A 229363-nucleotide genomic window follows, 5' to 3' on the forward strand; every position below is an offset into this window, starting at 1 on the left:
GTTACCTTGGCCAGAATCACATCACCCACTGCAGAGCCAGTTGTGGCATTCAGGCCGGACGGCAAATCCACCGCCAATACCGGCAAATCCGATTCATTAACCCGCCGGATCACACCTGCAAAGGGCTCCCGGGGCGTACCCGTCACCCCTGTACCCAACATTGCATCCACCACCAGGGTTGCAGACGCCAGATATTTTTCTAATCCGTCTTCGCCCAGCTCGCCGACGTCTTCAACACTGACACCTACCGCACGGGCATGGTTCAGCGCGTTAAGCGCATCCCCGGCCAACTTCCCCGTCGGTGCAACCGCAATGCACCGGGCAGTGATGCCATGCCTGTGAGCATTCGCGGCCACCAAGTAGCCATCGCCGCCGTTGTTACCGGCACCGCAGAGCACCAGAATCGCCCCTGGGGCAGGCCAGTGACGCAACAACTGGCGAAAGGCCGCCCGGGCGGCGGCCTGCATCAACTCAAAACCATCAACGCCTTGCTGATCAATCAGGTAGCGGTCAATCTCTCGCACCGAGTCGGCGGAGTAGAGCGCTTCTGGTAGACTGCTTGCATTGCGTATTGGCATTCGCCAAGGCTCCAGCTAAAGAAACCAGTTTAAGAAAACTGGCCAGATACCTGTAAAGAATAGCAAAACAGGGAAAAAGGTCATAACTTAATCAAATTAAATCTTCGCAGGTTACACAGCCGACTTCTCCCATGACGTCAAACCCAGAGCCCCGCTCCGAGCGGCCAGAAGATGAGGCACTGCATGCCCTGCCCGACCAGATCCGGGCCTGGGCCAGCGAGCTCGGCTTTGCCGACGCCGGTATCACCTGCGCAGATACCGGGCCCCACGCCGAACGCCTGAAACAGTGGCTGAAAGCCGGCTACCATGGCGACATGGCGTATATGGCAGACCACGGCGACAAACGCTACACCCCAGACTCACTGGTACCAGGAACTACCCGCGTTATCTCAGTACGGATGGATTACCTGCCCGCTCCGGACAACCCGAAACAGGTACTCACTGACCGCGAAACCGCCTACGTGACTCGTTACGCCCTGGGCCGGGATTACCACAAACTGATGCGCAAACGGCTGGCCACCCTGGCAGCAAAGATTGATTCCGCGGTCAGCGGCTACGACTACCGCGCCTTCGTAGACAGCGCACCGGTTCTGGAACGCGGTCTCGCCCAACGGGCGGGGCTGGGCTGGATTGGCAAGAACAACATGCTGATTCACCCCAAGGCCGGTTCATTCTTCTTTCTGGGTGAAATCTTTACCAGCGCTCCGCTGCCGGTAGACCAAGCCTTTGACAGCCAGCATTGTGGCTCCTGCTCCGCCTGCCTGGAGGTATGCCCTACTGACGCCTTCGTTGGCGCTCACTTACTGGATGCCCGCCGCTGCATCAGCTACCTCACTATTGAGCTCAAGGGGCCCATCCCGGAAGAGCTGCGGTCAAAGATGGGCAATCGGGTATTCGGCTGCGACGACTGCCAGCTGGTCTGCCCCTGGAACAAATTCAACAAACCGACCCGGGAAAACGATTTTCAGCCCCGGCACGGCCTCAACAATAGTAGCCTGGCCGAGCTTTTTCTGTGGACAGAGGACGAGTTCTTGAAGCGCACCGAAGGCTCGGCCATCCGCCGAACCGGCTACGAGAACTGGCTACGCAACCTGGCGGTGGGGCTGGGCAATGCCCCGAGCACCATTCCGGTGATCGAGGCCCTGAAACAGCGGGCAGACCACCCTTCTGAGCTGGTGCGGGAACATGTGGCCTGGGCTCTGCGACAGCACGGCATTACAGCTTGAAGAAGGTCTCCCGGTAATGGCGAAGTTCGTCGATGGAATCGCGAATGTCGTCCAGGGCCAGGTGACTGCCCTTCTTTTTCACGCCATCAAGTACATCCGGGCGCCAGCGACGGGCGAGTTCCTTGATGGTGGAGACATCCAGGTTACGATAATGGAAGAAGGCTTCCAGCTCGGGCATATACTTCACGAGGAAGCGGCGATCCTGGCCGATGCTGTTGCCACACAGCGGTGATTCGCCGGCGGACAGGTACTGTTTGAGGAAGGCCAGGGTTTCCTGTTCGGCTTCGGCCTCGGAGGTTTTGCTGTCTTTCACCCGCTGAGTCAGGCCGCTGGCGCCATGGGTGTTGGTGCACCATTCGTCCATGGCATCCATCAGGCTGTCTGGCTGGTGAATGGCAATCACCGGGCCTTCGGCCACCAGGTTCAATTCTGAATCGGTAATAATCGTGGCCATCTCTATGATCCGCTCTTTCTCCGGATCCAGGCCGGTCATTTCCAAGTCTATCCACACTAAACGGTTGTGGTTGGGCATTGTATATTCCTATGCGGTTTAGTTTGGGTGCTGGTGGAGGTGTGGTGTGGCTTTTCGGAAACCGCTACGAGCACATCCATGTGCGCTTCTCTCAGGCCATCCATGGCCTTCGAAATTTCCGAAAAGCCACACCACACCTCCACATCCATGCTTATTGCTGGCCGCATGTCGAATTGAAACCCGCTCTATAGATCGGGGTGCTGGCCGGGGACACCTTTCCGGGAGTGTCTGAAGCCATGGATGGCTTCAGTCAAGCGCACAGGGATGTGCTCGTAGCGTCTCCCGGAAAGGTGTCCCCGGCCGGCACCTGCACCCAAGTCGGGATCCGGACGGCCATGTGCAAAAGTTTAGAAACTCTGCCCATTGTCCATGATTCACGTATCATGTGTCACACCACTTTCCCGGAACATTTGAGAGCCGATGGCCAAGAGAAAACTGAACAAACGCCAGCAATGGCGCATCGAGAAAATCCAGAAGGAGCGCACCGAACGGCTGAACCGCAAGGAAAAAGCCGTGGAAGCGCAAGCCGAAGCCGGCGAACTGGGGCCTGAACAGGAAGGCCTGGTAATTGCCCATTATGGCCAGCAACTGGATATCGAAGCGCTGGAGGGTGACGACACCGGCCGGGTGTTCCGGTGCTTTGTTCGGGCCAACATCGACAACCTGGTGACCGGTGACCGTGTTGTGTGGCGGCCCGGGAAGAGTGAGACCGGGGTCATCGTCGCCCGCTGTGACCGCGACAACCTGCTGCAGCGGCCGGATAACTTCGGCGCCCTGAAGCCCGTGGCAGCGAACATTGATCACATTATCCTGGTGATTGCGCCGGAACCGGAGCCCCACGACAACCTCATCGACCGGTATCTGGTGGCCTCTGAGAGCTCCGATATTCCGGCGGTTATCCTGCTGAACAAGACCGATCTGATCACCGATCAGAACCGGGGCTACATTGACGCCCTGCTCGATCGCTATGAAGCGCTTGGCTACCAGGTGGCGCGCACCTCGGCCGCCGCCTGCGCCGGGGAGCCTGCGCCGGAGGTGGAGGCCCTTGTGCGGGACCAAACCAGTGTTTTTGTGGGCCAGTCGGGGGTGGGCAAGTCATCCATCATCCAGACCCTGTTACCGGATGAACTGCTTCGGGTAGGCGCGGTGTCCGAAAGTACCGGCAAAGGGGTACACACCACCACCACAGCGAAGCTGTTTCATCTGCCGGGAGGCGGCGACCTGATCGATTCTCCAGGCATTCGGGAGTTTGGCTTGTGGCATATGACACCACAGGAAGTGGAGTACGGCTTTCGGGAAATCCGGCCACTGATCGGGCTATGCAAGTTCCGCAATTGCCGGCACATGGGCGATCCTGGCTGTGCGCTTGATGCGGCAGCAGAGGCCGGGACGGTGTCGAGGGAACGACTACAGAGTTTCCACCGGATTCTGCAAGATATGGCAGAACAACAGGCCCGGGGTCTGAGAATCACCTGAGGCATCAGCCCCGCGCAAGGCGCCAGCGGAACCTTACCAGTTCAGCTCCCCGGGGGCCGGTTCCGGCCTTTCCTCGAACCAGTCTCCCCGTTCCAGCCGCTCTCTCGCTTCCTGCTGCTGTTCTTCCGTCGGCCGGGTGAGGTCAATCAACGGCTGATCGGACCTGCCCGCGCCGGTTTCGATGCTGTCAGCGGCTTTTTTGTTGAGCACGATGATCGAGATCCGGCGGTTCACCGGGGCTGTCGGGTTTTCCTTGTCGAACAATACAGAATCACTCAGCCCCACCACCCGGGCAATCTGCTGAAGGCGCACGCCGCCTGCAACCAGGGCACGCCGGGCCGTGTTGGCACGGTCTGCCGACAACTCCCAGTTGGTATAACCGGGCCGGCCAACAAATGGCGTGGCGTCGGTGTGCCCGGTAATGCTGAGTTTGTTATTGACCGAACCGAGAGTTCGGGCCAGCTCAAACAGAATGTCCTGGGAATAGTATTTGAGTTCAGCACGCCCACTGTCGAACATCGGGCGGCCAGAGCGATCGACAATCTGGATTCTCAACCCCTCATCGGTGATGTCGATCAGCAATTGATCCTTGAATTCCTGCAAGGTCTCGCTTTGCTCAATCCGCTCCTGAAGCTCCTGGAACAACTGTTCCATGCGACGCTGTTCGAGCGTGTCAGCCAGTTGGTCAACCACTTCATCCTGGATCTGGACAGGACTTGATTCGATGTCCTGGGTCGCTTCGTTGATAACCGACGCACTGCCCCCCAGGTCCACCGGGCTGCGAGCACCGCCTTCCATGAATCCGACGGGGTCTTTGAAATAGCCCTCAACCGCCAGTTTCTGTTCCGGAGACGCTGTGGCCGTCAGCCAGAGCACCAGAAAGAACGCCATCATGGCGGTGGCAAAGTCTGCAAAGGCCACCTTCCAGGAGCCACCGTGATGGCCCCCGACCACTTTTTTCTTGCGCTTGATGATGATCGGCTGTTCTTCCACAACTCAACTCCGGGCGATTAAGACGCAGCTCGTCACTTCGAACGAACGTGGTCGTTGAGTTCCTGGAAACCAGGTCGTTTATCCGTGGGTAACGACTTGCGGCCGAATTCAATGGCCATCTGGGGCGCCTGGCCAGACACCGTGGCAACGATGGCTGATTTCACACATTCATAAGCCTTCAGCTCGTACTTGGCTGAGTGTTCCATGGAAATAGACATGGGGCCGACAAAGCCATAACCCATCCAGATGCCCAAGAACGTACCTACCAGAGCCGCTGCCACACTCAGGCCGATTTTCTCGGGCCCCTCGGTGAGGAAGTTCATGGTGATGACAATACCCAGTACCGCCGCCACGATACCAAGGCCCGGCAAGGCGTCGGCGATCTTGTTGACCGCGTGAGCGGGCTCTTCCAGCTCATGCTGACGGCTGTCGATCTCGTTTTCCATCATGCCTTCCAGCTCATGGGGCGCCATGTTGCCGGAACTGATAATGCGAAGGTAGTCGGTGATGAAATCCAGAAGATCGCGGGATTTCATGATGGCCGGGTAACGGGTGAAGATCTGGCTGTTTTCCGGGTTGTCGATGTCCTCTTCAATGGCCATGACCCCCTGCTTGCGAGATTTGTCGAACACCTCATATAGCAGGCTGAGCAAATCCATATAGTAGGATTTGTTGAACGGCGAGCCGGTCAACAACCGCATGATGCCCTGTCCTACCTCTTTCACCGTGTGCATGGGGTTGGCAATGATGAACGATCCAACCGCCGCGCCGCCAATGATCAAAATTTCGGTCGGCTGCCAAAGCACCATCAAATGGCCACCGTGCAGCACGTATCCGCCCAGCACACTCGCAACAACTATCACCGCACCAATAATCAGCAGCATGGAAAGATATACGCCTTTTGTTATCTCGTTAACGACCGAGGTCAGTCACGGGTTCTCCACCCCGACCGGGGCGAGCTGTGCCCTGATAATAGCAAGGCTCTGAACGAACAGCGAAGGCGTGAAACAATTTCTATACACGGGGCCGCTTTTGTTACACTGCCGCCTCTGTTCTTACCGAGACTTATTGATGTTTGACAAACTGTTCGTACTGAGCCAATACATTACGCCCCAACGCGCTGTCTCTCGACTGGCAGGTCGCCTGGCCGACAGCACGAGCGCCCCGGCCATGAAAAACCGCGTTGTTAGCTGGTTTATCGGCCGCTATGGCGTAAACATGAGCGAAGCAGCTGAGTCAGACCCTACCGCCTATCCCTCGTTCAATGCGTTTTTTACCCGCGCCCTCAAACCCGGCGTGCGCAGTGTGGCAGAAGGCAGCGATGTATTTGTCAGTCCGGTCGACGGTACCATCAGCCAACTAGGGCAGATCAGTAACGACAGAGTTTTCCAGGCCAAGGGCCAGTCCTTCGGGCTGACGGAAATCCTCGGCGGTGACGACAGCCGGGCTGAGCCGTTCCGGCACGGGGAGTTCAGCACCATTTACCTGTCGCCCAAAGACTACCACCGCATTCATATGCCCATGGCCGGCACACTGCGGGAGATGGTCTATGTTCCGGGCAAGTTCTTCTCGGTGAACCCGGTTACCGCGGCGCATGTTCCCAACCTGTTCGCCAGAAATGAACGCGTTGTCTGCATTTTCGATACCGAGGCAGGTCCCATGGCCCTGGTTCTGGTGGGCGCGATGATCGTGGGCAGCATGGAAACCACCTGGGCCGGAGTAATTGCGCCGGAACCTACACAGATAACCCGCTGGGTTTATCAGGGCGAAGACGCGATCAGTTTTGAGAAAGGTGAGGAAATGGGCCGGTTCCGTCTGGGCTCCACGGTTGTCCTGGCAATGCCCAAGGGCGCGGTAACCTGGGACGCCAATCAGGTTCCCGGCAAAAGCGTACGCATGGGCGAAGCGTTTGGCCGGGTAGCCAGCAAGAACACCTGAGACCTGGCTCAGGCGCGCTCGACCGGAAACGCCAGCACGTCTTCTATCCGCTCAGCCCCGGTTTTCAGCATCAGCAGGCGGTCCAAGCCCAGGGCCACACCGGAACACTCGGGCAGCCCGGCGTCCAGGGCTGCCAGAAAACTCTGATCAACAGCCATTTCCCCCTTGCCCGCCGCTTTTCGGCGGCGGTTGTCCTGTTCGAACCGGGCTCGCTGCTCAACCGGATCGGTCAGCTCCCAGTAACCGTTGCACAACTCAAGCCCGTCAATGTAGAGCTCGAATCGATGCGCTACCGGGAAGCCATCGTCGTCTGCGGTCACTTTGGCCAAGGCTGCCTGACTAGCCGGATACCGGGTAATGAACACCGGCCGGCCCTGCCCCAACAGTGGCTCCACCCTGAAGCTCATCACCAGGTCCAGGCAATCATCACGCCCCATGCCGGCCAACTGCTCCGGCTCCAGCCATTGCTGACAGTACTGGTACAGGTCGTGATCCGTGATGGCCATCGGATCGATGCCGGCAAGCGCCTGCAGGGCCTCACGGTAGGTCAGCACATCCGGGCGATCACATCCCAGCCAGTCACACACCAGGTCAGCCACTTCGGCCATCATCGCCGTGTCGTCCAGGCCCACCCGGTACCATTCCAGCAACGAAAATTCGGGGTTATGGCGGCTACCACGCTCGCCATTACGGAATACCCGGGCAATCTGATAGATACATCCCGAGCCCGCCGCCAGCAGGCGTTTCATGTGATATTCAGGGGAGGTCTGCAACCAGCCGCCGGAAACTCCCGCAGCGTTGACCGCCGCCGCGATACCGTCGAGGTTGATATCGGTGACGCCATGCCGGCCGAGCACCGGCGTTTCCACCTCCAAAACACCCCGCTCTGCAAAAAAGCCGCGCACCCAGGCTAGCTGTTGTGCACGGCTTTTCAGATGCTCCCGCGAGGCAGAAGGCTGCCAGACAGGCTGATCGGTCATTGTCGGATCAGCTGCTCTTGACGCGGTTAACGTACTCGCCAGAGCGGGTGTCTACTTTCAACACCTCACCAATGGTGATGAACAAAGGCACGTTCACCACGGCGCCGGTAGACAGTGTTGCCGGCTTGGAACCACCCTGGGCGGTGTCACCTTTCATACCCGGATCGGTATCCACTACTTCCAGCTCGACAAAGTTCGGCGGTGTGACGGTGAGCGGCGCGCCGTTGTACAGGGTCACGGTGTAAACATCCTGCTCTTTCAGCCACTTGACGGTGTCGCCCACGGCCTTGGCATCGGCAGCGTACTGTTCGAACGAGCCGTCGGTCAGCATGAAATGCCAGAACTCGCCGTCGGTGTACAGGTATTCCATGTCCTGGTCCATCACATCCGCGGCTTCCAGACTCTCACCGGATTTGAACGTACGCTCCCAGACCCGGTTGGTCATAAGGTTGCGCAATTTAACGCGGTTGAACGCCTGCCCCTTACCGGGCTTGACGAACTCGTTCTCCAGCATGATACAGGGGTCGCCATCCAGCAAAACTTTGAGACCGCTGCGAAATTCGTTGGTAGAATATGAAGCCATGAAATGTCCACCTGACAGACTGTCGTTAAAATTTCAAAGGTCGCTATGATACAGCGAACCCCTGCCCGTATAGAAGCCCGTAACGAAGAGCCTTCATTGATCGCTACCGAACAGCGTCAACAGCCCCACAATTCGGCTAAAGGCTGGCAACAGATTCTGGCAGAATCCGTTACCTGCCCGGAGCAGCTGCTTGGGCGCCTGAACCTGCCGGCGGAGCCCTGGCTCAAGGGTGCCAGCGCGGGCCACCAACTGTTTCCCGTGCGGGTGCCCGAGCCGTTCATACGGCGAATGACTCCGGGTGACCCCAACGACCCCCTGTTGCGACAGGTACTGCCGCTGGCGGAAGAATCGCGACAACAAGCAGGTTATGTGCGCGATCCGCTGCAAGAGAACAACGCCATCCAGACCACAGGGCTGATCCGCAAGTACCAGAGCCGGGCACTGCTGATGGTAACGGGCCAGTGTGCAATCAACTGTCGCTACTGCTTTCGCCGCCACTTCCCCTATGAATCCCAGCGGCTCGGTCCGGATGACCGCCAGCAGGTTCTGGCGACCCTGAAAGCCGCCCCCGAAATTAACGAAGTGATCTTCAGCGGTGGTGATCCACTGGCAGTGAATGACCGGCTATTGGCGCAATGGGCCGAAGCCCTGGCAGGCATACCGCATATCAAGCGACTGCGAATACACAGCCGGCTACCGGTCGTTATTCCGCAACGGGTGTGCGACGCCCTGCTGGACTGGCTTGGCAATTCGCCACTTCAGAAAATCCTCGTGGTGCATGTTAATCACCCGGCAGAGCTAGACTCAGACACACGAAAAGCCTTTGCGCGCCTTCGCGAAGTGGGGGTGACCCTGCTCAACCAGAGCGTGATCCTGAAAGGGGTCAATGACTCAGCCAACATCCTGGCCCGGCTGAGTGAAGACCTGTTTGATTCGGGCGTTATGCCCTACTACCTGCACGCGTTTGATCCCGTTGCAGGCGCCCATCACTTTGATGTCAGCGACCAAGCGGCGGCAGCGCTGGTTCGGGCGCTTATGAAGCGGCTGCCGGGCTTTCTGGTTCCAAGGCTGGTCAGGGAACTGCCCGGGGAGACCAGTAAAACCCCTATTTTCACAGGCGATAATCAGGCCAACATCAGCGTAACGTGAGACATGTCGCAAAAGCGGTCCCACTTACACTTGTCAAAGATTGTCAACTCATGATCTTCTCGCTTTTTGTTATTGGTTTGCTATCTTAAAGTTCTATAGGTAAAGACAATAAAAGCATGTATTTTCGACACTTTCGGTCGATACATACTCAAAGCGACTCAAACACTGGCGTGAGATCATGGAAGGCAATATTCTGAAACCTGAACTGAAGGTTCCTGAACAGAAAACCGCAAGCCTGTCGTTTTGCGATACGACACCCAAGGCCTTTCGTCTGTGGATTGACCAGCTACCGATGGCCAACATCGGTGAGGCATCCCGCCAGCTTTACCATGCGATTATTGAACTGAACCACCTGTTTCTGGCTCCGCAGCAACGAATGCAGTTCCTTGAGCTGGTTCGCGAGAAAATTCATTTTGTCTGCAACGAGTTGTCACGGCACTTTCTGGGCCTGGCCATCGCCCTGCCCGAGAAACAGCGCAAGATTGCCAACCTGGCCCAGGCCCTGCAGCTTCATCTGGCCAGCGGCTATAAATTGTGTGTACTGGAATATCTGGATAACGGCGGTCTGGACAAAAATCGCCGCCACGTTGCCGCCGCCATTCACCGCGCCACGTCCGAGCTGGGCGCCACGATTGTCCGCTCCCATCAGCTCTACTGCCCAAGCCCGGCCCTGAGCTGGCTGGAATGCCACCGTCTGTACCGGTTTGCGCACCGGAACAAACTGGCCGCACTGGAAATCGATGACGACACCCTGACCCATCGCCGCGCCAGTACGGTGGCCGACAGTTACAAACGCATTCTCCTGCTGGGCTGCGCCCGCCCCAATCAACTCCGCCAGGCTGAGCTGACGCAGGTTTATGAGCTGTTCGAGTCCTGGACCGAGTTCTGCCAGTGCGGCCCGGACATTGGAACTGACAGCCTGTTCGTGATCAACATGGAACTGGACAACCCGCCAGTCTATCGGAGCTTGCTGGAAAACAAGCCGGGGGACGAGAGCTGCGGTTTTGACACCAAAGATCTTTCCACGCAGCTGGCCGAGGTGCTGCACGCCAGGCGCAGCCACGAGAAAGATACTACGCGGCTACAGGTATCGTCCAAAATCAGCGACACCCTGCTCACACATCTCAGCCAGGCGCTGGGTATTCTGGCCAAGCGGAATTTCAACCGCATTTCCAGCCAGGGCACGCTGGAGGTCTGCGTCGGCCTGACGGCCACCCACTATTTCGTCGCCGGTGAAAAGACCTTTGCCGAGTTCCTGAACGGCAACGAAACCATTGATCCCGAGCAGGAAAACCGGTTTGTCCGTAATGCCAACCGGAACACGGACGCCTGGGCCGGAGCCCACGACGCGGGCCCAAGTGAGGACAGGCTGCACGCGGCCGATGCACCGATCAACTTCAAGTCGGGTACCGGGGCCGCCATACCCACGGGACAGGAGAAGAGCCGCCCCCGCTCCCATCATGCACTGCTGATCAACACCAGCCCGGGTGGCTACTGCGTTGCCTGGGAAACCAATGTGCCGGCCTCCCTGCAGGCGGGTGAGATTCTTGGGGTACGGGAACAGAAATCCCATCCCTGGAGCATCGCCGTGGTGCGCTGGTTGCGTCAGGTCCGGAATCAGGGCACCCAGATCGGCATTGAGTTGCTGGCCCCCAGTGCCGCGCCTTGCGGGGTTCGATTGATCCAGAAAGTGGGCAACAGCAGCGAATACCTCCGGGGGCTGCTGCTGCCTGAAATCAGCGTCGTCAATCAGGCTGCGACCCTGATTACCCCAAGGCTGCCCTTCCAGAGTGGCAGCCGCATCTCATTGCTGCACGATGGCCGGGAAGATCAGGGACAACTGCTCAAGAAGGTCTCTGCCACCGGTAGCATCAGCCAGTTTGAACTGAAACTGCAGAATCCGGCGGCCCTGGCCAGTCCGAATGGCGCCCCGCCATCAACGCCCGGCGCCACGGAAGACGAATTCGACTCCCTGTGGCCATCACTGTAACGCCAAAGGTCGGAAAGACTGTGAACCACGGCTACTGCCAGGGTTGTTATTGATCGCCAACCCCTGCATCATTCAGCGGAAGTGACCGTATCCATGAGAAGTCTTACGAATGCAGAAAAAAAACGCGACCGTACACCTGCTGATTCTTGATCCATCTCAAAATGATGCTGAATCCATGGTCAGCCTGCTCCGCAACTCGGGCAAGGCCACCCGGGCACACCGTATAACCTCGGAAGAAGATCTGGAAGAAGCCCTGAAAACCAGTAACTGGGACCTACTGTTGGCCCGGGACCTGGAGCAGGAGTTCGGGCCGGATGACGCCCTGGCCATGGTCAAGCGCATGGACAAGGACATCCCCTTCGTTCTCCTGACCGAGGAAGTCAGCCGGGAAAGAACGGTGAACATTATCCGGGCCGGCGGGCAGGATGTTGTGCCGTTCGAGTACAAGGATCTGCTCGTGCTGGTGGTGAAACGCGAATTGGCCGCCCTGGAAGAGCGCCGCCGTCGTCGGGTTCTGGAGTCCCACCTGCGTGAGGCCGAACAGCGCTGCCAGCTGCTTCTGGAAAGCTCCAAGGACGCCATCGCCTACATCAACGATGGCATGCACATCTACGCCAACCAGTCCTACATGGAGTTCCTGGGCTACGACGACATTGACGACCTTATCTGCATCCCGGTTCTCGATACCCTGACCCCGGAAAGCCAGGACAAGTACAAAGACTTCATGAAGGCCTTTGCCGATGATGGCAAGGACGGCATGACCCTGAACTGTACCGCACGCCGCAGCGACGATCAGGAATTGAACGTAACCATGTCTGTCTCTGCCGCCACCTATGATGGCGAAGCCTGCACGCAGATTGTCTTGCAGCCGGAACACAGCGATGCAGAGCTGGAAGAAAAGCTCAAACAGATCAGCAGCCAGGATCTGCTTACGGGCCTGTATAACCGTCAATACCTGATGGACGCTCTGGCCCAGGCCATTGCCAATGCCGGCAAGAACAACCAGACCGGCGCCCTGGCCTACATCGCCCTGGACAACTTCATAAGCATGAAGGGCCAGGTCGGTATCGCCGGTGCCGATCTGTTGCTGGGTGATCTGGCCTCGCTGCTAAAAGAACAGGCCGGCGAGGAAGTGACGCTGGCCAGGCTGAGCGATGATGCCTTCTGCCTGATGTGCCTGCCCTGCGATGAGAAACATATGGAAAGCATTGCTGAGCGGGTCCGCAAAGCGGTTGAAGATCATCTGTTCGACATCAACGGCAAGACGGTACCGCTGACAGTGTCCATCGGTGTAGCCGCGATTACGGAGAATTCGCCCAAGGCAGAGGAACTGATGGGGCGTGCCCATACTGCCTCCGCTGAGGTTAAGAAGCTCGAAGGCCATGAACGTGGTAACGGGATCGTGGTCTATAATCCCGCCCAGTACGAAAGCCTTGATGAGAGCAACTCGGTTGAGGCTATCCTCAAGGCCCTGGACGACAACCGCTTCCGGCTGCTGTTCCAGCCTATCATCAACCTGCGTGGTGAGGGCGAAGAGCATTACGAGGCCTTCGTTCGCATGCTCGACAAAGACAACGAGGAAGTCTCTCCCTACGACTTCCTGCCCCCCATGGGGCCGAGCGACACGGCCATCAAGATTGACCGCTGGGTGATCCTGCAAACCATCAAACAGCTGGCAAGCCACCGGTCACGGGGTCATGACACCAGGCTGTTCCTGAACATCACCGCCGAGACACTGCAGGACAAAACCTTTACGCCCTGGCTCAGCGTTGCCCTCAAGGCGGCTCGCCTGCCGGGAGACTCACTGATTTTCCAGATCCGCGAAGGCGATGCCAACAACTACATGAAGCAGGCCAAGGAGTTCACCAAAGCAGTACACGAACTTCACAGTAAGGTATCCATTGCCCAGTTTGGCTGCGCCCTGAATCCGTTCAACACGCTCAAGCACATTGACGCCGACTACGTGAAGATTGACGGCTCGTTCACGGAAGAAATCCAGAAGAGCGATGAAGCCAAGGAGCAGGTCAAGGAAATGGTCAAGAGCCTGCAGAATGCCGGCAAGCTCACCATCATACCGCTGGTAGAGAACGCCAGTGTACTGGCAACGCTGTGGCAGGCCGGGGTGAACTATATCCAGGGTTATTACCTGCAGGCACCAGTCCCGGAGATGAACTACGACTTCGGGGACCACTGACCGGACGCCAATTCCGGATTGAGTAAAAAGGGCGAGGTGTTAGAACCTCGCCCTTTTTGCATTCACAGGCTGCTGTTCTGGAGAGTCTGATTGGTGTCACTTTCGCGAAAACCGATCAGGTACAGAATGGCGTCCAGGCCCAGGGTGGAAATGGAGTGTCGAGCCGATTCCTTGACCAGCGGCTTGGCACGAAAGGCCACGCCCAGGCCAGCCTGGCTCAGCATCGGCAAGTCGTTGGCACCATCACCCACGGCGATGACCTGCTCCCTTGAGATATGCTCTTTTTCGGCAATCTCGAGCAGCAGCTCGGCTTTGCGCTTGCCATCCACGATCTGCCCCTTAACCTGACCGGTCACCTTGCCGTCGACAATGTCCAGTTCGTTGGCATAAACGTAGTCAATGCCCAGTTTTTGCTGCAGGTGGCGGGCAAAGTAGGTAAAGCCACCGGAGAGAATCGCGGTGCGGTAGCCCAGCGCCTTCAGGCTTCGGATCAGATGTTCTGCCCCCTCTGTCATACGCAGCCGACCGGCAATACTCTCAAGCACCGACTCATCCAGGCCTTTGAGCAGCGCCAGCCGCTCGGCAAAACTCTGGCTGAAGTCCAGTTCACCCTGCATGGCACGCTCGGTTATTTCCGCAACCTGCTCTCCCACGCCAGCCTCATGGGCCAGCTCATCGATCACCTCCGCCTCAATCAGCGTGGAGTCCATATCAAACACCACCAACCGGCGGTTTCGCCGGAAAATGGAGTCTTCCTGGAAGGCGATGTCCACGTTCATCTCACCGGCAATATGCAGGAAGTCCGCCCGAAGTTGTTCCAGGTCTGACGGCGTTCCCCGCACCGAAAACTCGACACAGGCAATGCGGTTCTCCCCCTGATTGAGCGACGGGCGTGCGGAAAGGCGGGTAATGTTGTCGATATTCAGCCCATGCCGGGCGGTAATGGCCGATACCCGGGCGATCTGTTCCGCCTTGATGTCACGGGATAGCAGGGTAACGATGTAGCAGGCCCGGTTACGGCCTTCGGCCCATGCCTGGTATTCCTCCACCGTGATGGGGGCAAAGCGCACCTGAAGATCCAGGGCATGCAGCCGAAAAAGAAGGTCACGGATCACCGGGGACGATTTCGACTCATCCGGGATCTCGATCAGTATGCCCCAGGTCAGGTGGTCGTGAATCACCGCCTGGCCAATATCCAGAATCCGGACATCATACTGCCCCATGATCCCGGTGATCTCCGAGGTCAATCCGGGCTTGTCTCGCCCGGACACATTTACCAGAACCAGCTCACTCACTGTCGGTGCCCTCCACGTCCTGAGCTTCTTCCTGAGCACGGGCGGCAGACGGAATCACATCAATGCCGTCTACCCGCTGGAGCCCTCTGGGCAATTTGTGACCACGCCGGCCACGCTCACCCAGATAATGCTCCAGATCGGCAAAACGCAGACCCAGTTTGCGTTTGCCGGCCTTCACCTCCAGTTGGTCTTCTTCACCGAAGACGGCGGCAGCCACCACATATTCCTCACGATTCTGAACGCGGGCAGAGGGAATGCTGATGATCTTGTTGCCCTTACCCTTGGCCAGTTCCGGCAATTCGCTGAGCGGGAACACCAGCATGCGCCCCTCGTTGGATATGGCCGCCAGGTAAAGGGTTGTTGCTGTCTCTGGGATCAGCACGGGGGGCATGATTCGCGCCCCTTTGGGCACAGACACCACCGCCTTGCCAGCTCGATTCTTGCTGATCATGTCGTTCAACGAGGTCACAAAACCATAACCACCGTCAGTGACCAGCAGCGCTTTACGCTCCGGATTCCCCATCAGCAGACCAGAGAAGGTCGCCCCGGACGGTGGGTTGATCCGGCCGGTAAGAGGCTCGCCCTGCCCCCGGGCAGACGGCAGACTGTGAGCCATGAGAGCATAGGCCCGCCCAGTACTGTCGAGGAAAATGGCCTGCTGATTGTTTCTGCCCCTGGCAGCCAGCGCAAAGCGGTCGCCAGACTTGTAACTGAGCCCGGACGGATCAATGTCGTGCCCCTTGGCAGCCCGCACCCAGCCCTTCTCCGACAGCACCACAGTGACCGGGTCGTTGGACACCAGGTCAATCTCACTGAAGGCCTTGGCCTCTTCACGGGCAACAATTGGGGAACGGCGGTCATCACCGTAGGTTTCGGCATCCTGCTGCAGTTCGGTCTTTATCAGCTCGCGCAGGCGGTCTTCCGAGCCCAGAATGGCCTGCAGCTCATCCCTTTCCGCGGCCAGTTCGTCCTGCTCACCGCGGATTTTCATTTCCTCGAGTTTTGCCAGATGACGCAATTTCAGCTCAAGGATGGCTTCCGCCTGGTCTGCCGACAGGCCAAACCGGGACATCAATTCCGCCTTGGGCTTGTCTTCGGTACGAATGATCTCAATCACCTCGTCGATATTGAGATAGGCAATCAACAAGCCTTCGAGAATGTGTAACCGGGCCAGAACCTTATCCAGACGGTGTTGCAGGCGGCGGGTAACCGTGGTCTTTCGGAACGCCAGCCACTCGGTCAGGATCTGGTGAAGCCCTTTTACACCCGGGCGGCCATCGTTACCGATTACGTTAATATTGACCCGGTAGGTTTTCTCCAGATCAGTGCTGGCAAACAGGTGCGCCATCAAACCATCCAGATCCACCCGGTTGGACCGGGGCACGATCACCAGACGAGTGGGGTTCTCATGGTCGGATTCGTCACGCAGGTCCGCCACCATGGGCAGCTTCTTGCCCTGCATCTGCTGGGCAATCTGCTCCAGCACCCGGTTACCGGATACCTGATGTGGCAGATCGGTAATCACGATCTCGCCACTTTCACGAACCCAGCGAGCTCTCATACGCAGAGAGCCGCGGCCGGTTTCATAGATCTGTCTCAAATCCTTGCGAGGGGTAATAATTTCCGCATAGGTGGGAAAATCCGGGCCCTTGATGTGTTCACAGAGCTGGTCAACGGTGGCTTCCGGGTCATCCAATAGACGAATGCAGGCGGCTGTGACCTCTCGCACATTGTGCGGCGGAATGTCAGTGGCCATGCCCACGGCAATGCCGGTGGTACCGTTCAGCAGCACATGAGGCAACCGGGCTGGCAGAACGGACGGTTCTTCCATGGTGCCATCAAAGTTCGGCGTCCAGTCCACGGTTCCCTGGCCCAACTCACCCAGCAGAACATCGGCAAAGGCAGCCAGGCGGGATTCGGTGTAACGCATGGCGGCGAACGATTTCGGGTCGTCCGGGGAGCCCCAGTTACCTTGACCATCCACCAACGGGTAGCGATAGGAGAACGGCTGCGCCATCAGCACCATGGCTTCATAGCAGGCGCTGTCACCATGGGGGTGGAACTTACCCAGCACATCACCAACGGTACGGGCAGATTTCTTGTACTTGGAGGTGGATTTCAGCCCCAGCTCCGACATGGCATAAACAATCCGACGCTGCACCGGCTTGAGCCCATCCCCTACGTTGGGCAATGCACGGTCCAGGATCACGTACATGGAGTAGTCGAGGTAGGCCTTCTCGGTATAATCCCGTAGCGATACTCTTTCGAAACCTTCATCCGTTGTCTGAAACTCTGGCATAGATGCCTCTTTGCCTTAACTGCCTGTTTTGAAATGCGGCTTTGATGCAGCCCCGGTAACCCGGCACAAACACCGGGCAATGTGGCGCACATTATATGGACGCAAGCAACGATACACCAATTTCCAATAGCGGAATTCCCGCATGGAGAGTCTGTAAGGTGCACCGTATTCTCGCCACAGTGAATAGAAAGCCGTTTTATCCCCTGACAAGCGGAAACCTATGAAACCCAATCTTAAAGCCTGCGGGCACGCCCTGGTGACAGCCCTGGTGAATGCTACCCTGGCCGTCGCGCTGATGCTGCTGGTGGAATTCGCCATCAGTGGATCATTCCAGATGCCTGAACCCTATCTATGGGCCGGCCTGGTTATCGGCGTTGTCATCTTTATCGCCCAGTTCTGGCGCCAACGGCATCTGTGCCGAACCAGTGAGCAATCCGGCAACGTGCAACAACCCTGATTCGTCATCAAATCCTGAGCCAAATCAAGATTCCACCCTCATGTTCAGGGTGACAACATCCCGCCCCCTGCTACGCTTAGCCTCAAGAGCAACAATAATAATCTGGAGGCTGCATGAACGTTTTAAACAATCTGGGGTTGCGCACCAAGATCGCCTTGCCCTTTTTCATCACCGCTCTGGCATTGGTTGTCGCCGGTGGATTCGGCATGCTGACAGCCAAAAACCTGGTGGAAAGCACTGAAGATATTGCCGTCACCTTCCTGCCTTCCGTTGCCGAAATCCTCAACGGTGACCGCGACCTGTATCAGGCCCTGGTCGCGCAGATGATGGTGGTCGACCAGACCCTGAACGGAGAGAATACAACAGACGCCGTCGCAGATTTTGAGGAAAATGTTGAACAGGCCCGTCGACGTTTTACCGACAGCGTAGCGCGGCTACGGGGCACAGGGATCAGCTCGGTGACCGGGGGCTTTGACCAGGCCTTCGACCAATGGGAGCGCTCTGCGCGCCAGGTTCTGGCACTGGCAGAGCGGGGGGACGGAACACAAGCCAGAAACCTTGCCGCCACAGAAACCATCGGGCTATTCCAGCGGCTACGGGCATTCTACGACAGAGCCGAAGGCCATGCAGACGAACAGGCCCAGAGTCGCTATGCCGAGGCCCGCGCCGAAGGCACTTCCAGCACGGTGACCATTACCGTTATAACGGTCGCGGCCATCGTTATCAGCATTGTCCTTTTTCTGATTTTCCTGAGACTGATCATCCGATCCATTCAGGCCTTACGCAGCCAGCTCGACAACATTGCCCAGGGCGAAGGCGACCTGACCCAACGAATACCAATAACCGTGGACGATGATCTGGGGCAACTGGCCAGAAGCTTCAATCAGGTACTGGAGAACCTTCAGGGCATGATCGGCTCAATACAGACCCTGAGCCGGGATCTGGGACAGGGCGCTACTGAACTGGCGTCTGCTGCGAGGGACAACAACGAGGGCGTTACCCGCCAGACCGATTCGATTTCCATGGTGGCAACGGCCATCAATGAGATGCAAAGCGCGATCGAAGAAGTTGCCGGGAATGCCTCAAGGGCGGCCGAGATCACCCGGGAAGCAGACCTCAAGGGGCAGAACAGTGCCGAAATCATCCGGAATTCATCCAGGCAGGTGCACCGGCTGGCGGCCCAGATCTCCAAGGCGGTTGGTGTGATCCGCAAGCTGTCTGATGATTCTGACAACATCACCTCGGTTCTGGATGTGATTCGCGGTATCGCCGAACAAACCAACCTGCTGGCCCTCAACGCTGCCATTGAAGCGGCAAGAGCCGGTGAACAAGGCCGGGGCTTTGCAGTTGTGGCGGATGAGGTGCGAACGCTCGCCCAACGCACACAACAGTCCACCGAAGACATTCAGACCATGATCACAGCACTGCAGACTGGCGTTTCGGATGTGGTCAGTGTGATGGAAACCGGCAGTAAAGAAGCCGCTGAGACAGAAAAACTGGCCACCGAAGCCGAGCAGGAACTGCAAGCCATTCTGGAGGCCATCTCCAATATCACCGATGTAAACACCAGCGTGGCGTCGGCCACCGAGGAACAAACCCAGGTTGTTGACGAAATCAATCGCAGCATTACCGACATTAACGACCTGGCCGCGGCCAGCGCTGAACGCTCTCGTGCCATCGACGGAATCAGCAAGTCACTTAAGGACTATGCTTCAGAACTGGAGCAACAGACAGGCAGGTTCCGGGTTTAACCCCGGAACCTGAGGCAGAGGTTTCAATCAGGATTACTGACGAATGCCTTCGATGGAGATCTTGATTTCAACGGTTTCGGAGGCTTCACCCAGATCCATCGGAATACCGAAATCCTTCAGACGAAATTCAGTCTCGGCCTCAAAGCCCATACGGTAGCCGCCCCAGGGGTCTTCACCGTGGCCCAGCATTTCGGCTTCCAGAGTGATCTCACGGGTCACGCCGCGCAGGGTGAAGTCGCCGATGATATCAGCCTCGCCGTCGTCATCCACAACCACGCGCTTGCTCTTGAAGGTGGCCTGCGGGAACTGGCTCACATGCAGGAAGTCATCGCTGCGCAGGTGCTTGTCGCGCTCGGCGTGGTTGGAGTCCACACTGGCGGTGTCGATTGTGACGGTGACGGTGCTGTTCTCCGGGTTCTCGGCGTCGTAGACAAATTCGCCGTCGAAGTCGTTGAACCGGCCATACAGCCAGCTGTAGCCCAGATGGGAAATCTTGAAGGTGATGAACTGGTGTGCGCCCTCTTTATCAAAGGCATAGGTGCCGCTGTGTTCGCTGGCGTTGGCAGTGCCGATCAGCGCCACGGAAACGGCGGATGCGAGCAAGAGTTTTTTCATGGTCTTCTCCCTGAGTGGGTCATGGTTATCGTTTCGGTCTTCGGATCTGCGTCAACCGCGGCCAAGCATGCGCCTGAGCGTGGCATCCCGATCAATAAAATGGTGTTTCAAGGCCGCCAGGGCATGCAGCCCGGCCAGCCCGACCAGTGCCCAGGTGCTCCAGTAATGGACCGCACCCGCGGTGTCCTCCATCCCCCTGATCCGGCCGGTAACTGAAGGCACCTCAAACCAGCCAAATACGCTGATGGACGAGCCATCGGCCGTGGTAATCAGGTATCCACTGATCATGGCTACGAACAGAAGCAGATAAAGCAACCCATGGGCCCCATGGGCGGCAATCACTTCCCACCGCTGGTGCTCAGGCAGTGGCCTGGGAGGCGGAGTCACAACTCGCCACAACAGCCGGGCCACCACCAATATGAACAGCAGGATGCCAATGCTCCGGTGAATGTGTGGCCCCTGTCGGTACCAGGGGTCATAGTAGGACAGTTCCACCATCCACCAGCCGAGCCCGAACAGGCCAATGACCGCCAGCGCCACCAGCCAGTGCAAACTGACGGCGATCAGACCGTAGGCGGTGTTGGTATTTCGTAATTTCATGATTTGGGAAATCCTCCATCCCTGGACTGCGCCAACCTGTGCGACTGATACGTTAAGATCAGTCTAGGCCCCGAACCGCCGGGTGAAAATCAAAATATTCTGCCGGGATACATCAAATTATCTGATCAAGTCTCTGGCAGACGCCGGCTCTGGCATTGGCCACTTTGGTCGAATACGGGTTCTACGGATTGTGCAAATTCACAGCACCGCTAAACTCCTCACATACTTTAATTCGCCCCGTCGGGGGCCTCAGTGACCGAGAGGAAACGACATGGAACTGGAATTCGACGAATCCGTAGTAGTACCCAGCAACAATTAATACGCCCCATTCTGATCCCCCGGCCTGCCGGGGGTTCTGCTCTCCAAAGCCCCGCCCCGAATTCCCCATACCAACACAAAGTCACAAACTGTTTCGAGTTTTACCGGTTAAACAGTGGTAATGATTCCTGTTTTTTGGCAATCTGCGCTTTAGCTAAACAGTTAACGCCTTGAAATACAGGCAAACGTGCCAGGGATGTGGGCACTCTGGCTAACAGTTCAGTGGTCAGCACCACAACTGCTGCTCCTGATGCGTTCGTTAAACGGTTCAGACTCGCCTATGTCCCACAGCCTTACCGATATCCTGCCAGCGCCAGAACTGGACCTGCTCTCGCCCATGCTCACTCAGCAAGGAGAGACCTGGACAGCCGATTTCAGAGGGCTAAAGCTCAGAACCGCCCTGCAACCGATTTACAGCATCTCCCACAAACGGACCGTTGGTTATGAGGCCCTGATCCGGGCGTTCGACAATGACAACGCGGCTGTACTTCCCAATCACCTGTTTGAACTTCCGGACACCGACGCTGAAAACCTCCTGCTGGACCGGCTGTGTCGATACCTGCATATCCGTAACTACAGCGGCATAAAAGACCAGCTGAACTGGCTATTCCTGAACGTATCCCCCCGGGTGGTGACCAGTGGCAGCCAGTCTGATTCGTTCTTTGGGGCGCTTTTGAAGAAAACCGGGCTACCACCCCATCGAATTGTGATGGAGATTGTTGAGCAGCCCACAGACGATGCGGAGAGACTGAAAGACACCGTCGCCTACTACCGGAAACTTGGCTGCCTCACCGCGATCGATGATTTTGGCGCCGGCCACTCAAATTTCGAGCGAATCTGGAACCTGTCGCCGGATATCGTCAAACTGGATCGTACGTTGCTGACCCGCGCCACTGACGATCAGCGGGCACGGCAGATTCTGAATGGCATGGTGTCACTGCTTCACCAGTCGGGATGCCTGGTACTACTGGAAGGCGTGGAAACCCGTGATCAGGCCATGATAGCCATCGATGCTGGCGTGGACTTTGTACAGGGATTCTATTTCCGGCGCCCTTGCCTTGAGCTCGGGGAACTGCCCCACACGCCGGCAGACCTCGAAGAATTACTTCAGGAATACAAGAAGCGCAAACAGATCACCCAGGACCCCACGCAGCAACTGGTCAACTATTTCAACGGGCCGTTCCGGCGGGCCATTGAACGACTGCAGGACGGCAGCCTGATGTCACAGGCCTGCTTTGAACTTCTGAACCACCCCGCCGTATCCCGCTGCTATCTGGCGGATGACAAGGGCATCCAGATTGAAGACACCCTGGTCTCCGATTCCGCCATTGAGAAGCGGGACCCTCGTTTCCGGCCGCTGGAGAACACCACCAGCGCCGACTGGTTCCGTCAGCAATACCTGCGCCAGGCCCTGGCCCAGCCTGAGAACCTGCACGTTACAACACCCTACCTGTGCGTAACCGGCGCCTATATGTGCGTCACCCTGTCACTGGCCTACGAGCACAAGGGACGTTTGCAGGTGCTGTGCTGCGATATCCTCGCCAACCCCCATCAAACGCCGTAAACCACCGAAATAACTCCAACCGTCACCAGGCCGATAAAGACATTCATCGGCAAACCCACCCGGATAAAATCGCTGAAACGGTAGCCTCCCGGCCCGAACACCATCATGTTGGTCTGATAACCCAGCGGTGTGGCAAAGCTTGCCGAAGCGGCCATCATCACCGCAATGATAAACGGCTCGGAGTCCACGCCCATCGCAGACGTGAGCGACAGCACTACCGGCACAATCAGGACGGCGGCTGCGTTATTGGTAATGACTTCCGTCAGCACTGACACCACCAGGTAAACCAGCAATAACGCCAGCAGGGTGTGGCCATCGCTCAGGCTGAACACCGCACCGGCCAGATAACTCGCCGCTCCGGTCTGTTCCAGCGCTCCGCCCATGGCAAAGGAAGCAGCGATCGTGAGAATCACCGGAACGTCTACCGCTTTCTGAGCCTGGCCAACCGTACAGCAGCCGGAAAGGATCATCACGAATGCCCCTACCAGGGCAGCGTTGAGCATCGTCATGATACCGCAGGCGGCAAGCCCGACCAGCACCAGCAAAATGCCCCAGGACAACCAGGCCCGGTCGTGGCGCGGCGCTTCTGTCTCAAGGTCGTTGATCAGCAGGAAATCCTTGTTGTATCGCTGCCGGCTGACGAACGCAGGGCGCGCTTCCAGCAACAACACATCACCGGGCTTCAGGCGAATGTTGCCAAGGTTACCCGGCACCCGCTCACCTCCGCGTGCAACCGCCAGCACCACGGCACCGTACCGGTCCCGAAACCGGGCATCCCTGATGGTTTGGCCAAGCACATCTGACTGGGGTGACAACACGGCCTCCACCAAACGTCGTTCGGCGCGGTCCTTGCTGAGCGACGGCTCATCATCATGCACCGAAGGCACGATGCCATTGATCCGCAACAGATCGGAAATGGCCTGGGTATCGCCGGCAAACACCAGGCGGTCACCGCCCCGAAGACGCTCTTCCGATGGCACCGCCGTTACCACGCTGCCATCCCGCTCAATTTCCACCAGATAAAGTCGATCCAGCTCCCGCAGCCCGGCCTCGCCTACGCTTTTGCCGACCAGCGGCCCCTCGAACGCGACCGCCACTTCCAGCGTAAACTCTTTAACCGAGCCGAACTTCTGCTGGTCTTTACGATCTGGCAGCATCCGCGGCAGTACCAGCAACATCACAGCAACCCCGATGATCGCTACCGGCAGCCCAACCTGGGTAATGGCGAAGATTGAAAAGCCTTCTTCACCGGTCAGCTGCTGGTACTGACCATTGACCACCAGGTTGGTACTGGTACCGATCAGGGTGAGCGTTCCGCCAAAAATGGCAGCATAGCTGAGGGGAATCATCAGCTTGGAAGGGGCAATACCAATCTTGCGCGACCAGGCATGAACCGCCGGAATCATGGTGGCAACCACCGGCGTATTATTCAGGAAGCCACTGAGCAACGTGACTGGTAAGGCGATGCGGGCCTGGGCGCCGCGAACGGTTTTCGGGCTGCCCAGAATGTAGTGCACCAGGAGGTCAACACCCCCGGAATGGTGAACACCGGAGGCCACCACAAACAGAGCAACCACGGTGATCAGCCCCGGATTACTGAAGCCGGCAAGGGCCTGTTCCGGGCCGATGATACCGCTGGCACTCAGCACTACCAAGGCCGCCATCATCACCAGATGCGGCGCGAAGCGGCCAGAGCTCATCAGTAACAGGGCGGCACCCGCCAACCCAAGGGAAAACCATCCGTGCCAGTCCATAACTCGGTTATTCCGGTTAGAAAACTGGCAGGATAGCGGCCCTCATCAATTCTGAGAAAGAATAAGTAATGATTTTTATAGTACTGCAGAGAATATCAAACCGCGATATCCGCCATATTGCCGTAGGCTTCCAGCCAAACCCGACGGTCTGAAGCCCGCTTTTTGCCCAGCAACATGTCCATTCGCTCATCGGTGTCGTCACCCTCTTCCAGGGTGAGCATCACCAGGCGGCGAGTGTCAGGCGCCATGGTGGTTTCACGCAATTGCAGGGGGTTCATCTCACCCAGGCCCTTGAAGCGGGTTACCTGAACCTTGCCCTTGCGCTTCTCAGCCGCCAGACGGTCGATAATGCCCTGCTTCTCGTGCTCATCCAGGGCATAGAAGGTTTCCTTGCCCAGATCCACCCGGTACAGCGGCGGCATGGCGACAAATACGTGGCCAGCAGAAACCAGTGGACGGAAGTGCTTTACGAACAGCGCGCACAGCAAAGTGGCGATATGCAGGCCGTCAGAGTCGGCATCCGCCAGGATACAGATCTTGTTGTAGCGCAAACCGGTAAAATCCTCTGAGCCAGGATCAACACCGATGGCCACGGCAATGTCGTGGACTTCCTGAGAGGCGAGGATTTCACCGGAATCCACTTCCCAGGTATTCAGAATCTTGCCCCGCAGCGGCATCACTGCCTGGAATTCCCGATCCCGGGCCTGCTTGGCGGAACCACCAGCCGAATCACCTTCCACCAGGAACAGCTCTGAACGGGTGGTATCGGCACCGGAGCAGTCCGCCAGTTTGCCAGGCAACGCCGGGCCGGAGGTCACCTTTTTACGGGCCACCTTCTTGCTGGCCCGCAGCCGGCGCTGGGCATTGCTGATAAACAGCTCTGCCAGGGCTTCAGCAATATCGGTGTGCTGGTTCAGCCACAGGCTGAAGGCGTCTTTCACCACGCCAGAGACAAACGCCGCCGCCTCACGGGACGACAGACGCTCTTTGGTCTGGCCGGAGAACTGCGGCTCCTGCATCTTGAAGGACAGGACATAGGCCACCCGTTCCCAAATATCCTCGGGCGACAACTTGACGCCACGGGGCAGCAGGCTGCGGAATTCACAGAATTCCCGCATGGCTTCCAGCAGTCCGGTACGTAAACCATTGACATGGGTACCGCCCTGGGCGGTGGGAATCAGGTTGACGTAGCTTTCCATGACGGCATCGCCACCCTCCGGCAGCCACTGGATCGCCCAATCCACCGCTTCTTTGTTACCGGAAAAACTACCGGTAAAGGGCTCAAGCGGCACGGCTTCAATATCGGCCAGGGCGGTGCGCAAATAATCCCGCAGCCCGTCTTCATAGAACCACTCGTCTTTCTCCCCTGTTTTCTCCTGTACAAAGGTCACGTGCAGACCGGGACAAAGCACGGCCTTGGCCCGCAGGTTATGGCGCAGGCGACTGACGGAGAAATTCGGACTGTCGAAGTATTTCGGGTCGGGCGTGAACTTCAGGCGGGTACCGGTGTTGCGCTTGCCAACGGTATCGATCACTTCCAGCTCGGAGGCCTTGTCGCCGTTGGCGAAGGTCATCCGGTGAATCTGCCCGTCCCGCCGGATGGTGACTTCCAGGTGGGTAGACAGGGCGTTCACCACAGACACACCCACCCCATGCAAACCACCAGAGAAGTTGTAGTTGCCTTCGGAGAACTTACCACCGGCGTGCAGGCGGGAGAGGATCAGCTCCACCCCCGGAACGCCCTCTTCCTTGTGGATATCGACGGGCATGCCGCGGCCATCGTCTTCCACACTCAGGGAGTTGTCACTGTGCAGGATCACATCAATCCGGCGGGCATGGCCGGCCAGCGCCTCATCCACACTGTTATCGATGACTTCCTGAGCCAGGTGGTTCGGCCTTGAGGTGTCCGTGTACATGCCCGGGCGTTTGCGCACCGGGTCAAGACCGCTCAGAACTTCAATGGCATCGGCGTTGTATTGTTGCTGGCTCATAGTAACGGCATGGCTCCGCAAGTGGTCGTTAAAGCTGAGCCATAGCTTAGGGATTCGGGCTGAAAGATCAATGTTTGTTTTGTGGCTACGCCAAGTGGTTTCAGTTTCCGAGCTCTTTCAACAACGGCGTTTCAGACAACCCGGATACTTCCAGGCGCTGCCACTGGCTGTCCGCTACCGCAAGCACCGCGCAGGGCGAGGTAATCACCTGCGCCACCATCATGTCCGGTGCGGGCGAATTTACCTTCATGGCGAGTTTCAGGGTTTTCCTGTCCGCCGTAGCAGACTCAAGCCCAACGCTATAACCGGCAGTAGGCTTCTGGCCCAGGGTGACAATCACCAGTGACTCTTTCTCAAGATTAACCTGGCGAATGATACCGGTTGCCATATTCTGCCCGCCAATATCCAGCAATGCCTCCAGTTCCGAACCGGTCCGCACGTGCGCGACGCCTGGTCCGGTCAGGCCACAATGGGCGGACTGGGTTACCTGGCGCACCTGGGGCTGCACGCCGGCGTTTTCACCGCCGGTGGCACTGCAAGCCGTTATCAGGGCCGCTGCCAGCGGCAAGGCAAACAGCCGGGGAATGCGATCTGTCATTGTGTCATCCTGGGTCGGTTATCACTGTTAGTACGGGCGCTGTCGCGCTCTGGCGTGATCAAACGGTAACCCTGAAACCCCGGCCTGGGCAAGATGTCCGGGGTTTCCGCAGAAATTGTGGGGCGGGTAAAGCTGGTGGTCATTCGAAGATCAGAAAGGCTTTGGCCCTCCTCAATAGTGATCACCTCACGCAAACCGGAAATCGGGTATTCCGCGCAGGCCTCACCGGGCTGACAGATAATGCCGTCGCCATCGATATCCGTGCCCGCTACCAAAAAGTAGTCGCCGGGACTGACTTCATTGAGCCGGCGCGGCTCCTCGCCATCGTCGGCTTCGAAGCGGAAGCGATAGCTGCCCTCGGAGGCTTCGACGGCCACCTGGGCTTCGGCCCAGTAGAATCCATCGTCATCCGGAGTGGTATCTACCAGCAGGACGAAGTGGGTGCCGGCGTCACGGGCCTGTTCGTCGCTGATCAATTGGGCGACGACGGGCAGGCGCAATTCTCGACTCGTTGAACCATCTTTGTAGGAGACAAAGATGTCTCCCCGGTATGCCGTATCCGGCTCAATCTCCGACTCTACCAGCGAGACATTGAACACATAGCGCCCGTCATCGCGCTCTTTTGGTTGAGTGACGTTTATCCAAGTGAGGTTATTAGTCAGACTTACGTCACTGACCGACCCGCTGCCGATCTGGCTGAGCACCACGGTTGCGCTGGTCACCCCTTCATTGCTGAGCGAAACCTGAGAGGGTGATGGAGACAAAATCGTCACGTTGCCTTCCAGATTCGCCTGAAGCGCCTTGGCGGCATCAAGAATGCCATACCCCAGCTGGTCGTTTCGGCTTCCCGGATAATCGGTGAGTTCACCACTTTCCAGCAGAGCTCGAACCTCGCTGTAAGTGAGTGTGTCCTTCTGAGCTTTCAGCAGTGCCATAACGCCTGACACATGAGGAGTGGCCATAGACGTACCCTGCAAGCCCGTATAACTGGCAACGAATTGACCGGCCTGCCCCACCGCACTGGTACTCCAGATCAGATCGGCGCGGCCATCGTTATTACCATCCCGGCTGGCATCTCCGCCGGGTGCCGCCAGATCAATCCAGCTGCCAAAGTTTGAATAAGACGCCAGTCGACCACCGGCATCTACAGCACTGACCGCCAACACGTTGGGCGACGCCGCCGGGAACGATTGCGTTGAGGTTGCTGAGTTTCCGGCTGCACCAACGAAAATCATGCCTCGCCCTACGCCGAAAGCAATGGCGTCTTCCAGCGCCTGAATCCTGGGCAAACCACCCAGACTCAGATTGACGATTTCGGCCCGGGGCAAGTTCTGCCTGGGAGAATCCCCGGTCACCCAGCGAATGGCATCAATGAGATCTGTGGAGGAGCCGGTGCCACCCTCTCCCAAAACCCTGACAGGAACGATCCTGGATCCGAACGCAACCCCTCCGATGCCTTCACCGTTAACCACCGCAGCTACCGTTCCGGCAACGTGAGTACCGTGAAACACACTGGCGCCAACGCTGCTACCAGGATCCTCAGGATAGAAATCGTTATCCACAAAATCCCTGCCACCATCCACATTGGCGTCAAGATCGGGATGCCAGGCAGTCGTTCCGTTGGGGCTAAACAAACCGCTGTCCAGAACAGCGACGCTGGCGCCCTCGCCACCGTCAGGAGCCAACTGCCAGGCTCCGGGCCCGTTGATCAGATCGTAATGCCACTGCAAACCGTACAGAGGCTCATCCACCGGCGAGCTCTGCATGCTCGACATCTGATAGTTCGGCACCGCGTCTTTGACACCCGGCATCTGCCGAAGCTGGGTAACCCAGGACAGGGTTTCCGCCTGCATTTGAGTCGCACTGACAGCACGGGAAGACGCCTGAGCCGGCATCCGCATCAACCAGTCCGAACCACCCAGATGCCGCTCAGCGCTGGCCGTGCCAGTCGCCAGTGACGACATGGTTCCAGAGTCGGTTGCATCCAACGTAACAATGGCCTGGCCGGGGAGGAACGGATGGTCCGGCCAATCAAGACTGACGCTATCGAGCTGGCCATCAGCGGCTTTGACCAGAACATAGCGAGCGGGGCCACCTCCGCTGGCCACACTGACCTCAACAGAGTAATTCCTTTCCGGGGCGCCGCTATCCAGGGTCACGCTGACGGAAGGCTTGTCCGCCGCGGTCTCATCTGCCCCGTAGAGAATCCCTCCGGCGGTAACACGCAACTCAAGTTCCGCATCTCCGTCACGGCCGCCAAAATTTCTCAGAATTACCGTTTCACCGGGCCCCATGGGCACGGTGAAGTTATCCACCGGGTCAGCGGCGTAACTGAACAATTGGCCGTTCAGCAACGGATAGGAACCATTTCGCGAACTGACAAACCCGGCAAGAACAAAACTGGCCGGCAGGGTTTGGGCACCCGAAGCAGGGCTGGCACCGGCAAACCGCAACTGATCCATGGTGTCCTGATCAATCCGGCTACCGGATTCGATACTGATCACACCAGATAAAGGGCCAAGATCAATGGCCGGGGGCTGGGATTCAGAACTTCCGGAACCACCACCGCATCCTGCGAACAACACCACTCCCGAAAGCACAAGATACTGCGGCAATGTTTTTTTCACGATTACCCTCTTTGCCTATCTTTTTTATGAACTTCCTTATCCATACGCAAACTATAAGACAAAAGTTCCACAATTTGCTCGCCTAAGGTCCGACAAATGCGAGAGAGTCTGGCTCGGGAGAAGGTTGGAGGGACTTTCTGAAACACGCTGTGAATACATCCCTGTACGCTCCGCTCCGCCATCCATGGCTCCGCAGGGTTTCAGAAAGTCCCTCCAACCTTCTCCCTCCCCCCCAACATTTGCGGTCAACCAAAACAAGAAAACCCGTGAAGCAGAACTCCACGGGTTTTCACACTTCACGCCAACTACAAGGCGTAGAACAGCATCGGCACAAAGGCCACCAGCAGCAAGCTGGGTATCATCACCGCCAGCGGCAACAGCAGGCGCTGATAACGGTGCCAGAAGGTACCGGTGCGCTCTGCCGCCAGCACTTCGGTCTCGCCAACCACCTGCCGCGTCAACAGATGGTTCAGGGCCACAGGCGGGCTCAGGTAGCCCAGCTCGAACGCCACCAGACACACAATCCAGAAGTGCAGCGGGTCTACCCCAATCTGTATTGCCGGCTGGGCAATGGTGGCCGATACCAGAATCACCGCACCGAACGGGTCCATCACCATGCCGATCAGCGTCAGCATCACCACAATCACCATCATGGCAATCCAGGGGCTGGTCAGGGTCTCCGGGAAAATCGCATGGACGATATCGGAGCGCTCCAGAATACCGCCCAGGCAGATGGAGAAGCCGATCAGGGCCAGCAGCGCGCCGATGTGAACGGCTGAATCACTGGCAGCATTGCTGCTGCGCTCAAAGAATGTCTGCATTCTGGAAACAGAAAGTTCCTTACTCTCCTTTCCGGAGTCCAGCACCACCAGTGCGAGCATCACCAACGGCAAAATCATCGGCGCACTGTACTCGTTGAATTTCAGGCCCAGGACCACCCAGATTGCAAAGATCACAGCAGCGGCAGTCAGCGCATAAGGTACCAGTGGCAACAGTTGCTTGAGCGCTAGCCGGAAGGCACCGGGTGCCGGCTTGGGCTTCCAATTACCTTCGGTTTTGCACACGATGAACGAGAACAGACTGGCAGACAGAATGAACACCCAGAAGCCCCAACCATACATTTCAGAGGTGGTCACTTCTTTGTTCAGGGCTGCGATGACTACAATCAGCAAGCACGGGTTGAGCACCACCCCGAGACTGCCCGACATCGCGGTGGTCGCCAGGGACAACTGCCGCCCGGCGCCGGCTTTTCTCAGTTCGTCATACACCACACCACCCACGGCAAGAATAAAAATACCGGAGGCACCCGTGAATGCCGTCGGGAAAGCCGTGGCAAAGATGATCACCGAGGCCAGCATAGGCGCCGGCAGGTTGAACGGCTTGACGATGTTCAGCAGCAATTCCGGTACCCGGGTCTGCTTGAGCATCATGCCCACCAACACATAAAGGCCAATGTTGATGAACATGGAAGACAGGTTCGCCATCATGCCGAAGTAGATTGCCAGGCCCGAAGTGTAGCCATCCACGAAGAAGAAGTACGACATGGCGATCAAGCCCATCATGCAATACAACGGGATGACCAGGCTCGATGACAGGCTCAGGCTGCCGGGCCTCATGCGCTCGGGTATGTGGAAGAAGCGAATGGCGTTGATCACCATGAACATTCCGAATACACCGGCCCAGGCGTATTGCAAAATCATGGTGCTTTCCGTGCCCGGCGATGTCGATAATCGCCCGAGATAGGCGTTCAGGGACAGCACCATCAAACCGTTGACGATAAACTGAACGCCCTGGCTCAAGCGCCACTCCGACCGGTTGCGGGACAGCCGCAGGGCAATGTGGTCCGCGTCCAGCGCCGAGATCGCAGCAGCCATGGCAAACATGGCGATGAACAGGTACTTGGTCAGTTCAATGTTATCCAGCAGAAAACCAGCCAGACCCTGCTCAAAGCTCTTGTAGACACCCAGTGCCCAAGTGGCATGTTTCTGGTTCTCGGCGAACATCAGGTGGCGCTGTTCACACAGGGCCACGTTGCTCTGCAGAGACTGCCTCAGCGCATCAGCGTCTGGTGGGGAGCTGAACAAATCGTCAGGATCAGGCTTGTACGCCTGAATCCTGCGCTCAACCTCGGCATCCACATCCACGAACATATTACAGGTGGGTTCGGTTGCATCCGGGTTCAGCAGATAATAATTCGGCCATACCTGCTCACCAATCCATAACATTCTGGAGTGCAGGGAATTCCCCATGCCCAGCAGCAGAGTTGACAGGAGCAAAAGCAGTAGAATAACCCCATGTATCCTGTGTACGGGGTAGAGCGTCCTTGCACCAGAGGCAGTCATCGCGCGCCAGTTCATGTGTTTTCTCTCCGATTATTCCCGGTTGTCAGCCGTGCACTCAGACGCGCCCGGGTTGCTGGCGCAGCGAATTTTGCTCAATAGGCTCATCATGCGAGGGTCGTACACACTCGGTGCACCGTTCACGCCATCACGCATTTCCAGACGGTTTTCACGGAACATCTCCTGATAGCCAGTGATGTCCTGGTCTGGAATCCGAATCCATTGCTTTTCAGGGATCGCTTTTTCCTGGCTCTCAATCAGGTTCATCGCCTGCGGGAACATGTCCCAGGCCACTTCACGGGATTTCTGCGCAGTGTCATCATCCAGAATGCCTTCGCGGGCAATGATCTGGATAGTCAACTGGGCCAATGGGTAGTCAACAATACCGCCTTTATCACCGATACCCTTGTATAACTCGAGGGCTTCATAGGCGAACGCTGGCGCATACGCGGTATCAACGGAGCCATTATTGAACTTGCCTGCGAAGTTGGTGATATCCGATGGCACCACCGTTGCCTTCACATGATTGACCATATGAATGGCGTCACGCTGGTAATCAAGGGTGGCCATTCGCTTCCCGGCCAGTTTGCTTGCGGTGTTGATGCTTCGGTCGTTGACGAACAAATACCCCGCACCCGCCGGCACAATCGCCAGCACCTCATAGCCGCCTGACTTCATCAGAGATGCCGCCCGGGGCTGGGCCAGTGTCGCCAACAAGGTTTCCAGATCATCGTAGGTAGGAATAGCGCCAACCGCACTGACACTGCCCGTAAACTTGTTGAACGGCCGAGTCCGGATGTCGGTTGCGGCAACGGCATCACACTGTCCGGCGTTAAAGTCGCCAACGGCAACACCTTCATCAGTGTACGGGCGAAGGTTAAAGTCCACTCCATGGGCTTTCATTTCCAGGGCGTAGTCTTTGACCAGGTTGTATACGTCGCCGTTAGCGCCGATAACGTCAAACACACACATGGAAACTGTCTGGGCTGATGCCAACGGAGCGGCAACGGCCAACGACAGGGCGGCAAGGGATTTACGGATCATGACGACCTCCGGGTCATTCTTGTGTTTATCGATCAAACAGGGCGTGGATGGGAGAGTTGCCTCAGAGCAACCCGTCCAGATCCATGGTTTCAATATTCTCTCTCGCGCGCTCAGGACTCATCTTGCCGAAGAAATTGCGCGGCGTGCGGTGGCCATATTCCGATGTCCAGTGCTTGTCGGATGAGAACTGAACGATGGTCCGCGCCACTTCATCCACCAATCGGTAGTCGTCCCAAACATCGATTCGGTCATCGGCGTCGGCGAAATGCGCAATCGCATCGGCGAGCACATCAGGGCGCCCAAAGGTTTCAGCAGCTACGATCTGAACCGCGTGGGATGCCCGAATACCCGCATTCACGCCCATTTCGGAGCTGTTCTCAAGCACCTGCCAGGGGTCAGGCGACAGCTCGGGACGGGTATCAGGCAACAGCAACCAGACCAGCGCCCGAACAGCATTGGGCAAACCGCCCCATTTTTCGTTATCTACACATTGCGCGGCACGCTCTGCCCTCGGCGCAATATTACGAGGCACGCCTGCAAGCGCACCAGAGTTGGAATCGTTCACGATGGCCTGCATACCGGTCAGAAGCCCCAACAGAAACGTCAGTTCGTCCTGATCGGTAAACAGGAAAGGGCACTCGATGGGCTCGGCAGCGGGATCGAAGTCGTAGGCTGCCATTGCCCGAAGATAGGCATTGTAACGGCGCGAGGCTGTCGTGGCATAAAGTCGCTTGGCGCGCTCGCGGGCATCTTTTGCGGCGGGCACATCGCCATTGTACTGGGCACGGAGATAGTCCAGTTCTGCGTTCCAGGCACGGTATTCCATGCAATTGCCGGCCAGCAGCATAAGCAATGACCCGGTGCTGTCAGGCGCGGAGGTTACGCGAGAAAAGGAGTAGACGAGAGGATCAGTACCCTCACCCAGCGCGCACGCCATTTCAGTGTCCGACATCTGCAGCACATAAGGTGTTGCCTCAGACTCTGCGTAGCTGGAGAGCACCATACCCGTTGTCGTATATATGGGGTTGGCGGAGCAGCCGGCCAGGACCATCGCCAGTCCTGCAAGTGCGAACTGTTTGAGCAGGGCCGAACTACGGCCCACTAGGGAAACCTCTGGGTAGAACATAATTTGCCCTGTCTTGCTTTGTTTTTGTCAGTAAGGGATGACGAGTTTTTTATCACATTTTCGCTTCGTCAAACCGTGAACCAGAACCTTCACAGCCAACATTCGGGCTGCTCCCCGAGGAACTGGTCTCTACGACGCGAAGAATGCTTTGATTTTTGTCAGACAAGAATGGCTGGAATGCCGAAAATTATATGCCGATCGGGCCAATGGCCTCTAAGGAAAGCACAAAAATTTAAACTAATTGATATAAAACAATAAGTTCCAGATGTAACCTGTTGTTACAGTCCGAGCATCGCCATGACTTGATCGGTCAACCCGTCCAGCGTCAGTCCACCACGCTCGGGCTTGTACCAGGTCACCGTCCAGCTCAGCGCTCCGGTCAACATCCGCCTTACAATAAAGGGGTCTGCCTTGAGCTGGCCAAGCTCGTTAAGCTTCTCCAAAACAGATAGCCACAGCCCTTCGTAGATCTCCCGCAATTCCAGCACCTGCACCTGAGAGCTCTCGGAGAGACTGCGCCACTCATAAACCAGCACCGCCATGGCTTCACCGGTCTGGCCGTTAATAGATTCCAGCTCACTTCGCACCAAAGCCCGAAGCTTGCCCCGGGGGGACTCCTCGCTGTCGGCCGCCGCCTGCATCAAAGCGGTATTGAGGCGGATGGTCTCAACCATCACCGCTTTCAGGATTTCCTCTTTGGTTCGGAAGTGATGGAACAGACTACCGGACTGGATGCCGACGGCTGCCGCCAGATCACGCACCGTGGTGCGCTCATAGCCCTTGTCCCGAAATAACCTCGCCGCTTCCTTTAACAAGCGCCCGCGAGCACTGGCGGGGTCGGAAACGAGCTGTTCGGCAATCAGGGACTGAAGAATCTGGTTCTGGTTCACAAAGGCCATCCGGTTGTCTTGGTGGGACTTTTTATTCTACCCGAGATTTGCCTGTTTACAAACCAAGCGCTTGCTTGGTATTGTCGTTCTTAACGTTGGATAACTTCCCGCCGACGCGGGCTTCACAACAAGGCCAAGAACATGTCACACGCCAACAAAACCATCCGCATCGGTTGCTCCGCCGCGTTCTGGGGTGATACCGAAACCGCAGCCGCCCAGCTGGTGCACCAGGGCAACATCGATTATCTGGTGGCCGATTATCTGGCCGAGATCACCATGTCGATCATGGCTGGCCAGAAGATGAAAGACCCCACCCAGGGCTATGCCCGGGATTTTGTGGAAACCGTTATGGCGCCCTTGCTGGGCGACATTAAAGAAAAAGGCATCCGGGTGCTGGCCAACGCCGGCGGCGTGAACCCGGTGGCTTGCCGGGATGCGTTGCAAGCGCTGTGCGAAAAAGCGGGAGTCGATCTGAAAATCGCCCTGGTGCTGGGCGACGACCTGCTGATGAAGAAAAAGAAACTGGCCGATGCCGGTGTCACCGAGATGACCACCGGCCAGCCCTTCCCCGCCATGATGGTGAGTTTGAATACCTATCTGGGCGCGCCTGGCCTGGTGGCCGCCCTGGAACAGGGTGCCGACATCATTATTACCGGCCGGGTAGCAGACAGTGCGCTTGTGCTGGCGCCGCTTGTGCATGAATTCGGCTGGCGCTGGAACGATTATGACAAGCTGGCCCAGGGCAGCCTGGCCGGGCACTTGCTGGAATGTGGCGCCCAGTCTACCGGCGGCAACTTTACCGACTGGGAACAAGTAGCTGACGGCTACGCCAATATGGGCTTCCCGATTGCTGAAGTGAGCGCCTCCGGCGACTTTGTGATGACCAAGCCTGAGGGCACGGGCGGCCTGGTCAGCCGGGGGACGGTAAGCGAGCAGTTGGTGTATGAGATTGGTGATCCAAGGGCCTATCTGCTGCCCGACGTTACCTGTGATTTCACCCAGGTGGCGCTTGAGGAAATCGGTAAGGATCAGGTTCGCGTTTCCGGCGCCAAAGGGCTGCCACCTACCGACAGTTACAAGGTGTCTGGCACCTGGCCGGATGGCTTTAAGTGCACGGTCACCTTTTTGCTGGCTGGAATAAACGCGCCCGCCAAGGCTCAGAAAGTCGCAGAGGCGATTCTTGGCAAAACCTCGGCCATGTTTGCCGAGCGCGGCCTGCCGGACTATTCCGAAACCAGTATCGAATTATTGGGCACCGAGACCACCTATGGCGACCATGGCAAGGGCGACCAATGCCGGGAAGTGGTGGTGAAGATTGCTACGGCCCATCCGAAAAAAGAGGCGCTGGTGCTGTTTTCACGGGAGATTGCCCAGGCGGCCACCGGGATGGCTCCCGGCATTACCGGCATTGTCGGTGGTCGGCCGACGGTGTGGCCGAAGATTCGGTTGTTCTCTTGCCTGGTACCAAAATCGGAAGTGGCGGTTTCGGTGGATTTGGCTGGCGAGAAGTCTGAGGTGGTGGTCGCAACCGAGGGTGGTTTCGATCCAGGTGCTCTGGCGGCTGAGCCGGACTCTCGGATGGAGGTGGCGGCGGATACTACGGTGCCGTTGATTCAGCTGGCTTGGGCGCGGTCCGGGGATAAGGGCGATCACAGCAACATCGGGGTGATTGCGCGGGATCCGGAGTATGTTCCTTATATTGAGGCGGCGTTGACGGAGCAGGCGGTGGCGCAGTGGATGTCGCATACGCTGAATCCGGAGTCTGGCAGGGTGACGCGTTGGTCTATGCCGGGGTTGCATGCGTTCAACTTTTTGCTGGAGCACAGTCTTGGTGGTGGTGGTGTGGCTTCGCTTCGGATTGATCCGCAGGGTAAGGCGTTTGCGCAGCAGCTGTTGGAGTTTCCTGTGCCGGTGCCTTCTAACTTGGTGCAGCAATGAACATTGTTATCTGGTTGCGGAGCAAGCACCCCGCTGGGGGAGAGCCTTACAAAAAACGCTCCTTCGGCACTTCCCTGTGGCGCTTGGGCTCCGCCATCCTTGGCTCCGCACATTTTTGTAAGGCTCTCCCCCAGCGAGGTGCCCCAACCTTTTACGTGGATTCAGTTTATTCGGATAAGGATTTTTTATGAGTTATCAGTCTGTTCTTCGGCCGGGGTTGTTTGAAGGCCAGGTATTCATTGTGACCGGCGGCGGCTCTGGCATTGGCCGCTGTACGGCTCACGAACTGGCGGCGCTCGGTGCTCGGGTTGCGCTGGTGGGTCGTAAGCAGGAGAAGGTGGACGCGGTTAAGGCCGAGATTGAGGAAGACGGCGGCATTGCCAGTGCTCATGCCTGCGATATCCGTGAGGAGGAGTCGGTCAAGGCCACGGTGAAGGCCGTTATCGAGACCCACGGTGGGCTGAACGGGGTGGTGAACAACGCCGGCGGGCAGTTTGCTTCGCCGTTGACGGGGATTAACCAGAAGGGTTGGGAAACCGTGGTTCGGACGAATCTGACCGGTGGCTTTCTGATTTCCCGGGAGGCTTATACCCAGGCCTTGAGTAAGACCGGCGGTTCGATTGTGAACATTGTGGCGGATATGTGGGGCGGCATGCCCGGCATGGGCCACTCTGGCGCGGCTCGGGCCGGGATGGTGAATTTTACTCAGACGGCGGCGGTTGAGTGGGCGCCGTCCGGGGTTCGGGTGAATGCGGTGGCGCCGGGGTGGATTGCGTCCAGTGGGATGGATAACTACCCGGCCCATATGAAGTCGTGGATTCGCAGTCTGGCGGATGCGGTGCCGATCAAGCGGATGGGTACGGAATCGGAGGTGAGTTCGGCGATCTGTTTCCTGCTTAGCCCGGGGGCGGCGTTTATCAGTGGCGATTGCTTGCGGATTGACGGTGCGGCATCCCAGGGCGGGCGTGTTTGGCCGATGCCGAAGGCGAAGAACAATGAGCCCTATAACGGTTTCCATCGGGCGGTAACGCCGAAAGTATTGAGTGACGACTGAGGATTTCCCATGCAGGTACTGGAAACAACAATAAGCCCCCAGTCCGACGAGTTCCGGGCCAATGTGGAGGCCATGGAAGCGCACATCACCACCTTCCGGGACGTGGAGCAGAAGGTGCTGGACCTGGCGGAATCGGCCCGGGAGAAGTTCACCAAGCGGTGCAAGCTGCTGCCACGGGATCGCATCAACCGGCTGCTGGATCGTGGAAGTGAGTTTCTGGAGCTGTGCTCCCTCGCCGGTTACAAGATGCACGATGACAAAGACGGCTCCATGGCCGGTGGCGGGATTATTGCCGGTATCGGCCAGGTAGCGGGTGTTCGTTGCCTGGTGGTTGCCAGCAACAGCGCCATCAAGGGTGGCACCATTACCCCCGCAGGTCTGGATAAGACCCTGCGCCTTCAGCAAATTGCCATGGAGAATAAGCTACCGGTGGTGTCGCTGTCGGAATCCGGCGGTGCCAACCTGAACTACGCCACCGATATCTTCGTGCTTGGCGCCCGAGGCTTTGCCAATCAGGCTCGTATGTCCGCTGCGGGCATTCCACAAGTGACGGTGGTGCATGGCAACGCCACCGCCGGTGGGGCCTATCAGCCGGGCCTGTCGGATTATGTGATTACTGTGCGTGAGCAGGCCAAGATGTTCCTGGCCGGCCCACCGTTGCTGAAGGCCGCCACCGGCGAAGTCGCCACCGATGAAGAACTCGGCGGCGCAGAAATGCATGCCACCGTGGCCGGCACTGCTGAATATCTGGCCGAAGACGACGCCGATGGCATCCGCCAGGCACGGGAAATCCTCGGTGCCCTGCCCTGGAACGAAAACCTGCCGCTGCGTCAGGAGCCCCAATGGGATGAACCTCTCTATCCGGCAGAGGAACTGCTGGGCGTGATTCCTTCCGATGCGAAGAAGCCTTACGACGTGCGGGAAATCCTTGCCCGGATCGCTGATGGCTCCCGCTTCCTGGATTTCAAGAACGACTACGACAACCAGACCGTGTGCGGCACCATCCGCATTCAGGGCCACAGCGTGGGCATCATTGGCAACAACGGCCCGATCACACCGGCCGGCTCTACCAAGGCTGCGCAGTTTATCCAGCTATGCGACCAGGCCGGCACGCCGATCCTGTTTCTGCATAACACCACCGGTTTTATGGTGGGCACGCATTCCGAGCAGAACGGCATCATCAAACACGGGTCCAAGATGATTCAGGCCGTGGCCAACTGCCGGGTTCCAAAGCTCGCCGTGGTTGTCGGCGGTTCCTACGGCGCCGGCAACTACGCCATGTGCGGCCGGGGCCTGGACCCGAGATTCATCTTCGCCTGGCCCAACAGCCGTACCGCCGTCATGGGCCCGGCCCAGGCCGGCAAGGTGATGCGCATCGTGGCGGAAGACAAGCAACGCAAAAGCGGCATAGAACCAGACGAGAAAACCCTGGCGTTCCTTGAACAGGCCACCGCCAAGAAACTCGAAGACGGCTCCACCGCCCTGTTCGGTACCGCACGGCTGTGGGACGACGGTTTGATCGATCCACGGGATACCCGGCGCGTGCTGGCCATGGCTCTGTCTGTTTGCCGCGAAGCCGAACAAAGACAACTACGACCCAACGTATACGGCGTCGCCCGTTTCTGATTTCCACACTGATTTACTGGGAGAACAACAATGAAATTCACAGCCGAACACGAAGCCCTTAGAAAAACCGTCCGCGATTTCGTGGAAAAGGAAATCAACCCACACTGCGACGAATGGGAAGAAGCCGGCGAGTTTCCGATTCACGACCTGTTCAAGAAGCTCGGCAACCTGGGCCTGCTGGGCATCCAGAAGCCGGAAGAATACGGCGGCATGGGCCTGGACTACAGCTACAACCTGGTGGCGGCTGAGGAACTGGGCATGGCCAAATGTGGCGGAGTGCCCCTGGCCGTGGGCGTGCAGACCGACATGTGCACACCTGCCATCGCCCGCTTCGGTTCAGACGAACTGAAACGGGATTTCCTGGCCCCGGCCATCGCCGGCGACATGGTGGGCTGTATTGGCGTGAGTGAAGTAGGCGCAGGTTCCGACGTGGCGGGCCTGAAGACCACGGCCAAGAAAGACGGCGATGACTACGTCATCAACGGCTCCAAGATGTGGATTACCAACTCCCCGAAAGCGGATTTTATGTGCCTGCTGGCCAACACCAGCGACGACAAGCCCCACAAGAATAAAACCCTGATGATCGTGCCCATGAACACGCCGGGCATCAGTTTCAGCCCGCACCTGAACAAGCTGGGTATGCGGTCGTCTGAAACGGCCCAGGTGTTCTTCGACGACGTGCGGGTTCCCCAGCGCAATCGCATCGGTGCCGAGGGCACGGGTTTTATGATGCAGATGTTGCAGTTCCAGGAGGAGCGTTTGTGGGGCGCGGCCAATGTCATCAAGGCTCTTGAGAATTGCGTTACCCAAACCATTGAGTACTGCCGGGAGCGCAAGACGTTTGGTCAGCCGCTGATCGATAACCAGTACATCCACTTCCGCCTGGCGGAGTTGCAGACCGAAATCGAAGCCCTGCGAGCGCTGACGTACCAGGCCTGTGAGCTGAACGTTGAAGGCAAGGATGTCACCAAGCTGGCGTCCATGGCCAAGCTGAAAGCGGGTCGTTTAGGCCGCGAAGTGACGGACGCTTGTCTGCAGTTCTGGGGCGGCAACGGCTACATGTGGGACAACCCCCTGTCACGGGCTTACCGCGATGTGCGGTTGGTCTCCATAGGCGGCGGTGCCGACGAAATCATGCTGGGCATTATCTGCAAGCTGATGGGCACCTTGCCTGGCAAGAAACGCGACTAACGTTTGGAGTTTGGAGTCAGGCCTCGCGGTCAGGTAGGGCTTTCCGGGACACGCTGTGAATACATCCATGTACGCTTGACTGCAGCATCCCTGCTGCAGACAGTCCCGGAAAGCCCTACCTGCCCCCAAGGCCCCGAACATTGCCATTAGTACCCGATGCCGGCCTGAAACGGAGCCTGATATGGAACAGCAATTACCACAGTGTGAAACCCTGATTCTCGAAAAACAGGGCCCGACACTATTCGTCACCATCAACCGCCCGGACGTCCGCAACGCCATGAGCCTCCACATGGTCGCGGAGCTTTCAACCGTGTTCAGCGAAGTCGAACACGACCAAACCATCCGGGCCGTCGTCATCCGAGGCGCCGGTGGACACTTCTGCGCCGGCGGCGACATCAAAGACATGGCCGGCGCCCGGGGCCAGAAAGCCGGCGAAGGCCGCGACGACCCGTTCTACAAACTCAACCGCGCCTTCGGCCAGATGATCCAGCAGGTCAACGAATCCGCCAAAGTCGTCATCGCCATCACCGAAGGCGCCGTGATGGGCGGCGGCTTCGGCCTGGCCTGCGTCTCTGACCTCGCCATCGCCGGCATGACGGCCAAGTTCGGCATGCCGGAAACCACCCTCGGCGTCATCCCGGCCCAGATCGCCCCGTTCGTAGTAGAACGCATCGGCCTGACCCAGGCCCGACGACTGGCCTTGCTGGGTTTGAGAATCGACGCAACGGAAGCCTGCGCGCTCGGCATCGTTCACCAGGTTGCGGAATCCGAAGAACAGCTGAGCGACATGCTGAACCAGGCATTGGAACGCATTCGCCTGTGCGCCCCGAATGCCACGGCAGAAACCAAAGCTTTACTGCACCGGGTCGGTCACGAACCCATGGCAGGCTTGCTGGATGACGCCGCTGAGAAATTTGCCGCCGCCATTCGAGGCGCCGAAGGCACAGAAGGCACCATGGCGTTCATGCAAAAGCGTGAGCCCAAGTGGGCAGATAGCTAAGAAGCACAACAACAAACATTGAGACTGTTCAATCGTAGTTGAGCAGGCAACACCCAAGGTCGCGGGAGCGCCATTGGCGGGGTGGGCCTCCGGAAAATCTCGGAGGCCATGGATGGCCGGAGCGAAGCGCACAAGGATGTGCTCGTAGCGTTTTTCCGGAGGCCCACCCCGCCAATGGTGCGGACAGGCTCCATCAGTAAGCGGTCTCCGCAGATAAGGTAGGAAACGGACATGTTAAAAAAACTGTTAATCGCTAACCGTGGCGAAATCGCCGTCAGGGTCATCCGCACAGCCAAGGCGTTGGGCTACCGAACCGTTGCCGTCTACTCCGAAGCCGACGCCAACGCCCTGCACGTTGAACAAGCCGACGAAGCCGTCTGTATAGGCCCGGCACAAGTGTCCGCCTCCTACCTGAACGCCGACGCCATCCTCGATGCCGCAAAGAAAACCGGCGCCGACTGCATCCACCCCGGCTACGGCTTTCTCTCCGAAAACGCCAGCTTCGCCAAAGCCATCAAACAGGCCGACCTCACCTTCGTAGGCCCGCCCGAAAACGCCATCGAACTCATGGGCAGCAAACGCCGCTCAAAAATCGCCATTCAGGAAGCCGGCGTACCGGTGGTTCCTGGATATGAAGGCCCTGGCAAAGGTAACGGGGCCAGCGACGACGAACTCATCACCGCCGCCAAAGACATCGGCTACCCCCTCATGCTCAAAGCCTCCGCCGGCGGTGGCGGCCGGGGCATGCGCCTGGTCGAGAGCGAGAGCGAGTTGGCCGACAACATCAAACGGGCCCGCTCAGAAGCCAAGCAAGCCTTCGGCGACGACGAGCTGATCATCGAAAAAGCCGTTATCGAACCCCGCCACGTGGAAATCCAGGTCTTTGCCGATCGCCACGGCAACGCCGTGTACCTGGGCGAACGGGACTGCTCCGTACAGCGCCGGCACCAGAAAGTCGTCGAAGAAGCACCCTCGCCCTTCGTCACCCCTGAGCTGCGCAAAGCCATGGGCGAAGCGGCCGTCAAAGCCGCCCTGGCCTGCGGTTACGAAGGCGCCGGCACCGTGGAATTCCTGGTCGACAAAGACCGCAACTTTTACTTCCTGGAAATGAACACCCGCCTGCAGGTGGAACACCCGGTCACCGAACTGATCACTGGTCAGGACCTGGTCGCCTGGCAGCTGATGGTCGCCGAAGGCCGCCCGCTGCCGCTGGCGCAGGATGAGATTGAACTCAACGGCCACGCCATCGAAGTGCGCCTGTACGCCGAAGACCCGGCCAGCGGCTTTACCCCGCAAACCGGCACCTTGCATCAATTTACCCCGGCCGAAGGTGACGGCTTGCGCTACGACACCGGCGTGCGCTCCGGCGATGTGGTCAGCCCCCACTACGACCCCATGCTGGCGAAAGTCATTGCCTGGGGCCAGAACCGGGACGAAGCTCGCCGCCGGCTGATCCGAGCCCTGGAAGATACCGCCGTATTTGGTGTGACCACCAACCGGCACTTCCTCAGTCGCATTATTGCCGACGACACCTTCGGTGCCGGTGAAGCCACTACCGCCTTCCTGCAACAGGCGTTCAAGAATGATCCATCCCTGGCGCCCCAGCGGCTCACCATCCGTGAACTGGCCCTGAGCGCCTGCGTTCTCAGCCTGAGCGGCAAAGGTCAGGAAGGCTGGAGCAATGCCCCGGCCACGGTCATGCCCATGAAGCTGGAAACTCAGGATGACAGCCTGGAACTGCTGGTCCGCCACAGCGGCCACAAACTGCTGGTGGCCCACGGAGAAGAACACTATGAACTGCAACTGCAAAGCCAGAAACCCGGCCTGCTATGCATTATCGACAATGGGGTTCGTCAGCGGTGCCAATACTACCGGAGCGGAGATTCCCTATATTTGCAGGCATTCGGGCGCTCCTGGTCAGTTCGGGACATCACCCACCAGCCGGCACAGGGTGCCCAAGGCGCTGGCAGTGGCAAGGTACAGGCCAGCATGGATGGCGGCATCATTGATGTTTTGGTGGCCGAAGGGGATCAGGTTGAACAGGGCCAGACTCTGGTGATTCTGGAGGCCATGAAAATGGAGCACCCGGTGAAGGCCGATCGCAGCGGCACCGTCGGCCAATTGCTCGCCCGGCAGGGTGATCAGGTTAAACGGGGCCAACTGCTGGTTCAGGTAGAAGCAAACGAGGAGGCCGACGCATGAGCCGACTCCATCAACGCACCGTGTTCATCACCGGCGGAAGCCGGGGCATCGGCCGCGCCATCGCCCTGGCCTGCGCCCGGGAAGGGGCCAATGTGGTGATTGGCGCCAAGACCGATACACCGCATGCCAAGTTACCGGGCACCATCCACACCGTGGCGGAGGAAATCCGCAACGCTGGCGGCCAGGCGCTGCCGCTGGTGTTGGACGTGCGGGATGAACGGCAGGTAAGGCAACGGATGGAAGAAGCCGCCGATCATTTCGGCGGCATCGACGCACTGGTGAACAACGCCGGCGCCATCCGCCTGACCGGTGTGGAAAACCTGAAGGTAAGCCGCTACGACCTGATGCACCAGGTCAATGCCCGGGCGGTGTTCACTTGCAGCCAGGCTGCCCTGCCTTGGCTGAAGGAATCCGGTGGCCACATTCTGAGCCTGTCGCCACCACTGAACCTGAACACCCGGTGGTTTGCCCAGTACGGGCCTTACACCACCACAAAATATGGGATGACCATGCTCAGCATGGGTATGGCTGAGGAGTTCCGCCGCTACGGCATTGCCGTGAACTGCCTGTGGCCAAAAACGCTGATCGCCACGGCGGCCATCGAGTACGAAGTGGGCGGGCCGCAACTCATGGCCCAGGGCCGCAAACCGGAGATCATGGCGGATGCGGCGGTCAGCATTCTCTCCCGCACCGCAGATGAACTGACGGGGCAGGCGCTGATTGATGAAGAGGTGCTTCGTCAGGATGGCATAGAGGATTTTGAACACTACCGGTACGCCCAGGGCGACAAACCGCTACTGCCGGATCTGTTCCTGGATTAGCCGCGGGGCTCTGAGTGTTGCTCCGTGGTTCAAAACTCATAAAGACAATGACGACTGAAACGGAAGCAACATGAGCCAAGACATCGTAACCGCGCGCGACATCCTACGCAGCCTGCCAACGGTACTGAAAAAATTCCCCTATGTGGCCAAGGGGCTCTATTACTACCGGTTGAAGGACGACAACAAAGACCTGACGCTGGGCCGACTGGTTGAACGCAACGCCGACAAATACCCGAATCGCCCGGCCATTCTGTTCGATGATCGCACCATCACCTGGTCAGAGCTCGACGCCTGGAGCAACCGGGTTGCCCATTACCTGAAGGACCAGGGGCTGGTGAAGGGCGACGCCATTGCTGTTCTGCTGGATAACCGCCCGGAACTGCTGGCCACCGTGGTTGGCGCCGCCAAGGTCGGCGTGGCTTGCGCCATGCTGAATACCTCACAGAAGGGCAAGGTCCTGGCCCACAGCATCAACCTGATCCAGCCTCGTATGCTAGTGGTGGGCGCTGAGCTGGTTGACCACGCCGAGGGTGTGCGCGACGACATCCCGCTACGCCATACCAAGCCCCTGCAGTACCTGGCCGATGCCAATACCCTCAATACATTTGGCGAAGCACCGCAGGGCTACACCAATATGGCACTCGAAGTCAGCCAGCGATCATCCACCCGCCCCATGCTCACGAACAACGTCACCATGGGCGATACCGCCGTTTATCTGTACACCTCCGGCACCACTGGCTTGCCGAAGGCCGCCCCTGGATCACACCGCAAGTTTATCCGGGCCTATGGCGGCTTTGGCATGCTGTCCCTCGCCATGGAACCGGAAGACGTTCTCTACTGCACCCTGCCCCTGTATCACGGCACCGCGCTGCTGGTGTGCTGGGGCTCGGTACTGGCCGGCGGCTCCGCCATCGCCCTGCGCCGAAAGTTCTCCGCCAGCGCGTTCTGGGACGACGTCCGGAAATACAACGCCACCACCTTCGGCTACGTCGGCGAACTCTGCCGCTACCTGCTGAATCAGCCCCCCAGCGCACAGGACCGCAACCACGGCCTGGCCAAGATGATCGGCAACGGCCTGCGCCCGTCGATCTGGACCGAGTTCAAGGAGCGTTTCGGCATCGACAAAGTGGCGGAGCTTTACGCCTCGTCTGAGGGCAACATCGGCTTCAGCAACTTCTTCAACATGGACAACACCGTGGGCTTCTCCACAGCCCCTTACAAGCTGGTGAAGTACCACGAGGGCACCCGCGACCCGATCCGAAATAGCAAAGGTCGCCTGGAAGAAGTAAAAAAAGGCCAGCCGGGTTTGTTGATCGGCGAGATCAACAAGAAGTGGGCGTTCGAGGGCTATACACAGAAAGACGCCACGGAAAAATCGATCCTTCGCGATGCCTTCAAAAAAGGCGATGCCTGGTTCAACACCGGCGATGTGCTGAAGGAAATCGGCTGCCGACACCTGCAGTTTGTCGACCGCATGGGCGATACCTTCCGCTGGAAAGGGGAGAACGTTTCCACCACCGAAGTGGAAAACATCATCGACGGCTCCGGCATGGTTCAGGAGGCGATTGTCTACGGCGTGGAGATTCCGAACACCAATGGCAAAGCCGGCATGGTGACGCTGGTGCCGCAGAATCCGGAGGCGTCTTTTGATGCGGACAGGCTGTTCGCCTATCTTCAGGACAATTTGCCACCGTATGCGATACCGGTTTTCGTGCGGGTAACCCACGCCATCGAGAAGACGGGCACGTTCAAGTACCGGAAGGTGGATATTCAGAAGCTTGGCTACTCTCTGTCCAGCCCCCATGAGGAGGTTTACGCGTGGCTTCCGGGCTTATCCTCGTACACGCAGCTTACGCCGGAGTTGGTGGCCGATATCGATGCTGGTGGTGTTCGGTTCTGACTTTTGGTGGTGGGGGCTAGTTCGGCCCTAGCCTGCCGGGTTTCGGGGGTGGTGAGAGTGGGGACTCCCTCCCAAAAAACGCTACGAGCACATCCATGTGCGCTTCGCTCCGGCCATCCATGGCCTCCGAGATTTTTGGGAGGGAGTCCCCACTCTCACCCTCGAATTTCGGGACAATAGTCAGCAAAAACAGGACTCACCAGCGTCATTATTCAGATGACTATTCCTCGATGCTCGAACGCCGGGTTGGGGACGTCTTCCAAAAAATCTTGAGGGCCAGGGATGGCCCGAACGAAGCGCACATGGATGTGCTCGTAGCGTTTTTTTGGAAGACGTCCCCAACCCGGCGCACACCTGAACCAGAAGGCTAGGAAACCAGCTCAGACCAAGGTTCAGGAACCAACCCGAAGAACAATCTTACCCGTGGCACGGCGACCGGTCAGGGCACCCAGAGCCTCGGCGTACTGGTCGAATTTGAATACCTCGCTGACCTTCGGGTCGATTTTGCCCTCGCTGTACAACTGCAACAGCTCCATCATGTTCTTCGCACTGGCCTCCGGCTCTCGCTGGGTGAAGCTGCCCCAGAACACCCCGACCACCGAACAGCCCTTCAGCAACGTCAGGTTCGCCGGTACCTTCGGAATGTCGCCTGCGGCGAAACCGATGATCAGATGGCGACCGTTCCAGGCCATGGAGCGCAGGGCCTGTTCGGTGAAGTCGCCGCCGACCGGGTCGTAGATCACGTCCACACCCTTGCCTTTGGTGAGCTTCTTAACCGCTTCTTTCAGGGATTCTTCAGAATAGTTAATCAGCTCATCAGCGCCGGCGGCCTTGGCCACCTCCAGCTTTTCGGCTGTGCTGGCCGCCGCGATTACCTTCGCGCCCATGGCCTTGCCTAGCTCAACGGTTGCCAGACCAACGCCACCGCTGGCGCCGAGCACCAGCAAGGTCTCGCCAGGCTGAATGTTAGCCCGCTGTTTCAGCGCGTAATAGGAGGTGCCATACACCATCATGAAACCGGCCGCCTGCTCGTAAGGCATGCCATCTGGAAGGGGCAACAGGTTGGATTCGGGGGCAACGACCTCCTCAGCAAACGCACCCCAACCTGTGAGGGCGGCCACCCGGTCGCCTGGCTTGAAACGGGTGACTTTCTCGCCCACTTCGATCACTTCACCCGCCAGCTCGCCGCCCGGTGAGAATGGCATGGGTGGCTGCAACTGGTACTTGCCCTCAATGATCAGGGTATCCGGGAAATTGAGGCCCGCGGCCTTCACCCGGATTTTCACGCCCCGGCCCTTGGCTTCCGGGCTTGGGATGTCTTCAATAACCAGGTTTTTGGCAGGTCCGTATTCTTTACACAGAATGGCTTTCATGATCTCTCCTGATGCTGTCGGGCCGATCAGCGTGACTGCAGTGTTCGGGCTCAAGCGGCGTTTTGTTCAGCTTTTTTATTGAATCGCATCAAGCTAAACGCAGTTGCATCATGAAGCAAATCAAGATCGCTTATCATTTCGCATAAACCACGCTGATTCAGCCTTACAACAGGGTCGCGCTGACCGCCAGCGCCACGACCAGGCCCACCGCAGCAACAACCAACCCGGCTTTAAGGCCTGGAGACAGGGTTTGTGGGGCGGGTGACGTACTGCGGACCGGCTCGTCGTAGTTGACCAGCTTCTGGTCCTGACTGGAGCGGCGGATCAGGTCAATCATTTCTTCACACTGGGTGCTGTCAAAAGCCGATGGGTTGAACTCTGGCAAGTGGTGCTTCTGAAGAAATGCCTGAACATCTGCAGACGCCGGCACGTACTTCATCGACCAGTTTGTGAACGACCGCTCGGCCACGGGCTCCTCGATCAACGTCCGGACATTACGATGCCTTGGGTCCTGAAGAATTCTCTGGTATGTATCACGAACGGCTTCCTCTTCGCCCTCCAGATATTGGAAAAAACGGTTGTCACCGTAATACAGCCCGCCTACAAGCCCTACTTTTCCGTTGTTGCGACGAGACACAAGCAGAATACGGGCAACGTGGGGTTCCACCCCTTTCTCCAGAGGTTTGGCTTCAAAGGTCGCTTCACTGGCGTAGGCAAGACGAATCAGCGGCATTTATGGTGTACTCCGGATCAATGAAAACAGGGATCGCTGAACATACGCCCTGCCAGGGGCTGGCAGATCACTCCCCGGGTAATTCTGCATCCTGTCTCTGTTCTTCATCCTGGCCCGGCACAATGGCGTGCCGTCAGGTGAATTCGAGCCCGTTTTCAGCTATCCTTCGCGCTCCCGTTTGATCGCCTTTGCTTACGTACACTTTCTGCCCCAGAGCCGGCCATGTTCGACATCATCTATACACTTGAAATGATTGGGGTTGTGGCATTTGCCATTTCCGGCATGATTGTCGCGCGTTCGAAGAACATGGACCCGGTGGGCATTTTTGCCATCGGTTTTATTACTGCGCTGGGTGGTGGCACGTTGCGAGATCTGATCATGGATAACCACCCGCTGTACTGGATCAAGCACCAGGAACAGCCCATCCTGATTCTCGCCATGGCGATTGTGTTCAGTTACTGGAGCCGGGCGCACAGCCTCAAGGAATCCCGTATCGTTTTCCCGGATGCCATTGGCCTCGGCATTTTCTCGATTCTCGGCGCCCAGTTGGCGCTGGACCTGGGCCATTCCTGGTTTATCGCGTCCATGCTCGGGGTAATGACGGGCTGCTTCGGCGGCGCACTGCGCGACACTCTGTGCAACGAAGTCCCCTTCATCTTTCGTAAGGATCAGATCTACGCCTCCATCGCGTTCGCCGGCTGCTGGCTGTACTTTGTGTGCCAGTGGTATCTGGAAAGCGAGTCCATCGCCCTGACCATCGGCCTGTTGTTCATAGTAACCGTACGCATGCTGGCCGTTCGTTTCGATATCCGGCTGCAGCGAGATCACAGCACGGGCTGAACGGTCAATCATTCCTTGGCCTTGGCCTGAGCCCCGTGAGCCGGTAAGATTGCCGTTTTTTCACCCAGTTCACGATTTCCGCACGTAAACAGAGTTTCAAACCCCAACCCAGGCATCCCGAGAGGCAGACCCCCGTCATGCTTGAACGACTGTTTCAACTCCAGGCCCACGGCACCAATGTTCGTAAAGAAGTGGTAGCGGGCATTACCACCTTCCTGACCATGGCTTACATCATCGTGGTCAACCCCAGCCTACTGTCCTCCACCGGCATGGACTTCGGTGCGGTATTTGTTGCGACCTGCCTGGCAGCAGTGATCGGCACCCTGATTATGGGCCTGTGGGCCAACTACCCCATCGCTCTGGCCCCGGGCATGGGCCTGAACGCGTTCTTTTCGTTCACCGTGGTAGGCAGCATGGGGTACACCTGGCAGGTGGCCCTGGGCGCGGTATTTCTCTCCGGTTTTCTGTTCTTCCTGCTGAGCATCTTCAAGGTGCGGGAGTGGATCATCAATTCCATTCCCATGTCTTTGCGGTTTGGCATTTCTGCCGGCATTGGCTTCTTCCTGGCCCTGATTGCCCTGAAAAACGCAGGCATTGTGGTTGATCACCCCGCTACGCTGGTCAGTCTGGGTGACGTCATGGTGCCAGAGGCCCTGCTTTTCTTCGGTGGTTTTGTGCTGATCTGTGCGCTGTCTTTCCGTCAGATCACCGGTTCTGTGATGATCGGCATTATCGCCATTACCGTGATCGCGATGATGCTGGGTATGGTGGAATACCAGGGGCTTGTGTCCGCCCCACCAAGCATTGCCCCCACCTTCATGCAACTGGACCTGGCCGGCGCCCTGAACGTAGGCATGATCAGCGTGGTGTTTGCCTTCCTGTTTGTGGACCTGTTCGATACTTCCGGCACCCTGGTGGGCGCTGCCCAAAAAGGCGGCCTGCTGGATAAAGACGGCAAACTGCCGCGCCTGGGCCGGGCCCTGATGTCGGATTCGGTAGCAACCATGGCGGGCTCTGCCCTGGGCACCTCCACCACCACCAGTTATGTGGAATCCACCGCCGGTATCGCGGCAGGTGGCCGCACCGGCCTGACCGCCGTCGTGGTCGCCCTGCTGTTCCTGGCCTGCCTGCTGTTCTCACCCATTGCCAGCGTTATCCCGCCTTACGCAACGGCCCCGGCGTTGCTTTACGTTGCCTGTCTGATGGCCAGCGGTCTGAAACTGGTGGACTGGGACGACATCACCGACATCGCACCGGCCATCGTCACCGCCTTGATGATGCCGCTGACGTTTTCTATCGCCCATGGTATTGCCCTCGGCTTTATCACCTACGTGGCAGTCAAGGCCCTGGCCGGCAAATGGTCTGACCTGAACTGGAGTGTCACCACCATCGCCGTTGTCTTCGTTCTGAAATTCATGTTCCTGGATCTGGCGTAAGCCGGGTCCACACAGGTGAGTTATGGATTATTTTTCCGAGAGTATAAAGAAAGCCATCCGCACCGTGCCGGACTGGCCAAAGCCCGGGGTTTCCTTCCGGGATATCACCACGGTTCTGCAAGACAAGACCGCGTTCCGCAAGCTGATTGACGCCTTTGTGCACCGCTACCATGGCCAGCAAATCGACGCCGTGGCCGCGGTGGATGCCCGCGGTTTTATCATCGGCTCGGCCCTGGCCTATGAGCTCAACGCCTCACTGGTACTGGTGCGCAAGAAGGGTAAACTGCCTTTTGATACCTTGGTGGAAGACTACGAGCTGGAATACGGCACGGCGTCGGTGGAGCTGCACAAGGACGCCTTCAAGCCGGGCGATAAAGTGGTGCTGGTAGACGACCTGATTGCCACCGGCGGCACCATGCTGGCCGCAACCCGACTGATTCGGCGCATTGGCGCGGAAATCGTGGAAGTAGCCGCCATGATCGACCTGCCGGACCTGGGCGGTTCGCGCAAGCTGCAGGAAGACGGCCTGCAGGTTTATACTGTGTGTTCGTTCGAGGGAGAATAACCACCGTTAAAGGAGGCGACCATGCCCGATTATCAACATCACTGGAAAGATGGCACACCGGTTCATCTACCCCTGGGCAAAATCGTGTGCATTGGTCGCAACTACGCTGAGCACGCGCGGGAACTGAATAACCCGGTGCCCGACGAGCCGTTGCTGTTCATCAAACCGTCAACGGCAGCGGTACATATTACCCGCCCTCTGGACTTCCCCCGCAACCAGGGCGAAGTCCACTTTGAAACCGAACTGGCCGTGCTCATCGGCCGGCCGCTCACCAACGCTTCTGCCAGCGAAGCCGAGGGTGCCATTCTGGGCTACGGCCTGGCGCTGGACCTGACGCTGCGGGATGTACAAAGCAAGCTCAAGGAGAAAGGCCAGCCCTGGGAGCGGGCAAAGGCCTTTGACGGCGCCTGCCCGCTCTCCCCGTTTGTGGCTGCCGACAAGCTTCCCAAAGGCAACATCCGTTTCACTCTGGACATCAACGGACAACGCCAACAGACCGGCGACACCCGTGATATGCTGAACCCCATTGTGCCGCTGATCGCCCACATGAGCAGCCAGTTCACCCTGCAGCCCGGGGACGTGGTGCTGACCGGAACTCCGAAAGGCGTCGGGCCACTGGTCTCCGGCCAGACCCTGTCGCTGGAACTGGAAGATGTGCTGTTTGTGGAGACAACAGTGGTCTGATTTGCCCGCCTGAACGCATATTCAGGCGAACCACGCGTTTCAGGGGAAACAGACAGGACCATGGCGAAGAAACCAGTTACGTCCCGTACAGGACGCTTCTTCAAACTCGCAGGCATGACCGCCTCCGTGGCGGGCCAGTACGCCGGCCAAAGGGCCCGGCGCATGTTCCGCACCGTCGACGACGAAGGCGCTCGCAGCGAAAGCTACACCCGCATGGCCGGCGAGATTGCCGACACCTTGGGTGAACTCAAGGGTGCGGTGATGAAGGTGGGGCAAATTGCGTCCCAGACCCAGGACTTCCTGCCCAAAGAGTTTTCCCAGGCTCTGGAAAAGCTCCAGAAAGAAGCCCCACCCATGCCTTTCGATGTGATTCTCGCGCAGGTCGAGAGCGAGCTGGGCAAACCGGTGGGTGAACTGTTCGAGTACCTGCAGGAAGCCCCCTACGCATCCGCCTCCATAGGCCAGGTACATCGTGCTCGGCTGCACGACGGCACCGATGTGATTGTCAAGGTGCAGTACCCCGGCGTTGACGAATCCTGCGACTCCGACCTGAAACAGCTACGCCTGGCCCTGAAGCTGGGCGGCCTGCTGAAAATGCCCAAGGAGACCGTAGACCAGCTGTTCGGCGAAATCCGCCTGCGCCTGAAAGAAGAACTGGACTACGAAAACGAAGCCCGCAATCTCAAACTCTTTCACGAATTCCACAAAGACCAGTCCTGGGTGGTTATTCCGGAGGTGGTCGACAGCCACTCCACCCGGCGGGTACTGACCCTGGAACTGGTGGAAGGCGACCATGTCAGCCAGGTGACCCCGGAACGCTACAGCCAGGAAACCCTCAACGACATCGGCCACCGCATCTTCACCATCATGGCCGACCAACTGTTCCGCTTCCAGTGCATCCACGGCGATCCCCACGCTGGGAACTTCGCCTACCGGCCGGATGGCACCATCATCATGTATGACTTTGGCTGCGTGAAGAAACTGAAGCCGGAGATTGTAGAGGCGTACCGTAAGGCTCTGATCGCGGCTCTGGACGAGGACTACCAGGCACTCGACGAGTACCTGATTGATTTGGGCGCCCGCGTGGACAACCAGCCGGCGGTCGATGAGGCTTATTACGCCATGTGGCGGGACATTCTGATCATCCCGTTCCTGAATGATGAACCCTATGACTTTGCCGAGGCAGACATCCACAAGCATGTGGCGGCAAAAACCAGCACGGTGTTTAAGTACCTGGATTACTTCAAACCGCCGGTGGAAAGTATCTTTATTGACCGGATGATTGCCGGACACTACTGGATGCTGAAGCGGCTGGGCGTCCAGGCAGCCTTCAGAAGTGAATTAGAGAAATACCTGCGAAGTTGAGGCAAGAGTCCTGTCGGGGAGGGCCTTCCAAAACTGTGCGGAGCCATGGATGGCGGAGCCCAAGCGCCACAGGGATGTGCCGAAGGAGCGTGTTTTGGAAGGCCCTCCCCGACAGGACTCCATTCTCCAAAATCAGAGAAAGCTCGAAACCCACTCCCTCAGGCCATCGCTGGCACCTTTCCGGATCACTCTGGCACGTGAAACCGAGGCTGGTTCTCCCGGATCAATCACGGTGATGGGCACATCGATGTCCACTTCGTAGACCAGCCCAGCGGCCGGGTATACCTGTAGTGACGTTCCCACAATCAGTAACTGGTCTGCAGTGCGAACCACTTCTGCGGCTGCATCCAGCATCGGCACTTCCTCACCGAACCAGACAATGTGCGGCCGGAGCTGGGTACCCAGATCACAGGTGTCGCCGGGCTTGATGTCGTTGTACCCGATATCGTAGATCAGCTCAGGGTTAACCGAGCTGCGGGCCTTGGTGAGTTCACCGTGAAGGTGGATCACGTTGGAGGAGCCGCCCCGCTCATGCAGGTCATCCACGTTCTGGGTGACTACGGTAACCCGGTAGCGGTTTTCCAGCTCGGCCAACAGGCGGTGAGCAGGATTGGGCTGTACCGATTCCAGCTGGTGCCGGCGTTAATTGTAGAACCGCAGCACCAGCTCCTGATTGCGGGCAAAGGCCTCCGGCGTGGCCACATCGTACACGCTGTGTTGCTCCCACAGGCCGCCGCTGTCGCGGAAGGTGGAGAGACCGCTTTCGGCGCTGATACCAGCGCCGGTGAGCACGACAATGTGTTCCTGCACTCGCCGAAAACCTCGCCTTCAACGAACCCGGATCAATCGAAGATCTTGCCCGGGTTCATGATGCCATTGGGATCGAACACCTGCTTGATGCCGCGCAGATAGGCAATTTCTGCTTCACTGCGGGTGTACTGCAGGTAGGGCTTCTTGGTCATGCCCACGCCATGTTCGGCGGACACACTGCCCTGATAGCGCTCAACAATCTCGAACACCCACTTGTTCACCTGCTGGCATTTCTCGAAGAAATCCTCGTTAGCCATACCTTCAGGCTTGAGAATGTTCAGATGCAGATTGCCGTCACCAATATGACCAAACCAGATAATCTCGAAATCCGGGTAGTGATCGGTTACCACACTCTCGATTTCCTGCAGGAAACCCGGCACCTTGGACACCACCACGGAAATGTCGTTCTTGTAAGGCGTGCGCGGGGCGATGGATTCGGAAATCCGCTCCCGCAGCTGCCACAGGTTCTGGGCCTGGGTTTCACTCTGGCTGATCACGCCATCCAGTACCCAGCCTTCCTCTACGCAGTGCTCGAACAGTTCCATGGCGTCGTCCATTACCTGGTCAGAGACTGCCTCGAACTCCAGCAGGGCATAATAAGGCGCTTCAGTTTCAAACGGCGCCTGCACCTTGCCGTGAGCCAGAACGTGGCCCATCGCCTGATGGGAGAAGAACTCGTAGGCGGTCAGGTCCAGCTTGCTCTGGAACTTCTGCAGCACATCCATGGTGTTGGTAAGGTCACCCAGCCCCAGCACCAGCACCGTCAGGTTGTCTGGCTGGCGGGTGAGCTTCATGGTGGCTTCGGTAATGAAGCCCAGGGTACCCTCGGCACCGATAAACAGATGGCGCAGGTCGTAGCCGGTGTTGTTCTTTTCCAGGTCCTTGTTCAGGTCCAGGATATCGCCCTTGCCGGTGACCACTTTCAAGCCGGCCACCCAGTCGCGGCTCATGCCGTAGCGGATCACCTTGATGCCGCCAGCATTGGTGGACAGGTTACCGCCGAGCTGGCTGGAGCCCGCGGAGGCAAAATCCACCGGGTAGTACAGGCCGTTTTCTTCGGCAAAATTCTGCAACTGTTCAGTTACCACCCCAGCCTGGCAACGCACAATGCGGTCGCTGGCGTTGAAATCCAGAATCTGGTTCATGTTGTCGAACGCGACGACCACCTCACCGTTCGCCGCCACCGCACCGGCACTCAAACCCGTGCGCCCGCCTGAGGGCACCAACGCTATCTGGTTCTCATTGGCAAACTTCACCAGCGCCTGCACCTGCTCGGTGGTCTTGGGCAGAACGATTGCCAGTGGTTTGGGGGGATAGATCTTGGTCCAGTCCTTGCCGTAGGTGTCCAGGTCGGCCGGGTCCGTCAGCACTTTTCCCGGTGCGTCACCGGCGGCTACCAGCTCTTTCAGGGAAGCAATGATCTGTTCGGAATTCATGGATGCGTCAGTCTCGTCAGGTTTGGGCCGGGCCTGTGGTTCGGCGATTCGCAAGGAATTGATTCAGGCAAACCGGCGCGCTGTGAAAAGTTCCTTTTATGGTATCATACCGCCCCTGTTCTGTGAGCCGGGTTGACGATCCCCGGCCGCGGTCATTTCACGTGACGAAAGGTTCGGAAGCAAGCCCATGTCAAATACGTCTCTCGAAAAGAGCAAAATCCGGATCCTGCTGCTGGAAGGCGTGCATCAATCCGCCATTGATACCCTGAACGCTGCGGGTTACACCAACATTGAGTACCTGTCCCATTCCCTGGGCGAGGAAGAGCTGATCGAGAAGATTGCCGATGCGCACTTCGTCGGTATTCGCTCCCGCACCCAGTTGACCGAGAAGGTATTTGACGCCGCCAAGAAGCTGGTGGCCGTGGGCTGTTTCTGTATTGGCACCAACCAGGTCGACCTGCAAGCCGCCACCCGCCGTGGTGTTGCGGTATTCAACGCACCGTTTTCCAACACTCGCTCCGTCGCCGAGCTGGTATTGGCCCAGGCCATCCTGCTGCTGCGCGGCGTGCCTGAGAAGAGCGCCAAGGCGCACCGGGGCGAATGGCTGAAATCCGCCAAGAACAGCTACGAAATCCGTGGCAAGAAGCTGGGCATTATCGGTTACGGCAACATCGGCACCCAGTTCAGCGTGCTGGCCGAGAGCCTGGGCATGGACGTGTACTTCTACGACGTGGTGTCCAAGCTGCCGATCGGCAACGCCACCCAGGTGGGCACCCTGCAGGAGCTGCTGAACATCGCAGACGTGGTTTCCCTGCACGTGCCGGAAACCCCGGCCACCAAGTACATGTTCAAGGCCGAGCAATTCGCCCAGATGAAGCCTGGCTCCATCCTGATGAACGCCTCCCGCGGTACCGTGGTCGACATCGACGCCCTTGCTGATGCCCTGCGTTCCGGCAAGCTGCTGGGTGCTGCCATCGACGTATTCCCGGTTGAACCGAAGTCCAACGATGAAGAGTTTATCTCTCCGCTGCGCGAGTTCGACAACTGCATCCTGACCCCACACGTGGGCGGCTCTACCATTGAGGCCCAGGAAAACATCGGCCGTGAAGTGGCCGAAAAGCTGGCCATGTACAGCGACAACGGCACGTCTGTGTCTTCTGTGAACTTCCCGGAAGTCGCCCTGCCGTCGCACCCGAACCAGCACCGCCTGCTGCACATCCACGAGAACGTGCCAGGGGTGATGTCCGAGATCAACCAGGTATTCTCCGAGAACGGCATCAACGTGTGTGGCCAGTACCTTCAAACCAAGGAAGACATCGGTTATGTGGTTATTGATGTCGACAAGGCCTACGGCGAACTGGCGCTGGAAAAACTGCGCCAGGTGAAAGGCACTATCCGTTGTCGGGTACTGTTCTGAGCGCAGTGCTTACGCTAAAAACCGGGGCCTGGCTCCGGTTTTTTTTATGCCATGTCGGGCCACAATACCCCGAATCAAGGTGACTTCAACAAAACTTAATCCTGACGCCCTTGAGTTTCCGGCGCCCGAGGCCATGCTGATAGGTACCACTCATTGAAATGGCCGGGGCAACTGCCCGGCCTGACAGGAGAGTTAGCTATGTCACTGAAGGATTCTTTGCAGCGGAAACTGGAAACCCAGACTGAACACTGGAGCAAACAGATCGAAAGCCTGAGAGCCGAGGCCAATGAGAAAATTGCCAAAGCAAAGGACGAAGAAGCTGAGGCCCAGATTCAGAGAGATTTCTCAGAGCGCATCCAGGCAATGGAAGACCAGATTGAAACGGCCCGGACCAAGCTGGGCGAGCTGAAAGAGTCTGGCGAGAACCAGCTGGATGACCTCAAAAAACGCATTGATGAGTGGCTGCCCAGCAACACCAACTGACGCCACACCTGCCAACACCGCAAAAAATGCCCCGGTCTTTGCAGCCGGGGCTTTTTCGTTGGGCGATGGCAAAACCCGGCCGGGCTTTACTGCATCGGTACCAGGGTCAACTCAACACGGCGGTTCTGCTCACGACCAGAAGCGGTGTCGTTGGAGGCAATCGGATAACGCTGGCCATAGCCCACCGCGCGGGTCCGGCCTGGTTCAATGCCTTGATTCAGCAGGAAGTCACGAACGGATGACGCGCGGCGCTCTGACAACAGCTGGTTGTAGTTTTCAGATCCTGTGCTGTCGGTGTGGCCTTCGATCTGGATAATCGTCTTGTCGAATTCCTTGAGCACCAGAGCCACGGATTCCAGGGTGTCGTTGAAGCCAGGGCGGATGGTGGACTGGTTAGTATCGAACGTGATGTTGCCAGGCATGATCAATTCAATCTGGTCACCGTTACGAACCACCCGAACGCCAGTGCCTTCCAGCTTATGACGCAGCTCGGCTTCCTGACGATCCATGTAGTAGCCGATACCGCCACCAATAGCAGCACCACCGGCGGCGCCGATCAGGGCGCCCTTGCCGCGGTCGCTTTTGCTGGAGGTTGCCGCACCCACAGCAGCACCGCCTATGGCGCCAATAATACTGCCCTTGGTGGCACTGGAGGTTTTCTCTTCGCCGGTGTACGGGTCGTAAGTCATACAACCGCTAAGGCCAACGGTTGCCACTGCAAAGGCAAGAATGGTCTTTTTCACTGTGTTCTCCTGCTTCAGTTCCTGGCTGGCGGCCACGCGTGGCACAAACCAATGTATTACTCGATGAAAGTATCAATAATGGTGTTAAACACCGTCGACTGCAAATCCTGCGCTTCGTTTACCAGATGATGACGCCCATCCGGGATTCTTTGTTCCCTTACTGAGGCAAATTTATTCCGGATAATCCGCAAATTGTGCTGCCAGTCCACGGTCAGATCCTTTTCCCCCTGAACCACCGTCACCGGAAAATCCACCGGCCGTGCCGATTCTATATGTGGCACCCATTTACGCAGGGCAGTCACCCAATCCACATGCACGGCCCTGGCCTGCAGGGGATCATGCTCCCGCAGAAAGTCCAGAAAGCGGGCATTGCCACTGTTGGTGCCGAACACCCTGCGCCAGCGGGTCAGAAAGGGTTTGACCAGACTGTGCAGAATCTTGGCTCCCAGCCACCCCATGGGGCGCACCAGCGGCGCCAGCAACACCACTCTGCGGAAATCCGAGGTTTCCCGGCTATGGTGATTCGACAACAGGTAGTCGATCAGAATCGCCCCGCCCGTACTCTGCCCTACTGCAAACCAGGGGCCGCGAATTTTTTCCCGCACCCGCGCCATCACCTCCGACAACACCGCCTGGTATTCCAGGAAGCTGCCGATGGCGGCCGGTGTGCCGCTCGAAAGCCCGTGCCCCGGCTGGTCGTAGGCCAAGACATCAAAACCGGCACCAAGACAGCGGTCAATCAGCTGCGTGTAGAGCCCCACATGATCAAAATAACCGTGCAGGATGAACACCGTGCCCTTGGGGGCCGACGACTCCGGCAGCCGGAAGTAATGAACCATCACCTCATGCCGTTCAGCCTTGATGTAACCCTGATGGTAAGTAACCTCCGGGTGCTCTACCCATAAGTCCAGGCCATAAAAACGGCAGTAGGCCTCCATCTCGACACTGAGTTCACGGTTGATGGCCGGATCAAAGGGTTCCAGACGATCCAGCAAAGAATGTCTGTCCCAGTTCGGAATTTCTATGGTATCTGTTTTCCAGTACACGTAGAGTTAAACGCCTGTCATGAATCGAGAATTGTTCGACATCCTAACGCATTCACGAGGGAGAACACAGATGTTCCAGCCGCTTCTTGAAGCCGGGCTGCGCCAGACAATGCAGCGCTTGGTCCGCCCGATGCTCTCGAATGCTGTACCCCTGAAACTGCAACGCCAGCTGATTCGCCAGGCCTACCGGTCGTCCGTACCGCCGCGCAGCGCCCGGTTTGTCCGGGACGATCTGGGCGATGTTCCCGTGGTGCGAACCACGGCAACAGCAACGCCATCCGGAACGATCCTCTACCTCCACGGCGGCGGCTACATCATTGGCTCCGCCAGCACCCATCGGGGTATCACCGGGCACCTGGCCAAGCTGTCCGGGTGCGAAGTGATTACCCCCGATTACCGACTGGCTCCGGAACATCCGTTCCCGGCGGCGCTGGATGATGCCGAATCCGTTTACCTGGCGCTGATCAGCCAGGGGCTGTCGGCCAATAGCCTTGCCTTGGCCGGTGATTCGGCCGGCGGCGGGTTATCCATCGCTCTGGCGATGAAATTGCGTGACCACAAACACCCGCTGCCCTCCTCAATCACCTGTTTCTCGCCTTGGGTTGATCTCAGCCAGGGCGCGCTCTATCAGCCGGAACGCGAGCCGGTGTTACAGGAAAGCTGGACCGCCAACGCCGCCCGAATGTACGCCGGCGACACACCGCTGACCACGCCACTGGTATCGCCGGTGTATGGCCAGTTGGATAACTTGCCGCCGTTACTGATCCAGGTTGGCAGCGAGGAAATCCTGCTGAACGATGCTACCCGGCTGGCAGATATCGCCAAGCGAGATGGCGTAGCAACCCGGCTGGAGATCTACAATAACCTGTGGCACGTGTTTCAGGTCCATTGCGGCCAACTGGACCGCGCCACTGAGGCCGTGCAGGTTGCCGCCGACCATGTCAGGACCCATATGGCAAGCTGAGAGCACCTCTGATAAGCGCTTCCTTACGGGCTTTGGACCAGCGTTTGACCTGCCATTCCAGTTGCGAGGCCCGGCTACGGTTGCCGACCGATGCCTGGAATGCCAGGGTCAAAGGCCCTTTGCCCCGCAGGCTGCGGGCCCCCTTGGGCGCCCCCGCCTGATGCTCTGAGAAGCGGCGTTCCACGTCTGTGGTAATGCCGGTATACAGGCTGCCGGTTCTGGTGCGAACCAGATAGAGGTACCAGCCCTCATCCATGGTCGAGCCCCCGCTGCCTAACCCGAACCTTCTGCTGCTGCAACCACAACCCGGCCATGATCAGCGTCAGCCCGACGTAGGTAGACGGCATGATGGTTTCGCCGAGAATGAAGTAGATAAACACCAATGACAGAAACGGTGAGATGAAGATCAGGTTGCTGACCTTCGCCGTGTTCTCAGCCTTTTTCATAGCCTGGGACCAGAGCACAAAGGCGATTCCCATCTCGAACACACCCACATAGACCGCCGCGGTCAGGGATCGGCCCAGCGGCAGTTCGAGCCCCACCGTGTACCAGCACGCCAGGGTTATGAACGGCAAGCCAAACAGGAAATTCAGGAACAGGCCAACCACAGGGTCACGGGTGTCGCGGGTGGCAATAATCCAGTAGCTGGCCCACACCAGGGTGCTACCCAACGCGAAGGCGACGCCCAGCGGATCTGAAAAGCTGAGGCTGGTGACCGCGCCCCGGGTAGCAATGACCACCACGCCGGCATAGCAAACCAGACCAGCCAGGATGTCGATGCGGCGCAGTTTCTGGCCCAGAAAAGGCACCGAAAGATAAGCAAGCACCAACGCCCAGGTATAGTTGAGAGGCTGCGCTTCCTGCGCCGGCAGGCGGTCAAAGGCGCCGAACAGGAAGAAATAGTACAGGCACGGGTTGATCAGACCCATCCCGACAGACTGCAGGTACTGCCGCCGGGAAAGTTCAAATACCAGATGCCAACGGCCCTGGGCCATCAGGATTCCACCCATGACCAATACTGAAGCGGCGCAAGCCACCAGCAACATCTGCACCGGAGCCAGCTCGGCCAGGGCCAGTTTGAAGGCGGTTGCCACAGTGGACCACAGCAACACGGTTGCCAGGCCATAGAGCATGGCCTGCTTCTGATTAGTCATTTGCCGGTCCTGTTTCGGTTTCCAGCCAGCGGTAAAGCGTCCGCCGGTTGATACCCAGAATCTGGGCTGCCCGACGCTTGTTACCATCCACCGCCGCCATGACCCGGCGCACATAGTCCTGTTGTAAGGCTTCCAGCGTCGGCCACTCTGACAGATTCACCGAACCCGGCGCTGCCAGCGGCTGGGCCGAGGCCCCCTGACGCTTTCGGATACGCTGCGGCAAGTGCTCCGGTTGAATGGTATCGCCCTCACAGAAGGTAACCGCCCGCTCAATGGCACTGGACAGCTCCCGAACGTTACCGGGGAACGGATAGTCCCGAAGCACTCGAAGGGTCACATCACTGAGTTTGATAAACCCCCGGTTATGGCGGCGGCAGGCTTCCTTGAGGAAATGCATCGCCAGCAATTCAACATCCTCACCCCGTTCCCGGAGTGGCGGAATACCGAGAGACAGGGTTTCCAGCCGATAGTACAGATCCTCCCGGAACTCCCCCTGCTCCACCGCCTTCATAAGATCAACGTGGGTGGCGGCGAGAATCCGCACATCCACGGTTTCCTCATGATCAGAGCCAACCGGCTTGATGGAGCCTTCCTGAAGCACCCGGAGCAGCTTGGCCTGCAGAGCCAGGGGCATCTCACCAATCTCGTCCAGCAACAAGGTGCCACCACTGGCTTCCGCAAACAGCCCCTTGCGCCCCTGTCTGGCGCCGGTAAAGGCGCCGGCTTCATGGCCAAAGAATTCACTTTCCATCAGGTCCGGCGGAATGCCCGCACAGTTAACGGCCAGAAAGGCCTGCCCGGCCCGATCACTCTGCTGGTGCACTGCCCGGGCCACCAGCTCCTTGCCGGTCCCGCTTTCACCGTTGATCAGAACCGCCGCCTGGCTACGGGCCACCTGCCGGATTTCGGTGCGCAAGCGCGCCATGGCCGGACTGTCGCCCACCAGGCCCAGGTTATTTCCACCATTCTGACTGGCCTGAATCTCCGCCAACTGCCGGTTGATGTCCGCCTGGGCCAACAGCCGCTTTATCTTGAGCCTCAGGTGGTCCGTCGAAAGTGGCTTGGTCAGAAAATCATCGGCACCGGCTTTCAGTGCATCCACCGCCTGATCGACCGTGCCAAAGGCGGTAATCACGATAAACGGAATGCCCGGATGCTCTGCCTGCTGAAACGACAGCACCTGCAGGCCGTCGCCATCCGGCAGTCGCAGGTCCGAGACGATCAGGCTTGGCCGTTGTTCCCCCAGCTGCTGCCGGGCCTCATCAACGGTCCCGGCCCGGAGCATGGTGTAACCGTCCATCTCCAGCTCTTCGGCCAGCAACTGGCCCAGGCTCTGGTCATCCTCAACCAGTAATATGGTTGCTACCGAATCACTCATATGCCGGTCTCCCTGGGAAAATACAGACTCATTCGACACCCGCCCAGGCTACTCTCCTCCACACCCACACGACCTCCATGTTCCTTTATGACGCTGTTCACAACGGCCAGCCCCAGGCCGGTGCCCTCGCCAGCAGGGCGGGTACTGTAGAAGGGCTCGAAGATCTTGTCCCTATCCTCAGGCGCGATGCCCGGGCCGTCATCCTCTACCCGGATTTCCCAGTAATCATCGGACTGATGGGCCGTTACCCTTAGCCAGCTGCGGGCAGACTGGCAGGCGTTACGGATCACATTCAGGCACGCCAGACCAATCCGAAGGGGCTCCGCTCGGGTAGGCATGGATCGATCGATACCCTCGGTTTCAACCTGGCAATGGCTGCACCGCTCGTCCTCCGAGACGCGGGACATCACGTCCTGCAGCACATCGGACAGGTCCAGTGGCCGCCGGGAGTCCGGCACATGGCGGAAACAGTCCAACAACTGCTGAATGATGGTGGTCATCCGCTGCACCTGGTGCTCGATATCTTTCAGGTGCCGCTGTTGATCGTCCGGCAGCCCGGCCCTGGCGAGTATCCGGGCCCGCCCCTGAATCACATTCAGCGGCGCTCCCAACTCGTGTGCCACCCCGCCGGCAACCCGGCCGATCATGGCCACTTTCTCCTGATACTCCAGCTGTTCCGCCAGAGCCCTCTCCCGGGCAATACGGTCTTCAATCTCTGCCTCGGCGTCAGCCATACGCCGGCCCATATCCCGAATACCCCGGTGAATCTGTCGGAGCTCCCGCGGGCCTGCCGCAGGGGTCGCCAGAAGCCAATGGCCCGGCGCCAGGTTTTCCATGTTCTCCATCAGTCCATTCACGTGGCGCCCCACGGTACGGTAGTGTCCGAGTACGACCACCAGGATGATGGTCACAGCGAGTACAGACCATATCCCCACCGCCCACCAACGGCTGGACGCCACCAGGTCATGAAAGTCGCTGCGCTGGCGGGTTACCTGGAGCAGCCCCTGAATACGGCCGTCTTCGCCCACCAGCGGCGTAAACTGTGAGAACACCGATTCGCCATCAACTCGCCGGAAAGCACCGCCCAGCTCGCCACTGGCGATCACCCGCTCGGCACTAACGCTGTTGGTAACGTCTGAATCCGCGACACCCAGGCTGGCCACCCGGTTACCTTCCTCATCAAAGACAGACGCTCCGGAAATGCGGCCGATCTGGAAGATGGACTTGAGGGATTCCCCAAGCACCAGCTCATCTTGCTCGACCAGGGCATTGGACAGGGGGCCGCTGACCGCCCTGGCAACCAGCTCAAGGTCTTCACGAAGGCGTTCATTCAATGCTTTTTCAACCGCGCCCAGGCCGATGTATATCGCAATACCGCTGAACAGCAGCAGCGGAACCACGATGCTCAGAACCAGCGTCAGCTGCAACGAACGAAACAGGTCACCAATTCGGCGGCCAAGGGAAGCCATGAGCGATTCCTATGTAGAAGTGTCACAGCATTTGTGCCACATGTGGCATTTCGCCACAACCAGAATTACCCGAACGTAATGCCAAAATAAATATAACCAACTGTTTTTATTGATCTTAATGCCATTTGAAAAAGTTGGCACAGCACTTGTTATGTCTTTGGCGTGTTTCACAAATCGGCGGAACGTCTTAATGACCCGCCAAACCTCAAGGAGCTTTTTTATGAATAAACTGCTGATTTCCATTACCGCTTCCCTGGCCATGCTCGCGGCTGCACCTGCCATTGCCCAGCAAGATGCTCAGCAAGGCGCTGAATACGCAGACCCAGCGGCTCAGAATGCTCAGGATGCCAACTACAGCGATTCCGAGCTGCAGCAGTTCGTGGAAGCACAATCCGGCGTCATGGAAGTTCGTGAGGACTACATTGCGAAGATTGAAGCGGCTGATTCCCAGCAAGAGGCCCAGGAACTGCAAATGGAAGCCAACGACAAAATGGTGGGCGTGATCGAGGAAGTCGGTATGGATATTCCGACCTATAACGCCATCGCGACGGCTTACAGCAGCAATCCGGAAGTACGCAACCGCGTTGACTCCATGATGTAAGCGAACCCTGCAAACCGGCTCGTCCCTCAGCCCCGCACCAGGCGGGGCTTTTTATTTCCTGCCCTGTAATATTGCCCCCTCCGGATCTGCCTACCGGTCTATCTTGTGGTACCTTTTCCGTCAGGAGAAACCAACAGCTTTCCATCTTTCCGGACCGGAGTCCGCCCGCTATGATCAAAAACCACGTCCGCCACTGGCTGGCACTGGCAGCCTGCACCGCGATGCTTTCCGGATGTTCCGACGACCCTTCACCCGGCGACCAAGGCGGCCAGCAAACCATCTCGGAGAAATACCCGATCACCTGGCGCTTTGCCCTGGAAGAGATTGAAGGCAGCGTGCAGCATCAGTACGCAGAAGCATTCCGCGCCCATATTGAGGATATTTCGGACGGCCTTATTGAAGTGGACGTCTTTCCTTACGGGTCTCTGGGTACCTCCACGCAGCTCACCGAACTGGCCCGCAATGGCTCGGTGAACCTGGCCTTTGCCTCGCCCGGGCACCTGGCCGACACGGTTCCGGAAGCCGGCATTTTCAACCTGCACTTTCTTATGCCCGAGCAACCGGAAGACGCTCGCCAGTTACTGGAAGCCCCGGAACTGATTGCACAATTCCAGCAGCCCTACCAGCAAACCGGCTTGCAACTGTTGGGTTTTATTCCGGAAGGCTGGATGACCTGGACCGCCAATAAGCCCCTGCGCTCGCCAGACGACTTTCAGGGCTTGCGCATCCGTACGATGACGTCAAATATGGCTGCCGAGGCTTACCGTGCGTACGGTGCGGAACCGGTCCAGACGCCCTATTCCCAGGTCTACAGTGACCTTCAGCTACGCAAGATCGACGGCCAGGCCAACCCGGTGTTTGCCATTGAGGAAATGGACTTCCACGAAGTGCAGACCACCCTCACCATGGCCAGGGCTTCTTATTTTGTCGCTTCTATCGTGTCGAACCAGCAATGGTACAACGACCTGCCCGACCGGGAACGAAATTGGCTGAACGACGCGGTACGGGACCTGGCGGGTTTCGCCTGGGAAAGTCAGGAAGCACTCAATCAGCAGCGCCTCGAAAGTATGGTGGAAGCCGGCGATATACAGGTAGTACTTCTGGATGACGATGAGCGTGAACGATTCCGGCAGGCCAGCCTGCCAGTGCGCGACAAGTATCTCAAACAGACCGGTGAAACCGGCCGGGCCCTTCTGGAATTTGTGGATGAATGGACGCAGCCCTAGTGCTCCATGGAGCTCTAGTCTGCGTCAGTCACCCTTTTTGATACCATGCGAACGCCTTCCCGGGCACAGACATCGGCCGCTCTTGCGGTCAGGTCCGAGATAAACGGGCTCTGCTCCCTGGGCTCCAATGGGTAGGCCTTGAGGCGGTAGCGCATGGCGTCGTCGGTTGCGGAAACGGTCACAATCACCGGCTGATAGGTTTTGGTCAACGGGCAGGTAAACACCACGTCCCGAAACAGCTGCTGCATCCGCGCCACGTTGTGGTTCGGGTCCAGGTGCAGCTCGGCCACACACATCAGGTTGTTGGTGCCGTCATTGCCGTTCGCCAGCAGGGTATTCCATAGCAGGCTGTGGGGAATCACGATCACGGTGTCATCCAGGGTGACAATTTCCGCTGCCCGGGTACCGATAGACCTCACCTCACCGTACCGACCGTCCACCTCAATCCAGTCCCCCGGACGGTAAGGCATCTCATACAGGGTCACAATACCCGCGATCAGGCTGTTGGCGTAATCCTTGAAGGCAAAACCTAGCGCCAGGCCCAGGGCCCCGAAAATCGCCACCATGTTTTCAAAAGATGGCTCCACCAGAATGGGCACTACCGTCACGATGGCCAGCACAATAATCAGTAACCGCAGCAGCGGTACTGACGCCAGCAGGTAAAGCCTGAGCTTGCCCCCGAGCTTGCCGGCGAGGGCCGGAAGCAGCTTCTGCACCAGCATGATCACTAACGATGCCAGTATCACCACCATCAATGCGTTCAGCAACGCGTCGGTAGTGATCGAAGCAAATGTCTCCTTGAAGCCTATATCGCCCATCCCGATCTCCTAAAAGCCATCCACGGGATAGCCCCGGGCCTGGAGGTTCTTGCGAACGGCGGGATACCCCAGCGGGGTGACCCGATACACATCCGATTCAGGTGCGCGGCCCACCAGCTCTGCCCGGATCAACCTGTCCAGCGTCAGGGCGATATCCTGTTTCTGCATTCCGGTCACCAACGCCAACTGCTCGGCATTCAAGCCGTCGTGCAGCAGCAAGGCATGCAAAATGTGGCTAGGCTGCCGTCCGGCACTCGCCGGCACCGAGGGCAGGCTGATCTGATCCAGCGGAGCAACCCAGCACCGGCGCCCGGCCAGCCGGACAACTTCCTTGCCTGTGTCTTCATCATCTTTCTCGGGCCGTGCCCGCAAGGTGCGTTGCCAGATGGCGAGGGCCACGCCCCGGTTGCCCCGGGCAAGCGTTGCCAGATCCTGGGTGAAGCTGCTGTATTTCAGGTCAGAGTCCTGCTGGGGCGCCGGCAGTACATACAGCCCGTCGCGAGTCATTCTGGCGGTAACCTGCTGCTCTCCGTCGCCGGACGCCAGGTAATCCAGCCATCGGGTCAATTGCTCACCGGTAAGCGGCGCCAGGGTATAGGGCGCCAGGCTGAGCTCCGGCGAATACTGGCGCCAGAACTGCCAGCACCAGCTGGAACAGCCAACCATGCCATTACCGGCATGGTCCAGCGCGATGCGAGCGAAGAGTTCCCGAAGCAGATTCAACCCGGCCGGATGCCTGAGCCAGAAATCCGCCAGTTCCGGAATGACCCAGTCGCCGCCAGACAGTTGTTCATCCCACCAGGCACCAGCGTCCTGCTCTGTCATCAACAGGTTATCCGGAGGTGTCAGCACCCTCCAGGACAGGCAGCGCAGGGCCTCCGGCACCCCCGAAAACGGAGGCGCCACCACAAAGTTCACCTCGCGATGGCTGGCTCCGTCACGGTGTAGCTGATCGAACTGGTCCACCAATACCTGCGCCAGCAATGCGGCATCCGGTTCCGGTGCAAACTCCTTCAGCCGGTCCCCAGACAGCATCGGCAGATCATCCAGGCTCTGGAATGCCTGTTCCTCCGGGCTGATACCGGCTCTCAACTGGTCGAGAATGTCCCGAAAGGCGCCGCGGATGGTTTTCTGAACCGAGGTCTCAGGGGTTTTCCATTGCTCCAGCGGAATCAGTCCGCCAGGCAGATACGGGTGGTCTTCTACAACGTCATTCACCAATGCGTTACTCCCGCCAGGTCATTCCGGAACCAGCCAGTCCAAGGATTGGGACAAGCCGAGCCCGGGCTCTCCCTGCACATCATCCATCATAGCGGCCAGGCGTTGTTCAAAGCCCCATGGCGGGTTCACCACCAACATACCTGACCCGACCATGCCGCGCTCCGGCGGCTGATCCAGCCGCACCTCATGGCACAGGATCTTGCGCACCTCGCCTTTTTCCAGCTCACTGATCAGGCGCTGCTCCAATCCGCTGGTCAGCATGGGATACCAGATAAGATAGACCCCGTGACGGCATTTTTTCCATGCCTTGTGCAAAGTATCCGAAACCTGCTGGTAATCGTCTTTGATCTCATAGGAGGGATCTATCAGGGTCAGCAGTCTTGGCTGGGGCGGCGGCAACTGCCGCACCAGTCCTGTCAAACCATCCTGTTGAAGCACCCGGACACCGGCATCACGGGCCCAGGCTTCCAGAGCTCGCCGCTCGGAAGGGTGCAGTTCAAACGCCGTCACGGAATCACCAGGGCGGGCAAATTCCGCAAACCAGGCGGGAGAACCGGGATAATGGGCAAGGGTTTTACCAGCACCATTATGACGTGCCAGCACCTCCAGTATCGGACGCCAGTCCGGTGACGCCAGCCTCTGGCGCATGGCCCACAATCGCTGGATACCGCTGTCGGCCTCCGACGTTTTCCTGGCCCGGTCGCTGGCCAGATCGTACATGGCACTGCCGGCGTGGGTATCAAAACAGGCAATCGGGGTCTTTTTCGCCTGCATCATGGCCAGCGCCAGCGTGAGGGCAGCGTGTTTTTGCACATCGGCAAAGTTGCCAGCGTGAAAAGCGTGAAGGTAACTCAGCATATCGGGCTCCTGATCTCAGGCGCCCATTAAGCATCACCTGCCGGGCCCAGGCAACCCTGCTGGAAGCCCGCAGCGTGGCACTTGCACCCTCCAAGCCGGTGATCAGGCACCCGGCAACCTGCTATGCTTGCGTTCTTGTAAAATAAGGAGAATCACCTTGCCTGGCCAGAGTAACGCCCCCGTTGACCAGCTGTATGCCCTCATCGCCAACGAAGAAGACGCCAGGGTCTGCAAAGACATCCCCGAGGAGGCCTGTCGGGAGGTGCCCAGGAATTTCTTTCTGATTCTTGCGGCCAATGTTTTGACCAAGCTCGGCGACCTTCTGATCAGCCCGAAAACCGTTCTGGCGTGGATGATGAGCGCCGTCGGCGCCCCTGCCCTGGTGGCCTGGCTGGTGCCGATACGCGAATCCGGTTCCATGGTGCCTCAAATGGTGATTGCCGCCTGGGTTCGGCGCAAGGCGGTGCGCAAGTGGTTCTGGACACTGGGTAGCTTCGGGCAGTCAGTCAGCGTGGTTGGTATGGCCGCCAGCGTCTGGTTTCTGGAAGGTTATGCCGCCGGCCTGAGCATCGTTGCAGGGTTGGTGGTGTTTTCCCTGGCCCGGGGCTTTTGCTCAGTGGCCATGAAAGACGTTCAGGGCAAGTGCATCCCGAAAACCCGTCGGGGCCGGTTGTCTGGCCTTGCCACCACCATTGGCGGCTCCCTGACGGTCGCCATGGCCGCTCTGCTGTTCTGGGATCGTGGCGATCCAACCCTAGGGTTCTACAGCCTGCTTCTGCTGCTCGCAGCCGCGCTGTGGATCATCGCCGGTGTTCTGTTCGCCAGTGTGGAAGAATTCCCCGGTGAAACCGGTGGTGGCAGTAACGCCATGACTGAGGCTGTCCAAAGCCTGTCGCTGCTGAGAGACGATGCGCCCTTTCGCCATTTCGTGGTTACACGGGCGCTGCTGCTCTGCTCTGCCCTGGCGTCGCCCTATTTCGTGGTGCTGGCGCAGAAGCAATCGGATGTCGGCTGGATGCTCGGGGTGTTTCTGTTGGCCAGTAGCCTGGCCAGCTCGGTCAGTGCCAGTTTCTGGGGCTGGGCGGCGGATACCTCAAGCCGGCGGGTCATCATACGGGGCGCAGCCATGGCCAGCGCCGTCTGCCTGCTGGTAGGCTTCAGTGCCTTGATCTTCGGGCCGGATGTAGGCGGTGCCTGGTTCTACCCCGCCGCATTCTTTGTTCTGAGCATCGCCCATGCCGGCGTGCGCCTGGGGCGTAAAACCTACCTGGTGGATATGGCCGGTGGCAACAAACGCACAGACTATACCGCCGTCAGCAATACGGTGATCGGGGTTCTGCTGCTGGTAACCGGGGGGATTACCGCCGCGCTGTCGCTGATTTCAGACATCGCGGTGATTATCGTACTGGGGCTGATGGGCTTTACCGGAATGGTCAGCGCCCTGCGCCTGAAAGAGGTCACTGAAGACTGAGCATCCCGTTACTCGGGTGCCTTGCCGTCGTTCAGCGCCAGGGCGCCTTTAACAATGCGATAAATCACCCAGATAGCCATCCCCAGAAGGATAAACCAGCCAATAATAACCATCAGGGTAAGGGTGCCGATGACCAGCCACAGCAGACCAATCCAGAAGGTGCGGATCTGCCAGCGAAAATGGGGCTCAATCCAGGTGCCACGCACCTCATCCATCTTGACGTAGTTGATGATCACTCCGGCCAGAGCAGTGACGAAGCCGAGGAGAACTCCCCCAAGCAACAACGACAACGCCTGCAGAATGTAGACAGTAATCGCCAGATTACGGGCCGCATCCGTACCCTGCGGTTTGTTATGATTCGATTCAGCGGGAATAAACTCAGGCTCAGCCACGGGCAACTCCTTCAACCAAACCCGCAGCATAGCAGCGAAGCTCAGTGCCCGGAAGGCCGATAGCCGATCCGGAAACCACCCCAGTGCTTGCCGTTGACATAGATGGGCACCGACAGGTCATGCATGATCTCACCGGTATCGCGCCGGTAGGTTTGCAACAGCATGTCCTGAGTGTGGCTACCACAACGAATACCGGTGCGATCATTGAACAGTCGCTTGCTCCGGCTTTTCACCAGATCCACTTCGGGGTTACCGGTGGGCGGGTGGGCAAAATCCCGATTGTGGGTGGGCACGTAACCGTCCGGGGCGCAGGCAATGGAGAAGACGATGGCATCGTGGGAATTCTTGATGTTCTCCTGCACCGCTGGCAACACCTGGTCAGTGAAACGGTCGAAGGCGCTGCTGTATTGCTGGGGGTTGGTGTTCGGGATCGGCTCTCGCTTCTTCTCGAATAGGGCCGATTCGCTCAGTTTGCCCTGCTGAATGGCCTGCTCAAAAAGCTCACCGATCTGGGCGGCTCCCGCACGCGCCTGATCAAAGAACGATCGGTGGTAACTTTGACTACTGTTCAACGCGAACGCGGCATTGGCGTTTTCCGCCAGTTCCATCAGGGTGGCCGCCTGGCCCGCCAGAGAAGCCACACTGCTGTCACTTTCAGCAATATGATCTCGCACCGATTCAATGACAGAGAACACCTGTTCCAGACTCTGCTCATTGGCCTGGTCAATCTCTGCAATACGGGCAACCTGCTGCTGCACCCGGTCGGATTGGTCGCGAATCAGATCCAGCTGCGCGCCAACGCTTTCAACGGATGTCAGCCCCTGCTCCACGGAGCGGGCCAGGTCCTCAATTCGGGCAACGATCAGGGAAGTATCGCCCTGGATTTCTTCCAGGGTTTCCGCCACTTCGCTGGTCGCTTGTGCAGTGCGCCCCGCCAGCTGTCGAACCTCATCCGCCACCACGGCAAAGCCCCGGCCCTGATCACCGGCCCGCGCTGCTTCGATAGCGGCGTTCAGGGCCAGCAGGTTGGTCTGCTCAGCAATGCCCTGGATGGTAGAGGTAACACCCTGGATCTTGGTGGACTTTTCGTTCAGAGCCTGAATCAGGCTGAGATTCTCGCCCGACTGCTGATGCACGATCCGGACACTTTCAATAGCGGAAACCAGCGCCTGGCGCCCCTCAACGCTGACTTCCCGGTTCTGCAACGCCATGGTGGCGGCGTTGGTGGCCTGCTCGGACGACTCACGAACAGACTCGGTTATCTTGCCGGCGTAATCGGCCATCTGGGCGGTTTCTTCCACCTGCCGGTCGAGGCGTTTTTTCACCTGATCCGCCGCGTAGGACACTTCGGCGGCGGAAATGGCGTTCTTGTCGGCACTGTCAGACAGGGTTTCCACCAGCGCCTTGCCGGCACGGGCGTCCTCCAGCAACTGCTGGCATTGGGCTCTCAGGGGGTGGCCTTCCGCAAGCGAGCCATCGTTCAGGCCTGCAATGCCTTTCTCGATCGGCTCCAGTACCCGAACAATCAGATAACCGGCGGCCACCACCAGACCAAGCACCAGACCAATCAACATCGAGGCCGCATCCAGCCCTAACAACGGTGCCACCCACAGACAGGCAATGCCGAGCGCAACAGCAATGCCCACCCCCCAAATAATTGCAGCGCGATCGAGTAAGCCCATGGTGCCCTCTTCTTTATCATTGCGTACGCAAACATTTTGTTATTTAAGGCCAGCGTTGAGAGTAAAGAAATGATTCAGGTTAATAACTGCTACTTTAGTGGATTCTGGATGCCACTATTGGCTCCCTGATCAATTTATCGGCACTTTCATAGAAATCTGTAACAAAAAAAACCGCGCCACAAGGGCGCGGGTTTCAGGGCGGAACGTGACGGAGCGTTAGCTGCCGATCTTGCCACCGTCATCCTTTGTGATCACCACCGTGGCAGAACGCGGAATACTGTTTCCGCCGTCTGGCCAGTGGCTGATCAGGTTGCCGTTCTCAAAATCATCACGGCTTGTTGTTGCGCCAGGGTGCTGCACGTTGATAAACATTGTGCGCTGGTCCGGGGTGGTGACAACGCCGGTGATTTCCTGGCCAATAGGGCCTGTCAGGAATCGGCGCAAAACGCCATTGACCGGGTCTGCAGCCAGCATCTGGTTATTACCGAACTGGGCAAAATCGCCACTGTTCTGGACGCTCTCACTGATGTCGGTCTGGATCCACAGACGGGAATCTGCGTCAAACCAAAGGCCATCGGGGTTAACAAATTTCTGATCATCATCCAGACCAGCATTCTGAAATTCCGAATCGTCCTCAGGACCAGCCAGCAGGAAGATATCCCAGTTGAATACCATGGCAGTTCCAGAGTCATTTCCTTCCTGCCAGCGAATGATATGTCCCCAGGGATTGGCAGCACGCGGGTTAGCTTCATCACTTTCTTCCCGGCGGGAGTTGTTGGTCAGTGTGAAGTACACCTCGCGGGTGTTTGGATCTACTGCCCCCCACTCAGGACGGTCCATTTTGGTAGCACCGACCGCATCGGCAGCAGAGCGTGTACGTACCAACACATCCGCCTGGCTGCTGAAGCCATTCTCAGCAGTCAACTCACCCAAACCAAAGACCAGGGGAATCCACTCGCCGCTGCCGTCTTCGTTAAACTTGGCGACGTATAAGGTACCAGAATCCAAAAGGTGTCCACCGGCCGTAGCGGCATGGTAGGGCTGGGCACTAACGAACTTGTAGATGTACTCAAAGCGCGCGTCATCACCGGAGTAACAGACAACCGGCTGACCCTCGATTGCAGGAGCAAAGACGACCCCTTCGTGGGCAAAGCGACCCAACGCCGTTCGTTTGACCGGTTTGGAGCTTGAATCGAACGGATCGAACTCCACTATCCAGCCAAAGCAATGGGGCTCATTACGGAAGTCATCCGTTGCAGACGCACCGGACGGAGTGGCGTTAAATCGGGTGTACTGCTCTTCGCCGCTCTGCGCCAGTTCCCACGCATAGCGGGACGAACCCGAGGAGTTAACACCGTAGCGGCTTTGGGAATCCGGCTGCTCATCGGTGTTGAGGAAGTAACCCGCCCAATTCTCCTCAGACATCATGTAAGTGTTCCAGGGTGTTACGCCATGAGCACAGTTGTTCAGGGTTCCACGGGTTTCGGTGCCGGCCGGGCTGAACTGGGTTTTGACAAAATCAGAGCCCCGGACAGGACCGGAAATTTCCATCGCAGTCAGCGCGGTGATGCGACGGTTGAACGAATCTCCTGGCACAGGCGCCCACACACCGCTGGCATCACGCTGCACCCGGTACACGGATACACCGTGCGCATTCATTTCACGAAGCACCTGATCGGTATCCCGGGTTGACTCATCAATCATCGGGAAAGAACCGCTGCCGAAGTTCTGACCTTGAGCAGCTTGATGCATGAAGCGGGGTTCGATGTATTCATGGTTCAGGACAAGCAAACCATCTTCCGAGCTACCCTCAATCGGGAAGTAATGCATGCCATCGTGGTGTGAACCGATCTGGGCCGCCTGATCAGCACCGGAGTTATCCAGTGAGAACTCAGGAAAAACGCCCTCGTTAGACAAGATCGGGTCGCCCCAGGCGCCAATCACACGAGCAGAATATCCTTCAGGCACGACAATGGAGTCCGCCTCACTCACGGGAACAGCCTTAAAGCCTACAAGGTCAGGCGCCGTTGTCGAACCGCCCGTACCGCCAGAGGAGCTTGAACCTCCGCATCCAGTCAGAGCTGCCCCGCCAAAAACGCCTGCAACGGCAGCTGCAAGACCGCCTTTCAAAACGCCACGACGGGCGAGACGGGCCTCAAGAATAGAGCCGAAGGTGCGATTGCCGGAGTTGTTACACTCAGGCTCATAACCTGGGTCTTGATGAACGGGATTGAGATGACGCTTATCCATGGTTTCTCTCTCTTATCGAGTTATGTTTCGGAAACCTGATGGTCGCGACTAATCATTGCGTTTGGTTGACGATGAGATTGCAAATGCTGGTCATATTTATGACAGCGGTAGGTATGTGCCTATCTAGCCCTTTCGGCCATTCGCTCACTGGATCCGACATTGAGTCAAATCGAAGAAAAAGGCAGGGCACCTATGTGCCCTGCCCAGCCAATATATCTAAGATTACTGGACCATCTCGTCGTAGCCCTCTTCCATGGCATCACCGGCCTCGTCAGCCGCTTCGCCCATTTCCTCACCGGCTTCTTCGGCGCCTTCCTTCATCTCGCCCCAAGCACTTTCATCCTGACCCGTGGCGTTTTCCCAGGATTCCTCGGCAGCGTCGGTGGCATCATCCATCATCTCGCCGGCGTTCTCGCCCGCTCGCTCAAAATCCGCACCTTCGTCGCTTTCAGAACTGCAGGCTGCCAGACCAAAAGTTGCAACCAAAGCCAGTGCGCTCAGTGTGAGCTTGTTCATAACATATCCCTCTGTTGATACATGTTTACGACACCAACAGAGTAGGGCCGATGCCCTTTAGATAGCAATTACCTGCCGATTACTCTTTGGTTAACCGCTGGCCGTCCACCATGATGACATGCTCCACGCCGACCACTTTACCTTTCCCCAATACCAGAAAGTCATGACCGGCGCGGCTCAGGAGGTCGCGGATAACTTCATGCACCACGCATATCTGCCCTGCCGGGTCCCGATACACGATCTCGGCCAGTTGCCGTGACCGCACGTATTCGCGAAGCCTTTCCTGAACGCTCCAGGAGATGATCGCAGGAGAAGGATTTGAGGCACTCATAGTTTCTTCCCTGTTGTTCTTGTTTTGAGAAAGTCTGGACCAGAAGCGCAAGTCTTGCCACTTCCAATGAAAGACCACCTGAGCCATCCGAGGCTCCGCCCGGTGTTGACCCCTCAAGCATTGTCATTCGGGGCCAAGGTCTCCATCGACCACAAACGACTGTTGAATTGCAAGATTGTCCGACATAAATTGATAAAACAATAACCCAAGAACACCCACGGAGAGTCAGACATGAACGCCAAAGTGAAAGGTGCCCCGGATTCCCAACCAGTCGAAACCACCTGGAAGGACCCGAAACGATACATGTGGCTGCTCGGGCCCGCGCTTCCCGGCATTGGCCTGGCAGCGTTAACTGGCTATGCCCTGGCCCCGAAAAAACTCAAGGCCCTGGCCTGGACTGGTCCGGCCCTGGTGCATGGCATCATTCCCGCACTGGACCGCGCCATTGGTGAGGACAAGAGCAACCCGCCCGAAACAGCAGTGAAGTCCCTGGAGCAGGACAAGTACTACGACCGCATTGTGAAGGCGTTTATTCCCACCCAATACGCCATGACCTTTATGGGCGCCTGGCTGGCCAGTCGCAAGAAAACGCCCCTTGAAGACAAGATCGGCCTGACCCTGACCGTGGGTGCCATTAACGGTGTAGGCATCAATACCGCCCACGAACTGGGCCACAAGTCCAACAAGCTGAATAAACTGATGGCCATGGCGGCACTGGCGCCCACCGGCTACACCCATTTCGTGGTAGAGCACAATTTCGGGCACCACAAGCGAGTGGCCACCCCGGAAGACCCGGCCAGCAGCCGGATGGGCGAGAGTTTCTGGAAATTCCTGCCGCGCACAGTGTTTGGCGGCATGAAGTCAGCCGTCAAGATCGAGAAGGCGCGGCTTGAGCGGAAGGGCAAAAGCTTCTGGAGCCTGGACAATGAGTTGCTGCAGGGCTGGGCCATGAGTGCCGGGTTCTTTGGTGCGACTACGCTGATCTGTGGCCCGAGGGCGGTGCCCTTCCTGGCGGCTCAGGCGGTGTACGGTGCGAGCCTGTTGGAGAGCGTGAATTACATTGAACACTATGGCCTGCTGCGCCAGAAAGACGAGAACGGCAAGTACCAGCGCACTCAGCCGGAGCACAGCTGGAACAGTAACCATGTGGTGACTAACCTGTTCCTGTATCAGTTGCAGCGGCATTCAGACCATCACGCGCACCCGACCCGGAGTTATCAGGCGCTGAGGCATTTTGAGAAGGCGCCGCAGTTGCCGGGTGGCTATGCATCAATGTTGTTGCCGGCTTACCTGCCCCAGTGGTGGTATGAGACCATGGATAAGCGGGTGATTGACCACTACGAGGGGGATCTGTCGAAGATCAACTGGGACCCGGATCGTAAGGAGGAGTTGATGGCCAAGTATGCGGATTACGCTGCGAAAGTGGCGGCGGAGGCTGCGGCTCGGGGGGCTTCTGGTTCTTCTTCGGAGCCTGAGGCAGCCTGAGGCCGGGAGTTATGTTTCGGCCCTAGCCTTCGGGTTGGGTGCCGGCTTCGGGTTGGGGCCACCCTTCCGGGAGACGCCGTGAACCCATCCATGGGGGCTTGAGCACAGCATCCCTGCTGCGCACACTCCCGGAAGGGTGGCCCCAACCCGCCGCTTTCGCTTCCGTGAGATAGTCGCTGATCCGACGGTTCGCTACGGACGAGATTTTGAATGACGGGCCAATCCAGCTATTTACCTTTGAACACCGCTTCCCTTCTTTCCAGGAATGACTGGATTCCTTCCTTGACATCTTCACTGGCCATGACCGGGCGCAGTTCCGGGAACAGGCGCTCCTTGGCCGCTTCCTGGCCTTCGGACACGGCAATTTTGGACGACTTCAGGCTTCCCTGAACGCCTAACGGAGCCGCTTTGGCGATCTTTTCAGCGATTTCCATCGCTTTGTTGAACTGTTCCCCGGGTTCAACCAGTTCCTGGATCAGGCCCCACTGGTAAGCTTGTTCGGCCGTCCATTCGTCGCCGGTGAGCAGATAACGCTGGGCATTGCCCCAACCGATTTCGCGCTGCAGGCGGATGGTGGCGCCGCCGCAGGCGAAGATGCCGCGTTTGACTTCCAGCTGGGCGAAGCGGGTGCCTTTGGCGGCCACGCGGATGTCAGTATTGAGCATCATTTCCACGCCACAGGTGAAGCAGATGCCTTGGGCGGCGAAGACCACAGGTTTGGTGAGGCCTTCTCCGGTGATGTGGAACGGGTCGAGTTCGCCTTCGCCGGGTTCGATGCCTTTGCCGTTGGCGAACACGCCGGCCCAGTCGTCCAGTTGCAGGCCGCTGGTGAAGTGGTCACCTTCGGCGTACATGACAGCGACGCGGAGTTCCGGGTCATTCTGGAGCTGGTAATAGGCCGCGGCGATTTCGTGGTACATGGCCCGGTTCATGGCGTTCATTTTTTCCGGGCGGTTCAGGCCTATTTTCAGGATGTGGCCTTGTTTTTCTATGTTTACGAGTGACATTGGCGTTTTCCTCTGCTTTGGGCGCCTAGCCTGTTTGTTTGGGTGCTCGCACGATCAACGGGTAGAGCTTTCCGGGACACGCTGTGAATACGTCCCTGTACGCTTGACTGCAGCATCCCTGCTGCAGACAGTCCCGGAAAGCTCTACCCGTCGCTCGTGCCTCAAACTTGGCAGTAATGCTTAAATATTAAGTGCTGCTTTCGGTCAGTTTTTGATGACTTAATTCCTACGTCTGCAGAGCCTGCGAAATGCACCAGTGCTCGGGCGCGTTCGGCCGGTGGGCCTTTCCGGGACCGTTGAGGGCCATGGACGGCCCGAAACGAGCCTACAGGGACGTACTCGTGGGCGTGTCCCGGAAAGGCCCACCGGCCGAACGTGCTTACCACCAAAACAGGCAGGCTACGAACAGGACCAAGACTCCAGAACTAGAACCAGTCGGCCTTCATATTCAGACACGTATCATCCTGATTGCGCAGCAACACCAGATCCTGGGCCACGGTGGGCAGCTCCCAGTGGAAGAAGTACTGGGCGGCCTGGAGTTTGCCCTGGTAGAAATTGCGTTCGCTGTCGCTGTTGGCAGACGCCAGAGCGTTGGCAGCCGCATTGGCCTGCCGCAACCACATCCAGGCGACGATGATGTGGCCGAACAGGTGCAGGTAGCAGCTGGCGTTGGCCAGGGTTTTATCGACTTCGCCGCCCATCAGGGATTTACCCAGGCTTTGGGTGACTTTCACCGCCTGCTGCAGGGTTTCACTGAGGGACAATGCCCACTGCTGGCAACGGTCGGTGGTGGCCGCCTGCAGATCCACCTGCATTTCCTGCATCAGCAACTGCAGGCCATGGCTCTGGTCCTGCCAGATCTTGCGGCCCAGCAGGTCCAGGGCCTGGATGCCGTTGGTGCCTTCGTGTATCGGGTTCAGGCGGTTGTCGCGCCAGCATTGTTCCACCGGGTATTCGCGGGTGTAGCCGGCGCCGCCGTAGACCTGAATCGCCAGGTCGTTGGCTTTGGGGCCGTATTCAGAAGGCCAGGCTTTGATCACCGGGGTGAGCAGGTCCAGCAATTTGCCGGCTTCCATTCGTTTCTGCTCATCCGGGTGGGTGTGCTGGTCGTCCATCAGGCGGGCACCATACAGGCACAGCGCCAGGCCGCCTTCGCTGTAGGCTTTCTGGGCCAGCAGCATGCGGCGCACGTCGGCGTGGTCGATGATGGGCACCTGCGGGCTTTCGGGATTCTTTTCGCTGGCTTTGCGGCCCTGTAGGCGATCTTTGGCGTATTCCAGGCTGTGCATGTAACCCCGGTAGCCGATCACAGCAGCACCGAAGCCGACGCCAATGCGGGCTTCGTTCATCATCTGGAACATGTATTTCAGGCCCTGATGGGGTTCGCCCACCAGGTAGCCGTGGCAGGGGGCGTCGTCGCCGAAGCTCAGGGCGGTGGATGTGGTGCCGCGATAGCCGAGCTTGTGGATCAGGCCGGCCAGGCTGACGCCATTGCGTTCACCCGGGTTGCCGTTCTCGTCCACATGGAATTTCGGGACGATGAACAGGGAGATGCCTTTCACACCGGCCGGGGCGCCTTTGATTTTCGCCAGCACCATGTGAACGATGTTTTCGGTGATGCTCTGTTCACCGCCGGAGATGTAGATCTTGGCGCCTTTGATCAGGTAGTGGCCATCGTCGGTGGGTGTGGCGGAGGTGCGGATGTCCGCCAGGCTGGAGCCGGCGTGGGGCTCGGTCAGGGCCATGGTGCCGCTGTAGCGGCCGCTGAGCATGTTGGGCAGGAACTTTTCCTTCTGCTCGTCGTTGCCGAACACGCGGATGAGGTTGGCAGCAGCGGTGGTCAGGAACGGGTAGCCTGCGGTGCCCGGGTTGGCGGCGGTGAAGAAGCCGTTGCAGGCGGCCATGACCGATTCCGGCAGTTGCATGCCACCAAGGTCGTAGTCATAACGGCCGGCGAGGAAGCCGGCTTCGGCGTAGGCGTCAAAGGCCTGTTTGACCTCGGGGAGCATTTCCACCTGGCCGTTGACGAATCTGGGCTCGTCTTTGTCGGCGGCGCTGTTGTGGTTGGCGAATTTTTCTTTCGCCATTTTGTCGGCGGTTTCGATGACGGCGTCGAAGGTGTCTTTGCTGTGTTCGCTGAAACGCTCACGTTCGGTGAGGGCTTCGGTGTTCATCACTTCGTAGAGCTGGAATGCCAGGTCGCGGCGGTCGATCAGGGTGTCGGTCATTCTTGGTCTCCTGTTTATTGTCCCTAGCGTCTCACAGTCTCTGCGGTTGTTGGAATTGTCATTTCTGACTTATTCTTGGTTGAATCCGCCACTCTGACCGGTGATCGACGCCAGAGGGAGTTGGCAAGACGGCCACTGTCGCGGGAGATCCCTTCCGGGAGACGCCGTGGACCCGTCCGTGGGGGCTTGAGCGCAGCTTCCCTGCTGCGCACACTCCCGGAAGGGATCTCCCACACCAATGGCCTGATTGGGAGGCTGCCGTCATGCCATTCCGAATCATGCTTCCACCCTCCATAGAGGAACAGTTTCCTTGAAAACCGTCACTATCATCGGCTTCAACGGGGCTCTCGCCAGTGCCATCACCGGGATCATCGACTTGTTCCGCCTTGCCGGGGTTACCTGGGCGCGGATTCACGGAGAGCAACCCCACGCGCTCTTTAACACCCGGTTGCTGACGGAGAGCGGGGAGCCCTGTCGGTGTATTAATGGGGTGACGTTGCTTGCAGATGGGTCCTGGCAGGAGGTGGACGGGCTTGGACTTGATGATTTGCTGATCATTCCGACTATCGGTGCACCAATTGATGAAATTCTAGCCGGCAATCAGGCACTGGTTAAATGGCTAACGCAGTTTCGGGCGGTGCCGGAAGGTCAGGTTCGGGTGGCGAGTAATTGTACCGGGGCGTTTTTGTTGGCGGCCGCGGGCTTGCTGGATGGTCGGGAGGCGACGACCCATTGGGGGTTCGGGGATCAGTTCCGGCGGCGGTTTCCGGAGGTGAAGTTGCACCCGGAGAAGCTGGTGACGGTGGACGGGCCTGTCGCCTGTGCCGGGGGCGGTATGGCCTGGTGGGATTTGGGGGTGTATCTGGTGGAACGTCTGGCGGGAGCGCAGGTGGCTCGGGAGTTGGCGAAGGCGTTTGTGATTGATGCCGGGCGTACCAGCCAGGCGCCTTACAGTGTGTTGCAGGCCAAGCGGTATCATTCTGATTTGGCAGTGCTTCGGGTACAGGATTGGCTGGAGGCGCATTTCCGGGAGCCGGTGTCTTTGGCGGCTCTGGCCGATGCCGAGGGAATGTCGGAGCGGTCGCTGTTACGGCGCTTTCAGCAGGCGACGGGGGATGCTCCCTCAATCTATCTGCAACTGCTCAGGGTGGAGGAGGCTCGTCGACAGTTGGAGTCTTCACGTCTCGGGCTTGAGGCGATTACCCGGGCCGTGGGGTATGAGGATGTCAGTTCGTTCAGCCGGCTATTTCGCAAGCATACAGGGCTTGCTCCGGGGGCCTATCGGGCAAAATTCAGCCGTTAGTCGGAGCATTCCGGGTTGGATTGCGTCTTTGGTAGTATTCGGCTGGCCCGGGTTATGCATCAGAATAAGTGAGTAGGCGGTTTTTTGCCGTTTTACGTAAATAATTCTGACATAGCCAACCCCTGCGGGGAGGTCGTTCACATGAACACGTCACTGAAGCAAAGCCAGGCCGATATTCTCAGCCGTCTCTACGACATGAAGCGCAAGCAGGTAGAGCACGCCCTGCAGCAGGGTAACAGCCTTCGCTGCCAGGTACTGCAAGCCGAGGCAGAGGCCATCTCCAACGCCCTGAAATCCATTCGGTAGCCCTCTTTACTCCAGACGACTACCGAATGCCATATATGGTCACCTGCTGACGTTTCCTGTCAGCCTGGCTAAATAGAGGCAGCCACTTCGGTACCCTGCCGGATGGCGCGCTTGGCATCCAGTTCTTCCGCCAGATCAGCCCCGCCGATCAGGTGCGCTTTGACTCCCCCCTGCGTAAGCTGATCAAACAGCTCCCGATAGGACTCCTGGCCCGCGCAGATGATCACGTTATCCACCGGCAACACTTTGCTCTCTCCGGATTTGCCATCCTTGTCTGTCAGGGTGATGTGCAGCCCCTGGTCATCAATGCGGTCGTAACGGCATCCTCTGAGCATCTCCACGTCCCGGTGCTTCAGGCTGCTGCGGTGCACCCAACCTGAGGTTTTGCCCAGGCCGGCGCCTACTTTTCCGGTTTTGCGTTGCATCAGGTAAATCTTGCGGGGAGACGCGGTTGCCTCCCGCTCCGCCAGGCCGCCGGGGCCCTCAAACGCAGGGTTCACACCCCACTCGGCCTGCCAGTCGGCCACACTCACCTGTTCGCCCTCGGGCTGTTTGCCAAAGTCGTGAGTCAGGAACTCGCTGACATCAAAGCCGATGCCGCCAGCTCCGATCACTGCAACGGTCTTGCCCACCGGTTTGTTATGGCGAAGCACGTCGAGATAACCCAGCACTTTCGGATGGTCGATGCCGTCAATCTTTGGTGTCCGGGGTTTTACGCCGGTGGCAACGATGACATCGTCAAAGCCCTGCTCAACAAGGTCTGAAGCCTCCACCCGGGTTTCAAGTTTAAGATCAATCTCCAACAACTGGATCTGGCGCTGGAAGTAACGCAGGGTCTCGTAAAACTCTTCCTTGCCCGGTATGCGCTTGGCGTAGTTGAACTGGCCACCGATCTTGTCGTCGGCTTCGAACAGGGTCACCTTGTGGCCGCGCTTGGCGGCGGTGGTTGCCGCTGCCAGGCCCGCCGGCCCGGCACCGACCACGGCCACCCGCCGCACCACCGGAGCAACGGTAAGCACCAGTTCGGTTTCGTAACAGGCCCGGGGGTTAACGAGGCATGAAGCGCGCTTGGCCTGGAACACATGGTCCAGGCAGGCCTGGTTGCAGGCGATACAGGTGTTGATTTCATCGCTACGCCCCTGCTCTGCCTTACGCACGAACTCGCTGTCGGCCAGTAATGGGCGAGCCATGGACACCATGTCTGCCTTGCCGGCAGCAAGGATCTCTTCGCCTTTCTCGGGCGTGTTGATGCGGTTGGTGGTGCACACCGGGATGTCCACCTCGCCGTAGAACTTGGCCGTAACATCGGCAAAGCCACCGCGGGGCACCGAAGTCACGATGGTGGGAACCCGGGCCTCGTGCCAGCCAATGCCGGTGTTGATGATGGTGGCACCGGCCTGCTCGATGGCTTTGCCCAGCGTCACGATCTGGTCCCAGGTCTGGCCGCCCTCCACCAGGTCCAGCATGGACAACCGGTAGATGATGATGAACTCCGGCCCTACGGCCTCACGCATGCGGCTCACGATCTCCACCGGCAGGCGCATGCGATTCTCGTAGGGCCCGCCCCACTTGTCAGTTCGCTTGTTGGTACGTTCGCACAGGAACTGGTTGATGAAGTAGCCTTCGGAGCCCATCACTTCAACGCCGTCATAGCCGGCGAATTTGGCCAGCTTGGCGGCGTTGACGAAATCGTTGATCTGCCGCTCAACACCTTTTGTCGACAGGGCCCTGGCCTTGAACGGGCTGATCGGCGCCTTGGTTGCCGAGGCAGACACAATCAGCGGCTGATAACCATACCGGCCAGCGTGCAGTAACTGCAGACAGATCTTCCCGCCTGCCTCGTGCACTGCTCCGGTCACATGACGATGCAACAAGGCTGTTGCACGGTTATTCATGGTTGACGACAAAGGCGCCAGCTGGCCAACCAGGTTGGGCGAAAAGCCTCCCGTTACCATCAGTCCAACGCCACCCTCGGCGCGTTCAGCAAAATACCGGGCAAACTTGTGAATATTCCAGAAACGGTCTTCCAACCCGGTGTGCATGGAACCCATGAGCACACGATTCTTCAGCTCGGTGAAGCCAAGGTCGAGCGGTTTCAGCAAGTTAGGGTAATTCGCAGTCATGATACAGGTCGCCGGAGTGTGATGAATGAACGCTGACTGAGATTAGCACACCCTCTACGACCAAGGTATTACCCAGCGGGAACCTTCTGCTTTATTTACCGTCAGACGGCACCGGTTGCGGAGCACGGTTTACCTTGCCTTTGATCAATCTGTCAGATAGTCTTTCTGGCATCTATAAAGGGCTAAACCATAGATATTCCCTATCAATGAATATCCTGCACCCCGGTGTCGGCATATCGCCGAGGTGCCCAAATGGAGCTTTGACGCACATGCTGTTAGCTGTGTTATCCGGCTTTTTGCTGGCAATTGCCGCCCCTTTCCTACACCGGGTTGCGGGCAAATACATTGGGTGGATGCTGGCACTTTTGCCAGCAAGCCTTGCGGTTTACTTCAGCACCTTTCTTTCACAGGTTCAGGATGGGCCGGTGTTGCTGGAGTATCAGTGGCTGCCAGGCCTCGATATCTCCCTGAATTTCCTTGTTGATGGCCTTTCGCTGACATTCGCCTTACTGATCAGCGGCATTGGCACGTTTATCCTGATCTATGCAGGTTCTTACCTGGCCGGCCACAAGTATCTGGCGCGCTTTTACGTGATCATGCTGTCGTTCATGGCATCGATGCTCGGACTGGTACTCTCGGATAACCTGATTACCCTGTTTGTGTTCTGGGAGCTGACCAGCATCACCTCTTACATGCTGATCGGCTTCAACCACGAAGATCTGGATGCCCGAAAGTGTGCATTGCAGGGTCTGTTTGTGACCGTGGCCGGCGGCCTGGCGCTGATGGCCGGGCTGATCATGCTGGCCATAATGACTGGCAGCTATTCCCTCGCGGAAATCCTGGCATCCAGTGAGCCGCTGCATCAGCATGTTTTCTACACGGGTGCCGTGCTGTGCATACTCGCGGGCACCTTTACCAAATCGGCGCAGGTGCCCTTCCATTTCTGGCTGCCAAATGCCATGGCAGCGCCGACTCCGGTCTCCGCTTTCCTGCACTCCGCCACCATGGTCAAGGCCGGCGTTTATTTGATGGCACGCCTGAATCCCTCCCTGGGTGAGGGTGAGCTATGGAGCCTGATGCTGATGGGCTTCGGCGCTGCCACCATGTTTACCGGCGCCTGGCTGGCCTTTGGCAGCACTGGCATTAAAAAGATTCTGGCCTATTCAACCGTGATGGCACTTGGCACCCTGACCATGCTGATCGGTGTTGGCACAGAACTGGCCATGACGGCCTTTATCTGTTTCCTGGTAGCCCATTCCCTGTACAAAGGTGCGCTGTTCATGCTCGCCGGTGCCCTGGATCATGAAACCGGCACCAAGGACATCACATTAATGGGTGGCTTGCGCAAATCCATGCCCGCGACAGCGACCATTGCCGCCTTCGCAGCCCTGTCCCTCGCAGGCCTGCCACCACTGTTCGGTTTTATTGCCAAAGAGTTGATGCTCGAAGCGCTGATTGATGCGCCGGTCTGGAGTGGTGTGCTGCTCTTCGTGACTGTTGCCGCTGCCATGCTGATCGTTGGCGTAGCGGGCCTGGTTGCGATCAAGCCGTTCTTTGGCGCCAAGGGAGATACGCCGAAAACGCCTCACGAGGCACCGTTTGGCATGCTCATCGGTCCAGCGGTACTGACCATTATCGCACTGGTTTTCGGCCTGCTGCCCTTCATTCCGGAGAATGCCCTGCTGACCGCTGCGGTTGCCTCGGTATATGGCAGCCCGGTGGATTTCTACCTGGCCCTCTGGCATGGCATTAACGCACCGCTGATGCTCTCCGCAGCCAGCCTGGTCGTTGGCCTGCTGCTGTTCAAGGCCTGGCCGCGTATTCAGCCAACGCTGTATGCCATCAACTACGCAGGCGGTCGTGTCGGCCCGGAGGCGGGCTACTTCAAGTTCATGGAATGGATTACCGTAGTGGCAAGCTGGCAGACCCGGATGCTGCAGAACGGTGTACTGGGCATCTACATGCTGGTGATGGTTGCCGTTACCTTCGGTCTGGCCGGCTACACCATGCTGGACCAGTATGGCGTGCATTTCACGCTTAACCTGGCCGACAGCCACTTTTATGAATGGGGCATTGCGCTCTTGCTGGTTGCGTCTGCGGCGTTTGCCAGCGGCACCCATTCCCGCCTGGGCTCGGTAGCGTCTATGGGGGTACTTGGCTTTGGTGTAGCACTCACGTTCATCCTGTTCAGCGCACCGGACCTGGGCATCACCCAGCTGCTGGTGGAAACCCTGACGGTGATCCTGCTGGTTCTGGTTCTGTTCAAGCTTCCGGAGTTCGTCAACCTGTCTACACCTTTCCAGCGTTATCGGGATCTGGCGGTGGCAATCTTCGGTGGCGTTGTTATCACCCTGATGATTCTGGCGGTGCTGGACATTCAGTACTTCGAATCCATCTCCTCCTATTACGTTGAGAACAGTGCCCCCCTGGCCTATGGCCGGAATATTGTGAACGTGATTCTGGTGGACTTCCGGGCACTGGACACCTTGGGTGAGATCTTCGTGCTGGCACTGGCTGCCCTGGGCGTGTTCTCCATGCTGAAACTGAAAGCGGAGGATCAGCACAAGCCATGAAATCCAACACCATGATTCTGCATACCGCGGCCTTGCTGATCATGCCGCTGCAACTGATGTTCTCGATTTTCCTGCTATTCCGGGGCCACGATGAGCCCGGCGGCGGGTTCATCGGCGGACTGGTAGCCTCCGGCGCGTTTGTGCTCTATGCCTTTGCCTTTGGTGCCGAGGCCACTCGCCGGATTTTACGGGTTGGCCCCCGGGATCTGCTGGCAGCAGGCCTGCTGATGGGGTTGGTATCCACCCTGCCTGCGTTTTTCTCTGGCCAACCCATGCTGACAGCCCACTGGTGGGAAGTACCGTTGCCAGGCGATGCCTACCTGAAGCTGTCCACGCCGCTGATTTTTGATATCGGCGTCTATCTTGCCGTTCTTGGCACCATCATGACCTTTGTGGTTGGCCTGATGGAGTCCGAAGAATGATCTTTTCCCAAAAGAAGAACTCCGGAGGATCTCTATGGAGAGCCTGATGGCGTATGTGGTGGGCATCATGTTCACTGCGGCCTTTTACATGATGCTCAGGCGTTCTATCGTCAAACTGGTTATCGGTTTGATGATACTCAGTAATGCCGCCAACCTGCTGATCTTTGTTGTGTCCGGCATGACCCGTGGCGCGCCGCCACTGATTGCTGAAGGCGCCAGCGCCCCGGCCGGCATGATTGCCGACCCGCTGCCCCAGGCATTAATCCTCACCGCAATCGTGATTGCCTTTGGCGTATTGGCCTTCGCCGTGGTTCTTATCCGCCGTGCTTATGAAGTGGTTGGAACCGATGACCTGGACCAGATGAAGGATACGGACACTTGAGCCCGGAAATCATTCTTCCTGTATTTATTCCCCTGACGGCTGGTGCCCTGTCGCTGGCACTGTGGCGGTCGATTCGCTATCAGCGCATTCTGGGTGTGCTGGCCAATATTCTGTTGCTGTGGAGTGGCATCTGGCTACTGATGTCCACCACCGACCAGGGCTTTGTGACCATGGAAATGGGCAGTTGGCCGGCACCGTTCAGTATTGTGTTTGTGGCCGATGTTCTGGCCGCCATCATGATCGTACTGACCGGAATTATCGGCCTGGCTATCGCTATCTACTCGCTGGCGTCCACGCCCCGGGGCCATGAAAAATTCGGCTACTACCCGCTGATGCACCTGTTGCTGGCCGGCGTGGCAGGCTCCTTCCTGACCGGCGACATCTTCAACCTGTTTGTCTGGTTTGAGGTCATGCTGCTGGCCTCCTTCGCCCTGCTGACCCTTGGCGGTGAGCGGGCGCAAATGGAAGGCGCCATCAAGTACGTCACCCTCAACCTGTTCTCGTCTGCGATTTTCCTGTCTGCGGTGGGCCTGCTATACGGCATGGTCGGCACCCTGAACATGGCGGATATCGCCCAGAAAATCAGCCAGGTGGAAGACACCGGCATGCTGACCGTGGTCGCCATGATGTTTATGGTGTCGTTTGGTGTTAAGGCAGCAGCGTTCCCGCTGTTCTTCTGGCTACCTGCGTCCTACCACACCCCCCAGGTTGCGGTTTCAGCGCTGTTTGCCGGCCTGCTCACCAAGGTGGGCGTATATGCCCTGTTCCGGATGTTCACTCTGGTTTTCACCCAGGACGTCGATTACACCCACAACATCCTGCTCTGGGCGGCCACCCTGACCATGCTGACGGGTGTTCTGGGCGCGGCAGCGCAGTTCGAATTCCGGCGAATCCTGTCGTTCCACATCGTCAGTCAGATTGGCTACATGATGCTGGGCCTGGCGCTGTTCACACCACTGGCCATCATCGGCGGTGTGTTCTACATCATGCACCACATCATTGTGAAGACGAACCTGTTCCTGGTCAGCGGCTTTACCTATCGCCTGCTGGGCAGCTATGAACTGAAAGACCTGGGCGGCGTTTACAAGTACCGCCCGCTGCTAGCGGTGCTGTTCCTGATCCCGGCCCTATCTCTGGCGGGCATTCCACCGCTGTCAGGTTTCTTTGCCAAGTTTGTGGTGATTCGCGCCGCACTGGAGGCAGAAGCCTACCTGGTCACCTTTGTGGCCCTGCTGGTTGGCCTGTTGACGCTCTACTCAATGATCAAGATCTGGGCGGAGGTGTTCTGGAAGAAGGTACCAGACCACGTCAGGAATACCGAAGAGCTCAAGGGCAAGCTGAACGAAAAGCATGCCTGGGCCTACTACCTGCCCATGGTTGGCCTGGCCATCTGTACCCTGATTATCGGCCTGTATGGCCAGCCCATCTATGAGCTGGCAGAGATGTCTGCCGAACAGCTGATGAACCCGCAGCTCTACATCGAAGCGGTGTTGGGAGGTGATCAGCCATGATCGGATTTTTCTGGAACGTTTGCCTGGCACTGGCCTGGGTAGCCCTGAGCGGATCATTTACTGCATGGAACCTGTTTGCGGGCCTGGCCTTCGGTTACCTGGCGCTGATGGTACTACAGAAGCATGTTCCCGCGCTGAAGGGTTATTCCCGGCGCCTGCCAAGACTGATTTCCTTTTCCCTGTTTTTCATTAAGGAGCTGGTCAAGGCCAACTTCCGGGTGGCGTACGACGTAGCCACCCCCGTCTGGTACATGAAGCCCGGCGTTATTGCCTTTGAGATGGAAGCACACACCGACGCGGAAATCATGTTCCTGAGCAGTTTTATCTCGCTGACCCCCGGCACCCTGAGCCTGGACGTCTCCGATGATCGGCGAGTGCTCTATATTCACGCCATGTTCCTGCAGGACGAGGAGCAGTTGCGCAAGGATCTCAAGGAACTTGAGTTCCGGATTCTCAAGATCATGCGCTGAGGAGCCCAAACGTGCTGGATGTTGTTATCAATATTGTCTATTTCATGCTGTCGGTGGCCCTGTTGTTCGGGTTTATCCGGCTGATTAAAGGGCCATCACTGCCCGATCGGGTAGTTTCTCTGGAACTGATCGCCTCTATCGTGGTCGGTTACGTAGGGGTGCACGCCATCGATACCGGCGTATCCAGCCTTCTGGATGTCGCCATTGTTATCGCCCTGACAGCGTTCCTGACTGCTGTCGGTTTTGCCCGGTTCCTGGAGCGAGGAGGACCCAAGAGTGAGTGAACTGATTGTTGCCATATTGCTCCTGACGGGTGCCAGCTTCATGATTCTGGCGTCTGTGGGTATCCTCCGGCTTCCGGACCTGCCCACCCGAATGCACGCATCGACAAAGGCCGGTGCCATGGGTGCCATGATGACCATGGCCGGTGTGGCGGTGTATTTCGCGGATGTGGTGGTGTTTACACGGGCGTTCGCGATTGTGATTTTTATCCTGATCACCGCGCCGATTGCCGCACATGTGATTGGCCGGGCAGGCTACTTCCTGGGCACACCACTTTGGGAAGGCACCGTGAAGGATGAACTCAAAGATAATTACGACGACAAAACCCACAAGCTGTACAGTGGCTTTGAACCCGCTCCGGAAAGCGTGATCCCACCCAAGCACGAAAAGCGCAGCGAGGATGACGAAGACTGAATAAACAAGAACAACCATCCAACAAGACGTCGAAGAGGTGTAGACCATGGCACAAACCCGCATTCTCCCCGCGGCCGACAACGCTTATCAGTACCCCCTTCTGATCAAACGGCTTCTGCTGTCTGGCCCCCGCTATAACCCGGACCAGGAAATCGTTTACGCCAACCGCAGCAAGTACACCTATACCGACCTGGTTGAACGCATCCACAAACTCGCCAACGCCCTGACAGACGCGGGCGTAAAGCCCGGCGACACCGTTGCGGTCATGGACTGGGATACCCCACGGTACCTGGAATGTTTCTTCGCGATTCCGATGATCGGTGCCATTCTGCACACCGTTAACGTGCGCCTGTCACCGGAACAGATTGTTTACACCATGAACCACGCGGAAGACGACGTGGTACTGGTACACGATGATTTCCTGCCGATCATCGAAGGCGTCAAAGACGAAATCAAAACCGTCAAAACCTGGATTCAACTGACCGACAGTGACGGTGCCAAAGCAACGACTGTCGATACCCACGGCGAATACGAGGCCTTGCTGGCCGAAGCCGACAATCAGTTCGATTTCCCGGACTTTGACGAAAACAGCGTGGCCACCACGTTCTACACCACGGGCACCACCGGCAATCCCAAAGGCGTCTATTTCAGCCACCGGCAGCTGGTACTGCACACCCTGGCCATGACCGGCACCATTGCTCACTTCGATGAAATGCCGCTGCTGCGTTCATCCTCCGTGTATATGCCGGTCACCCCCATGTTCCATGTTCACGCCTGGGGTGTGCCCTACGCAGCCACGATGATGGGCATCAAGCAAGTTTACCCGGGCCGCTACGAGCCGGAACTGTTAGTTGACCTGCTGAAAACACACAAAGTGTCTTTCTCCCACTGCGTGCCCACCATTATGCAGATGATGATGGCCACCGAGTCCATCAAAACGGCCGACCTCAGCAACTGGCATGTTCTCATTGGTGGCAGCGCCCTGACCAAGGGCCTGTGTGACGCCGGCGCCAAGCTCGGCATCAAGATGTTCACCGGCTACGGCATGTCGGAAACCTGCCCGCTGCTAAGCGCTACCCATATGAAGCCGGAAGACCTGGAGCTGCCCCTTGAACAGCAGACCGCCATTCGGGTGAAAACCGGCATTGCGGTTCCGATGGTCGACCTGGAAATTGTCGACCCGGATGGCAAGCCCGTACCCCACGACGGCGAAGCCAAGGGCGAAGTGGTTGCCCGGGCACCCTGGCTGACCCAAAACTACTTCAAACAGGCAGACAAGGGCGAGGAACTCTGGGAAGGCGGCTGGTTGCACACCGGTGACGTGGCCAGCATGGAGCCGAACAACACCCTGACCATCAAGGATCGCATCAAGGATGTGATCAAGACTGGCGGTGAGTGGCTGTCGTCCCTGGACCTTGAGAACCTGATCAGCCAGCACCCGGCCGTAGCGGGTGCTGCCGTGGTTGGCGTGCCGGATGAGAAATGGGGCGAGCGGCCGCATGCCCTGGTGACACTCAAACCCGGTGAGCAGGCCGGCGTCGAAGACATCCAGAGCCACCTGAAACAGTTCGTGGAGAGCGGTGAGATCAACAAATGGGCAATCCCGGAGCAAATTGATTTTGTGGAGGATATCCCCAAGACCAGTGTTGGCAAAATCAACAAGAAGTTGATTCGAGACCAGCTCAAGGACTGACCACCTCCGGGCCAAACAAGCCGGCCACTGCCATGCAGTCGCCGGTTCTTTTGTGCCCGGATATCAGAGCCCGGAGAACGTGAAGTCAACCTCGGGCTTGCGCCCTGCCACAATGTCTGCCAATGCCGCTGCGGAACCACAGGAGTGAGTCCAACCCAGGGTGCCATGGCCGGTGTTCAGGTACAGGTTGGCAAAATGGCTTTTCCCGATATAGGGCACGTTCGAGGGCGTTGCTGGCCGCAGGCCAGTCCAGAACTCGGATTTATCCCAGTATGCCGCGTCCGGCATCAGTTCCGCTGATCGTCGCACGATAGCCCGGCACCGGGTGTAGTTCAGGTCCCGGGTATAGCCGTTGAGCTCAGCCGTACCAGCCACCCGTATCCTGTCACCCAGTCGCGAATAGACCAGTTTGAACTCGTCATCGGTCAAACTGACATTGAACGCCGCATCCGGATTCTTGACCGGCACGGTGATTGAGTAGCCCTTGGCGGGGTATATGTTCAGGAACAGGCCCAGTTTGCGGGCCAGGATGGCGCTAAAGCTGCCGAGACTCAGCACATAGCTGTCCGCGCGCAGTATCTGATGCTTGCCTTCGTTGAGAACCTGCACGCCCAGAATGCGGTCACCGGCGCGATCAAAATCCAGCACCTCGGTCCCGTACACAAACGTTACGCCGGCCTCTTCGCAGCATTTTGCCAACGCTTGGGTAAATGCACGGGCGTCACCACTTTCGTCATCGGCGGTGTATGTGGCACCAGCAATTCGATGGCGCACGGGCTGCAGAGCAGGTTCAATCTGTACCGCCTGCTCCGCATCGATCACCTGTCGGTCACAGCCAAGCTCACGCATAATCCGGGCAGGCTCTATGGCCGCATCAAACTCTGCAGGATTGGTATAGAAATGAAGGATGCCTTTCTCGAGGTGATCGTATTCGATACCCACATTTTTGCGCAGTGCCTGTAGGCAATCCCGGCTGTAGGTGCCCAGGTTCACCATCTGACGAATGTTATGGGCGGCCTTGGCTGAGGTGCACTGAGTCAGGAACGACAGCGCCCAGCGCCACTGGTAAGGGTCCAGGCGCGGGCGGAACAACAGGGGAGCATCTGGCTGAAAAAGCCACTTCATTACCTTGATCGGCGCCGAAGGATTGGCCCAGGGCTCGGCGTGGGATACTGAAATCTGCCCACCATTGGCATAACTGGTTTCCAGGCCTGACTGGCTCTGACGGTCGATGACTGTCACCTGATGCCCCTGTTGCTGCAGATACCAGGCAGTGGTTACTCCTACGACACCGGCCCCTAGAACCAGTACATGCATGCTCGCCTCCTCTGAATCGTTGTCTTTGATGAAGCGTCAGCCACCGGACCGTTTTACCGTCCATCCTTTCTGCTGAAGCAGGGGCACGAGGATATCCCGCTGGTCACCCTGAATCTCCACCACACCGTCCTTCACTGTACCACCTGTGCCGCATTTGGCTTTTAGCACTTTGGCGTAGGCCTTCAGTTCTTTGTCATCCATCGGTATACCGGTAATCAGGGTTACCCCTTTACCTTTTCGCCCTTTGGTTTCCCGGCTGACCCGAACAACGCCGTCACCCACTGGCCGTTCCGGCTGCCCGCAGGTGCAGTCAGCGACCGGGTTCCGACACTCCGGGCACATACGCCCCTGTTCTGTGGAGAAAACCAGGCCGCCTTCCCGCTTTTTCATTCCCATACGTCAGCCTCTGCCTGTCGATCAGTTCAGGCCGGGAGGGTATTTGGAAAACATTTCCGAGACAACCTCGTCGATCAACTTGCGCCGGGTTTCCGGTGACTGATTTTCGTTCAGGTAACGGCGACTCGCAGCACGCCAGACCACTTCGGAGTTACGCCGGTCAGCCAGTTCGACAACCAGCTTGCCTTCGGTGATTTCCCGAACCGGTGGCGGAGCCGATACACCCCAGCCAAAGTTGCCTCGCCCAAAACCGAAGCCCAGCCCCACTCCAACCTGCTCCAAGCGTTCTTCAGGGACAATCTGCCAGGAAACCAGCAAGTCAGCCTCGGCGTCAGCCACCTGTTTCATGGCCTTGCGGTTAAGTTCGCGCTCAATGGCAGAACGAACCCGACTGTCATCCAGCGACGTGAAGCCGGAATCCTGTTGTCCCGGTGCGTATGCCCAACTGGTGAAGTTTCCGAACACGGTCGCCGAGTTGTAGTCGGTAACCACGTTGCTGGCGCAGCCGGTGATAAATGCGGCCATCACCGCTATGATAAACATTCGCATGGTCTTCTCCTGCGTTAAACACTCATATGGTCCAGTATACGCCCGACCGGGCACTTTCAGTTTGCCACCGGGTTCAGGTTTCCAAACGGTAATCCAGCTTTTGCTCATCACAGAACGCCGCAAGCTCACCCACCCGGGTTTCAGGTACCGACACCAACGCATTGACCCGGTCACTGTACCGAATCGATTCGATTTGGCCTTCATGGCCTTCACACCAGTGCCTAAGTGGCTGTTCGTCGGCAAAACCCAGAACCACCTCTGCCTGCACCCGGGACTGCTGTATGGTCCGCCCAACCTCCGATAACACGCTCTCCGCCGCGCCGGCGTAGGCGCGAACCAGACCGCCCGCACCCAGTTTGATGCCCCCGAAGTAGCGGACAACGATCACCAGTACGTCCCCCATGTCCTTGTGCTGGACCACGTTCAGGATGGGCTTGCCGGCAGTACCAGAGGGTTCGCCATCGTCATTCATGGCGGCTTCGGCCGCCGAACCGGGCCGGCCAATCTGGTAGGCCCAGCACACATGACGGGCGTCCGGGTAGTCCCGGTGGGCACGGGCAACGTGTTCCCTGACCTCATCACGGGAGCTTACCGGATACACCCGGGCGATGAAGCGGCTCTTCTTCACTTCCGTTTCTCGCTCAAGGTATCCTGAGGGTACAGGGTAATCTTTACTCATGGAGCAACCTATGACCTCCGAAGATAACGATCAAAACAGTCCTGGCACCGCTGCCCCGGCAAAAATACGCAAGGCGGCCTGCGGCATTCGCTTTGATGAGGACGAGCTGCTAGAAGGCATCGACTTCTCAGCCGCTGAACGCCTTAAACCCGAAGACGACGCTGAACTGGAAAACGCCGACACGCCAAAACCTGAAAAAAAGCACTCAACCACCGATAAAAACCGGTAGCCGGATGGTTACCTGCAAACCACCCTCCGGACGGTTGCGGGCCGAGATCGTGCCATCGTGAGCGTTAACAATGTCCCGGGCAATTGCCAGCCCCAGGCCCCAGCCTTTACCGCCCCGGGACTTGTCAGCCCGGAAAAACGGCTCGAACAACTGCTGTAACAGCTCGTCTGGTGCGCCGGGACCATCATCCGCAATCTCCAGCTGGATGCTGCCATCCACCAAAGCCAATGATGCGTGCACGGATTTTCCCGGTGGCGTGTGGTCCAGCGCATTCTGCAATACGTTATCCAAGGCTCGCTGCAACAACCCCGAATCGCCAAGCACTGACACCGCCCTGGTGTCATCGGCCGCGATCAGTTTACAGTCCACCCCCCGGTGTTCCGCGTAATCGGCCGCATCCCGCAATACCCGGTTCATCAGCGAAAGGGGTTTCACCGGCTCACGCTCCATCGAACCACCGTTCTCGGACACCCGGTAAAGCGTCAGAATCTGCCCGGTCATGGTTTCCAGCCGCTCGTTCTGGCGCAGGATGCTGTCCATGAGTGCGGGATCAGCGCCGCCGTCACTGGCAAGCTCAATGGCAACCCGCTGTCGGGCCAGCGGCGTTCTCAGGTCATGGGAAATATCACGCAACAGGTGATTCTGGCGTTCCAGTAACTGACACAGCCGATCGGTCATGGCGTTAAACGCACTGGCCAGCTGACCGACTTCGTCCCTGCGGCGGGCAATCCTGTTCGGAACCCGCAACTGGGTGTCGCCATCCGCGATTGCCTTTGCCGTCGACTCCATGTGGCGCAGAGGCCTGGAAACAAATCGGGCAATCCACCAGCAAGCCAGAGAGATCAGCACAAAGGCCAGACCAAGCTCGACAAACCGGAAGAATTTAGGGTCTAGCCAGCCATCACTGCCCATCCGCGGCCAGGCGACCAGTTGATAGCCTTCTTCCAGAGTGATTACCGCAGGCTTGTTGGGATACCAGCCCGACTGGATGCGTTCCCGAATCTGGCGTGGCAATCGGTGATGCCCCTCTTCTTTTTCGATCAGCATCAGGTGCAGGTCAAGGCGCTCACCTTCGGCTCTCAGAAAACGCCACATCGCCCCGCGATCTTCTCCCAAGCGCAGGGCCAGGGCTTCCCGGGCCAGCTCATGCAATCCTACCTGGCGCTCAATGGCCTGGCGTTCCCGGTCCAGCAGATACCGGGTTGCGAGGTTGCTGGCCACCACGGTAATGGCCATGGCCAGCCAGATTGACAGGAAAATTCGCCAGAACAAAGGGAACATAACGCGCTTCATGCTGCGGGCACCCGATAACTGTAGCCGAGGCCCCGCACCGTTTCGATTCGGGGCGGATCATCATTGCCGAGCTTTTTGCGCAGGTTGCTGATGTGCATATCCAGGGTACGATCGTAGGCTTCCAGCCTGCGGCCAAGGGCCCACTGCATCAGGTCGGTTTTGCGCACCACGCTGCCGGCGTGGGCCAGCAATACCTGCAGCACTTCGTATTCCGTCGCTGTCAGTTCCAGGGGCGCATCATCCTGATATATTCGCCTTTGGCCGGGCTCCACCCGCAGGTCCCCGTAGGTGCGGGTAGCGTCCACATCGGATTTCTGGTCCCAGGCGATGCGGCGAAGCAGCGCCTGCAGGCGGGCAACCAGCTCGCGGGGATTGCAGGGTTTCGGGATGTAATCATCGGCGCCCACCTCAAAACCGACAATACGGTCGGTCTCGTCGCCCCGGGCGGTCAGCAGAATCACCGGCAGGTGGGTTTGCCCACGCAGCTCGCGCAGTACATCCAGGCCATTGATGTCTGGCAACATGATATCCAGAACCACAATATCGCAATCCTGCCCCAGGGCCAGGGCCAGGCCATCCCGGCCATTGGCCGCTTCCCGTACAGTGAATCCTTGATTGGTCAGGTATCTGGCCAGCAGTTCTCTCAGCTCGTCATCGTCTTCGATCAACAATACCCGGTTCTGCATGCTGTTCTCTCTTCTGTTGTCCGGCCACAGTCTAGCACGGCCGCCAGAGGGTTCTGATCTACCACGTTTTTTCTTTACCGAACCTTTACAACGACCTGACACCACCTGACACGGGCCCGGCTTACCATGGCAGTCATCCGAGAACGCCTGACAGGCAAAACCGAACCCACGAGGTAATCACCATGAAAGCAAAAACATCCCTGCTCACCGCCGGCGTACTGATGGCTGCAATGTTTGCCGCCAGCCCGGTTGCCATGGCCGACCATCACGGCAAAAAGCACAAGTCCGGACAGTGGGACAAACAGGAAATGTGTGAAAACTTCCGCGAGGGCAAAGGCCCGTTCAGCGAAGAAATGCGGGAGAAGTACCAGGAGAAGCGGGAAAAGCGCCAGCAAAAGATGCAAGAGCACCGTGCAGAAATGGCCGATCGCCTGAAACTGAACGAAGAACAGCGCCAGATCTGGAGCGAAATCCATCAGGAACGCCAGGAAAAGTATCAAAACCGCCGAGGTAGCTGGCAGGAAAAAATGGAAAAGCACTGCGCCGACACCCAGGAGTGATCACCAGCGGGGTTCTGTCGTATGGTATAGGGTCACCTAAACAAGCTTGATCCGACCCCATGACCGAACCCGCTGTTCCTGAAATCACACTAAGCACCTGCGCCAGCATTGCCGATATCCCGGAGCGGGACTGGCAACGGCTGGCCGGGTGCAATAACCCGTTCCTGCGCCATGAATTCTATCAGGCACTGGAGCTCTCGGGCTGCACCTGCACCGAAACCGGCTGGACACCCAGTCATCTGGTATTCCGGGCTAACGGCAGGATCTGCGGCCTCGCCCCGGCCTACCTGAAAAGCCACTCCATGGGCGAGTATGTGTTCGACTTTAGCTGGGCGGAAGCCTATCAGCGCTACAGTCTGCCCTATTACCCGAAGTTGCTGATAGCCGTGCCCTTCACTCCTTCCCAGGGCCCCAGACTGTTGTTAAGCGACGAACTACGCGCCCAACTGACACCGGATTTACTAGACACCCTGTTAACCAACCTGACCGAACAACTTGGGGCCCACTCCTGGCACCTGCTATTTCCGAACACCGCCGACCAGGCGCTACTTCAGCATGAGGACGAACTGCACCGAATCGGTTGCCAGTTTCACTGGCACGACCATGGCTATCGGGGCTTTGAGGATTTCCTGGCAGCACTCACCTCCCGCAAACGCAAGTCCATCCGCAAAGAGCGCCGTCAGGTGGCCGAGCAAGGCATCCGTTTTCAACGTTTTCACGGGAGGGATATCTCAGACCAGGTACTGTATGCCTTTTACGTGTTCTATCAGGCCACCTACCTCAAGCGTGGCCGCCCTCCCTACCTGAACAAAGCGTTCTTCGAGCAATTGCGGGAGACCATGCCAGAGCACCTGCACCTGATCATGGCGGTTCGTGACGGCCAACTGATTGCCGGCGCCCTGTTTCTGGCCAGCGACACGACCCTCTATGGCCGCTACTGGGGATGCCTGGAAGAGTACAACCACCTGCACTTTGAAACCTGTTACTACCAGGGTATTGAACTTGCCCTGAGCCTAGGACTAAAGCACTTTGACGCAGGGGCCCAGGGGGAACACAAGCTGGTGCGAGGCTTTGAACCCACCATCACCCACTCCTGGCACGGCATCCTGCACCCGGGGTTTCGGGAGGCTATCCAAAGCTTCACACATGAAGAAGCAGAGCATGTGATAAGTTACTTTAACGACGCTCAATCCGCCCTGCCATTCCGACAGCAGGACCCGGATTAGCCTCTATACTGTAACCTCAGTACGGGAATTCGACGGAGGTCGAACGCCATGGACACGGGCCAACTGGGCACTTTTCTCTCATCAGATCATCTGCCGTTACTGCTCTCGGCTGCAGCCATACTGCTTGCCTTGGGCACCATCCTGTTCACCGCCAGCGCCCGGCGCCGGCACAGGGAGGAGTTAACAACCCTGCGTGAGCGGGCCGACACCCTCTGGCGGGAGGTCGACGAGTTTCGGGTAGCGCAGTTCAACCGCACGGGCGAGTCCGGTTCATCACCACATATGTCCTCTTCGTTTGACGAAGCCCGGTACCAAACTGAAAAAGAGGCCTATGACAAACTCTGGCCACAGGTGTGGCACCTGTACGAGCGCCTGGGCATGTTCCTCAGGGCCGTTGAAGCCGGTGAGGCATCGGGGGAATTGCGGCTGGAAGCCCGGCACGCCGCCCTCGAAGCCCGCAATTTCCTGAACAGAAACCGCCCGTTCTGCAGTGAAGTGGTCGACGGACTCGCCACCAGACTGATTGACACCGAAATCAAGGCCCACCTGGCCGCCTGCCAGCACCTTGACCTGCTGAAAGATGTTTCCAACAGCTCTTCCAGCCATGACCGACGGGTACTTCAGGATAAATGCCACAGCCTGCACGAGGGCGATGCCCGGGACCTGATCAACCAGCTGGCATCAACCATCCGCGAGCGAAGCATACGAAACTCCTAGAGCTCAATCCGGGTTATAGTGCGCTGACCAAGGGTGATCCGGAACTTATTTGCCCGGGTAAAGTCTTTGAAACCTCCCCATAACGGACACGCCTATGACACGACTATTGAAGTACTCAGGCTGGTTTCTTGGCGCGCTGCTGTTGCTGTTCTCCGGCCCTATCCTGCTGGCAGCCACCGGCACCCAGCCAGAACGAAATGCCTGGCAAACCGCCAGCCGTGACAGCGCCGGTATAGCGCCGGCGGCGGCAGACACCACCGAGGCCATTGTCCAGGTATACGGCGCCCGGGCCTGGAGCTGGCGCGGCTATTTCGCGGTACACACCTGGGTGGCCACCAAGGAGGAAGGCGCCGATCACTACAAGGTGCATGAGGTCATTGGCTGGCGCCAGCACGTTGTTAGCTCCCGCCCGGATGATCCGGACCGCCACTGGTTCGGAGCCCGACCAGAGTTGTATGCAGATATTCGGGGAGAGCAAGCCAAGGCACTGATTCCCGACATCTACAAGGCGGTGGAGTCATACCCGTACATCAACGAATACAAAGCCTGGCCCGGCCCCAACAGCAACACCTTCGTGGCCTGGGTTATCCGGGAAACCCCGGGGCTGAACGTGGCGTTACCCAATCACGCCATCGGCAAGGATTACCTTGGTAGTCGTGTGGGGGCAGCAACGCCCGGCGGTGCCGGCTACCAGCTTTCGCTGGGAGGCTATGTTGGTGTTCTGGCGGGTGTCCGGGAGGGCGTAGAGCTGAACATTCTTGGATTGTCGCTGGGTGTTAATCCCTTGGCGCTGGGGATCAAGTTACCTGGGATTGGTGAGCTGGCATTGAGAAATCCCAATCCTATGCCCGAGGCTACGCCTTAGTGTGGGAGACGGCCGGGGAGCGGATATGCCTGATCGCATAAAGCAGGCTACTCCGTTGCTTGAAAGAGCTGGTCGGGTGGACCTTCCCAAAAATGTGCGGAGCCAGGGATGGCGGAGCCAAGCGTACACGGACGTATTCACAGCGTTTTTTGGGAAGGTCCACCCGACCGGCTCTAACTCCCAAGCTCAAAGTCAGAGCCTGGCAAACTCCAAATAACGACTAGCCGCCTGTTTTTTCTCGTCCTGGCTATTGAGCAGTTCCAGCCTCAGCCGATCAATCACCTTCAGATAATCATCAAGCGGGGACTTTTTCTTGCCCTGCGATTGAGAAGCCTCGATAAAGTCCTGTTGCCTCTTGCGAATTTCGTTCAGCTTCTCCAGTGCATTCTGAATAGCTTCGATACGGGCGCTTACCGGACCACTACCGTTAGAGTTCCCATTTCCGTTGCCATTGGCCGCTTCGTTGCCGCCGCGCACACCAAGGAAGGTGTTCTCTGCCGGCGCGGACTCAGTGTTCTGCTCCGCCAGGTCCAGCTCTTCCAGGGTACGCACCTCACCGTCTGTGGTCAGGTAAATTCCAGAAGCCTTGATCTGGCCCAGGGGAACGCCCTGAGGGTTGGTCAAGGTAAACTGATCCTCTACGCTGCCGACATAGAGCGCCTGAACGCCCACCTCTTCCAATGACCGCAACGCCTGGCCGCCATCGGCGGTTTGCACCCAGACCGACAGGGATTTGAACACTTCGTCGTTGGCGTCAATCCAGCGGTTGCCGTCGTCGTCAAACTTGGCGAGTTCGCTGAACCCTGAACCCGTCTGGGGACCAAACAATTCAGAGCCGTCGTCCACTTTGCCATTACCGTTGCGGTCGAACACCAGGTAACCGCTGCCAGCACCCAGGCTGGCGAACTGGCTGGTCTGGCCGTCGCCGTTCATGTCGAATTCGAACAACGTGTCGGTCAACCGCGCGGTGGAAGCGCCGAAGTTGATCACCAGCGGGTCAGTCAGCGGGCGTTCCTGGATCTGGATCAGTTCGGAGTATTCGTAGGTGCGTGACTGTGACTGGCGCAGCGACAGCGTGAAGTCGATGGTTTCGCCATTCTGCAGGGTAATGCTGCCGGTGGAGGCAAAGCTGCGATTCTCGCTTTCCGAATAGAACATGTAGCGGCCAGCGGTCACAGACAGGCTGCCCTGGGATTCACCCACAGCCTCGCCACCCAGCGCAGCCCGGCTCACGGTCAGGGCCTGCTGGCCGAGCAGGAACAGGTCGGCGGATTTTTCAATCAGCTCGGCACTGGTGAACGAGGCTGTGCGATTGTCCCCATTGACCTGGCTGGCACTGCTGAACGCAAGCTGTTCCTGGCTGCTATAGCGGTAGGCCGCCTGCCGGAACAAAGACAACTCGGTGGCGCCGGCCTGCAATCCCTGTTGAGGCAAACCCGCGTTCTGCTGGGTAATGCGCAACTGGCTACTGTCCATAGCCTGCACCTGGCGGGTGCTGTTCTGAAACAGGGAAATCTGACTGGATGAAATCATGGTGTTCGTACCTCAACTGACCTGTCAGGGTATCGGCACCACACCAAAAAACTTGAGCAGTTTTTAACCAGACAAAATCAGAGACTTAGTTGAGATACCGCACCAACGCGGCGGCCAGAAGGCCCAGGGTAATGGCCGGCAGAGGTTTGCGGATGGCCAGCATGGCAACGCCGGTGGTCACTAGCGCAGCCAGGGCACCCAGATCGCCAGCCACCGCCATGGGCACAATAATGGCAATCAGCACCGAGCTCGCCATGGTGTTGATGAAACTCTCAACCCGCGGGCTGATGCGCAGGAACGACATGATGAACACCCCGCCAAAGCGGGTTACCAGGGTCACCACTGCCATGATGGCGATTAACGCCAGAACACCCAGGGTTGTGGTTTCAATCACCATGCCGGACCTCCAGGCTATCTTCCCGGCTCTGGGCTCCGGGTTCCAGCCAGAACAGTCCGATCACACCACCGGCCAGTGCACCCACCACCACGTGCATATTGGGCGGCAGCCATTTCCACGCCGCCAGCGAAGCAGCACCTGCCACCAGCCAGGCCACAAGAATGCGGGGCGATTTCTTGCCACCGAGGGCCATGGCCAAAAGAAAGCAGCCCAGTACCATATCCAGACCCAGCGCTCTGGGGTTCTGGAGCAGGCCACCGAAGTACACACCCAACCCGGTACCGATAATCCACGCCAGCCAAAGCACCAGCCCGCCCCCCAGGATCACCTCCAGGTTGCGCCGGCCACTCTGGTACTCCTGCGCCGAGACCGCCCAGTTGGCGTCGGTCAGTAACAGCAGCAAACCGTAGCGCTTGCCTGGAGAAACGTCTCTAAGCATGGGGTACAGCGAGGCCCCCATCAGCAGATGCCGGGAGTTGATGGCGAACACCACCGCAATCATTGGCAGCATCGAGACTTCGGCGCCCCACATGTCCACCGCGGCAAACTGGGACGCACCGGCGAACACGGTGGTGCTCATCAGGATGGATTCAAGCGGCGACAAGCCCTTCTGGATGGCCGCCAGGCCAAAGGCAGCACCAAACGCCACCACGAACAATGAGATGGGAAGTAAACGAAAAAACTCGGCGCGCACCCGGTGCGGCCGAAACTGATAAGGATATGAACTGGCAGACATTAAAAGAAACTAAGCCGGAACCGCCAAAACGCGAATAGGTAATAACCGCTAGCCCGGAATCATTTTTCCTATTTTGCTCAATTAGTTATATGAACAAATCACACTTTTGCGAACTCGGTCGCCCCGCTCGTGTTGACGTGAACGTAAACTTATTCTAGTTTGTTTTTCGTCCAGCCCCAAAAGGGCAACCCGGCCAATCCACCGGGCAGGACTGATGAAATCGAACATCCGGCCAAAAGCCGGGATTACAAAAACAAGACAAACCTACCGCCGCGATCCGGCCAGGTGGGAGAGGATTTCAACATGTCTGATCTTTTACGCTCCCCAAAGGGGCTGCGTCCCGTCAGCCTTGACGATGTCTGGGAAAAAGATGCCGGTTCGGTGTACATGAACGGCAGCCAGGCCCTGGCGAGACTTCCCCTGCTCCAAGCCCAACTCGACCGCAAGAACAACCTGAACACCGCAGGCTTTATCTCTGGCTATCGCGGATCTCCCCTTGGCGGTTTTGACAAGGTTCTGTGGAAAGCCCGGGACCACCTCAAAGAAAACAACATCCATTTTTTACCCGGGGTGAATGAAGACCTTGGCGCTACCGCTGTCTGGGGCAGCCAGCAGGTCAACATCTTTGAAGGTGCCCGTTACGACGGTGTGTTCGCGCTTTGGTATGGCAAAGGTCCTGGTGTGGACCGCACCGGTGATGTGTTCAAGCACGCTAACGCGGCGGGCACCTCCCGATTTGGTGGGGTACTGGCCGTCGCTGGCGACGACCATGCCTGCAAATCTTCCACCCTGCCCCATCAAAGTGATTATGCATTTCTGGATGCGGGTATGCCGGTGCTCAACCCCGCCGGCATTCAGGACATTCTGGATCTGGGCCTCTACGGCTGGGCCATGTCGCGGTTTAGCGGCTGCTGGATTGGCTTCAAAGCCCTGGCCGAGAATATGGACTCGTCCATTTCTGCCAATCTGGACCTCAGCCGAATCAACCTCCGTATCCCCACACAGTTTCCCATGCCGGAAGGTGGTCTGAACTCCCGTTGGCCAGACAAACCCATGTCGCAGGAAGAACGCCTGCACCGCCACAAGCTGGAAGCCGCCAAGGCCTTTTGTCGGGCGAACCGCCTTGACCGCACCGTGCTTTCGGTTGAGCAGCCCCGGTTGGGTATCGTCACCACTGGCAAGGCCTACCTGGATGTTATCCAGGCGCTGGCCGACCTTGGCCTGGGTGATGAGGAACGTGAAGCCATCGGGCTGGCGGTTTACAAGGTCGCCATGCCCTGGCCTCTGGAACCCGAGGGCATTTTTGAGTTTGCCTCCGGCCTGGAGGAGATTCTGGTGGTCGAAGAAAAGCGAGGTTTGATCGAAGAACAGATCAAGACCCAGCTCTACACCTGGCAGGATGGCCGACGCCCCAATGTCATCGGCAAGCGGGATGACCAGGGTAACGACCTGCTACCGACCATCGCTGAACTGACACCGGCCATGGTGGCACGAGCCATCGCCTCCCGCCTGGATGGCCGTTATTGCAACGACAAACTGCAACAGCGCCTCGGTTTCCTGACCGAGAAGGAGAACAGTCTGGCGCAACCCCGGGAGCGCCTGGAACGCACTCCGCACTTCTGCTCTGGCTGCCCCCACAACACCTCTACCCAGGTACCGGAAGGCAGCCGGGCCCTCGGCGGCATTGGCTGTCATTACATGGCGACCTGGATGGAACGAGGTACCGACACCTTCACCCAGATGGGTGGTGAAGGCGTCACCTGGCTTGGCCAGGCACCGTTTACCAACCAGAAACACGTGTTCCAGAACCTGGGCGACGGCACCTACTTTCACTCAGGCGTACTGGCCATTCGCGCGGCCATCGCCTCCGGTGCCAACATCACCTACAAGATTCTCTACAACGACGCCGTGGCCATGACCGGCGGCCAGCCGGTGGATGGCACCCTGACGGTTCAGCAGATCAGCCACCAGCTTTACGGCGAAGGCGTTAGACGCATTGCCGTGGTCAGTGACGATATCGACAAATACCCCTCGCGGGCCGATTTCGCGGACCGCACCACCTTCCATCACCGGGACGACTTGGACGCCCTGCAACGGGAAATGCGTGAGATCGAAGGCTGTTCGGTGATCATCTACGACCAGACCTGCGCGGCCGAAAAGCGCCGGCGACGCAAGCGCGGCACCATGGAAGACCCAAACCAGCGCGTGATGATTCACTCGGACGTGTGTGAAGGCTGCGGCGACTGCGGTATCCAGTCCAATTGCCTGTCGATTTTGCCTAAAGACACAGACGCCGGGCGCAAGCGCACGATTGATCAATCCTCCTGCAACAAGGACTTTTCCTGCGTGCGCGGTTTCTGCCCGAGCTTTGTCACCGTCAAAGGTGGCAAGCTGAAAAAGCCGGCCGGTGTCAGCGCAGACGTGGACTTCCCGGAGCTTCCGGAACCGACCCCCGTCACCGGCAACAATCCCTACGGCATTCTGCTGACCGGCGTCGGCGGCACCGGCGTGGTGACCGTCAGCGCCCTGCTGGGCATGGCGGCTCATCTTGAAGGCAAAGGCGTCTCCGTGCTGGACCAGGCCGGCCTGGCCCAGAAGTTCGGCGCGGTCGTCAGCCACATTCGCATCAGTGACCGGCAAGACAACATCCACGCGGTGCGCATTCCCGCCGGCGAGGCCGACCTGATGATCGCCTTTGATCTGATGGTCGCCGCCACCGACGACGCCCTGGCCAAGCTGGATAACCGATTCTCCCGGGCGGTGGTCAATACCGAGCAGGCCATGCCCGCCGCCTTTACCCGAGACCCGGACATCCAGTTCCCCGGGGAATCCATGGAGCAGACCGTCAAGGAGGCCTGCCGGCCGGATGGCAGCTGGTTCCTCAACGCGGGTGACCTCGCCAAAGCCCTGATGGGTGACGGCATGGCGGTCAACCTGTTCACCGTCGGCTTTGCCTGGCAACAGGGGCTGCTTCCGCTCAGTGCCGCAGCCATCGAGCGGGCCATTGAGCTTAACAACGTGGCGGTCGAGAAAAACAAACAGGCCTTTCTGTGGGGCCGCCGGGCTGCCCATGATCTGGACCGGGTGATGGCCCTGGCGTTCCCGAAACCCAAAGGCACGCCAGTGCAGGTGATGGAAACCACGGATCAACTGATCCAGCGCAACATGGAACACCTGAGCGATTACCAGAACACCGCCCTGGCCAAGCGCTATGAAAGGCTGGTGCGCCAGGCGGAACACACCATCTCCCAGAAACTCGGCCGTGACCCGTTGCTGTTCCGAGCCATCGCCGACAACTACGCCAAGGTACTGGCCTACAAAGACGAGTACGAAGTGGCGCGACTGTTCAGCAATGGCAGCCTGCGCAAGCAGCTGGAGGAGCAGTTCGAGGGCGACATTGAGCTGGAGTTCAATCTGGCACCGCCGCTGCTCAGCCGGAGCAAAAATGGCGAACGCCCTAAGAAACACACCTTTGGTCCCTGGATGGAAACCGTGTTCGCATGGCTGGCGAAAGCCCGAAGCCTGCGAGGCACACCCCTGGACCCCTTCGGATACACCGCGGACCGCCGCCTGGAGCGCAAGATCATCCGGGAGTACGAAACCGATGTGGCCTTCCTGCTCAAACACCTGAGCAAAGACCACGCCGATGCCGCACGAAACCTGGCCAGCCTGCCTGCGAAGATCCGCGGTTACGGCCCGGTCAAAGAAGCGGCCTATCATGCCACCCGAAAAGAACGGGCGCAGTACCGGGCTGAACTGAACCCCGGTGAACGGGCACACCAACAAATCGCCAACGCGGCGGTCTAAAACAAAAACAGCCGCCGCAGGCCCCACAAGGGTAGCGGCCGGCCACGGAACAGAGGTGAAACGCCATGAACGTATTCAGCCATCCGGAGTTCGATCACCACGAACACCTGTCTTTTGTCTGCGACGCCGAAACCGGCCTGAAGGGCATCATTGCCATCCACAATACGTCACGGGGTGCAGCACTCGGCGGTTGCCGAATGTTCCCCTACGCCAGCGATGAGGAAGCGTTGAGGGATGTGTTGCGACTGTCCCGGGGGATGACCTATAAATCTGCCCTGGCCAATCTCGACCTGGGTGGCGGCAAGTCAGTCATCATCGGCGACCCGCGTAAGCACAAGACCGAAGCCTTGCTCGAGGCCATGGGCAGGCACCTGGAAAGCCTCGGCGGCCAGTACATTGCCGCTGAAGATTCCGGCACCAGCGTGCCAGACCTGAAAGTGATGGGCCGCCATACCCGGCACGTGGCCGGCGTCACCACCCGCACCGGGTTTGATGGCCAGCCCAGCACAGGAGACCCTTCGCCGGTAACCGCCTACGGCACCTTTATTGGCCTGAAAGCGGCTGTAAAACACAAGCTCGGCACGGATAACCTGACCGGACTGAAGGTGGCTATCCAGGGCATCGGCAATGTTGGCTACCGCCTGGCCCGCTATCTGAAAGAGGCCGGTGCAGAGCTGTGGGTGACAGACATTCACGCCGACAACCTCCAGCGCGCAGTGGACGAGTTTGATGCAACGCCCGTTGGCTCCGATGACATCCTGAGCCTGCCGGTGGACGTTGTAGCCCCCTGCGCCATGGGCGCTGTCCTGAATGACCAGAGTATTCCGGCCATCCGGGCGGCCATCGTTGCCGGCGCCGCCAACAATCTCCTGGACCGCCCCGAACATGATGCGGCCCTGAAACACCGGGGCATCCTCTACGCTCCGGATTTTGCCATCAACGCCGGCGGTATCATCGATGTGTTCTACGAGCGCACCGGAGGCTCACCCGAGCAAATCCGCGCCCACGTGGACACCATTGGTGACACCCTGGCCGAAATATTCCAGCGCTCTGATCGCACCGGGCTCCCCACCGGTGAGATCGCCAATGAACTTGCAGAAGAGCGCTTCAGAAAGCACGCCGCGGGTGCTGGGCTGGCGCCCAGGCGGCTGGCTTGCGCCGGGTGACCTGACACCGGTGCTTCCCCTTGGGGGCCGCAGGGTTCTGCGGCTCCCCTTTTAACCCCTGAAACAAAAACAACACCTTCGGGAGATCACTATGTCTGTCACTTCATCCGGCTCCGCCACCTATTCGGATGCCCTTGAGGGCTCCAATGCGAAACGAGGGCTATGGTCCTCACGGTTCGCGTTTATTCTGGCTGCCACCGGCTCCGCCGTCGGGCTTGGCAATATCTGGAAATTCCCCTACGTTACCGGCGAAAACGGTGGCGGCGCCTTTGTGCTGGTGTACCTGCTGTGCATCGCCGTTGTCGGCATTCCCATCATGATGGCCGAGGTCATGATCGGCCGCCGGGGTGGTCGCAGCCCGGTCAACAGCATCCGACTGATTACCGAACGGGACAGACTCAAACCGGCCTGGAAACTGGTGGGCGCTATCGGCGTTCTTGCTGGTTTTTTAATACTGTCGTTCTACTCGGTGATTGGTGGTTGGGCAATATCCTACGTGGGTACAACTGCCAGCGGGCAGCTGGCCGGGCAATCCGCCGAAGCTGTAGGAGCCATTTTCTCCGGCTTGCTAAGCAATCCGTCCACCCTGCTGCTTTGGCACACGGTGTTTATGGCCCTGGTGATGGTGGTCGTCGCCCGGGGCGTCCGCTCCGGCCTTGAGCGGGCCGTCAGTATCCTGATGCCAGCGCTGTTCGTATTGTTGCTGCTGGTGGTCGGCTACGCCATGACCACCAGCCACTTCGGCCAGGCCGCGGCCTTCCTGTTCCAGCCGGACTTCTCCAAGCTGACCACCTCCGGCGTGCTGGTCGCCCTTGGCCACGCGTTCTTTACCCTGAGCCTGGGTATGGCGGTAATGATGGCCTACGGCTCTTATCTGCCGAAAAAGATCTCCATCGCCAAAACCTCCATCACCGTCTCCGTGATCGACACCGGCGTAGCGCTACTGGCTGGTCTGGCAATCTTCCCCATTGTGTTCGCCAACGGCCTGGAGCCGGGCGCCGGCCCTGGCCTGATCTTCCAGACACTGCCCCTGGCCTTCGGGCAGATGCCCATGGGCACCCTGTTTGGCACGCTGTTCTTCGTGTTACTGATCTTTGCCGCCTGGACCTCCGGCATCTCCCTGCTGGAGCCCATCGTGGAATGGCTGGAAGAGCAGAAAGGCATGAACCGGACCATCAGCACCATCGCCGCAGGTGGCGTGTGCTGGGCCCTGGGCATTGCCTCCGTGCTGTCACTGAACCTGTGGGCGGACGTTGCCCCGCTGGGCTTCATTCCCATGCTGGAGGGCAAAACCATCTTCGACCTGCTCGACTTCTTCACCGCCAACATCCTGTTGCCGCTGGGTGGCCTGCTGGTCGCACTGTTTGCCGGCTGGGTGATGTCCCGCCAGGCCATGGAGAACGAACTGTCGTTGTCACCGACCATGTTCAACCTGTGGTTTATCACCGTGCGGTTTGTTACCCCGGTGGCCGTTGCCATTGTGTTTATCTACAACCTGATGTAACCCCGATCGCCCGGGCAGCGCGCTGCCCGGGCACCCCCTCCCTGCCTATTCTGGGCACCAACATACCAATTGATAAACATCTGTCCCTTTCTGACCGGACTTTTACGGCTCTTGGCGCGTAATGTGTGATTGTAAGACAAACACAATCGAGGCAGTCGCTATGTCAGCAGTCACAGCATCTTTTCCGGTACGCCGTCAGGACTTTGGTTTTGAGGATGTACCGCGGCACTGGGTCGACAGTGACCCGTTCATGACCCACCTGTTCAACGCCCTCTCCGCACTGTTCCCAGACGGTGAGCGCTTCTTCGTGGACAGTGTTCGGGCAGTCCGTGACCAGATCAACGACCCTCAGTTACAGAAAGACATCAGCGCCTTTATCGGTCAGGAGGCCATGCACGCGAAGGAGCATGGTCACTTCAACGAGGGTGCCATCAATCAGGGTTTCGATATCAAGAAACTGGAAGGCTGGACCCGCGGTTTCCTGTCCGCCAAGAACCTGCCCCTGCTCAACAACAAACGGGCGCACCTGGCCGCTACAGTTGCCCTTGAGCACTTCACCGGCATCCTCTCGGCGCAGCTGCTCAAGCGCGAAGACCTGGTGAATGCCATCGACCCGTCCATGCGCACCCTGTGGGCCTGGCACTGTATCGAAGAAAACGAGCACAAGGCTGTGGCCTTCGACACCTACGAAAAACTCTACGATAAGACCGTAGTGGACTACGCCATCCGCATGGGTGTCATGGCATTGATCACCACGCTGATCATGGTAGCGATCCACTCGTTCATCATTGAGCTGATGCGCGAAGACAAGCAGTTACTGAACCTGAAGTCCTGGGCCAAAGGCCTGAACCGGGTTTGGGGCCGCAAGGGCATGTTCACCGCGATCATTCCGGAATACCTGGATTACTTCAAACCAGACTTCCACCCGTGGCAGCACGACACCGAATTCCTGCTGCACAAGTGGCGCAAGCAGCTGAACTTCGCCTGATGCCAGCGCCTGCTCGCCGGGCTCAGTCCGGCTTGCGGGCCACGTAGACGGTGTTAAACGATTCGCGGTTCTGGAAGGGGTTGTAGAAGCTGACGACGTGGCAGGCTACGTCGGTAAACACTTCCCGCAGAGTCGCCATGAATTCATCGTCCTCACCTTCGTTGGACCACATGGCAAACACGCCTCTGGGCTTGAGTTGCCGGGCCATGAGGCGGAGGTTGTTGGTGGTGTAGAAGCTGGCACTGGAATCGTGCAGCAGCGCTCTGGGCGAGTGGTCGATGTCGAGCAGGATGGCGTCGAACTGTTTGCCCGGTGCTTCCGGGTCAAAGCCGCCGGTTTCGGGGTCGGCGATGGCGAGGTCGAAGAAGCTGCCGTGTATGTAGCGGTTTCGTGGATCGGCGTTGAGGTCTTTGCCGAGGGGCACTTTTTCTTGCTGGTGCCAGCCGATGACGGGTTTCAGGTATTCGACCACGAGCAGTTCGCTGACGCGTTCATGTTTGAGAGCGGCCACGGCGGTGTAGCCAAGGCCGAGTCCGCCCACAACGACGCTGAGGTTGTCGCCTTCGGTTTCACCCAGGCCGATGTCTGAGAGGGCCACTTCGGCGTCGACAAACATGCTGGACATGAGGAATTCTTCGCCCAGTTTCACTTCGTAGATATCCCGGTCACCCAGTGCCGGAATCCTGCGGCGGCGCAGCATGATTTCCCCTATCACCGAGGGCTGGCTGTCAATTTGTTCGAAAAGCAGTCCCACAAGTTTACTCCCTTCAGGTGCTCAGTACCGCGGCTTTGGCGTTAACGCCAGCGGGGTAGGGCTTTCCAAAACACGCTCCTTCGGCACATCCATGTGGCGCTTGGGCTCCGCCATCCATGGCTCCGCACAGTTTTGGAAAGCCCTACCCCGCTGGCTCCTCAAACTACTCAGCTGGATTCGATGCGTGCTCTAAGCAGCTCAGTAAAGTATTCCGCATCTTCTCCGCACCCAGCTCATTCATCAGTGCGATATTCCGATCAGGAATCCCGTCCACATCCGGATGGCTATCAATCGCCGCCTCCAGACTCGCCTCCCGCAACAGGTGCAACATGGGGTACGGAGACCGGTTGGTGTAATTCTCATCAGCCCCCGGTTCGGTGTCAGCGAACTGATAGTCCGGATGGAAACTGGCGATCTGGTAAACGCCCTCCAACTCCAGGTAGGCCAACAACGCATCGGCAGCGTCCAGAAACTCATTGTAGGCGTAGAAATCCTGCAGTACGCCCGGGTGTATCAACAACGTGGTTTCGATTTCCGGTTCGTCTTCCAGGCGCTGCAATTCCGCATGCAGGGCCTGCAGGAGGTCGTCTTCGTTGTTGGCGTCTGTCACCGTAAACCGAACCCGGTTCTTGACCAGTTCCCGTTTGGCGAAGGGGCAGAGGTTGTAGCCAACGACTACGTCTTCGACCCACTTTCGGGTGGCGTTAATAATCTGCGACTCGCTCATATGTTTTCCCATGATGTGTTGGAAGCCCCCTCCAATGTATGAGCGGGCAGTTGGGGATGGCTTTCCAAAACTGTGCGGAGCCAGGGATGGCGGAGCCCAAGCGTCACATGGATGTGCCGCAAGGAGCGTGTTTTGGAAAGCCATCCCCAACTGCCCGCCAGCACCAAGCTCTGGACAGGTAACTCTTAGTCAGAACTCAAACGTAGCCCTGACTGCGCAGATAATCATCATAAGTACCGCTGAAATCGGTAATACCATCCGCCTTCAACTCGATGATCCGGGTCGCCAGCGACGAAACAAACTCCCGGTCATGGCTGACGAAAATCAGCGTGCCCGGATAATTCTCCAACGCCAGGTTCAGCGCCTCGATGGACTCCATATCCAGGTGGTTCGTCGGCTCATCCATCAACATCACATTCGGCTTCTGCAGAATCAGCTTACCAAACAGCATCCGCCCCTGCTCACCACCGGAAATCACCTTCACCGACTTACCAATGTCATCCCCGGAGAACAACATCCGCCCCAACGTACCGCGCACCAGTTGCTCACCACCGGTAGTCCACTGGGCCATCCAATCGGTCAGGGTGTCGTCCCGGGCAAAGTCGGCGGTGTGGTCCTGGGCGAAGTAACCTACCTCGGCACTGTCGGTCCATTTCACCTCGCCTGCATCCGGCTCATAGGCGCCGGCCAGGCACTGCAGTAAGGTGGTTTTACCAATTCCGTTCGGGCCGATGATAGCCACCCGCTCTCCCGCCTCAATCTGCAGATCCAGGTTTTTGAACAGGGGGCCTTCGTCGAAGCCCTTGGTCAGGCCTTTCAGGGTGACCGCCTGACGGTGCAGTTTCTTGCCCTGCTCGAAGCGGATGAACGGGCTCACCCGGCTGGACGGCTTCACTTCCTCCAACTGGATCTTATCGATCTGCCTGGCGCGGGAGGTGGCCTGCTTGGCCTTGGAGGCGTTGGCGGAGAAGCGGCTGACGAACTGCTGCAGTTCGGCAATCTGGGCCTTTTTCTTGGCGTTGTCTGACAACATGCGCTCGCGGGCCTGGGTGGCGGCGGTCATGTATTCGTCGTAATTGCCCGGGAACAGGCGCAGTTCACCGTAATCCAGGTCCGCCATGTGGGTACACACACTGTTCAGGAAGTGGCGGTCGTGGGAGATGATGATCATGGTGCTGTTGCGGGCCACCAGGATGTTTTCCAGCCAGCGGATGGTGTTGATGTCCAGGTGGTTGGTGGGCTCGTCCAGCAGCAGTACGTCCGGGTCGGAGAACAGGGCCTGAGCCAGCAGTACACGCAGTTTCCAGCCCGGGGCCAGGGCGCTCATGGGGCCGTTGTGCTGTTCCAGCGGAATATCCAGGCCCAACAGGAGTTCGCCGGCGCGGGATTCGGCGGTGTAGCCGTCCATTTCGGCGAATTCCACTTCCAGGTCCGCCACCGCCATGCCGTCTTCTTCGCTCATTTCCGGCAGGGAGTAGATGCGGTCCCGCTCTTTCTTCACGCGCCACAGTTCTCCATGGCCCATGATCACGGTGTCCATCACCGTGCAGTCCTCATAGGCGAACTGATCCTGCCGGAGTTTACCGAGGCGGATGTTGGGCTCCAGCATCACCTGACCGGCGGACGGCTCCAGGTCGCCACCGAGAATTTTCATCAGGGTGGACTTGCCGCAGCCATTGGCACCGATCAAACCGTAACGGTTGCCGTTGCCGAACTTGGCGGATACGTTTTCAAACAGGGGCTTGGCCCCGAATTGCATGGTGAGATTGGCGGTGGAGATCAAGAAAAGAACCTGTCAGCGTGAGGGCCGGCAACAAGCCGGCAAATAAAAGCCGGCATTGTACAGGTTTGGGCGCAAGACTGTGAGGCCGCAAAAACACGGATAAAAAGGGCTTGCCAGCAGCACGCTGTGCGGGCAGCATTCGTGTCAGACGTTTCCGTCCATTCCTCCATCCGACAACAGGAACTTGACCATGGCACAAGCAACTGCACGCCACATTCTGGTAGACAGCGAAGCAAAATGTGAAGAACTGAAGAAGGCTATTGAAGGTGGCCAGGATTTCGCCGAAGTGGCGAAACAGCATTCCTCCTGCCCGTCCGGCCGTAACGGCGGCGACCTGGGCTCCTTCGGCCCCGGCCAGATGGTTCCCGAGTTTGACAAGGCCGTGTTCAGCAGCGACCTGAACACCGTGATTGGGCCGATCAAGACCCAATTCGGCTATCACCTCCTGGAAGTAACTTCCCGCAGCTAAGCCAGTGCAACTGCTGTCTGCGCTTGACTGCGCAGACAGCAGGCGTTTGTTATCGGGAGTCGCCTGTCCCGAAATTCCTGAACCGCGCCAATTGGCTACCGATGGTTTCAATAGGGTCCGTAATCGACGCCTGAATGCTCTCTGTGACCACCTCGGTAAAGCGTTTACCCGACTCACTCTCCAGAAAGTCCAGATACAGACCCAGTTCCTGAACACTGATATCCCGGTAGGTGTACAAATAGCTGTCGTATACCTGTTGTCCAACCATGCCCTGCAACATCCCACGTTGGCTCTCCAGGCGCTGACGTAACCGCTCGTAATGCACCGAGTCACTGCTCAGGGCCGCCATGGCCGTTGCCAAACCCAACTGCACGGCAATGGTAGTATCCACTGTGGTTTCCGTTGCGCGGGAAGCCCGGTCAAAACGGTCAAACAGCTTTTCCCGGGTGGTGCCCTTGTAGGCTTCGTTTAGCTCTCCGGCGCGGCTTCGCACCTCTGACCAGGCGGCAGGTGCAGACGCAGCAATCTCCGCACGAGATATCTTCTGTGCGACAGGGGTCTGGTACCAGGCATATACCTCCTCAAGCTGTTTGCTCGTCAGCGACTCGTCCAGGCTGGCCACCAGCTTGCGCTCGATGTCCTCGGCCCTGTAACTGCTGCTGACCACATAACCAATAGTATCGGCCACCATCGGCGGCACCTGGCCGCTCTGTTTGAGACCATCCCGAATACCCTGACTCATCATGGCCGGGTACTGGCCCACGATGTCATCAATGGGCGATGCTGCCAGAACGTCACGGGCATCCGTAGATGCATGGGCCATTCCTGACGATATAAGCCCGGCAACTAAAAGAGGTTTAACTAGGGTGATCAGTCTCATTTCTCTATTATCCTGTTACTGCAATGGCCCTGTTTATGACACGCCTGAAGCCATTACGGCAAGTGCCCCAAGGCCTTTGGAGATGACAGTTTGGTAGGGATGTGGCGCAGAAGAACCCGAAAATCTCGAAATATCCGCAACAAGCGGTTTAATGTATGGCGCTCCCGCCTTGGCTGGTACGGCCTGCCTTTGCTGGGGCTGGTGATCGGCACCTGGGCCACCCTACGATTCAGTCTGCTGGCCCCGGAACCTCCGGCCAACCCGGAAAACATCTGTGAGATCTTCAGGGAACATACGGTGTGGTACGACTACGCCCGGGCCTCCGAGGAGAAATGGGGCACCCCCATCGCCACACAGCTGGCTTTTGTCTATTACGAATCGTCTTTCCGGAGCCATGCCCGGCCGCCCCGCACCCGGCTTTGGGGACTGATTCCCTGGAAGCGCCCCACCACCGCTTACGGTTATGCCCAGGCCCTTGACCCCGCCTGGGGCGAATACCTGGTGGCGAACGACGCATCCTGGCGAACCGTGCGCACCGACATGCAATACGCGCTGGATTTTGTCGGCTGGTACAACCACCTCAGCAACCGCGAGCTGGGCATTCCATTCAGCGCACCCCGGCAGCTTTACCTGGCCTATCATGAAGGCCGGGGCGGCTACGCACGCCGCTCGTTCGAACAGAAACCGGCCATACAGTCCCTGGCCCGAAGGGTTCAGAACCGCGCCTTCCGCTACGACAACCAGTTAAAGCAGTGCGAAGCGGAGTTCCAATGTTGGCGCTGGTACCAGTTCTGGCCGTTCTGCAAGGCCGACGCTTAGGTTCAGAGCGACGCGCTTATCTCAATGGCAGATTCCAGCGCTTTCAGGCGATCAACCAGGAACTCCATAACGATTCGCACCCTGGCCATCTGCTGGGTATCCTGGTTTACATGCAGCCACAAATCCACGCTCTCGCCCTCCAGCGGGTCTGACAGCCTGCGCAGCTCTTTCGCGGCCTCGCCCAGATAACAGGGCAACACCGCCAACCCCGCTCCAGACCTGGCCAGGGTTGCCATGGATTGCAGGCTGTTGCAGCGAATCACCGAGGAGACGTTCTTCAGGTGCTTCCGGTACCAACGCCCGGTCGCCAGATGGCTGAAACTCTCATCCGGCAGTATCCAGGTGCAGTCTTCCGGGTGGTTCTCGATATCCATATTGCGGTGTCGACGGCAGTATCGGGCGGCCCCGTAGACAGCGGAATCCACCGCGGCAATGCGCTCGCCCTCCAGGGTCGCCTGGGGTTTATTCTCCGGCCGCAAGGTCAGGTCTGCCTCCCGGTGGCTGAGGTTCGCCACATCGTTATCGGTCAGCACCTCCAGTTCGATATCCGGATAGGCGTGAACCAGCTCCGCCAGGATCGGTCCGAGCAGTTCATTCATCATGGCATCTTCGGCCGCCACCCGGACCTTACCAACCGGCGCGGCATCGTCACCTACCAGTTTGCGCTCCAGGTTTTCCACATCGGTAGCCAGCCGCTGGGCCTCCCGAAACGCCATTTCGCCAACCGGGGTGAGCTGCAAACCATCCCGGTTGCGCTCGAAAAACTGCACACCCAACGACTCTTCCATCTGATCAAGTCGTCTTAAAACAGTGGTTTGGTGTACACCCAGCAATTCACCGGCTTTCGCCAGCGTTCCACCTATTGCCAGAGCCCGTATATATCGAAGATAATCCCAGTCCATAGTTACTGCATATTCGCAACGTGAGTACGGATTTTAACGTATTCAAACTGCAAATAAGAACTCCTAGAATAGTTGTTAAATTAAAGATAGATCGCTAATTAATCCACCAGACAAAGGAGGAAGGCGCTATGACCAAGAGCCATATCGCAACCGTAAACCCGCTGCCGTCAAGTATCCTCCACAACAGTACCGAGGTCAGGCGCCAGTATACCCGCGCTGCTGCACAGCAGGCGATGCAGTTTTTCAGCCGTAAGGTGCGGATTTTCAACCGCAAAGCCGCTGCGGTCGCCCCAGACATGCCCCAGGTACAGGGCGGTCACTGAGATTACCGGAACCCGGTAACCGAAGCACAAATAAAAACGCCGGCATGTTTCCATGCCGGCGTTTTTATTTGGTGAGTGTTTAACGCCCTGATCAGAACTCCCAGATCACCTTACTCTTCTTACCAAACCACTCGTCCATCTTCTGATTGTAGAAGTCCTCGATCACATTGCGCTTGATCTTCATGGTCGGCGTCAGCATGCCGTTTTCCATGGTCCAGGGCTCCTTAACCACCACCACGAAAGCCACTTTCTCATGGGCTTCGCTCTGGGCGTTAACGGCATCAAGCTCCCGGGCCAGTTCCTGTTCCAGCTCCGCCCGGTCACCACCACGATCCAGTTCATCCCGGGCCTCTTCTGACAACAACACCATCAGGCACGGCTGAGGCTGGTTGGCGCCAGCCACACACACCACTTCGGCTTTCGGGTGATTGAACCGGTTCTCAATTGGCACGGGCACCACGTATTTGCCCTTGGAAGTTTTGAACAGATCCTTCACCCGGCCAGTAATGCGCAGGCAGCCATCCTGGTCGATTTCACCCATATCGCCGGTTTTCAGGAAGCCGTCGTCGGTCAGGTCCTCCTTGGTCTTTTCTTCGTTCTTGTAGTAGCCCAGCATCTGGCCCGGACTCTTCACCTGAACCTCGCCGCCTTCACCAATGCGGTGTGTCACACCAGGGTTCGCCATGCCGACCGTACCCACCTTGGCCTGGCCGGGGCGGTTGGCGTGGGAGTAACCGAAATTCTCCGACATGCCATACACTTCCAGCAGTTCCAGACCAAGACCCCGATACCATCCGATAATCTCTCCAGACAACGGTGCTGCGCCCGTCAGCGCGGCCCGGCAATGGTCCAGGCCCAGTTGCTTGAGGACCTTCTTTTTAACCAGTGAGTTCAGGATCGGAATATTGAACAGGATTTTCTGCTTCTTCGGCGGCAACTTGGCATTCACGCCCAGATAGAACTTCATCCACAGGCGCGGTACCGAGAAGAACAAGGTGGGCCGGGCCCGCTGCAGGTCTTCCTGGAAGGTATCCAGGGAGTTGGCAAAGTACAGGTGGAAACCGTAGTAAAGAGACTGGGTTTCAACCGCTGCCCGCTCCGCCACGTGAGCCAGCGGGAGGTAAGACAGCATGCGTTCGTTGGAGGATACCGGGAACAGTTGCTGCAGGCCATCGGCCACCGAAATCATGGTGCGGAAGCTGTGCATCACGCCCTTGGGCCGGCCGGTACTGCCAGAGGTGTACACGATGGTGGCCAGCGCATCCGGATCAGGCAGTTTTGGCTCCGCCGGTGATTGTTCTTTGATGATCTCCTGCCATTTGGGAGTGTCATCGCGTGGCGACAAAGGCAGAGACACGATGGGCATGTCAGCAGGGATATGATGCTTGATGTCGTTCCAGCCGTCGGCCGTGCCGTCCAGCTTACCCAGGAACAACAGTTTGGCCTCGCTGTGTTCAAGAATGTAAGCGGCTGTTTCACCATTCAGGGTCGGGTAAAGCGGCACGCTGACATGACCGGCTGCCCAAATGGCCAGATCCGACAGTATCCAATGCGCGCTATTCTTGCCCAGGATTCCGATATTGCTGTGCTCCGGCAGACCAAGGCTGTTCAGGTAGGCCGCCATTCGGGAAACCTGGTCAGCGGCCTGCGCCCAGGTAATGTCTTCCACCCGGCCATCCGGGAATGGCTGGGTCAGGTAAACGTTATCGGGAGTGTGCTGGGCCCAGTAGTACAGGCAGTGCAAAGACGTCTGCTTTTGTGGGTCTATAGCCATGGTGGCTCCTTGTTGTTGTTATCTTAGGTTGTCTGGAATCGCTTTTTATTGTTGCATTCATACTAGCCAACTTTCCCGCGTGCTCAATAGCAATAAACATCCCGGGCGTTGACCATTTAGCTCGAAGCTGAGACGCACCTCCCAAAATATTTCGTGACATCCATCAAGTCTGGTCTAGATTGAGAAGTACCGCGTATTGATAACCAATACCACAGGAGACTGTCGCTCTATGAGAACCTCGACTCGCTCTGCTTTGATCTTTCCCGCCTGGGCCGTCATTCTTATCGGTTCTGGCGCCTTTCTTTATACCGCCTATGCGGGTTTTCTTGGTTCCTGAGCGCTGGCTAACGCCGGAACCGGGTCTCAAGCACAACTGCCGAGTTAGTCCGCTCAACCCCTTTCAGGTTCCCTATGTCATCCAATACACGGCTCAACTCCTCCAGAGATTGGGCCTGGACGATGGCAATCAAGTCGTACTCACCACTGACCGAAAACAACTGGCAAACCTGAGTAATCTGCTCCAGTTCAGCGTTGGTGCGAGCGGTAAGTTTCTGGTGCACTTTGACCGACACATGGGCCTCCACCTGGTTGGCGGCGTACTCACCGCCCAGCTGAACGGTATAGCCGCGGATGATTCCCTGCACCTCCAGTTTCGCCAACCTGTTTTGTACGGTGGAACGGGAAACATGCAGCCCCTTGGCCAGGTCAGTCACACTGGCGCGAGCATTCTGCCGAAGCAGTCCCAACAGTTTCTGGTCTTGCATACTAATCATTTTGATTACCTGGTTCGTCAATATGGCTAAATTATAGGCCATATTGACCAATTTGAATCTACAGATCGGCATAACCAGCCGCCATACTGGACCTAAACAACGTTCAGGATGTCGGCTATGTTGATCCGCACTATCACGCTTCGGGATCTTGATTCCCTTTATCAGATTGCCGTTGAATCCGGACCGGGATTCACATCCCTGATGCCAGACCGGGACGCGCTGGCACAGAAGATCGAGCATTCCATGAAGAGCTTTGAGCGGCGCGTAGACAATCCCACAAACGAGCAGTATCTGTTTGTACTTGAGGATGAGCACAACCATGAGATCATGGGCACAACTGGCATCCAGGCCAGTGTTGGGCTCGACCGGCCGTTGCACCACTTCAAACGCGACAGAACAACCGGGCCAGCAGGCCTCGCGAGGGAAACCCTGACCCGTTGCGAGCACTACGCGGGCTGCACCGAGATCTGTTCGCTGTACCTTCGCCCGGACTATCGCCAGGCCAATGCCGGCAAACTCCTCTCGAAAGTCCGGTTTCTGTTTATGGCACTGCACCCCAAGCGTTTCGCAAACACCGTGATAGCAGAGATGCGGGGGGTGTCTGACACTCATGGCCACTCGCCTTTCTGGAACTGGCTGAGACATCAGGTGGTCGATCTGGATTTTTCCACGGTAACGCAACTCTCCGCCCAGAGTGACGCTCGCTTTCTGGAACAACTTGTTCCCCCTGGCCCGTTCGACATTGCAGCCATGACCATTGAAGCTCAGGCAGTCATCGGCCAGGTTCACCCGGACACCCGCCCGGCGCTACACTTGCTGGAACAGGAAGGATTCCGGCATCGTGGACTGGTGGATCTTTTCGACGCCGGGCCGACCGTTGAGTGCGCACGGGATGCCATCACCAGTGTTCGCAACAGCGGACTATACCGGGGTTTATATGGCGGCACCCGGATGACCGCCCACACAGGGTTCCCCTTGATTGTCGCCAACGGCCAGTGTTCCGGATTCCGTGCGACGATCATCGATTCGATACCAGGGGGAGACGAGCCGGAGCAAGTTCCCCTACCGACTGGCATTCAGCGGAAGCTGGGCTTGAATGGTGGAGACCCGGTGTGCGCACTACCCCTGGTCAAAAACCGCCCCACACTGAACACAAGTGATGAGATGAGTGCTCACCAGGAGTTCCGTCATGCACAATGATCTGAACGCGCTTTTTTCCCGGCTCTGGCAATCCTATCGACGGGTGACGCCCTCGGCTGAGCCTATTCATCAGTTGCTGGGCGAACGCGAAAGCCACCCCATCGTGAACGATCACATTGCACTGCGCACTTTTAACCTGGACCCGGTGCGCCTGGACAAACTGGCCGGCCACTTTCTCAAACTGGGCTATCAACCGGGTGGCGAATATCATTTTGAAGCCAAAAAACTCTACGCACGGCATTACGAACACCCTGACCCGGATGTTCCCAAGGTGTTCATCTCTGAGCTACTGGTGGATCAATGTTCCGTGCAACTGCAGGCCATCGTTTCCGACCTTGTGGCCCAAACGAATCCGGGCGCGGTAGATGCCGATGACTTTCTGACGTCCGGCCGCCACTGGAAACTGGATTACGGCACTTACCGTTTACTTCTGGAGGAAAGCGAATACGCCGCATGGGCCGCAGCCTGGGGTTATCGAGCCAACCATTTTACGGTCAGCATCAATCATCTTGAGAGCATCAAAACCGTTCCCGAGATCAATCAACTGCTCAAAGACCACGGCTTCGCCATAAACACCTCCGGGGGTGAGGTAAAGGGGTCACCGCAGGAACTGCTTGAGCAATCCTCCACCCTGGCAGACCGGGTAGCCCTGGAGTTCACTGATCAGGTGGCCACGGTACCTAGCTGTTTCTATGAGTTCGCCCTGCGCTATCCGAAATCGGATGGCAACCTGTACTCCGGCTTTGTGGCGGCGTCTGCAGACAAGATCTTCGAGAGCACCCATGCGTCAAACTGACTTCGGCGCCGCCTGGCACCGAAGTCAGGACCATCCCTGCTCGCCCAACAGGGGCACGAACCGGACATCACCGAAGTCTTCGCGCTCGAAGTCGGCATCCGTCAGGCGGGTAATACACACCAGCCGCTGCACGGAATGTTCCGACCCCACCGGAATAATCAACCGGCCACCGATGGCAAGCTGCTGCTTAAGGGTCTCAGGCACGGCGGGAGCGCCTGCGGCAACGCAGATGCCATCAAATGGCGCAGCCTCCGGCCAACCAAGGGTTCCATCGCCGCAGCGAACATGTACCTGGCTGAACCCCGCCCGCTCCAGGTTCTTCCTGGCCTGCTCTGCCAACTCGGGAATCCGCTCAATACTGAAGACCTCCAGGGCGAGGCTGGCCAAAACGGCTGCGGCATAACCCGATCCAGTACCAATATCCAACACCCTTTCCCGCCCCTCCAACTGAAGCGCCTGCGCCATCAGCGCCACGATATAGGGCTGGGAAATTGTCTGCCCCCAACCAATCGGCAAGGGGTAATCTTCGTAGGCTTCGCCGGCCAGATGCTCGGGAATAAAGCGTTCTCTGGGCACCCTGTCCATGGCTTCCAGCACTCTTGAATCGAATATCCCCCTGCCGGCAAGCTGATACTGAACCATGTCCGCGCGCAGGTTGCTGAAATCCGGAACCCGTTCATTCATCACCGGCCCCTCCCTGATTACCCGTCGTTACAAAGCCATAACGCTTTTACAACAGCGCAAACTTTAACCACTGCCTACTTTTTACCCACAGGTTACTCCTCTGCACGGATGAGGAGAACCAAAAACAAAAATAACGGCGAGGGTTTAACCCTCACGCTCAGGGAGATAATCATGTCTACATCTGTCGACCACCTGATGGAACGCACCCAGGATGCCAGCGATCTGCTCACCGATATCGTGCCATCAGCCATAACCCTGGCAACCATGCTCCGACATCGCCAGATGGCAGCCTGGCTAAGGGCTGAGTTTGATGGATACCCCGATATAGACAAAGCACCACCTTATCGGCTCGACCTGCCCGGACACATCGTTGCCAAATCCCCCCAGTATGGCTGGATTCCTGCACCGGTGAATGACACCCAAACCAGGGAGTTCGGGCACCTGAACCTGATGGAAGGGGTAAAAGAACTCGAACATACCTGTTTAAGCTGCAAGAAAGGCAATGGCAATCGAGTGTTGCTGGATAAAGAGGCCATGTCAGACCTGCAAAAGCAGATTAATCTCAGTGCCGAACTGGCCATCAACCTTAGCCGGGAGGTTTACTGCCGGCTTCTCCGAACCCTTCGGGCAGCGCTCTATCTGTGGGCCGAGCAGCTGATGGACGCTGGTATCTCTGGAGATCACAACCACTATAGTCCGGAGGAACGAAAGCTGGTCTCGCATCTTGATAGCCCAGAGACCTTCTGGCGCAAAGCCATGCAGGAACTGGACACTGTGCCGGTGGCAGATGTTCGGGAGCTTGGCTTTCTGGAACGCATGTTTGGCCGGGCCGGCTAAGTCAAGAAAGCCACATAAAGACCAAAAGGCTATACTGGAGGACACGCAAACCGATTGAATCGTCTATAAAGGAGCCAGGAGCGCCACTATGAGAGACGCAGGATGGAAATATCTCAGATCACGCGGCCTGGCTCTGATTCTTCTACTGGCATGCCCCCCCGTCTTCAGTGACGATAGCATCATCAACCGCATAGAAGCTCTGCAGGCCGGGCATCCTGTCACGGTTCTCGACGCACCAATACTTGCAAAGGAAGCCCTGACCCGTTTCTACGAGCTCAGGGAATTTGACCTGGCCTGGGATTCCTACAGTGCACGACGTCAACTGGCCCAGGCCATCAGTGAGGTGGCTGATCAGGGTTTAAACCCGCTGGATTATCACCACGAAACGATTGCCGCCCTGGCCCTACAACCGACGGATCAGGTCGAGGAAGAAGTGCGGGCCGATCTGGACCTAGTACTGTCAGATGCATTCCTGTTGCTTTCCTCCCATTTGCAGGCGGGGAAAGTTAACCCGAGGACCATTCACGCTGAATGGACCGCCAATCGCCAGGATCTGGAAACCCACACGGTGCTTGCACAAGCGCTGGACACCAATTCCGTTTACCAGACCCTGCAACAGCTAAAACCTTCAGCGCCAGCCTACCAGAAACTGGTCACGGCGCGCCGCACCCTGACCGCATTGCTGGGACAGCCCTGGCACGAACTCGCCGCCACTCCCACACTCCGGCCGGGGGACAAAGACCCGCGCATCCCCGAGATACGTCGTCGGCTCACCCTTCTTGGCGACATCCCGAGTGCCGACCATGATCGCCAGGATGCCTACGATGCGTCGGTCGAAAGTGATATCTACGACGACGAGCTGTTGATCGCCCTTCCCGCGTTCCAGGCCCGGCATGGCCTTGAACCGGATGGAATCATCGGGCGCCAGACTTTTGCTGCCCTGAATAGATTACCTGTCGAGCGCATCCGCCAACTGGATGCCAGCCTGGAGCGTTGGCGTTGGTTGCCGGACGATCTTGGTGACACCTACGTACTGGTCAACATCGCCGGCTTCGAGATGACCATGGTACGATCCGGTGAGGAAATCCTCCGCCAGCGGGTGATCGTCGGGCGCCCATACCGCCAGACGCCTGTCTTCAGCGATCGCATTCGCTACCTGGTATTCAACCCCACCTGGACGGTTCCGAGAAAGTTGATGGTTCAGGACCAACTACCACTCATCCGCAACGATCCCGGCTATCTGCAGCGCATGAATTTCAAAGTCTACCGTGGTTGGGGCGCTGATCGCGTTGAAGTGGACCCTTCCACCATCGACTGGCAAAGGTTGTCGGCCAATAACTTCCCATACCAGCTGGTTCAGGAACCGGGGCCGATGAATGCACTGGGGCAAATCAAATTCATGTTCCCGAACCAGCACGATATCTACCTGCACGACACACCGGGTCAGGCACTGTTTGGGCGCGCTGAACGGACGTTCAGTTCTGGCTGTATCCGGGTTGAGCGGCCCTTTGAACTGGCCGAACGCCTGTTGGAGAGCAACAGTAACTGGTCCAGAGCGAATATAGACCGAGCCATTGAACTCAGGGACCCGGTAAACGCGATGCTGAGAACGCCGATACCGGTTCACCTGCAATACTGGACGGTATGGGTGGACCATTCCGGAACCATCCAGTTCCGGAGCGACATCTATGGACGAGATCAGCGGCTGATCGACGCGCTCCGTTCGGACCCCCAGGGCGCGCTGATGCCAACACCACGGAGGCCTTGATGACGAGAGTAGCTTTACTGACTGCCCTTTTGCTAATCCTGACAGCCTGCCAGAATCTGCCGGATCGCCAGGAGGGTCTGGACAGCGACGTAGCGTTTCTCAAAGCTCACCACTGCCTTGAGGAATCCGTGGACGACGTCAACCGCATTCACTTCGGCCCTTGCCTGAAAGTTATTGAAATCAACGGTCAGGCACCGCTGGTCAGGGACGACGACTTTATCGAGCTACCCCTTCGACAGGCGCTGACCATAGGGACAAGTTGCGTTTATCGGCACGCCGATGGCACACCCATACCCGCCACCGTTGAAACTGCCGACTTTCAGGTGCGAGCGGACACCTTCACCCGTGGCGGCCAGAGGTGGTACCTGCATGCCCACAAGCAGGCCCGCAGGGTGATTGGCTGCGAGCCCACGCTATCTCGCTCAGTTCACCCCACCCGGAGCACAGACTGAACTGCCCATCGGCCTGCCCCAACCAAGGATCATTCGTACCGGGCAACAATGGCGTCCAGCTCACCCTCACTGCGGGCGCTGTCCAGCGCTTTCTGAAGATCCTCCACAATGCCCGGACTGGTTTCCAGACTGATGGCCAGATACATCGGGGTTTCCCGGAAAACCAACACAGGCTTAAGGCCGGTAATGCCATGTTCGTCTTCAGCAACCAATGGCCCCACAAGGCCATCCGTTACCCACAGATCGGCCTGGCCCAGCGCCAGACGGCGGGGATTTACATCGCCCGATGTATTCATGATCACGTTAAACCCCTGATCCACCAGGTACTGCGACATGACATCGCCCCGGTAGCCGGCAATTCTCAGGTCTTTGGCATCATCCAGAGTGGATAGTGTTATATCGGAGTCTGGAGCCGCAAACAGGGTCCATTCGATGGATGCCAACGGGCCCACCCACTGGAACAGCTGCTCTCGTTCATCGGTACGCGCCGTACAGAACAGACCGTGGTTTTCACGACCCTGCACCCAGTCGTAGGCGTAGCTCCACGCTCGCATTTTCATCTGCACATCGTAATCTACCCTTGCCAGCATGGCTTTCACCATATCGGTGCAGATACCGGTGATCTGGTCCTCGTTGTGGGCAAAGCCCTCACCTGAAACAGAGGCGTTATAAGGAGGATAATGTTCGGTAAAGATATAAAGCCGCTCAGAAGCTGAACCGTGGCGCTTGAAGCCGCGAGCGTTAATCCGACGAATAATGCCCTCGTGACGTTTCGCAGGGCATTTCTGGCTGATGCGATGACAACGTGCATGTTTTTTTCCTTTTGGCTGGCAATCGTTGGTATGACGCAAAAATAGGCAGAGTTGGAAGTTTGTGCCAATCGATCTGGCAGTTTATGACAGCATAACTCCGTAGTCCGTATCCGGCATTGAAAGTTCCGTGACAGAACGTATCTGGAAATTACGGCAGCCTAGTCGCCGGGACCACAGACACCCTAGCCAAACCTGTATCCGGAATTACCATTTCTCAACAGAGCAGCTGTTTCGTTGCGCATTCCTTAGCCATGTGCCACGTTGGAAGGGAACCGTAAAAAGGAGGATAGGAAATGCTCTATTGGGCGGTAGTGTGTCTTGTTATTGCAATTGTTGCGGGCGTTCTGGGTTTCGGAGGCATCGCCGGAACGGCTGCGGGTTTTGCCAAGATCCTGTTTTTCATCTTTCTGGTCTTGTTGGTTGTTTCACTCCTCGCCAACGCGTTACGCGGTCGGGGCCCAAAAATCTGACTAGGCAGACCTGGCTTTTCGTGGCCCTGAAGCAACAACCAGGGCCACGCCAGCCACCGCAACAATCCCGCCGGCCATGGCCATCGGCCCCAAGCGCTCATCAAACAGGATAAACGCCTCCAGTGCCGTTACCGGTGGCACCAGGTAGAACAAACTCGCCACCTGAGAGGCTGCGCCGCGTCGAATCAACCACATCAAAAGCAAAATGGCACTGACCGACAGGCCAAACACCAGCCAGCCAAGGGCCAGCTTGAACTGCAGCGACCATTCCACACTTCGGGACTCCAGCACCATCGCACCAACACCAAACAAAACGGCCGCTGCGGTGTACTGAATCATGGTGCCGGATACCAGATCAACCGACGTGCCAAACCGTTTCTGGTAAACGGTGCCAAGGGAGATTCCGATCAGCGCCAGCCCTGCCCAGACCAGTGTCAGCCCGGGTAGCCCTGTATCGCCGGAGCTGGTTCCTCCAAACTTTTCTGCGATCACCAGAGCAACACCCGCAAGCCCCAAAACCAATCCCGCCCACTGCTTTCCCGAAACCGCCTCACGTAGAAACACCACAGCAGCCAGCGCTGTTACCAACGGCTGCAAGCCCACAATGAGCGACACCAATCCTGACGACATACCCTGATCAATGGCGTAGAACACCCCTCCCAGGTAGCAGCCATGCACCAGAATACCGGTGACTGCCACGTGACCAGCGCTGCGCCAGCCCGGCCATCGGGCACGCATGACGATGGCCAAGACTGCCAGCGGTATTAACGTGAGCAACATCCGGATAAACAACAACGTAAAAGGCTCGGCATACGGCAGGCCGTACTTGGCACCAATGAAACCGGTGCTCCAGAGCCAGACAAACAGGGCAGGAACAAAAAAGGAAAAGAAAACCGGGGGCATGGATCAAGGCTCGGGTGATTTGAATCCTGGCAGGAGACTATACCCTGCCAGAATCCGGCCAGACAGGCACAGAAAACGGTCGACCGACCGGTACAGTCAACTGCCGGCCAGCATAGACTGCAACTTCTGGGTAAACTCCACCGCCTCACAACCGAGTGGCGTCAGATAACCACCGTCTTTCTGGCTGATCAGCCCCTTTGCATACAACGACTCCGCAGCGCTCACCGTTTCCGGCGCCGCCGTATGGGCGTGTACCTTGATACCTTCCTGGGTGGAAATGGAAGGAAATTGCAGCAACAGGTTCAGCTCAGCAAGATGGCTCGGAGAGAACGGCATAAAAGCTCCTGATCGTTGGAATTATCTGCAGTTTAGCTCAAATACCCGAGCGCCATAGTTGAATCGCGAAGAAATTGATCCAGATGCATCTTTTACCCAAATATCCTATTGTTACACCCACTGTTCCGCTACTTACAGTACAAGCCACCGACACCGCACTATCAAAAACACGGACACGTTGATCATGGATAGCACGCCGGGCCAGACAGCCAACAATACACCCCGCCCCCTGCGCCACCTGAGCGTCTACCTGGCCACACTGGTCAAAGGCAGGCTCTGGCTCAAGGTACTTATTGGCATGGGACTGGGCCTGGTAGTGGGCACCCTCCTCGGCCCCTCTGTTGGCCTGGTTGAACCGGAAACCGGCACGCTGATTGGCAACTGGCTGGCTTTTCCCGGGCAACTGTTCCTCGCCACCATCCAGATGATTGTGATACCGCTGGTGATAGCCTCTGTGGTAAGAGGCTTGGCCGCCAGCGACAACCTGGAACAACTGCGCAAAATGGGTATGCGGGTCACCTTGTTCTTTGTGGTGACTACCGCGATTGCAGCCACGATTGGTCTTTGGGTGGGCGGTCTGGTTAACCCGGGTGACCTGATGACCGGCCTTACCGCACCACCGGCCGATACCGTGCCTGTGCCCGCAGACATCCCCGGCCTGGACGCCATTCCCCAGACACTGATCGGCCTTCTGCCCGGCAACCCCCTCGATGCCATGGTGGAAGGGCAAATGCTGCAAGTGGTGATTTTCTCCATCATCATCGGCGTTGCGCTGGTCAGTATGTCGGGAGACAAAGCCAAGCCGATGCTGGACCTGCTCGACTCCCTGCAGCAAATCTGCATGACGGTGGTTCGTTGGGCGATGCGCCTGGCGCCCTATGCAGTCTTCGGATTGATGGCGCAACTGACCACCACGCTCGGGTTCCGTGCCATGCTGGGCATGGCCTCCTACGTCGCTACGGTGCTGCTCGGCCTCGCCGTTTTGATGGTTTTCTACCTCGCCCTTCTCAAGCTCCTCGCAGGGGTGCGACCACTTCAGTTTCTGAAAGACACCCGCGATGTGTTGCTGCTGGCCTTTTCAACCTCCAGCTCTGCCGCCGTCATGCCGCTGTCTATCCGCACCGCGGAAGACAAACTGGGTGTGCGGCCTTCCGTTTCACAGTTTGTCATTCCCCTGGGGGCCACCATCAACATGAACGGTACCGCGCTCTACCAGGCTGTGGCCACGGTCTTCCTGGCACAGGTGTATGGCATTGATCTAAGTGTGGGCAGTATGGCCCTGGTGGTTGCCATGGCCGTGGGTGCGTCTATTGGTTCACCGGCAACACCGGGGGTCGGTATTGTAATTCTCGCGATGGTGCTTCAATCGGTGGGTGTACCGGCCGCAGGCATTGCCTTGATTATGGGCGTGGACCGGATTCTTGATATGTGCCGCACCGCCATCAACGTAACCGGCGACCTGGTCGCTTGCCGGCTGATGGAAAACTGGTCGGGCAAGCGACTACCAGACCAACCCGACCCTGTGCCCGGAGAGGCCTGAAGCCCGGGACCAGTTTGTGACCCCATGAACAATCGGTATCATCAAGGCACGAAACTCCTACACTTACAGGGGCATCTACCGCGATAATATCGGCAGATTGTCATGCAGAATAAACGTATCGGGTCTTTGATGAATTTAAGCGGTATCTCTCTACTGGCCAGAATAATGATCGCCTTTGTCACCGGATTCGTTCTGGCGACCGGCATGGCCCATGCCGACAGCATCCAGCGCATTGTCCATCCGGATGGCCGGGTAGAATTCACCAACGTGAAAAGCCCGAGCCAGCCCCGGGCTTCAACCCGCAACGAAACCGTGTACCGATACACCGATGAGCACGGTGTGGTCGCGTACAGCAGCCAACGGCCCAGCACAGAAGACGTCGAGGTTATCCGGTTTCACTGCTACGCCTGCGACCCGGGTTCCAAAGTGGACTGGCACAAAACCCCTCTGTTCGTGAGTCCGTTCCGGGATGAAATCCTGACAGCCGCGCAAGAGTTTGATGTCGACCCGGCTCTGGTTCGAGCGGTCATTCATGCCGAATCTGCGTTCAACCCGAAGGCCGTGTCGCCAGTCGGCGCCCAGGGCCTGATGCAGTTGATGCCCGGCACCGCAGATGAACTGGGCGTGAGAGACCCATTTGCCATTGAAGACAATATACGTGGTGGGGTCGATTACCTTGCCCGCATGCTCAAACGCTTCAATGGCGATGTCCGACTGGCAACCGCCGCTTACAACGCTGGCCCTGGCGCCGTCGGGCGCTTCAATGGCATCCCACCCTACGCGGAAACCAAGGCCTACGTTGAACGGGTCGGCATTCTGCACCAACGCTACGCCAGCAACTGATGGGCACGATTATCAAGCGCCCTGAAATCAAGGGCGATATCGTGCATGTGGCAAGCGACCCCCATGGCAACATCCTGGTGATCGACGACCGCAAACACCGGATTCTGAGCTTTGATTCGGTGTTTGAGCAAAGCAAGATCTTGCGCGCATCCCCCAACGTGCCAGTGCATGAATACAACCGCGCCATGCTACTGCCAATCGCTTTTGCCTCACCCAGCCGGGTAACAGTCCTGGGCCTGGGTGGTGGCGTGCTGGCCCATGGTCTGTTCACGCTGCTGCCGGACAGCATCATTGATGTGTATGAACTTCGGCAAAAGGTTGCGGAAATCGCAAAGGACTGGTTTGCACTACCCGAATCAGAACGGCTAAGGGTGCATATTGCCGACGCCCGCCTGGCCGTGGACCAGCTACCCGAAGCCAGCGCGGATATGATCCTGACGGACCTGTACAGTGCTGACCGAATGAGCCCGGCGCAAAGCCAGCGGCAGTTTATAAAAGCCTGCAGCAGGGCATTATCCTCTACCGGCTGGTTGGTGCTTAACTACCACCGAATGCCGGAACCAGATGGCAATCTGATGCGGGAACTCAAGCGCCAGTTCCCGTTACTTCTGGTGTTCAAAAGCCGGACCAACAACTGGGTGATCTACGGGCGCAAACAGGACTTTGACCCCTGGTCCATCGATAAATCCCGCTTGAACGCGCTGGAAGAGCGCCTGCCCATTGGCTGGCGGAAACTGATCAAGAAGCTGAGCCGGCTGGTGCCGGCCGTTACCCCAAGCGAGCCATGAAGCTCTCCCGTATTATCAGTAACCAGAACGGTGTCAGTCGTCGCCATGCAAGACAGCTTCTGGCTTCTGCCCGGGTGAGCGTGGACGGCCGGAGGTGTCAGGACGGCGCAGAGGAGGTTTCCCGGTTTCAGGAAGTCAGAATTGACCAGGACATCATCCAGCAAGCCGAACCCGCTTATTACCTGATGCTCCACAAACCCGCCGGCTACCTCAGCGCCACTCAGGATGACCAACACCCGACCGTCATGGAACTGATTACGCCGGAAATACGGGAGCACTTGCACATCGGCGGCCGCCTGGACCGGGCCAGCACCGGGCTTCTGATTCTGAGCAGTGACGGGCTATGGTCACGCCGGCTTACCGAGCCTGCCATCAAACTACCGAAAACCTACCGGGTCACAACCGCTTCCCCCATCAGCCCGGAAACGGCCACGCGCTTTGCCGAGGGCATCTGGTTTGAGTACGAACAGCTGAGAACCTCCCCCGCCCAGTTGGAGCAACTGAATGACCGTGAGGCTCGGGTAACCATCTTTGAGGGGCGATATCACCAGGTAAAGCGCATGTTCCACGCGGTCGGCAATCGGATTACATCGCTGCACAGGGAAAGCATGGGCAGTCTGGTACTGGACCCGGAACTTCCAGTTGGCGGGTATCGTCACCTCAGCGTTGACGAAATCAGCTCCGTCGGCGGACGGAGCTGATCAAAACATCAGGCGCGGCTGAGGAACTTACGCTCTTCCACGTTCACCTTGATGCGATCACCGGTAGAGATGTGCTCAGGCACCTGAACCACCAGGCCAGTGGTCAAGCGGGCTGGCTTGGTACGAGCCGTTGCCGAACCGCCCTTGATAGACGGGTCGGTTTCTTCAATGGTGAGCTCAACGGTAGGCGGCAGATCAATGGCCACCGGTGTTTCACTGACCAGAATCGCCATCACGCCCTGGGTATCCTCGGTGATGAACAACAGCTCGTCTTCAATGGCGCTTTTGTTCAACATGTACTGGGTGAAGTCTTCGTTATCCATGAACACGTACTCGTCGCCATCGGCGTAGGAGAACATGACCGGACGACGCACCAGATCCGCCAGATTCAGCATGTCAGAGTCTTTAAAGGTCTCATCCAGCTTCTGGTTAGTAACCACATCGTACATGCGCATGCGGTACAAGCTGCCGCCAGCACGACCCTGAGGTACCGAGCGCTCGATATCCTTCACAAAATAGACGCGTCCGTCATATTCAACGGCCTGATTCTTCTTGATCTCACTCGCTTTAGGCATAACATCCGATTCCGATAAAAAGGGTTTTCTGTGGCGCTGATATACCATGACTGGAATCAATAAGCGATAGTCTCTCAGCCATTTGCCTTTGAAAGCGCGTCTCGCGTTCTCAGCCGCCCTTCCCGGCGAATCTCGGCTTTCTCGTAACGACGAATCTGGTCTTTCGTTTCCGGAATCACCGGTGGCACCTCAACAGGCCGATCGTTCTTGTCCAGGGCCACAAAGGTGAAAAATGCGGAAAGGATGTGGCGGGTCTCACCGGTATAGCTGTTCTCGGCCTCTACACGGGCACCAATCTCCATCGACGAGCCCCAGCTGCGGTTCAGAGACAGATTGAATAGCAGTGTGTCATTCCCCTTGGCAGGGGCCCGGAAGTGGATGGAATCCACCGCAGCAGTCACGCAAACATGGGCCGAATGGCGCTCTGCCACCACCAGAGCCAGGCGATCACACTTGGCCATGATCATGCCGCCAAACACTGTGTTGTGTGAGTTCATATCGTTGGGGAAAACCTTGTACACATGCTTGTCGATGGCGGATGCCGCCACCGGCTTACCCGGCTTTTCAGACATTTCACTCGCCCCCTCTCGTGTTTACCCACAAACTCTGCGAAACCGCTTCTGGCCTGGCTGTTCAGAATCAAACCTGCCAGCCAGTTCCAGAAAGAGGTGGGCTCGGGTTAACCCATCAGATCAAAGTGAGCAGCGTCCTGTTCGATGCAGCGGTCCAGCAGCGCCAGGTAATCGCCTTTCACCTTCAGCTTGGTTTGCTTATGCGCATTCAGGTTGAGCTGCTTCATCTGAGTTGCAACCGCTACCGCTCGCTCCATCAGCTGCTCAGGAGCCACCGCCTCATCCAGGAAACCAGCCGCAACGGCGCCTTCCGGGTTAAAGATCTCGGCATTCACCACCGAACGGTAGAAATACGGCGCCGGCATACGGTGGCGGGCAATCTCGATACCAGCGTGGTGCATGGTCATACCGATAGCCACTTCGTTCAGGCCCAGCTTGAAGCCGCCCTCTACGCCAATGCGGTAATCCACAGACAACAGGATAAACGCACCCTTGGCGATGGCATGGCCGCTGCAAGCACCAATCACCGGGAGCGGGAACGCCGCCAGGCGACGGGTCAGGGTTGAGCCCACCTTCACCAGCGCCATTGCTTCTTTCGGGCCTTTCTGCATTTCTTTAAGGTCGTAGCCGCCGGAGAACATACCCGGCTGGCCAGTCAGAATCACAATGGCCTTGTCTTGCTCGGCCTGGTCCAGAGCGGCATTCAGCCCGGCAAACACGTCATGGCTCAGGGCATTGGCTTTGCCGTTGTTAAGGCTGATGGTGGCAATGCCGTCGTTCAGTTCGTAGCTTACGAGTTCAGTCACCTGTGCATCCTCATCTACTGCGTTTTATTAAAGTGAGTGTTTGTTAACATCAGAATCCCAAGATTGTGGGCGATCTGGGGCATCAGGTAAAGCCCTGATCATCGCCATGCCACCGCCGCGCACCAACGGTCATGGCCGAACAATACCGCCCTGGGGCACCAGGCAATTCATCATCGAGATAGAGACATCCCGGAACATCGCCTCGGAGGTCACCCGGTCCGGGAAGTTGTCGTACACAGCCCGGCGGCAGGTGGACGTTCGGGATTGCGCACGCTTCTCGCAATCGTTAACTGCGTCACTGCCGGCAGGCTGCCCTATCGCCTGCGCGCAAACCTCCGGAATCTGGGTAATTGCCCAGTCCACCACGTCACTGCTTTTGGCAGGGTTAGCCTGAAGATTGGCAAAGCGGGCGGGATCGGTCGGATCAGAGGATTCCTGAGTCTGGCCCCAGAACACGTAGACGAGGGCAACAGACACCATGGCAACCGTAACAATGGGGAACTTCATTAACGCTTTCCGTTTATGCGGCGACAACGCCGGGTGATAGACATGCAGGCAGCCTACCCCAAGCGGCTTCGTCATGCATCACCCAAGGTTACGCACAGAATCTGTGGATAACTTTGTGCGTAGCGCAAGGATAGCCGGCCTGAGCCCAATAGAACCGGGGGCTCAAGCAATATGGCCGCAAAATGAACGGGTCAAAACCTATCCACCGGAGAAGCCGTGCACACCGCCAAGACATAACGCATTTTCCGACAGGTAATCGTTACAAAAAAATCCCGGTTCAACGTTTACAAATTCCGAGTCCAACACAACACTTGCCACTGAAGTCGTCAACCAGCAGCTGTAATCTGGTTGTTTGTTTGTACGGAAAGCCATGCATCCACGGTCACCTTGCTTCGATAGCTGGCCGTACGCTGAGGAACTGAACGACAAGGTTGTCTTGCCGCAGGGAAACGTCCAGCGGCACCGGTTGTATTGTCTGCATCGCCCGCCCGGCAGGGGGCCCACCAGGATGCACAATCAACCGAAAGGACACATCATGCCCAATCAACTGTGGTTAAGGATTGAACCCGAAAAGGCCATCAACAGCGCAGACCCTGAATCACTTCAGGTCCGTGTCAGCTACGAGATCTCGATCCAGACCGAAGACAAGCAGAATGATAGTCATCCTGCCAGCGACATTATCAGGCTCGATCGCCATGCCAGTGCAGAAAGCAAACTCGAACCCGTCCTCCTGAGCAAGCCCATTCACGCGCGACTGGAAAGCCGACAGGGCCAGGAGCTGGCAGACCTGGGCGAGATTGATACCGGGCCCGGCAAGAAAGGGGAGCCCGTCACCCTCGTCATTCCTGCAGAGTCCCTGAAGCATGCCCTTGAGCGCAACAACCCGGAGCAGCAACCGGTGCTGGAACGATCCGGTCGTTTTGTCACGCTTGGCCAGGTCGACCGCAGGTTCGATGACTATTCACTGAGTGTCGACCTGATCGATACCGAGGCAAAACATCAGGCAATTTCCAGTCTGCTGGCACAAAACGCTGACAACGGCACCAACGCCCGTTCAGCCGAAGTGGCACTGGATACCCACACGGCAGGCCATCTCGGGGCACTGTCACTGACAGGCGCAGATCTCAAATTCGATGGCAGTTTTCATATAAAGCGTCCCTTCAACGTCGGCACCGAAGCCAATGGCTGGATCTGGGTGTTGAACGGGCCAAAGCTGATTGTCGGTTACCAGTCCGACGGCTCCGTTTATACCCCTTTGCGGGACCTCCGCATTATGCTGCCCTGGCAAGATCCGGTGAGCGATGGCCAGGAGCACGGTAAGGGTTCGTGCTGCGATAATGGTCATCCGCCCCTGAACATGGACGAAGACAGCCTGCTGAACGATCCGGACCTGTTCAGCGACGACCCCGGCTCATTTTGTCGGCCTTTCAGCAACCCGGCCCGCATTCTGGGTGAACGCCGTTTCCAGACCGTCTTCCGGGTGGAACAGCCTGAGATCGAATCCACCTCCAACACCAAACCGGACTACCGGGGACTGATCGCCCCCAGGGATGCCAATGAGTTCCGAATGATGTCCACCGCCATGGTGGCCAGCGAACAACCGGACAGTGAGGCCGCCAGCGTTACCGGGGCCAGGTTCGCCATTGACACTGCCAGCCTGCAGCGTTTCCTGCCCAAAACCCCCGGCGTATTCATGCCGCCCATTAAAGCCATTGATTTCCTGCCACTGCCCAAACTCCCCTGGCTGAACAAGCGGCAACCTGTGAGCGCCCGAAACCCCATCGACTGGGACGGCGACACCACCAAATATCAGGCTCTTTCCGTGGCGGGTGGCCACATCATGGAATGGCGGGTGCAATGGCGATCCAACGGCTATTCCCTGGGCGATGTGGCGCATACCCTTACCCTGGCACCACGGCAAACCCGCCGGATTGTGAAACTGGATTGGCGACGCCGCGAAGCGAGCATCCGGCGCGAGACCAGCCAGTTTGCGGAAGAGGTTTCCCAAAGCACGTTCAGCGACCGGGATTACCACAACGCCGTTCGCTCCAACCTGAACGAATGGAGCAAGGGCGGCAGCAGTTCCAAAACCACCGGTGTGGCAGGTGGCATCGGATTTGCGCTCGGCCCGGTGGTGATTGGTGGTGGTGCCGCCCACGGCCGGGCCAGTTCCAACAGCTGGCAACAGGGTGGCCGCAGCGTGTCGGCAGCAGAGGAACAAAGCCTGAGAGACGCCATCCGCCAGTTCGGTGACTCGTTGCGCCAATACGAATCCACAGTGGTGAACGAAGTCAGTCAGGACGAATCGATTGAAGGCGTTTCGGAGGTGGTCCGCAACCCCAACTACTGTCACTCCCTGACCGTCATTTACCATGAGATTCTCCGACATATCCGCGTAGACACTGTACTCGCCGGCGTGCGCGAATGCCTGTTTGTGCCCTTCGCGATTCGGCCCTTTACCTTTTCCCGTGTGATTCGCTGGCGCGATGTGTTCGAGCGTTACCTGCAAAAGCGCGACCTGCGTTGGGCCTTGAAATACACCGAAGACATTCAGAACCACTGGCAAGGCTCCGATGTTCCAGCCGGCCCCCGCAAGGCCCAACCCCTGGAAAGCCTGACCGGAACCATCTACATCAAATTGGGCATTGAGCGCCCCCGGGACGAGGTGGTATCAGATCAGATCGACGACCAGCTAAGCGAGGAAGGCGCTGTCGGCGAAAAAATCACCACCCGTGTCTGGCAGGCTTACGCCAATATCCTCCCCATTCCAGTGGGACAGATTGTGGCCCGTATCCGTGGCTTCTCTGCCGCCCAGCGGGATGCCTATTTTCAGAGGGAAATCGCACCGGCGATGGCGCGGCGATGGGTCGACCGACTGCGCCTGGACAGCCAGAACGGCGAACTCGAAGGCACCGATTTTACCCTGGTGGGCGAATACCGGTTCAACCGCACGGTGCGAGTTGACTTCAACGTGCCATCGGAGGCCCTGGCCGGGAACAAACGGGAGGACATCGCCAAGCTGATTCTGTCCGCCACCGAGCACCTACCCAAAGGTTCCGTGGCAAATGTGACCAGTGCGAACATTCATTTTCACACCAGCCATTACGAGCGGCGTGTCAGTTCACCACGGGGTACGGATGACCTGATCTCCCCTCCCGCCTGGGATGACAACGAAACCGATCGCCCGGCCCCGAGCGAGAGCGCCACGCTGTCTTTCCGGCCGTCTAACTGGGAAGAGCAGAATATGCGGCTGGAAGCCGAGAAAGCGAACCGCAAGTTACTGGAACACATTAACGACAACCTGCACTACTACCACAAGGTGATCTGGTGGACCATGGACAGGGACGAGCTGTACATGCTCCTGGACGGCTTCGCCATATCCCCCAGCGATGGTCGCTCGATCGCCTCGGTGGTTGAACGTGAACCCATTGCCATCATGGGCAACACACTGGTGTTCAAGGTGGCTGCTGGCGCATTCCTGGGCATCAACGGCCATGAAAGCTATGAAGATGCCTTCCGCTACTACAAGGGCGAAGGCGCGCCGGCCATGCCCATGCGAATCAGCCTGCCCACCGATGGCCTGTACGCGCAGGCCATCATGGACGAGTGCAACGCCTGTGAAGAGCATGAAGGCTCAACCGACTGGGTGCTGAAAGATGAAGACCCGGCCCTGGCCGACTTCCCGGGCAACTTCTTTGATTCTCGCCGCAGCCAACCGCAAGACATGACCCCCACCAACATGCCGGATTCCATCATTAACCTGCAGAATGCGCCTGCCGCACCAGCCCCTCAGGGATTTGGCGACATTCTGGGAGCCGTGGCAAACAGCAACGCCTTCCGCGACATGGCTGGCCTTGAGGGCACCCAGAAGAACGCTTTGGGTGCGCTGAATTCGGCGGCCAACCTGGCCGGTCAGTTCGGCGGCTTTGCATTACAGACCCGCCTGGCGGAACTGCAGGCCGAAAAGGACGCAGGCGCAAACTTTGACAAGAAACGCGCCGCCATAGACCGAGCCGTTGAAAAGGGTTCCATGTCAAAACAGGATGGCGAAGCGGCCTTGCGCAAACAGGCAGAGCAAATGGGGCAGAAAGCCGCCGATGGCGTCTCTGACCGCGCCAAATCCATCGTTGAGCAATTCGGTAAAGATCGGGATGTGTCTGTCACCGAGCAAGACGCTGGCGGCATTCGCACGGTGAGTGTGGGCAAGGGTTTGCAGCTCGCATCGTTCCGGCCAGATGCTGACGTTGAAGCCCTCGAACGGTCTCTGGCGAACCAAAAGATTATTGAGCGCTATAACCGCGGCACCGCCTGGAAACGGGACATCGTTGCCAACGCGGAAGCGGAGGAAACCGCCTGGACCAACGACGACGGAACCAAGAAGCAAGAAGGTACTGAATTGGCGAAGCTCCAGGATTACTTCGGAGCCATTGGCCAGTGGGCCGTGGATCAGTTCGCGGAGGACTCGCGAGACAATGAAGCCGCCTGGAGTGCCGCGTTTATTTCCTACGTCGTCAAGAACGCCGGGGTAACGCCCAGCCATGGGTTCAGTCCCAGCATCCGGCACATGACTTACATTGTCGAGGCACTGGTGAACCGAAAGAACCGGGATCTGGACAGGCCGTTCTGGCTTTACAAAGCAGAAGACCTGTCACCTCAGGTCGGCGACATCCTCTGCAAGCCCTGGAACGAGACCCCTTGCGCCAATCTCACATTGGCCGGGCTGGAGAGCCAGTTCATCGAAAAGAAAGCCAGCGGCGAATACGCCATCAAAGGAACACCAACCGGGCATTCCCACACCGATGTGGTCGTCCGGCGTTTCTCTGATGACGGGACCGATTACATCGAAACCCTTGGTGGCAACACCCGTGATCTGTCTGGCGTAGCTCACACCGTTGGCCGCCGACGTTGGCGCCTCAATGCGAATGGCCGGGTAGACGCATGCGTCGATCGCAATAACGAGGTAATCGAAGACTGCCCGCCATTTGCGTTCATCCGGATTGTCCACCCGACAACGCAGCAACTACTCGACGCAGCCGCCGATGAGGAGGGAGGAGTCAGTGTCTAATTCCGTGTAACACCGGGATACGCCTTCCTCGCCTCTGGCCGCCGGAGGCTTGCGAAGGCGTCAATCTCCCACGGCCGCACGGCCATCAGCAAGCTGACTCCGAAACGCTGTTCTAATGGCAGGGCCAGGTCTTCCTCATGGCAATGACGAAACTCAAGAGCCAGGCGTTTCAGTTTCTGTTGCACGGATTCGTTCGATTGGGGCGACAGCATACCGCTTACAAACAGCCGTATCTCACCCGGCTGATGGAATCGACATTTCAGGAAATCCTGCTGAACTTCCGTTTCAAAAAAACGCTGGATTGGCCCCCGGGGTTGCCAGGCGAAGTCGTGGCTGACCAGTAATTTGATTCGGTTACCGGGCAACAGCTCCACCAGTCCCATGCGATCAAGCCGGGCCAGATAGCGGATTAACTCCGGCTCCTCTATCTGATAGTTCTGGAGTATCTCGCCAAACTGCCAGCGGTTCATGGCACACACCGCCACCAGCAACAGGCGCAAGTCAGACACCAGCTCCCGTTCCTGTTCTTCGCTCAGCTGCTCAACCCGGGGCTCGGGGGCCAGCTTGCGGACCAGATCGGTGATTTCCATCCCCATCAGCCCGCATATCTGGTCCAGGCGCTTCAAAGAGAACTGGCGGTCTGAAAACAACCGTTTCACACTGGCCTCTGACAGCGTCAGCGCCTGCGCCACATCCTGGTAGGTCAACCCGTGTGCCCTGAGCTGGCGTTTCAATTCACTGACAATCGCGCTGGTTTGCGCCATAACCGCCTCCTTTCTTACCAGCCATTCAGCCAAACGTATCAATATACGATACCTGATGTATAGGGAAGCACTACCTTTATAGAAAACCTCGCCTGCCCTCCCGGGTTCACGCACAGTGGAGCCGTTCCAACAACAACGTCATCAGGAGTTAATCATGGACAGCGAACTCAAAAGCAATTCCGCCGGGTGGGTATTCTTTGTGAAGGTTTCCTTTGCTATCGCACTCTTTGCAGCTGCCGCCGGCGTGGTGTTGGCACCGGTGGATCTGGTGCTCAAGGGCTACATGGCCATCAGCGCCCTGTTTCTGGTCAGCACCACCATCACGCTTTCAAAAACCATCCGCGACGAACACGAGCACCAGCGCATCGTCAACCGCATCTCCGAGGCACGCACCCATCAACTGCTGAAAGAATACGGGGAGTAACACCATGAGCATCTGGCGCAAACTGGACACCCTGTTCCGGGCATCGGCCCAGGAGCCGGTAGCAAAACTGGTGGATGCCAACGGCATCCGGATATTCGAACAGGAGCTGCGCGATGCAGAACAGGCCATCGCCCGCTCCAAGCGGGAACTCGCCTGCCTGATGGCGGAAAAAACCCGGCTGGCCAGGGACAACGAACACCTGAGGGCCACCATCGACAAACGGGAGCATCAGGTAACCGAAGCGCTGGAGAAGAACGAGGAAGAGCTGGCGCTGGAACTGGCCAACCTGATCGCCGAAGATGAACCACTTCTTGAGCGCCAGCAACAGCAGCACGACAAACTGCAGCAGCAGGAAAACCGGTTGCGCAAACAGCTGCGGGACTCTGGCCGGGCGCTCAAGCATTTCCACAGTGAACTCCGGCTGGCCAGGGCCAACCGCCACGCAGAGCAGGTTAACCGCCAACTCCGCGGACACGCACGGGGGCTGAGCAGTCACATGGAAGACCTCAACCAATCCGTCTCCCGCATTCAGGCAAGACAGGTCGAAGCGGAAGATATCGAGGCGGCGTTGACAGAGCTGGACCGGGAACAGGAGGACGACACCCTGGATTCGAAACTGAAAGCCGCCGGCATCAGCAACGGAAAGAGCAGTGGCGAACAGGTTCTCGCGAGGATTCGTTCGCGGTCCTATGCAAACGCCAAAGAATGACCTCACCTCGCCCGCGACAAGACCCCTATAAGCAGGAATTCATCACTCCTGCTTATAGCTAACCTTCAATAAAATTCATTTGCCTCATCATTGCCCGCTTCCTAGGATGGAGACATCCAAAAACCAGAACAATAACCTGTCTCCGGGATGAAGCGCCATGACGTTCAGATCTGTCCTAATCGCCAACCGCGGTGAAATAGCCATTCGCATTGCCCGCGCCTGCTGCGAGCTGAACATACGGACCGTTGGCGTGTTTGCTGAGGACGATTCAAGCGGCCTGCATACCCGCCAGTCAGACGAATCCGTGCCCCTGAAAGGCCGCGGTGTGAAAGCCTATCTGGACATGGAACAACTGATTACCGTGGCCAAGGCCCACGAGTGCGACGCCATTCACCCCGGTTACGGATTTCTGGCGGAAAACGCCGAGTTCGCTCGCCAATGTGAGCAGGCAGGGTTGGTGTTCATCGGACCGGCGCCGGATGTGCTGGAATTGTTCGGTAATAAATCCTCTGCCAGGGCCCTGGCAGAGCGCTGTCAGGTGCCCTTGGTCAACGGTATCAACAGCCCGGTTAGCCAGGAGGCGGCTGAAGCCTTTCTGGCCCAGCATGGCGCTCTGATGCTCAAGGCGGTTGCCGGTGGCGGCGGGCGCGGCATTCGCGCGGTGACCAGCAAGGACGAGTTGGAACAAGCCTTCAGCCGCTGCCGGTCTGAAGCACAAGCTGCCTTTGGCAATGGTGATCTGTATGTTGAACAACTGATTGCCCGCGCCCGCCATATTGAAATCCAGATTCTTGGGGATGGCACCGGCGCGGTCTCCCACCTGTGGGAACGGGACTGCAGCATCCAGCGGCGCAACCAGAAACTCATCGAACTGGCCCCGAGTCCGGGCCTCGACCCGGTGCTCCGGGACGAGATGATCAACTGCGCCCTGGTGATGGCAAAAGCGGTTAACTATCGGGGCCTGGGCACCTTCGAATTCCTGGTGGACGAAAGTCAGCCCGGTCGGTTCTACTTCATGGAAGCAAACCCGAGGGTTCAGGTAGAGCATACGGTCACCGAGGAAGTCACCGGCATTGACCTGGTCCAGACCCAGCTGAAGCTTCTGTCTGGCCAAACCTTGTCTGGACTGGCCCGGGACACCCCGCCGGCCGTGCGCGGCGTGGCCATTCAGGCCCGGATCAACGCCGAAACCCTTCGATCCGATGGCACCACCATGCCCGCAGCCGGCACGCTCACGGCCTATGAGCCGCCAACAGGGCCTGGCCTGCGGGTGGATGGTTCAGGTTATACAGGCTACGCGATCAATCCCGCCTATGACTCCCTGCTCGCGAAGCTGATCGCCCACGGCCGGGATTACCCATCGGCTATTCGACGGCTTTATCGTGCTCTGTGTGAATTCCGACTGGACGGCGTGGCCAACAACATCGGACTGCTACAAAACCTGCTGCACCACCCGGCGGTCGAAGCCTGGCAAGTCAACACACGATTCGTGGAAACCCAGCTTTCAGAGCTTGCCCCCTCGACGTCTGAAGGCAGGCACCCGAGGCATCACTTCGACAGAACAGAAGCGACGCACGGCACAAAACTAAACACACCATCGCTCCCTGCCGGCGCCGTCAGCATCGCAGCGCCCAGTGCAGGCACCCTCGTCAGTGTTGAAGTCCGGGAAGGCGACAGCATTACGGCGGGCCAAACCGTTGCCGTTCTCGAAGCGATGAAGATGGAATTCATCGTGCAAGCCGGCCAATCCGGCATCGTTCAAACCCTTCTCGCGGTGTCAGGCTCAACGGTAACTGAGGGTGAAGCTTTGCTGATCCTGGAACCCTCAGAGGTCAGCGATGACGCCATTGAAACCGAGCAGACCATCGACCTTAACTACATCCGGGCTGATCTGGCCGAGGTCTTCCAGCGCCACGATGCATTAACCGATGGGCATCGCCCCGACGCGGTCGCAAAGCGCCGCCGTACCAGTCAGCGAACCGCCCGTGAGAACGTCGAGGATCTGCTCGACCCAGGCAGCTACAACGAATACGGGGCACTGGCGCTGGCTGCCCAACGGCGTCGCCGGTCGGTGGACACATTGATTGAATTAAGTCCCGCAGACGGGCTGATCACCGCCATCGGTACCGTCAACGCCGAGCGCTTCGGCACCGCAGCCGCCAGTTGCGCCACAATGGCTTACGATTACACCGTGTTTGCCGGCACCCAGGGACTGGCAAACCACCGGAAAACGGACCGGCTACTTGCCCTGGCAGAACAGTGGCGAATTCCGCTGGTATTGTTTGCCGAGGGCGGAGGTGGCCGCCCATCCGATACCGACACTAACGGTGTGTCACACCTGGACTGTCAGAGCTTTGTCAGCATGGCTCGGCTCTCCGGCAAGGTGCCAACCGTCGGGATTGTTTCCGGCCGTTGCTTTGCCGGCAACGCGGCTCTGCTAGGATGTTGCGACACCATTATCGCCACCCGAAATGCCAACCTGGGCATGGCCGGCCCGGCAATGATAGAAGGCGGCGGCCTGGGCCGATATGCCCCCGAGGAGATCGGGCCGGTCTCCGTGATGGGGCCCAACGGCGTGATTGATGTGGTGGTCGAAGACGAGGCCGAAGCTGTCGCCGTGGCCAAGCAGTATCTGTCCTATTTTCAGGGCTCCCTCGCGGAATGGACCTGCGCAGATCAGCGCAGGCTTCGCCATCTGATTCCCGAGAACCGCATGCGCGTTTACGACATCCGGGAAGTCATCCAAACGCTCGCTGATGACGACAGCGTTCTGGAGCTCCGCCGCCAATTTGCGCCCGGGTTAATTACTGCGTTCATTCGAATTGAAGGCCGCCCCATGGGCCTGATCGCCAACAACCCTATGCATCTGGGAGGCGCCGTCGATGCTGCAGCGGGCGATAAGGCAAGTCGGTTCATGGAACTCTGTAACGCTCATCACCTACCTATTCTGTCGTTGTGTGATACCCCGGGGTTTATGGTTGGGCCTGAGGCGGAAACACAGGGCACCGTCCGTCGCGTCTCCAACATGTTCCTGGCCGCTGCCAAACTATCGGTGCCCTTCTACACCGTGGTTCTGCGCAAGGCTTACGGACTCGGCGCACAAGCCATGGCCGCCGGCAGCCTGCTGACGCCCTTTTTCGCGGCCGCGTGGCCAAGCGGAGAGTTCGGCCCCATGGGGCTTGAAGGGGCGGTGCGCCTCGGGTTTGCCAAGGAGCTGGCAGCCCAACCAGATGACGCAGCTCGCGAGAAGATGTTCGATTACCTGGTCGCCAAGGCTTACGAACAGGGCAAAGCCATCAACGTCGCCAGTTATCTGGAAATCGATGCGGTCATAGATCCCAAGGACACCCGCGCATGGCTGGCAAGAGGGATCTCAGCGGCCGGACATTGAAACTGGGAATACCCGGAAAAGACTGCTATTTTCTAAGTTAATCGCCTGCTTCCTGGCCTACGGTTATTCGCGGGCCGCTCCCGGAGCCTAAAAATGAAACGATACCTGACCATGCTGCTGGTATCGCTGTTTACATGGATTGAGGCAGTCACCGCAGATGATACACAACACCTGAGCATAGCGGTTGGTGACTGGCCGCCGTATTTTGATCAGGAGGCACCCGATCAGGGGATTGTCGCCCAATTGCTGAGGGACGTGTTTGCCGAAGAAGGCTTTACGGTCTCCTACCACTTCCTCCCCTGGAAACGAGCTTACTATGAAGCCGCAATGGGCAAACACGATGCCACAGCGGTATGGATGCATGCGGAGGAACGTGAGCAGGACTTCACCTTCAGCGACCCGGTCCTCAAAGAGCGGTTCGTGGTTTTTCACCTGAAAGACCAGCCGGTCAGTTGGTCCAGGGTGGAAGACCTGTCTGACCTCAGACTCGGCGGCAGTATTGGTTACAGTTACGGTTCGGCTTTCGATCAAGCCGTAGAGGATAATCTGCTTAGTATTGAATGGGTCGCCAGTACCGTGCTGAATTTCCGCAGGCTCCTGTTCGACCGCATCGATGCGTTCCCCGAAGAGATCAACGTGGGCTATCACATTCTGCGTCGTGAACTTGACCCCGAGGAAGCCAGCCGCATTACCCACCACCCCCGCCCTCTTCTCGAGAACGAAAGTTTCGTGTTGTTTCCAAAAACTCGACCAGACACCGCACAACTGACAGACCGCTTCAATGAACGACTGCAGGCGTTCCGTGATAGTGGCCGTTATAATCAATACTTCGAGTCCCACCGCCAGGCCTCTGCTGGGTCAAACTGAAAATGTAAAGCCGGGGATTCCACAGTACCCGACTGGCTACACCTGCCATAACCTACCGCGCTCCAGAATTTCTCCCCCATAAGATGGAGCGTGTTCATGAAAGGGAAAATCGGGCTAATTGTTGCCCTCATGCTGACCTCAGGCTGCGCAACGGCCAACGAAGAACTCCGGATTTACACAGAACAATACCCCCCTTACAACATGACCACGAATGGTCAACCGTTTGCACACTCGGAACGGGATATCACAGGACTATGCACTGATGTCCTCAAGGCGGTACTCGAACAAAGCAGCCTGAAATACAGCATCAAGCTGCGGGACCTGAGCTACGGACTTAACCGAAGCGAGCAGCATCCCAATCACGGCATCTACTGCGTTTCCAAGACCGATGAGCGGGAGCCTGCGTTTGACTGGGTAGGGCCATTAGCCAGTATCCAATGGACACTCTTCGCGAAAGCCGGCACCACTATTCGACTGAGCAAACTGGAAGAAGCCAAGAACTATCGCATTGGCGGTTATCGCGGCGATGTAATGACCACATATCTTGAAGAGAAAGGCTTTAATGTGTCCGCCATCAGCACCAACGGCCTGAATGCCCGGCGCCTTGAGCAGGACCAGATCGACCTGTGGGTAGCCGATGGCCTGGCTGGCCCCTACCTTGCCGCCGATGCCTCAGATGTGACAGATCTGGAGCAGGTTCTGGTGTTCCGGGAAACCCCGATGTACCTGGCCGTGAACAAGAACACAGACCCAGACATCCTCAAAGCCCTGAACCAGAGCTTCCAGGCACTGGTCAACTCAGGTGAGATCGAGACGATCTCCCGCGCTTACGGTTTTTGATTCTTCCCTCCCGGTGGCCCGTCTGCCACCGGGAGAGCCACCGTCAACCAGAATCAGAACCGGCTCCGCCCCCGCAGCAACACCTGTAAGGCATCAATGCTGTCATCCCCATCCAGGGGAAATGCCAGATCAAAGTGCAACATTCTCTGTACTTCAACCCTGCTGGATGCCAACCTCAAGCCAACTCCAACATCCCTCAACACACCACCGTCCGGCCCGTTACTCTGACCATCAGCAAACCAGGCGCGGCCAGCATCAACGAACACCACCCCGCCCATCCGAAACAACTTGAAAGGATGCCAGTCGGGGAAGTACCGGCGCTCGAGCGTCCACAAAACCCTTCGGTCCCCTTGCTGGTATTCACTGGGATAGCCACGAAGCCCGTTTTCACCTCCTATCAACAGTTGTTGGTCGGCGGTCAAATTGCGGGCAGCGGTGAACGCAAGACTGGTGTACCAACCAGTCCAACGAACAGAGCCACCGTGAAAGTATTCCAGGCTGAGCGTGCCCAGAAGATTCTCCACGCGGTCTTGATCGAGCCGGTAGGTGCCGCTCTGACTCAGGCCATAGCTGGCGTAGTTGGTTTCCGTCGCCAGCAACGAGTCCTGAAAACTCATGTTCAGAACAACCCGATCTTCCGTTGCCCCCAACCCTGAGCCTGAATAACCCAATTCCGTGCGCCACAAGAAACCATCCCGAACGTCTTCGACCCGCTGTAAACGAGTCAGGTTGGTCATCTCGCGAAAGCGGTTCTGGCGGTAATCAAAACCAATCCATGGATAGCTCAGGGTTCGATCATCCGGCAACACATCCAGAGCAGGCTGATCAGGTAACGGCTGAAATTCGAACGCCTCGTAGCGATACCCCGCCAGCAGGCGAAGTTGCCGCTCGTTGCGCTCGGCCAGGCGCCAGCCGCCGTCAATACTGAAATACTCGCGGCTGCGACGATAATCGGCGATGGCTTGCGCCCCCACGTAACGGGACTCCTCCCGGACATCGTCCACGCCAGCCAAGCCAAAGCGCCAGTTGGTGCGCTCGCTGAAAAACGGCCGTTCCAGATAGGCGCTCCGCCCCCGCCCGTCACTGCGGTCATCGTAGGAAAAGCCTGCCTGCCAATGAGAGCCGATGACATTGGGATCGTCCACAAACACGCTGGTCTCGGAGCGATCCGGATCTTTGGTGTAGGAAATCCCCAGGCTCTTGCCCGAGCCCAGAAAGTTGGGGTCGGAGATACCGGCATTGGTGGTATTGTCACCACCGGACCTTGTAATACCCAAGGTCGGAAGCAGCGTCCAGGTATCCCTGGCCAGAACACTCACCTCTACCTCATCCCCACAAAGGCGGGTAACCCCCACCCAGGCCGCTGTCAGATATTCCCGCTGCCGCAAGACCCGCTCAGACTCTTCCAGCAACCCGGGGCTGTAGATGTCGCCCTCCACAAACACCAACTGGGAACGAAGGGCCGACTCCCAGGTCGGTGTGTTGAGTGTATTGAGGGCGTGGTAAAGGAAGTTATCCTGCTTTGGGTCGCTGGTATCGAAAATGGGGCGCTGAATGATTCGAATGCTGCCAATTTTCGTACCCGGGGGAATCACGAGATTGCTCTGGCGCGCCAGCTGATCCCGCGGTTTGTCCAGATCAATCATTTCCGGCTGGATGTCACTGACAGTGCACGCCTCGTCTGGCGACTCGGCCCCGAATGCAAGACCGGCCAGCATCAGGCCGGCTACCAACAGCCCCCTCCGGCACATGATCACTGCTTTGCTAACTGCCCGTACTGTCATATCCCGCCAATGAAACCGCCAACCTGGCGCAAATTAATAAAAGGATTCATCCGAAGCTATGACAGGATAGAACAACAATCACAAAAAGAGGCCAGACCATGATTGGTTTTCCCATCGCCCTGATCTTTGCCAACGGCTTCGAATGGTACGCCCACAAGTACATCCTGCATGGCACCCCCAGGCCCGGACAGCCGCGCTACAGCCCCATCCCCAAGTCCATGAAGAGCCACTGGCAACACCACAAAATCGTGCGCACCACCGATTACCAGGATGATGGTTACGCGGAAGGCCTGAGCAACTGGCGCACCCGGGATGAAGTGACGTCTCTGCTCAAGCTCACGGCTATCACATCCCTGGCCATGCCGGTAGCGCCGTTTTTTACCCTGGGCACCTACTATGCTGCTGCTCGTTATTTTTACGTGCACCGGCGCTCACACCTGGAGCCTGAGTGGGGCAAAAAAGCGATTCCCTGGCATTACGACCATCACATGAACACCAACCAGGATGCCAACTGGTGCGTAACACGCCCCTGGTTCGACTACATCATGGGCACCCGGGTAATCGCCAACGAGGCCATGGCCGAGTCTAACCCGCTGGGCATTCGTTTACCCGAGATCGTCGAAAAGCCTCTGAACCAAGCCTGCCGAAGGCTCTTTCCAAAGAGCTTCGAAAGGCTGAACCAAGGGCAGCTCGTTTAACTCTTTTTGGCCAATCTCCGGATATCGTCGTACTCCCGAACCTTAATTGCGGTTCGGGAGTTTTCGGCCCCGGTAGACTCGATCAGCTCATTCACCATCGCCTCGGCAACTGTCTCCGCCTCGATGGCCCGATACTTGTGCAGTGGTCCAATCAATGCGCGGTTGGCCAACGGCATTACCGCCATCCCCAACGCTTCACCGGTACGGTGTTCCTTCCTGTCGCCCAGCAACAGGCTTGGGTGGTAAATGGCAAGATAATCGAACCCAAGACCTCGCACCGCATCCTCCAGCTCGCCTTTCACGCGATTGTAGAAAACCGTGGACCGAGACGAGGCCCCGATGGCAGACATCAGGATCAATCGGTTCACGCCCGCCGCCTTGGCTAGTTTGGCCGCCCTATAGGCGTAATCGTAATCGACCTTACGGAATGCTTCTTGCGAGCCCGCTTTCTTGATCGTGGTACCCAGGCAGCAGATCAGGGCATCAACCTTGAAAATAGCAGCACGGGACTCCAGGGTCTCAAAGTCGACCACATGCTCCGCCAGCTTCGGGCTATCAATACCCACTGAACGGCGGACCGGCACCACCACGGATGATACCCCCGAGCGCTTCAGCAGCTTTTCCACCACCAGGCGACCGGTCAGGCCTGTGGCTCCCAATACCAGAACGTTCATGACACACCCCTGAAAATTGATTAGGCTCACCGTAACACCTGAATCCACTTTGTGCAGTTAAATGGAAGCCCATGCTGAAAATCTCCAACGCCGTTGAACTGGCGGACTGGGAAATTGAAATCACCCAGATACGCGCGCAAGGCGCCGGCGGGCAAAACGTCAACAAGGTGGCATCCGCCGTTCACCTCCGCTTCGACATCCTCAACTCCAGCTTGCCGCCTTTCTACAAAGAAAGGCTGATGGCATTATCAGATCAGCGCATCAGTAAAGACGGCATCATCGTGATCAAAGCCCAGTCTTTCCGAACTCTTGAACTGAACAAGGAGGATGCGCTGGAGCGACTGAAAGAGCTCATTCAGGAAGCGGTAAAACAAAAGAAGGCCCGGCGCCCAACCAAGCCTACCAAGGGGTCGCAAAGGCGGCGAGTGGACAGCAAAACGAAAAAGGGCAAAACCAAGGCACTCAGGGGAAAAGTTCAGCTTTGACAGCCTGTTTTACCCACAACATCTGTGGATAACTTTGTTAGGAACGAAAGGATAGGCAGTGCAAACCCTTTAACCACAAGGGCTGGTGGAATGCGTAGGTTATTTGATCAACCGGTTCATCCGCCCGCTTTAAGTGATCAATTTATCCACAGCACAGCAACGGAAGAGCGATGGCATTGCCCTACTTTATTGGCTGCCCTCAATGGCAAGATCCGAACTGGAACAACCAACTGCCACCCGGCGGCACGCCCCTGGCGCGATATGCCCGTGTATTCAACACCGTTGAGGGCAACACCACCTTTTATGCCAGCCCCAGCCGAGAACAGTGTCAGCTATGGCGGCAGCAGGTTCCGGACAACTTTAGATTCCTATTCAAACTGCCCAAAGCCATCACCCACGAACGTTTCCTGAACGGCGCCGGCGATGAACTGGACGCCTTTCTGTCGCTGATTGAGCCGCTTAATGATGTGCTAGGCCCCATGTTGCTGCAACTCCCAGCGGGCTTCGGCCCGGAGCGGCTGGATCAACTCTGGCGCTTTCTGGATACCGCACCGGGGGTTCTGGACTGGACCGTAGAAGTCCGGCACCCGGCGTTCTTTGCCAAGGGTGAGGAGGAGCGTGCCCTGAATCAAGGCTTGCGGGCCCGCAAGCTCGCCCGGGTTGTACTGGATAGCCGGGCGCTGTTCTCGGCAACGCCCGACTGCGAATCAACCGTCGATGCCCAGCGCAAGAAGCCCCGGGTTCCGGTACACATCCTGCCCAGCGACGCACCGCCGGTGATTCGATACATAGGGCACCCAAACCTGGAGGCCAACCGGGCATTTCTCGCACCCTGGGTCCAGCGGGTGGCAGCCTGGGTAGCGGCTGGCACTCAGCCCTATGTCTTCATGCACATGCCCGACAACGGCCACGCAGTGTCACTGGCCTCACTCTGGACGGAGCTTCTGCGGGAAAAGCTTCCGGAGCTGGAGCCTCTGCCAGTGAACGTGTCAACGCCGCAAATCGGGCTGTTCTGACCAAACGCCGACTATGCAGCTACCGCAGTTTCCAGAGCCGGCTCACCAAGGGGTGGCTCGTCCGCCAGCAGCACATCCCGGAATGAGAGGTAATAAGCACCGGTAAGCACTGCCCCCCAAACTATGGCCGCAAGAATCATCGCCACCACCCAGAAACTCATTGATGCCGTTGACGCACTGATCGTGAACAACGGGAAGAAAAAGAGCTGGCTCAGTGCCATGACATTCACGGCAAAGAAAATCAGCACGAACAGGTTCTTGAAACTCGCCCGAAAACTGTGACTAATCGCCGCAAAGACGCCTTCACGAGCAATCACTATCAACGGCACGACATAGCAGAAGAGCGCAGCGAACAGGGTCACAGCCGCCACCACCGAGACGAACACGAAAAGGGCACGCAGCATGAAATTTTGGGTGCCCAAGCCGAAACTCATGGCGTCACCGTAGTAGCCGGTGCCGAACAGCGCACGCTCAAGATCTGCTGCACCCACAATCCAGTAACCGACCAATGCCATAGCCAAGGCGACCAAAGCCATCATCAGCAACATCAGCACAAGGTGAAAGATACTGTGCCCCCCAAACGCAGCAAACAAACTGGTGAATCGAGGGCGCCCTTCAGCTGCAGAGTGAAAAACGGCGATCATCCCGGCGTTCAGTACCAGTGTCAGAACCGCTATCGCAGAAACGATCAGAACCATCGTAAAAAGACTGCCGCGAAACATCAGCTCGAACGAAACCAGCTGAATCAGCACCGGCGCAACAATCACCAGCAGGTAGGCCGGCAGAATCACGCCCCAGTTGTCACGGAGCAGTTTTATAGACCCTGAAATCCAGTTCAGTGGCGGCCCCGCTTTTACTTTGCGCGGTGAAACAGAGACGGGTTGGTCGGAATTACTTTCATGGTGAGTATGCACAGCAGGAAGTCCTTAATTTGCTTTCCAGAAATGATGACCAGCAAGCTGATCTGTCCAAGGCCCGGCACCCTAACAGATCATGTCCTTGATCTGTGTCCAATATCGCCCCCTGCACGTGTGAGACATTGTCCCTTCCCGCCGTTTGCACGTATGGGACATCGCAAATCCACTATGCTTCATTCAAACCACACGTTATCCGAATACAAGGAGAAGAATATGTTCAGCCTGGAAAATCGAGTCGCTCTGGTGACCGGCGGCGAGCATGGTATCGGTAAAGGTATTGCTGAGGTCCTGCACAAAGCCGGCGCCAACATCGTGATTGGCGGTATTGATGAAGCAGCCGGTCAGCAAGTAGCCAAGGAACTTGGTGGACTGTTTATCAAACTGGATGTTACCCGACAGAGCGACTGCCAGGCCGCCATTGCTGAGATTGAAAAGCAGTTCGGACAGCTGGATATTCTGTGTTCAAACGCCGGCATCTTTCCCCAGGCCAATCTGGATGAGATGACCGAAGCCCAGTGGGATCAGGTACACAACGTAAACCTGAAAGGCACCTTCTTCATCGTGCAAGCCGCCATGGCGGCCATGAAGAAGCGGAGTTACGGTCGTATTGTGCTGACGTCATCCATCACCGGTCCGGTCACTGGCTTCCCGGGGTGGAGTCATTACGGCGCCAGCAAGGCAGGCCAACTGGGGTTCATGCGCAGCGCTGCCCTGGAAGTGGCCAATAGCGGCATCACCATCAACGCGGTGATGCCCGGTAACGTGCTGACAGAAGGTCTTCAGGCGCAGGGAGAGGAATACCTCAGCCAGATGCGTGCCGCCATTCCCACCCATACGCTGGGAACCCCGGAAGACATCGGCCACGCCGCCTGCTTCCTGGCCTCCGAGGAGGCCCGCTACATCACCGGGCAGCAAATCATTGTTGATGGTGGACAGGTACTGCCGGAATCTCCGGATGCGATTCCGGGTTGACGTGCTGCATCCAACAACAGGACACTGAAATCCGCTCATATAGCTGATTACAAACGCGATGAACCAATGCAGCTCCAATTGGAGCCGCCTCACTCTGGAGGATACTGATGACTGACGAAGACACCCTGACGGCATTGAAAACCGCGTTCACCTTCATGCCCCAGCCGGTCGAGATTAACCGCTACGAATACGGCGACGATGCCGACCGCATTCTGGCCCAGGTGAACTTCGTCCGGGAGGTACTGGTCAGTCACGGCATTGACCCGGAGGAAGTGGCCGGCGAGATTAATCCGGACACCTCCCCCAACTCCTGTTACTGAACGAGTTATGCCAAGGCTGTTTTTCGGGCTTGAGATTCCCGAGGCCATCAAGACGAGCCTCCTGCAAGTCAAAACACAGGTGGTGGGAGCCCGCTGGCAAAGCCGCGGGCAACTGCACCTGACCCTGGCGTTCCTTGGCCAGGTAGAAGATCAGCAGGTGGCCGTGGCCCGTGATCTGGCGAAGGGAGTTACCCAATCGCCTTTTGAGCTTAATGTGCAGGGGCTGGGGTGTTTCGGTTCTCCGGAAAAGCCCAAGATTCTCTGGGCGGGTGTATCACCAGAGAACGCGCTCAGAGAACTCCAGAAAAACCTGGCAACCGCGTTGACCGACAACGGGTTCACACTCGAAAACCCGAGCTTCAAACCGCATATCACGCTTAGCCGTTTTCGACACCCGGCGGGTTCGGTGGCCTCGCTGCTTGAAAGCCACCAAGGCACCCTGTTTGGATTGATGCCGGTTCAAGACTTCGTACTTTATAAGAGCACACCAGGGCCGGGAGGCTCCGTTTATACCGTTACTGAGCGGTTTACCTTGCAACCCTGATACTGCTTTCAGCGTCGGGGCTTTACCAGAAACCAGCTTGCCACAACCAACGCCCCAAACAGGGTATAGACCAGAATAAAAACCCAGTCCGGCGCGTTGTAGTACAGAATGGTTTCCAGCCAGTACTGAATGAACGAGCCCTCATAACCACCCTGCCCGGCCTTTGCCCGCAATTCCTTTTCCCAGATCGTCAGCGGGCACAGCACGCCAAGCCAGGCCTGAAGCACGACAATACCAATAACCACAAGATGGCTCAGCCGGAACCAGAGATTTCGAACCCAATTCCACTGGCGAAAGTAACCGACCAGGGTAGCCACCAGACCAAAGATGACGAACACAACCAACAGGGTGTGAAACACCAGTAACAAGTCTGCAAATACCAGATACCACTTCGTATCCATAGGCGCCTCAATCTGAGCGGAATACCGCAAATAAAGTGGCTTGTCACCATTGCTCCCAGTGTCCTGCTAATCAGACACCTTGTCCGGAAGTTCGGTCAACACCCATCACTGAATATCTGAATTTCATATAAAAATCAAAAATTTAAAACATGGCACGATATTTCCTTGAGATTCTGAGCCAAAAACAAATCCAATAAGGAGCAGTCAGTTATGCCATTATCCTTCAACTTACGGAGGGCCGACTCGGTATTCCCTGCCATTGTCGCCTCTGCCGCACTTCTTATTCAAAGCGTTCCTGTTACAGCGGGTCAGACGTACTCCTACACTCTGCCCCAACAGGGATACAGCCAATCCCGGGCCCGGGACTACAAGGTTTACGTACCCGAAAACCTCGCCACTCCTGCGCCAATGGTGATGGCCCTGCATGGCTGCAGGCAGACCAATAACGACGTTTTGAACGACTGGGGACTGACCGAAGCCGCCGACGAGTACGGATTTGTCCTGGTGGCACCGTTCATCACCAGTTATGACGGCCTCCGGAACGAAAACTGCTGGGGATTCTGGTTCGAGCACCATCGCCACGAGGGCGCAGGCGAGGTGGAAGACCTGCACCAGATCGCCAAGGCGGTGGAAGCCAGTTTCAGCATCGACCCCAACCGACGATTCATCACCGGCCTATCCTCAGGTGGCGCAATGACGACGGTGGCCGCCGTTACCCATAACGAATACTGGGCAGCTGCCGCGCCGGCAGCGGGATTACCTTATGGCGAGGATGCCGCCTCTGTCTCGTTATCCGGACAGTGTCCGGGCAGCGCGACATTTAACAGTGTCTCACGGGTTGTTTCAGACATGCAGAGCGAACTGGATGATAGCTATCCAATTCCACTGCTTGTGCTACAGAATGAGAACGATTGTACGGTACTGAAAACAGCAGCCGATAATACCCGCGATGCTCACCTGCAGGTTTTTGGCACCTCAGGCCTTGATACACCAGCCACCACCCAAGCGTCTGTAACGGCTTGCTCGCCCTACTTCCAGAACAACTACGACTGCATCCATACCCGCCACACACAGGATGGCACCCTCGGTTCAAGATCGATTGTAGAGACTGTCTACCTGGATGGCCCGCTGTCCACTCCGAACCTGCAAGACACCGATCACGGTCACTATTGGGTTGGAGGGGCGAACGGTAATAACGGGAAATGGTCGGTGCGGGTTGGCCCGAGCTATCCCGACATCATCTGGGACTTTTTCAACCGCCATAGCCGAGACGGTTCGGAACCTGAGGGCTCCCCCATTATTACCCTGATTGGCGACGACCCTATGGTTGTGGACATCCACACACCGTTTACAGATCCGGGCGCTACCGCCGAAGATGCTGAAGACGGTTCGCTGGTGGTCAACGCCGACTGTTCCGACGTGAATACCGCAGTTGCTGGCCAGTACGAGTGCGCTTACACGGCGACCGACAGTGACAATAACACCACCATAAAAAAACGGGGCGTAACGGTTGTAGACCCGAACGTTCCGTCTGAAACCTGTGCACAGGCAACCACCTCACCCAGTGCCCATATTACGGCAGGCAGGGCTTATGCCGGGGGAACATCCGACTTGAGAGCGCTGACCACGGGTGACAATGCCGATATTGGCGGCTCCTTCGATACCTGGAGCAGCGTCACCCTCCATGAGGGTGACCCCGGCCTCTGGTTTGCGACAGAGCCCGCAGCCTGCAGCGAAACCGGTGGCGGTGATGACGAAGGTGGTGGTGAGTTCACCTGCCAGAACTGGAACGATACCAACCTGAATCATGACCTTGCAGGGAGAGCTTACTACGCCAGTGGATACTATACCGTTGGTGGCGATGAGTCCCTGGGCGCCGTCTCCGGGATATACACCTGGGTAAGAGAAACCTCTGATGGCTTCTTCCAGGCGGGCTCCTGCGACTGATGCCGCGCTCACTGGCAAACTGCGTCGGGACGCCCCGGCGCAGTTTGCATCCGCTTCACCTTATCAGGTTATCAACCCGTCTCCACAAACCGCGACAACCGGCAGAAGATTTCTCTAGAATAACCTTCTAAATACCATGACATGAGAACCCCATGCCGCTGGACGCTTTTGACCGGGTTTTACCCGGTGCCCGCAAAGCCAACAAACGCCATATACTTCGCTGCGCGCTGACCTGTTTTCTTGAGCACGGCCTTGAATCCACCACCATTGATATCATCCGCCAGCATTCCGGGGCCAGTGTCGGCACCCTGTACCACCATTTTCACAACAAAGAGGGCTTGGCCGCAGCGCTGTTTTTCACAGCCCTGGACGATCACAGGGCAAACGTATGGCCAGAGATAGAAGCCGCAGGTACCACTCGACAGGTTATTGAAGCGCTGGTTACCCGTTATATGGACTGGGTTACCAACGAACCGGAACTTGCTCGCTTCATGTTTCTGGCGCGGGCCAGTGTGGCAGCAGGCCCCTACCGAGAGGAACTGACGCAAAGGAACCGTGAGCAATACGGTGTGATACACCGTTGGCTGGCCGAGGGCCAAAGCCAGGGCGACATTCGATCCCTGCCACGGGAAACCTATGCCTCCCTACTTCTTGGGCAAGCTGAGAACTACTGTCGGGCCTGGCTGGCCGGGCGGGTACCAACGCCGCCGTCGGAACATGCCATGCTCTTTGCAGAGGCCGCCTGGCGAGTCCTGTCAAAAAGCTAGAATATTATTCTAGAAATAAATTCCAAATGTTGGCACTATCTCCTGACCGCCCTTTTCTAGCGCAGGAGAATGCATTATGAATGTTGTCAGCCTCTACAACCGGCTTAGCCGTCTGCCCATGGGCAAAACCCTGTTCAGCCGCGCGGTCTGCCAGACCGCACCTTACTTTTCCAGCATCTCACCAACGGTGGAGACTCTCGCCCCGGGCCGTTGCGTGGTCACCATGAAAAAACGCCGAAAGGTCACCAATCATCTGAAAACCGTTCATGCGATTGCCATGTGCAACATGGCGGAACTGGCCGGCGGGTTGCTCACGGACGCCTCGATTCCCAAGGGGGCACGCTGGATTCCCTCTGGCATGACCGTCAAATATCTCAAGAAGGCCAAAACAGACCTCACCGCGACCGCTGATGGCTCCACCCTCGACTGGTCTGAGGAGGGGACAATCAGGGTGCCTGTCTCTGTAACGGATACCTCTGGCCAGGAGGTGTTTCATGCCCTGATCGATATGAACATCAAACATACCCGCTGAGCGTTACACAGCACAGGAGGAACCCGCCATGGGCGAGCTTTTCGAATTTGGCAAACAAATCCTGGCACAACAACCGTTCAGTGTTCTATTGGGCACTGAATTGAAAGCATTCGAGCCGGGCAAAGCGGAACTGAGCCTGATTTTGAAAGAAGAGCTCAAGCAACAGCACGGTTTTGTCCACGGCGGAGTGGTCAGCTACCTCGCTGATAATGCGCTGACCTATGCCGGAGGTTCGGTTTTGGGGGATTCAGTCACATCCGAATACAAGATCAACTACCTTCGCCCTGCCATTGGGGAACGATTAATCGCCAAGGCTCGGGTACTCTCCTCTGGCAAGCGCCAGGCTGTGTGCCAGTGCGAGATCGTCGCAACGAACAACGGCGAAGAGAGGATGATCGCCGTGGCTCAAGGTACCATTACCAAGGTGGCGAGCTGACGCCAAAGGTTTATCAACTCGTAGTTCGCGCATAGGTGACTATACTATCCAGGTCTGTCGGGAATAGGACGCTTCACAGAGAGCGGGTGAAGCGTTCGAAAGGCTAAGGAGAGGAAAGCCTATGACAACATTGATACTGGGACTGGTCCTGTTTCTGGGCGTTCACTCATTGTCTATCGTGAATGAACCGCTGCGGGACCGACTGCATGCGTCTCTGGGGGAGGCGGCATTCAAGGGGCTCTACTCCCTCGCCTCTCTCGCCGGCCTGCTGCTGATCATATGGGGTTACGGCGCTGCCCGGCTTGATCCCAGCGTCCTTTACGTGCCGCCCACCTGGCTAAGGCACGTGTCGCTGCTGCTCCTGATCCCCGTTTTCCCACTACTTCTCGCAACTTACTTTCCCGGCCGGATCAAGGCGAAGATCGGCCACCCGATGCTCGTTGCGGTCAAACTCTGGGCGCTGGCCCACCTTCTGGCCAACGGCATGCTGCATGATGTTCTTCTGTTCGGCTCTTTCCTTGCCTGGGCGATTGCGGACCGAATCTCCATGAAACGCAGAACACAGCGGCCTATCGCAACCCTTCCTGCCACCAAAGCAAACGACGCTATAGCCGTGGTCGGTGGTCTTTCCGCGTATGTTGTGATGGTGCTTTGGGTGCATCAATGGGCCTTCGGCGTCGCACCGGTTTAGTGGGGAAAACTATCGGCTTGGTGGTGCAGCTCAACCTAGTGTGTATTACCTAATTCCCTCCCATAGACTTCTCACGCCTGCTTGCCAAGCCAATCCAAGAACAACATCGCTTCCGTGAGCGCAGTAACCCATGGACATCTATTGATACAACGGAGTGTTGTTCTATGCGCACTATTGCACGAAAGAAAACCCTTACCCTTCTGTTCTCCCTCGTTCTGATCGCCGCCTGTACCGCAACCATCAAGCCCGAGTGGACCGCCCTGTATAACCACAAAGCCAACGTCGAACCTGATCGCCTGACCTGGCTGGAGGATCTTTCGGTCAACAGTTTTGGTGATGTGATGGTTGCTGGTACAACCATTCGCACCGGTCTCGCCAATCGAGTGCAGGATATTCTGCTTGTCCGTTATTCCGATAACGGCCAGCGACTCTGGGCGGTCGATTTCGATCTGGCCACCGGTGATTACCGCAGTGACGACAGCGCCCTTGCCATGGTTATTGATGGCCAGGACAACGTGTACATCCTCGCCAATCAGTTCAAGGTTCTCGATGAAAATACGTCGTCCGCCGGCGCCTGGCTGATCAGTGCTGATGCCAATGGCAACGAACGCTGGCGCTATAAGCTCAGTGACAGCAGCGAAATGCGCGCGTTGGCTCTTAACAATGACAAGCTTTACGTAACCGGGCCCAACACCCAGGTATTCAACCTGGAAGGCACGCCGCTTCTGGGCGTCGAGCATCCGGAGCATACCGCGCACTCGGTAACCGCCAGTGCCAACGGTAATTTCGTCATTGCCAGCGGCCAGGCTGTCAGCCTGTTCAACGCAAACGGAGAGCAACTTTGGCAGCAAACCGGTGTAACCGGTGAGTACCCGGCCGGCGAAGTCATCTTCACCATGAATGGCGACATCGTGGCCACCAATCTGTTGGCAGACAACGGCGGTGCTCGCATCACCCGCTACACGCCGGCAGGCGACAAGCTATGGACCAGAACCTTCGGCGCGGCTTACAAGAGTTACGGCTTGCCCGGACCAGCCCTGGTGTTTGAGGACTATCGTGGCGACCTGCTGCTGACGGCCTCCAACGCTGACGGCCATCGCATCGTCAAACTCGACAGTGCCGGCCGGACCGTCTGGAATAAAACATCGCGCAACGGGATCATTAAAGATGCGGCCTTGAAAGGATCGGACCTGTTTATCGTCGGTGGTGGCTTCAATGCCAAGTACGAAAGCGATGGCAGCCGCGTGGCGGAATCAAAAGTAGATCGCAACGTACAGATTACCACCGGCAGCGTTGCCATTGATGGCAACAAGCTTTACGCCGGCTACAGTGCAGAGAGCAACGGTAGCTTTGCACTCCACCTGTCACAGTACCTGGACCGGTAAAAATTGCAGGGACTGATTAGCCGACTGCGATGCAGCCGGCTATTACAGCCCCTCAAGATACCGCAGCCCGGAAAGCTGGGCCATTTGCCGTTGAATCCAGTCGACCCTTTCCTGCACATAGGCCGACGGAGAGTTCACACTCAGAACCTTCGGGTTTGGTAAAACAGCGGCCAGGCGTGCAGCCTGGGCCTGGGAAAGATAACGTGCCGGCTTGCCGAAGTAGGCCTGGCTGGCCGCCTCCACACCGTAGATACCCGGGCCGAATTCCGCGATATTCAGATACACCTCAAGCACTCGCTGCTTGGGCCAGAGGCCATCGATGGTCACGGCCAGGCCCGCCTCAATGGCCTTGCGAGCAAAGCTGCGCCCGTTCCACAGAAACAGATTCTTGGCGGTTTGCTGGGTAATTGTGCTGGCGCCCCGCAGCCCCTCCCCCGCCTTGTACTCCGACACAGCCTTACGGATAGCATCCACATCCACGCCACGATGGTGGGGGAACCGTTGATCTTCACTGGCCACCACCGCCAGCGGCATCCACGGAGAGATATCCAACAGCGGCACCCACTCATGCCGTAACGGCCGGGGCGGGTTATCGAGTTGATACGCCAGCATAAACGCCGACGTGGGAGGGTTCACAAAGCGGAACAGCAGAATAGCCAGCAACATCAGTGCGATAACGGCACCGAGCGCCATCGCCACCAGACGCAACGATTTGCGAACAAAAGACCTCTTGGCCATAACCAGAACCTACCCACCGCCATTGGCTGAACACGAACAAACAGGCCGTACATGTTAGCCGACACGACAGGCTTTGGCGGTTACCATCTGGAAAGCCTGGGAGAGAAGCGCTGAATATCGACGTAGTTAATGTTATGTTATAACATATACATTAACGAGAACCGAAACTCCGACCCTTTCAGGAGAAGACCAATGCCACTCAAAGAAAAACGACTTCCGGTTACTGTTCTATCGGGCTTTCTCGGTGCCGGAAAAACCACGGTACTGAACCACATCCTGAACAATCGCGACGGCAAGAGAGTGGCGGTCATCGTCAACGACATGAGTGAAGTCAACATTGACGCCGCCCAGGTACAACAGGAAGTCACGCTGAACCGCTCGGAAGAGAAGCTGGTTGAGATGAGTAATGGCTGCATTTGCTGCACTCTGCGTGAAGACCTCTTAATCGAAGTGCGCAAGCTGGCCGCAGAAGGTCGCTTTGACTGCCTGGTAATCGAGTCCACAGGAATTTCAGAGCCACTGCCCGTGGCCGAAACCTTCACCTTCGCCGACGAAGACGGCGTCAGCCTGTCGGATATCGCCCGGCTCGACACCATGGTTACCGTAGTGGATGCGGTAAATTTTCTGAAAGACTATGACGAGGCACAATCGTTACAGGAAACCGGAGAAAGTCTTGGCGAAGAAGATGAACGCAGCGTGGCGGACCTGCTGGTAGACCAGGTGGAGTTCAGCGACATTCTGCTGATCAGCAAAACCGATCTGATCTCCCCTGACAATCTGGCCAGGCTAACAGGCGTGCTGCGCAGCCTGAATTCTGAGGCAGAGATCCTTCCCATCAAACAAGGCGCCGTGCCGCTGGATAAAGTGCTTAATACCAATCGCTTCAGCTTTGAACGCGCCCAGCAGGCGCCCGGCTGGCTGAAAGAAATGCGCGGTGAGCATATTCCGGAAACCGAGGAATACGGCATTTCCAGCTTCGTCTACCGGGCCCGCCGCCCGTTCCACCCGGCAAAGTTCTATGATTTCCTGCACCAGGGCGTATCCAGTGGAAAACTGATTCGCTCAAAAGGTTATTTCTGGCTCGCCACCCGCCCGGAGTTTGCCGGCAACTGGAGCCAGGCGGGCGGCATTGCCCGGCACGGGTTTGCCGGAATGTTCTGGAAGGCGGTACCGGAAAACAACTGGCCCGAAGACCCGGAGTATCGCCAGGCAATTATGGAAAGCTGGGTAGAGCCGTTCGGCGATATGCGCCAGGAGCTGGTGTTTATCGGCCAGAATCTCGACCAGGACAGCATCACCCGCCAACTGGACGATTGCCTGCTGGATGAAGAGCAGCTGTTGGCCGGAAAGTCTTTCTGGAAAACGCTGAACGATCCGTTTCCGGCCTGGGACTAATATCAGATGACACTGACAAAAGATGAGTTGTTAAAGGCGCCCGCCGACGAGTACATGAACGAGGCGCAGCTGGCGTTCTTCCGACAGTTACTCGAAGACCTGCGCCAGGAAACCATGGACAACATTGAAGCGGCAAAGCAACAGCTGGCCAGCCCTCCGGAAATGAACGATGAAGCAGACCGGGCCTCATATGAGGAGGAATCCCGGCTGGCCCTACGCATAGTCGACCGCGAGCGCCGCCTGCTACCGAAAATAGATGCCGCGATGAAGCGGATTGCCAACGGTGACTATGGGTACTGCCTGGAATCTGGCGAGCCCATCGGGATACCCAGGCTACTGGCACGCCCCACAGCGGAGTTATGTGCCGAGGTGAAAACCCTGAACGAGCGAAAGGAGCTTAACTTTCGGCACTAACTCCCAACTAAAGCACTTCGCCTGCAAAACTGATCCGGGATTCTCTTACCAGCACATCCAGAAACCGATTGAACCGGTCAACCTCTCGCTGAGGAACGGATTGCTCAGGAATCTCAAGCTCAGTGACGACATCCAGCGTCTGGTTACCACCTCGTTGCACATGGCGCACCATACGTCCGAAATCGTTTGAGTAGTCGAACTCCGGAGTCAGGGTCGTCAGGGACCAGGCTTCACCCACGTCAAACCGATAGGTTGTCTTTACCTGTAACCCCGGGAAGCGTGCAACTCGCGCGTTGTTTTCAAGATAAAGACTATGGATCTCCTGATTCAGCCAGGCACTGTGCTCAAAATATGACATGGCTTCCTCTGGATTCAGAAACGGATCAAATTCCGTATCGGACCGAACGCTGACTTCCGGGGCCAGCGATTCAAAACCAAAGAACTCGAATGACGGCTCCACCGTATCAGCCACCTGCTCTTGATAGTTCTTTACGGCCCACTCCCTTCGACTATCGGAGTCCATTCCGGAGAGGAAGCCACGAAATATACCCGCATACTCTCCGATATAGGTTCGTGTCAGTTGCTCTGTGGCTCCGCCCTGCCTCGTGAAGTTCAACTCGCTATTCACACGAACTTTCCAGCGAAAAGGTGCAACGGCAATCTCATCGGGTTCCGACCCCGGCTCCAGTTTCAACGCCACTTTGCCCTGGATCCAGGCGGGGGTGTGGAGCCAGTCTGTATGGGCATCTGTCGCGTCCAGGCAGTGGGTGTTTCCTTCCAGCTCAAAGCACACCACCATATGGTCAAAATACCGCATACTGGGAACCATAAGCCGGGACGGATTTTTCCTCTCTGTCGCCACCAGAACGGGATAGGCCTCAACACCAATCTGCTTCAATAAATGGTGAAGCACAGCCGATTTGTCTTTGCAGTCTCCATACCGTGAGGTGAGCGTGGAGGCGACAGAATGGGGCGTTACCGCGTGCCCAAGCTCTGACATGGACACGTACCTGATATCTCTGGCTACAAATTCATGAATCCCGGCAATCTGCTCAGGCTGCGTTAGCCCGCCGGTCTCAAGTTCCACCAAAAGTTCGTCGCTACCACGGGTATCAGTCAACGCCTGATTAAACGCCGATCGCGCACGATCGATAACCGCATCCCAGCTTTTAGCTTCGCCGACGATCAGATGGTCGACTTCGTCGGCCCAGCTAACCTCGCCAGCAAACCGAACCGCGGGAATATCCGCACCCGAACACGATAGTCCGTTATCGTCACCCTCGCATGATATCCAGTGCCCGCCAACGTCCCAGTCAACCTGCTCATCCTTCGGCCACTCCACCGTCAGGACCCAGTTACTGACAGGCACCATAATCTGGGACGAGTAGATGTCAGTCCAACCCATCTCCAGGCGCGATCGGTCTGTCACAATCTCGTACTCGAGCATTGCGACGCTGCCCGCTCCCAGCCCAGGCAGCGCTATCACTGCCTGACGCCGGTCTGTAAACGTATTGCCGTTATCTACATTGGTAATTTTCAGGTTATCCGCTTCAAAGGCGTGCAAACGCCCTTTTGCGTCGATAGACGCAGCGAGGTGAATGGTGACTTGATCGGTCTGTTCATCAAAGTAGATGCGATCGGTTCCGTTATTCTGCACATCCGTGCTGGAAGGGTAATACCAAACGTCCCTCACCCGACGGCGAACCGTATCTTTATCGACCTTGATATCGGTTTTGAACTCCAGGCGCGTTAACTCACTCGGGAGGTCGTCCTTACCGCGAAGCTCGGAAGCCAGTTCATGAAGCGCCGAAAATTCGGGAGCATTCCACTGTATGGAGGGCTTGGCCCAGACACCCGCAGAGAGCACCAAAAACGGCGCCAGTAGTAGCCACCTCATAACACTTCAAACTCCTCAGTCATTCGAAGCAGCTCCGGTTTCCGCCGCTGGTACGTCGCGGCAGGAGTCGTCATATGAACGATAAGTTCATAGATGCCGTGATCGCTTTCAACAATTCCAGTGGTCCACATTGAAGGCATGTTCAGGTCCATGCCCGTACAGGTGATGCGGGTTGAAACGTTAAGACTGTTCCCGGAAAACTGTCGAAATTCTTCACAGCCGGCTCTCCTGAGACTGCCATAGAGGGTCTGCCGCCGGTTATGTGCAAGCTCCTCGAGAGACATCCCCTCGTAGTGGTACACAATGGCCCAGATGTCCTCAGACGGCCCACGCATTTCAAGGAGCGCCTCGTCCTGGGTGAACGTGCCCGGACTGACCCGAACCCAGCCATCTGTTGGTACCGGGAACTGAAAGCGTTCTTCGGCATCGACGTACACTTCGCCACCGGGCAATTCGTCGAGGTCATAAACCCCAAGAGCCCCGAGACTCAGGTACGGCAAGGCGATGAAGGTGACACAGACCATGGGCACGGCAATCAACCATTCCCACCACTTATAACCGCGACCAGCATCGCCAACCGGCGGGTTATCAAGGTTTCGCTTCAGGGTGTTGAACCGTGCTTCCAGAATGGTGAACAGAGTCCCCCAGACCAACATAGCAAACACGAATGTCCACAGCGGAGTCGCAATACGTTCCTGAACGTTAAAAAAGGCAGAGACCAGTATTACGCCAGCTATCCATAGGTAGCGACTCGCGCCCCAGCCAGGCACTCCGTTGGCCCGTTCCAACTCCCGGAGATAACGAGTCAGTCTGGGCAATGCAATCAACTGGGCAAGCAGGAAAAGCGGCACGAAAAACCATAGCCAGGGCTTCACATCATGCTGCCCTAAACGACGTACCTCACGGAGTCGCCCCACGAGCCAGAACATGGTGTATAACCCGAACGTGGATGCATGAAGAATGAAATCCCACCACCAGGCTCGGGGGGCTTTCATTGATTGTTCCAGACTGGAACCATGTTGGGGGTACTTCGATACAGCGCCGACTTCCTGACTTCCCTGGCCATCAAACACAGCTGTGTTGCTCCTGAACTAAGGCGTAATCTTGACAATACAGTAACAAAACGCCCCGCGGTTTAATGCCTTTGCTTTACCGTTTTTGAGAACCAGTCACGAAACTTTTAACCGGCTGGAATAAACTTCCCGAACCCCATATCACGCCCCAGCGCTGGCAGGATCTCCTCCTCATCCACCGCCAGCTTGCCGTTGATCAGCACGGTTTTCACGATTCCGGGGTTTCGGTTAACCAGGCGTTGAAGGTCGAAATTCTCCATGTCGCCCCAGTGCACCTGCTCCAGATTCTGGTCAAACCCTGATGGATCCAGCACCACCAGATCCGCCCGGTCACCCTCGCGGATTTTGCCCGCGTCAATGCCAAACCAGTCGGCCTGGTCGCCGGTCAGGCGATGCACCGCCTGCTCCATGGTCATGATCGAGTCGCCTTCCTCGATGGATTCGTGCACCAATTTCAACATGCGTAGCGGCAGGTTGTAGAACGCCATATTGCGGATATGAGCGCCGGCGTCGCTGAAGGTAATCAGCGAACGAGGGTCTTTGACGATGCGCTTGAGCACCTGTTTCCGGTGGTTACCCACGGTGGTGTACCAGCGGATCTTCTTACCGAATTCCACCACCAGATCCAGGAACAGATCGACCACGTGTACACCACGGGCCTTGGCCACTTCCTCGAAGTTCTTGCCGATCAGGGATTGATCCGGGCAGTCGATGATCATGGCGTCACCAAAGTCTCGCTGCCACACCCTTGGGCTCAGTTTTTCGCCATAGAACTTACGGAACTTACGCCGGTACGCTTCGTCTTTCAGGAGTTCGTTGCGCTCAACCGCGTCTTTCAGGTCCAGGGCCATTTCGCCGGCGCCAAACTCTTCAAAAAACACCACATCGATGCCGTCGGCATACACGGTGAACGGCGTGGGCAACACCTGCCAGCGGAAATCCCCTCGCAACGCATTGGTAAACACAGAGGTCAGGCGGGTCAGGTTGGTGAGGTAGGCACTGCCTTTAAGATCCATCTGGCTGATCAACGTGGTCTTCAGGGGCCGGCGCAACCAACCCAGGCATTCGCGCACATACTGCAGAATCTGTAGCGGCGTGGCGGCATTCGGCGCCCCCTGATGCACCCGGTTGTACTGGCGCACCAGCTTGTTCAGGCGCGCCACCTCTTTCCATTTGGCGTAGGTGCTGGGCAAACTCTTGGACCACTCCCGGTCGCCGTCTACCTTGTCCCATTTAAGGCACATAGTAGACAGCCCCAGGAAGCCTTCTTCCAGGGCCTCTTTGAGTAACCGTTCCATGGTTTGCATTTCTTCTTCGGTGGGCTGAATCGCCAGGTCGGTAGCCCGGCTGAGCCCCATCACCCCCACTCGCAGGTCGCTGTGGCCCAGAAAACTGATCACGTTGGGGCCCAGTGGCACTTGCTGGATATGCTCAACCCATTGCTTGGGGGTCGACCAGGTTTTATGTTCCTTCAGGATCGGCAGCACCCGTTCCCGGGGCACGGTTTCCACCCGGGTAAAAATGTCCGATGCGTCCTCATATTCGCTACAAATCATGCTCAGGGAACAACTGCCCACCAGCACCGTGGTCACACCATGGCGCACCGATTCCGACAGGCTGGGGCTGACCAGCAGCTCGGCATCGTAATGGGTATGGGTATCCAGGAATCCCGGCGTCACCCACTTGCCAGAGGCATCAATCACGCGGTCAGCCTCAGCATAATCGATGGCTTCACCAGTGACCCTGGCAACACGGCCATCCTTGATCGCCAGATTGCGGATGGAAGACGGGGCGCCGGTGCCGTCAAAGTACCGGCCACCTTCAATGATGAAGTCGTACTGAGCCATAGCGGTGTTCCCTTTCACTGATCTTGTTATTGTCAGGGCATTGGCCAGAATCAAATGCAATTCTATGTCTGGCCTGAGACTACTCAGGATAGCTCAAGAGCAGGCGATTATCGCCGCAAAACACGCCTCAGAGTATCAACGTTAACCCGCCGGTAAACAGCGCGAGCAGAATCGACAACCCTATCAGCGTCTTCCAGGGGAATGGCGGTGGCGTTGGCTCAACCGCCAACTGCTGTTCCAGGTACGTTCGCAGCAATCCGGTGTTGCGGGTATTGGCTTTGTAGATGGCATCAAAGGCGTCGCCAACCACGGGTAACAGACCGCCCAAAAAATCAATCATCATATTGCGCCGCATGCGTCGCTTTACGGCTTTGCTTGCGCCAACCCGATGCGCTTCGATCAGGACATAACTCGACAACACCAAGCCTACGAAGTCTCCCACCACCGGTATCAGGCCAATGACGGCTTCCACGCCAAACTTGAAGCGGGTAAAAGGAATGCCAATGCTGCTGTCCATCAAACGGCTGAATCGATCCAGCCGTTTCAAGGTGGCCCGTTGCTGGGCTTCAGTGGGTTGCTTCACTGTTTCGCCATCAATCCGACGTAAGCTGCAATGAAGGCGGTTTCCTGGAAGGCTTTCAAACCGGTCTCCTCAAAATGAATCGGCAGTGGGTTGGCGGCGAGCGTAGATTTGATCAACGCAGGAGGGAGCAATCTGACTTCCAGATCCGGGTCTGCAATCAGCTGTATCGTCGCCTCCAGTTTGAAACTGATGGCACCGCCAGCAAACTTGCCTTTGGGCATGCGTTCCTTGATTGCAACACGGGTAACCCCATGCTCGGCCATCAGCTCCGCGAACGCCGCCTGGAACTGCTTCAGGTCTTCGCGAGTGTGGTTTTTAACCAGCGATAGCCTGCGCACTTTGCATTCCGGCAGGCTGATCAGCCCCCGATCCAGTTTCAGCAAACACAGCACTGCGTCGCTCGCGGTAAGTTCAACGCCACAAATAATCATAATATTGCTCTCTTTGCTCGCCGCACCTTCAGCCACAGCACTTTTTGAACTTCAGACCACTACCGCAACTGCACGGGTCGTTACGAGACGGCGTTTTCGTGGTGACGACAGTCGCAACCTTGTTCAGAAGTACCGTCAGCTCGGCGATGGATTCAACCGCTCCCTCCCGGTCGTCTACCGTGATGTTGGCATGCAGCCCGGCCTCGGCCACCTGGGCTTCGATCTCTTGCTTGCGTGCCTCACTGGTTACCACCAGCGTTAGCGGAAATTTCTTGCTGCCGCTTTTCTGACTGGCCTTGGTTTTGAACCCGCCGTAATCGGTGTGGTGCTGGCGAGCATCTTGCCGGCCTTTATAAAAGAACTTGTCTGACATGCTGACATCCTGATGAACGGAAGAGAGCCCGGAAGCCTGGAGAACGCCTGCAGCCGCTGGGCGGAGACGTTTTAGCACGCTTGTGGCGCCGAATATATAGGCAGAAGCGGAAGTCACTCAGTTAAAGCGGCAAATCCAGTGAAGAAGCCCTGCGGACGCTGTGTGAATGCATCAGCCCAAGAGCCGCTCTTTCGCCTCATTGATGCGTGCCGCCAGATAGTTGCTACCTCCACGGTCCGGATGCATTTTCTGCATCATCCGGCGGTGGGCCTGGACAATCTCTTCCTCACTGGCGCCGGGCTCCAGGCCAAGGATATCCAGCGCTTCGGCCTCGGTAAGCGGGCCGCCCGCCCGGGAGGGTTCACCGGATTCACCGCCAGCGGTATCGCCCTGATCATCCGCCCGCCAGGAGTCGCCAAACCGGCGGTCCAGGTAGGTTTCCAGCAATCGGGCAGAGTCTTCATCTTCAGCCCGGCAAAATCGTAACAACTCCAGAAACTCGCTCTCGCTCAGATCCGACAGCGCTCGCCCAGCCATCGGCCCTTTCAGAACCTTGCCGCTCATGAACCCGGAATCGTGGTCCAGACTCATTTCCAGGATATCGCTACTCACCCGGGATTGATTTCCGGTTTTCGCCTGGGCACCGCCGGGCAGGTTGCCGGCCAGCAATGAAGGCAACACCCGGCGCAACAATGGATAAAGGAAGGCCAGTAACGCGAAAAGAAAGTGCAGTCGGCCGGTAACCGCCATCACCAACACCAACCCGATCCCGGCAATCAACGCCAGTTTGATAACCGCCGGTTTGCGTTGACTGGCCGGCTGGCTGCGCAGCCAGACCCACGCAACAACCGTTAAAACAATAACCAACAGCGTTAGTGGCACTCAGATACCCCGGGATTGGTCAGTGGATTCAGCAAGCGCTATCGGATTTGCTGAGTCAGGCGCTTCACTTCCGGAGAGCTACGGCAGGAAAAATCCTCCAGGGCTTTTGCTCCCCCGGAAGCATAGACCGCAACGGCCGCCATAAGATCCTTAAGCACCTGCGGGCTGTTCCGGTCGAAAGGCACGTAGGCGCCACCAGACAACTTGCTGACCTGCTGGAAAACGGCTTTGGCATGAGGGTCGTGCCCTTCATGGAACATGAATACCGGCGTTCGCAACAGGCCCAGCTCGCCTGCGCTGTGGCAAAGCTCATCCACAGACTCCTCGCAACAATCTCCGATAAACACCACGGCTTTGACGGCCTTTGCCCGGGTCTCCTTCACCGCATGGGTCAACACCCGGCCGATCTGGGTACGGCCACCCAGGCAGGACACGCCGTTCATCAAGTTCAGCAGCTGGCCAGTTTCATTCACAAACCCGGTCGCCTTGAACTCACCAAAGCCACGGTAATAACACAGCTGAATGGCCAGGCCACCCAAATCCTTGGTGGCCATAAACAGTTCACTCTGTAAGTGGCAGGCCTGGTCCCAGGTTGCTTCACGGCTGGCGGTGGCATCCAGGGCGAAAATCAGACGGCCCTGGCCACCTCCCTTCGCGGGCAGCGTGCGAACCTGGTGGATAAACTGGTCGATGGCCTGTTTATCGGATTTGGTACGTAGCTCTTTGTCAGTCATCAGCGTCCGCCACCTCCCATGCAAAACTAGAACGAGCTGGACATCACCTCTTGCAGATCACGCTTGAGTTCTTCCGCCGGGGTAATCCACAACTCACCCTCCCCACCGGGGAAGACGCCCACTTCCAGGCCGTCTCGGGTTAAACCCGGCACCCATTTTTTGAAGAAGTCCGGTAGCGACACCGCTTTCGGTGAAAGGTCACCGGAATCCTTGGCGTAATCCGCCGCGAACTCAGTTCCCGGCCAAACCGGTAGATACCCAACACCGTCCTCTTCCGAAACAATTTTCAGAAACTGATTGTCGGCATTGATCAAAATCCAGATTTCGCGCTCCTCGGCGACGGCATCCAGAAAGTAGTCGTACCGTTCCTCGCCATCCATCTCAAGAATCTGGGCCAAGGGGTTATCGCTCATGAGAACTCCATTATAGGGAACCAATCCCGGTTTCACCGCCCGAAGCGGCCATGCGTAAACTGAAGCCTATCAGGAAAGACAACAAGTTGCCTGAACAGGCGCTATGGTTAGTGTACAGCCCGAACGATGGCAGGCCCTATGCTACTCCGCGAATCCAGTGCCCAAACCAGAAATCGCCCCGTAACAGCGCAAGTAGTTGCGACAGCCATACTGTTATTCCCGCTCACGTTGCCCGGCCCGGCCAACGCTACCAGCAGTCTCTACCTGCAGTATCGTCATTACCAGCCATACAGCTGGCCCGTTAACGAGCCCGCCGCCAAAGACGTCAGCCGTTCCCAGCGCGGGCTGGGCTGGCAACACAAGGGCACAACCTCCACCTTGGGCCTCGACTACGATTACCAGCCGCTGCGCATACGCACTGGCACTCCGGCCCATAACGGCCACCTGCACCGGCTGACATTCGGGGGCGAGTGGCAACACAAACTTTATCACCTGGAGACTCAAGTGGGCGTCGCAGGCACCTCCAATATGTTCAAACATCAGGACTTCCACCGCCAGGTACTCAATGGCCGCCTCGCTGTATTCAGAGCCTGGCACGAGGGCTCAGACCTGAGCGTGGGTGTTGGCGGTGATCATCGCTTCGGTTCGTTCCGCTGGCTGCCGCGGTTGAGATGGGCGCAGTCCACTGATAACGGCCACTGGTTGATGGATTTGCCCGTTTTGCTGCAATGGCAAAACGCCGATCATCGCTGGACCATCCGGATGGAGCGCGCGGGCGACCGGTGGGCCACACTCGACAAGTCCCGCGAGGTTGAAAGCGCGCTGTATCTTCGGGAATGGCGGGCGGAACTGAGCTACCGGCTCGACTTTGGCCATGATTCTTGGCCGGCGGTTGTGCTGGGGTTTGGCGCCAGTGTCGATACCCGCGTGCGATACCAGGATCTGGACGCGGGTACCCGGGATATTCGCCTCGGCGATAGTGTCTTCGGCCTAGTTATGCTCAGCTGGTAGGCATTAAAGCTTTGCCAGGGCATCAACCACCGGCGTGTCGCCTGAAACCACATCGAACACCCGGTTGTCGGTGTTATCCGAGTCCAGCACGGCCAGCAGCACCCGGGCCACATCCTGGCGGGGAATCTCTGCGAAAGAGGCCAGTCGTTCACTCACCGCTACCTTGCCGGTGCCGTCTTCGTTGGTCAGTCGCCCAGGCCGCACAATGGTGTAATTCAGGCCGCTGTTCTTCAGGTGTTCATCGGCATTTCGCTTGGCCCGAAGATAGTGCTGGAGTTTCTCCGGCCCCTTCTCGGGCTCTTCGGCACGCATACTGCTCACCATGATAAAACGCTTTATCCCCATGGCCTTGGCCGTATCCACCAGGCGGATAGCACCGTCCTGATCCACATCGATGGTTTTATCCGGGCCGGTGTGGGGGCCAGAACCCGCCGTGAAGATGACTGCATCGCAGCCGCGCATGGCCTCGCTGCAGTCGTGCTCCAGATCCCCCAATACGGTTTCGGTGGCACCCAGCTTCTGCAGTTCCGGCCCCTGATCGGGATGCCGAACCAACGCACGGGCCTCGTGATCGCTGTTTGCCATCTCCTGCAACAGGTGTTGCCCGATTTGCCCGTTGGCTCCGGCTATAAACACATGCATGTAGACCTCCTGTTTCGCTGTTCAGCGTATGTATCCTTTATAGCTGAGTGCACACCCAACGCAATTCAAGGCAGTAAAACGCTTTTGCTTTGAAGCATCATTAAAAATGAATAACACCAGAAGTGAACCAAAAAGCCACTTACACACTATTCTACTACCCGAATATTCTTTTTAACGGGAACGGAGCTTCCGCATGATTACAGTCCACCACCTCAACAATTCCCGCTCACAACGGGTTCTCTGGATGCTCGAAGAACTGGGCGTGCCTTACGAAATCCAGCGTTACGAGCGCGATGCTGAAACCATGCTGGCCCCCGCCAGCCTGAAGAAGGTGCACCCGCTGGGAAAATCGCCGGTGATTACCGACGGTGATCTGGTGGTGGCAGAATCCGGCGCCATCATTGAATACCTGGCCCACACCTACGGCAAAGACACCATGCTGCCCGAAAACGGCGGCCAGCAATGGTTGGACTACACCTACTGGATGCATTACGCCGAGGGTTCACTGATGCCGCCGCTGGTCATGCGCCTGGTGTTTGAAAAAGTGAAAACCAGTCCGATGCCATTTTTCATCCGGCCGGTGGCGAAAGGCATCGCCGACAAGACAAACCAGATATTCATCGGCCCTATGATCAAAACCCATCTGGACTTTGTGGAAGCGCACCTGGCGAAGAACACCTGGTTCCTGGGGGACGAACTGAGCGCAGCCGATATCCAGATGAGCTTCCCGCTGGAAGCCTCAGTGGCACGCGGTATTGTGGGTGCAAGCCGCCCCCACATCTCTGCCTGGGTGGCGCGAGTACATGCCCGGCCGGCTTACCAGCGGGCCCTTGAGAAAGGCGGCGAGTACGACTTCGCCTGAGGATAGCAGCGAGGGCCCGTGGCCCTCGCCTTCAAAACAAAAGGGGGCGGTGCTCAGCCCGCCAGTGCGGCCCGCACCTTCTTGCTCAACTGCCCCATATCCACCCGGCCCGTCACTTTCGGGCGCAGCTCGTTCATCACATTCCCCATATCCTGCATACCTTGGGCACCGGTTGAGCTGATCGCCTCAGCAATCAAGCCGTCCAGTTCTTCCTCGGATAACGCCGCCGGCATGAACTCCTCAATAATCGCCATTTCCGCCCGTTCCTTGTCCGCCAGCTCACCCCGGCCGGCGTCATCGTATTGGCTGGCGGCATCCCGGCGCTGTTTTAGCATCTTGTCCAACACCTTCAGCACATCGTCGTCACTCAGCTCGCGGCGCTCATCAATTTCAATCTGCTTGATGGCAGACTGGGCCATACGCAGAGTAACCAGCCGGTCCTTGTCTTTGCTGCGCATTGCGTCTTTCACCGCATTGCCGAGCTGTTCCTTGAGAGATGCTTGTGCCATGGTTGGGCTCCTGTTTGAAGGAAAAAGAGTGTGGGCATAATATCAAAGAACCAGCCCTGGGCCCTCAAAACCAACTCGACAACCACCGCCATGGAGTTTCAATGCCCTATCAGTTCGAAGACCTCAAAAACGCCTTCCCCAACGAGTGGCGGGATTACATCGAACACAGTTTTGTGCAGCAGCTGGGTAACGGCTCGCTGGCCCCGGATGCTTTCCAGCATTACCTGAAACAGGACTACCTGTTCCTGATCCAGTTTGCCCGGGCCTATGCCCTGGCGGCTTACAAAAGCCCAACCCTGGCTGACCTGTTGCAAGCCAAAGACGGGCTGATGGCCATTCTGGATACCGAGCTGGGGTTACACATCAGCTATTGCAAAAAGTGGGGAATCTCAGAGCAGGAACTTAACAACCTGCCCGAAGCCCGCGCCACCCTCGCCTACACCCGCTACGTGCTGGATACAGGCAATCGCGGCGACCTGCTGGACCTGCACGTGGCCCTATCGCCCTGCATGGTCGGCTACGGCGAGATCGCCAACTGGCTGAACCAGCGCGCAGAAACCCTGCGGGGCGAGGGCAACCCCTACGATGCCTGGATCGCCATGTACGAAAGTGACGAATTCCAAGGCGCCATGCAGGCGGAAATCCGCTGGCTGGATGAACGGCTGGCGGACGTAACCCCGAGCCGATTTGAACAGCTATCCCACATCTTCCGGGATGCCACCCGGCTGGAAATCGACTTCTGGGATATGGGCCTGCATCTGCGCGACTAGGTTTGCGCCCACTACTCCACCGTGATGGTGATTTTCTCAGACATCACCGGCGGCTCATGGGGAATATGCAGGTGATCACCCACCAAAAGCTGGAGCGTGTATTCGCCCGGCTCTAACTCCAGAGTGGTCTGGGTTTGGCCTCCCCCAAAATGAATATGCCGTTCATCCGCAGGGATCGGTTTGTCCATCGGGGGCAGGTCATCCACATTAACCAGCAGATGGTGGTGCCCGGTTTTCTCGCGCTCCACGCCCGCGGGCGCAACGCCCAGGCCCTCCAGGCCAAACCTTACCGTCACCGGAGAGCTCACTGTTTGCCCGTCGAGCGGTGTCACAAAATACACCGCCGCCCCCTCAGGCGCAGGCGTTGCTCCATGGGCACCGGCGACCATCGAAGCGGCAAGGATCAAACCAAACGTGACACGCTGTGTCCTGATCATGGTGTTCATAACCTATTCCTTCAGTGAGTGAACCACTCCCTAATAGTAGGTTAACTTTCCCGGTTATGAAAAACTCAACCACCCTCACCTTTAATCCAGCTGTATACCCGCATGGGCGGAATGTTCAGCAGTTCCAGCGTACAGCTGGTATGAGCCCCCATGACCGGATCGGTAAACCGGGCGACATCTCTCCGGAATTGGTAGGCGATAAACCGCCCGCCCTCTACCAGGTTGTCATTCACCGCCTGTACGACACGATGAGCCACAGCTGCCGGCATCTTTGAGAAGGGAATCCCAGAGATGATCACATCTGGCTGTTGCATATCGTAAACAGCCAGAATCTCGGTGAGATCCTCGGCGCTGCCCAGGTGGTTGCAAAAGCGGGGGTCAACAATGTCGCCAAGCAACTCATGGAAGAAAGGGCTCAGCTCGATTGAGAGAAGCCGTGCGTCTTGCCCCAGGTGACGAAGAAACGCGCGCGTGGTGCCGCCCGTACCGGGGCCCAGCTCTACGACCTGTCGGGCGACAGATAGACCAGACGCCTCAACGATTCGCTGCTCCAGAAATCTTGAACTGGGGATAACAGAGCCCACCTGGCCCGGTTCCCGCAGGAATCCGCGAAAGAAGGCCGCCGGATTCGTCCTCCGGCTCGAATCGGCCTTCGGCTCGCCACTTCCTCCATCCATTTCGCTCGCCCCACTAACGACCTCAACTGTTCATCGAGTATAGCAGTGCGACCCTTAACCCGACTTACCCAGCCGTAAGCAAAGGCTGCAGTGCGCTATCCACGTGGCGTGCCCAATCGTTTGGCGACATTTCCTGGTAACCGTCCTTGTCGGCAAATGCACTGGAAATGACCACATCTGGCTGCAACTCACGCAACATCCGTAAGCTGGCCACCAGAGTGTCACAGTCACTCCAACCCTTTATGAAGCCATTGCTCCATTGCTCTTTTCGGTTTCGATAAACCGTGTCGCCCGTGAAAAGGTAGGTCTTACCAGTCGCCGATCTCACCTGAAAACAAGTACTGCCAGGTGTGTGGCCAGGGGTTGGAATCACCTCGATGTTGCCAGCCAGAGTCTGTCTTCCAGTGAACAGAACATCCGGCTCCAGGATCTCCGCGAAGGATTCCCGCTCAAGTGCATGCCCGCCCAGCTTGGCTCCGTAGCGTTCACGCACCCGCAAGAGCGACTTACCCAATTCATCCTGATGACTCAACAATTGCCAATCAACGCCACCTAGGGTGGCCATGGCATCAATTTCATACTCGTGACCGGTGTTATAGAAGAGCACATTGCCCTCTTCTCTCGTCAGCAGATAGGCGTGGGTGGTAAGTCCGGGGAATGGATTCTCGACGTCAGTTTGCCAAAGGTCTGGAAAAATCTGTTTCATGACATCCTCCTGAATAGTCACTGATTGAACAGTTAGTCACTGCACCGCCAGCCTAATACCTAAAGTTAAGTTGAGGTCAACGAACAGAATCATGGAAAATGGCTATCGGGAGAATAGCCAGACCAAGCCCCTCGGAGGCAATCATGAAGACAGAAAATAACCAGGAGCTGCGAGCCACGCTCAGTGTTGGGGAAGTTGCCAGACGCAGCGGCGTGGCAGTATCGGCCGTCCACTTTTATGAACAAAAGGGGCTGATCAAGAGCTGGCGCAACGCGGGCAACCAGCGGCGCTTCCAGAGAGATGTGTTACGGCGAATCGCCGTGATCAAGGTGGCGCAGCGGCTTGGGATTCCATTGGCCGAGATCGGCGATGCCCTGGCCGCACTGCCAACGGATCGCACTGTTACCGCTGACGACTGGAAACACCTTTCAGAGCTCTGGCGGGCAGACCTGGACCGCCGCATAGACATGCTCACCGGACTGAGGGACCAACTCAGCGACTGCATTGGCTGCGGCTGCCTGTCTATCGACGCCTGCCGGCTAAGGAACCCCTGGGATGAATTGGGCGAGCGAGGCCCCGGGGCTCGGCTCTTGGAGCCGGATGCCGAGTAACCGGGTTACCCCGAGATCATCAATTGCTTTTCAGGTTGATCTGCTTTGTGCCGGTGGAAGTCAGTTGCCCACTTTTACCTTTGCCCACCTGCTCAACACGACCGCCGGACTTTAAAAAGGCTGCAGTCTGCGCTTCAATTTCGGCAGATGTTAAGGTAGCTTTAACAGCTTTCTTACTCATATTGTTTTCCATATCAGGTCTTGGCTTAAGTGCCAGAATCAGCGCTCCCAGTCTATCTGAAACAAAAATATAATGCTGAACTGATTCCAACCGGCGAGCCTAACCCATGACCATCAACCGTGAACGCCTTGCTGCCCTTGCCGCAGAACCCCATTGCCATGGGGGAAGGTATCGAAACCTGGAGCCGGTGCCCCGCCACGGCCTGGGGGATTTCCTGCGCTGGCAATTGGCGCCAGGCCGCCGCTTCCCGCAGGGTAAACGCTTCACGCTGCTACGCCCGGATGGCCATTTGCTGGCAAAGCCACCCCAAAAGCCACAACTGGTCTGGCTGGGGCACTCGTCTTTCCTGTTCCAGCATCGGGGCCTGAACGTGCTGACCGACCCGGTATTGTCAGACCGTGCCAGCCCTTTCCAGTTGATCGGGCCAAAGCGGCACACACCGCCGGCCCTGACCGTAGCAGACATGCCACCAATCCACCTGGTATTGATTTCACACAATCACTACGACCATCTGGACGAAGCAACCGTGCGCCAGTTGCACCGGCGCTTCGGGACACACCTGCGCTTTTGTATTCCCATGGGCTTGCGCCCCTGGTTTGAAAAACGCGGCATCCATAACCTGGTAGAACTGGGCTGGTGGCGGTCTGACCGTATAGCCGACGATCAGGAGGTGTTCTGCCTGCCAGCCCAGCACTTCAGCGGCCGCACCGCAACGGACACCAACACCACGCTCTGGTGTAGCTGGCTTCTGGAAATCGACGATTTCCGTCTCTATTTCGCCGGGGACACCGGCTACGGCGGAATATTCAGGCATATCGGCGAGCTGTTCTCACCCATTGATCTGGCGCTGCTACCGATCGGCGCTTACGACCCGCGCTGGTTCATGGCCCCGGTGCACGTGGCACCGGAAGAGGCGGTCAGGATTCATCAGGACATTGGCGCCCGCCAATCCGTCGCCATGCATTGGGGCACCTTCGTACTCACTGATGAGCCCATGGATGAGCCACCACGGCGACTGCGGCTGGCGCTGGAGAGACAAGGGTTGAGCGAATCGGAGTTTCGGGTAATGCAACATGGAGAAGTCTGGTCGCCAACGTAGCCTCCCTAAGAACCGTCGTCAGCTCTCTGCTGTTTCTGCTCTGCGTCAAGCAACGCTCGCTTTCTCTCCAAGCCCCAACGATACCCACCAAGCCCGCCATCACCCCGCAACACCCTGTGACAGGGAATCAGTACGCCTATCCGGTTTTTGCCGCAGGCAGAGGCCACGGCCCGCACCGCTTTGGGCTTGTCGATCTTCGCGGCCAATTCGCTATAGCTAAGTACATCGCCTTCCTGGATGCTCAACAGGAATTGCCACACCTTCATCTGAAAAGCCGTCCCTCGCATATCCAGCGGCAGATCCGGCCTCGGGGCGCCTTGGCTGATGTGTTGATCCAAAGCCTCCACCCAGGCATCAAGCTCCGGGGCATTCCGGGCCGGTGACGCCCTCACTTCGGCCTTGGGGAATTCTGCTTTCAAACCACTCACCAACGAGGACTCACTGTCACCAAACTGGACAAAACAGACGCCCCTCGCCGTTGCAGCCATCGTCATCAAGCCCAGAGAGGTGGGTCGGCAAGCGTAAACGATGACCTCACCCTCACCCCCAGCCCGATAGGCCCTGGGCGGCATTCCAATATTTCGATGCGCTTCCCCATAAACCCGGCTGACGGACCCAAACCCAGAGGCAAAGATCGCATCCGTGACCTTATCGCCATCTTTCAGGGATTGCTTGAACCGGCGCATCCGCACCGCGTCCTGATAGGCTTTGGGAGAAACGCCAAACGCTTCCTTGAATTGCCTTTGTAACCGCGAGGGAGAAAGCCCAACAATAGCCGCCAAGCCTGCCAGCGTCAGAGGCTCGTCTGCGTGCGTTTCAATATAATGTGCGATTCTTACCAGTCGGGTCATTCGTGAATCCCCCTCCTGGCGGTCGTCCCCGGATTCCAGGACAGCCCGCATCTCCTGCTCCACTGGCAACGGCATGTCATTCCCCTATATTCGCCAAGCACGGGGTTATTACAACGGACATTGCCAGGCGTTTCCATCCGATTCTTGCCCTGTTACTCCTTGCCAAGCCAGCCGACGTTTACTGGCCAGTCCTCTCGCATCGGGAAACAACAAAAATCAGGCTCTTGGGATCGGCATTTCCTGCAGTTGGTGCCAGCATCCGGGAAACGCCTAAACCCGCCTCACTGAATAACCGGCTCCAGTCGTCCAGTGTCCGAACATAAAGAGGAGACGGTTCACCGAAATCGCCGGGCAAGTCGGCCCAGGTGCCTTCCCGCCAACCGCTCTTGGCCACCTCGTTTCCGCTGAACATCATCGGGTGCAGTGTCTGGATAATCAACACGCCGCCTGGGGTCAGCATTTGAGGGACAGACATAACGCATCGGCGCACAGTTTCGTCGCCAAACAGTGAAAAGTTACAGACGACCAAGTCAAATATTCCAAGCCCCAACTTAGCGAGATCAGACTGATCTCCAACCACATAATGCCCCTTGCGATGCTCTTGGGCGTATTCGATCAGCTCGCGGGATGCATCCACGCCGACGGCACGAAAACCGGACCCGGTCAGTAAATCCACTAACCAGCCCTCTCCGCATCCCACATCCAGGACCCGAGAGTTCGGCTGAACATGGTCATTGATTGCGGCAAGCAAAGCGTCACGCGACGCCACGCCCGGCGCACGGATTCCGTGATCCCGAACGGCATCAATCCAGGCCCTCCCGTTCTCATCCCATGCCTGGACAATCAACTTTTCATAGAGATCTGGGGTCTTTTTGAGGGACATCAGGGGCTCCGCAGCGCTTCAAATGCCCCATTGTAACCTGCAGCAACGGCCAGCGGTGCTGCAGTGACGAATGGCAAACAAGCCTCTCTAGCCCTGCCAGATGCCAAGCATCGCTCCTAGTCCCAAAACCAGGCTACCACCCACTTCCCCGAGTATCAGCAGCATCATGAACACCCCAGTCATCCAGGGCGGTAGAAGTCGCTTTCCCAAGCGATGAGGGCGGCGCAGTTGGTTGTCGGTATCCTGAAGCAGGCCATGGAGGATATAGGTGCCGATGGCAAAGGCGAAAAACGCTAAGGCCGAGACAGCCGCCACAACGTTAACCCAGTCCGCAAAAACACTGCGGGCGCTGAACGCAGCCAACAGCAGTGCCGCAAAGCTGTAGAGTAGTGAACTGCGGTGAGCGATGTCGACATAGGTCGGCGACGAAGCGTCCTCGCTTCGGGCCATGTGCCGGTATTTCCAGATGCCAGTGAGAAGCCCCGTCATGAAGAACAGGAACGCCGCTGAAAGACAGATCTTTTCGGCCAGAGACATACATTTACTCCTTGGTTATAGTTGTGAGGCTGAAGTATGCCGGACAAGCTCCGGTACAACTTGTACGTTTGGGCTATTCGATGACACAGGAAAAACGCATCTGGCTGGCGCGTGACCGGGCTCTGTTCCTGGGTGAGCTCCCTCCGGCAAGAATGCACGCACATGCCGCGCCGGTGCTCTTGATTGGCCTGAGTGGCCCCATCACGCTGCATTTCCCGGATGGTCGCCGTGAGACCTGCCACAGCGCCCTGGTGAATGCCGATGTGAAGCACGGGCTGGATAGCGGAGGTGAGTACATAGCCTCCCTCTACCTGGAACCGGATGCGCTGGAGACCCGACTCCTGAAAGCAGGGTGGCTGAGTGATCGCCCGCTGGTGTTCGACCCAATCCCCTCTCCCGCGCGGCCGAGAAGTCTGGAGCGAAGGCTGCAATCCTTTGACATGTCCCAACTCCTCCCCGCGTCGGCGCTTGGGCACCGAGCCGAGCTGGACAACCGCATTGCCCGAAGCCTTGACTACTTGCGGGAAGCGGGAGACCAACCCTTCAACCGCGCCAATCTGGCCAAACAGGTGCACTTATCGGAATCGCGATTCAACCATCTTTTCCGGGAGGAAGTGGGCATCAGTTTCCGGCGTTACCGAAGCTGGTCGCGCCTGCGTTCCGTGTTCTATCACGTAGCGAAGAACCAGTCGCTCACCGAGGCAGCCCTTAGCGCTGGCCTGCACGACTCTGCACACCTCAGCCGGATGTTTCAGGATATGATTGGCATCGCGCCGTCACGGGTGCTTCAGGGCCTGCAAGGGTTGCAGGTTCTGCGTTAACGCCTGAAGAGGAATCTCATTCCTGGAAAAATGGCAGAGTTAACGGCCATCGTAGGGTTGGCACACACCTCGCCGAACTCGCGGGCAACCATGCGCCCCTTTTAAAGCATCACACCTCATTCGCCTTACGATACTGCCCCCGATAATCAAATATCCGCTCCTGCACCTGCCAATAATGCTTCTGCTTGCGGGCAATCACAAAATCCGGTGCCGGCAACAGAGCTTGCAACTCTATTACCTCCTCCGCCTTACCGAAGGTTTTCGGAGCCTGGCCGTTAGCAAATCTGCGGCCGAACAGTTTGTTAAACACGTGGCGCTGTGCCGGCTTGCTGAAATCAAACGACTCGCCAAGCTCCTCCCCATCCTCACCGTGGTAGGTCATCTTCAGCTTGCTTCCGCCAAGGCCCAGGGTGATCCCGGCGCAACGAATCACCATGGCATCTTTGAGTTTCAGGGCATCCCTTAGCTGATCGTCCGGGTCGATAATCGCTTTATGACAGTGCCCGCAATTTCTAGCCGCAATGTCATTCTCGCCACCACAGTGGGGACACTCCTTGAAGCGGAAACGGTAGTCGCATTGCCAGGCACGCGCGCCCTCCCCCTCCACGGGCTCCAGCAGCCCCTGGCAACGGCGCCCATAATGCTCAATCACCCCGCCGTCGCTGTCGGTTTTGCCCCAGAAGATGTTGGCAAAACCACAGCCCGGGCAGAACACCTGCACCGGCTCACTGTCTGGATTCGGTTTCGGCTCCCCAACCTCCGGATGATGCAGATTCACGTGGTTGCCGGCGTAATCCATCACCAGGCAGTCCTTTTTGCCGTCGTCCAGGCGAAGACCACGGCCCACCATCTGCTGATACAGGCTCACCGACTGGGTAGGCCGAAGAATGGCGATCAGGTCCACATGGGGTGCATCAAAGCCGGTGGTGAGCACTGACACATTCACCAGGTACTTTAACTGCCGCTGTTTGAAGCGCTGTATCAGCAGGTCCCGATCTTTCTGGTCGGTGGCGCCGGTCACCAGGGCGGTCTGGTTCTCCGGGAAGTAGCCGGTGATCTCCCGCGCATGCTCCACCGTTGCCGCGAATACCATCACCCCCTGACGTTCAGCGGCCAGCTCCACCACCTGATCAATAATGGCGCGGGTCACCCGCTTGTGTTTGCTCAGCAGCTGGTTGACGTCTTTCTCGGCGTATTCACCAAAGCGGTTCTGAGCCAGCGACGAGAAATCGTATTGCGCCACCGCGGCGTTCACCAACTCCGGCCGGGTGAGATAGCCACGATTGATCATATAGCTCAACGGCAGTTCGTAGATGCAGTGCTGGAAGGGCTTGTCCTCTTCACTACGAACAAAGCCCCGGTAGTGATAGCGATAGATCCAGCCCATGGCCAGGCGATAGGGCGTCGCAGTCAGCCCGAGCACTTTGAGGGAGTCGTTCTGCTGTTTTAACAGGTCAATGATTTGTTGATATTGACTGGTTTCCTCACCGCTGACCCGGTGGCACTCGTCGATGATCACCAACGAGTATTCATCCCGGAACTGATCCAGGTTCGCCGCTACCGACTGCACACTGGCAAAGGTGACCTGATGATGACTTTCCTTGCGCTTAAGCCCGGCGGAGAAGATGCCACCGGCTAACCCATAGCTCTCGTATTTGGCGTGGTTCTGCTCCACCAGCTCTTTGACGTGTGTGAGCACCAGGATCTTACGCCGGGCAAGGCGGGCCAACTCCGCAATCACCAGGCTCTTACCAGCGCCGGTTGGCAGCACGATGACGGCAGATTCGTCCGATTTGCGGAAATGATTCAGCGTGGCATCGACAGCTTCCTGCTGGTAGGGGCGGAGCGTGAAAGGAACTTTGTTTTTGATGGGCGTAGAGTCCTGTGTAGCCGTTCACCGAACACCATTATAGCCAGCAGCGGCACTGAGCTGCACCAGCCCTCGGGGCCCGCTCGGCGCCACAGGCTACTCTCCCGCGGAATATTGACTTCCGACAAGGCAATATGGAAACTCGTAAGGATGTCGTCCAAACGTCGCTACCTGATTTTTATGCTCATCCTATGGCTGCCCTTGCAGGGGCTGGCTGCTGGGCTATTACATTGCGACACTCCCCCGGCGCAGGCTGCTGCAGACGAACATTCTTCCCCACATCAACACCATGCTCCTGTCTCGGCCGAAGTAGACCATGAGCATCACAGCAGTGCGTCAGACGACACCAGCCATCAGCATGGCAGCCATAAATACTCAGACTTGCAACACGCCGAACCTTGCCAGCAGTGTTGCCAGGTTTGCACAACGTTGATTCCCTCCCACGCTCTCACAGCCAGCCCCGCTCTGGCCACGCCGGTTATCTGGCACATAGAGAGTGCTGACAGTTTTATCTCCGACCCGCTGTTCCACCCACCGCAAAGCCTCAGTTAACCACGAGACCTGAACCTGCTGGAGCATTAATCGCTGCGGCATGACCCTTGGTGACTTTGAGGCAATACAACCATGAAAAACCTGATTGGCGGGGCTATAGCCGTCCTGTTTCTGCAGGGCTGCGCCACGATGGCGCCCCCTGATTATTCGAAGCTGGAGGCCGATCTCGACCCCCTTTTGCAGTCCCCCGCACGGGGCCAGATTCACCAGACTCTGGAACTGTCGGAGCAGGAGCGGTTTGAGCGAGTTGATGATCTCTTGTTCGAACCACTCACACCCGGAAACGCGCAGCACCTGGCGCTGGTCAACAGCCCACACATTCGCGCTCACCTGCACCGCTTAGGCATTGTTGAAGCCGAACAGTTGCAGGCACAAATGCTGAGCAACCCCACCCTCGCTGTGTCGGCGATGCGTCCGGATGGCGGTGGTCGCTGGGAGTTGGGACTGGGCCTGAGCCAAAGTCTGTTGGATTTGATGACCCATTCTTTACGAAAGACACTGGCGGAAGAAGCGCTAACCAGCGCCCGGCTTGAACTGCTGGACACCCTGAATCAAGAGTTGTACCAGGTGCAGCAGGATTACTTTCATGCCGTAGGCGCCAGTCACCGTGAAGCTGTCGCCCAGCTGGCCCTGAACGCGGCGGAAACTGCCGTGTTGCTGGCTGAACGCCTGCACGAGGCCGGCAACCTGAAAGAGCTGAGCTTACTGCATCATCGTGACCAGCAGTTGCAGCGCCAGCGTGCCCTGCGCCGCGCCCAGGCCGACGCCCAGCAAGCGCAAACCACACTGGCGCTGCGACTGGGCCTTGAACACCCGGCCATGATGGAGTTGCCGGTCACGCTGCCACAACTGCCAAACGATGAACAGATAGACGTTGCCGACCTGACAGACCGCGCCCTGACACAGCGCCTGGATCTGCGCATCGCACGGCAAGTGCAGGCCGTTGCCGAGCATCGCCAGGCGTTCTATGCGCGCCAGGGCGGGATCACCCAATGGGACATCGGTATCGATGTCGAGCGGGACTCTGACGGCGGTTACAGTGCCGGCCCCTCGATGTCGATTGGCCTGCCCCTGTTCGACCGCAACCAGGCTCGGCGGGCCGGAGCTGGCGCTCAGCTATCGCGCGCCGACGCCCTGGTGAATGCCAGGGAGCTTGAGCTGCGCACGCAACTCCCGGATTTGGCTAACCGGTTAAGGCTGACTCGAACCAACGTTGAGCAACTGGAGCAACAGGTGATCCCGCAATGGCAGCGGCAAGTGGATCTGAGCCTGCGTGAATACAACTTTATGTTGATGGGCGCCTTTGACCTACTCAATGCCAGGGCGCGGGAATTCGATGCCTGGCGCGAGCACGCTGAAACCCTTGAACAGTATTGGATTCAGCGCATACATCTGGCGATGATCAGCGCCACGCCCTTAGACGCCGCTCTGCCTGACGCGGTACAACTGCCCTCCGTCCATGCCGGCGGCCAGGGTCACGACCACCACAATCACTGAGGCAGCCACCATGGTTAATCGTCGTCATTTTATACTGGGCAGTGCTGCGGGTCTGGTCGCCGGTGCCCTGCCAGCACAAGCGTTCGCCGCTGGTAATCGCCACGAAACAACCCACACACCGCTCACCGCCCCGGGCCAGACTGATCAGGGCTATCGCCCGGTGATCACACCCAACGGCCGAACCCTGGGCTATCGCCTGCGCGATGGCGTCAAAGAGTTCCACCTGATCGCCGAAGAAATAGAACACGCCTTCGGCGACGGCACCACCATCAAAGCCTGGGGTTACAACGGCAGTACCCCGGGGCCCACCCTTGAGGCGGTAGAGGGTGACCGGGTAAGAATCTACGTGACCAACCGCCTGAAAGAACCCACCAGCGTGCACTGGCACGGCCTGATACTACCCAACGGCATGGATGGCGTGGCCGGTCTGACCCAGCCCTCCATCCCGCCCGGCAAAACCTTTGTGTATGAGTTTCCGCTGGTGCAACACGGCACCCACATGTACCACCCTCATGCAGATGAAATGGTGCAGATGGCCATGGGCATGATGGGGATGTTCATCATTCATCCCCGCGAGCCAGAAGCCAACCCGGTAGACCGGGACTACGCCATCATGCTGCATAACTGGGCCGTTCATCCGGGCACCTACCGCCCCGACCCATCCATCATGCAAGACTTTGATCTGTGGACCATGAACAGCAAGGTCTTTCCATTTATCGATTCACTGGTGGCACAAACGGGTGAAAGAGTGCGTATTCGCATGGGCAATCTATCCATGTGGAACCACCCCATGCACGTTCACGGCGTCAAGTTCTGGGTCACCGGTGGCGACGGCGGGCGTTGGCCCCAGGCGCAATGGCGCACCGAAGCGACCGAGATTGTCGGCGTCGGCCAGGCCCGAGACATCGAGTTTATTGCCAAACCCGGCGACTGGGCATTCCACTGCCATATGGCCCACCACACCATGAACGCGATGGGGCACGATATCCCCAACACCCTGGGCGTGAATCAGAACGAGGTCGAGCAGCGCATTCAGGCGCTGGTGCCAGGTTACATGGCGATGGGTGAACACGGCATGGGCGAACACCAGACGCATGTCGATGCCGGCCATATGCCCGGCCCTGAGAACACCCTGGCCATGATGATGGGCAAAGGCCAGTTCGGAAATATGGAAATGGGCGGGATGTTTACCGTCATCAAAGTTCGCGATCAACTCGACGGAGACCCCGGCTGGTATCAGCACCCAGCGGGCACCGTTGCCCACGAGACCGATCGTGTTCCCAATGATCTACCAAAATAGCTTCAAACACCGGAGAAAGACCAATGACAAAACACCTGCTTCTGCCCCTGCTAATGATGTTTGTCACCCTCACCAGCGCCAGCCTGGTCAACGCCCACACGGATGTGGTGTATTCGTCACCCGCAAGCGACGAGCATGTGCAAACGTCCCCGGAACACCTGGAACTCCGTTTCGGCGACACCGTAAGACTGATGCGCGTAAACCTGACCGACGGTGCCGGCGAGCGGGTACGAGTGGATTTCCGGCCCAGCCGCGAATCCAAAACCGATTACCGGATTGACCTGCCAACACTTCAAGAAGGGCACTACGAAGTGGAATGGCGCGCCATGGCCGACGACGGCCACACCATGACCGGCGGCTTCAGCTTTCACTTGGGAGAGAGCGCTGAGGCCCATGAGAGTCACCAAGACTCAGCCTCCGGCCAGGATGCACATGAGGGTCACCACTGACCGCCATGGACATCTGGACCCTTCTAACCATCGCCACCAAGGTGCTGATCTATCTCAGCACCGCAGGGGTGATTGGCGGCCTGTTCTGCCTGTGGTTGCTTAAACCTCACGGCATAGAGCAGTCGATGCATAGCTACATTCTTGCGGCAGGAGTGCTGGGGCTGTCAGCTACTGCCGCCAGTTTTCCGGTGCACACAGGGGCAGCATTTGGAGGCGGCATCGCCGGTGCCTTCGACCCGGACATCGCGAACATTATCTGGGAAACCAATGTAGGAGACACCACACGAGCACACCTGCTGGGATTTACGCTCACCCTGGCAGGCCTATGGGTGGCAGTCTGGGGAGGCCGGCGCCTCGGCTACGCTCTGGTAATTGCAGGCGCCGTCAGCCTACTGTTTGCCTTTACGCAAACCGGACATTTACATAACGACAGCCGTGGCGCCGCATTACTAGTCATTCACCTATCGGGGATCTCCCTGTGGCTAGGGTCCCTCTATCCACTGTGGCGGGTTAGCAACGGTCATCAGGTCGCTCAACTGCAGGCCAGTATGCAGCGCTTTGGCCAGACGGCCGTGGCCTTTGTTGGCGCACTGGTGATCTGTGGGGTACTCATGATTCTGCTGCTGGTTCAGCCACTCTCGGGGCTGGTCAACAGCGCCTACGGCTGGCTGTTGCTGATCAAACTATTCTTGGTCTCGTTGCTGCTCGCACTCGGCGCCCTCAACAAGTTCTATCTGGTACCCCGGCTGGCACGGGCGGGATATACGCGGCGGCTTCGCCTGTCTATCACCGCAGAAATGACGCTTGGTATGGCGATCTTAGTTCTGACCGCGGTGCTGACGACGGTGGCGGGGCCAGACTAGCCGGAGCAACCAGCCCAAAGCGCCCAATCAAACCGACCCATGGCCAGAACATGTTTTTATGATACCGTTCCGGGAAAAGGAGAGCCCAACTGATGACCATCCACCTGCCCTTTTCCCAAGCCTGCGAAAACAACAAAGGCCCCATACTGGAAAGACTGCGCGAGGTCTTCAATGCACCGGGCACCGTGCTGGAAATAGGCACCGGCACCGGCCAGCACGCCGTGCATTTCGCAGCAGCCCTGCCCCACATACAGTGGCAGCCAACGGACCACCCCGCGGCCGCGCACCTGGCGATTGGCCGGCTCGAACAGGCTGCGCTGCCAAATATTCTCCCCATGCGAAAGCTGGACGTGGGCAACACCCCTTGGCCCACACTGGATTTCCGATGGGCGTTCTCTGCCAACACCGCCCACATCATGGCCTGGACAGAAGTGGAACAAATGTTCCAGGGCATCGGCGCAAGCCTGCCTGATGACGGCGCGTTTTGCCTGTATGGGCCGTTCAGGCACCAGGGCGAGTTCACCAGTGAAAGCAATCGGGCGTTTGATCAGTCACTCAGATCTCAGGCGCAACACATGGGCATCCGCGATATCGAGGATCTATCTGCGCTGGCCAAGGCGGTGGGGTTGGTACTGCAGGACGATTATGCAATGCCGGCGAACAACGAGATGCTGGTGTTTGTTCCTGTGCATTCGACCGGTACAAGACCGACAGACTGAGGATCAGGGGCTGTATCCGCGAATATGGGTTGTCGCGCGCCTAGTGGCTTGCCTTACTCACGACTTTCGGTGTTGCCGATTTACCGCGTTTACCAGCGAGAATACGATCTGCATCTAGTGAAGCAATCGGCACCCGGGTATCCCTCGGCACGTCACCACTCAGTTGCAATTCCAGATACCGCAACGCACAAACCCGCAGGAAGGATGTGAAATTGCCGAGATCATGGCCCGCATCAATGGACTCGTGGTAAAGCCGGGTGATCATCTGCGGCAGATTCATGCCATCGCGCTCAGCCAGCTCCGACAGCACCTGCCAAAAGGCGTTTTCCATCCGCACACTGGTGACCATGCCGTCAATTCGCAGGGAGTGGGTGCGGCTAACCCAAAGCTCCGAATTGGCGTTGATAAAGAGCTTGCACATAACGGCCTCCCCGAATGTGGTGATGGCGCTTGACGGTACTGAGGGGCCGGCGCCCTGGCCCCTGCTGCGTTACTGATCCAGCAACTTGAAGAACTGCGCAAGCCAGGCCGGATGGGCAGGCCACGCAGGTGCTGTTACCAGATTAGCATCGGTGACCGCCTGATCAACCTCGATACTGGCGAAGGTGCCACCTGCGAGCTCAACCTCTGGTTGGCAGGCCGGATAGGCAGAGCATTTACGGCCCTCCAGAACCCCTGCTGCGGCCAGCAACTGAGCACCGTGGCAGATCGCCGCCACCGGCTTGTTGGCTTCAAAGAAATGGCGAACCAGCTTCTGCACACCCTGGTTAAGCCGCAGGTACTCCGGAGCACGGCCGCCGGGCACCACCAGCGCGTCGTAATCTGCCGGCTTCAGTCCATCAAAATCCGCATTCAAGGCGAACCGGTGGCCAGGCTTTTCGGTGTAGGTCTGGTCACCCTCGAAATCATGAATCGCCGTGGCGACCGTATCGCCCGCTTTCTTGTCCGGGCAGACGGCATGAACCGTATGGCCAACGGCCTGCAGTGCCTGGAACGGCACCATGGTTTCGTAGTCTTCGGTGAAATCACCGGTAATCATCAGAATCTTCTTCCCGCTCATGGCTGTCTCCTTGTGTTTGTATTGCCAGGTCAGGAAACATTAGCAGCGGTGGTGTCGGGGCGGGTATTAAGGGGTTACTACAGGTCTTAAAGCGGCAATCACAGCTCCAGAATCAGATTCCTCACACCAAACGCTGACCTACCTTGTATGGACTGACCAGGGTGTGGTCCAGAACTAACGTACATCGGGATAGCGCGGTTTCTTAACGGACTCGCATTCCTCAAAGGCATACCCCCTGGTACCACCGCCCTTGATCTGGTACTTGCCAAAACACGCCATACTTTCCCTATACCGCTGCATCTCCGCTTCATAATTGGCCATACGCTGCTCACGGGTCAGGCGCCCCTGACCCGGCTTCACCTCCTCCGGCAGGGTAGACACATTCTGCTGCGCCGGTACTTGTTCTGACTCCTCCATGCGCTCTTTTTCCCGTCGCTGCTCACCCAACTCTCCTGCTACGCGTTGCAACGACTCAGCACGAGCTTCAGCCTGGCGCTGATCTTCAGCAGAAGGTATGCGAACTGAAAGGTCGACAGACTCTCCTGACTGCTTGTGTTGTTCCGGAATGCGGTCTCCGAAGTGAACGTTGCCAGCATCATCGACCCATTTATAAACCTCAGCAGAGGCCGGTGGCAAAGGGGCGATAAAGAACACGCAAAGCGGTAACATCGTCCTGCGAAACCACATAACAAAGTTCCTTTTTTGGCTTCTTGATATCTTCACCATAGCAAAAGGGAGATTGCTTAGCGTAACGCCCGCCTACCAGATTAGCGACCGACTTAACTGCTGACGTAAGCAACCGCCCGCTCACAAATACCGCCCACCAGCTCCAATCGCAACCACAATCAACCCAAGAATCAAATTAGTGCCCACCAGCTTTCGAATCTGCCCCACCTGGCGCCCGCCTTCCTGGGGGTTCTGATTGGCCACTGCCTGTTTCAGCCGCCGGAAGGGCGCAAAATAAACGTGGGCGTAGATCAGGATCATCACAATACCCAGCGCCTGCATCACTTGGATATGCCAGCCGGCACCGGCCATGCCGCCGAACACGCTGAAAATCATCCAGTACCCGGTGACCAGCAACAGAATCACCGCCGCCCATACCCATTTAAAAAATCGTGACAAGGTGGCACACCAGAGCGCGCCTCGCTGTGAGGCATCAATCACCTCAACCACTGCCGGGCGCATAGCCATGTAGGCGAAAAACATACCGCCAACCCAGATTACGGCAGATAGGACATGCAGTGCGATGGCCAGACCCATAACGCAACTCCTGGATGAGAAATTCGAGTGATAAGTATAAGTTTAGCCATCGCGAAACAACCCTAAAACAACGGAAGCGGTTGAGGACGATCGAGCCCGCCTATAGAGCATCAAGCTCTGCCCGGATAGTCTGATAAATTTCCTGGTTCCGGGATTCCAAAAACACCGCAAACTCAAAAGCGTTAAAGCCATGATAGTCCTTCCCCGGACTATCAATCGGCAGGCTTGGATCCGCCCCCAACTCCAGAAGGGCGCGGAGATAACCCACATTGGCGTAAAGCACGGCCTCATGCACAGGTGCCAGCCCGCTGTGGTAGCCGTTCAACGGCTCTCCCCTTGCGGCAAAGTGTCGAAGTAACGCATAGCCACGGCGCGTCATGATGGACTCAGCATCGTGCCTATCCAACGAGGCGCCTACGAAATTGACCAAAGGTTGCGAACAGCCACCCATCGCCGTCATCGCTTTACCGCAGCGTTCATAGGGCCAGTCGAAATTGGTGAGAAGCCAGTAGGCCACTGCAGGCCGGATAGCCAGACTATTGAAATCCGAGGGGCTCCAGGGCACTTCTTCGGGGTCAAGAAGCGCTATGACTGTCAGCCCCCAGGCATCGGAACCGAAAGCCCAGGTGCGATAGAACATCGGGTATAGCGTCAGGGCAATCACCAGGCACCCGCCACATAGGGTGAGCGCCTTTTTGTGGCCCAGGAAATATTTGATAAGCACTTTACTCCTCCTTGAGCATTTTTTGTTTTGGGGGTTAGCTCTCTCTGTCAAAGGTATGCTGTGCTACGCACAAGCATTTGGTACGATACCCCCCGCTTGCGTAAGGACTACGCGGCCTGACTGTAAGGGATTATGTATGAAAAGAACTGGCCTTAAATCCAGCATGAATCGGCACCAAAAAGTCCTGTGCGTCATTCTGCTGCCAATGGTCATCCTCTCAGTACCTCAGATATTCGGCCCTAAAAACTTCTTACCCAATCCAGAGGTCGCGACGATTGCTCTATACCTATCGGCATTTGTCGTCATCGTGGTATCGCTTTGGGCCGGGTACCTGCTTCACACGGGAAAGATCACTCCGGATCCCCAATGGCATTCATTTGGCCTTGGCAAAAAATGCCTCACCTTCATAGGTTGCCCCTTGTTGCTCTGGATGATGTGCCACTTATCCTTCGGTTACACGATCCCGCGCATCTGGACGATGCTGAGTAGTGAGACAATAACGGTAGCATACCAAGTCACAAAATACCGTGGCGGTGGTCGCCACTCGTGCACCTATCAACTTGAAAATGATCAACTGGACCGAATGTATTTCCAAATCTGCGTGCCCAGAGATTTCTGGTATCGTTTGCCAGACGGCCCGTTCATCGCAATGTTCAAAGTTGAGCAATCGCCTTTAGGAATGACATTCAAAGGGACTCGGGAAGACTGGATTGAACTAAACTTACCAACACACCCATCCAGCGATCGGTCGGCTCGTATCCAATAGTCAACGCCGAATTGACAGACAATACTCACATGCAAAAACCAAAACGCATCTACCTCGCCGGCCCCGAAGTCTTCTTCCCGGCAGAGGAACACCAGGCCATCGTGGCTGAGAAAAAACGCCTGCTCCGGGACGCCGGATTCGAGGGCGTCGACCCGCTGGACACAGCGCTCGAGTTTTCGGATGAGGAGGTAAAACACGAGCGTGGCCACCGGATATACCAGGCCAACCGCGAACTGATGGACAGCTGCGACGCCATCATTGCCAACCTCACACCGTTTCGCGGTATTAGCGCCGATCCGGGTACTGTGTTCGAGGTGGGTTACATGATCGGCCAGGGCAAGCCCGCCTTCGGGTTCACCCTGGACAACCGGCTGTATCAGCAACGGGCGGGTGCAACCTGCCAGGACGAACTGGGCCACACCATTGAGGATTTCGAGATGAGCGATAACCTGATGATCGAGGGGGGAATCCGCGAATCCGGTGGCCAGCTGTTTTTGGCGCTACGGCCAGGCGAACACCCGTTCTACTCAGCGGAGCTGTTCCACCGCTGTGTGCGGGCGATCGACGATGCCTGACCACCCATTATCTTTGCAGCCGCGTGCTCATGCGCTGCCTCGCGAAAGATAACGGGCACTATCGCTCACAAACCTTCCTTGAGGCCTACATCGGTTTTATGACCGCCGATCCTCCATGCCACCCAGACACCTATGCCGAATCCTACCATCGCGGGTTCTTTGCCAACCTTGAGAAAGGCCTTCCGCCAGAAAAATGCGGCATGATCACCCACGATACCCCCTCGGCTGGCGGCCTGGTAACTATCGCACCGCTGGTATTTTCGGAACGCCTGCGGGGTACGAGCATTCCCTATCTTCAAGCCCTTTGCCGGGAACACTTGACGCTCACCCACCCGGATGAAGGCCTGATGCAAGTGTGCGACCGCTACGTAACCTTATTGTGCGGCCTGATGGAAGGGCCAGGCGAAGACGGCATAAAAGCACTCTTTGAAGACGCCGCCAAAGGTGCGCGGGGACTGGATGTTGCCGCCCTGTTGAAACGAAACCTGCCAGAAAACCAGGTAGTTGGCCGGATGTACTCGCCCGCATGTTACATCTCAGATTCCTGGCCGGTGGTACTGTACCTCGCCTACAAATACCGTCACGATCCATGGCTTGCACTGCGGGTGAACACCAACCTGGGCGGCGATAACGTGCATCGGGGTATGATTATTGGGGCTCTGCTGGGGCTGACCAGTGATAACGTGGCCAACCAGTGGTTTGATCAGCTGGTGAAACACGAGGACATTGACCGGGAAATTGCCGCGCTGATCGATTCAGCAAATGTTTAGAAAAACTCAACAACGCTCACAGACAGCCAAAACAAAAAGAAAGCACCGGCGAGAAGCAACACTGCACCATGAACCGCCAGGTTCCTCCGGATAGTTGGAGCAGGCTTTGGCGGGAAGCTGAAGTATTCCTCACCAAACAACCCAACGCCGCAGCTCTCACAGTAATTCTTAGAGTAAGAAACCCGCAACGCAGATGGCTCAAACTTTTTTCGGCAGCTGTAACAACTGGGTTTAAACATGTCGGGTCCGGGTACGTTCTTATTCAGAGTGGAAATGCCGCTAATTCACCAGAAAACAGATCTGTCCCGGCTTCCCGGAGCTACCGAATCCCGCTCGATTGCAGCCACTGGCTGATCTGCGCCTGATTCATCGCACCGCTCTGACGGGCCACTTCCCGGCCGTTCTGGAACAGGATCATTGTGGGTATGCTGCGAATGCCAAACTGCCCAGCCGGCCCCGGTGATTGTTCGGTGTTCAGCTTTGCAAAGCGCACTTTACCCTGCCAGGTTTTCGCCGCCTGCTCGAACTGTGGCGCCATGGCTTTGCAGGGGCCACACCAACTGGCCCAGAAATCCACCAGTACCGGCACATCGCTGCGCCCGGTGTGTGCCGCAAACGACTGCTCCGTAAGATCCAGCACCTGGTCTGGCCAGAGAGCTTGTTTGCACGCACCGCAGTTGCCACCGGCAGACAGCTTGTCGGCCGGTACGCGATTCACTTTGTGGCAATGGGGACACACCAGGTGTCGAATGTCAGTCATGATTGGTCGGCCTCTGATTTGTCAGATGGTTGAAATAATCGGGTCAAATGGCCGGAAATCAAGCGGCGAGCCGAGACCCTCTACGCCTGCTGTAATTCACGCCAGAAGGATTCGGCTGATGGCATTGATGGAGCAACATGGAAGGCTATGCTCGGGAAGACGATCAAACTATCGCCGAGCGAGTGGCCAAGGTAGTATTGGAACAACCTGCCCATGCCCCACAACAAGGAACAGGATGAGCAAACCTGGCATCATCAAACCCGAAATCCGATACCTCCTGTACTTCGCTGTGTTCTGGGTTGTATTGCTCGCCGCTGTCACGCATTTTTTCGGCAGCTGGGACTCCCAACAAAACAACCCCAACCAGCAACTAGTCAGCCACACCCGCGGCAGCGTCACAGAGATTGAACTGCAGGCCAACCGCCAGGGCCATTATCTGGCGAACGGCACCATCAACAACCAGCGTGTCACCTTCATCCTGGATACCGGCGCCACAACCGTGACAGTCTCAGAATCCCTCGCCCAAAAAGCAGGCCTTAGAAAGGGCCAATCCGGCCGTGCAAATACCGCCGCTGGCACCGTCAATGTGTGGAGCACGACCATTCAGGAACTCCGCCTGGGCGACATGACATTCTACAATGTGCCCGGCACCATCAACCCCGCCATGGACCCCGACATTGTGTTGTTGGGGATGAGCGTGCTTGGGCAGCTGAACTTCTCCCAGCAATCGGGCGTTCTAACCCTGAGCCAGGATAATCGTTGAGATGGGGTGAGGCCTCCACTCAAGCCGCGCGAGGAGATCCGTTATCCTCCCCGGCCTGCAATGTCCAGGTCATCCCCAAAGCCCGCCCCGCTTTCACAAGCGTTGTGATGGTTACACCAGTATCCTTCTCATCAAGAAGGCGGTTAACCACCGTTCGGCTGGTATGCATTTTCTGGGCAAGCTGAGACTTATTCACACCCGTTTGCCCCATCGCCTGCTGAATCTGCCAGACGATCACCCGCTTCAGCGCCTCAGCCTCTACTTGCTCAAGTGTGCCGTCAGCTTCAAGTAGATCATCGAGAGAGCTGCCAACGTGTTTATGCTGTGTCATTTTCTTACTCCCACCAAAACACGGCGTTAACTGTTTTCCTTGTCATACAACCCTTCCTTGGCGCAATCCAAGTGTACCTAAATAGGTACGCTCATGCCAACCTTCCACCCCTGAAGGTTTGTCAGGTAGTACTCAAAATCACGACTGAACTATCAGGGAAACTGCGAAAATAAATCTGTCCCGGCTTCCACACCTCATTTCCGCTACTATCAAAGTAAGCCAGCACTAGAGACACAACCGCTATGGGACTGTCGATACAACAATCGGAATTTACGCCGGAAGAATTTGACCGTTTTGCGGCCAAGGTACGAACGGACCTTACCGCACTCACCCGCCTTCTGGACCGGCCCGGCTTTGGTGAGGGAGACTCTTCCATTGGTGCCGAGGTCGAGTTCTACATCGTAAACCCGGACCTGCGTGTTCAACCGATCAACACAGAAATAGCCGCCAGGGTTCAGGATCCATATCGGTGGCAATGACGTCACCAACCTGGAAGCAGACGACGTCACCATGGAAGGGGCCACCAACTCTGGGACGAAACCCGTATCGCCCTGTTCAAACAATCCGTCGACAGCCGCTCGCCCAACCACAGAACCTGGAAACACCCGCCAAGGGTATATTACGGCAACGGCTGGGCACGCAGCGCCTGGGAGCTGTTTGCAGCCTCGGCATCCTTGTATCCCCCCATCCTGCCATTGATGTCCGAAGACGATCCGATGGCGGTTATCGCTACGCCAAGTGCCCGGCAGGCGTGACCATCACCAACGACGCTGCCCATCAAGCGCTGGCTTCGCTCTTTACCGACCGGCTGATCATGACGGACCTTCGCCTGGGTGCACTGATGGAATATTCCGAGCAGGAGGTGCCCACCGTGACCATCGAGTGTGGCGGGGCCCAGGATGATCACGCGCACCAACTGGCGTACGAAGGGCTTGTTCGGTATGCCTCGCAATCTGACGTGCTATCGCTGGAGAAAGCGGAATGGAACGTTGCTGTTCTGCGCAACCCGATTCGAGTGGAATTGGCACCCGATGCGACCATCGAATACCGGTTAACGCCCAGTGGGCAGGCGGACCTCACCTTTCCGCCCGACATCGAACACCGGAATTTCGGGATTGTGTCGCCGGATGAGCCTCTCGGATGGGTTGGGCAAAAAGGCCTGGACGTGCTCACGGCGATCAGCCACAACCGCGCCGAGAACATGGAACAGGTGCTTCGAATCAAGGATGGGCGAATCTACCCCGCCCAGGCCATCAAGACCTTCATGATCACCACCAACCCGGTGATTGCGAAGAGCGATTGCCTGTTCTATGCGGTCAAAGCCACGGGCGATCCCATTTTTTAGATGCCGGCACCTGTTTCACGTAAAGCCACCCACCGATGGGCCTTATGGGCCATAGCGATAGCAGGTGGCATTGAAAGCGCAACCTATCCCCTCCCAACAGGGACATGGTAAGCTTTTTCAACTCCAGGTATGGCATGTCGAGACATGCGCAAAGGACTGAAGAGCTCGTAAAAATTCTAGGGAGGGTCTGATTAATGCCTGATTTCTTGCCGAATAACTTTATTAGCTCAAAAAAAGCTATTCAAAGGCAATTTAGGCACGATCAGCCCCTCTATTTGTTCATTTTTTGCCCGTTTCCCGCGATTCCGGCGGAAAACAGGCGCACTGGCACTACGCCAGCAGGTATTTTTCACCCATCAGCAGGTTGCTGAACGCGGCCAGCAAGTGTAATCGGTTACTGTTTTTAGCCAGGCCGCGATAGCGAACCTTGCTGTAGCCAAAGACCTGTTTGATGTACCGGAACGGATGTTCCACTTTGGCACGGGCGCTGGCTTTGAGCTTTTCAGCCTTCAACTTTCGGTCGTCCAGTTTTTTACGAGAACCGGGGCGTTTGGCAATGAACCAAGAGACGTTTTTGCGATCCTTATGCTCATCCCGCTTTTGAATGCCAAGATAACCGGCATCACCGAACACGCGCTGCTCGTCACCGTGAAGAAGGTTGCCGGCCGGCACAATGTCGTGGACGTTGGCGGCCGTCGTGTCGATGCTGTGGATCAGTCCGAGCGTGTCATCAACGCCGATGTGCATCTTCATGCCGAAATACCATTGATTGCTCTTCCTGGTTTGGTGCATCTCTGGATCCCGCTGACCACTTTTGTTCTTGGTGGAACTCGGTGCCGAAATAATGCTGGCATCCACAATGCTGCCTTCGCGCAGCATCAGGCCGTTCTTTTCCAAGTGCTTGTTAACTTCTTTGAACAGCACCTTGCCGAGTCCGTGGCGTTCAAGGAAATGGCGGAACTTGAGAATGGTGGTTTCGTCCGGCAGGCGGTCCAGCTTCAGACCAGCGAAGTGCCGCATGGATTCGATCTCGTAAAGAGCGTCTTCCATGGCTGGGTCGCTGAGGTTATAGAACAACTGCATGCAGTGGACTCGCAGCATGGTCGGCAGCGGATACGGTGGTCGGCCGGTCTGGCCCTTGGGATAATATCGGGCTACCTTCTTCTCCAACTGCTTCCACGGAATCAGCTTGTCCATCCGCTCCAAAAAGATCTCGCGGCGGGTCTTGCGCTTCTTGGTCTGGTACTCAGCTTCGGAGAAGGTAATCTGATCCATGGTGGCAACGAATCCTGTGCGGTTGACGGTGACCGTATTATCGCTGATTTTGAGACTTATTCAGAGCCTCCCTAGGAGAATTACTGGTGAGTATCGGAATTGAGGATTTTTACCTGAATCAGTGACTTTGCAGGCCAGTATACTCCGCAAAGCGCCATCGGCGCTAACAGGAGCCATCACTTGGTCAAAAGCAGGTTGATAATGCCGGAACGTGCAGTCTGACGTCGATCAGCGGCCAAATTTGGGCGCGTTTTGATCAACTTCTGGTCGTCAGGCAATAGCGGGTTGCCCCGGGCTGGTTTTCCGGGTGGCTTTAAGGTAGCGGCTGTTGTCGGACTTGCTTAACCGGAGGCGGCAAGGCTTCCATAGAGGTCGCGGTAAACGGCAAAGCCCGGACAGTGCCGACCAAAGCGCAGAATCCACTGCCGGCCGCTGTGCACCAGGCGGCAGGCCATGGTCATCAGTTCCTGCATCACCGTTCTCAGGCGGCGGCGCTTGGCCGGATGGCGCACTGGCGCATCTGGGGCGGTCAGTCTCAGGCCCATCCAGCGCAGCACGTTGTAACCCATGGTGGCGAAGGCCATGACCAGGTTGTTGGTGTCGAACTTGCCGGAGGGCAGGCGCTCCAGGTCCAGGTCGGTCTTGAACTCACTGTGAAACTGTTCGCTGGTGGCGTGGTCGCTATACAGCGCCATGACTTGTTGGTCACTGACCTCGTCGACTGGTAAGGAAGTAATCCAGCCTTCGAGGCTGACCTCCGGCTCCAGGTACAACTGGCCAGCGGCATCACTGGTGCGAACAGTGACCTTCACGATGCGGCGCAGACCGGGTTCGTCCGGAAGGTCTTCTGACAGAACCGCTTCCATCTTGCCGTCGCGCTCCAGTGTCCAGGCCTTCTGGGCCTGAGCCTTGTCCGCCCAGGCCAGGGGGTCCTGCTTGCGAGGGTTCCACTTGATCAGGAAGTCGATCTGGTCCTGCTCGCGCAGGAAGTCGCGATTGTCACGGGCATCGTGTGCACTGTCCAGACGCAGCAGGATGGGCTTGTCCGTCAGTGACCGGGCCCGGGGCAAAACCCGTTTGAGGGTATCCAGAAAACCATTATTGGCGTGCTGGCTGCCAGGGCGTAGCTCGCAACCCAGGCACCAGCCTTCCTGGCCCAGATACGCGGCAATGGGTGCATAGCCGTCGTAACCCTTGTAGGTGTAGCTGACACCCTCTTTATGGGTCTGGCTGTTGTCCATGGGAAAGACATCCATATCCAGGGCAACATGGCCCATCGCCAGTGGTGACACCGGCGCTTCGACGGACTGAAGAAATTCAACGCTGGCATCCTCCAGCAATGGCGTCAGGGCTTGGGCATCTTCATCAAATCGCTGGCGCAAACGGGCTGAAGATGGCGACTGCTTGATGCCCATGGCCGATTTGAAGAACGGATCTGTTCGTACCGGCTCGGCCGCCTCGAAGTCGCTCTTGCCCAGCGTGATCAGGCCCAGGTAGGTGCGGATCAGCTCAATGTTCGGAATACCGTGGCGCTTGGCGACCGTGCGAGCGGTTTTGATAAGCGACGTGTGCCGGTTCAGGCAGTGGCCCACCAGGGCCAGTCCGCCGTGGGGTGTATAGACTTCGGTTCGGGATTGCTGGAGAGTGAAAGTACGCATGAGCCAAATGCACTGACTGGGTGAATGGATGTCAGGTGCTATTATATCGCCCAAGGCCTTGTTATTGCAGGCTTTGGATACAGTTTCAGCCGGTTGAACTCACGGATTCAGGTTTTATGTAGGTGAAGATATTGAGTGCTCAAGAGTATGCGCCATCAGCACTTCCTATCCGAAACACACACATGAAGAGTATATTATTTCTGCAAACCTAAAAGGAACAGAAAGCATTTGGGTTGACAACAAGGATTATATTGTGCCGGCAGGATATGTCACTGTATACAACCCAATGGCGATACAATCCTCACAATTCTGTAGCGATGGCGTCGAATTCGTTAGTCTACATATAAATCCGGACACAATTAAAAAGGTCGCGATAGATAACAATATTGCTCACAGAGACTCTTATCCATTACTGCAACAGGGCGCCCTAAAAAACGAAAAAATCTTTAGGGCTATACAAGAGTGCTATCTAACTGCGCGAAGCTCTTCTGAGTACAAGGAAGAGTCAATTCTCTGGCTGCTAGCCACACTATTAGAAGAAGATGAACCTGTTACCGGGCGCAAAAGGCACTCGGTTAATATGGCAATAAACAACATGAAAGATTGCCTTGATGGTAAGATCGACCTTTCATCCCTCGCATCATCAGTCGGGCTCAGCAAGTACCATTTTGTAAGAGTATTCCGCCAGGAGGTCGGAATCGCGCCAGTGCAATATCATATGCAACTGAGGCTCATTGAGGCCCGAAGAATGATTAGAGACGGAATTAGACCAATCGATGTGATGGCTGATCTAGGATTCTATGACCAAAGTCATTTTATTAATACGTTTAGAAAGGTCATGGCTATGACACCTGACCTTTACTATCGATCACAAGAAATAAAGCTATCCTAGAAACTCTGCATAACCTGTGATAATGACGTACCCCGCAAAATAAGCAAAAATGGCAGCTGAAGCATAGTATGAGTATTTAAGCAGCCTTTCCCCCAGCACCCTTCCTCCTTGACTAGCGACAAAACAGAGTACACCAGCCCAGAATATACCAGCCGCAAAGAAGCCGGTTAGGAAAAGAGAGGCACTTTGTAGGCCTTGATCGCCAGACCGTGAAATAATGACTCCACCCACTGCAGCAAACCACAGTATTGCAGTGGGAGAGGACATAGCCAAGAATACACCTTTCGAAAAATCTTGAAGATAACTTGACGATGTACCGTTTTCCTCAATCTCTACGGAATGACTTTCAACGACGGCAGAGCGAAGCATCTTATATGTGAAGTACAAAAGAATTACCGAGCCTCCGACCCAAAGAGTCCATCGAACAGACTCATACTGCAACAAGGCAGCCATACCGAAAAGAGCCAAAACGGCATAAATTAAATCGCCGATACACGTACCAACACCGAGGGAGAAGCCTTGGAAGTATCCTCGCTGCATGGCTAAGGTAATCATTGCAACATTCGCTATGCCAATATCGAGGCATAAGGAAAGACTCAGCAGGAAGCCATTAAAAAATTCCATTTAGACCTCCCTTATTCTTTGTTCATACTCAATGGTGTCAGTAATCACGCCCAAGTTCGCCATGATATTGGTACAGTTTTCAACATCGTGATGCGGGCAATAGCTACGCATAAAAAGTTCAGCGCTTTCAATGTTGCCCTGAAGAATATTCTCAGTTAGATGCCCAGCCAACCTCAAAACCGCAGGATAGAATCCTGCAAGGTCAGCATGAATTTCACCATTACTCTTTAACTCCAAGCATCCCGATTCGATAAAAAACTTGAGCTGGACGTAGGCGGCGCCCGCATCTGGGAAATCGCACGGTCCTCTTCTCAGGTAACGGAGCATCTCCAACAAATATACTCGGGCCAATTTTTCTTTGTTCAGTTTCAGTTCATTAACTATCGAACTGGTAGTACAAATTAGCAGACCAAAAATGTCTGCCAAGGCTTCCTGTACCACCATTGAGCCCCACCGGTCACACTTGCTCAATGCACGAAAGCTGGTCGTAGGGGTTACGATTGAGTGACCAAGATCGTGCCCCCGAAACCAGGCGATCAGGTAGGTGCTAAGGTTATTATTGGAGGGGAGATCGCTACTGTCCCAACCATAAACTGCGAGACGTTGTGTCGAAATATTCTCAAATAAAGCAGAGTAAACGTTAGCGAACACGATTGTTCTTTTAGTTCCTGCGTACTTGACACCCTCATCTTCAGGCATGAAATATGCGAAATGCTTGGGGTATAAATTGGCCTCACCTGAGGAAGCAAATAGATCTACAATTTTGTATCCACAGAACGGCAGGCATTTGAGCTCTGCGTTTATATTTTTCTTAAGTGTTAAAACAGCCTCATCAATATTCTCATCTACAACATTTGACACATATTGAAGATTTTCATTCGGAGTTGCGTAAAAGGTCGAATAAAAAAGCTCTTTGGACTTTCCCACCCAAGTCGACATAGCACCGGAATAGCACACCAGTTCTTTTTCGTCCATCTGAGCAATTTTCTCGCATAGCTCCTTCTTTGCATTTTGATCATCAAACGTTTGAGCTCTCCATTCTAGCGCCAGCTTAGAGTCCTTGTCATTCAGGTGATTAGAGAGTGATAGAAAGGCAGTTTTAAGCCGTTGCGTCGTTAACGCCGTGATCTGGCTCTGCCAACGATGATCTGTGTTTTGATTGGCTCTGAGCATATCAGTTAAAACAAGAGTTTCATTGATCAAAGCTCTCGCGGTGTTACTAAGAGTTCCCGGAAAATCCAGTGGAAGCACATGAACGTCGTATTTAGTAGCGCGTGGCCAGAAGTTAGTAGCACTCATCTATCAGCTCCATTGAATAGACTTTGAGTACATTCTCCGGAATCAAGTCATAACAGTATTGGAAAAAATTGCTCTTTTTTAGATATTATTTTCTCAGCAGATCAATTATTGATTAGAGTCTAGACCAGTGCTATAAATCCGGAGCAAAAAATTAACTAATGGAGCCTTGGTATGAGCCAAACAGGTAATATTATTGTTTTCTCGGGCAGCCTACGTGATCACTCAATTAACGTTATGCTTGCTAAATCTGTTGTAAATGAATTAGAGAGTGAGGGAGTGTCTTCGACTTTCCTAGACCTGCGTAACTTCGACATTCCTTTATATAATGGAGATAGTGAAGATCGGAATGGATTGCCTAAGGATCTTTGTCTTATACATGAACAAATTAGTACGGCCAGAGGCTTCATTGTCACCTCCCCCGAATACAACGGTTTCTTTACGCCATTACTCAAGAATCTAGTCGATTGGCTTTCACGACCTGTTCCTGACCATCTAGTAGCCGGACCGTTTCGACGTAAGCCGGTGTTATTAATGTCTGCATCGCCAGGTAAGTTAGGTGGAGTACGAGGGCTGCAAGCTTCGAGGCAGTTGTTCTCGAATGTTGGTGCCTTTGTCTCGCCTGACCAACTTTCTATTCCTTTTGCAGAAGATTGTTTCGATGCGGAGGGCTTTCTCACGGCAGACCAACACACAAGGCGGCTGAAAAAGTTAACGCGGCAATTCGTATTGGAATTGGACTGCTTCAGTTTACAAGGTAAATGACGCTGACTGAGCGAAGGCGAAACCCGGGCAGATCTGCTTTTTCTGGATCTTCTTTCCTGAGCCATCAGAGACGTCGCGAAATTAAACCTGTCCCGATTTTCCCATGACGGATCGTCGCCTGGGGACACTAATGGAATACTACGAGCAGGCGGGCTGCTTTTAACCGTAGATGGCCCGCTCCCTCGCATCCCGTTTTCGGTCAGGGTCTTCCTGGCTTCGCGTGGCCGCAATGGCCTCAAGGTAGTCAGCGGGAGCGCCGGTTTCTTTCGCACCAACGATGACGTGATTCAAATACCAGGAGTGAGGCAACAAAGAGGGATCCGTTGACGTTGCGCAGTAGGTAAAAGCATCAACGGCATTCCCAAGAGCATCCGTAACCGTGACCCGCTTTTCCTCGTAACCGAAACCCAACCCCTCAGCCCTGTCCAGCGGGCCTTTTTCGCTGCGCGGTATCTCAAACAGTGCGCCAATGACAACGTCCTCCGGATTTCCGGTAAACAGTGCGTCGCATTTCGCGGATTGGTCTTTCCTGCTCCACTTGTGAAACCGAAGGGCATGCTCAACGAGTGTGAACCTACCGATTCGCTCCGCGCTTGGAACCCGCTCTCTCAACCTGAGGAGTGACATGTTCGAGCCGTAAGCAAAATACTTCATGCTGCCTCTGTGTCTGCGCTATTTACTCAGGAGCCTGGAGTCATAACTGTAGCAAAACCGGGGCAGGTCATCCCCAAAGCCCACCCTGCTTTAATAGGCGTCGTGATAGTTACACCAGGACTGCCCCCTTTCCATCCGCATGTTCAAACAGTAGACTTTCGCCCAAAGGACTGAAAATTCTCCAAAGGAACCGGAACATGAAGCGACTCGGAACAACCGCTTTGGCCCTGCTGCTATGCCTGTCAGCTTCGGCCTGCGCCTCTCCCAAACTCAGTGTGCTTGATCCTGTCGAGCCACGTACAGAGACACCCGGCGTCACCATCAGCCGCAAAGCGCACCCTATCAAGCTCCCCCTTGAATCACTGGCCGGTGCAACCTTCATCGGCAGTGATGGCGAGCTCATTCTGTACAACAAACGCAAAGGTCTTTTTGCCACGGTTGTTACATCCGATGACTGGGGCAATCCCGCCATTCAAATGAATAAGGCGCCCAGCTATATCTTCAATCGCGACCTCAGTGCAGTTCAGAACCCCGAGTTTCGGAAGGAGCTCGAAGGCGTCATCAGAATGACCCTGGAACCGACGGCAGAAAAGGAAACCAGCGTGGTAACCGTGGGCAAGATCACCGCCTATATCGCTTTCAATCCGAAGAAAACCATCATCATGCTCACCTCATCGGATAAGCCGGACCTGTTTACTCAACTGGTACTGGACAACTTCAGTTGGGAAGAAATCGAACACGAAATCCTGAAAGGAATCGGGGGACAGTAATATGCTAACCAGAGAAGAAAGAGATAACCTAGCGACGGTCATCAGCATACTTTTCGACGACAACGAGCTACGCACATTGAAGCACAGCTTCAACGAACGAACGCTTAATACTGTTGAGCTGGCCATGGAAGAGCTCATCAAATGCAACGCCCGCATGAAGGAGTTGGTAACAGGGCTTACCATGGGTATATCGGTTTTTACTCGCGGCTGGCTAAAACAGTCATTGGACAAAATCGCCCAGGCCCTTCGTGACAGGCAGCTGGAGTTCGACGGAATGGCATGCCGCAACCAGGTGAACATCAATTTCCGCATGGAAGTTTACCGCTCTGCCCTCTAGGCTAGTTTCATCCAAGACAGGGAAAGCCCAAACACGATGAACAACAACTACAAAATTGCGCTCCTGATCGACTGCGACAACGTCAGCCATCAATCCATTGAGGGCGTGCTTCAGGAACTTGCCAAGTACGGCGCTGTGAACGTGCGCCATGCCCATGGCAACTGGAATGGTCCTCAATTGGGGGGCTGGATTGAAAAACTGCACGCCAACGCCATTCGGCCAATTCAGCAATTTGCCTACACCACCGGCAAAAACGCGACTGACGCATCCATGATCATAGACGCCATGGATCTGCTCTACAGCGGCAACGTCAACGCTTTCGCGCTGATGACCAGCGATTCCGACTTCACGCCGCTCGTCATGCGTATTCTTGAAGCTGGCCTACCGGTCTTTGGCTTCGGCGAGCGCAAAACACCCATGCCATTCGTCAACGCCTGCTCCCAGTTCATCTATACGGAAAACCTGCGGGAAGACACCGAAGAGCAAGGCGACAATGAAAGCGGCGACACCACGAAACCAACCGCCACGGCAAAGCGCACGCGCAACGAGCTGAGGGGTGACACGGTTCTGGTGCGGACGCTGCGAACGGCCGTGGAACAAACCGCCGATGACGACGGCTGGGCGCACCTGGGCAAGGTTGGGCAGTATATTTCCAACAACAGCTCCTTCTCCCCGGTGAACTATGGGTACAAGAAGCTGAGTGATTTGATTCGTGCGAGTGAATTATTTGAGATGAGTGTTCGGGATAAGAGCGTCTTCTACATCAAAAGCCCCGAAAAATAGGCCTTCCAAAAGCTGTCAGTTAATTGCAGAGCCTGAGTCACCGAAGGCTCTGCAGATGCCACAGATCGGTCTCAAGTCTCAGTGCGTAAGCCGCTTGCTTTCAAAAGATCTCGAATTTCCTGAGCGAGCTGCTCGCCCTCATCATTGAGTTTGAAAATGGCTACCCTAAAGTCATTTGGATCGGGCTCGTAAGAGGCCACTCCGATTCCAGCCTTGCCAGGCCTTGCTCGATCAGTGAGGTTCCTCATGTTTCGGGACGCGCGTGATTTTCCGAGGTTGAAGTAGCTATCAAGGTTGCTCACTGTTGCCTCGCCACGATCCATCAAGTAGAGAAACGCCAGAATCGTACCTATAGGGATATCTTCCTCCTTCTGGCGAAACAAGTTTAATACTTTCATTAAATTGCCGACTTGCATTCAGTTCACCTCCAACAAGATCAAAACCCCGCCGTTAAGGCACGGGAGAAGCCCGGGCATTATCTACGCTTTCGACCGGCGTTCAAGCGCAAATCGGATTGATGAAACTACATGAGTGGGGATGGATTACACGAGTGGTTGCATAATTTCACCCATCACGCCATCGTCATGAACTTTCAGCCTACTCAGCAGAACTTAATGCGGGGCAAATCAGGTGTGAGCACGGTAGAGCCTGAAGGGCTTCGGGGCAGATTCTACTTTGGTTGTCTGCAATTACACCGATCGGCTTACCTGCCCCGGAAATACCGCGGGACCTAGCACCCGACAGCTTTGGCTGGATGATCAAATACCAAAAAACTACCCCACGCGGACTATTCTCTTGTTCGCTTAAAATTATCAATTGCACGGGCGGTGAAGATCGCAGCAGCACATGATGAGATAACCAAAGGGATTAAGTCAGATGGATGTGGGTCATCTACATAGCCATCAAAAAGATCCAACCTGGCGAATTCAAGCAACCCGTCAAGAATTGCAATTGCATCTGAGTACGCCCTGTACAGATACTCGTTATCGTCGATCGGGAACACCGTGTTTTTTAGTCGTCGTTTCTCGCTCTCTAGGGAGCTCAGATGGTTCTCAAGCATTGGCTTGACCTGCTCAAGTTCATCACTGAATCTCCTGAGTTGCCCACCCGGAGACCAGGCATTGATCCATACTCTGCTCCACATATCAGTCCCAACCCTTCTTTCTAACTGATAATACCCCCATCTGAAAGCCGGTGAATCAGATATGCTCTTTTGCCGGTTTGGTGGACCCAAAGTCGACTCAAAATCAACACAAGAGCCATCTGCACGCCTTAGCAAGTGTTCATACTCAGCGTTTGACAGCTTACCCATCCCATTACGGATTACAGAAAAAATATAGTGTCGGGCAGACCGGTATTGCCTGCCATCATCTGAGGAATATCTCTCGAGCATCTCAGCCACATTACTCACCACATGCCGGATAGGGCGCGGGTCTTCACCTCCGGCTTTGCGACAGTCGTACTGTTCGACTTCTCTCGGAAAATCTGTCCATACCGCCATAGCGCTGTGATGCAAATCTACAGTTTGAACGGCAAAGCAGTCGGATACCTCAGAAAGCTTCCGGGCTGCCTCGCTGTGTGCAATCGATAGTGCACTCTTCTCAGCAATCAATTTGGACTCTCGACTGACCTTTAGGGAGTTGAATGCAGCAACTGCAGCCGCAACACCAGCAATGGCAGAAAGCGCAGCAGGTGCGAAATCGAGCCAATGTTTGTAATCCATTCCATGTTCTCCAGTATCTTGCCACCCGTCGCTCAGGAGGGGCGGCCGCTTCAACTCAGACAATGTGTCCTTGGCTTGGACAACTCCAATGCTAATCGACGATTTTACATTTTCTTACTTTAGATTCAGATGAGCAGCGTTAACGCTGCTAAGCTTTAACGGAAACTAAATCTATAAAAAGCATGGAGCTACCCATGGCAGTCCGTCCCGAATTCCTTATCGGCGGAGAACCCGCGCGCCTGATCCCTATTACTGCCGACAGCGTCAGGGAACAAAAGTCCGTCTCCATTATCCTCGCAGGCCTACGCTCCGTACTTGAGCTTCGCCAGTCCCTGCTTAAATCCCTGAACGTGCGAGTCGGAACCAGCGCAACCCTGGAGGCTTGGATAGAGCCGGTATTCCAGAACGAAGACAAGAAAGCCATCAAGAACAAAGATCGCCCAGACGGTCTCCTGATACTTCGCACAGGCAAACGTGAATGGCGGGCACTGATAGAGGCCAAGGTGAACAACGACACCATCGGCGAAGAACAAGTGTCGCGCTACCTGCAACAGGCCAAGACCCACAAACTCGATGCCGTGATCACCATCACCAACCAGTTCGCCGCGCTGCCAACTCACCACCCGGTAAAGCTCCCGAAGACCGCCACCAAATCCGTCGCGCTTTTCCACTGGTCGTGGGCCTTCATTCGCACCCAGTGCCAGCTACTGCTCAAGAACGACGGCGTTGAAGATGAGGACCAGGTATTCATCCTCAGCGAAATACTGCGCTACCTTGAAAGCGACCGCTCCGGAATCAGCCATTTCGACCAGATGAACGCCGAGTGGAAAGACGTCGTCAACAAGGTGAAGAGCAACGCCACGCTGGCGAAAACCAGTGATGAGGTACAGAACACCATCGCCGCCTGGCATCAGGAACAACGGGACCTTTGCCTGATCATGTCCCGGATGACCGGCAGCGACGTTTCCCTGAAACTGAAAAACGACCACCGCCTGGACCCTGCCAAACGCCTGAAAGACGATGCCGACGCATTTTGTAAAACACCCGCCCTGCACTGCGCACTCAACATCATCAACGCAGCGGCGGACCTGGAAGTAACCGCAGACCTCCAGCGACGAATGATTTACTGCTCCATGCGCCTGACGGCACCGAAGGACAAACAGAGCACCAAAGCCAGGGTGAACTGGCTCTTACGCCAACTGAAGAAGACAGAACCCGCCGGATTTTTTATCCGTGCCACCAGACCCGGCAAAGCAGAAACAACCTACAAGCCACTGAAAGACTTACGGGATGCACCGGAGTTGCTGGAATCTGATACCTCCAACACCGCTGCCACGACGCTGGAAGTGGTTTACGAGGTGGATCTGGCCGGGAAGTTCAGCGGGCGGAAGGTTTTTGTTGAGGAGTTGGAGAAAGCGGTGCCACATTTTTATCAAGAGGCGGGGCAGCTGTTGAAGGCTTGGACCCCGCCGCCTCCGAAAATCTCTAAAGCTGAGAGTAATCCGGCACCTCAGGATGAGGACACTGACTCATAAATACAGGTCTGTTTCAGGTTTACTAATCATCAGCCAAATTGACAGCCCGCCGCGTGTTGATGTCACTGCTCCCAATGCTTGTTTTCACTATTCTTTTGCTAATATTATGGTTCATAAACTAAGTCGCAAACACTTAAAGAAATAGAAAGGTCGAAATTTTGTCGCAAATTCAACCGTTAATCGAAGTCCTCGCTTCGTGGGAAATCGTTGCAATAGTTGCTATATTTTGCTTGCGAAAGCCAATAACTTTGCTCATGGAAAGATTGGTTTCCGGACAATCTGGTCGCGCTAAAATAGGACCGATCGAGTTTGAGCTAGGTAAGCTTGCAGAGGATGGACGCCAGGCAATAGACCACCTAAATCGCGTTCATCTAATCGTTGCCGAATCTAGGCTTTTGGAACTTGAAATTACGCAATCACATTTTTCTCATTCCTTCTCCGAGGAACAAAACCGGAAACTATCTGAACTAATTGAAGACCTCAAAGAAAATGTGCAAAAACAACGCGACTGAAACATCAAAAGACGACACGTCAGCTGGCGAGAATGTAGATATAGAGATCAACTTTCAACCATCTCTAGATTGCAAAGTAAAACTATCAATATCAGATAATAATATAAACATTATTATCGAAGCATATGGGAACGTAGAAAAAGAGATTGATCCAGGCTTTGCGATATTTACCAATAACCAGGAGTCAATACATGACCATCTAATAGGGAAGCTACCCAAAACCATATCTAACGAGGCACTAAACAAGCTGGTCAAATTGAAACACCTCCAGCTGACGGCCATAAAGTCATGCGCTGAATCTAATCGAGCACAACAAATGATCTTGAGCAACGAGGCATTGTTTTGGATAGTTTTAGATCGAATCAATAGTGAATCTTGCTATTCCAAGAATTTACTAGAGCGAATTTTTGGCGTAAAAAGAAAAAAACTTACAGCGCTCACACTAAATTCAGAAAAACAAAGAACAGTAAAATTTCTTGAAAAGATCGTTACGTTAAACGGCGAGCGAAACGAGCTCGATTTAATTAAAAAGAAGGCCCGCAACGACCTAACTATATCGAAATTTAAGCACTGGGACACTATACCTATTCAAGCATTATACATAGACGAAAGATACCCAAAGCTTTCCTCTTCCAAAATAGCGTGGAATTGGTGTAAAAAAGACCATCGAAGAATGTCGGACTTCACAAGAAGGCTTAGCAATGTTGATCGACTATTTGAAGACACAATAGAGATGGGAAATCGACTCAATATTAAGAATGCTAGAAACATGTTAATGCAGTGCGAAAATGAAGAAAAACTAAAACTGTTACATGACCACTGGGTAGCATTAACAGTAAGGTCGAACACTAAATTTGATCCTGACATAACATTTAAAGACCCCAATATAGATACTCCAAGCTGGCTTGAGCGGATAGAAAGCGCGAACCAACTGATTGAAGAAGGGAAAGAAATGGAGCATTGCATCGGGACTTACGTAAATAAGGCAATTACAGGGAAGAGCCTATTATTCCGGGTTCACCTAGAGGAGCGAGCCACAATGGAGCTCAAGAGGCGAGGCACTAAGCTGGAAATTGTCGAAATAAAAAAACATAAAAACAAGTGCGTTTCAAACGAAACTAGAGAGACGATTCAGCGATGGCTACATCGCAAGAACCAAGAAGCAGAAAGGCCCTAATCTTAGCCAATATGCAGCCCCAAGCCAACAGGGGAGATTTTATTTCGAGACGCCGCCCGTGAAAGTTACTAGCGTCAACTCTGACACCAAGTCGGTTTCCTGTTTCATAGATGACCTTATTGCTCCCCCCTATATGAGAGCGCAAGTGCTATTTCGCGCCGAGCGAATCAGTCTGAACTGTAACCATACCCTAAAGAAAGCAGCACACCCTAATTAGGACCTCTATAGAAATAACAGGAAATCCTGCTAGAAATCGCCAGATCGTCGCTGGAGGCTCACCCCCTGAACTTTACTAAACTCCAGCGCTGGGTTCTCGTCACTCACAATGCGTTAGACTTGGAACAGTCGGCCCGCGCCCCGATAGCGAGCTGTAGTTGCCCCCGCTCTCTCGCATCCCGTCTGCGATCAGGGTTTTCCTGGCTTGGTGTGGCTGCAATGGCATCCAGTTAGTCAGCGGGAACGCCGGTTTCTTTCGCTCCAACGATAACGTGATTCAAATACCAGGAGTGAAGCAGCAAAGACGGTTCCGTTGGTGTTGCACAGTAGGTGAAACCGGCTAGGGAATTGCCGAGAGCATCCGTAGCGGATGGTGCCATAGAAATTCAGGCCAACCAACCTACGCTGGCGCTCTACGAAAAAATGCAATTCCGTATTTGCATCACCTATATTGACCCAGAGTCATCGCACTACCACATCGTGCAGTTACTACATCAAACTAGATAATAATGTTAGTTCGACATTCTGTTATGCATCTCCAATCAGGGGCATGGTGGACAACCGTTGGTAGGTAGAACGAAATTTACCGGGAATGCTCTTAAAGAGAACAACCTCAGTCACTTTAAACGATTGAAAGCAACGGTCTCTGTTTTTTTCTAAAATGGTGCCCAAGCTCTTCGATCTCTCATTCGAAAATCGGGCAAGAGTTATGTGTGGGTGGTATCGCAAGTGGCTTATGCTCACATTCATATCGGCTAACCGAAGCCGAACGAAGTTGTGAAGAGCATCCAACTCCCCCCAAGGCTCTAAGCCGGCCCATAGGTGTCCAATAGACCCCTCTGCACCGAAAACGCCAACCCCCATGATCGAAACCTCAAACGACGGAATCGCAATCTCCTTAAGGCTACTTCTGATTCTTTCAACTTCCTGAGCCGATACTTCGCCCACGTAGCAAACTGTGACATGCAGTTCTCTTCCAGACTGCCAATGGATCCCTTCTATAGGGACGCTGATGGTCATCAACTCGTCTTTGACAGACTTAGGGAGACAAACACCAAAAAAAACCCGCACTAGCTGCTCCCGTTACGTTTCGGCTAAGAATCAACAACATGACCGAGGAATGTACTACACTGAGACACAGTTTGCGTTGATACTCCAAAAAGATGCAAAATTCGCGTGTCAGCATTTTGAAGATAAAACAATACCATTCAATAGGAGAGCTAGCCACCAGTGGGCAAAGAACATACAGCTCATTACGAGCCAAGCCTCGAAAGCGATTTGATTCGCCGCATTCGTCTACAACGTGGGGTACACGACATCCTAGAAGACAAAACCCAGAATTGGTTGTCTTTCCAAAAAATTGTGAATGTGTGCTCTGGTGCATTTATAACACTAGTTGTCTTCGCGGATTTTGGTCTCATTTCCAAGCTCGCACCTTCCGCGAGCGGATTACCAGTAATGCTATCTGTGGCTGTAACGGCATTATTAGTATTCATAATGAACGCTCTGTATGACGTGTATTCGGTCTCAGAAAAAAATGCAACACATCTCCAAGCAATCCAGCAGTACACGGATCTATTATCAGATTTAAAAAAGGCAAAATATTCGAACCCTCAGAAAAGAATCGACGAAGCAACGTTAATGCATTGTCTTTCTCGCTATCTACAGATAAGCGCCTCCGCGACTAATGCTGGGGGAAATAGCTTTGACAAAGCTCAAGAAAAGTACCTTAAAAGACGTGCATTGCGAAAAGCAAGAGAAGAAATCCCATTTGGAAGTAAAAAAGAGGTAGAACAGCGGGCAAAATCCCTTACGGGCCAATGCAAAGAATCAGAGGGTGAGATTTAAATGAGCATGAACGAGAGCAGTTTAAGGCAACCCGACATCCTTAAAGATAGGAAAGACTACTCAATCAAAAGGCTTGACGAACTAAAGGGTGAGCTTTCAAAACTAAGTGAAACTCGGGCTTATCCAAGATTAACAATAATTGCAGCGGGATCACTTGCGCGACACGAGGCAAGTAAACACTCCGACATTGACATGTTCTTTTTTACTGCAGCAGAGGAAATCGAAGACCCTCGAACAAAAGAGCTCAGACTATTTGGAAAAATTATCGATGTCGTCGACGAACTCGGGTTCCCAAAATTCTCTAGAGACTGCAAGTATCTTAACATAATATCAACTAATGAAATGTTTAAGAACCTCGGTAGCCCTACCGACGATCATCAAAACTTTTTCACCGCAAGAATGCTTCTACTGCTAGAAAGTAAATTTTTATATGGCGAGACCGAATACAACGAACTTATTGATTCAGTAATAGACTATTACTACAAAGACTTTGACCAACATGAAAACAATTTTAAACCAACATTTTTACTAAATGACATATGCAGATATTGGAAAACGATACTGCTGAACTATGAAAATAAACGCACACCGAACTATAATGACGGCCAGATACAAGAAAACTCTCGTGATAGAACCAAACGAAAGGTCCAGAACTATAAGCTGAAATATAGTAGGGTAATAACCTGCTTCGCAACAATCTGCGCCATTGGTTCCTTAGAACCGCCGGTGAGCTCACAAAAAATAAAAGAGTTAATCCGTATGACGCCGAGAGAACGCCTAGAGCAGATAGCAAAGAATCTACCGAACACAGCAGGTTTAATAAACGATATTCTTAAAAAGTATTCTGTGTTTATCGAGAAAACAGGATTATCAGAAGAAGATATAAACAAAGAGTTTGAGAACAAGGAAAGGGTTGAAGCTCTTTTTAAAGGTGCCAATCATTTTGGAGACTTGATGTTTGATCTTCTCGAAAAAATTGACAAAGAGACGTCATCTGACATAAAGCTTATCCGTCATCTGGTGATTTAAATTGGCTAAAGTATTGGTCCTAAATATAGACAATCAAGTCGTAACACCTGCCCTTGATTTGATTAGAAAGCTATCAAACCCAAGATCGACATCCATACCGCACATCACCATTAGATATATCGATAAACTTTCTGAAAGTAATCTTGAGCTTTATGAAAACGCCAAACCTACATATATCGATCTAATGGCGCCGGGTTCCTTTGGAGCCCTTTGTCATGAAGATGATGGCTCCAGAAAGACCGTCTTCATCAAGTGCTCCTCAGATGAACTTGAAATGCTTGCTCATAAACCTCACTACCCTGACAGTGTATTTCATATCACACTGTACGATGGAACATCTGCAGACTATGCGCGTAAACTTCTAAAAACTCTTAACAAATATTCATGGAACATCAGGGCTGATCTATCAGCGAATAGTGAAATCACTGAGATTTCTTTAAACAATAGCAAGAAAAAGTCGTATCAAAAACCCATAGATTATATAGAAGATACTAAAAATTTATTCTTGAGAATAACAGGACAAAATCTTAACCCTGATCTAGTCGAGTCTCTTTCTGACCAAGAAAAGATAGATATAATCGACATGGTTTGTATATGCATTCAGAATGAAACAAAAGGCTACCGGAAGGCTTTAGAGCATATAGAAAGTGCTGTAGCTATGAATCATGCGGAGCCCTCACTGGAGGATCCGGCGTCTTGGAGCAAGTTCCATTCCGAAGAGAACAATAAAACAGGTCTCTATCTTACACCACCGGAATTGGCTACGGAAATAACAAAGAAAGTTATAGCGATTGCGCGAGATAGAAAGCTTGAGATTCACTTCGGCGACCCTGCAATCGGAACAGGAGTATTCTTCTCGATTCTTCAGCATTTACTCGCAGAAGATGAAATAAAGAGCGCAATAGGAATTGAGCTCAACAAAATCAGGGCCAAGAATACCCAGGAACGCTGGAGGCACAAGGGGCTACAAGTATTTCCTGGAGATTACTTACACATCGACAACTTGCCTCATAGATCTCTAATTATAGCCAACCCGCCATATGTCAGATATCAACATATAGATTCTAAATATAGCAAAGAACTTCGAGAGAAGGCGATCTTCGAAAGCGGCATGAATATTAGTGGGCAATCCGGTCTTTACATTTATTTTATTCTAGCAAGCCATGCGTGGATGCAAGAGAACGCCATTTCTGCTTGGCTAGTTCCGTCCGATTTTATGTCATCGAATTACGGGAGCTCGCTTCGAGAATACCTATCAAGTCGAGTAGATCTTGAATTCCTGCATATATATAGCGATGAATCGCCGAAATTCGAGAATGCGCAAGTTTCTCCATGCGTGCTTATTTTTACGAATCGCTCACCAAACATCCATGGGGCCGTCAAAATCAGTTATGGCGGCAGCCTTGAAGATCCAAGCACAAAAAAGCTGCTTAAGATAGAAGATCTCAGATCTATGAAAAAGTGGACTTTTGGTAGTATATTTGAAAACCAGCCTTTATTAGAAGGGCCTTTTCTGGGAGAGCTTTTCAACGTGACGCGCGGTATAGCTACCGGCGCTAACGATTTCTTCCTTATGGAAGAAAAAGATTTGATCCAATACAAAATCCCACGCGAACTTACGAAACCAGTCATTCCGAAAGTACGTTATATAAAGAGCGACACAATTGACTCGCTACCAGACGGTACCCCTGATGTTGAGCCCAGACTTTTTCTCTTTGACACCAGCATTGCGGAGAAAGAGCTCCGAGAACGATTTCCAGAGCTGAACGATTTTCTTGATCTCGCCGATCAGCGTGGAATAAAAGAGCGCTCCCTTGTCAAGTCGAGAAGAGTCTGGACTCAGCAAGAGCGAAGACAACCTGCTCCGTTTTTAGTCACTTACATGGGTAGAGGCAGTGAAGGTGTTGCTCCTATCAGATTCATAAGGAACTGTTCAAAAGCTGTGGCAACAAACAACTATCTTTTATTGTACCCGAAACCTCGTCTTGCGGAGTTACTTGATAGGGATCCAACGCGCTACGACAGTCTATTTGAGCTACTAAAAGATGTAGAAACCAACATCTTAAAGCTGTATTGGCGGAAATATGGTGGGGGCCTTAAAAAGATTGAACCAAAGGATCTGATGAATGCTCAACTTTCTGAGTGTCCACCCTGGCTAGAAGAAGTCGTTGAGTTCAAGCTAGATATATAGGTGCCATCCGATATTCTGCTTTTTGGAGGCCTCGATCCTCAACGAAGCTTGGAGTGTTACCTATTCGTCAGTTCCTCGCCTCGCAAACAATTTATAAGCACCGCTCAGTATTTAGGGCGGTGCTCACTTCTATGCTTCGGGCGCCTATTTCAACTACTTACTATTCCAATATATTGGATATTACTGGTTAAACGGTCAGATGCTTCTTGATCAGTTCATCGTTCAGCCCAGCAATCTCTCCCTCAGCAACCCGCCGTCCACGGTCGAGGATGGCAAACCGATCCGCATACTTCCGAGCAAACGGCAACTTCTGCTCAACCAGCAAAACCGTCAGCCCATCCTCCTCAATCAGTTTGCGAATAACCTCCCCAATCTGCGCCACGATATTCGGCTGAATCCCCTCCCCCGGCTCATCCAGTATCAGCAGCCTCGGCTCAATCACCAGCGCCCGGCCAATGGCCAACTGCTGTTGCTGCCCACCAGAAAGATCACCCCCTCGGCGATGTTTCATTTCCTTCAACACCGGAAACAGCTCATACACCCGCTCGGGGATTTTCTTGCTGCCGTCCTTACGCACGGCCAAACCCGTGCGCAGGTTTTCTTCCACCGTCAGCAGCGGGAATATCTGCCGGCCCTGGGGCACGTAGCCAACACCCAGTCTTGAGCGGTCCTCAATCTTCTTTTTGGTGAGTTCCACGTCCTGGGCAAATTCGATGCTGCCGCTTTTGGTGGTTTCCTCGCCCATGATGCATTTCATCAGGGTGGTCTTGCCCACGCCGTTGCGGCCCATTACGCAGGTGCACTGGCCCTGGGGGATGTCCAGGTCCAGGTCCCAGAGGGTGTGGCTTTCGCCGTAGTATTGGTTCAGCTTCTGGATCTTGAGCATTACGCCTCCTCCCCCAGGTATACCTTGATCACTTCCGGGTCGTTGGAGACCTGGTCCATGGTGCCTTCGGCCAGTACGCTGCCCTGGTGCAGTACGGTCACCTGGCGGGCGATGGAACGCACGAAGCCCATGTCGTGTTCTACCACCACTACGGACTGTTTGCCGGCCAGGCTGGTGAGCAGTTCGGCGGTGCGTTCCATTTCCTGTTCGGTCATGCCGGCGACGGGTTCGTCCACCAGCAGCAGCCGGGGTTTCTGCATCAGCAGCATGCCGATTTCCAGCCACTGTTTCTGCCCATGGGAGAGGATGCCGGCGGGTTTGTCCCGCAGGGTTTTGAGTTTGATCATCTCCAGCACTTCGTCGATTCGGTCCCGGTATTCCGGTTTCATGATGGCGGTCAGCGTCGGGAATATGCGTTTGTCGGTGGCCATGGCCAGTTCCAGGTTTTCGAAAACGGTGAGGGCTTCAAACACCGTGGGTTTCTGGAACTTGCGGCCGATGCCCAGGCTGGCGATGTCCGGCTCGTTCATGGTGAGCAGGTTGTGGCGGCTGCCAAACCACACGGAGCCGGTATCCGGCCGGGTTTTACCGGTGATGATGTCCATCATGGTGGTTTTGCCGGCGCCGTTGGGGCCGATGATGCAGCGCAGCTCGCCGTCGTCGATGGTCAGGTTCAGGTTGTTGATGGCCTTGAAGCCGTCAAAGCTCACGTTCACGTCTTCCAGATACAGGATGGGGCCGTGGCGCACGTCCACCGGGGAGGCGGCGGGGGCCAGGAATTCGAATACCCGGTCGCGGTTCGCCAGTTGTTCGAACATGCTCATGCGGTGGCCTCCTGCCCGGTGGTGGTGTCGTCGTCTTTGGCTTTTTTGCGCTTTTGCAGCAGGCCGGCAATGCCCTTGGGCAGGAACACGGTCACCAGCACAAACAGCGCACCCAGGGCGAACAACCAGGCATCCGGCATTACGCCGGTGAACACGGTTTTGGCGTAGTTCACCAGGATGGCGCCAATCACGGCACCGTACAGCGTTGCGCGGCCACCGAGGGCCACCCACACCACGATTTCGATGGAGAACAGCGGCGAGAATTCGCTGGGGTTGATAATGCCCACTTGCGGCACATACAAGGCCCCGGCCACACCCGCCAGCATGGCGGACACCACAAACACGAACAGCTGCACCCGTTCTACCCGGTATCCCAAAAAGCGGGTGCGGGCTTCCGCGTCCCGGCAGGCCACGCTCACCCGGCCCAGCTTGCTGGTGACAATGCCCCGGCAAATCAGGTAGCCAATGGCCAGTGCGATGCCGGTGGCGATGAACAGCCCCAGGCGGGTGGCGTCGCTGCGCAGGTTAAAGCCGAGGATGTCCCGGAAGTCGGTCAGGCCGTTGTTGCCACCAAAGCCCATTTCGTTGCGGAAGAAGGCCAGCATCAGCGCAAAGGTGAGCGCCTGGGTGATGATCGACAGGTACACCCCGGTTACCCGGGAGCGGAACGCCAGGAAGCCGAACACCAGCGCCAGCAGGCCCGGGGCCAGCAGCACCATGATGAAGGCAAACCAGGCCATGTCGAAGCCTTGCCAGTACCAGGGCAGCGTGTCCCAGCTCAGGAACACCATGAAATCCGGCAGTACCGGGTCGCCGTACACGCCCCGGTCGCCGATCTGGCGCATCAGGTACATGCCCATGGCGTAGCCGCCCAGGGCAAAGAAGGCGCCGTGGCCCAGGCTGAGAATGCCCAGGTAACCCCACACCAGGTCTACCGCCACCGCCAGCAGGGCGTAACACAGGTATTTACCCAGCAGGGTGACCGTGTAGGCACTTACGTGCAGGGCGCTGTCCTGTGGCATGAACAGGTGCAGAAAAGTGACTACTATCAAAGCGCCGAACAGCACGCCCAGGAAGATCTGGGTGGAACGCTCCTGCAGGGGCCGGAGCAGCCAGGTTTGTGATGACGCCATAACTCAGCCCTCCGCCGCACGGCCTTTCTGGGGAAAGAGTCCCCGCGGCCGTTTTTGAATGAACAGGATGATCAGTACCAGCACCATTATCTTGGCCAGTACCGCGCCAGCCCAGGGTTCCAGAATCTGGTTGATGGTGCCCAGGGTCAGCCCGGCTACCAGGGTGCCCCACAGGTTACCCACGCCGCCGAACACCACCACCATGAAGGAATCGATGATGTAGTTCTGGCCCAGGTTGGGCCCCACGTTGGTGATCTGGGACAACGCCACACCCGCCAGCCCGGCCACGCCGGAGCCCAGGGCGAAGGTCATGATGTCCACCTTGGTGGCCTTGATGCCCATGGAGCGGGCCATGGCGCGGTTTTGGGTAACGGCGCGCACTTCCAGGCCCAGGCGGGTTCTGCGCATGATCAGCATCAGCCCGGCGAACACCACCAGGGCAAAGCCGATCACGTACAGGCGGTTGAGGGTGAGGGACAATGCCTCGTTGATCATGATGGAGCCGCTCATCCATTCCGGGGTAACCACGGTGCGGTTGAGCGGGGAAATCACAGTGCGCACCAGTTGCTGCAGAATCAGGCTGATGCCAAAGGTGGCAAGCAGGGTTTCCAGCGGGCGGCCTTTGAGGTGTTGGATCACGCTGCGCTCGATGATGATGCCCGCCAGCGCGGCCACCATGAACCCGGCGGGGATGGACAGAATCAGCGCCAGGCCCGGTTGGCCGGGAAACAGTTGCTGCATGCCCCAGGTGGTGTAGGCACCCAGCATGATCAGTTCACCATGGGCCATGTTGATTACGCCCATCACCCCGAAGGTGATGGCCAGGCCGATGGCGGCCAGTACCAGTACGGAACCAAGGGAGAGGCCGAAGTACAGGGTTTCGGCGGCGCGGTTCATTTTCAGCTTCTGTTCAATGCTGGCCAGGGCTTTTTCGGCGGCCGCGGCGATGGCCGGGTCGTCACTGCTGGCCGCGTTATTCAAAGCAGCCCGCACGCGGGAGTTCAGGCTGCCAGAGAGTTGTTCGATGGCGTTGATGTCGCCTTGTTCCAGTTGGTGGATGGCCAGGGCGTTGGCCAACAAATCGCGCACCCGATCGTTTTCTTCCACCTCAAGCCGTTCTTCAATCAACGGCGCGGTTACCGCATCCACCCGGCCCAGCAAATGGCGGGCGGCGGCGCGGCGGGTGCGGTGGTCGGCTACCGTCAGGTCTACCACCGAGAGAATGCCTTCCACCTGGCTGCGCAGGGCGTTGTTCACCCGAATGCTGTCCAGCTCCCGGCGAGACATCTCACCCATGCTGTCACCGGTCACGGCGCTGGCCACTTGCCAGTTGCGCCCGGTGTTGCTGGTAACCAGCACCACATCACCGGAGGATTTCACCGTGGCCAGGCGGCCGCCGGCAAAGGCTTCCAGCCAGCTGCGGGCCCGTTCGTCGCCGCTTTCTGCAATCTGTTTCAGTACTTTGCTTTTCTCGGCGTTGTTGGCTTCTGCGAGCCGTTGCAACAGCGTTTGGGCGGTGTCGTCCTGCACCTGGGCAGTGGCCACCGCCGGCCCCAGGGCCAGGCACCAGGCCAAAGCGAGCCCGGCGAGCAGTCGGAAGATGCTCATGGTTCATTCCTGTTGGCGTTGAAATGAGAGTGGAAAAGCCGGGCAGGCAGGCTCACCTGCCCGGTTGGTTCGCTTAGTTGGAAGCCACTTCCGCAGAGCCACCGCACTTGCCGGTTACGACGTTGAAGTTGCCGCAACGCAGCGGGGCGCGCCAGTCACTGATCAGGTCTTTGGAACCCGGCAGGAAGTCAGACCAGGCATCGCCAGCTACGGTAGACGGCGTTTCCCAGACCACGGAGAACTGGCCGTTGTCCTGGATCTCGCCAATCAGTACCGGCTTGGTGATGTGGTGGTTGGGCATCATGGTGGCAATGCCGCCGGTGAGGTTGGGCACGGCTACGCCGATGATCGCGTCTTTGATGGCGTCGACATCGGTGGTGCCGGCTTTCTTCACCGCCTCGATGTACATGTTGAAGCCAATGTAGTGGGCTTCCATCGGGTCGTTGGTGACGGCTTTTTCGTCGCCTTTGAACTCAACCCAGGCGTCGATGAAGTCGTAGTTGGCGTCGTTATCCACGCTCATGAAGTAGTTCCAGGCGGCCAGGTGGCCCACCAGCGGCGCGGTGTCGATGCCGGAAAGCTCCTGCTCACCCACGGAGAAGGCCACCACCGGAATGTCGCCGGCGGAAACACCCTGGTTACCCAGTTCCCGGTAGAAAGGCACGTTGGCATCACCGTTGATGGTGGAAACCACGGCGGTTTTCTTGCCGGCGCTGCCAAAGCTCTTGATGTCGGAAACGATGGACTGCCAGTCGGAATGCCCAAACGGGGTGTAGTTGATCATGATGTCCGCATCGGCCACGCCCTGGTCTTTCAGGTAGGTCTCCAGGATGCGGTTGGTGGTGCGCGGGTAAACGTAATCAGTGCCCGCCAGAACCCAGCGTTCAACGCCTAGTTCGTTCTTCAGGTAATCCACCGCCGGAATGGCCTGCTGGTTGGGCGCAGCGCCGGTGTAGAAGACATTTTCAGAAGATTCCTCACCCTCGTACTGCACCGGGTAGAACAGCAGGCCGTTCAGTTCTTCCACCACCGGCAGCACGGATTTACGGGAAACCGAGGTCCAGTTGCCGAAAATCACGTCTACTTTTTCTTTTTCCAGCAGTTCCCGTGCCCGCTCAGCGAACAGCGGCCAGTTGGAGGCGGGGTCTACCACTACCGGCTCCAGTTTGCGGCCCAGTACACCGCCTTCGGCGTTCTGCTTTTCGATCAGCATCAGCATGGTGTCTTTCAGTGCGGTTTCACTGATGGCCATGGTGCCGGAGAGGGAATGCAGAATGCCCACTTTGATGGGGTCTTCCGCCGCCATGGCGTGGAAGGAGACAGACAGTGCCAGTGCAGACAGGCCCATTTTCACGTGTTTTTTGATGCTCATGTTGTGCGTCCTTTTCGTTGGGTTATAAGTCGTCAAACGCAACGGGGTGATTGCATCTGCCGTTCCAACTCCTACAAAAAGCATTACACAACAACAAGTTATCTAGTATACAAGCTATCAACTCGCCACTAATGCCCGTCATTTACCCGGTTTAAGGCCTGATTTTGGTGCCTTCTGGTGTGATTCTGCGCCGTACTGGTGCGCACCGGTTTTACCCAGCTTCCACACAAAAACCATTAACCAACTGTTTTTATTGAAATAGTGACGTTTATCCGATGTCTGGCACGCAGCTTGCCATTGCTCATGTATACAAGTTTGACCACACATGAGGACGACATCCCATGCCAACCACCCTTGGATGGACGATCACAGACTGGCAACAGGCCTATAGAGAAGGGGCAGAACCGGAAGCCCTGATCAGCAAACTGCTGGATTACCTGAAAGGTGACGACTGCGCCTGGATCTCCCGGTTGGGCGCAGAAGGCTTCCACCAGGCCATGGCGGAACTGGCTGACAAGCTGGAGGGCGTCGACGGTGACCTGGAACAGTTACCGCTTTACGGCATTCCCTTCGCAGTGAAAGACAACATTGATGCCGCCGGCTTTGAGACCACCGCCGCCTGCCCCGCCTTTGCCTACGCCCCCGAACACGACGCCACCGTGGTGCGCAAACTGAAAGCCGCCGGTGCGGTGGTGATTGGCAAAACCAACCTCGACCAATTCGCCACCGGGCTGGTGGGCACCCGGTCCCCTTACGGTGCCGTGCCCAACAGTTTTAACCCGAAGGTGATCAGTGGCGGCTCCAGCTCCGGCTCTGCCTCGGTGGTGGCCCGGGGCCTGGTGCCCTTTGCCCTGGGCACCGACACCGCCGGTTCCGGCCGGGTGCCGGCGGGGCTGAATAACCTGGTGGGGCTGAAACCCACCAAGGGCCTGTTCAGCATTAATGGTGTTGTACCGGCCTGCCGGTCGCTGGATTGTGTATCGGTATTCGGCCTGACCATTGCCGATGCCGCACGGGTGGCTGAGGTGATGGCGGGCTTTGATAAAGCCGATGCCTTTTCCCGGAAAGCGCCCAGCGCCCTGCCTTTGGATGCGCCCGCCATTCGCCGCCCTGGCCCGGTGCAGCGCCTGGCCATTCCCGAGCAACCGGAGTTCTTTGGTGACCAGCAGGCGGAAGCGGCCTGGCATACCACGTTGAGCCAATGGCGCCAGTTGGATACCGCCGGTGTGGAACTGGTGCCCCTGGATTTCAGCCCGCTGCTGGAACTGGCCGCCCTGCTCTATGAAGGCCCGTGGGTGGCCGAGCGCCATGCGGCGGTGCAAGGGTTTATGGCAGACCATGCCAGCGATATGAACGAGACCGTGCGTTCAATCATCAGCAAGGCCGGGAACTTCACCGCCACCGATACCTTTAACGCCCAGTACCGCAAGGAAGAACTGCTGCGGCAGATCGATACGCTGCTGGCTGAGGTGGACGGCCTGCTGGTGCCCACTGCCCCCATCGCGCCCACCATTGAAGCCGTGAATGCTGACCCGGTCGCACTGAACAGCCAGCTGGGCACCTACACCAATTTTGTGAACCTGGCGGATTTGTGCGCCCTGGCGGTGCCCGCCGGGTTCCGGGACGACGGCCTGCCCTTCGGCGTTACGCTGATTTCCGGTGCCTGGAAAGACCGGGAGCTGCAAACCCTCGCCAGCCAGTGGCTGAACGCCCACCCAACACCCCTGGGCGCTTCAGATAAGGCCCGGCCGGAGGAAGTGGTTACTTACCAACCAGCCGTTCCCACCATTCAGGTGGCGGTAGTGGGCGCCCATTTATCCGGCATGCCCCTGAATACCCAGCTCACCGAACGCAAAGCCCGTTTGCTGGAGCAAACCACCACTACCCCCAACTACCGCCTGTACGCCCTGCCCAACACCACCCCGCCCAAACCGGGCCTGCAGCGGGTGGCTGAGCACGGCAAGCCGATTGTGCTGGAAGTCTGGGAAATGGCCGCCTCGGAGTTCGGCTCCTTCGTAGACCTGATCCCCGCCCCCCTCGGCATCGGCAACGTCGAGCTGGCCGATGGCCGCTGGGTGAACGGCTTTATCTGCGAAGGCTACGGCTTCACCGGCGCCCGCGACGTCACCGACTTCGGCGGCTGGCGCGCTTTCATTAAATCCAGGGCCTGATCCACCTACTCCGGAGACCAAACAACATGTTCAAGAAAGTCCTGATCGCCAACCGAGGCGAAATCGCCGTTCGCACCATCCGCACCCTGAAAGCCATGGGCATCGGCAGCGTTGCCGTTCACTCCCATGAAGACCGCCACAGCCTGCACGTCACCACCGCCGATGAAGCCGTGGCGCTGGTGGGCAAAGGTGCCAGCGAAACCTACCTGGACAAGGCCCAGATTCTGGCGGCGGCCAAACAAACCGGCGCGGAAGCCATCATTCCCGGTTACGGCTTTTTGTCCGAGAACGCCGACTTCGCCGAAACCTGCGAGGCCGAAGGCATTGTGTTCATCGGCCCCACCCCGGAACAGATGCGCGAATTCGGCCTGAAACACCGGGCCCGGGAACTGGCGGAAGCCGCTGGCGTGCCCCTGGCCCCGGGCAGCGGCCTGCTGGAAACCCTGGACGAAGCCCTGCAAACCGCCGAGCGCCTGGGCTACCCGGTAATGCTGAAAAGCACCGCGGGCGGTGGCGGCATCGGCCTGACCCGCTGCAACAGCGACAGCGAACTGCGGGATGCCTTCGAAACCGTGCGCCGCCAGGGCCAGAGCTTCTTTAACGACAGCGGCGTGTTCCTGGAGCGCTTCATTGCCCGAGCCCGCCATGTGGAAGTGCAGATGTTCGGCGATGGCCAGGGCAATGTGGTGGCCCTGGGCGAACGGGACTGCTCCCTGCAGCGGCGCAACCAGAAGGTGGTGGAGGAAACCCCGGCGCCGAACCTGCCGGCCGCCACGCGCCAGGCCATGCTGGATGCCGCCGTCTCCCTCGGGCAGTCGGTGAATTACCGCTCTGCCGGTACCGTGGAATACATTTACGACGCCGACCGGGACGAATTCTATTTCCTGGAAGTAAACACCCGCTTACAGGTAGAGCACCCGGTGACCGAGTCTGTCACCGGCCTGGACCTGATCGAGTGGATGCTGAAGATCGCCGCCGGCGAAAGCCCGGACCTGGCCAGCTTCGAACCCACGTTGAACGGCGCGTCCATGGAAGTGCGCATCTACGCCGAAGACCCCCTCAAGGATTTCCAACCCTCACCCGGTGAACTGACGGATGTGTACTGGCCGGAAGACGGCGTGCGGGTAGATACCTGGGTGGAGAATGGCAGTGAAGTCTCCGCCCACTACGACCCGATGATCGCCAAGCTGATTGTGCACGGCACCAACCGGGCCGACGCCCTGGCCAAACTGCGCCAGGCGCTTGCGGAAACCCGGTTGATGGGCATCGCCACCAACCTGGATTACCTGCGCCAGGTGGTGGCCCAGCAAAGTTTTGAGGATGGCATTGTCTCCACCCGCGCGTTGGAGAGCTTTGAGTTCAAGCCGTCAGTGGCCGAGGTGCTGAAACCCGGCACCTACACCACCGTGCAGGATTACCCTGGCCGTGTGGGTTACTGGAACATCGGCGTACCGCCCAGTGGCCCGATGGACGACTACGCCTTCCGCATTGCCAACCGGATTGTCGGCAACCACAACGACGCCGCCGGCCTGGAGTCCACACTGATCGGCCCCAGCCTGAAGTTCCACAAGGATTCCGTAGTAGCGCTGACCGGTGCCCTTACAGACGCGACCCTGGACGGCAAAACGGTGGAATTCTGGAAACCCATTACCGTCAAAGCCGGCCAGGTACTGGCCGTGGGCAAGGCCATCAAAGGTTGCCGTACCTATCTGGCGGTACGCGGCGGTTTTGATGTGCCGGTGTACCTGGGCAGCCGCTCTACCTTCGCCCTGGGCCAGTTTGGCGGCCACGGCGGCCGGCCCCTGCGCCCCGGCGACATGCTCGGCATCAGCCAGCTGGAGCTGCCCGCCTGCACCACCCCGGGGCCAACCCACGACCCCGCCCCGGCAGACCCGGACCTGATTCCGGATTACCCCAACCACTGGGAAATCGGCGTGCTCTATGGCCCCCACGGCGCCCCGGATTTCTTCTCGGAAAAATCCATTGAGAAGTTCTTCGAGCAGGATTGGGAAGTACACTACAACTCCAACCGCCTGGGCATTCGCCTGAACGGCCCGAAACCGGAATTCACCCGTGAAGACGGCGGCGAGGCGGGCCTGCACCCGTCCAACATCCACGACACCGAATACGCCATCGGCTCCATCAACTTTACCGGCGACATGCCTGTTATCCTCACCAAGGATGGCCCCAGCCTGGGCGGCTTTGTGTGCCCCGTGACCATCGCCAAAGCTGAGTTGTGGAAAGTCGGCCAGGTAAAACCCGGCGACACCATCCGGTTTGTAGCGATTGATAACGACACGGCGGTGCAACTGGCCGAACGCCAGGAACTGGCCATCAAGAGCCTGATGGCCCCGCCGGCGGTCACCCTGGTGGCGCCTGACCTGGCACCATTGAATGGTTTGTCTGCCACCATCCTGGCGCACCTGGACGAAACCGACGGCCGCCCGGAAGTGACCTACCGCCAGGCCGGAGACCAGTACATCCTGCTGGAATACGGCGCCAACGTGCTGGACTTGGGTGCACGCATGCGCATCCACGCCCTGATGGAGGCGATCGCCGATGTACAACCCAACGGCCTGCTGGAACTGTCCCCCGGCGTGCGCTCCCTGCAGCTGAGGTACGACGCCCGCCTGCTGTCCCAGGAAGCGCTGATGACCTACCTGCTGGACCTGGAAGCCACCCTGCCGCCCACAGACGAACTGAAAGTGCGCAGCCGGGTTATCCACCTGCCCATGGCCTTCGAAGACAGCGCCACCCTGGAAGCCGTGGAGAAATACCGCCAGTCCGTCCGCGACACCGCGCCCTGGCTACCCAACAACGTCGACTTCATGCAACGCATCAACGGCCTGCCCAGCCGGGACGACGTCAAAGACGTGCTCTTCTCCGCCCGCTACCTGGTACTGGGCCTGGGCGACGTCTACCTCGGCGCCCCCTGCGCCGTGCCCCTGGACCCACGCCACCGGTTGCTCACCTCCAAGTACAACCCGGCCCGAACCTACACCGCCGAAGGCACCGTAGGCATCGGCGGCATCTACATGTGCATCTACGGCATGGACTCCCCCGGCGGCTACCAGCTGGTGGGGCGTACCCTGCCGATCTGGAACAAATACCTGAAAAACAAACAATTCGCCGAAGGCGCACCCTGGCTGCTACGGTTCTTCGACCAGGTGTGCTACTACCCGGTCACCGAAGACGAACTGACTGAAATGCGAGACCAGTTCCGCGCCGGCAAGCTGGAGATCAAAATCGAAGAGGAAACCTTCGATCTGAAATCCCACCAGGCCTTCCTGGACGCCAACGAAAATTCCATTGCCGAGTTCCGCAAACTGCAGCAGGCGGCCTACGCTAAAGAGGTGGCTTTGTGGAAGGAAAGCGAAGCCGAAGAACTCGACCGCCTGGCCAAGGCCCCGCCAAAACCGGATACCTCAGACCTGGAGCGATTTGGTGAGCTGGTGAGCGCGGAGATTGCCGGGAATATCTGGAAGTGCCTGGTGAAGCCGGGGGATACGGTAGCGGAGGGTGATCCGTTGGTGATCGTAGAGGCTATGAAGATGGAGTTCGAGGTGAGTGCGACGTTGTCTGGCACCATCAGTGCTATGCATGTGGAGCCTGGTAAGTCGGTTACTCCCGGTGAGCCTCTGCTTAGCATCGAAGTTTGATTACGGTTGCTGGTTTCGGGTTTGGGAGATCGGCGCTTTTGGTGCTGGCCTGCTATTTGGGTGGCGGCGCCGCTGTGCGGGACACCCTCCACAGACACGCCGTGAACCCATCCATGGGGGCTTGAGCGCAGCATCCCTGCTGCGCACAGTCTGTGGAGGGGTTCCCGCACATCGGCTTGGCTGGCTCCTGTGATTGCGGCTATCACCTCTCGCAGGCTTAGGGAGTCGGGTTTGGGGATTGGGGAGGCCTTTCAAAAGTGTGTGCGACAGGGATGTCGCACTCAAGCCTACATGGACGTATTCACGGCGTCTTTTGAAAGGCCTCCCCAATCCCCAAAACCCAGCGCCAAACTCCAAAACAAGAGGCCCCCCCCAAAAGAGGGCAAACTCCGAAAATGAAAACGACCACCAAAAGAAAGGCCTCCATGGCAGACAGGGTTTACGAAGCCCTGAAGGACGATATTTTTGAGTTCCGCCTGATTCCCGGGGACAAGTTCAGCGAGGGCGACGTGGGTGCCCGCCTGAACGCTAGCCGGACACCGGTGCGCGAGGCCCTGTACCGGTTGCAGCGGGAAGGCTACGTCGACGTCCTGTTTCGCAGTGGCTGGCAGGTTAAGCCCTTTGACTTTCAGCAGGTGGAAGAACTCTACGACTTGCGGATTACCCTCGAACGGGCCGCCATGCACAAAATCTGCGCCCTGCCCGAGGAACCTCAAACCCTGCGCACCCTGATTGCCATCTGGAACCCGGACCACCCCTCCGAACGGGCCGTGGGCAGCACCGTGCGGGCGCTGGACGAGAGCTTTCATTGCGACCTGGTAGCCGCCGCCGGCAATCGGGAGATGACCCGCATTCACCGGGAGATTACCGACCGCCTGCGGATTATCCGGCGGCTGGATTTCACGCGGGATGACCGGGTGGATGCCACCTACATAGAACATTCACAGATTCTGGACGCGCTGCGCACCGGCCATGCCACCGATGCCGCCGACCGGCTCACCCGGCATATCCGCTCCAGCCAGAAAGCGGTGCGGGAAATCACCATGGAGAAGATAAAAGAGGCCGCCGAAGCTCATCGTGGCGGGCAAGAAATTGCCCAGAAAAGCCCCGTGAAACAATGAACTTAGGTTCACCGGCAATCTCACAGCGCTGTAGGAAATATCGCACACACCAACAGGCAGATGTCCGATTCTTAATGATCCGGCCAGGCGTAGAATGAGCATTGTCAGGGATGACAAGCCAGCACGGACGTTGGCTCAGG

Annotated in this window: 220 protein-coding genes and 1 pseudogene (1 of these 221 cut by a window edge); 113 read left to right on the top strand and 108 right to left on the bottom strand. The window is 57.1% G+C overall.

The genetic code is table 11. From position 1 onward, the window contains the following. Positions 1 to 578, bottom strand: the beginning of a protein-coding gene (locus FIV08_RS13580) for an NAD(P)H-hydrate dehydratase (RefSeq protein WP_152438710.1). 985 nt of this gene lie to the left of the window's left edge; the window shows 578 of its 1563 coding nt (coding positions 1-578); its start codon is at positions 576 to 578; its stop codon lies beyond the left edge, outside the window. Positions 579 to 709: 131 nt separating this feature from the next. On the opposite strand from FIV08_RS13580, the gene queG reads away from it, so the two are divergent. Next, complete coding sequence (gene queG, locus FIV08_RS13585) at positions 710 to 1804, top strand: tRNA epoxyqueuosine(34) reductase QueG (RefSeq protein ID WP_152438711.1); 1095 nt, start codon at positions 710 to 712, stop codon at positions 1802 to 1804. Here queG and orn read toward each other — a convergent pair. Next, on the bottom strand, positions 1794 to 2336 hold the full coding sequence (gene orn, locus FIV08_RS13590) for an oligoribonuclease (RefSeq protein ID WP_072676682.1): 543 nt from the start codon (positions 2334 to 2336) through the stop codon (positions 1794 to 1796). The genes queG and orn overlap by 11 nt on opposite strands. A gap of 420 nt (positions 2337 to 2756) precedes the next feature. Between orn and rsgA the strand changes: the two genes are divergently transcribed. Next, positions 2757 to 3812: a small ribosomal subunit biogenesis GTPase RsgA gene (gene rsgA, locus FIV08_RS13595; RefSeq protein ID WP_152438712.1), complete on the top strand. Its 1056-nt coding sequence runs from the start codon at positions 2757 to 2759 to the stop codon at positions 3810 to 3812. Between the two features lie 33 nt (positions 3813 to 3845). On the opposite strand, the gene motB is transcribed toward rsgA, so the two are convergent. Further along, entirely contained in the window at positions 3846 to 4805 is a 960-nt protein-coding gene (motB, locus tag FIV08_RS13600) for a flagellar motor protein MotB (protein ID WP_152438713.1), read from the bottom strand. Positions 4806 to 4837: 32 nt separating this feature from the next. Then, positions 4838 to 5689 carry a flagellar motor stator protein MotA gene (gene motA, locus FIV08_RS13605; protein ID WP_072676679.1) on the bottom strand — a complete coding sequence of 284 codons (852 nt, stop codon included), beginning with the start codon at positions 5687 to 5689 and terminating at the stop codon, positions 4838 to 4840. A gap of 187 nt (positions 5690 to 5876) precedes the next feature. Between motA and asd the strand changes: the two genes are divergently transcribed. Further along, the gene (gene asd / locus FIV08_RS13610; protein ID WP_152438714.1) at positions 5877 to 6743 is read left to right on the top strand and encodes an archaetidylserine decarboxylase; all 867 of its coding nucleotides are present in this window, start codon (positions 5877 to 5879) and stop codon (positions 6741 to 6743) included. An 8-nt stretch (positions 6744 to 6751) separates the two neighbouring features. Here the strand turns inward: asd and epmA are convergent, their stop codons facing one another. Both epmA and efp read right to left on the bottom strand, forming a co-directional pair. Further along, on the bottom strand, positions 6752 to 7723 hold the full coding sequence (epmA, locus tag FIV08_RS13615; protein WP_152438715.1) for an EF-P lysine aminoacylase EpmA: 972 nt from the start codon (positions 7721 to 7723) through the stop codon (positions 6752 to 6754). 7 nt (positions 7724 to 7730) lie between these two features. After that, positions 7731 to 8306 carry an elongation factor P gene (gene efp / locus FIV08_RS13620; protein ID WP_058092083.1) on the bottom strand — a complete coding sequence of 192 codons (576 nt, stop codon included), beginning with the start codon at positions 8304 to 8306 and terminating at the stop codon, positions 7731 to 7733. A gap of 45 nt (positions 8307 to 8351) precedes the next feature. Between efp and epmB the strand changes: the two genes are divergently transcribed. The 3 genes from epmB to FIV08_RS13635 all read left to right on the top strand — a co-directional run bounded on the left by epmB (position 8352) and on the right by FIV08_RS13635 (position 13639). Further along, on the top strand, positions 8352 to 9455 hold the full coding sequence (gene epmB / locus FIV08_RS13625; RefSeq protein ID WP_152438716.1) for an EF-P beta-lysylation protein EpmB: 1104 nt from the start codon (positions 8352 to 8354) through the stop codon (positions 9453 to 9455). 178 nt (positions 9456 to 9633) lie between these two features. After that, positions 9634 to 11445, top strand: a complete 1812-nt coding sequence (locus FIV08_RS13630) for a GTPase (RefSeq protein WP_152438717.1) — start codon at positions 9634 to 9636, stop codon at positions 11443 to 11445. A 109-nt stretch (positions 11446 to 11554) separates the two neighbouring features. Next, positions 11555 to 13639, top strand: a complete 2085-nt coding sequence (locus tag FIV08_RS13635) for a GGDEF domain-containing response regulator (protein WP_152438718.1) — start codon at positions 11555 to 11557, stop codon at positions 13637 to 13639. A 62-nt stretch (positions 13640 to 13701) separates the two neighbouring features. Here FIV08_RS13635 and serB read toward each other — a convergent pair whose 3' ends face one another. Both serB and parC read right to left on the bottom strand, forming a co-directional pair. Further along, entirely contained in the window at positions 13702 to 14934 is a 1233-nt protein-coding gene (gene serB, locus FIV08_RS13640) for a phosphoserine phosphatase SerB (protein ID WP_138437169.1), read from the bottom strand. Next, positions 14927 to 17233 (bottom strand): DNA topoisomerase IV subunit A, encoded by a 2307-nt coding sequence (gene parC, locus FIV08_RS13645; RefSeq protein WP_058092088.1) that lies wholly within the window; start codon positions 17231 to 17233, stop codon positions 14927 to 14929. Before parC ends, serB begins: the two co-directional genes overlap by 8 nt. 220 nt (positions 17234 to 17453) lie before the next feature. Here parC and FIV08_RS13650 point away from each other — a divergent pair, with 220 nt between their 5' ends. Then, the gene (locus FIV08_RS13650; protein WP_061331593.1) at positions 17454 to 17690 is read left to right on the top strand and encodes a hypothetical protein; all 237 of its coding nucleotides are present in this window, start codon (positions 17454 to 17456) and stop codon (positions 17688 to 17690) included. A gap of 113 nt (positions 17691 to 17803) precedes the next feature. Next, positions 17804 to 19441 carry a methyl-accepting chemotaxis protein gene (locus FIV08_RS13655; protein ID WP_152438719.1) on the top strand — a complete coding sequence of 546 codons (1638 nt, stop codon included), beginning with the start codon at positions 17804 to 17806 and terminating at the stop codon, positions 19439 to 19441. Positions 19442 to 19474: 33 nt separating this feature from the next. Here FIV08_RS13655 and FIV08_RS13660 read toward each other — a convergent pair whose 3' ends face one another. Further along, positions 19475 to 20056: a YceI family protein gene (locus tag FIV08_RS13660; RefSeq protein WP_152438720.1), complete on the bottom strand. Its 582-nt coding sequence runs from the start codon at positions 20054 to 20056 to the stop codon at positions 19475 to 19477. 51 nt (positions 20057 to 20107) lie between these two features. Then, positions 20108 to 20656, bottom strand: coding sequence for a cytochrome b (locus FIV08_RS13665; protein ID WP_152438721.1), 549 nt, complete (start codon positions 20654 to 20656; stop codon positions 20108 to 20110). Positions 20657 to 21254: 598 nt separating this feature from the next. On the opposite strand from FIV08_RS13665, the gene FIV08_RS13670 reads away from it, so the two are divergent. Then, positions 21255 to 22538 carry an EAL domain-containing protein gene (locus tag FIV08_RS13670; protein WP_138437164.1) on the top strand — a complete coding sequence of 428 codons (1284 nt, stop codon included), beginning with the start codon at positions 21255 to 21257 and terminating at the stop codon, positions 22536 to 22538. Here FIV08_RS13670 and FIV08_RS13675 read toward each other — a convergent pair. The 8 genes from FIV08_RS13675 to FIV08_RS13710 all read right to left on the bottom strand — a co-directional run bounded on the left by FIV08_RS13675 (position 22526) and on the right by FIV08_RS13710 (position 34916). Further along, positions 22526 to 24292 (bottom strand): SLC13 family permease, encoded by a 1767-nt coding sequence (locus tag FIV08_RS13675; protein WP_061331598.1) that lies wholly within the window; start codon positions 24290 to 24292, stop codon positions 22526 to 22528. The genes FIV08_RS13670 and FIV08_RS13675 overlap by 13 nt on opposite strands. Positions 24293 to 24387: 95 nt before the next feature. Further along, positions 24388 to 26283 carry a DNA topoisomerase IV subunit B gene (gene parE / locus FIV08_RS13680; protein ID WP_072676666.1) on the bottom strand — a complete coding sequence of 632 codons (1896 nt, stop codon included), beginning with the start codon at positions 26281 to 26283 and terminating at the stop codon, positions 24388 to 24390. A 100-nt stretch (positions 26284 to 26383) separates the two neighbouring features. Further along, positions 26384 to 26881: a protease complex subunit PrcB family protein gene (locus FIV08_RS13685; protein ID WP_072676665.1), complete on the bottom strand. Its 498-nt coding sequence runs from the start codon at positions 26879 to 26881 to the stop codon at positions 26384 to 26386. Next, positions 26878 to 29508 carry a S8 family serine peptidase gene (locus FIV08_RS13690; protein ID WP_228715421.1) on the bottom strand — a complete coding sequence of 877 codons (2631 nt, stop codon included), beginning with the start codon at positions 29506 to 29508 and terminating at the stop codon, positions 26878 to 26880. The genes FIV08_RS13685 and FIV08_RS13690 overlap by 4 nt, the downstream gene beginning before the upstream one ends. Before the next feature lie 305 nt (positions 29509 to 29813). Then, positions 29814 to 31865 carry a TRAP transporter large permease subunit gene (locus tag FIV08_RS13695; RefSeq protein WP_152438722.1) on the bottom strand — a complete coding sequence of 684 codons (2052 nt, stop codon included), beginning with the start codon at positions 31863 to 31865 and terminating at the stop codon, positions 29814 to 29816. Positions 31866 to 31880: 15 nt separating this feature from the next. Continuing rightward, positions 31881 to 32891, bottom strand: coding sequence for a putative solute-binding protein (locus FIV08_RS13700; RefSeq protein WP_072676662.1), 1011 nt, complete (start codon positions 32889 to 32891; stop codon positions 31881 to 31883). Between the two features lie 61 nt (positions 32892 to 32952). Next, positions 32953 to 34017: a hypothetical protein gene (locus tag FIV08_RS13705; protein ID WP_152438723.1), complete on the bottom strand. Its 1065-nt coding sequence runs from the start codon at positions 34015 to 34017 to the stop codon at positions 32953 to 32955. A gap of 278 nt (positions 34018 to 34295) precedes the next feature. Then, positions 34296 to 34916, bottom strand: a complete 621-nt coding sequence (locus tag FIV08_RS13710) for a TetR/AcrR family transcriptional regulator (protein ID WP_152438724.1) — start codon at positions 34914 to 34916, stop codon at positions 34296 to 34298. Positions 34917 to 35048: 132 nt separating this feature from the next. Here FIV08_RS13710 and FIV08_RS13715 point away from each other — a divergent pair, with 132 nt between their 5' ends. The 8 genes from FIV08_RS13715 to FIV08_RS13750 all read left to right on the top strand — a co-directional run bounded on the left by FIV08_RS13715 (position 35049) and on the right by FIV08_RS13750 (position 46639). Then, entirely contained in the window at positions 35049 to 36845 is a 1797-nt protein-coding gene (locus FIV08_RS13715; protein ID WP_152438725.1) for an acyclic terpene utilization AtuA family protein, read from the top strand. A gap of 187 nt (positions 36846 to 37032) precedes the next feature. Continuing rightward, positions 37033 to 37899 carry an SDR family oxidoreductase gene (locus FIV08_RS13720; RefSeq protein ID WP_152438726.1) on the top strand — a complete coding sequence of 289 codons (867 nt, stop codon included), beginning with the start codon at positions 37033 to 37035 and terminating at the stop codon, positions 37897 to 37899. A gap of 9 nt (positions 37900 to 37908) precedes the next feature. Continuing rightward, entirely contained in the window at positions 37909 to 39525 is a 1617-nt protein-coding gene (locus FIV08_RS13725; RefSeq protein ID WP_152438727.1) for an acyl-CoA carboxylase subunit beta, read from the top strand. Between the two features lie 30 nt (positions 39526 to 39555). Further along, positions 39556 to 40716 carry a citronellyl-CoA dehydrogenase gene (gene atuD, locus FIV08_RS13730; protein ID WP_152438728.1) on the top strand — a complete coding sequence of 387 codons (1161 nt, stop codon included), beginning with the start codon at positions 39556 to 39558 and terminating at the stop codon, positions 40714 to 40716. Between the two features lie 181 nt (positions 40717 to 40897). Further along, on the top strand, positions 40898 to 41716 hold the full coding sequence (locus FIV08_RS13735; protein WP_152438729.1) for an enoyl-CoA hydratase/isomerase family protein: 819 nt from the start codon (positions 40898 to 40900) through the stop codon (positions 41714 to 41716). Between the two features lie 231 nt (positions 41717 to 41947). Further along, a complete protein-coding gene (locus FIV08_RS13740) occupies positions 41948 to 43918 on the top strand; it encodes an acetyl/propionyl/methylcrotonyl-CoA carboxylase subunit alpha (RefSeq protein WP_152438730.1) in 1971 nt (656 codons plus the stop codon). Continuing rightward, positions 43915 to 44739, top strand: a complete 825-nt coding sequence (locus FIV08_RS13745) for an SDR family oxidoreductase (RefSeq protein WP_106694967.1) — start codon at positions 43915 to 43917, stop codon at positions 44737 to 44739. The genes FIV08_RS13740 and FIV08_RS13745 overlap by 4 nt, the downstream gene beginning before the upstream one ends. A gap of 70 nt (positions 44740 to 44809) precedes the next feature. Further along, on the top strand, positions 44810 to 46639 hold the full coding sequence (locus tag FIV08_RS13750; protein WP_152438731.1) for a long-chain-acyl-CoA synthetase: 1830 nt from the start codon (positions 44810 to 44812) through the stop codon (positions 46637 to 46639). Positions 46640 to 47031: 392 nt separating this feature from the next. On the opposite strand, the gene FIV08_RS13755 is transcribed toward FIV08_RS13750, so the two are convergent. Then, a complete protein-coding gene (locus FIV08_RS13755; protein WP_152438732.1) occupies positions 47032 to 48012 on the bottom strand; it encodes an NADPH:quinone oxidoreductase family protein in 981 nt (326 codons plus the stop codon). 163 nt (positions 48013 to 48175) lie between these two features. Further along, positions 48176 to 48745 carry a BLUF domain-containing protein gene (locus FIV08_RS13760; RefSeq protein WP_072676650.1) on the bottom strand — a complete coding sequence of 190 codons (570 nt, stop codon included), beginning with the start codon at positions 48743 to 48745 and terminating at the stop codon, positions 48176 to 48178. 222 nt (positions 48746 to 48967) lie between these two features. Here FIV08_RS13760 and FIV08_RS13765 point away from each other — a divergent pair, with 222 nt between their 5' ends. The 5 genes from FIV08_RS13765 (at position 48968) to FIV08_RS13785 (ending at position 53635) form a co-directional block, all read left to right on the top strand. Next, positions 48968 to 49585, top strand: a complete 618-nt coding sequence (locus FIV08_RS13765; protein WP_138437148.1) for a trimeric intracellular cation channel family protein — start codon at positions 48968 to 48970, stop codon at positions 49583 to 49585. Positions 49586 to 49722: 137 nt separating this feature from the next. Further along, positions 49723 to 51021: an NCS2 family permease gene (locus tag FIV08_RS13770; RefSeq protein ID WP_061331616.1), complete on the top strand. Its 1299-nt coding sequence runs from the start codon at positions 49723 to 49725 to the stop codon at positions 51019 to 51021. Positions 51022 to 51043: 22 nt separating this feature from the next. Next, positions 51044 to 51586, top strand: coding sequence for an adenine phosphoribosyltransferase (locus FIV08_RS13775; protein ID WP_152438733.1), 543 nt, complete (start codon positions 51044 to 51046; stop codon positions 51584 to 51586). A gap of 21 nt (positions 51587 to 51607) precedes the next feature. Beyond that, complete coding sequence (locus FIV08_RS13780; RefSeq protein WP_072676648.1) at positions 51608 to 52270, top strand: fumarylacetoacetate hydrolase family protein; 663 nt, start codon at positions 51608 to 51610, stop codon at positions 52268 to 52270. A 60-nt stretch (positions 52271 to 52330) separates the two neighbouring features. Beyond that, on the top strand, positions 52331 to 53635 hold the full coding sequence (locus FIV08_RS13785; RefSeq protein ID WP_152438734.1) for an ABC1 kinase family protein: 1305 nt from the start codon (positions 52331 to 52333) through the stop codon (positions 53633 to 53635). A gap of 132 nt (positions 53636 to 53767) precedes the next feature. Here the strand turns inward: FIV08_RS13785 and FIV08_RS13790 are convergent. Both FIV08_RS13790 and FIV08_RS13795 read right to left on the bottom strand, forming a co-directional pair. After that, positions 53768 to 54445: pseudogene (locus FIV08_RS13790) on the bottom strand (SIR2 family NAD-dependent protein deacylase). Between the two features lie 32 nt (positions 54446 to 54477). Further along, on the bottom strand, positions 54478 to 55881 hold the full coding sequence (locus FIV08_RS13795; protein WP_152438735.1) for an FAD-binding oxidoreductase: 1404 nt from the start codon (positions 55879 to 55881) through the stop codon (positions 54478 to 54480). 187 nt (positions 55882 to 56068) lie between these two features. Here FIV08_RS13795 and serA point away from each other — a divergent pair, with 187 nt between their 5' ends. Next, entirely contained in the window at positions 56069 to 57298 is a 1230-nt protein-coding gene (serA, locus tag FIV08_RS13800; protein WP_152438736.1) for a phosphoglycerate dehydrogenase, read from the top strand. A gap of 198 nt (positions 57299 to 57496) precedes the next feature. Further along, positions 57497 to 57781, top strand: coding sequence for a hypothetical protein (locus tag FIV08_RS13805; protein WP_152438737.1), 285 nt, complete (start codon positions 57497 to 57499; stop codon positions 57779 to 57781). A gap of 86 nt (positions 57782 to 57867) precedes the next feature. On the opposite strand, the gene FIV08_RS13810 is transcribed toward FIV08_RS13805, so the two are convergent. Further along, positions 57868 to 58524, bottom strand: a complete 657-nt coding sequence (locus tag FIV08_RS13810; RefSeq protein ID WP_152438738.1) for an OmpA family protein — start codon at positions 58522 to 58524, stop codon at positions 57868 to 57870. 56 nt (positions 58525 to 58580) lie between these two features. After that, on the bottom strand, positions 58581 to 59570 hold the full coding sequence (locus FIV08_RS13815) for an alpha/beta hydrolase (protein WP_152438739.1): 990 nt from the start codon (positions 59568 to 59570) through the stop codon (positions 58581 to 58583). A 70-nt stretch (positions 59571 to 59640) separates the two neighbouring features. Between FIV08_RS13815 and FIV08_RS13820 the strand changes: the two genes are divergently transcribed. Continuing rightward, positions 59641 to 60534: an alpha/beta hydrolase gene (locus FIV08_RS13820; protein WP_152438740.1), complete on the top strand. Its 894-nt coding sequence runs from the start codon at positions 59641 to 59643 to the stop codon at positions 60532 to 60534. On the opposite strand, the gene FIV08_RS13825 is transcribed toward FIV08_RS13820, so the two are convergent. Genes FIV08_RS13825 through FIV08_RS13840 form a run of 4 tightly spaced genes read right to left on the bottom strand, consistent with a single transcriptional unit; the run spans position 60512 to position 64535 of the window. Next, entirely contained in the window at positions 60512 to 60790 is a 279-nt protein-coding gene (locus tag FIV08_RS13825) for a GIY-YIG nuclease family protein (protein ID WP_152438741.1), read from the bottom strand. The two genes, FIV08_RS13820 and FIV08_RS13825, sit on opposite strands and share 23 nt — an antisense overlap. Next, a complete protein-coding gene (locus FIV08_RS13830; protein ID WP_061331625.1) occupies positions 60783 to 61688 on the bottom strand; it encodes a DMT family transporter in 906 nt (301 codons plus the stop codon). The genes FIV08_RS13825 and FIV08_RS13830 overlap by 8 nt, the downstream gene beginning before the upstream one ends. Then, positions 61681 to 63066: a sigma-54-dependent transcriptional regulator gene (locus tag FIV08_RS13835; RefSeq protein ID WP_152438742.1), complete on the bottom strand. Its 1386-nt coding sequence runs from the start codon at positions 63064 to 63066 to the stop codon at positions 61681 to 61683. Before FIV08_RS13835 ends, FIV08_RS13830 begins: the two co-directional genes overlap by 8 nt. Continuing rightward, positions 63063 to 64535: an ATP-binding protein gene (locus FIV08_RS13840; protein WP_152438743.1), complete on the bottom strand. Its 1473-nt coding sequence runs from the start codon at positions 64533 to 64535 to the stop codon at positions 63063 to 63065. Before FIV08_RS13840 ends, FIV08_RS13835 begins: the two co-directional genes overlap by 4 nt. Before the next feature lie 220 nt (positions 64536 to 64755). Here FIV08_RS13840 and FIV08_RS13845 point away from each other — a divergent pair, with 220 nt between their 5' ends. Together FIV08_RS13845 and dctP are read left to right on the top strand one after the other, a co-directional pair. Beyond that, positions 64756 to 65136, top strand: coding sequence for a DUF4168 domain-containing protein (locus FIV08_RS13845; protein WP_058092126.1), 381 nt, complete (start codon positions 64756 to 64758; stop codon positions 65134 to 65136). Between the two features lie 170 nt (positions 65137 to 65306). Next, the gene (dctP, locus tag FIV08_RS13850; protein ID WP_152438744.1) at positions 65307 to 66362 is read left to right on the top strand and encodes a TRAP transporter substrate-binding protein DctP; all 1056 of its coding nucleotides are present in this window, start codon (positions 65307 to 65309) and stop codon (positions 66360 to 66362) included. A 14-nt stretch (positions 66363 to 66376) separates the two neighbouring features. Here the strand turns inward: dctP and FIV08_RS13855 are convergent, their stop codons facing one another. From FIV08_RS13855 to FIV08_RS13865, 3 genes are read right to left on the bottom strand one after another with little or no spacing between them, the layout of a single operon-like run. After that, the gene (locus tag FIV08_RS13855; protein ID WP_152438745.1) at positions 66377 to 67180 is read right to left on the bottom strand and encodes a mechanosensitive ion channel family protein; all 804 of its coding nucleotides are present in this window, start codon (positions 67178 to 67180) and stop codon (positions 66377 to 66379) included. Between the two features lie 9 nt (positions 67181 to 67189). Beyond that, positions 67190 to 68398 (bottom strand): MarR family transcriptional regulator, encoded by a 1209-nt coding sequence (locus FIV08_RS13860; RefSeq protein ID WP_228715422.1) that lies wholly within the window; start codon positions 68396 to 68398, stop codon positions 67190 to 67192. 21 nt (positions 68399 to 68419) lie between these two features. After that, positions 68420 to 69259 (bottom strand): 23S rRNA (adenine(2030)-N(6))-methyltransferase RlmJ, encoded by an 840-nt coding sequence (locus FIV08_RS13865; protein WP_152438747.1) that lies wholly within the window; start codon positions 69257 to 69259, stop codon positions 68420 to 68422. A gap of 157 nt (positions 69260 to 69416) precedes the next feature. On the opposite strand from FIV08_RS13865, the gene FIV08_RS13870 reads away from it, so the two are divergent. Beyond that, the gene (locus FIV08_RS13870) at positions 69417 to 70730 is read left to right on the top strand and encodes an MFS transporter (protein ID WP_152438748.1); all 1314 of its coding nucleotides are present in this window, start codon (positions 69417 to 69419) and stop codon (positions 70728 to 70730) included. Between the two features lie 8 nt (positions 70731 to 70738). On the opposite strand, the gene FIV08_RS13875 is transcribed toward FIV08_RS13870, so the two are convergent. From FIV08_RS13875 to FIV08_RS13895, 5 genes are all read right to left on the bottom strand, one after another. Then, positions 70739 to 71122 (bottom strand): DUF4870 family protein, encoded by a 384-nt coding sequence (locus FIV08_RS13875; protein WP_152438749.1) that lies wholly within the window; start codon positions 71120 to 71122, stop codon positions 70739 to 70741. A gap of 41 nt (positions 71123 to 71163) precedes the next feature. Next, positions 71164 to 72804, bottom strand: a complete 1641-nt coding sequence (locus FIV08_RS13880) for a methyl-accepting chemotaxis protein (protein WP_152438750.1) — start codon at positions 72802 to 72804, stop codon at positions 71164 to 71166. A 216-nt stretch (positions 72805 to 73020) separates the two neighbouring features. Next, entirely contained in the window at positions 73021 to 75054 is a 2034-nt protein-coding gene (locus tag FIV08_RS13885) for a PhoX family protein (RefSeq protein WP_152438751.1), read from the bottom strand. 222 nt (positions 75055 to 75276) lie between these two features. Next, complete coding sequence (locus tag FIV08_RS13890) at positions 75277 to 75570, bottom strand: hypothetical protein (RefSeq protein ID WP_061333913.1); 294 nt, start codon at positions 75568 to 75570, stop codon at positions 75277 to 75279. 79 nt (positions 75571 to 75649) lie between these two features. Continuing rightward, entirely contained in the window at positions 75650 to 75901 is a 252-nt protein-coding gene (locus FIV08_RS13895; RefSeq protein ID WP_058092140.1) for a hypothetical protein, read from the bottom strand. Between the two features lie 231 nt (positions 75902 to 76132). On the opposite strand from FIV08_RS13895, the gene FIV08_RS13900 reads away from it, so the two are divergent. Continuing rightward, positions 76133 to 77386: an alkane 1-monooxygenase gene (locus tag FIV08_RS13900; protein WP_152438752.1), complete on the top strand. Its 1254-nt coding sequence runs from the start codon at positions 76133 to 76135 to the stop codon at positions 77384 to 77386. A 227-nt stretch (positions 77387 to 77613) separates the two neighbouring features. On the opposite strand, the gene FIV08_RS13905 is transcribed toward FIV08_RS13900, so the two are convergent. Together FIV08_RS13905 and FIV08_RS13910 are read right to left on the bottom strand one after the other, a co-directional pair. Then, the gene (locus tag FIV08_RS13905) at positions 77614 to 78393 is read right to left on the bottom strand and encodes a crotonase/enoyl-CoA hydratase family protein (RefSeq protein WP_152438753.1); all 780 of its coding nucleotides are present in this window, start codon (positions 78391 to 78393) and stop codon (positions 77614 to 77616) included. 425 nt (positions 78394 to 78818) lie between these two features. Further along, positions 78819 to 80621, bottom strand: a complete 1803-nt coding sequence (locus FIV08_RS13910; protein WP_152438754.1) for an acyl-CoA dehydrogenase — start codon at positions 80619 to 80621, stop codon at positions 78819 to 78821. Between the two features lie 310 nt (positions 80622 to 80931). Between FIV08_RS13910 and FIV08_RS13915 the strand changes: the two genes are divergently transcribed. Continuing rightward, positions 80932 to 81924 carry a GlxA family transcriptional regulator gene (locus FIV08_RS13915; RefSeq protein ID WP_152438755.1) on the top strand — a complete coding sequence of 331 codons (993 nt, stop codon included), beginning with the start codon at positions 80932 to 80934 and terminating at the stop codon, positions 81922 to 81924. A gap of 141 nt (positions 81925 to 82065) precedes the next feature. After that, positions 82066 to 82230, top strand: a complete 165-nt coding sequence (locus FIV08_RS19740) for a hypothetical protein (RefSeq protein ID WP_167392899.1) — start codon at positions 82066 to 82068, stop codon at positions 82228 to 82230. A 68-nt stretch (positions 82231 to 82298) separates the two neighbouring features. Here FIV08_RS19740 and FIV08_RS13920 read toward each other — a convergent pair whose 3' ends face one another. Next, a complete protein-coding gene (locus tag FIV08_RS13920; RefSeq protein WP_152438756.1) occupies positions 82299 to 84353 on the bottom strand; it encodes an NADPH-dependent 2,4-dienoyl-CoA reductase in 2055 nt (684 codons plus the stop codon). Positions 84354 to 84622: 269 nt separating this feature from the next. Between FIV08_RS13920 and FIV08_RS13925 the strand changes: the two genes are divergently transcribed. Genes FIV08_RS13925 through FIV08_RS13960 form a run of 8 tightly spaced genes read left to right on the top strand, consistent with a single transcriptional unit; the run spans position 84623 to position 92100 of the window. Further along, the gene (locus FIV08_RS13925) at positions 84623 to 86926 is read left to right on the top strand and encodes a putative monovalent cation/H+ antiporter subunit A (RefSeq protein ID WP_152438757.1); all 2304 of its coding nucleotides are present in this window, start codon (positions 84623 to 84625) and stop codon (positions 86924 to 86926) included. Then, on the top strand, positions 86923 to 87348 hold the full coding sequence (locus FIV08_RS13930) for a Na+/H+ antiporter subunit B (RefSeq protein ID WP_152438758.1): 426 nt from the start codon (positions 86923 to 86925) through the stop codon (positions 87346 to 87348). Before FIV08_RS13925 ends, FIV08_RS13930 begins: the two co-directional genes overlap by 4 nt. Before the next feature lie 34 nt (positions 87349 to 87382). After that, the gene (locus FIV08_RS13935; protein ID WP_058092148.1) at positions 87383 to 87730 is read left to right on the top strand and encodes a Na+/H+ antiporter subunit C; all 348 of its coding nucleotides are present in this window, start codon (positions 87383 to 87385) and stop codon (positions 87728 to 87730) included. Beyond that, positions 87727 to 89241: a Na+/H+ antiporter subunit D gene (locus FIV08_RS13940; protein WP_152438759.1), complete on the top strand. Its 1515-nt coding sequence runs from the start codon at positions 87727 to 87729 to the stop codon at positions 89239 to 89241. Before FIV08_RS13935 ends, FIV08_RS13940 begins: the two co-directional genes overlap by 4 nt. Further along, a complete protein-coding gene (locus FIV08_RS13945) occupies positions 89238 to 89711 on the top strand; it encodes a Na+/H+ antiporter subunit E (RefSeq protein WP_152438760.1) in 474 nt (157 codons plus the stop codon). Before FIV08_RS13940 ends, FIV08_RS13945 begins: the two co-directional genes overlap by 4 nt. Before the next feature lie 11 nt (positions 89712 to 89722). Further along, on the top strand, positions 89723 to 89995 hold the full coding sequence (locus tag FIV08_RS13950; RefSeq protein ID WP_152438761.1) for a monovalent cation/H+ antiporter complex subunit F: 273 nt from the start codon (positions 89723 to 89725) through the stop codon (positions 89993 to 89995). Further along, positions 89988 to 90407: a monovalent cation/H(+) antiporter subunit G gene (mnhG, locus tag FIV08_RS13955; protein WP_072676620.1), complete on the top strand. Its 420-nt coding sequence runs from the start codon at positions 89988 to 89990 to the stop codon at positions 90405 to 90407. Before FIV08_RS13950 ends, mnhG begins: the two co-directional genes overlap by 8 nt. Before the next feature lie 46 nt (positions 90408 to 90453). After that, a complete protein-coding gene (locus tag FIV08_RS13960; protein ID WP_152438762.1) occupies positions 90454 to 92100 on the top strand; it encodes a fatty acid--CoA ligase in 1647 nt (548 codons plus the stop codon). Positions 92101 to 92163: 63 nt separating this feature from the next. Here the strand turns inward: FIV08_RS13960 and FIV08_RS13965 are convergent, their stop codons facing one another. The 4 genes from FIV08_RS13965 to FIV08_RS13980 form a co-directional block, all read right to left on the bottom strand. Next, positions 92164 to 93417, bottom strand: coding sequence for a D-amino acid dehydrogenase (locus FIV08_RS13965; protein ID WP_152438763.1), 1254 nt, complete (start codon positions 93415 to 93417; stop codon positions 92164 to 92166). Positions 93418 to 93453: 36 nt separating this feature from the next. Beyond that, positions 93454 to 93813 (bottom strand): translation initiation factor Sui1, encoded by a 360-nt coding sequence (locus FIV08_RS13970; RefSeq protein ID WP_152438764.1) that lies wholly within the window; start codon positions 93811 to 93813, stop codon positions 93454 to 93456. A gap of 21 nt (positions 93814 to 93834) precedes the next feature. Beyond that, positions 93835 to 94362 (bottom strand): DUF4136 domain-containing protein, encoded by a 528-nt coding sequence (locus FIV08_RS13975; RefSeq protein ID WP_152438765.1) that lies wholly within the window; start codon positions 94360 to 94362, stop codon positions 93835 to 93837. 73 nt (positions 94363 to 94435) lie between these two features. Next, positions 94436 to 95041, bottom strand: coding sequence for a YigZ family protein (locus tag FIV08_RS13980; RefSeq protein WP_152438766.1), 606 nt, complete (start codon positions 95039 to 95041; stop codon positions 94436 to 94438). A gap of 10 nt (positions 95042 to 95051) precedes the next feature. Between FIV08_RS13980 and FIV08_RS13985 the strand changes: the two genes are divergently transcribed. Further along, positions 95052 to 95270, top strand: a complete 219-nt coding sequence (locus FIV08_RS13985) for a hypothetical protein (protein WP_152438767.1) — start codon at positions 95052 to 95054, stop codon at positions 95268 to 95270. On the opposite strand, the gene FIV08_RS13990 is transcribed toward FIV08_RS13985, so the two are convergent. Together FIV08_RS13990 and FIV08_RS13995 are read right to left on the bottom strand one after the other, a co-directional pair. Continuing rightward, positions 95247 to 96563: a sensor histidine kinase gene (locus tag FIV08_RS13990; RefSeq protein WP_152438768.1), complete on the bottom strand. Its 1317-nt coding sequence runs from the start codon at positions 96561 to 96563 to the stop codon at positions 95247 to 95249. The genes FIV08_RS13985 and FIV08_RS13990 overlap by 24 nt on opposite strands. After that, the gene (locus FIV08_RS13995) at positions 96560 to 97249 is read right to left on the bottom strand and encodes a response regulator transcription factor (RefSeq protein WP_152438769.1); all 690 of its coding nucleotides are present in this window, start codon (positions 97247 to 97249) and stop codon (positions 96560 to 96562) included. The genes FIV08_RS13990 and FIV08_RS13995 overlap by 4 nt, the downstream gene beginning before the upstream one ends. A gap of 182 nt (positions 97250 to 97431) precedes the next feature. On the opposite strand from FIV08_RS13995, the gene FIV08_RS14000 reads away from it, so the two are divergent. From FIV08_RS14000 to FIV08_RS14015, 4 genes are all read left to right on the top strand, one after another. Next, positions 97432 to 97809, top strand: a complete 378-nt coding sequence (locus FIV08_RS14000) for a hypothetical protein (protein ID WP_152438770.1) — start codon at positions 97432 to 97434, stop codon at positions 97807 to 97809. A gap of 59 nt (positions 97810 to 97868) precedes the next feature. Beyond that, positions 97869 to 99035: a GNAT family N-acetyltransferase gene (locus tag FIV08_RS14005; protein ID WP_152438771.1), complete on the top strand. Its 1167-nt coding sequence runs from the start codon at positions 97869 to 97871 to the stop codon at positions 99033 to 99035. Positions 99036 to 99083: 48 nt separating this feature from the next. Further along, positions 99084 to 99752, top strand: coding sequence for a hypothetical protein (locus FIV08_RS14010; protein WP_152438772.1), 669 nt, complete (start codon positions 99084 to 99086; stop codon positions 99750 to 99752). A gap of 94 nt (positions 99753 to 99846) precedes the next feature. Continuing rightward, positions 99847 to 100617 (top strand): DUF3750 domain-containing protein, encoded by a 771-nt coding sequence (locus FIV08_RS14015; protein ID WP_152438773.1) that lies wholly within the window; start codon positions 99847 to 99849, stop codon positions 100615 to 100617. Positions 100618 to 100809: 192 nt separating this feature from the next. Here FIV08_RS14015 and FIV08_RS14020 read toward each other — a convergent pair whose 3' ends face one another. The 3 genes from FIV08_RS14020 to FIV08_RS14030 all read right to left on the bottom strand — a co-directional run bounded on the left by FIV08_RS14020 (position 100810) and on the right by FIV08_RS14030 (position 103283). After that, positions 100810 to 102150 carry a hypothetical protein gene (locus FIV08_RS14020; RefSeq protein ID WP_152438774.1) on the bottom strand — a complete coding sequence of 447 codons (1341 nt, stop codon included), beginning with the start codon at positions 102148 to 102150 and terminating at the stop codon, positions 100810 to 100812. Between the two features lie 85 nt (positions 102151 to 102235). Continuing rightward, positions 102236 to 102547 (bottom strand): AzlD family protein, encoded by a 312-nt coding sequence (locus FIV08_RS14025; RefSeq protein WP_072676606.1) that lies wholly within the window; start codon positions 102545 to 102547, stop codon positions 102236 to 102238. After that, positions 102537 to 103283: an AzlC family ABC transporter permease gene (locus FIV08_RS14030; RefSeq protein WP_152438775.1), complete on the bottom strand. Its 747-nt coding sequence runs from the start codon at positions 103281 to 103283 to the stop codon at positions 102537 to 102539. The genes FIV08_RS14025 and FIV08_RS14030 overlap by 11 nt, the downstream gene beginning before the upstream one ends. Before the next feature lie 303 nt (positions 103284 to 103586). Here FIV08_RS14030 and FIV08_RS14035 point away from each other — a divergent pair, with 303 nt between their 5' ends. From FIV08_RS14035 to FIV08_RS14050, 4 genes are all read left to right on the top strand, one after another. Next, positions 103587 to 107090: an indolepyruvate ferredoxin oxidoreductase family protein gene (locus tag FIV08_RS14035; RefSeq protein ID WP_152438776.1), complete on the top strand. Its 3504-nt coding sequence runs from the start codon at positions 103587 to 103589 to the stop codon at positions 107088 to 107090. Between the two features lie 65 nt (positions 107091 to 107155). Continuing rightward, a complete protein-coding gene (locus FIV08_RS14040) occupies positions 107156 to 108256 on the top strand; it encodes a Leu/Phe/Val dehydrogenase (RefSeq protein ID WP_152438777.1) in 1101 nt (366 codons plus the stop codon). 91 nt (positions 108257 to 108347) lie between these two features. Beyond that, positions 108348 to 109760 carry a sodium-dependent transporter gene (locus FIV08_RS14045; RefSeq protein ID WP_152438778.1) on the top strand — a complete coding sequence of 471 codons (1413 nt, stop codon included), beginning with the start codon at positions 108348 to 108350 and terminating at the stop codon, positions 109758 to 109760. 160 nt (positions 109761 to 109920) lie between these two features. Further along, positions 109921 to 110748, top strand: a complete 828-nt coding sequence (locus tag FIV08_RS14050) for a metal-dependent hydrolase (RefSeq protein WP_152438779.1) — start codon at positions 109921 to 109923, stop codon at positions 110746 to 110748. Positions 110749 to 110770: 22 nt separating this feature from the next. Here the strand turns inward: FIV08_RS14050 and FIV08_RS14055 are convergent, their stop codons facing one another. The 3 genes from FIV08_RS14055 to FIV08_RS14065 all read right to left on the bottom strand — a co-directional run bounded on the left by FIV08_RS14055 (position 110771) and on the right by FIV08_RS14065 (position 114012). Continuing rightward, positions 110771 to 111502 (bottom strand): spermidine synthase, encoded by a 732-nt coding sequence (locus FIV08_RS14055; RefSeq protein WP_152438780.1) that lies wholly within the window; start codon positions 111500 to 111502, stop codon positions 110771 to 110773. A gap of 163 nt (positions 111503 to 111665) precedes the next feature. Next, positions 111666 to 112229: a DUF1415 domain-containing protein gene (locus FIV08_RS14060; RefSeq protein ID WP_152438781.1), complete on the bottom strand. Its 564-nt coding sequence runs from the start codon at positions 112227 to 112229 to the stop codon at positions 111666 to 111668. A gap of 196 nt (positions 112230 to 112425) precedes the next feature. After that, on the bottom strand, positions 112426 to 114012 hold the full coding sequence (locus FIV08_RS14065) for an ABC-F family ATPase (protein ID WP_138437104.1): 1587 nt from the start codon (positions 114010 to 114012) through the stop codon (positions 112426 to 112428). 190 nt (positions 114013 to 114202) lie between these two features. On the opposite strand from FIV08_RS14065, the gene FIV08_RS14070 reads away from it, so the two are divergent. Continuing rightward, the gene (locus tag FIV08_RS14070; protein WP_022987955.1) at positions 114203 to 114481 is read left to right on the top strand and encodes a peptidylprolyl isomerase; all 279 of its coding nucleotides are present in this window, start codon (positions 114203 to 114205) and stop codon (positions 114479 to 114481) included. A 49-nt stretch (positions 114482 to 114530) separates the two neighbouring features. Here FIV08_RS14070 and FIV08_RS14075 read toward each other — a convergent pair whose 3' ends face one another. Continuing rightward, positions 114531 to 115304: a DUF2059 domain-containing protein gene (locus FIV08_RS14075; RefSeq protein WP_228715423.1), complete on the bottom strand. Its 774-nt coding sequence runs from the start codon at positions 115302 to 115304 to the stop codon at positions 114531 to 114533. Positions 115305 to 115460: 156 nt separating this feature from the next. Here FIV08_RS14075 and FIV08_RS14080 point away from each other — a divergent pair, with 156 nt between their 5' ends. Continuing rightward, complete coding sequence (locus FIV08_RS14080; RefSeq protein WP_152438783.1) at positions 115461 to 116180, top strand: lysozyme-like domain containing protein; 720 nt, start codon at positions 115461 to 115463, stop codon at positions 116178 to 116180. A 2-nt stretch (positions 116181 to 116182) separates the two neighbouring features. Here FIV08_RS14080 and FIV08_RS14085 read toward each other — a convergent pair whose 3' ends face one another. After that, entirely contained in the window at positions 116183 to 117082 is a 900-nt protein-coding gene (locus FIV08_RS14085) for a LysR family transcriptional regulator (RefSeq protein ID WP_072676597.1), read from the bottom strand. Between the two features lie 128 nt (positions 117083 to 117210). Between FIV08_RS14085 and FIV08_RS14090 the strand changes: the two genes are divergently transcribed. After that, positions 117211 to 117405, top strand: a complete 195-nt coding sequence (locus FIV08_RS14090) for a hypothetical protein (RefSeq protein WP_061333071.1) — start codon at positions 117211 to 117213, stop codon at positions 117403 to 117405. A 91-nt stretch (positions 117406 to 117496) separates the two neighbouring features. Here FIV08_RS14090 and FIV08_RS14095 read toward each other — a convergent pair whose 3' ends face one another. Together FIV08_RS14095 and FIV08_RS14100 are read right to left on the bottom strand one after the other, a co-directional pair. Beyond that, positions 117497 to 119179, bottom strand: a complete 1683-nt coding sequence (locus tag FIV08_RS14095; protein WP_072676596.1) for an AMP-binding protein — start codon at positions 119177 to 119179, stop codon at positions 117497 to 117499. 344 nt (positions 119180 to 119523) lie between these two features. Next, the gene (locus FIV08_RS14100) at positions 119524 to 119952 is read right to left on the bottom strand and encodes an Lrp/AsnC family transcriptional regulator (protein WP_152438784.1); all 429 of its coding nucleotides are present in this window, start codon (positions 119950 to 119952) and stop codon (positions 119524 to 119526) included. A gap of 117 nt (positions 119953 to 120069) precedes the next feature. Here FIV08_RS14100 and FIV08_RS14105 point away from each other — a divergent pair, with 117 nt between their 5' ends. Then, positions 120070 to 121152 (top strand): arginine N-succinyltransferase, encoded by a 1083-nt coding sequence (locus FIV08_RS14105; RefSeq protein ID WP_072676594.1) that lies wholly within the window; start codon positions 120070 to 120072, stop codon positions 121150 to 121152. Beyond that, the gene (locus tag FIV08_RS14110) at positions 121142 to 121948 is read left to right on the top strand and encodes a DUF1338 domain-containing protein (protein WP_152438785.1); all 807 of its coding nucleotides are present in this window, start codon (positions 121142 to 121144) and stop codon (positions 121946 to 121948) included. The genes FIV08_RS14105 and FIV08_RS14110 overlap by 11 nt, the downstream gene beginning before the upstream one ends. 24 nt (positions 121949 to 121972) lie before the next feature. On the opposite strand, the gene FIV08_RS14115 is transcribed toward FIV08_RS14110, so the two are convergent. Further along, the gene (locus tag FIV08_RS14115) at positions 121973 to 122632 is read right to left on the bottom strand and encodes a protein-L-isoaspartate(D-aspartate) O-methyltransferase (protein WP_072676593.1); all 660 of its coding nucleotides are present in this window, start codon (positions 122630 to 122632) and stop codon (positions 121973 to 121975) included. Positions 122633 to 122803: 171 nt separating this feature from the next. On the opposite strand from FIV08_RS14115, the gene FIV08_RS14120 reads away from it, so the two are divergent. From FIV08_RS14120 to FIV08_RS14130, 3 genes are all read left to right on the top strand, one after another. Further along, positions 122804 to 123469, top strand: a complete 666-nt coding sequence (locus tag FIV08_RS14120; protein WP_152438786.1) for a hypothetical protein — start codon at positions 122804 to 122806, stop codon at positions 123467 to 123469. Between the two features lie 88 nt (positions 123470 to 123557). Continuing rightward, positions 123558 to 125237 (top strand): L,D-transpeptidase family protein, encoded by a 1680-nt coding sequence (locus FIV08_RS14125; protein WP_072676591.1) that lies wholly within the window; start codon positions 123558 to 123560, stop codon positions 125235 to 125237. Further along, positions 125237 to 125689 (top strand): hypothetical protein, encoded by a 453-nt coding sequence (locus FIV08_RS14130; RefSeq protein ID WP_152438787.1) that lies wholly within the window; start codon positions 125237 to 125239, stop codon positions 125687 to 125689. The genes FIV08_RS14125 and FIV08_RS14130 overlap by 1 nt, the downstream gene beginning before the upstream one ends. Before the next feature lie 29 nt (positions 125690 to 125718). Here FIV08_RS14130 and FIV08_RS14135 read toward each other — a convergent pair whose 3' ends face one another. Beyond that, the gene (locus FIV08_RS14135; RefSeq protein ID WP_323847483.1) at positions 125719 to 126447 is read right to left on the bottom strand and encodes a substrate-binding periplasmic protein; all 729 of its coding nucleotides are present in this window, start codon (positions 126445 to 126447) and stop codon (positions 125719 to 125721) included. Between the two features lie 347 nt (positions 126448 to 126794). Here FIV08_RS14135 and FIV08_RS14140 point away from each other — a divergent pair, with 347 nt between their 5' ends. Beyond that, on the top strand, positions 126795 to 126971 hold the full coding sequence (locus FIV08_RS14140) for a DUF1328 domain-containing protein (RefSeq protein WP_072676589.1): 177 nt from the start codon (positions 126795 to 126797) through the stop codon (positions 126969 to 126971). Here the strand turns inward: FIV08_RS14140 and FIV08_RS14145 are convergent, their stop codons facing one another. Next, positions 126972 to 127874, bottom strand: coding sequence for a DMT family transporter (locus tag FIV08_RS14145; protein ID WP_152438788.1), 903 nt, complete (start codon positions 127872 to 127874; stop codon positions 126972 to 126974). A 96-nt stretch (positions 127875 to 127970) separates the two neighbouring features. Further along, entirely contained in the window at positions 127971 to 128210 is a 240-nt protein-coding gene (locus FIV08_RS14150) for a TIGR02647 family protein (protein WP_152438789.1), read from the bottom strand. 184 nt (positions 128211 to 128394) lie between these two features. Between FIV08_RS14150 and FIV08_RS14155 the strand changes: the two genes are divergently transcribed. The 4 genes from FIV08_RS14155 (at position 128395) to FIV08_RS14170 (ending at position 132082) form a co-directional block, all read left to right on the top strand. Beyond that, complete coding sequence (locus FIV08_RS14155) at positions 128395 to 129750, top strand: dicarboxylate/amino acid:cation symporter (RefSeq protein ID WP_152438790.1); 1356 nt, start codon at positions 128395 to 128397, stop codon at positions 129748 to 129750. Between the two features lie 165 nt (positions 129751 to 129915). After that, a complete protein-coding gene (locus tag FIV08_RS14160; protein ID WP_416376923.1) occupies positions 129916 to 130593 on the top strand; it encodes a lytic transglycosylase domain-containing protein in 678 nt (225 codons plus the stop codon). Next, on the top strand, positions 130593 to 131381 hold the full coding sequence (locus FIV08_RS14165) for a spermidine synthase (RefSeq protein ID WP_152438791.1): 789 nt from the start codon (positions 130593 to 130595) through the stop codon (positions 131379 to 131381). Before FIV08_RS14160 ends, FIV08_RS14165 begins: the two co-directional genes overlap by 1 nt. Next, positions 131378 to 132082 carry a pseudouridine synthase gene (locus FIV08_RS14170; RefSeq protein ID WP_152438792.1) on the top strand — a complete coding sequence of 235 codons (705 nt, stop codon included), beginning with the start codon at positions 131378 to 131380 and terminating at the stop codon, positions 132080 to 132082. The genes FIV08_RS14165 and FIV08_RS14170 overlap by 4 nt, the downstream gene beginning before the upstream one ends. A gap of 8 nt (positions 132083 to 132090) precedes the next feature. Here FIV08_RS14170 and yeiP read toward each other — a convergent pair whose 3' ends face one another. The 4 genes from yeiP to FIV08_RS14190 form a co-directional block, all read right to left on the bottom strand. Next, positions 132091 to 132657, bottom strand: coding sequence for an elongation factor P-like protein YeiP (yeiP, locus tag FIV08_RS14175; protein WP_058092192.1), 567 nt, complete (start codon positions 132655 to 132657; stop codon positions 132091 to 132093). A gap of 74 nt (positions 132658 to 132731) precedes the next feature. After that, positions 132732 to 133229, bottom strand: coding sequence for an acyl-CoA thioesterase (locus FIV08_RS14180; protein WP_072678156.1), 498 nt, complete (start codon positions 133227 to 133229; stop codon positions 132732 to 132734). 107 nt (positions 133230 to 133336) lie between these two features. Next, the gene (locus FIV08_RS14185; protein ID WP_152438793.1) at positions 133337 to 134035 is read right to left on the bottom strand and encodes a crotonase/enoyl-CoA hydratase family protein; all 699 of its coding nucleotides are present in this window, start codon (positions 134033 to 134035) and stop codon (positions 133337 to 133339) included. Positions 134036 to 134164: 129 nt separating this feature from the next. Beyond that, positions 134165 to 134542: a hypothetical protein gene (locus tag FIV08_RS14190; protein ID WP_106694904.1), complete on the bottom strand. Its 378-nt coding sequence runs from the start codon at positions 134540 to 134542 to the stop codon at positions 134165 to 134167. Positions 134543 to 135077: 535 nt separating this feature from the next. On the opposite strand from FIV08_RS14190, the gene FIV08_RS14195 reads away from it, so the two are divergent. Beyond that, positions 135078 to 139607, top strand: coding sequence for a DUF2272 domain-containing protein (locus tag FIV08_RS14195; RefSeq protein ID WP_172972281.1), 4530 nt, complete (start codon positions 135078 to 135080; stop codon positions 139605 to 139607). Here FIV08_RS14195 and FIV08_RS14200 read toward each other — a convergent pair. Then, the gene (locus FIV08_RS14200; protein WP_152438795.1) at positions 139604 to 140371 is read right to left on the bottom strand and encodes a helix-turn-helix domain-containing protein; all 768 of its coding nucleotides are present in this window, start codon (positions 140369 to 140371) and stop codon (positions 139604 to 139606) included. The genes FIV08_RS14195 and FIV08_RS14200 overlap by 4 nt on opposite strands. Before the next feature lie 154 nt (positions 140372 to 140525). On the opposite strand from FIV08_RS14200, the gene FIV08_RS14205 reads away from it, so the two are divergent. The 5 genes from FIV08_RS14205 (at position 140526) to FIV08_RS14225 (ending at position 146602) form a co-directional block, all read left to right on the top strand. After that, positions 140526 to 140795: a YiaA/YiaB family inner membrane protein gene (locus FIV08_RS14205; RefSeq protein WP_058092198.1), complete on the top strand. Its 270-nt coding sequence runs from the start codon at positions 140526 to 140528 to the stop codon at positions 140793 to 140795. A gap of 4 nt (positions 140796 to 140799) precedes the next feature. Continuing rightward, complete coding sequence (locus FIV08_RS14210; RefSeq protein ID WP_152438796.1) at positions 140800 to 141504, top strand: PspA/IM30 family protein; 705 nt, start codon at positions 140800 to 140802, stop codon at positions 141502 to 141504. Positions 141505 to 141661: 157 nt separating this feature from the next. Then, positions 141662 to 144895, top strand: coding sequence for a carboxyl transferase domain-containing protein (locus FIV08_RS14215; RefSeq protein WP_152438797.1), 3234 nt, complete (start codon positions 141662 to 141664; stop codon positions 144893 to 144895). Positions 144896 to 144988: 93 nt separating this feature from the next. Then, positions 144989 to 145762, top strand: a complete 774-nt coding sequence (locus tag FIV08_RS14220; RefSeq protein ID WP_152438798.1) for a substrate-binding periplasmic protein — start codon at positions 144989 to 144991, stop codon at positions 145760 to 145762. Between the two features lie 96 nt (positions 145763 to 145858). Beyond that, positions 145859 to 146602, top strand: a complete 744-nt coding sequence (locus FIV08_RS14225) for a substrate-binding periplasmic protein (RefSeq protein WP_152438799.1) — start codon at positions 145859 to 145861, stop codon at positions 146600 to 146602. Between the two features lie 53 nt (positions 146603 to 146655). On the opposite strand, the gene FIV08_RS14230 is transcribed toward FIV08_RS14225, so the two are convergent. After that, a complete protein-coding gene (locus tag FIV08_RS14230; RefSeq protein ID WP_172972282.1) occupies positions 146656 to 148386 on the bottom strand; it encodes a BamA/TamA family outer membrane protein in 1731 nt (576 codons plus the stop codon). 98 nt (positions 148387 to 148484) lie between these two features. On the opposite strand from FIV08_RS14230, the gene FIV08_RS14235 reads away from it, so the two are divergent. Then, complete coding sequence (locus FIV08_RS14235) at positions 148485 to 149084, top strand: sterol desaturase family protein (protein WP_072676578.1); 600 nt, start codon at positions 148485 to 148487, stop codon at positions 149082 to 149084. Here FIV08_RS14235 and FIV08_RS14240 read toward each other — a convergent pair. Then, positions 149081 to 149758, bottom strand: coding sequence for an NAD(P)H-binding protein (locus tag FIV08_RS14240; protein ID WP_152438800.1), 678 nt, complete (start codon positions 149756 to 149758; stop codon positions 149081 to 149083). The two genes, FIV08_RS14235 and FIV08_RS14240, sit on opposite strands and share 4 nt — an antisense overlap. A 71-nt stretch (positions 149759 to 149829) precedes the next feature. Between FIV08_RS14240 and arfB the strand changes: the two genes are divergently transcribed. Together arfB and FIV08_RS14250 are read left to right on the top strand one after the other, a co-directional pair. Then, positions 149830 to 150243, top strand: a complete 414-nt coding sequence (gene arfB / locus FIV08_RS14245; RefSeq protein WP_106694891.1) for an alternative ribosome rescue aminoacyl-tRNA hydrolase ArfB — start codon at positions 149830 to 149832, stop codon at positions 150241 to 150243. 170 nt (positions 150244 to 150413) lie between these two features. Continuing rightward, entirely contained in the window at positions 150414 to 151259 is an 846-nt protein-coding gene (locus tag FIV08_RS14250; RefSeq protein ID WP_152438801.1) for a DUF72 domain-containing protein, read from the top strand. Between the two features lie 11 nt (positions 151260 to 151270). Here the strand turns inward: FIV08_RS14250 and FIV08_RS14255 are convergent, their stop codons facing one another. Next, entirely contained in the window at positions 151271 to 152173 is a 903-nt protein-coding gene (locus FIV08_RS14255; protein WP_152438802.1) for a hypothetical protein, read from the bottom strand. A gap of 216 nt (positions 152174 to 152389) precedes the next feature. Here FIV08_RS14255 and fabG point away from each other — a divergent pair, with 216 nt between their 5' ends. From fabG to thpR (FIV08_RS14270), 3 genes are all read left to right on the top strand, one after another. Continuing rightward, positions 152390 to 153148: a 3-oxoacyl-ACP reductase FabG gene (gene fabG, locus FIV08_RS14260; protein ID WP_152438803.1), complete on the top strand. Its 759-nt coding sequence runs from the start codon at positions 152390 to 152392 to the stop codon at positions 153146 to 153148. Between the two features lie 107 nt (positions 153149 to 153255). Continuing rightward, a complete protein-coding gene (locus FIV08_RS14265; RefSeq protein ID WP_061333053.1) occupies positions 153256 to 153468 on the top strand; it encodes a hypothetical protein in 213 nt (70 codons plus the stop codon). 7 nt (positions 153469 to 153475) lie between these two features. Continuing rightward, on the top strand, positions 153476 to 154012 hold the full coding sequence (thpR, locus tag FIV08_RS14270) for an RNA 2',3'-cyclic phosphodiesterase (RefSeq protein ID WP_072676572.1): 537 nt from the start codon (positions 153476 to 153478) through the stop codon (positions 154010 to 154012). Positions 154013 to 154020: 8 nt separating this feature from the next. Here thpR (FIV08_RS14270) and FIV08_RS14275 read toward each other — a convergent pair whose 3' ends face one another. Then, positions 154021 to 154413 carry a DUF2784 domain-containing protein gene (locus FIV08_RS14275; RefSeq protein ID WP_152438804.1) on the bottom strand — a complete coding sequence of 131 codons (393 nt, stop codon included), beginning with the start codon at positions 154411 to 154413 and terminating at the stop codon, positions 154021 to 154023. Positions 154414 to 154623: 210 nt separating this feature from the next. Between FIV08_RS14275 and FIV08_RS14280 the strand changes: the two genes are divergently transcribed. The 6 genes from FIV08_RS14280 to FIV08_RS14305 all read left to right on the top strand — a co-directional run bounded on the left by FIV08_RS14280 (position 154624) and on the right by FIV08_RS14305 (position 160171). Next, complete coding sequence (locus tag FIV08_RS14280; protein ID WP_152438805.1) at positions 154624 to 156360, top strand: PHB depolymerase family esterase; 1737 nt, start codon at positions 154624 to 154626, stop codon at positions 156358 to 156360. Positions 156361 to 156512: 152 nt separating this feature from the next. Continuing rightward, positions 156513 to 157127, top strand: a complete 615-nt coding sequence (locus FIV08_RS14285) for a TetR/AcrR family transcriptional regulator (protein ID WP_152438806.1) — start codon at positions 156513 to 156515, stop codon at positions 157125 to 157127. Positions 157128 to 157203: 76 nt separating this feature from the next. Continuing rightward, the gene (locus tag FIV08_RS14290) at positions 157204 to 157659 is read left to right on the top strand and encodes a hotdog fold domain-containing protein (protein ID WP_216646151.1); all 456 of its coding nucleotides are present in this window, start codon (positions 157204 to 157206) and stop codon (positions 157657 to 157659) included. A gap of 28 nt (positions 157660 to 157687) precedes the next feature. Then, complete coding sequence (locus tag FIV08_RS14295; protein WP_152438807.1) at positions 157688 to 158095, top strand: PaaI family thioesterase; 408 nt, start codon at positions 157688 to 157690, stop codon at positions 158093 to 158095. A gap of 121 nt (positions 158096 to 158216) precedes the next feature. Next, positions 158217 to 158786 carry an NnrU family protein gene (locus tag FIV08_RS14300; RefSeq protein ID WP_152438808.1) on the top strand — a complete coding sequence of 190 codons (570 nt, stop codon included), beginning with the start codon at positions 158217 to 158219 and terminating at the stop codon, positions 158784 to 158786. A 164-nt stretch (positions 158787 to 158950) separates the two neighbouring features. After that, the gene (locus tag FIV08_RS14305; protein WP_152438809.1) at positions 158951 to 160171 is read left to right on the top strand and encodes a PQQ-binding-like beta-propeller repeat protein; all 1221 of its coding nucleotides are present in this window, start codon (positions 158951 to 158953) and stop codon (positions 160169 to 160171) included. A 42-nt stretch (positions 160172 to 160213) separates the two neighbouring features. Here FIV08_RS14305 and mtgA read toward each other — a convergent pair whose 3' ends face one another. Next, positions 160214 to 160909: a monofunctional biosynthetic peptidoglycan transglycosylase gene (gene mtgA, locus FIV08_RS14310; protein ID WP_152438810.1), complete on the bottom strand. Its 696-nt coding sequence runs from the start codon at positions 160907 to 160909 to the stop codon at positions 160214 to 160216. 192 nt (positions 160910 to 161101) lie between these two features. On the opposite strand from mtgA, the gene zigA reads away from it, so the two are divergent. Then, positions 161102 to 162304: a zinc metallochaperone GTPase ZigA gene (zigA, locus tag FIV08_RS14315; RefSeq protein ID WP_152438811.1), complete on the top strand. Its 1203-nt coding sequence runs from the start codon at positions 161102 to 161104 to the stop codon at positions 162302 to 162304. 6 nt (positions 162305 to 162310) lie between these two features. Continuing rightward, complete coding sequence (gene dksA / locus FIV08_RS14320; RefSeq protein WP_072676566.1) at positions 162311 to 162718, top strand: RNA polymerase-binding protein DksA; 408 nt, start codon at positions 162311 to 162313, stop codon at positions 162716 to 162718. 7 nt (positions 162719 to 162725) lie between these two features. Here dksA and FIV08_RS14325 read toward each other — a convergent pair whose 3' ends face one another. The 9 genes from FIV08_RS14325 to FIV08_RS14365 form a co-directional block, all read right to left on the bottom strand. After that, the gene (locus FIV08_RS14325; protein WP_152438812.1) at positions 162726 to 164615 is read right to left on the bottom strand and encodes a DUF3857 domain-containing protein; all 1890 of its coding nucleotides are present in this window, start codon (positions 164613 to 164615) and stop codon (positions 162726 to 162728) included. After that, positions 164612 to 165610: a hypothetical protein gene (locus tag FIV08_RS14330; protein ID WP_152438813.1), complete on the bottom strand. Its 999-nt coding sequence runs from the start codon at positions 165608 to 165610 to the stop codon at positions 164612 to 164614. Before FIV08_RS14330 ends, FIV08_RS14325 begins: the two co-directional genes overlap by 4 nt. A gap of 185 nt (positions 165611 to 165795) precedes the next feature. After that, a complete protein-coding gene (locus FIV08_RS14335) occupies positions 165796 to 167535 on the bottom strand; it encodes an N-acyl-D-amino-acid deacylase family protein (protein ID WP_152438814.1) in 1740 nt (579 codons plus the stop codon). Between the two features lie 127 nt (positions 167536 to 167662). Beyond that, on the bottom strand, positions 167663 to 168118 hold the full coding sequence (locus FIV08_RS14340) for a DUF4112 domain-containing protein (RefSeq protein ID WP_152438815.1): 456 nt from the start codon (positions 168116 to 168118) through the stop codon (positions 167663 to 167665). Next, the gene (locus tag FIV08_RS14345; protein WP_152438816.1) at positions 168115 to 168549 is read right to left on the bottom strand and encodes a DUF3010 family protein; all 435 of its coding nucleotides are present in this window, start codon (positions 168547 to 168549) and stop codon (positions 168115 to 168117) included. The genes FIV08_RS14340 and FIV08_RS14345 overlap by 4 nt, the downstream gene beginning before the upstream one ends. A gap of 28 nt (positions 168550 to 168577) precedes the next feature. Beyond that, positions 168578 to 168922, bottom strand: a complete 345-nt coding sequence (locus tag FIV08_RS14350; protein ID WP_058092218.1) for a PBPRA1643 family SWIM/SEC-C metal-binding motif protein — start codon at positions 168920 to 168922, stop codon at positions 168578 to 168580. Positions 168923 to 169093: 171 nt separating this feature from the next. Beyond that, positions 169094 to 169804 (bottom strand): DnaJ domain-containing protein, encoded by a 711-nt coding sequence (locus tag FIV08_RS14355; RefSeq protein ID WP_152438817.1) that lies wholly within the window; start codon positions 169802 to 169804, stop codon positions 169094 to 169096. 38 nt (positions 169805 to 169842) lie between these two features. Next, positions 169843 to 170538, bottom strand: a complete 696-nt coding sequence (locus tag FIV08_RS14360) for a VWA domain-containing protein (protein WP_152438818.1) — start codon at positions 170536 to 170538, stop codon at positions 169843 to 169845. A 26-nt stretch (positions 170539 to 170564) separates the two neighbouring features. Next, positions 170565 to 170951, bottom strand: a complete 387-nt coding sequence (locus FIV08_RS14365) for a DUF2750 domain-containing protein (RefSeq protein ID WP_152438819.1) — start codon at positions 170949 to 170951, stop codon at positions 170565 to 170567. Positions 170952 to 171089: 138 nt separating this feature from the next. On the opposite strand from FIV08_RS14365, the gene FIV08_RS14370 reads away from it, so the two are divergent. After that, complete coding sequence (locus tag FIV08_RS14370; RefSeq protein WP_152438820.1) at positions 171090 to 171962, top strand: hypothetical protein; 873 nt, start codon at positions 171090 to 171092, stop codon at positions 171960 to 171962. 3 nt (positions 171963 to 171965) lie between these two features. On the opposite strand, the gene FIV08_RS14375 is transcribed toward FIV08_RS14370, so the two are convergent. Beyond that, positions 171966 to 172604, bottom strand: a complete 639-nt coding sequence (locus FIV08_RS14375; RefSeq protein ID WP_152438821.1) for an SDR family oxidoreductase — start codon at positions 172602 to 172604, stop codon at positions 171966 to 171968. A gap of 193 nt (positions 172605 to 172797) precedes the next feature. On the opposite strand from FIV08_RS14375, the gene FIV08_RS14380 reads away from it, so the two are divergent. Next, on the top strand, positions 172798 to 173466 hold the full coding sequence (locus tag FIV08_RS14380) for a glutathione S-transferase (protein ID WP_152438822.1): 669 nt from the start codon (positions 172798 to 172800) through the stop codon (positions 173464 to 173466). Between the two features lie 53 nt (positions 173467 to 173519). On the opposite strand, the gene FIV08_RS14385 is transcribed toward FIV08_RS14380, so the two are convergent. After that, positions 173520 to 173975: a GatB/YqeY domain-containing protein gene (locus tag FIV08_RS14385; protein WP_152438823.1), complete on the bottom strand. Its 456-nt coding sequence runs from the start codon at positions 173973 to 173975 to the stop codon at positions 173520 to 173522. Positions 173976 to 174076: 101 nt separating this feature from the next. On the opposite strand from FIV08_RS14385, the gene tenA reads away from it, so the two are divergent. Then, positions 174077 to 174745, top strand: a complete 669-nt coding sequence (gene tenA, locus FIV08_RS14390; protein ID WP_152438824.1) for a thiaminase II — start codon at positions 174077 to 174079, stop codon at positions 174743 to 174745. A gap of 11 nt (positions 174746 to 174756) precedes the next feature. On the opposite strand, the gene FIV08_RS14395 is transcribed toward tenA, so the two are convergent. The 3 genes from FIV08_RS14395 to FIV08_RS14405 form a co-directional block, all read right to left on the bottom strand. Then, positions 174757 to 175191 (bottom strand): DUF4399 domain-containing protein, encoded by a 435-nt coding sequence (locus FIV08_RS14395; protein WP_152438825.1) that lies wholly within the window; start codon positions 175189 to 175191, stop codon positions 174757 to 174759. Between the two features lie 65 nt (positions 175192 to 175256). Further along, positions 175257 to 175868 (bottom strand): class I SAM-dependent methyltransferase, encoded by a 612-nt coding sequence (locus FIV08_RS14400; RefSeq protein WP_106694867.1) that lies wholly within the window; start codon positions 175866 to 175868, stop codon positions 175257 to 175259. A gap of 64 nt (positions 175869 to 175932) precedes the next feature. Further along, a complete protein-coding gene (locus FIV08_RS14405) occupies positions 175933 to 176574 on the bottom strand; it encodes an MBL fold metallo-hydrolase (protein ID WP_106694866.1) in 642 nt (213 codons plus the stop codon). A 143-nt stretch (positions 176575 to 176717) separates the two neighbouring features. On the opposite strand from FIV08_RS14405, the gene soxR reads away from it, so the two are divergent. Beyond that, positions 176718 to 177185, top strand: a complete 468-nt coding sequence (soxR, locus tag FIV08_RS14410) for a redox-sensitive transcriptional activator SoxR (protein ID WP_152438826.1) — start codon at positions 176718 to 176720, stop codon at positions 177183 to 177185. A 19-nt stretch (positions 177186 to 177204) separates the two neighbouring features. On the opposite strand, the gene FIV08_RS19745 is transcribed toward soxR, so the two are convergent. Further along, positions 177205 to 177366, bottom strand: a complete 162-nt coding sequence (locus FIV08_RS19745; RefSeq protein WP_171040041.1) for a hypothetical protein — start codon at positions 177364 to 177366, stop codon at positions 177205 to 177207. Positions 177367 to 177472: 106 nt separating this feature from the next. Between FIV08_RS19745 and FIV08_RS14415 the strand changes: the two genes are divergently transcribed. Beyond that, positions 177473 to 178465 carry an MBL fold metallo-hydrolase gene (locus FIV08_RS14415; protein WP_152438827.1) on the top strand — a complete coding sequence of 331 codons (993 nt, stop codon included), beginning with the start codon at positions 177473 to 177475 and terminating at the stop codon, positions 178463 to 178465. A gap of 5 nt (positions 178466 to 178470) precedes the next feature. On the opposite strand, the gene FIV08_RS14420 is transcribed toward FIV08_RS14415, so the two are convergent. The 3 genes from FIV08_RS14420 to FIV08_RS14430 form a co-directional block, all read right to left on the bottom strand. After that, entirely contained in the window at positions 178471 to 179391 is a 921-nt protein-coding gene (locus FIV08_RS14420; protein ID WP_152438828.1) for a bifunctional transcriptional activator/DNA repair enzyme AdaA, read from the bottom strand. 103 nt (positions 179392 to 179494) lie between these two features. Beyond that, positions 179495 to 180199, bottom strand: coding sequence for a class I SAM-dependent methyltransferase (locus FIV08_RS14425; RefSeq protein WP_061333683.1), 705 nt, complete (start codon positions 180197 to 180199; stop codon positions 179495 to 179497). 87 nt (positions 180200 to 180286) lie between these two features. Continuing rightward, positions 180287 to 180736 (bottom strand): hypothetical protein, encoded by a 450-nt coding sequence (locus FIV08_RS14430; RefSeq protein WP_152438829.1) that lies wholly within the window; start codon positions 180734 to 180736, stop codon positions 180287 to 180289. An 80-nt stretch (positions 180737 to 180816) separates the two neighbouring features. On the opposite strand from FIV08_RS14430, the gene FIV08_RS14435 reads away from it, so the two are divergent. Beyond that, positions 180817 to 181557, top strand: a complete 741-nt coding sequence (locus tag FIV08_RS14435; RefSeq protein WP_152438830.1) for an AraC family transcriptional regulator — start codon at positions 180817 to 180819, stop codon at positions 181555 to 181557. A gap of 109 nt (positions 181558 to 181666) precedes the next feature. Here FIV08_RS14435 and FIV08_RS14440 read toward each other — a convergent pair whose 3' ends face one another. Further along, entirely contained in the window at positions 181667 to 183427 is a 1761-nt protein-coding gene (locus FIV08_RS14440; protein WP_152438831.1) for a DEAD/DEAH box helicase, read from the bottom strand. Between the two features lie 150 nt (positions 183428 to 183577). Here FIV08_RS14440 and FIV08_RS14445 point away from each other — a divergent pair, with 150 nt between their 5' ends. The 6 genes from FIV08_RS14445 (at position 183578) to FIV08_RS14470 (ending at position 188807) form a co-directional block, all read left to right on the top strand. Then, a complete protein-coding gene (locus FIV08_RS14445; protein ID WP_152438832.1) occupies positions 183578 to 183979 on the top strand; it encodes a hypothetical protein in 402 nt (133 codons plus the stop codon). A 72-nt stretch (positions 183980 to 184051) separates the two neighbouring features. Next, positions 184052 to 185476: a TolC family protein gene (locus FIV08_RS14450; protein ID WP_152438833.1), complete on the top strand. Its 1425-nt coding sequence runs from the start codon at positions 184052 to 184054 to the stop codon at positions 185474 to 185476. A gap of 10 nt (positions 185477 to 185486) precedes the next feature. Then, positions 185487 to 186776: a multicopper oxidase family protein gene (locus tag FIV08_RS14455; RefSeq protein ID WP_152438834.1), complete on the top strand. Its 1290-nt coding sequence runs from the start codon at positions 185487 to 185489 to the stop codon at positions 186774 to 186776. Positions 186777 to 186799: 23 nt separating this feature from the next. Beyond that, on the top strand, positions 186800 to 187225 hold the full coding sequence (locus FIV08_RS14460) for a copper resistance CopC family protein (RefSeq protein ID WP_152438835.1): 426 nt from the start codon (positions 186800 to 186802) through the stop codon (positions 187223 to 187225). 5 nt (positions 187226 to 187230) lie between these two features. Continuing rightward, a complete protein-coding gene (locus FIV08_RS14465) occupies positions 187231 to 188088 on the top strand; it encodes a copper resistance D family protein (protein WP_152438836.1) in 858 nt (285 codons plus the stop codon). Between the two features lie 92 nt (positions 188089 to 188180). After that, the gene (locus tag FIV08_RS14470; RefSeq protein ID WP_152438837.1) at positions 188181 to 188807 is read left to right on the top strand and encodes a DUF938 domain-containing protein; all 627 of its coding nucleotides are present in this window, start codon (positions 188181 to 188183) and stop codon (positions 188805 to 188807) included. Between the two features lie 40 nt (positions 188808 to 188847). Here the strand turns inward: FIV08_RS14470 and FIV08_RS14475 are convergent, their stop codons facing one another. The 5 genes from FIV08_RS14475 to FIV08_RS14495 form a co-directional block, all read right to left on the bottom strand. Beyond that, positions 188848 to 189228, bottom strand: a complete 381-nt coding sequence (locus FIV08_RS14475) for a ribbon-helix-helix domain-containing protein (protein WP_152438838.1) — start codon at positions 189226 to 189228, stop codon at positions 188848 to 188850. Positions 189229 to 189297: 69 nt separating this feature from the next. After that, entirely contained in the window at positions 189298 to 189867 is a 570-nt protein-coding gene (locus tag FIV08_RS14480; protein WP_152438839.1) for a DJ-1/PfpI family protein, read from the bottom strand. A gap of 174 nt (positions 189868 to 190041) precedes the next feature. Continuing rightward, on the bottom strand, positions 190042 to 190554 hold the full coding sequence (locus FIV08_RS14485; RefSeq protein ID WP_152438840.1) for a DUF4124 domain-containing protein: 513 nt from the start codon (positions 190552 to 190554) through the stop codon (positions 190042 to 190044). 120 nt (positions 190555 to 190674) lie between these two features. Beyond that, positions 190675 to 191130, bottom strand: a complete 456-nt coding sequence (locus tag FIV08_RS14490) for a CopD family protein (protein ID WP_152438841.1) — start codon at positions 191128 to 191130, stop codon at positions 190675 to 190677. A 100-nt stretch (positions 191131 to 191230) separates the two neighbouring features. Next, the gene (locus FIV08_RS14495; RefSeq protein ID WP_152438842.1) at positions 191231 to 191854 is read right to left on the bottom strand and encodes an ankyrin repeat domain-containing protein; all 624 of its coding nucleotides are present in this window, start codon (positions 191852 to 191854) and stop codon (positions 191231 to 191233) included. Between the two features lie 136 nt (positions 191855 to 191990). Between FIV08_RS14495 and FIV08_RS14500 the strand changes: the two genes are divergently transcribed. From FIV08_RS14500 to FIV08_RS14510, 3 genes are read left to right on the top strand one after another with little or no spacing between them, the layout of a single operon-like run. After that, on the top strand, positions 191991 to 192620 hold the full coding sequence (locus FIV08_RS14500) for a hypothetical protein (protein WP_152438843.1): 630 nt from the start codon (positions 191991 to 191993) through the stop codon (positions 192618 to 192620). A gap of 29 nt (positions 192621 to 192649) precedes the next feature. Next, positions 192650 to 193195 carry a nucleoside 2-deoxyribosyltransferase gene (locus FIV08_RS14505; protein WP_152438844.1) on the top strand — a complete coding sequence of 182 codons (546 nt, stop codon included), beginning with the start codon at positions 192650 to 192652 and terminating at the stop codon, positions 193193 to 193195. A 29-nt stretch (positions 193196 to 193224) separates the two neighbouring features. Further along, the gene (locus FIV08_RS14510; RefSeq protein WP_152438845.1) at positions 193225 to 193965 is read left to right on the top strand and encodes an ADP-ribosylglycohydrolase family protein; all 741 of its coding nucleotides are present in this window, start codon (positions 193225 to 193227) and stop codon (positions 193963 to 193965) included. A 319-nt stretch (positions 193966 to 194284) separates the two neighbouring features. Here the strand turns inward: FIV08_RS14510 and trxC are convergent, their stop codons facing one another. Further along, positions 194285 to 194725, bottom strand: a complete 441-nt coding sequence (gene trxC / locus FIV08_RS14520) for a thioredoxin TrxC (RefSeq protein WP_152438846.1) — start codon at positions 194723 to 194725, stop codon at positions 194285 to 194287. Between the two features lie 235 nt (positions 194726 to 194960). Between trxC and FIV08_RS14525 the strand changes: the two genes are divergently transcribed. Next, entirely contained in the window at positions 194961 to 195488 is a 528-nt protein-coding gene (locus FIV08_RS14525) for a retropepsin-like aspartic protease family protein (RefSeq protein WP_152438847.1), read from the top strand. Between the two features lie 19 nt (positions 195489 to 195507). Here the strand turns inward: FIV08_RS14525 and FIV08_RS14530 are convergent, their stop codons facing one another. Continuing rightward, complete coding sequence (locus FIV08_RS14530; RefSeq protein ID WP_058092288.1) at positions 195508 to 195819, bottom strand: helix-turn-helix domain-containing protein; 312 nt, start codon at positions 195817 to 195819, stop codon at positions 195508 to 195510. A 242-nt stretch (positions 195820 to 196061) separates the two neighbouring features. Between FIV08_RS14530 and FIV08_RS19840 the strand changes: the two genes are divergently transcribed. After that, entirely contained in the window at positions 196062 to 196298 is a 237-nt protein-coding gene (locus FIV08_RS19840; protein ID WP_228715425.1) for a hypothetical protein, read from the top strand. A gap of 272 nt (positions 196299 to 196570) precedes the next feature. Then, complete coding sequence (locus FIV08_RS14540) at positions 196571 to 197164, top strand: hypothetical protein (RefSeq protein ID WP_228715426.1); 594 nt, start codon at positions 196571 to 196573, stop codon at positions 197162 to 197164. 330 nt (positions 197165 to 197494) lie between these two features. Here FIV08_RS14540 and FIV08_RS14545 read toward each other — a convergent pair whose 3' ends face one another. After that, positions 197495 to 198439 carry an IS5 family transposase gene (locus FIV08_RS14545; RefSeq protein ID WP_152438848.1) on the bottom strand — a complete coding sequence of 315 codons (945 nt, stop codon included), beginning with the start codon at positions 198437 to 198439 and terminating at the stop codon, positions 197495 to 197497. A 341-nt stretch (positions 198440 to 198780) separates the two neighbouring features. After that, complete coding sequence (locus tag FIV08_RS14550; protein WP_152438849.1) at positions 198781 to 200097, bottom strand: IS1380 family transposase; 1317 nt, start codon at positions 200095 to 200097, stop codon at positions 198781 to 198783. A 130-nt stretch (positions 200098 to 200227) separates the two neighbouring features. Here FIV08_RS14550 and FIV08_RS19985 point away from each other — a divergent pair, with 130 nt between their 5' ends. Beyond that, positions 200228 to 200989 carry an AraC family transcriptional regulator gene (locus FIV08_RS19985; protein ID WP_416376924.1) on the top strand — a complete coding sequence of 254 codons (762 nt, stop codon included), beginning with the start codon at positions 200228 to 200230 and terminating at the stop codon, positions 200987 to 200989. Here FIV08_RS19985 and FIV08_RS14560 read toward each other — a convergent pair. Together FIV08_RS14560 and FIV08_RS14565 are read right to left on the bottom strand one after the other, a co-directional pair. Beyond that, positions 200981 to 201613, bottom strand: a complete 633-nt coding sequence (locus FIV08_RS14560) for a LysE family translocator (protein WP_152438851.1) — start codon at positions 201611 to 201613, stop codon at positions 200981 to 200983. The genes FIV08_RS19985 and FIV08_RS14560 overlap by 9 nt on opposite strands. Beyond that, positions 201614 to 202912 (bottom strand): hypothetical protein, encoded by a 1299-nt coding sequence (locus FIV08_RS14565; RefSeq protein ID WP_152438852.1) that lies wholly within the window; start codon positions 202910 to 202912, stop codon positions 201614 to 201616. It lies immediately after the preceding gene. Between the two features lie 171 nt (positions 202913 to 203083). Here FIV08_RS14565 and FIV08_RS14570 point away from each other — a divergent pair, with 171 nt between their 5' ends. After that, a complete protein-coding gene (locus FIV08_RS14570; protein ID WP_152438853.1) occupies positions 203084 to 203674 on the top strand; it encodes an NADPH-dependent FMN reductase in 591 nt (196 codons plus the stop codon). A 159-nt stretch (positions 203675 to 203833) separates the two neighbouring features. Here the strand turns inward: FIV08_RS14570 and FIV08_RS14575 are convergent, their stop codons facing one another. Then, positions 203834 to 204328 carry a gamma-glutamylcyclotransferase family protein gene (locus FIV08_RS14575; RefSeq protein WP_152438854.1) on the bottom strand — a complete coding sequence of 165 codons (495 nt, stop codon included), beginning with the start codon at positions 204326 to 204328 and terminating at the stop codon, positions 203834 to 203836. A gap of 197 nt (positions 204329 to 204525) precedes the next feature. On the opposite strand from FIV08_RS14575, the gene FIV08_RS14580 reads away from it, so the two are divergent. From FIV08_RS14580 to FIV08_RS14590, 3 genes are read left to right on the top strand one after another with little or no spacing between them, the layout of a single operon-like run. After that, the gene (locus FIV08_RS14580; RefSeq protein ID WP_152438855.1) at positions 204526 to 205098 is read left to right on the top strand and encodes a hypothetical protein; all 573 of its coding nucleotides are present in this window, start codon (positions 204526 to 204528) and stop codon (positions 205096 to 205098) included. Position 205099: 1 nt separating this feature from the next. Continuing rightward, positions 205100 to 205435: a hypothetical protein gene (locus FIV08_RS14585; protein ID WP_152438856.1), complete on the top strand. Its 336-nt coding sequence runs from the start codon at positions 205100 to 205102 to the stop codon at positions 205433 to 205435. A 36-nt stretch (positions 205436 to 205471) separates the two neighbouring features. Further along, on the top strand, positions 205472 to 206218 hold the full coding sequence (locus tag FIV08_RS14590) for an NYN domain-containing protein (RefSeq protein WP_152438857.1): 747 nt from the start codon (positions 205472 to 205474) through the stop codon (positions 206216 to 206218). A 71-nt stretch (positions 206219 to 206289) separates the two neighbouring features. Here FIV08_RS14590 and FIV08_RS14595 read toward each other — a convergent pair whose 3' ends face one another. Beyond that, positions 206290 to 206634, bottom strand: coding sequence for a hypothetical protein (locus FIV08_RS14595; RefSeq protein ID WP_152438858.1), 345 nt, complete (start codon positions 206632 to 206634; stop codon positions 206290 to 206292). A 371-nt stretch (positions 206635 to 207005) separates the two neighbouring features. Then, entirely contained in the window at positions 207006 to 207941 is a 936-nt protein-coding gene (locus FIV08_RS14600; RefSeq protein WP_152438859.1) for a hypothetical protein, read from the bottom strand. A 194-nt stretch (positions 207942 to 208135) separates the two neighbouring features. Here FIV08_RS14600 and FIV08_RS14605 point away from each other — a divergent pair, with 194 nt between their 5' ends. The 3 genes from FIV08_RS14605 to FIV08_RS14615 all read left to right on the top strand — a co-directional run bounded on the left by FIV08_RS14605 (position 208136) and on the right by FIV08_RS14615 (position 211165). Beyond that, positions 208136 to 209476, top strand: a complete 1341-nt coding sequence (locus tag FIV08_RS14605) for a hypothetical protein (RefSeq protein WP_228715427.1) — start codon at positions 208136 to 208138, stop codon at positions 209474 to 209476. 158 nt (positions 209477 to 209634) lie between these two features. Continuing rightward, positions 209635 to 209988: a hypothetical protein gene (locus FIV08_RS14610; protein WP_152438860.1), complete on the top strand. Its 354-nt coding sequence runs from the start codon at positions 209635 to 209637 to the stop codon at positions 209986 to 209988. After that, positions 209966 to 211165 (top strand): PcfJ domain-containing protein, encoded by a 1200-nt coding sequence (locus tag FIV08_RS14615; RefSeq protein ID WP_152438861.1) that lies wholly within the window; start codon positions 209966 to 209968, stop codon positions 211163 to 211165. The genes FIV08_RS14610 and FIV08_RS14615 overlap by 23 nt, the downstream gene beginning before the upstream one ends. Positions 211166 to 211909: 744 nt before the next feature. Here the strand turns inward: FIV08_RS14615 and thpR (FIV08_RS19990) are convergent. After that, positions 211910 to 212452 carry an RNA 2',3'-cyclic phosphodiesterase gene (gene thpR / locus FIV08_RS19990; protein ID WP_152438862.1) on the bottom strand — a complete coding sequence of 181 codons (543 nt, stop codon included), beginning with the start codon at positions 212450 to 212452 and terminating at the stop codon, positions 211910 to 211912. Between the two features lie 159 nt (positions 212453 to 212611). Between thpR (FIV08_RS19990) and FIV08_RS14625 the strand changes: the two genes are divergently transcribed. The 3 genes from FIV08_RS14625 to FIV08_RS14635 are packed head-to-tail and all read left to right on the top strand — an operon-like array spanning position 212612 to position 216449. Further along, positions 212612 to 213229: a hypothetical protein gene (locus FIV08_RS14625; RefSeq protein WP_152438863.1), complete on the top strand. Its 618-nt coding sequence runs from the start codon at positions 212612 to 212614 to the stop codon at positions 213227 to 213229. Further along, complete coding sequence (locus tag FIV08_RS14630) at positions 213230 to 214258, top strand: nucleotidyltransferase domain-containing protein (protein WP_152438864.1); 1029 nt, start codon at positions 213230 to 213232, stop codon at positions 214256 to 214258. Between the two features lies 1 nt (position 214259). Then, positions 214260 to 216449 (top strand): Eco57I restriction-modification methylase domain-containing protein, encoded by a 2190-nt coding sequence (locus tag FIV08_RS14635; protein ID WP_152438865.1) that lies wholly within the window; start codon positions 214260 to 214262, stop codon positions 216447 to 216449. A 187-nt stretch (positions 216450 to 216636) separates the two neighbouring features. Here FIV08_RS14635 and urtE read toward each other — a convergent pair whose 3' ends face one another. The 5 genes from urtE to urtA form a co-directional block, all read right to left on the bottom strand. Then, positions 216637 to 217335, bottom strand: coding sequence for an urea ABC transporter ATP-binding subunit UrtE (gene urtE / locus FIV08_RS14640; RefSeq protein WP_152438866.1), 699 nt, complete (start codon positions 217333 to 217335; stop codon positions 216637 to 216639). Further along, a complete protein-coding gene (urtD, locus tag FIV08_RS14645; RefSeq protein ID WP_152438867.1) occupies positions 217335 to 218159 on the bottom strand; it encodes an urea ABC transporter ATP-binding protein UrtD in 825 nt (274 codons plus the stop codon). The genes urtE and urtD overlap by 1 nt, the downstream gene beginning before the upstream one ends. Continuing rightward, positions 218156 to 219292, bottom strand: coding sequence for an urea ABC transporter permease subunit UrtC (urtC, locus tag FIV08_RS14650; protein ID WP_152438868.1), 1137 nt, complete (start codon positions 219290 to 219292; stop codon positions 218156 to 218158). Before urtC ends, urtD begins: the two co-directional genes overlap by 4 nt. 3 nt (positions 219293 to 219295) lie before the next feature. Next, positions 219296 to 220900 carry an urea ABC transporter permease subunit UrtB gene (urtB, locus tag FIV08_RS14655; RefSeq protein ID WP_152438869.1) on the bottom strand — a complete coding sequence of 535 codons (1605 nt, stop codon included), beginning with the start codon at positions 220898 to 220900 and terminating at the stop codon, positions 219296 to 219298. 73 nt (positions 220901 to 220973) lie between these two features. Beyond that, positions 220974 to 222272 carry an urea ABC transporter substrate-binding protein gene (gene urtA, locus FIV08_RS14660; RefSeq protein ID WP_152438870.1) on the bottom strand — a complete coding sequence of 433 codons (1299 nt, stop codon included), beginning with the start codon at positions 222270 to 222272 and terminating at the stop codon, positions 220974 to 220976. A 341-nt stretch (positions 222273 to 222613) separates the two neighbouring features. Here urtA and atzF point away from each other — a divergent pair, with 341 nt between their 5' ends. The 3 genes from atzF (at position 222614) to FIV08_RS14675 (ending at position 229223) form a co-directional block, all read left to right on the top strand. Further along, positions 222614 to 224443 carry an allophanate hydrolase gene (gene atzF, locus FIV08_RS14665; RefSeq protein WP_152438871.1) on the top strand — a complete coding sequence of 610 codons (1830 nt, stop codon included), beginning with the start codon at positions 222614 to 222616 and terminating at the stop codon, positions 224441 to 224443. Positions 224444 to 224469: 26 nt separating this feature from the next. Further along, positions 224470 to 228102: an urea carboxylase gene (uca, locus tag FIV08_RS14670; protein ID WP_152438872.1), complete on the top strand. Its 3633-nt coding sequence runs from the start codon at positions 224470 to 224472 to the stop codon at positions 228100 to 228102. A 425-nt stretch (positions 228103 to 228527) separates the two neighbouring features. After that, positions 228528 to 229223 carry a GntR family transcriptional regulator gene (locus FIV08_RS14675; RefSeq protein WP_228715428.1) on the top strand — a complete coding sequence of 232 codons (696 nt, stop codon included), beginning with the start codon at positions 228528 to 228530 and terminating at the stop codon, positions 229221 to 229223. Positions 229224 to 229363 lie beyond the last annotated feature (140 nt).

Origin of the sequence: Marinobacter sp. THAF197a (assembly GCF_009363275.1) — a bacterium.
Taxonomy (GTDB): domain Bacteria; phylum Pseudomonadota; class Gammaproteobacteria; order Pseudomonadales; family Oleiphilaceae; genus Marinobacter.

Bases quoted from the DNA above. Each gene is read 5' to 3' on its own strand.
- FIV08_RS14110 (WP_152438785.1), top strand. From the start codon at position 121,142: ATGCACAATGATCTGAACGCGCTTTTTTCCCGGCTCTGGCAATCCTAT.
- FIV08_RS13660 (WP_152438720.1), bottom strand. From the start codon at position 20,056: ATGAAAAAACTCTTGCTCGCATCCGCCGTTTCCGTGGCGCTGATCGGC.
- FIV08_RS14275 (WP_152438804.1), bottom strand. From the start codon at position 154,413: ATGGATACGAAGTGGTATCTGGTATTTGCAGACTTGTTACTGGTGTTT.
- FIV08_RS13820 (WP_152438740.1), top strand. From the start codon at position 59,641: ATGTTCCAGCCGCTTCTTGAAGCCGGGCTGCGCCAGACAATGCAGCGC.
- FIV08_RS13905 (WP_152438753.1), bottom strand. From the start codon at position 78,393: ATGTCACTCGTAAACATAGAAAAACAAGGCCACATCCTGAAAATAGGC.
- FIV08_RS13715 (WP_152438725.1), top strand. From the start codon at position 35,049: ATGTCACACGCCAACAAAACCATCCGCATCGGTTGCTCCGCCGCGTTC.
- FIV08_RS14445 (WP_152438832.1), top strand. From the start codon at position 183,578: ATGTCGTCCAAACGTCGCTACCTGATTTTTATGCTCATCCTATGGCTG.
- FIV08_RS13995 (WP_152438769.1), bottom strand. From the start codon at position 97,249: ATGCAGAACCGGGTATTGTTGATCGAAGACGATGACGAGCTGAGAGAA.
- thpR (WP_072676572.1), top strand. From the start codon at position 153,476: ATGCCAAGGCTGTTTTTCGGGCTTGAGATTCCCGAGGCCATCAAGACG.
- FIV08_RS14070 (WP_022987955.1), top strand. From the start codon at position 114,203: ATGGCACAAGCAACTGCACGCCACATTCTGGTAGACAGCGAAGCAAAA.
- FIV08_RS13695 (WP_152438722.1), bottom strand. From the start codon at position 31,865: ATGAACTGGCGCGCGATGACTGCCTCTGGTGCAAGGACGCTCTACCCC.
- FIV08_RS13830 (WP_061331625.1), bottom strand. From the start codon at position 61,688: ATGACTAATCAGAAGCAGGCCATGCTCTATGGCCTGGCAACCGTGTTG.
- FIV08_RS14220 (WP_152438798.1), top strand. From the start codon at position 144,989: ATGAAACGATACCTGACCATGCTGCTGGTATCGCTGTTTACATGGATT.
- FIV08_RS14490 (WP_152438841.1), bottom strand. From the start codon at position 191,130: ATGGGTCTGGCCATCGCACTGCATGTCCTATCTGCCGTAATCTGGGTT.
- FIV08_RS14615 (WP_152438861.1), top strand. From the start codon at position 209,966: ATGTGCAAAAACAACGCGACTGAAACATCAAAAGACGACACGTCAGCT.
- FIV08_RS13675 (WP_061331598.1), bottom strand. From the start codon at position 24,292: ATGGACTGGCACGGATGGTTTTCCCTTGGGTTGGCGGGTGCCGCCCTG.
- orn (WP_072676682.1), bottom strand. From the start codon at position 2,336: ATGCCCAACCACAACCGTTTAGTGTGGATAGACTTGGAAATGACCGGC.
- FIV08_RS14475 (WP_152438838.1), bottom strand. From the start codon at position 189,228: ATGTGCAAGCTCTTTATCAACGCCAATTCGGAGCTTTGGGTTAGCCGC.
- FIV08_RS13765 (WP_138437148.1), top strand. From the start codon at position 48,968: ATGTTCGACATCATCTATACACTTGAAATGATTGGGGTTGTGGCATTT.
- mtgA (WP_152438810.1), bottom strand. From the start codon at position 160,909: ATGGCCAAGAGGTCTTTTGTTCGCAAATCGTTGCGTCTGGTGGCGATG.
- FIV08_RS13670 (WP_138437164.1), top strand. From the start codon at position 21,255: ATGTCCCACAGCCTTACCGATATCCTGCCAGCGCCAGAACTGGACCTG.
- FIV08_RS14365 (WP_152438819.1), bottom strand. From the start codon at position 170,951: ATGAGCGATAACCCCTTGGCCCAGATTCTTGAGATGGATGGCGAGGAA.
- FIV08_RS14420 (WP_152438828.1), bottom strand. From the start codon at position 179,391: ATGCCGTTGCCAGTGGAGCAGGAGATGCGGGCTGTCCTGGAATCCGGG.
- FIV08_RS14230 (WP_172972282.1), bottom strand. From the start codon at position 148,386: ATGACAGTACGGGCAGTTAGCAAAGCAGTGATCATGTGCCGGAGGGGG.
- FIV08_RS14500 (WP_152438843.1), top strand. From the start codon at position 191,991: ATGAAAAGAACTGGCCTTAAATCCAGCATGAATCGGCACCAAAAAGTC.
- fabG (WP_152438803.1), top strand. From the start codon at position 152,390: ATGTTCAGCCTGGAAAATCGAGTCGCTCTGGTGACCGGCGGCGAGCAT.
- atzF (WP_152438871.1), top strand. From the start codon at position 222,614: ATGCCAACCACCCTTGGATGGACGATCACAGACTGGCAACAGGCCTAT.
- FIV08_RS13770 (WP_061331616.1), top strand. From the start codon at position 49,723: ATGCTTGAACGACTGTTTCAACTCCAGGCCCACGGCACCAATGTTCGT.
- tenA (WP_152438824.1), top strand. From the start codon at position 174,077: ATGCCCTATCAGTTCGAAGACCTCAAAAACGCCTTCCCCAACGAGTGG.
- FIV08_RS14210 (WP_152438796.1), top strand. From the start codon at position 140,800: ATGAGCATCTGGCGCAAACTGGACACCCTGTTCCGGGCATCGGCCCAG.
- FIV08_RS13920 (WP_152438756.1), bottom strand. From the start codon at position 84,353: ATGACTGCGAATTACCCTAACTTGCTGAAACCGCTCGACCTTGGCTTC.
- FIV08_RS14180 (WP_072678156.1), bottom strand. From the start codon at position 133,229: ATGTCTGAAAAGCCGGGTAAGCCGGTGGCGGCATCCGCCATCGACAAG.
- FIV08_RS19740 (WP_167392899.1), top strand. From the start codon at position 82,066: ATGAACACGTCACTGAAGCAAAGCCAGGCCGATATTCTCAGCCGTCTC.
- FIV08_RS14580 (WP_152438855.1), top strand. From the start codon at position 204,526: ATGAAGCGACTCGGAACAACCGCTTTGGCCCTGCTGCTATGCCTGTCA.
- FIV08_RS14040 (WP_152438777.1), top strand. From the start codon at position 107,156: ATGAACGTATTCAGCCATCCGGAGTTCGATCACCACGAACACCTGTCT.
- FIV08_RS14115 (WP_072676593.1), bottom strand. From the start codon at position 122,632: ATGAATGAACGGGTTCCGGATTTCAGCAACCTGCGCGCGGACATGGTT.
- FIV08_RS13945 (WP_152438760.1), top strand. From the start codon at position 89,238: ATGATCGGATTTTTCTGGAACGTTTGCCTGGCACTGGCCTGGGTAGCC.
- FIV08_RS14570 (WP_152438853.1), top strand. From the start codon at position 203,084: ATGAGCCAAACAGGTAATATTATTGTTTTCTCGGGCAGCCTACGTGAT.
- FIV08_RS14305 (WP_152438809.1), top strand. From the start codon at position 158,951: ATGCGCACTATTGCACGAAAGAAAACCCTTACCCTTCTGTTCTCCCTC.
- FIV08_RS13825 (WP_152438741.1), bottom strand. From the start codon at position 60,790: ATGGATGAGGGCTGGTACCTCTATCTGGTTCGCACCAGAACCGGCAGC.
- FIV08_RS14375 (WP_152438821.1), bottom strand. From the start codon at position 172,604: ATGCATGTGTTTATAGCCGGAGCCAACGGGCAAATCGGGCAACACCTG.
- FIV08_RS14510 (WP_152438845.1), top strand. From the start codon at position 193,225: ATGCGCTGCCTCGCGAAAGATAACGGGCACTATCGCTCACAAACCTTC.
- yeiP (WP_058092192.1), bottom strand. From the start codon at position 132,657: ATGCCTAAAGCGAGTGAGATCAAGAAGAATCAGGCCGTTGAATATGAC.
- FIV08_RS13735 (WP_152438729.1), top strand. From the start codon at position 40,898: ATGGAACAGCAATTACCACAGTGTGAAACCCTGATTCTCGAAAAACAG.
- urtC (WP_152438868.1), bottom strand. From the start codon at position 219,292: ATGGCGTCATCACAAACCTGGCTGCTCCGGCCCCTGCAGGAGCGTTCC.
- FIV08_RS14160 (WP_416376923.1), top strand. From the start codon at position 129,916: ATGATCGCCTTTGTCACCGGATTCGTTCTGGCGACCGGCATGGCCCAT.
- trxC (WP_152438846.1), bottom strand. From the start codon at position 194,725: ATGACTGACATTCGACACCTGGTGTGTCCCCATTGCCACAAAGTGAAT.
- FIV08_RS13720 (WP_152438726.1), top strand. From the start codon at position 37,033: ATGAGTTATCAGTCTGTTCTTCGGCCGGGGTTGTTTGAAGGCCAGGTA.
- FIV08_RS14600 (WP_152438859.1), bottom strand. From the start codon at position 207,941: ATGGATTACAAACATTGGCTCGATTTCGCACCTGCTGCGCTTTCTGCC.
- FIV08_RS13910 (WP_152438754.1), bottom strand. From the start codon at position 80,621: ATGACCGACACCCTGATCGACCGCCGCGACCTGGCATTCCAGCTCTAC.
- FIV08_RS14455 (WP_152438834.1), top strand. From the start codon at position 185,487: ATGGTTAATCGTCGTCATTTTATACTGGGCAGTGCTGCGGGTCTGGTC.
- FIV08_RS13975 (WP_152438765.1), bottom strand. From the start codon at position 94,362: ATGCGAATGTTTATCATAGCGGTGATGGCCGCATTTATCACCGGCTGC.
- FIV08_RS14505 (WP_152438844.1), top strand. From the start codon at position 192,650: ATGCAAAAACCAAAACGCATCTACCTCGCCGGCCCCGAAGTCTTCTTC.
- FIV08_RS14145 (WP_152438788.1), bottom strand. From the start codon at position 127,874: ATGCCCCCGGTTTTCTTTTCCTTTTTTGTTCCTGCCCTGTTTGTCTGG.
- FIV08_RS13760 (WP_072676650.1), bottom strand. From the start codon at position 48,745: ATGCCGCTGATTCGTCTTGCCTACGCCAGTGAAGCGACCTTTGAAGCC.
- efp (WP_058092083.1), bottom strand. From the start codon at position 8,306: ATGGCTTCATATTCTACCAACGAATTTCGCAGCGGTCTCAAAGTTTTG.
- FIV08_RS13970 (WP_152438764.1), bottom strand. From the start codon at position 93,813: ATGGGAATGAAAAAGCGGGAAGGCGGCCTGGTTTTCTCCACAGAACAG.
- FIV08_RS14265 (WP_061333053.1), top strand. From the start codon at position 153,256: ATGACTGACGAAGACACCCTGACGGCATTGAAAACCGCGTTCACCTTC.
- FIV08_RS13650 (WP_061331593.1), top strand. From the start codon at position 17,454: ATGAAACCCAATCTTAAAGCCTGCGGGCACGCCCTGGTGACAGCCCTG.
- FIV08_RS14240 (WP_152438800.1), bottom strand. From the start codon at position 149,758: ATGAACGTTCTGGTATTGGGAGCCACAGGCCTGACCGGTCGCCTGGTG.
- FIV08_RS14425 (WP_061333683.1), bottom strand. From the start codon at position 180,199: ATGTCCCTCAAAAAGACCCCAGATCTCTATGAAAAGTTGATTGTCCAG.
- FIV08_RS13930 (WP_152438758.1), top strand. From the start codon at position 86,923: ATGAAATCCAACACCATGATTCTGCATACCGCGGCCTTGCTGATCATG.
- FIV08_RS14530 (WP_058092288.1), bottom strand. From the start codon at position 195,819: ATGACACAGCATAAACACGTTGGCAGCTCTCTCGATGATCTACTTGAA.
- FIV08_RS14435 (WP_152438830.1), top strand. From the start codon at position 180,817: ATGACACAGGAAAAACGCATCTGGCTGGCGCGTGACCGGGCTCTGTTC.
- FIV08_RS14015 (WP_152438773.1), top strand. From the start codon at position 99,847: ATGACACGACTATTGAAGTACTCAGGCTGGTTTCTTGGCGCGCTGCTG.
- FIV08_RS14360 (WP_152438818.1), bottom strand. From the start codon at position 170,538: ATGACTGACAAAGAGCTACGTACCAAATCCGATAAACAGGCCATCGAC.
- FIV08_RS14415 (WP_152438827.1), top strand. From the start codon at position 177,473: ATGACCATCAACCGTGAACGCCTTGCTGCCCTTGCCGCAGAACCCCAT.
- FIV08_RS13990 (WP_152438768.1), bottom strand. From the start codon at position 96,563: ATGAAGCGCGTTATGTTCCCTTTGTTCTGGCGAATTTTCCTGTCAATC.
- FIV08_RS14330 (WP_152438813.1), bottom strand. From the start codon at position 165,610: ATGAAAGCCCCCCGAGCCTGGTGGTGGGATTTCATTCTTCATGCATCC.
- FIV08_RS13835 (WP_152438742.1), bottom strand. From the start codon at position 63,066: ATGAGTGATTCGGTAGCAACCATATTACTGGTTGAGGATGACCAGAGC.
- FIV08_RS14395 (WP_152438825.1), bottom strand. From the start codon at position 175,191: ATGAACACCATGATCAGGACACAGCGTGTCACGTTTGGTTTGATCCTT.
- FIV08_RS14155 (WP_152438790.1), top strand. From the start codon at position 128,395: ATGGATAGCACGCCGGGCCAGACAGCCAACAATACACCCCGCCCCCTG.
- FIV08_RS13785 (WP_152438734.1), top strand. From the start codon at position 52,331: ATGGCGAAGAAACCAGTTACGTCCCGTACAGGACGCTTCTTCAAACTC.
- parE (WP_072676666.1), bottom strand. From the start codon at position 26,283: ATGAGCCAGCAACAATACAACGCCGATGCCATTGAAGTTCTGAGCGGT.
- parC (WP_058092088.1), bottom strand. From the start codon at position 17,233: ATGCCAGAGTTTCAGACAACGGATGAAGGTTTCGAAAGAGTATCGCTA.
- FIV08_RS13795 (WP_152438735.1), bottom strand. From the start codon at position 55,881: ATGAATTCCGAACAGATCATTGCTTCCCTGAAAGAGCTGGTAGCCGCC.
- FIV08_RS14300 (WP_152438808.1), top strand. From the start codon at position 158,217: ATGACAACATTGATACTGGGACTGGTCCTGTTTCTGGGCGTTCACTCA.
- epmB (WP_152438716.1), top strand. From the start codon at position 8,352: ATGATACAGCGAACCCCTGCCCGTATAGAAGCCCGTAACGAAGAGCCT.
- rsgA (WP_152438712.1), top strand. From the start codon at position 2,757: ATGGCCAAGAGAAAACTGAACAAACGCCAGCAATGGCGCATCGAGAAA.
- FIV08_RS14170 (WP_152438792.1), top strand. From the start codon at position 131,378: ATGAAGCTCTCCCGTATTATCAGTAACCAGAACGGTGTCAGTCGTCGC.
- FIV08_RS14035 (WP_152438776.1), top strand. From the start codon at position 103,587: ATGTCTGATCTTTTACGCTCCCCAAAGGGGCTGCGTCCCGTCAGCCTT.
- dksA (WP_072676566.1), top strand. From the start codon at position 162,311: ATGACACTGACAAAAGATGAGTTGTTAAAGGCGCCCGCCGACGAGTAC.
- FIV08_RS14005 (WP_152438771.1), top strand. From the start codon at position 97,869: ATGACCGAACCCGCTGTTCCTGAAATCACACTAAGCACCTGCGCCAGC.
- atuD (WP_152438728.1), top strand. From the start codon at position 39,556: ATGAAATTCACAGCCGAACACGAAGCCCTTAGAAAAACCGTCCGCGAT.
- arfB (WP_106694891.1), top strand. From the start codon at position 149,830: ATGCTGAAAATCTCCAACGCCGTTGAACTGGCGGACTGGGAAATTGAA.
- FIV08_RS14195 (WP_172972281.1), top strand. From the start codon at position 135,078: ATGCCCAATCAACTGTGGTTAAGGATTGAACCCGAAAAGGCCATCAAC.
- urtD (WP_152438867.1), bottom strand. From the start codon at position 218,159: ATGAGCATGTTCGAACAACTGGCGAACCGCGACCGGGTATTCGAATTC.
- FIV08_RS14470 (WP_152438837.1), top strand. From the start codon at position 188,181: ATGACCATCCACCTGCCCTTTTCCCAAGCCTGCGAAAACAACAAAGGC.
- FIV08_RS14140 (WP_072676589.1), top strand. From the start codon at position 126,795: ATGCTCTATTGGGCGGTAGTGTGTCTTGTTATTGCAATTGTTGCGGGC.
- FIV08_RS14205 (WP_058092198.1), top strand. From the start codon at position 140,526: ATGGACAGCGAACTCAAAAGCAATTCCGCCGGGTGGGTATTCTTTGTG.
- FIV08_RS14165 (WP_152438791.1), top strand. From the start codon at position 130,593: ATGGGCACGATTATCAAGCGCCCTGAAATCAAGGGCGATATCGTGCAT.
- FIV08_RS14250 (WP_152438801.1), top strand. From the start codon at position 150,414: ATGGCATTGCCCTACTTTATTGGCTGCCCTCAATGGCAAGATCCGAAC.
- FIV08_RS14595 (WP_152438858.1), bottom strand. From the start codon at position 206,634: ATGCAAGTCGGCAATTTAATGAAAGTATTAAACTTGTTTCGCCAGAAG.
- FIV08_RS14235 (WP_072676578.1), top strand. From the start codon at position 148,485: ATGATTGGTTTTCCCATCGCCCTGATCTTTGCCAACGGCTTCGAATGG.
- FIV08_RS14385 (WP_152438823.1), bottom strand. From the start codon at position 173,975: ATGGCACAAGCATCTCTCAAGGAACAGCTCGGCAATGCGGTGAAAGAC.
- FIV08_RS13655 (WP_152438719.1), top strand. From the start codon at position 17,804: ATGAACGTTTTAAACAATCTGGGGTTGCGCACCAAGATCGCCTTGCCC.
- FIV08_RS13980 (WP_152438766.1), bottom strand. From the start codon at position 95,041: ATGAGTAAAGATTACCCTGTACCCTCAGGATACCTTGAGCGAGAAACG.
- motA (WP_072676679.1), bottom strand. From the start codon at position 5,689: ATGCTGCTGATTATTGGTGCGGTGATAGTTGTTGCGAGTGTGCTGGGC.
- FIV08_RS13885 (WP_152438751.1), bottom strand. From the start codon at position 75,054: ATGGATAAGCGTCATCTCAATCCCGTTCATCAAGACCCAGGTTATGAG.
- FIV08_RS14010 (WP_152438772.1), top strand. From the start codon at position 99,084: ATGGACACGGGCCAACTGGGCACTTTTCTCTCATCAGATCATCTGCCG.
- FIV08_RS14675 (WP_228715428.1), top strand. From the start codon at position 228,528: ATGGCAGACAGGGTTTACGAAGCCCTGAAGGACGATATTTTTGAGTTC.
- FIV08_RS14000 (WP_152438770.1), top strand. From the start codon at position 97,432: ATGAAAGCAAAAACATCCCTGCTCACCGCCGGCGTACTGATGGCTGCA.
- FIV08_RS13855 (WP_152438745.1), bottom strand. From the start codon at position 67,180: ATGGGCGATATAGGCTTCAAGGAGACATTTGCTTCGATCACTACCGAC.
- FIV08_RS14075 (WP_228715423.1), bottom strand. From the start codon at position 115,304: ATGGCCCATGCATCTACGGATGCCCGTGACGTTCTGGCAGCATCGCCC.
- FIV08_RS19745 (WP_171040041.1), bottom strand. From the start codon at position 177,366: ATGAGTAAGAAAGCTGTTAAAGCTACCTTAACATCTGCCGAAATTGAA.
- FIV08_RS14200 (WP_152438795.1), bottom strand. From the start codon at position 140,371: ATGGCGCAAACCAGCGCGATTGTCAGTGAATTGAAACGCCAGCTCAGG.
- uca (WP_152438872.1), top strand. From the start codon at position 224,470: ATGTTCAAGAAAGTCCTGATCGCCAACCGAGGCGAAATCGCCGTTCGC.
- epmA (WP_152438715.1), bottom strand. From the start codon at position 7,723: ATGACCGATCAGCCTGTCTGGCAGCCTTCTGCCTCGCGGGAGCATCTG.
- FIV08_RS14050 (WP_152438779.1), top strand. From the start codon at position 109,921: ATGTCAGCAGTCACAGCATCTTTTCCGGTACGCCGTCAGGACTTTGGT.
- soxR (WP_152438826.1), top strand. From the start codon at position 176,718: ATGAAGACAGAAAATAACCAGGAGCTGCGAGCCACGCTCAGTGTTGGG.
- FIV08_RS13865 (WP_152438747.1), bottom strand. From the start codon at position 69,259: ATGCTGAGTTACCTTCACGCTTTTCACGCTGGCAACTTTGCCGATGTG.
- FIV08_RS14060 (WP_152438781.1), bottom strand. From the start codon at position 112,229: ATGAGCGAGTCGCAGATTATTAACGCCACCCGAAAGTGGGTCGAAGAC.
- FIV08_RS14450 (WP_152438833.1), top strand. From the start codon at position 184,052: ATGAAAAACCTGATTGGCGGGGCTATAGCCGTCCTGTTTCTGCAGGGC.
- FIV08_RS14525 (WP_152438847.1), top strand. From the start codon at position 194,961: ATGAGCAAACCTGGCATCATCAAACCCGAAATCCGATACCTCCTGTAC.
- FIV08_RS14150 (WP_152438789.1), bottom strand. From the start codon at position 128,210: ATGCCGTTCTCTCCGAGCCATCTTGCTGAGCTGAACCTGTTGCTGCAA.
- urtA (WP_152438870.1), bottom strand. From the start codon at position 222,272: ATGAGCATCAAAAAACACGTGAAAATGGGCCTGTCTGCACTGGCACTG.
- FIV08_RS13780 (WP_072676648.1), top strand. From the start codon at position 51,608: ATGCCCGATTATCAACATCACTGGAAAGATGGCACACCGGTTCATCTA.
- FIV08_RS14295 (WP_152438807.1), top strand. From the start codon at position 157,688: ATGGGCGAGCTTTTCGAATTTGGCAAACAAATCCTGGCACAACAACCG.
- FIV08_RS13985 (WP_152438767.1), top strand. From the start codon at position 95,052: ATGACCTCCGAAGATAACGATCAAAACAGTCCTGGCACCGCTGCCCCG.
- asd (WP_152438714.1), top strand. From the start codon at position 5,877: ATGTTTGACAAACTGTTCGTACTGAGCCAATACATTACGCCCCAACGC.
- FIV08_RS13935 (WP_058092148.1), top strand. From the start codon at position 87,383: ATGGAGAGCCTGATGGCGTATGTGGTGGGCATCATGTTCACTGCGGCC.
- FIV08_RS14020 (WP_152438774.1), bottom strand. From the start codon at position 102,150: ATGATTTCATCCAGTCAGATTTCCCTGTTTCAGAACAGCACCCGCCAG.
- FIV08_RS13900 (WP_152438752.1), top strand. From the start codon at position 76,133: ATGAACGCCAAAGTGAAAGGTGCCCCGGATTCCCAACCAGTCGAAACC.
- FIV08_RS14550 (WP_152438849.1), bottom strand. From the start codon at position 200,097: ATGCGTACTTTCACTCTCCAGCAATCCCGAACCGAAGTCTATACACCC.
- FIV08_RS13740 (WP_152438730.1), top strand. From the start codon at position 41,948: ATGTTAAAAAAACTGTTAATCGCTAACCGTGGCGAAATCGCCGTCAGG.
- FIV08_RS14090 (WP_061333071.1), top strand. From the start codon at position 117,211: ATGACCAAGAGCCATATCGCAACCGTAAACCCGCTGCCGTCAAGTATC.
- FIV08_RS14465 (WP_152438836.1), top strand. From the start codon at position 187,231: ATGGACATCTGGACCCTTCTAACCATCGCCACCAAGGTGCTGATCTAT.
- FIV08_RS14085 (WP_072676597.1), bottom strand. From the start codon at position 117,082: ATGGACTGGGATTATCTTCGATATATACGGGCTCTGGCAATAGGTGGA.
- urtE (WP_152438866.1), bottom strand. From the start codon at position 217,335: ATGCTCAAGATCCAGAAGCTGAACCAATACTACGGCGAAAGCCACACC.
- FIV08_RS14130 (WP_152438787.1), top strand. From the start codon at position 125,237: ATGACGAGAGTAGCTTTACTGACTGCCCTTTTGCTAATCCTGACAGCC.
- FIV08_RS13775 (WP_152438733.1), top strand. From the start codon at position 51,044: ATGGATTATTTTTCCGAGAGTATAAAGAAAGCCATCCGCACCGTGCCG.
- urtB (WP_152438869.1), bottom strand. From the start codon at position 220,900: ATGAGCATCTTCCGACTGCTCGCCGGGCTCGCTTTGGCCTGGTGCCTG.
- FIV08_RS14370 (WP_152438820.1), top strand. From the start codon at position 171,090: ATGCTACTCCGCGAATCCAGTGCCCAAACCAGAAATCGCCCCGTAACA.
- FIV08_RS14565 (WP_152438852.1), bottom strand. From the start codon at position 202,912: ATGAGTGCTACTAACTTCTGGCCACGCGCTACTAAATACGACGTTCAT.
- FIV08_RS13965 (WP_152438763.1), bottom strand. From the start codon at position 93,417: ATGCATGTACTGGTTCTAGGGGCCGGTGTCGTAGGAGTAACCACTGCC.
- FIV08_RS13845 (WP_058092126.1), top strand. From the start codon at position 64,756: ATGAATAAACTGCTGATTTCCATTACCGCTTCCCTGGCCATGCTCGCG.
- FIV08_RS14290 (WP_216646151.1), top strand. From the start codon at position 157,204: ATGAATGTTGTCAGCCTCTACAACCGGCTTAGCCGTCTGCCCATGGGC.
- FIV08_RS14605 (WP_228715427.1), top strand. From the start codon at position 208,136: ATGGCAGTCCGTCCCGAATTCCTTATCGGCGGAGAACCCGCGCGCCTG.
- FIV08_RS13710 (WP_152438724.1), bottom strand. From the start codon at position 34,916: ATGGCCTTTGTGAACCAGAACCAGATTCTTCAGTCCCTGATTGCCGAA.
- FIV08_RS14030 (WP_152438775.1), bottom strand. From the start codon at position 103,283: ATGTCTGCCAGTTCATATCCTTATCAGTTTCGGCCGCACCGGGTGCGC.
- FIV08_RS13840 (WP_152438743.1), bottom strand. From the start codon at position 64,535: ATGGCTTCCCTTGGCCGCCGAATTGGTGACCTGTTTCGTTCGTTGCAG.
- FIV08_RS14190 (WP_106694904.1), bottom strand. From the start codon at position 134,542: ATGAAGTTCCCCATTGTTACGGTTGCCATGGTGTCTGTTGCCCTCGTC.
- FIV08_RS14025 (WP_072676606.1), bottom strand. From the start codon at position 102,547: ATGGTGATTGAAACCACAACCCTGGGTGTTCTGGCGTTAATCGCCATC.
- FIV08_RS14485 (WP_152438840.1), bottom strand. From the start codon at position 190,554: ATGTGGTTTCGCAGGACGATGTTACCGCTTTGCGTGTTCTTTATCGCC.
- FIV08_RS13630 (WP_152438717.1), top strand. From the start codon at position 9,634: ATGGAAGGCAATATTCTGAAACCTGAACTGAAGGTTCCTGAACAGAAA.
- FIV08_RS13890 (WP_061333913.1), bottom strand. From the start codon at position 75,570: ATGAACAAGCTCACACTGAGCGCACTGGCTTTGGTTGCAACTTTTGGT.
- FIV08_RS14225 (WP_152438799.1), top strand. From the start codon at position 145,859: ATGAAAGGGAAAATCGGGCTAATTGTTGCCCTCATGCTGACCTCAGGC.
- FIV08_RS14380 (WP_152438822.1), top strand. From the start codon at position 172,798: ATGATTACAGTCCACCACCTCAACAATTCCCGCTCACAACGGGTTCTC.
- FIV08_RS14590 (WP_152438857.1), top strand. From the start codon at position 205,472: ATGAACAACAACTACAAAATTGCGCTCCTGATCGACTGCGACAACGTC.
- FIV08_RS13700 (WP_072676662.1), bottom strand. From the start codon at position 32,891: ATGATCCGTAAATCCCTTGCCGCCCTGTCGTTGGCCGTTGCCGCTCCG.
- FIV08_RS13685 (WP_072676665.1), bottom strand. From the start codon at position 26,881: ATGACAGATCGCATTCCCCGGCTGTTTGCCTTGCCGCTGGCAGCGGCC.
- FIV08_RS13960 (WP_152438762.1), top strand. From the start codon at position 90,454: ATGGCACAAACCCGCATTCTCCCCGCGGCCGACAACGCTTATCAGTAC.
- FIV08_RS13750 (WP_152438731.1), top strand. From the start codon at position 44,810: ATGAGCCAAGACATCGTAACCGCGCGCGACATCCTACGCAGCCTGCCA.
- FIV08_RS14120 (WP_152438786.1), top strand. From the start codon at position 122,804: ATGTCTACATCTGTCGACCACCTGATGGAACGCACCCAGGATGCCAGC.
- FIV08_RS14080 (WP_152438783.1), top strand. From the start codon at position 115,461: ATGTGGCGCAGAAGAACCCGAAAATCTCGAAATATCCGCAACAAGCGG.
- FIV08_RS14400 (WP_106694867.1), bottom strand. From the start codon at position 175,868: ATGGATGGAGGAAGTGGCGAGCCGAAGGCCGATTCGAGCCGGAGGACG.
- FIV08_RS14280 (WP_152438805.1), top strand. From the start codon at position 154,624: ATGCCATTATCCTTCAACTTACGGAGGGCCGACTCGGTATTCCCTGCC.
- FIV08_RS19840 (WP_228715425.1), top strand. From the start codon at position 196,062: ATGGGACTGTCGATACAACAATCGGAATTTACGCCGGAAGAATTTGAC.
- FIV08_RS13755 (WP_152438732.1), bottom strand. From the start codon at position 48,012: ATGAAAGCCATTCTGTGTAAAGAATACGGACCTGCCAAAAACCTGGTT.
- FIV08_RS14585 (WP_152438856.1), top strand. From the start codon at position 205,100: ATGCTAACCAGAGAAGAAAGAGATAACCTAGCGACGGTCATCAGCATA.
- queG (WP_152438711.1), top strand. From the start codon at position 710: ATGACGTCAAACCCAGAGCCCCGCTCCGAGCGGCCAGAAGATGAGGCA.
- FIV08_RS13665 (WP_152438721.1), bottom strand. From the start codon at position 20,656: ATGAAATTACGAAATACCAACACCGCCTACGGTCTGATCGCCGTCAGT.
- FIV08_RS14335 (WP_152438814.1), bottom strand. From the start codon at position 167,535: ATGGCTCAGTACGACTTCATCATTGAAGGTGGCCGGTACTTTGACGGC.
- FIV08_RS14460 (WP_152438835.1), top strand. From the start codon at position 186,800: ATGACAAAACACCTGCTTCTGCCCCTGCTAATGATGTTTGTCACCCTC.
- FIV08_RS14405 (WP_106694866.1), bottom strand. From the start codon at position 176,574: ATGAAACAGATTTTTCCAGACCTTTGGCAAACTGACGTCGAGAATCCA.
- FIV08_RS14215 (WP_152438797.1), top strand. From the start codon at position 141,662: ATGACGTTCAGATCTGTCCTAATCGCCAACCGCGGTGAAATAGCCATT.
- FIV08_RS14560 (WP_152438851.1), bottom strand. From the start codon at position 201,613: ATGGAATTTTTTAATGGCTTCCTGCTGAGTCTTTCCTTATGCCTCGAT.
- FIV08_RS13880 (WP_152438750.1), bottom strand. From the start codon at position 72,804: ATGGGCTTACTCGATCGCGCTGCAATTATTTGGGGGGTGGGCATTGCT.
- FIV08_RS14045 (WP_152438778.1), top strand. From the start codon at position 108,348: ATGTCTGTCACTTCATCCGGCTCCGCCACCTATTCGGATGCCCTTGAG.
- FIV08_RS14325 (WP_152438812.1), bottom strand. From the start codon at position 164,615: ATGAGGTGGCTACTACTGGCGCCGTTTTTGGTGCTCTCTGCGGGTGTC.
- FIV08_RS13895 (WP_058092140.1), bottom strand. From the start codon at position 75,901: ATGAGTGCCTCAAATCCTTCTCCTGCGATCATCTCCTGGAGCGTTCAG.
- FIV08_RS13805 (WP_152438737.1), top strand. From the start codon at position 57,497: ATGTCACTGAAGGATTCTTTGCAGCGGAAACTGGAAACCCAGACTGAA.
- FIV08_RS13635 (WP_152438718.1), top strand. From the start codon at position 11,555: ATGCAGAAAAAAAACGCGACCGTACACCTGCTGATTCTTGATCCATCT.
- FIV08_RS14350 (WP_058092218.1), bottom strand. From the start codon at position 168,922: ATGTCAGACAAGTTCTTTTATAAAGGCCGGCAAGATGCTCGCCAGCAC.
- FIV08_RS13925 (WP_152438757.1), top strand. From the start codon at position 84,623: ATGCTGTTAGCTGTGTTATCCGGCTTTTTGCTGGCAATTGCCGCCCCT.
- FIV08_RS13745 (WP_106694967.1), top strand. From the start codon at position 43,915: ATGAGCCGACTCCATCAACGCACCGTGTTCATCACCGGCGGAAGCCGG.
- serA (WP_152438736.1), top strand. From the start codon at position 56,069: ATGTCAAATACGTCTCTCGAAAAGAGCAAAATCCGGATCCTGCTGCTG.
- FIV08_RS14345 (WP_152438816.1), bottom strand. From the start codon at position 168,549: ATGATTATTTGTGGCGTTGAACTTACCGCGAGCGACGCAGTGCTGTGT.
- zigA (WP_152438811.1), top strand. From the start codon at position 161,102: ATGCCACTCAAAGAAAAACGACTTCCGGTTACTGTTCTATCGGGCTTT.
- FIV08_RS13725 (WP_152438727.1), top strand. From the start codon at position 37,909: ATGCAGGTACTGGAAACAACAATAAGCCCCCAGTCCGACGAGTTCCGG.
- FIV08_RS14285 (WP_152438806.1), top strand. From the start codon at position 156,513: ATGCCGCTGGACGCTTTTGACCGGGTTTTACCCGGTGCCCGCAAAGCC.
- FIV08_RS14430 (WP_152438829.1), bottom strand. From the start codon at position 180,736: ATGTCTCTGGCCGAAAAGATCTGTCTTTCAGCGGCGTTCCTGTTCTTC.
- FIV08_RS14545 (WP_152438848.1), bottom strand. From the start codon at position 198,439: ATGGATCAGATTACCTTCTCCGAAGCTGAGTACCAGACCAAGAAGCGC.
- FIV08_RS14630 (WP_152438864.1), top strand. From the start codon at position 213,230: ATGAGCATGAACGAGAGCAGTTTAAGGCAACCCGACATCCTTAAAGAT.
- FIV08_RS13705 (WP_152438723.1), bottom strand. From the start codon at position 34,017: ATGTTCTACCCAGAGGTTTCCCTAGTGGGCCGTAGTTCGGCCCTGCTC.
- FIV08_RS14105 (WP_072676594.1), top strand. From the start codon at position 120,070: ATGTTGATCCGCACTATCACGCTTCGGGATCTTGATTCCCTTTATCAG.
- FIV08_RS14480 (WP_152438839.1), bottom strand. From the start codon at position 189,867: ATGAGCGGGAAGAAGATTCTGATGATTACCGGTGATTTCACCGAAGAC.
- FIV08_RS14125 (WP_072676591.1), top strand. From the start codon at position 123,558: ATGAGAGACGCAGGATGGAAATATCTCAGATCACGCGGCCTGGCTCTG.
- FIV08_RS14100 (WP_152438784.1), bottom strand. From the start codon at position 119,952: ATGATTAGTATGCAAGACCAGAAACTGTTGGGACTGCTTCGGCAGAAT.
- dctP (WP_152438744.1), top strand. From the start codon at position 65,307: ATGATCAAAAACCACGTCCGCCACTGGCTGGCACTGGCAGCCTGCACC.
- FIV08_RS14095 (WP_072676596.1), bottom strand. From the start codon at position 119,179: ATGGCTATAGACCCACAAAAGCAGACGTCTTTGCACTGCCTGTACTAC.
- FIV08_RS14575 (WP_152438854.1), bottom strand. From the start codon at position 204,328: ATGAAGTATTTTGCTTACGGCTCGAACATGTCACTCCTCAGGTTGAGA.